The organism is Micromonospora sp. U21, from assembly GCF_018070045.1.
GTDB lineage: Bacteria > Actinomycetota > Actinomycetes > Mycobacteriales > Micromonosporaceae > Micromonospora.
The window spans coordinates 1-193,970 of record NZ_JAGPYK010000012.1 but is presented as its reverse complement, the minus strand read 5'-3'; the positions used below and the strand labels follow the sequence as shown (position 1 = coordinate 193,970).

At 72.5% G+C, this 193,970-nt stretch carries 175 protein-coding genes, 2 tRNA genes, 4 pseudogenes and 1 riboswitch; of the genes and pseudogenes, 61 read left to right on the top strand and 120 right to left on the bottom strand.

Annotated elements, in window-relative coordinates:
* Positions 1 to 525 precede the first annotated feature (525 nt).
* The 3 genes from KBX63_RS18280 (at position 526) to KBX63_RS18270 (ending at position 2,316) form a co-directional block, all read left to right on the top strand.
* Entirely contained in the window at positions 526 to 1,212 is a 687-nt protein-coding gene (locus KBX63_RS18280) for a BON domain-containing protein (protein WP_210912421.1), read from the top strand.
* Between the two features lie 64 nt (positions 1,213 to 1,276).
* On the top strand, positions 1,277 to 1,771 hold the full coding sequence (locus KBX63_RS18275; protein WP_210912420.1) for a redoxin domain-containing protein: 495 nt from the start codon (positions 1,277 to 1,279) through the stop codon (positions 1,769 to 1,771).
* Entirely contained in the window at positions 1,768 to 2,316 is a 549-nt protein-coding gene (locus tag KBX63_RS18270; RefSeq protein ID WP_210912419.1) for a DsbA family protein, read from the top strand. Before KBX63_RS18275 ends, KBX63_RS18270 begins: the two co-directional genes overlap by 4 nt.
* Before the next feature lie 20 nt (positions 2,317 to 2,336).
* Here KBX63_RS18270 and KBX63_RS18265 read toward each other — a convergent pair whose 3' ends face one another.
* The gene (locus KBX63_RS18265) at positions 2,337 to 5,243 is read right to left on the bottom strand and encodes a LuxR C-terminal-related transcriptional regulator (RefSeq protein WP_374102242.1); all 2,907 of its coding nucleotides are present in this window, start codon (positions 5,241 to 5,243) and stop codon (positions 2,337 to 2,339) included.
* Positions 5,244 to 5,319: 76 nt separating this feature from the next.
* On the opposite strand from KBX63_RS18265, the gene KBX63_RS18260 reads away from it, so the two are divergent.
* The 4 genes from KBX63_RS18260 (at position 5,320) to serS (ending at position 9,626) form a co-directional block, all read left to right on the top strand.
* Positions 5,320 to 5,760, top strand: a complete 441-nt coding sequence (locus tag KBX63_RS18260) for a hypothetical protein (protein WP_210912417.1) — start codon at positions 5,320 to 5,322, stop codon at positions 5,758 to 5,760.
* Positions 5,761 to 5,828: 68 nt separating this feature from the next.
* Positions 5,829 to 7,073: a trans-acting enoyl reductase family protein gene (locus KBX63_RS18255; RefSeq protein WP_210912416.1), complete on the top strand. Its 1,245-nt coding sequence runs from the start codon at positions 5,829 to 5,831 to the stop codon at positions 7,071 to 7,073.
* A gap of 25 nt (positions 7,074 to 7,098) precedes the next feature.
* Positions 7,099 to 8,226, top strand: coding sequence for a MerR family transcriptional regulator (locus KBX63_RS18250; protein WP_210912415.1), 1,128 nt, complete (start codon positions 7,099 to 7,101; stop codon positions 8,224 to 8,226).
* 113 nt (positions 8,227 to 8,339) lie between these two features.
* Positions 8,340 to 9,626, top strand: a complete 1,287-nt coding sequence (serS, locus tag KBX63_RS18245; protein WP_210912414.1) for a serine--tRNA ligase — start codon at positions 8,340 to 8,342, stop codon at positions 9,624 to 9,626.
* On the opposite strand, the gene KBX63_RS18240 is transcribed toward serS, so the two are convergent.
* The 4 genes from KBX63_RS18240 to KBX63_RS18225 all read right to left on the bottom strand — a co-directional run bounded on the left by KBX63_RS18240 (position 9,623) and on the right by KBX63_RS18225 (position 14,301).
* Complete coding sequence (locus tag KBX63_RS18240; RefSeq protein WP_307871752.1) at positions 9,623 to 10,576, bottom strand: cytochrome c biogenesis CcdA family protein; 954 nt, start codon at positions 10,574 to 10,576, stop codon at positions 9,623 to 9,625. The genes serS and KBX63_RS18240 overlap by 4 nt on opposite strands.
* Positions 10,573 to 11,178 carry a redoxin family protein gene (locus KBX63_RS18235; protein ID WP_210912413.1) on the bottom strand — a complete coding sequence of 202 codons (606 nt, stop codon included), beginning with the start codon at positions 11,176 to 11,178 and terminating at the stop codon, positions 10,573 to 10,575. Before KBX63_RS18235 ends, KBX63_RS18240 begins: the two co-directional genes overlap by 4 nt.
* A gap of 70 nt (positions 11,179 to 11,248) precedes the next feature.
* A complete protein-coding gene (locus tag KBX63_RS18230) occupies positions 11,249 to 12,715 on the bottom strand; it encodes an NADH-ubiquinone oxidoreductase-F iron-sulfur binding region domain-containing protein (RefSeq protein ID WP_374102238.1) in 1,467 nt (488 codons plus the stop codon).
* On the bottom strand, positions 12,712 to 14,301 hold the full coding sequence (locus KBX63_RS18225) for a hypothetical protein (RefSeq protein WP_307871751.1): 1,590 nt from the start codon (positions 14,299 to 14,301) through the stop codon (positions 12,712 to 12,714). The genes KBX63_RS18230 and KBX63_RS18225 overlap by 4 nt, the downstream gene beginning before the upstream one ends.
* 299 nt (positions 14,302 to 14,600) lie before the next feature.
* Here KBX63_RS18225 and KBX63_RS18220 point away from each other — a divergent pair, with 299 nt between their 5' ends.
* Both KBX63_RS18220 and KBX63_RS18215 read left to right on the top strand, forming a co-directional pair.
* A complete protein-coding gene (locus tag KBX63_RS18220; protein WP_210912411.1) occupies positions 14,601 to 16,046 on the top strand; it encodes an alpha-amylase family protein in 1,446 nt (481 codons plus the stop codon).
* A 79-nt stretch (positions 16,047 to 16,125) separates the two neighbouring features.
* Complete coding sequence (locus tag KBX63_RS18215) at positions 16,126 to 17,037, top strand: L,D-transpeptidase family protein (protein WP_210912410.1); 912 nt, start codon at positions 16,126 to 16,128, stop codon at positions 17,035 to 17,037.
* 10 nt (positions 17,038 to 17,047) lie between these two features.
* Here KBX63_RS18215 and KBX63_RS18210 read toward each other — a convergent pair.
* Positions 17,048 to 17,170, bottom strand: a pseudogene (locus tag KBX63_RS18210) (response regulator transcription factor); the annotation flags it as partial.
* Between the two features lie 90 nt (positions 17,171 to 17,260).
* The gene (locus KBX63_RS18205) at positions 17,261 to 17,971 is read right to left on the bottom strand and encodes an ABC transporter permease (RefSeq protein WP_247662582.1); all 711 of its coding nucleotides are present in this window, start codon (positions 17,969 to 17,971) and stop codon (positions 17,261 to 17,263) included.
* 336 nt (positions 17,972 to 18,307) lie between these two features.
* Between KBX63_RS18205 and KBX63_RS18195 the strand changes: the two genes are divergently transcribed.
* Together KBX63_RS18195 and KBX63_RS18190 are read left to right on the top strand one after the other, a co-directional pair.
* Positions 18,308 to 19,162, top strand: a complete 855-nt coding sequence (locus tag KBX63_RS18195) for an alpha/beta hydrolase (RefSeq protein ID WP_210912409.1) — start codon at positions 18,308 to 18,310, stop codon at positions 19,160 to 19,162.
* A 63-nt stretch (positions 19,163 to 19,225) separates the two neighbouring features.
* The gene (locus KBX63_RS18190; RefSeq protein WP_210912408.1) at positions 19,226 to 20,374 is read left to right on the top strand and encodes a site-2 protease family protein; all 1,149 of its coding nucleotides are present in this window, start codon (positions 19,226 to 19,228) and stop codon (positions 20,372 to 20,374) included.
* On the opposite strand, the gene KBX63_RS18185 is transcribed toward KBX63_RS18190, so the two are convergent.
* Positions 20,375 to 21,613, bottom strand: a complete 1,239-nt coding sequence (locus KBX63_RS18185; RefSeq protein WP_210912443.1) for an FAD-binding protein — start codon at positions 21,611 to 21,613, stop codon at positions 20,375 to 20,377.
* A 41-nt stretch (positions 21,614 to 21,654) separates the two neighbouring features.
* Positions 21,655 to 22,410 carry a hypothetical protein gene (locus KBX63_RS18180; RefSeq protein WP_210912407.1) on the bottom strand — a complete coding sequence of 252 codons (756 nt, stop codon included), beginning with the start codon at positions 22,408 to 22,410 and terminating at the stop codon, positions 21,655 to 21,657.
* Between the two features lie 119 nt (positions 22,411 to 22,529).
* Between KBX63_RS18180 and KBX63_RS18175 the strand changes: the two genes are divergently transcribed.
* Positions 22,530 to 22,967 carry a hypothetical protein gene (locus tag KBX63_RS18175; protein WP_210912406.1) on the top strand — a complete coding sequence of 146 codons (438 nt, stop codon included), beginning with the start codon at positions 22,530 to 22,532 and terminating at the stop codon, positions 22,965 to 22,967.
* Positions 22,968 to 22,980: 13 nt separating this feature from the next.
* On the opposite strand, the gene KBX63_RS18170 is transcribed toward KBX63_RS18175, so the two are convergent.
* The gene (locus tag KBX63_RS18170) at positions 22,981 to 23,910 is read right to left on the bottom strand and encodes an LLM class F420-dependent oxidoreductase (RefSeq protein WP_210912405.1); all 930 of its coding nucleotides are present in this window, start codon (positions 23,908 to 23,910) and stop codon (positions 22,981 to 22,983) included.
* Positions 23,911 to 24,089: 179 nt separating this feature from the next.
* On the opposite strand from KBX63_RS18170, the gene KBX63_RS18165 reads away from it, so the two are divergent.
* Positions 24,090 to 24,248, top strand: coding sequence for a hypothetical protein (locus tag KBX63_RS18165; RefSeq protein ID WP_247662581.1), 159 nt, complete (start codon positions 24,090 to 24,092; stop codon positions 24,246 to 24,248).
* Between the two features lie 52 nt (positions 24,249 to 24,300).
* Here KBX63_RS18165 and KBX63_RS18160 read toward each other — a convergent pair whose 3' ends face one another.
* Together KBX63_RS18160 and KBX63_RS18155 are read right to left on the bottom strand one after the other, a co-directional pair.
* Entirely contained in the window at positions 24,301 to 25,338 is a 1,038-nt protein-coding gene (locus KBX63_RS18160; protein WP_210912404.1) for a hypothetical protein, read from the bottom strand.
* The gene (locus KBX63_RS18155; protein ID WP_210912403.1) at positions 25,338 to 25,607 is read right to left on the bottom strand and encodes a hypothetical protein; all 270 of its coding nucleotides are present in this window, start codon (positions 25,605 to 25,607) and stop codon (positions 25,338 to 25,340) included. Before KBX63_RS18155 ends, KBX63_RS18160 begins: the two co-directional genes overlap by 1 nt.
* Positions 25,608 to 26,017: 410 nt before the next feature.
* Between KBX63_RS18155 and KBX63_RS18150 the strand changes: the two genes are divergently transcribed.
* A complete protein-coding gene (locus tag KBX63_RS18150; protein WP_210912402.1) occupies positions 26,018 to 27,157 on the top strand; it encodes a hypothetical protein in 1,140 nt (379 codons plus the stop codon).
* Positions 27,158 to 27,684: 527 nt separating this feature from the next.
* Here KBX63_RS18150 and KBX63_RS18145 read toward each other — a convergent pair.
* From KBX63_RS18145 to KBX63_RS18105, 9 genes are all read right to left on the bottom strand, one after another.
* Positions 27,685 to 28,665: a hypothetical protein gene (locus KBX63_RS18145; protein ID WP_210912401.1), complete on the bottom strand. Its 981-nt coding sequence runs from the start codon at positions 28,663 to 28,665 to the stop codon at positions 27,685 to 27,687.
* A gap of 32 nt (positions 28,666 to 28,697) precedes the next feature.
* Complete coding sequence (locus tag KBX63_RS18140) at positions 28,698 to 30,224, bottom strand: OmpL47-type beta-barrel domain-containing protein (RefSeq protein ID WP_210912400.1); 1,527 nt, start codon at positions 30,222 to 30,224, stop codon at positions 28,698 to 28,700.
* Positions 30,225 to 30,232: 8 nt separating this feature from the next.
* Positions 30,233 to 34,114, bottom strand: coding sequence for a ThuA domain-containing protein (locus KBX63_RS18135; protein WP_247662580.1), 3,882 nt, complete (start codon positions 34,112 to 34,114; stop codon positions 30,233 to 30,235).
* A gap of 77 nt (positions 34,115 to 34,191) precedes the next feature.
* Positions 34,192 to 35,196 (bottom strand): multicopper oxidase domain-containing protein, encoded by a 1,005-nt coding sequence (locus KBX63_RS18130; protein ID WP_210912398.1) that lies wholly within the window; start codon positions 35,194 to 35,196, stop codon positions 34,192 to 34,194.
* 391 nt (positions 35,197 to 35,587) lie between these two features.
* Positions 35,588 to 36,265 (bottom strand): hypothetical protein, encoded by a 678-nt coding sequence (locus KBX63_RS18125; protein ID WP_247662579.1) that lies wholly within the window; start codon positions 36,263 to 36,265, stop codon positions 35,588 to 35,590.
* The gene (locus tag KBX63_RS18120) at positions 36,259 to 37,845 is read right to left on the bottom strand and encodes a hypothetical protein (RefSeq protein WP_210912397.1); all 1,587 of its coding nucleotides are present in this window, start codon (positions 37,843 to 37,845) and stop codon (positions 36,259 to 36,261) included. Before KBX63_RS18120 ends, KBX63_RS18125 begins: the two co-directional genes overlap by 7 nt.
* Complete coding sequence (locus tag KBX63_RS18115; protein WP_210912396.1) at positions 37,842 to 38,729, bottom strand: ABC transporter ATP-binding protein; 888 nt, start codon at positions 38,727 to 38,729, stop codon at positions 37,842 to 37,844. Before KBX63_RS18115 ends, KBX63_RS18120 begins: the two co-directional genes overlap by 4 nt.
* Before the next feature lie 18 nt (positions 38,730 to 38,747).
* Positions 38,748 to 39,632: a zf-HC2 domain-containing protein gene (locus KBX63_RS18110; RefSeq protein WP_307871750.1), complete on the bottom strand. Its 885-nt coding sequence runs from the start codon at positions 39,630 to 39,632 to the stop codon at positions 38,748 to 38,750.
* Entirely contained in the window at positions 39,629 to 40,198 is a 570-nt protein-coding gene (locus tag KBX63_RS18105; RefSeq protein ID WP_247662578.1) for an RNA polymerase sigma factor, read from the bottom strand. Before KBX63_RS18105 ends, KBX63_RS18110 begins: the two co-directional genes overlap by 4 nt.
* A 267-nt stretch (positions 40,199 to 40,465) precedes the next feature.
* Here KBX63_RS18105 and KBX63_RS18100 point away from each other — a divergent pair, with 267 nt between their 5' ends.
* The 3 genes from KBX63_RS18100 (at position 40,466) to KBX63_RS18090 (ending at position 42,420) form a co-directional block, all read left to right on the top strand.
* Complete coding sequence (locus KBX63_RS18100; protein ID WP_210912395.1) at positions 40,466 to 40,771, top strand: hypothetical protein; 306 nt, start codon at positions 40,466 to 40,468, stop codon at positions 40,769 to 40,771.
* Positions 40,772 to 41,062: 291 nt separating this feature from the next.
* On the top strand, positions 41,063 to 41,428 hold the full coding sequence (locus KBX63_RS18095; protein WP_210912394.1) for a PadR family transcriptional regulator: 366 nt from the start codon (positions 41,063 to 41,065) through the stop codon (positions 41,426 to 41,428).
* Entirely contained in the window at positions 41,425 to 42,420 is a 996-nt protein-coding gene (locus KBX63_RS18090) for a hypothetical protein (protein ID WP_210912393.1), read from the top strand. The genes KBX63_RS18095 and KBX63_RS18090 overlap by 4 nt, the downstream gene beginning before the upstream one ends.
* A 157-nt stretch (positions 42,421 to 42,577) precedes the next feature.
* Here KBX63_RS18090 and KBX63_RS18085 read toward each other — a convergent pair whose 3' ends face one another.
* Positions 42,578 to 44,065, bottom strand: coding sequence for a S1 family peptidase (locus KBX63_RS18085; RefSeq protein ID WP_374102237.1), 1,488 nt, complete (start codon positions 44,063 to 44,065; stop codon positions 42,578 to 42,580).
* A 1,139-nt stretch (positions 44,066 to 45,204) separates the two neighbouring features.
* Between KBX63_RS18085 and KBX63_RS18080 the strand changes: the two genes are divergently transcribed.
* Positions 45,205 to 45,357, top strand: coding sequence for a hypothetical protein (locus KBX63_RS18080; protein WP_210912392.1), 153 nt, complete (start codon positions 45,205 to 45,207; stop codon positions 45,355 to 45,357).
* Between the two features lie 194 nt (positions 45,358 to 45,551).
* On the opposite strand, the gene KBX63_RS18075 is transcribed toward KBX63_RS18080, so the two are convergent.
* The 5 genes from KBX63_RS18075 to KBX63_RS18055 form a co-directional block, all read right to left on the bottom strand.
* A complete protein-coding gene (locus KBX63_RS18075) occupies positions 45,552 to 45,926 on the bottom strand; it encodes a YciI family protein (RefSeq protein WP_210912391.1) in 375 nt (124 codons plus the stop codon).
* Between the two features lie 272 nt (positions 45,927 to 46,198).
* Positions 46,199 to 46,275 (bottom strand) — tRNA-Ile (locus tag KBX63_RS18070).
* Positions 46,276 to 46,415: 140 nt separating this feature from the next.
* Complete coding sequence (locus KBX63_RS18065; RefSeq protein ID WP_210912390.1) at positions 46,416 to 47,654, bottom strand: FAD-dependent oxidoreductase; 1,239 nt, start codon at positions 47,652 to 47,654, stop codon at positions 46,416 to 46,418.
* Positions 47,644 to 49,767 carry an MMPL family transporter gene (locus tag KBX63_RS18060; protein ID WP_210912389.1) on the bottom strand — a complete coding sequence of 708 codons (2,124 nt, stop codon included), beginning with the start codon at positions 49,765 to 49,767 and terminating at the stop codon, positions 47,644 to 47,646. The genes KBX63_RS18065 and KBX63_RS18060 overlap by 11 nt, the downstream gene beginning before the upstream one ends.
* 256 nt (positions 49,768 to 50,023) lie before the next feature.
* Positions 50,024 to 50,096: transfer RNA gene (locus KBX63_RS18055), tRNA-Asn, on the bottom strand.
* Positions 50,097 to 50,389: 293 nt separating this feature from the next.
* Between KBX63_RS18055 and KBX63_RS18050 the strand changes: the two genes are divergently transcribed.
* Entirely contained in the window at positions 50,390 to 50,812 is a 423-nt protein-coding gene (locus tag KBX63_RS18050; protein WP_210912388.1) for a hypothetical protein, read from the top strand.
* 82 nt (positions 50,813 to 50,894) lie between these two features.
* On the opposite strand, the gene KBX63_RS18045 is transcribed toward KBX63_RS18050, so the two are convergent.
* The 22 genes from KBX63_RS18045 to KBX63_RS17940 form a co-directional block, all read right to left on the bottom strand.
* Positions 50,895 to 51,902 (bottom strand): sugar phosphate isomerase/epimerase, encoded by a 1,008-nt coding sequence (locus tag KBX63_RS18045; RefSeq protein ID WP_074313495.1) that lies wholly within the window; start codon positions 51,900 to 51,902, stop codon positions 50,895 to 50,897.
* A gap of 218 nt (positions 51,903 to 52,120) precedes the next feature.
* Positions 52,121 to 52,615, bottom strand: coding sequence for a sensor histidine kinase (locus KBX63_RS18040; RefSeq protein ID WP_210912387.1), 495 nt, complete (start codon positions 52,613 to 52,615; stop codon positions 52,121 to 52,123).
* Between the two features lie 287 nt (positions 52,616 to 52,902).
* Complete coding sequence (locus tag KBX63_RS18035; protein ID WP_210912386.1) at positions 52,903 to 55,017, bottom strand: ThuA domain-containing protein; 2,115 nt, start codon at positions 55,015 to 55,017, stop codon at positions 52,903 to 52,905.
* A gap of 74 nt (positions 55,018 to 55,091) precedes the next feature.
* Positions 55,092 to 57,962, bottom strand: coding sequence for a PQQ-dependent sugar dehydrogenase (locus KBX63_RS18030; RefSeq protein ID WP_210912385.1), 2,871 nt, complete (start codon positions 57,960 to 57,962; stop codon positions 55,092 to 55,094).
* Positions 57,963 to 58,326: 364 nt separating this feature from the next.
* Complete coding sequence (locus KBX63_RS18025) at positions 58,327 to 59,394, bottom strand: polyprenyl synthetase family protein (protein ID WP_210912384.1); 1,068 nt, start codon at positions 59,392 to 59,394, stop codon at positions 58,327 to 58,329.
* Positions 59,391 to 60,815, bottom strand: a complete 1,425-nt coding sequence (locus KBX63_RS18020; protein ID WP_210912383.1) for an alkaline phosphatase family protein — start codon at positions 60,813 to 60,815, stop codon at positions 59,391 to 59,393. The genes KBX63_RS18025 and KBX63_RS18020 overlap by 4 nt, the downstream gene beginning before the upstream one ends.
* Positions 60,812 to 62,008 (bottom strand): metabolite traffic protein EboE, encoded by a 1,197-nt coding sequence (gene eboE / locus KBX63_RS18015; RefSeq protein ID WP_210912382.1) that lies wholly within the window; start codon positions 62,006 to 62,008, stop codon positions 60,812 to 60,814. Before eboE ends, KBX63_RS18020 begins: the two co-directional genes overlap by 4 nt.
* Positions 62,008 to 62,862, bottom strand: a complete 855-nt coding sequence (locus KBX63_RS18010) for a TatD family hydrolase (RefSeq protein WP_210912381.1) — start codon at positions 62,860 to 62,862, stop codon at positions 62,008 to 62,010. The genes eboE and KBX63_RS18010 overlap by 1 nt, the downstream gene beginning before the upstream one ends.
* Entirely contained in the window at positions 62,862 to 63,500 is a 639-nt protein-coding gene (locus KBX63_RS18005) for an EboA domain-containing protein (RefSeq protein ID WP_210912380.1), read from the bottom strand. The genes KBX63_RS18010 and KBX63_RS18005 overlap by 1 nt, the downstream gene beginning before the upstream one ends.
* Positions 63,501 to 63,558: 58 nt before the next feature.
* A complete protein-coding gene (locus tag KBX63_RS18000) occupies positions 63,559 to 64,578 on the bottom strand; it encodes a sugar phosphate isomerase/epimerase family protein (RefSeq protein WP_307871749.1) in 1,020 nt (339 codons plus the stop codon).
* Positions 64,575 to 65,507, bottom strand: coding sequence for an SCO3242 family prenyltransferase (locus tag KBX63_RS17995; RefSeq protein ID WP_210912379.1), 933 nt, complete (start codon positions 65,505 to 65,507; stop codon positions 64,575 to 64,577). The genes KBX63_RS18000 and KBX63_RS17995 overlap by 4 nt, the downstream gene beginning before the upstream one ends.
* Positions 65,491 to 66,657, bottom strand: a complete 1,167-nt coding sequence (locus KBX63_RS17990; RefSeq protein ID WP_210912378.1) for an inositol-3-phosphate synthase — start codon at positions 66,655 to 66,657, stop codon at positions 65,491 to 65,493. The genes KBX63_RS17995 and KBX63_RS17990 overlap by 17 nt, the downstream gene beginning before the upstream one ends.
* A 459-nt stretch (positions 66,658 to 67,116) precedes the next feature.
* Positions 67,117 to 68,310, bottom strand: coding sequence for a Gfo/Idh/MocA family protein (locus KBX63_RS17985; protein ID WP_374102241.1), 1,194 nt, complete (start codon positions 68,308 to 68,310; stop codon positions 67,117 to 67,119).
* A gap of 53 nt (positions 68,311 to 68,363) precedes the next feature.
* Positions 68,364 to 69,416, bottom strand: a complete 1,053-nt coding sequence (locus KBX63_RS17980) for a substrate-binding domain-containing protein (protein WP_210912376.1) — start codon at positions 69,414 to 69,416, stop codon at positions 68,364 to 68,366.
* 95 nt (positions 69,417 to 69,511) lie between these two features.
* Positions 69,512 to 70,639, bottom strand: a complete 1,128-nt coding sequence (locus KBX63_RS17975; protein WP_210912375.1) for an ABC transporter permease — start codon at positions 70,637 to 70,639, stop codon at positions 69,512 to 69,514.
* Positions 70,636 to 72,177 (bottom strand): sugar ABC transporter ATP-binding protein, encoded by a 1,542-nt coding sequence (locus KBX63_RS17970; protein WP_210912438.1) that lies wholly within the window; start codon positions 72,175 to 72,177, stop codon positions 70,636 to 70,638. The genes KBX63_RS17975 and KBX63_RS17970 overlap by 4 nt, the downstream gene beginning before the upstream one ends.
* Positions 72,178 to 72,286: 109 nt before the next feature.
* Positions 72,287 to 73,465, bottom strand: coding sequence for an ROK family transcriptional regulator (locus tag KBX63_RS17965; RefSeq protein WP_210912374.1), 1,179 nt, complete (start codon positions 73,463 to 73,465; stop codon positions 72,287 to 72,289).
* 260 nt (positions 73,466 to 73,725) lie between these two features.
* The gene (locus KBX63_RS17960) at positions 73,726 to 74,745 is read right to left on the bottom strand and encodes a YihY/virulence factor BrkB family protein (protein WP_210912373.1); all 1,020 of its coding nucleotides are present in this window, start codon (positions 74,743 to 74,745) and stop codon (positions 73,726 to 73,728) included.
* A 61-nt stretch (positions 74,746 to 74,806) separates the two neighbouring features.
* Positions 74,807 to 75,616: an ABC transporter permease gene (locus KBX63_RS17955; protein ID WP_210912372.1), complete on the bottom strand. Its 810-nt coding sequence runs from the start codon at positions 75,614 to 75,616 to the stop codon at positions 74,807 to 74,809.
* A gap of 9 nt (positions 75,617 to 75,625) precedes the next feature.
* The gene (locus tag KBX63_RS17950) at positions 75,626 to 76,426 is read right to left on the bottom strand and encodes an ABC transporter permease (protein WP_210912437.1); all 801 of its coding nucleotides are present in this window, start codon (positions 76,424 to 76,426) and stop codon (positions 75,626 to 75,628) included.
* A 224-nt stretch (positions 76,427 to 76,650) separates the two neighbouring features.
* Positions 76,651 to 77,205: a hypothetical protein gene (locus KBX63_RS17945; protein WP_210912371.1), complete on the bottom strand. Its 555-nt coding sequence runs from the start codon at positions 77,203 to 77,205 to the stop codon at positions 76,651 to 76,653.
* A 200-nt stretch (positions 77,206 to 77,405) separates the two neighbouring features.
* The gene (locus KBX63_RS17940) at positions 77,406 to 78,338 is read right to left on the bottom strand and encodes an ABC transporter ATP-binding protein (RefSeq protein ID WP_210912370.1); all 933 of its coding nucleotides are present in this window, start codon (positions 78,336 to 78,338) and stop codon (positions 77,406 to 77,408) included.
* Between the two features lie 141 nt (positions 78,339 to 78,479).
* On the opposite strand from KBX63_RS17940, the gene KBX63_RS17935 reads away from it, so the two are divergent.
* Together KBX63_RS17935 and KBX63_RS17930 are read left to right on the top strand one after the other, a co-directional pair.
* Complete coding sequence (locus KBX63_RS17935) at positions 78,480 to 80,768, top strand: TRAP transporter fused permease subunit (RefSeq protein WP_210912369.1); 2,289 nt, start codon at positions 78,480 to 78,482, stop codon at positions 80,766 to 80,768.
* Positions 80,765 to 81,784, top strand: a complete 1,020-nt coding sequence (locus tag KBX63_RS17930; RefSeq protein ID WP_210912368.1) for a TAXI family TRAP transporter solute-binding subunit — start codon at positions 80,765 to 80,767, stop codon at positions 81,782 to 81,784. The genes KBX63_RS17935 and KBX63_RS17930 overlap by 4 nt, the downstream gene beginning before the upstream one ends.
* 76 nt (positions 81,785 to 81,860) lie before the next feature.
* Here KBX63_RS17930 and KBX63_RS17925 read toward each other — a convergent pair whose 3' ends face one another.
* The 5 genes from KBX63_RS17925 to KBX63_RS17905 all read right to left on the bottom strand — a co-directional run bounded on the left by KBX63_RS17925 (position 81,861) and on the right by KBX63_RS17905 (position 87,080).
* Complete coding sequence (locus tag KBX63_RS17925; protein ID WP_210912367.1) at positions 81,861 to 82,403, bottom strand: hypothetical protein; 543 nt, start codon at positions 82,401 to 82,403, stop codon at positions 81,861 to 81,863.
* A complete protein-coding gene (dnaG, locus tag KBX63_RS17920; RefSeq protein WP_210912366.1) occupies positions 82,404 to 84,299 on the bottom strand; it encodes a DNA primase in 1,896 nt (631 codons plus the stop codon).
* A 191-nt stretch (positions 84,300 to 84,490) separates the two neighbouring features.
* Positions 84,491 to 85,321 carry a siderophore-interacting protein gene (locus KBX63_RS17915; RefSeq protein WP_210912365.1) on the bottom strand — a complete coding sequence of 277 codons (831 nt, stop codon included), beginning with the start codon at positions 85,319 to 85,321 and terminating at the stop codon, positions 84,491 to 84,493.
* Between the two features lie 15 nt (positions 85,322 to 85,336).
* Positions 85,337 to 86,602 carry a deoxyguanosinetriphosphate triphosphohydrolase gene (locus KBX63_RS17910; RefSeq protein WP_210912364.1) on the bottom strand — a complete coding sequence of 422 codons (1,266 nt, stop codon included), beginning with the start codon at positions 86,600 to 86,602 and terminating at the stop codon, positions 85,337 to 85,339.
* A 124-nt stretch (positions 86,603 to 86,726) separates the two neighbouring features.
* Positions 86,727 to 87,080 (bottom strand): VOC family protein, encoded by a 354-nt coding sequence (locus KBX63_RS17905; RefSeq protein WP_210912363.1) that lies wholly within the window; start codon positions 87,078 to 87,080, stop codon positions 86,727 to 86,729.
* A 264-nt stretch (positions 87,081 to 87,344) separates the two neighbouring features.
* Here KBX63_RS17905 and KBX63_RS17900 point away from each other — a divergent pair, with 264 nt between their 5' ends.
* The gene (locus KBX63_RS17900; protein WP_247662616.1) at positions 87,345 to 87,833 is read left to right on the top strand and encodes a roadblock/LC7 domain-containing protein; all 489 of its coding nucleotides are present in this window, start codon (positions 87,345 to 87,347) and stop codon (positions 87,831 to 87,833) included.
* Positions 87,834 to 87,845: 12 nt separating this feature from the next.
* Here KBX63_RS17900 and ppdK read toward each other — a convergent pair.
* Positions 87,846 to 90,551, bottom strand: a pseudogene (ppdK, locus tag KBX63_RS17895) (pyruvate, phosphate dikinase); the annotation flags it as partial.
* Positions 90,552 to 90,811: 260 nt separating this feature from the next.
* Between ppdK and KBX63_RS17890 the strand changes: the two are divergent.
* Both KBX63_RS17890 and KBX63_RS17885 read left to right on the top strand, forming a co-directional pair.
* Positions 90,812 to 92,552 (top strand): annotated as a pseudogene (locus KBX63_RS17890) (family 20 glycosylhydrolase); the annotation flags it as partial.
* Positions 92,553 to 93,045: 493 nt separating this feature from the next.
* On the top strand, positions 93,046 to 93,702 hold the full coding sequence (locus KBX63_RS17885) for a C39 family peptidase (RefSeq protein WP_210912361.1): 657 nt from the start codon (positions 93,046 to 93,048) through the stop codon (positions 93,700 to 93,702).
* Positions 93,703 to 93,764: 62 nt separating this feature from the next.
* On the opposite strand, the gene dusB is transcribed toward KBX63_RS17885, so the two are convergent.
* The gene (gene dusB / locus KBX63_RS17880; RefSeq protein ID WP_210912360.1) at positions 93,765 to 94,937 is read right to left on the bottom strand and encodes a tRNA dihydrouridine synthase DusB; all 1,173 of its coding nucleotides are present in this window, start codon (positions 94,935 to 94,937) and stop codon (positions 93,765 to 93,767) included.
* A gap of 179 nt (positions 94,938 to 95,116) precedes the next feature.
* Here dusB and KBX63_RS17875 point away from each other — a divergent pair, with 179 nt between their 5' ends.
* Positions 95,117 to 96,097: a type IV toxin-antitoxin system AbiEi family antitoxin domain-containing protein gene (locus KBX63_RS17875; protein WP_210912359.1), complete on the top strand. Its 981-nt coding sequence runs from the start codon at positions 95,117 to 95,119 to the stop codon at positions 96,095 to 96,097.
* Between the two features lie 88 nt (positions 96,098 to 96,185).
* Here the strand turns inward: KBX63_RS17875 and KBX63_RS17870 are convergent, their stop codons facing one another.
* From KBX63_RS17870 to KBX63_RS17860, 3 genes are all read right to left on the bottom strand, one after another.
* Positions 96,186 to 97,565: a glycine--tRNA ligase gene (locus KBX63_RS17870; protein WP_210912358.1), complete on the bottom strand. Its 1,380-nt coding sequence runs from the start codon at positions 97,563 to 97,565 to the stop codon at positions 96,186 to 96,188.
* 116 nt (positions 97,566 to 97,681) lie between these two features.
* Positions 97,682 to 98,161, bottom strand: a complete 480-nt coding sequence (locus KBX63_RS17865) for a hypothetical protein (protein ID WP_210912357.1) — start codon at positions 98,159 to 98,161, stop codon at positions 97,682 to 97,684.
* 24 nt (positions 98,162 to 98,185) lie between these two features.
* Positions 98,186 to 98,527, bottom strand: a complete 342-nt coding sequence (locus KBX63_RS17860; RefSeq protein ID WP_074313566.1) for an antibiotic biosynthesis monooxygenase — start codon at positions 98,525 to 98,527, stop codon at positions 98,186 to 98,188.
* A 27-nt stretch (positions 98,528 to 98,554) separates the two neighbouring features.
* Between KBX63_RS17860 and KBX63_RS17855 the strand changes: the two genes are divergently transcribed.
* From KBX63_RS17855 to KBX63_RS17820, 8 genes are all read left to right on the top strand, one after another.
* Positions 98,555 to 98,812, top strand: coding sequence for a hypothetical protein (locus KBX63_RS17855; RefSeq protein ID WP_089019468.1), 258 nt, complete (start codon positions 98,555 to 98,557; stop codon positions 98,810 to 98,812).
* 54 nt (positions 98,813 to 98,866) lie between these two features.
* Complete coding sequence (locus tag KBX63_RS17850) at positions 98,867 to 99,820, top strand: metal ABC transporter substrate-binding protein (protein ID WP_210912356.1); 954 nt, start codon at positions 98,867 to 98,869, stop codon at positions 99,818 to 99,820.
* Positions 99,817 to 100,578, top strand: coding sequence for a metal ABC transporter ATP-binding protein (locus KBX63_RS17845; protein ID WP_210912355.1), 762 nt, complete (start codon positions 99,817 to 99,819; stop codon positions 100,576 to 100,578). The genes KBX63_RS17850 and KBX63_RS17845 overlap by 4 nt, the downstream gene beginning before the upstream one ends.
* Positions 100,579 to 100,580: 2 nt before the next feature.
* The gene (locus tag KBX63_RS17840) at positions 100,581 to 101,447 is read left to right on the top strand and encodes a metal ABC transporter permease (protein ID WP_210912354.1); all 867 of its coding nucleotides are present in this window, start codon (positions 100,581 to 100,583) and stop codon (positions 101,445 to 101,447) included.
* Positions 101,448 to 101,490: 43 nt separating this feature from the next.
* Entirely contained in the window at positions 101,491 to 101,787 is a 297-nt protein-coding gene (locus KBX63_RS17835; RefSeq protein WP_074313577.1) for a metalloregulator ArsR/SmtB family transcription factor, read from the top strand.
* Positions 101,787 to 102,185: a Fur family transcriptional regulator gene (locus tag KBX63_RS17830; protein ID WP_210912353.1), complete on the top strand. Its 399-nt coding sequence runs from the start codon at positions 101,787 to 101,789 to the stop codon at positions 102,183 to 102,185. Before KBX63_RS17835 ends, KBX63_RS17830 begins: the two co-directional genes overlap by 1 nt.
* A 267-nt stretch (positions 102,186 to 102,452) precedes the next feature.
* Positions 102,453 to 103,061: a hypothetical protein gene (locus KBX63_RS17825; RefSeq protein ID WP_210912352.1), complete on the top strand. Its 609-nt coding sequence runs from the start codon at positions 102,453 to 102,455 to the stop codon at positions 103,059 to 103,061.
* 22 nt (positions 103,062 to 103,083) lie between these two features.
* Positions 103,084 to 103,251, top strand: coding sequence for a hypothetical protein (locus tag KBX63_RS17820; RefSeq protein WP_167517539.1), 168 nt, complete (start codon positions 103,084 to 103,086; stop codon positions 103,249 to 103,251).
* A 34-nt stretch (positions 103,252 to 103,285) separates the two neighbouring features.
* On the opposite strand, the gene KBX63_RS17815 is transcribed toward KBX63_RS17820, so the two are convergent.
* The 5 genes from KBX63_RS17815 to KBX63_RS17795 all read right to left on the bottom strand — a co-directional run bounded on the left by KBX63_RS17815 (position 103,286) and on the right by KBX63_RS17795 (position 108,460).
* Positions 103,286 to 105,292 (bottom strand): acyl-CoA dehydrogenase family protein, encoded by a 2,007-nt coding sequence (locus KBX63_RS17815; protein ID WP_210912351.1) that lies wholly within the window; start codon positions 105,290 to 105,292, stop codon positions 103,286 to 103,288.
* A 124-nt stretch (positions 105,293 to 105,416) separates the two neighbouring features.
* Complete coding sequence (locus KBX63_RS17810) at positions 105,417 to 105,917, bottom strand: DUF6328 family protein (RefSeq protein ID WP_210912350.1); 501 nt, start codon at positions 105,915 to 105,917, stop codon at positions 105,417 to 105,419.
* A gap of 136 nt (positions 105,918 to 106,053) precedes the next feature.
* Positions 106,054 to 106,803, bottom strand: a complete 750-nt coding sequence (locus tag KBX63_RS17805) for a sugar isomerase domain-containing protein (protein WP_210912349.1) — start codon at positions 106,801 to 106,803, stop codon at positions 106,054 to 106,056.
* A complete protein-coding gene (locus tag KBX63_RS17800) occupies positions 106,800 to 107,606 on the bottom strand; it encodes an AAC(3) family N-acetyltransferase (protein WP_307871748.1) in 807 nt (268 codons plus the stop codon). Before KBX63_RS17800 ends, KBX63_RS17805 begins: the two co-directional genes overlap by 4 nt.
* 23 nt (positions 107,607 to 107,629) lie before the next feature.
* Complete coding sequence (locus tag KBX63_RS17795) at positions 107,630 to 108,460, bottom strand: alpha/beta fold hydrolase (protein WP_210912348.1); 831 nt, start codon at positions 108,458 to 108,460, stop codon at positions 107,630 to 107,632.
* 106 nt (positions 108,461 to 108,566) lie between these two features.
* A riboswitch (TPP riboswitch) is annotated at positions 108,567 to 108,671 on the top strand.
* A 76-nt stretch (positions 108,672 to 108,747) separates the two neighbouring features.
* Between KBX63_RS17795 and KBX63_RS17790 the strand changes: the two genes are divergently transcribed.
* The 3 genes from KBX63_RS17790 to KBX63_RS17780 all read left to right on the top strand — a co-directional run bounded on the left by KBX63_RS17790 (position 108,748) and on the right by KBX63_RS17780 (position 111,683).
* Positions 108,748 to 109,338, top strand: a complete 591-nt coding sequence (locus KBX63_RS17790; protein ID WP_210912347.1) for an ECF transporter S component — start codon at positions 108,748 to 108,750, stop codon at positions 109,336 to 109,338.
* 109 nt (positions 109,339 to 109,447) lie between these two features.
* A complete protein-coding gene (locus KBX63_RS17785; protein ID WP_210912346.1) occupies positions 109,448 to 110,863 on the top strand; it encodes an ABC transporter ATP-binding protein in 1,416 nt (471 codons plus the stop codon).
* 19 nt (positions 110,864 to 110,882) lie between these two features.
* The gene (locus KBX63_RS17780) at positions 110,883 to 111,683 is read left to right on the top strand and encodes an energy-coupling factor transporter transmembrane protein EcfT (RefSeq protein ID WP_210912345.1); all 801 of its coding nucleotides are present in this window, start codon (positions 110,883 to 110,885) and stop codon (positions 111,681 to 111,683) included.
* A 187-nt stretch (positions 111,684 to 111,870) separates the two neighbouring features.
* Here KBX63_RS17780 and KBX63_RS17775 read toward each other — a convergent pair whose 3' ends face one another.
* Positions 111,871 to 112,296, bottom strand: a complete 426-nt coding sequence (locus tag KBX63_RS17775; RefSeq protein WP_210912344.1) for a hypothetical protein — start codon at positions 112,294 to 112,296, stop codon at positions 111,871 to 111,873.
* Between the two features lie 507 nt (positions 112,297 to 112,803).
* Here KBX63_RS17775 and gndA point away from each other — a divergent pair.
* The gene (gene gndA, locus KBX63_RS17770) at positions 112,804 to 114,246 is read left to right on the top strand and encodes an NADP-dependent phosphogluconate dehydrogenase (RefSeq protein ID WP_210912343.1); all 1,443 of its coding nucleotides are present in this window, start codon (positions 112,804 to 112,806) and stop codon (positions 114,244 to 114,246) included.
* Positions 114,247 to 114,288: 42 nt separating this feature from the next.
* Here gndA and KBX63_RS17765 read toward each other — a convergent pair whose 3' ends face one another.
* From KBX63_RS17765 to recO, 5 genes are all read right to left on the bottom strand, one after another.
* Complete coding sequence (locus KBX63_RS17765; RefSeq protein WP_247662577.1) at positions 114,289 to 115,053, bottom strand: pirin-like bicupin family protein; 765 nt, start codon at positions 115,051 to 115,053, stop codon at positions 114,289 to 114,291.
* On the bottom strand, positions 115,047 to 115,274 hold the full coding sequence (locus KBX63_RS17760) for a thioredoxin reductase (protein WP_247662576.1): 228 nt from the start codon (positions 115,272 to 115,274) through the stop codon (positions 115,047 to 115,049). The genes KBX63_RS17765 and KBX63_RS17760 overlap by 7 nt, the downstream gene beginning before the upstream one ends.
* A 165-nt stretch (positions 115,275 to 115,439) precedes the next feature.
* Positions 115,440 to 115,625 carry a hypothetical protein gene (locus KBX63_RS17755; RefSeq protein ID WP_210912342.1) on the bottom strand — a complete coding sequence of 62 codons (186 nt, stop codon included), beginning with the start codon at positions 115,623 to 115,625 and terminating at the stop codon, positions 115,440 to 115,442.
* A gap of 69 nt (positions 115,626 to 115,694) precedes the next feature.
* Positions 115,695 to 116,495 carry an isoprenyl transferase gene (locus KBX63_RS17750; RefSeq protein WP_210912432.1) on the bottom strand — a complete coding sequence of 267 codons (801 nt, stop codon included), beginning with the start codon at positions 116,493 to 116,495 and terminating at the stop codon, positions 115,695 to 115,697.
* 8 nt (positions 116,496 to 116,503) lie between these two features.
* Positions 116,504 to 117,379 (bottom strand): DNA repair protein RecO, encoded by an 876-nt coding sequence (gene recO, locus KBX63_RS17745; RefSeq protein ID WP_210912341.1) that lies wholly within the window; start codon positions 117,377 to 117,379, stop codon positions 116,504 to 116,506.
* A 102-nt stretch (positions 117,380 to 117,481) separates the two neighbouring features.
* On the opposite strand from recO, the gene KBX63_RS35270 reads away from it, so the two are divergent.
* Positions 117,482 to 118,291: a DUF4097 family beta strand repeat-containing protein gene (locus tag KBX63_RS35270; RefSeq protein ID WP_247662575.1), complete on the top strand. Its 810-nt coding sequence runs from the start codon at positions 117,482 to 117,484 to the stop codon at positions 118,289 to 118,291.
* Here KBX63_RS35270 and KBX63_RS17740 read toward each other — a convergent pair.
* The 8 genes from KBX63_RS17740 to KBX63_RS17705 all read right to left on the bottom strand — a co-directional run bounded on the left by KBX63_RS17740 (position 118,278) and on the right by KBX63_RS17705 (position 125,711).
* Positions 118,278 to 119,423, bottom strand: a complete 1,146-nt coding sequence (locus KBX63_RS17740) for an acyltransferase (RefSeq protein ID WP_247662574.1) — start codon at positions 119,421 to 119,423, stop codon at positions 118,278 to 118,280. The two genes, KBX63_RS35270 and KBX63_RS17740, sit on opposite strands and share 14 nt — an antisense overlap.
* A 177-nt stretch (positions 119,424 to 119,600) precedes the next feature.
* Positions 119,601 to 120,506 (bottom strand): GTPase Era, encoded by a 906-nt coding sequence (gene era / locus KBX63_RS17735; protein ID WP_210912340.1) that lies wholly within the window; start codon positions 120,504 to 120,506, stop codon positions 119,601 to 119,603.
* Positions 120,503 to 120,889 (bottom strand): cytidine deaminase, encoded by a 387-nt coding sequence (locus KBX63_RS17730; RefSeq protein ID WP_210912339.1) that lies wholly within the window; start codon positions 120,887 to 120,889, stop codon positions 120,503 to 120,505. The genes era and KBX63_RS17730 overlap by 4 nt, the downstream gene beginning before the upstream one ends.
* The gene (locus KBX63_RS17725; RefSeq protein ID WP_374102240.1) at positions 120,882 to 122,303 is read right to left on the bottom strand and encodes a hemolysin family protein; all 1,422 of its coding nucleotides are present in this window, start codon (positions 122,301 to 122,303) and stop codon (positions 120,882 to 120,884) included. The genes KBX63_RS17730 and KBX63_RS17725 overlap by 8 nt, the downstream gene beginning before the upstream one ends.
* Entirely contained in the window at positions 122,279 to 122,752 is a 474-nt protein-coding gene (gene ybeY / locus KBX63_RS17720; protein WP_210912337.1) for an rRNA maturation RNase YbeY, read from the bottom strand. Before ybeY ends, KBX63_RS17725 begins: the two co-directional genes overlap by 25 nt.
* 15 nt (positions 122,753 to 122,767) lie before the next feature.
* Positions 122,768 to 123,826 (bottom strand): PhoH family protein, encoded by a 1,059-nt coding sequence (locus tag KBX63_RS17715; RefSeq protein ID WP_121652520.1) that lies wholly within the window; start codon positions 123,824 to 123,826, stop codon positions 122,768 to 122,770.
* Positions 123,827 to 123,957: 131 nt separating this feature from the next.
* The gene (locus KBX63_RS17710; protein ID WP_307871747.1) at positions 123,958 to 125,355 is read right to left on the bottom strand and encodes a serine hydrolase domain-containing protein; all 1,398 of its coding nucleotides are present in this window, start codon (positions 125,353 to 125,355) and stop codon (positions 123,958 to 123,960) included.
* Positions 125,352 to 125,711: a histidine triad nucleotide-binding protein gene (locus KBX63_RS17705; protein ID WP_210912336.1), complete on the bottom strand. Its 360-nt coding sequence runs from the start codon at positions 125,709 to 125,711 to the stop codon at positions 125,352 to 125,354. The genes KBX63_RS17710 and KBX63_RS17705 overlap by 4 nt, the downstream gene beginning before the upstream one ends.
* A 92-nt stretch (positions 125,712 to 125,803) precedes the next feature.
* On the opposite strand from KBX63_RS17705, the gene KBX63_RS17700 reads away from it, so the two are divergent.
* On the top strand, positions 125,804 to 126,565 hold the full coding sequence (locus tag KBX63_RS17700; protein ID WP_374102236.1) for an SDR family NAD(P)-dependent oxidoreductase: 762 nt from the start codon (positions 125,804 to 125,806) through the stop codon (positions 126,563 to 126,565).
* Between the two features lie 219 nt (positions 126,566 to 126,784).
* On the opposite strand, the gene KBX63_RS17695 is transcribed toward KBX63_RS17700, so the two are convergent.
* The 3 genes from KBX63_RS17695 to hrcA all read right to left on the bottom strand — a co-directional run bounded on the left by KBX63_RS17695 (position 126,785) and on the right by hrcA (position 129,815).
* Positions 126,785 to 127,519 carry a 16S rRNA (uracil(1498)-N(3))-methyltransferase gene (locus KBX63_RS17695; RefSeq protein WP_210912334.1) on the bottom strand — a complete coding sequence of 245 codons (735 nt, stop codon included), beginning with the start codon at positions 127,517 to 127,519 and terminating at the stop codon, positions 126,785 to 126,787.
* A gap of 54 nt (positions 127,520 to 127,573) precedes the next feature.
* Entirely contained in the window at positions 127,574 to 128,719 is a 1,146-nt protein-coding gene (gene dnaJ / locus KBX63_RS17690) for a molecular chaperone DnaJ (RefSeq protein ID WP_172899204.1), read from the bottom strand.
* 73 nt (positions 128,720 to 128,792) lie between these two features.
* Positions 128,793 to 129,815 carry a heat-inducible transcriptional repressor HrcA gene (hrcA, locus tag KBX63_RS17685; protein WP_091409786.1) on the bottom strand — a complete coding sequence of 341 codons (1,023 nt, stop codon included), beginning with the start codon at positions 129,813 to 129,815 and terminating at the stop codon, positions 128,793 to 128,795.
* Between the two features lie 199 nt (positions 129,816 to 130,014).
* Here hrcA and KBX63_RS17680 point away from each other — a divergent pair, with 199 nt between their 5' ends.
* Positions 130,015 to 130,683: a DUF4870 domain-containing protein gene (locus KBX63_RS17680; protein ID WP_210912333.1), complete on the top strand. Its 669-nt coding sequence runs from the start codon at positions 130,015 to 130,017 to the stop codon at positions 130,681 to 130,683.
* Between the two features lie 40 nt (positions 130,684 to 130,723).
* Here KBX63_RS17680 and hemW read toward each other — a convergent pair whose 3' ends face one another.
* On the bottom strand, positions 130,724 to 131,947 hold the full coding sequence (gene hemW / locus KBX63_RS17675) for a radical SAM family heme chaperone HemW (RefSeq protein ID WP_210912430.1): 1,224 nt from the start codon (positions 131,945 to 131,947) through the stop codon (positions 130,724 to 130,726).
* A gap of 19 nt (positions 131,948 to 131,966) precedes the next feature.
* Here hemW and KBX63_RS17670 point away from each other — a divergent pair, with 19 nt between their 5' ends.
* The 3 genes from KBX63_RS17670 (at position 131,967) to KBX63_RS17660 (ending at position 135,084) form a co-directional block, all read left to right on the top strand.
* A complete protein-coding gene (locus KBX63_RS17670; RefSeq protein WP_210912332.1) occupies positions 131,967 to 132,755 on the top strand; it encodes an enoyl-CoA hydratase-related protein in 789 nt (262 codons plus the stop codon).
* Positions 132,756 to 133,103: 348 nt separating this feature from the next.
* The gene (locus KBX63_RS17665; protein ID WP_374102235.1) at positions 133,104 to 133,958 is read left to right on the top strand and encodes a hypothetical protein; all 855 of its coding nucleotides are present in this window, start codon (positions 133,104 to 133,106) and stop codon (positions 133,956 to 133,958) included.
* Positions 133,959 to 134,181: 223 nt separating this feature from the next.
* Positions 134,182 to 135,084, top strand: coding sequence for a phytanoyl-CoA dioxygenase family protein (locus KBX63_RS17660; RefSeq protein WP_307871746.1), 903 nt, complete (start codon positions 134,182 to 134,184; stop codon positions 135,082 to 135,084).
* Positions 135,085 to 135,147: 63 nt separating this feature from the next.
* On the opposite strand, the gene KBX63_RS17655 is transcribed toward KBX63_RS17660, so the two are convergent.
* From KBX63_RS17655 to KBX63_RS17620, 8 genes are all read right to left on the bottom strand, one after another.
* Entirely contained in the window at positions 135,148 to 135,789 is a 642-nt protein-coding gene (locus tag KBX63_RS17655; protein ID WP_247662572.1) for an MOSC domain-containing protein, read from the bottom strand.
* A 54-nt stretch (positions 135,790 to 135,843) separates the two neighbouring features.
* Positions 135,844 to 136,674 (bottom strand): carbohydrate ABC transporter permease, encoded by an 831-nt coding sequence (locus KBX63_RS17650; RefSeq protein WP_210912329.1) that lies wholly within the window; start codon positions 136,672 to 136,674, stop codon positions 135,844 to 135,846.
* Positions 136,671 to 137,657 carry a carbohydrate ABC transporter permease gene (locus tag KBX63_RS17645; RefSeq protein ID WP_210912328.1) on the bottom strand — a complete coding sequence of 329 codons (987 nt, stop codon included), beginning with the start codon at positions 137,655 to 137,657 and terminating at the stop codon, positions 136,671 to 136,673. The genes KBX63_RS17650 and KBX63_RS17645 overlap by 4 nt, the downstream gene beginning before the upstream one ends.
* On the bottom strand, positions 137,654 to 138,940 hold the full coding sequence (locus tag KBX63_RS17640; RefSeq protein ID WP_210912327.1) for a sugar ABC transporter substrate-binding protein: 1,287 nt from the start codon (positions 138,938 to 138,940) through the stop codon (positions 137,654 to 137,656). The genes KBX63_RS17645 and KBX63_RS17640 overlap by 4 nt, the downstream gene beginning before the upstream one ends.
* Before the next feature lie 223 nt (positions 138,941 to 139,163).
* On the bottom strand, positions 139,164 to 139,448 hold the full coding sequence (locus KBX63_RS17635; RefSeq protein ID WP_210912326.1) for a GlsB/YeaQ/YmgE family stress response membrane protein: 285 nt from the start codon (positions 139,446 to 139,448) through the stop codon (positions 139,164 to 139,166).
* Positions 139,449 to 139,723: 275 nt separating this feature from the next.
* Positions 139,724 to 140,008 (bottom strand): GlsB/YeaQ/YmgE family stress response membrane protein, encoded by a 285-nt coding sequence (locus KBX63_RS17630; RefSeq protein ID WP_210912325.1) that lies wholly within the window; start codon positions 140,006 to 140,008, stop codon positions 139,724 to 139,726.
* Between the two features lie 550 nt (positions 140,009 to 140,558).
* Positions 140,559 to 142,436 (bottom strand): translation elongation factor 4, encoded by a 1,878-nt coding sequence (gene lepA / locus KBX63_RS17625; RefSeq protein WP_210912324.1) that lies wholly within the window; start codon positions 142,434 to 142,436, stop codon positions 140,559 to 140,561.
* A 122-nt stretch (positions 142,437 to 142,558) separates the two neighbouring features.
* Complete coding sequence (locus KBX63_RS17620) at positions 142,559 to 143,095, bottom strand: DUF4240 domain-containing protein (RefSeq protein WP_210912323.1); 537 nt, start codon at positions 143,093 to 143,095, stop codon at positions 142,559 to 142,561.
* On the opposite strand from KBX63_RS17620, the gene KBX63_RS17615 reads away from it, so the two are divergent.
* Both KBX63_RS17615 and rpsT read left to right on the top strand, forming a co-directional pair.
* Positions 143,094 to 144,143 carry a phosphotransferase gene (locus tag KBX63_RS17615; RefSeq protein ID WP_210912322.1) on the top strand — a complete coding sequence of 350 codons (1,050 nt, stop codon included), beginning with the start codon at positions 143,094 to 143,096 and terminating at the stop codon, positions 144,141 to 144,143. The two genes, KBX63_RS17620 and KBX63_RS17615, sit on opposite strands and share 2 nt — an antisense overlap.
* A gap of 183 nt (positions 144,144 to 144,326) precedes the next feature.
* Complete coding sequence (gene rpsT / locus KBX63_RS17610; RefSeq protein WP_210912321.1) at positions 144,327 to 144,593, top strand: 30S ribosomal protein S20; 267 nt, start codon at positions 144,327 to 144,329, stop codon at positions 144,591 to 144,593.
* Between the two features lie 87 nt (positions 144,594 to 144,680).
* Here the strand turns inward: rpsT and KBX63_RS17605 are convergent, their stop codons facing one another.
* The 11 genes and pseudogenes from KBX63_RS17605 to nadD all read right to left on the bottom strand — a co-directional run bounded on the left by KBX63_RS17605 (position 144,681) and on the right by nadD (position 153,812).
* Positions 144,681 to 145,103: a hypothetical protein gene (locus KBX63_RS17605; protein ID WP_210912320.1), complete on the bottom strand. Its 423-nt coding sequence runs from the start codon at positions 145,101 to 145,103 to the stop codon at positions 144,681 to 144,683.
* Entirely contained in the window at positions 145,100 to 146,080 is a 981-nt protein-coding gene (gene holA / locus KBX63_RS17600) for a DNA polymerase III subunit delta (protein WP_210912428.1), read from the bottom strand. The genes KBX63_RS17605 and holA overlap by 4 nt, the downstream gene beginning before the upstream one ends.
* Before the next feature lie 181 nt (positions 146,081 to 146,261).
* Positions 146,262 to 148,637: a ComEC/Rec2 family competence protein gene (locus tag KBX63_RS17595; protein WP_210912427.1), complete on the bottom strand. Its 2,376-nt coding sequence runs from the start codon at positions 148,635 to 148,637 to the stop codon at positions 146,262 to 146,264.
* Positions 148,638 to 148,678: 41 nt separating this feature from the next.
* Complete coding sequence (locus KBX63_RS17590) at positions 148,679 to 149,524, bottom strand: ComEA family DNA-binding protein (protein ID WP_210912319.1); 846 nt, start codon at positions 149,522 to 149,524, stop codon at positions 148,679 to 148,681.
* Between the two features lie 207 nt (positions 149,525 to 149,731).
* Positions 149,732 to 149,865: pseudogene (locus tag KBX63_RS17585) on the bottom strand (DUF397 domain-containing protein).
* On the bottom strand, positions 149,849 to 150,232 hold the full coding sequence (locus KBX63_RS17580) for a nuclear transport factor 2 family protein (RefSeq protein WP_210912318.1): 384 nt from the start codon (positions 150,230 to 150,232) through the stop codon (positions 149,849 to 149,851). Before KBX63_RS17580 ends, KBX63_RS17585 begins: the two are co-directional and overlap by 17 nt.
* Positions 150,233 to 150,352: 120 nt before the next feature.
* Positions 150,353 to 151,126 carry an SDR family NAD(P)-dependent oxidoreductase gene (locus KBX63_RS17575; RefSeq protein ID WP_210912317.1) on the bottom strand — a complete coding sequence of 258 codons (774 nt, stop codon included), beginning with the start codon at positions 151,124 to 151,126 and terminating at the stop codon, positions 150,353 to 150,355.
* 4 nt (positions 151,127 to 151,130) lie between these two features.
* A complete protein-coding gene (locus tag KBX63_RS17570; RefSeq protein WP_210912316.1) occupies positions 151,131 to 151,985 on the bottom strand; it encodes a DegV family protein in 855 nt (284 codons plus the stop codon).
* A gap of 86 nt (positions 151,986 to 152,071) precedes the next feature.
* Positions 152,072 to 152,701, bottom strand: coding sequence for a histidine phosphatase family protein (locus tag KBX63_RS17565; RefSeq protein WP_210912315.1), 630 nt, complete (start codon positions 152,699 to 152,701; stop codon positions 152,072 to 152,074).
* Complete coding sequence (gene rsfS, locus KBX63_RS17560; protein WP_089019415.1) at positions 152,698 to 153,105, bottom strand: ribosome silencing factor; 408 nt, start codon at positions 153,103 to 153,105, stop codon at positions 152,698 to 152,700. The genes KBX63_RS17565 and rsfS overlap by 4 nt, the downstream gene beginning before the upstream one ends.
* Positions 153,106 to 153,215: 110 nt before the next feature.
* The gene (gene nadD, locus KBX63_RS17555; protein WP_210912314.1) at positions 153,216 to 153,812 is read right to left on the bottom strand and encodes a nicotinate-nucleotide adenylyltransferase; all 597 of its coding nucleotides are present in this window, start codon (positions 153,810 to 153,812) and stop codon (positions 153,216 to 153,218) included.
* A 287-nt stretch (positions 153,813 to 154,099) separates the two neighbouring features.
* Here nadD and KBX63_RS17550 point away from each other — a divergent pair, with 287 nt between their 5' ends.
* Both KBX63_RS17550 and KBX63_RS17545 read left to right on the top strand, forming a co-directional pair.
* A complete protein-coding gene (locus KBX63_RS17550) occupies positions 154,100 to 154,762 on the top strand; it encodes a PadR family transcriptional regulator (RefSeq protein ID WP_210912313.1) in 663 nt (220 codons plus the stop codon).
* Between the two features lie 160 nt (positions 154,763 to 154,922).
* Entirely contained in the window at positions 154,923 to 156,137 is a 1,215-nt protein-coding gene (locus KBX63_RS17545) for an FAD-dependent monooxygenase (RefSeq protein ID WP_210912312.1), read from the top strand.
* Between the two features lie 45 nt (positions 156,138 to 156,182).
* Here the strand turns inward: KBX63_RS17545 and pepN are convergent, their stop codons facing one another.
* Positions 156,183 to 158,699 carry an aminopeptidase N gene (pepN, locus tag KBX63_RS17540; RefSeq protein WP_210912311.1) on the bottom strand — a complete coding sequence of 839 codons (2,517 nt, stop codon included), beginning with the start codon at positions 158,697 to 158,699 and terminating at the stop codon, positions 156,183 to 156,185.
* 69 nt (positions 158,700 to 158,768) lie between these two features.
* On the opposite strand from pepN, the gene KBX63_RS17535 reads away from it, so the two are divergent.
* Positions 158,769 to 158,987, top strand: coding sequence for a DUF397 domain-containing protein (locus KBX63_RS17535; RefSeq protein WP_210912310.1), 219 nt, complete (start codon positions 158,769 to 158,771; stop codon positions 158,985 to 158,987).
* A 109-nt stretch (positions 158,988 to 159,096) separates the two neighbouring features.
* Here KBX63_RS17535 and KBX63_RS17530 read toward each other — a convergent pair whose 3' ends face one another.
* Entirely contained in the window at positions 159,097 to 159,504 is a 408-nt protein-coding gene (locus KBX63_RS17530) for a hypothetical protein (RefSeq protein ID WP_210912309.1), read from the bottom strand.
* A gap of 262 nt (positions 159,505 to 159,766) precedes the next feature.
* Here KBX63_RS17530 and KBX63_RS17525 point away from each other — a divergent pair, with 262 nt between their 5' ends.
* Together KBX63_RS17525 and KBX63_RS17520 are read left to right on the top strand one after the other, a co-directional pair.
* Positions 159,767 to 161,014, top strand: a complete 1,248-nt coding sequence (locus KBX63_RS17525) for a cytochrome P450 (protein WP_210912308.1) — start codon at positions 159,767 to 159,769, stop codon at positions 161,012 to 161,014.
* 342 nt (positions 161,015 to 161,356) lie between these two features.
* On the top strand, positions 161,357 to 162,433 hold the full coding sequence (locus tag KBX63_RS17520; protein WP_307871744.1) for a glycosyltransferase: 1,077 nt from the start codon (positions 161,357 to 161,359) through the stop codon (positions 162,431 to 162,433).
* A gap of 62 nt (positions 162,434 to 162,495) precedes the next feature.
* Here KBX63_RS17520 and KBX63_RS17515 read toward each other — a convergent pair whose 3' ends face one another.
* The 3 genes from KBX63_RS17515 to KBX63_RS17505 are packed head-to-tail and all read right to left on the bottom strand — an operon-like array spanning position 162,496 to position 164,439.
* Positions 162,496 to 163,146 carry a DUF3618 domain-containing protein gene (locus KBX63_RS17515; RefSeq protein WP_210912307.1) on the bottom strand — a complete coding sequence of 217 codons (651 nt, stop codon included), beginning with the start codon at positions 163,144 to 163,146 and terminating at the stop codon, positions 162,496 to 162,498.
* Positions 163,143 to 163,610 carry a phage holin family protein gene (locus KBX63_RS17510; protein WP_210912306.1) on the bottom strand — a complete coding sequence of 156 codons (468 nt, stop codon included), beginning with the start codon at positions 163,608 to 163,610 and terminating at the stop codon, positions 163,143 to 163,145. The genes KBX63_RS17515 and KBX63_RS17510 overlap by 4 nt, the downstream gene beginning before the upstream one ends.
* Positions 163,611 to 163,641: 31 nt before the next feature.
* The gene (locus KBX63_RS17505) at positions 163,642 to 164,439 is read right to left on the bottom strand and encodes a hypothetical protein (protein WP_210912305.1); all 798 of its coding nucleotides are present in this window, start codon (positions 164,437 to 164,439) and stop codon (positions 163,642 to 163,644) included.
* 229 nt (positions 164,440 to 164,668) lie between these two features.
* On the opposite strand from KBX63_RS17505, the gene KBX63_RS17500 reads away from it, so the two are divergent.
* Both KBX63_RS17500 and KBX63_RS17495 read left to right on the top strand, forming a co-directional pair.
* The gene (locus tag KBX63_RS17500) at positions 164,669 to 165,160 is read left to right on the top strand and encodes a DUF4383 domain-containing protein (protein ID WP_210912304.1); all 492 of its coding nucleotides are present in this window, start codon (positions 164,669 to 164,671) and stop codon (positions 165,158 to 165,160) included.
* A 72-nt stretch (positions 165,161 to 165,232) separates the two neighbouring features.
* Complete coding sequence (locus tag KBX63_RS17495) at positions 165,233 to 165,892, top strand: DUF6766 family protein (RefSeq protein WP_210912303.1); 660 nt, start codon at positions 165,233 to 165,235, stop codon at positions 165,890 to 165,892.
* A gap of 28 nt (positions 165,893 to 165,920) precedes the next feature.
* Here the strand turns inward: KBX63_RS17495 and KBX63_RS17490 are convergent, their stop codons facing one another.
* The 8 genes from KBX63_RS17490 to KBX63_RS17455 form a co-directional block, all read right to left on the bottom strand.
* Positions 165,921 to 166,370 (bottom strand): GNAT family N-acetyltransferase, encoded by a 450-nt coding sequence (locus KBX63_RS17490; RefSeq protein WP_210912302.1) that lies wholly within the window; start codon positions 166,368 to 166,370, stop codon positions 165,921 to 165,923.
* A 70-nt stretch (positions 166,371 to 166,440) separates the two neighbouring features.
* A complete protein-coding gene (gene obgE / locus KBX63_RS17485) occupies positions 166,441 to 167,913 on the bottom strand; it encodes a GTPase ObgE (RefSeq protein WP_210912301.1) in 1,473 nt (490 codons plus the stop codon).
* Between the two features lie 93 nt (positions 167,914 to 168,006).
* Positions 168,007 to 168,261: a 50S ribosomal protein L27 gene (gene rpmA, locus KBX63_RS17480; protein WP_074313740.1), complete on the bottom strand. Its 255-nt coding sequence runs from the start codon at positions 168,259 to 168,261 to the stop codon at positions 168,007 to 168,009.
* An 11-nt stretch (positions 168,262 to 168,272) separates the two neighbouring features.
* Positions 168,273 to 168,587 carry a 50S ribosomal protein L21 gene (gene rplU / locus KBX63_RS17475; RefSeq protein ID WP_074313742.1) on the bottom strand — a complete coding sequence of 105 codons (315 nt, stop codon included), beginning with the start codon at positions 168,585 to 168,587 and terminating at the stop codon, positions 168,273 to 168,275.
* 166 nt (positions 168,588 to 168,753) lie between these two features.
* Positions 168,754 to 169,296 (bottom strand): hypothetical protein, encoded by a 543-nt coding sequence (locus KBX63_RS17470; protein WP_210912300.1) that lies wholly within the window; start codon positions 169,294 to 169,296, stop codon positions 168,754 to 168,756.
* A gap of 117 nt (positions 169,297 to 169,413) precedes the next feature.
* A complete protein-coding gene (locus tag KBX63_RS17465) occupies positions 169,414 to 172,473 on the bottom strand; it encodes an Rne/Rng family ribonuclease (RefSeq protein WP_210912299.1) in 3,060 nt (1,019 codons plus the stop codon).
* Between the two features lie 131 nt (positions 172,474 to 172,604).
* Positions 172,605 to 173,324 carry a TIGR03936 family radical SAM-associated protein gene (locus KBX63_RS17460; protein ID WP_210912425.1) on the bottom strand — a complete coding sequence of 240 codons (720 nt, stop codon included), beginning with the start codon at positions 173,322 to 173,324 and terminating at the stop codon, positions 172,605 to 172,607.
* Between the two features lie 192 nt (positions 173,325 to 173,516).
* The gene (locus KBX63_RS17455; RefSeq protein WP_210912298.1) at positions 173,517 to 175,493 is read right to left on the bottom strand and encodes a TIGR03960 family B12-binding radical SAM protein; all 1,977 of its coding nucleotides are present in this window, start codon (positions 175,491 to 175,493) and stop codon (positions 173,517 to 173,519) included.
* Between the two features lie 476 nt (positions 175,494 to 175,969).
* Here KBX63_RS17455 and KBX63_RS35265 point away from each other — a divergent pair, with 476 nt between their 5' ends.
* Complete coding sequence (locus tag KBX63_RS35265; protein ID WP_374102239.1) at positions 175,970 to 177,043, top strand: hypothetical protein; 1,074 nt, start codon at positions 175,970 to 175,972, stop codon at positions 177,041 to 177,043.
* A gap of 12 nt (positions 177,044 to 177,055) precedes the next feature.
* Here KBX63_RS35265 and KBX63_RS17445 read toward each other — a convergent pair whose 3' ends face one another.
* Positions 177,056 to 177,745, bottom strand: coding sequence for a 1-acyl-sn-glycerol-3-phosphate acyltransferase (locus tag KBX63_RS17445; RefSeq protein WP_210912297.1), 690 nt, complete (start codon positions 177,743 to 177,745; stop codon positions 177,056 to 177,058).
* Between the two features lie 169 nt (positions 177,746 to 177,914).
* The gene (ileS, locus tag KBX63_RS17440) at positions 177,915 to 181,085 is read right to left on the bottom strand and encodes an isoleucine--tRNA ligase (RefSeq protein WP_210912296.1); all 3,171 of its coding nucleotides are present in this window, start codon (positions 181,083 to 181,085) and stop codon (positions 177,915 to 177,917) included.
* A 378-nt stretch (positions 181,086 to 181,463) separates the two neighbouring features.
* Here ileS and KBX63_RS36425 point away from each other — a divergent pair, with 378 nt between their 5' ends.
* The 6 genes from KBX63_RS36425 to sigJ all read left to right on the top strand — a co-directional run bounded on the left by KBX63_RS36425 (position 181,464) and on the right by sigJ (position 186,561).
* Positions 181,464 to 182,486: an ArsR family transcriptional regulator gene (locus KBX63_RS36425; RefSeq protein WP_210912295.1), complete on the top strand. Its 1,023-nt coding sequence runs from the start codon at positions 181,464 to 181,466 to the stop codon at positions 182,484 to 182,486.
* A 59-nt stretch (positions 182,487 to 182,545) separates the two neighbouring features.
* Positions 182,546 to 183,556 carry an ABC transporter ATP-binding protein gene (locus KBX63_RS17430; RefSeq protein ID WP_210912294.1) on the top strand — a complete coding sequence of 337 codons (1,011 nt, stop codon included), beginning with the start codon at positions 182,546 to 182,548 and terminating at the stop codon, positions 183,554 to 183,556.
* Positions 183,557 to 183,567: 11 nt separating this feature from the next.
* Positions 183,568 to 184,326: an ABC transporter permease gene (locus KBX63_RS17425; protein ID WP_210912293.1), complete on the top strand. Its 759-nt coding sequence runs from the start codon at positions 183,568 to 183,570 to the stop codon at positions 184,324 to 184,326.
* A gap of 10 nt (positions 184,327 to 184,336) precedes the next feature.
* A complete protein-coding gene (locus KBX63_RS17420) occupies positions 184,337 to 185,125 on the top strand; it encodes an ABC transporter permease (RefSeq protein WP_210912292.1) in 789 nt (262 codons plus the stop codon).
* Between the two features lie 132 nt (positions 185,126 to 185,257).
* Positions 185,258 to 185,689 carry a carboxymuconolactone decarboxylase family protein gene (locus KBX63_RS17415; protein WP_210912423.1) on the top strand — a complete coding sequence of 144 codons (432 nt, stop codon included), beginning with the start codon at positions 185,258 to 185,260 and terminating at the stop codon, positions 185,687 to 185,689.
* A complete protein-coding gene (gene sigJ, locus KBX63_RS17410) occupies positions 185,686 to 186,561 on the top strand; it encodes an RNA polymerase sigma factor SigJ (protein WP_210912291.1) in 876 nt (291 codons plus the stop codon). Before KBX63_RS17415 ends, sigJ begins: the two co-directional genes overlap by 4 nt.
* Before the next feature lie 37 nt (positions 186,562 to 186,598).
* On the opposite strand, the gene ndk is transcribed toward sigJ, so the two are convergent.
* Positions 186,599 to 187,024: a nucleoside-diphosphate kinase gene (ndk, locus tag KBX63_RS17405; RefSeq protein ID WP_074313773.1), complete on the bottom strand. Its 426-nt coding sequence runs from the start codon at positions 187,022 to 187,024 to the stop codon at positions 186,599 to 186,601.
* 141 nt (positions 187,025 to 187,165) lie between these two features.
* Here ndk and KBX63_RS17400 point away from each other — a divergent pair, with 141 nt between their 5' ends.
* Positions 187,166 to 188,569 carry a VOC family protein gene (locus tag KBX63_RS17400; protein ID WP_210912290.1) on the top strand — a complete coding sequence of 468 codons (1,404 nt, stop codon included), beginning with the start codon at positions 187,166 to 187,168 and terminating at the stop codon, positions 188,567 to 188,569.
* 27 nt (positions 188,570 to 188,596) lie between these two features.
* Here the strand turns inward: KBX63_RS17400 and KBX63_RS35255 are convergent, their stop codons facing one another.
* The 3 genes from KBX63_RS35255 to KBX63_RS17385 are packed head-to-tail and all read right to left on the bottom strand — an operon-like array spanning position 188,597 to position 193,061.
* Positions 188,597 to 189,115, bottom strand: coding sequence for a DUF4233 domain-containing protein (locus KBX63_RS35255; protein WP_247662569.1), 519 nt, complete (start codon positions 189,113 to 189,115; stop codon positions 188,597 to 188,599).
* Entirely contained in the window at positions 189,112 to 190,446 is a 1,335-nt protein-coding gene (locus KBX63_RS17390; protein WP_210912289.1) for a folylpolyglutamate synthase/dihydrofolate synthase family protein, read from the bottom strand. The genes KBX63_RS35255 and KBX63_RS17390 overlap by 4 nt, the downstream gene beginning before the upstream one ends.
* The gene (locus tag KBX63_RS17385) at positions 190,443 to 193,061 is read right to left on the bottom strand and encodes a valine--tRNA ligase (RefSeq protein WP_210912288.1); all 2,619 of its coding nucleotides are present in this window, start codon (positions 193,059 to 193,061) and stop codon (positions 190,443 to 190,445) included. The genes KBX63_RS17390 and KBX63_RS17385 overlap by 4 nt, the downstream gene beginning before the upstream one ends.
* A 70-nt stretch (positions 193,062 to 193,131) precedes the next feature.
* Between KBX63_RS17385 and KBX63_RS17380 the strand changes: the two genes are divergently transcribed.
* Complete coding sequence (locus tag KBX63_RS17380; protein ID WP_210912287.1) at positions 193,132 to 193,818, top strand: hypothetical protein; 687 nt, start codon at positions 193,132 to 193,134, stop codon at positions 193,816 to 193,818.
* The last annotated feature ends 152 nt before the right edge of the window (positions 193,819 to 193,970 follow it).

Sequence of the window (193,970 nt, the reverse complement as noted above, 5' to 3'; positions counted from 1 at the left end):
ACGCACGCCACGTCGATCTAGGGCACATCGTCGTGGAGGTAGATCGACTAACAGCGATATGCCCTAGATCGACGGTGAGATGGGGCGGGGCGGGGCGGGGTGGGGTGGGGGCCGGTCCGCCGGGGCGGCGGACCCCTCAGGCAGCCACGGCGGACCGGTGACGTGGGGTGGTCCGGGGACGCCGACTGCGCCCGGACCACGTGATCAAATCGGGAGGGACACCCGGGGGACGGGTGTCGCCGGTGGGGACGTCGCGGCCCGAGGGACGGGCACGGGGTGCGAGGTGAGCCGGAGGCGCCCTGGCTCCAGCCACCCGACGCGAACGGCTCCCGCGATCGAGGAACGTGCTCACCCTAGCCGATCCGCAACCGAGTTGGAAGCGCTCCCACGATCGCGCCGCGGTAGCGCGCTCTCACCCGCCTGGGGCGAGGACGACTCACCCCGCCCGGCGGCAGGATCGGACCCCGGCGGACTCCGGCCGCGGCCGTCACCCGGTCCGCCGTCCACGCACCGGAGGAGGGACAGATGGCCATCGCGACGATCACCCGTACCGACCAGGACATCCAGTCCGCCGTACTCGACGAGCTGACCTGGGAACCGCGGGTGCAGCCGCACGAGATCGGCGTGACCGTCGCCGAGGGCGTCGTCACGCTGACCGGGCGGGTGGACAGCTACGCGAAGAAATGGGCCGCCGAGCGGGCCGCGCACCGGGTCGCCCGGGTCCGGGCGCTCGCCAACGACCTGACGGTCCGGCTCTCCGGCGAGGCCGAACGCGCCGACCCTGACCTGGCCGCCGCGGCCGGTCACACGCTGGAGTGGGATGCGTTCGTACCCGTCGAGAAGCTCCAGGTCACGGTCTCGGCCGGCTGGGTGACGTTGCACGGCGAGGTCGAGTGGGAGTACCAGCGCCGGGCCGCCGAGCGGGCAGTCAGCAGGCTGACCGGCGTACGCGGGGTGAGCAACGGGATAACCGTCCGTCCGTCCGCCGTGCCGGACGGCCGGGACCTTGCCGAGCGGATCGTCGACGCGCTGGCCCGGGCCGGGGCCACCGAGGCCGAGCGGATCAGCGTCCGGGTGCACGGCGACACGGCGGTACTCGCGGGGCTGGTGCACTCGATGCCCGAGCGGGCCGAGGTGGAGCAGGTGGCCTGGTCCGCGCCGGGGATCCGCGAGGTGCAGAACCACATCGCGGTCGCCCCGGTGCTGCGCTGACTGAGCGCGGAACCACCCGGGGCGGGTGAGCCCGCCTCACCCGCCCCGGCAGCAGGCTGGGGGCATGAGTGATCCGAACGGGCTGATCCAACCGGGGCGACCCGCGCCCGGCTTCACCCTGACGAGCACCTTGGACGGGCGCCAGACCGGGCCCGAGCAGTTCCGCGGCCGGCCGGTCGTGCTCGCCTTCTACCCCGCCGACTGGAGCCCGGTCTGCGGTGACCAGATGTCGCTCTACCAGGCGGCGCCGGTGTTCGACCAGTACGACGCGGTGCTGCTCGGCATCTCGGTGGACAGCATCTGGTCGCACCGGGCGTACGCGCGGAGCCAGGGCATCGAGTTCCCGCTGCTGGCCGACTTCGAGCCCAAGGGCGAGGTGGCCCGCCGGTACGGTGAGTACACCGCGCCGGGCGAGGCGGCCCGGGTGCTGGTGGTGCTCGACCAGGCCGGGACGGTGGCCTGGAGCTACGTCTCCACACCGAACGTCAACCCAGGGGCGGACGGCATCTTCGACGCGCTGGACCGGCTCGCCGCCGACCGGGGGGTGATGGCCCGATGAGCACCCCGCTCCAGGTCACCGCCCGCCTCAGGGACCCGGTGACCAGCGACGACCATGTCCGGGGGCCGGCCGACGCGCCGGTCACGATCGTCGAGTACGGCGACTTCCAGTGCCAGTTCTGCGGCGCCGCGTACCCCAACCTGCACGAGCTGCTGCGGCAGCGGGCCGACACGGTACGGATGGTCTACCGCTACTTCCCGATCGCCAACGTCCACCCGTACGCCGAACGAGCCGCAGAGACGGCCGAGGCCGCCGGGACCCGCGGCCGGTTCTGGGAGATGCACGACTGGCTCTACGACCACCAGGACCAGCTGGACCCGGTGCATCTCTCGCTCGGCGTCGAGCAGCTCGGGCTGCCGCCGGACGAGCTGAACGCGGAGGTGGAGGGCCGGGTGTACGCCGACCGTGTGCGCCGGGACTTCGTCGGCGGGATCCGCAGCGGGGTGAACGGCACCCCGACCCTCTTCGTCAACGACGTCCGGCACGAGGGCGGGTACGACCTGCCCGACCTGCTGACCGCCGTGGACGCCGCGGCCAACGCCTGACCCTCGCGGCCAGCGACCGCTCAGATCAGCCGCAGCTCGCGCGCCCGCCGGACGGCCTCACGCCGGCGGGTCGCGTCGAGCTTGCGGTAGATGTTGCGGACGTGGGTCTTCACCGTGTTGACCGAGAGCGACAACTCGCTGGCGATCTCCACGTTGGACAGAATGCTCTGCAGGTACCGCAGGATGGTCAACTCCCGCTCGGTGAGCGGTTCGTCGAGCGTGCCCCCCGGCTCGGCCGGTGGCCGCGCCGTGGTCTGCTCGGCGCCCCGGACCAGGTCACTGACCAGCGAGAAGTGTGCGGTACCCGCATCCAGGTGCGCCGCCAGCAGGTCCCGCACCGGCGGTTCGGCGCGAGTGAAGACCCGGCGGCAGCCCTGTGGGCCGGCGAGGTCGAGCACCTGCTCCAGGATCCGGCCGGCCCGGCGCCCGTCCCCGCCCCGCTCGGCCAGCACGGCGTCCAGCAGGCCGGCGTCGAGGCGTACCGGCAGGGGCCAGGTCGCGGCCGGCGACTCCTGCCAGTCCGGCAGCGCCCGCCCGGCCGCGCCGATGTCGCCGGACCGCAGCTCCACCCGGGCCAGCGTCACCGCGAGCGCGGGGTCGGCCCGATCGTCGGTGACATCGGCCAGCAGGTCGCGGGCGCCGTCCAGGTCGCCCCGCTCGGCCCGCAGCTCGGCCTCGGCCGCCCGCAGCAGGTTCGCCAGCTCGGCGGCGGCCGGCCGGCCGGTCAGCGACTCCCGGGCCCGGACGAGCAGCCGCTGGCCGGCGGCCGGGTCACCGGCGTCGCGGTACAGGTGCGCCCGGCAGAGGGCGGCCACCGCCGCCGCCACCGGCTCGGCGGGCGGCCCCGCCGGCCACTCGTCCCCGGATTCCGTCCGGGAGGAGCCGACCGGGCCGGTCGCCGGGGCGGCGAGGGCGAGGTTGGCCGCGGCCTCCTCGGGCTGGTCGCGGTGCAGCGCCACCACCGCCAACGCGAGGTGGGCGTAGGCGCAGTCGAGCCGGCAGGACCAGCCCCGGCACGGCGGCACGCCCAGGGCGTCCCGGGCCGCCTGCTCGGCCGCACGCAGGTCGCCACGCACCGCGAGCAGCAGCGCGGAGCGGCTGGCGCCGACCAACTCGGTACGCGGCCGGCCGGCCTCGCGGGCCGCAGCGCGGGCCCGGACGAACCGGGCGTCGGGCAGCGCGCCGGCGGCCAGCTCGACGAGCCCGAGAGCGGTGCCGGTGAACGCCCGCAGGTCCGCGTCCTCGGCGGCGCTGCCCGTACCCGCGGCCAGCGCGTGGTTCGGCGTCGGCGCCGGGCTCGGCGCGCCACTCGGCGCGGCACCCGGCACTACCGTCGGCGCGGCGCCGGCCGGACGGGTCCGCAGCAGCCGGGCGGCGGCGGCGCGGACCTCGGTCGCGTCGCCGGCGAGCCGCGCCAGGGTCAGCTCCAGCGCGGTGGCCAGCCGCAGGAACCGGTCCCGGCGCGGCACCGGTAGGCCGTCGGCGTACCCGGCCGCGGCGCGCAGGTGGCCGGTTGCGGCCGGCAGATCGCCGGCGTACGCCCGCTCGGCGGCGCAGGCCAGCGCCACCTCCGGGTCGGCGCGGACCACCTCGGGCGGCGGGGACGCGGGGGTCGGGCCGGTCACCGGCTCGGGGTCGTACCGGGTCAGCTCCGGCCACTGCGCGACGAACAGGTCGCCGGCCCGGTCCCACCGGCCGGCGGCCAGCGCGTGCCGCAGCCCGTCGACCGGGCGTCCGTCACCGGCGTACCAGTCGGCCGCCCGCGCGTGCAGCTCACGCAGCTCGTCGGTGGGCAGCCGGGCCAGCTCGGCCCGGAGCAGGTCGGCCAGCAGTGGGTCGCAGCGGTACCACGGCGGGCGGCTCTCCTGCCGGTGCAGCAGACCGCCGGCCCCGGCCAGGTCGGCCAGCGCCCGCCCGGCATCGTCCCGACCGGTCAGCGCCTCGGCCAGGTCCGCGCAGACGGTCTCGGCGAGGGCGGTGCGGCGCAGCAGGTCCCGGTCGGCGGGGTCGATCGCGGCGAGCACCTCCTCCTGCAGGTAACCGGCGATCTCCGGCTGATCCCCGCCGAACTGCGCCACCCAGCGTTCCGGATCGGGTTGCCCGCGCAACGCCAGCGCGGCGATCCGCAGCGCGGCCGGCCACCCCCCGGTGCGCTCGCCCAACCGGTGCAGGGCGGCGGCCGGCAGCGGCGCCCCGTGCGCGGTGAGCAGGTCGGCCACCTCGTCGTCGGTGAAGGCCAGCTCGTCCGGGCCGATCTCGGTCAGCTCGCCGGCGAGACGGAGCCGGTGCAGGGCCAGCGGCAGCCCGGCCCGGGCCCCGACGACCACGTGCAGCCGCTGCTCGGCATGCCGGAGCAGGAACTCCAGCCCGGTCAGCGCCGCCGGGTCGGCGACCCGGTGCAGGTCGTCCAGGACCAGCAGCACCGGTCGGTCCAGGGCGGCGAGGGCGGCGGCGAGCAACTCCAGCTGGTCGGGGCGCGGCGGTCGGTCGGGCACCGGCGCCGCCAGGCCACCGTCCGTCGGCCCGGTCGCCGCACGCAGCGCCGCCGCCAGGTACGCCCAGAGCCGGTCGCCGTCGTCGCCGGCCTCCACCGACACCCACGCCGGCCCCGGGCCGGCCCCGGTGCCGTCGGCCAGCCGTACCCAGGAGGCGAGCAGGGTGGTCTTGCCCCAGCCGGCGGGGGCGGCGACCAGGGTGACCGGGCCCGCGCTGCCCTCGTCCAGCCGGCGCAGCAGGCGGGGCCGGGCCACCACCGGTTCGGGCGGCACCGCCGGGGTCAGCCGGGACGCCAGCAGCGGCGGGTCCGCCGGATGCCCCGGTGCCGTGCTGACCAGTGCGCGATCCTGCTCTTCCGGCACCCGGCTCCACCCCCACCAGTGCGTTCCACCCCCGGTCGGCGAGCGGTTACCCGGCGCGGACGCGTTCACCCCTTCGGGGCGAGCCCGCTTCACCCGGTCCCGACCGAGGATCGGGGGACGTGGACCGGGAGGACGGGTGGGACCGATGCGACGGCTGGCGCGGGTGGGATCCACCCTCGGCGGCGCGGCGCTGACCGGGGTGGCGCGGCTGCTCCGCGTACCCCGGCGGCGCGGCCGGCACCGCGCGGACGGCGACCCCGCCGCGCCGGCCCGGTGGGAGGTGGTGACGGTGGGCCGGCCGCCCGAGCGGGTGCTACCCGGCGGCCGGTGGCCCGAGCCGTTGCGCCGCCTGGACGGCGCGGTCGAGGTGCGGGTCCGGCCCGCCCCGGGCGGCCGGGGCACCGAGTTGGCCGCCCGCCCGCTGGCCGGTGCCACCCCGAGGGTCGGACTGGCCGCGCACCTGGTGGGCGACGATCCGGGTCTGCAGGTCCGCCGGGCGCTGCGCCAGGCGAAGCAGCACATCGAGGCCGGCGAGGTGCTGCGCGCGGACCGGTCCGCGCTGGACCGTCCCGTTCATGGTGGGTGAGGCCCTGTTCGACAGATCCACCCCGCTCACGATCTGCCGCGGCGGGTGGCGGATGGCAGACTCTGGGGATGGCTGGGGAGCGGACGTACGACGTGGTGCTGTTCGGAGCCACCGGGTTCACCGGGGGGCTGACCGCCGAATACCTGGCCCGGCACCCGCCGTCCGGGCTGCGCTGGGCGCTGGCCGGCCGCAACCCGGGTCGGCTCGCCGCCGTACGGGACCGACTCGCCGCGATCGACCCGATGCTGGCCGGGCTGCCGCTGCTCCCCGCCGACGTGACCGACGCCGACTCGCTGCGCACGGTGGCGGAGAACGCCCGGGTGGTGGCCACCACCGTCGGCCCGTACATCCACCACGGGGAGCCGCTGGTCGCGGCCTGCGCCCGGGCCGGCACCGACTACCTGGACATCACCGGCGAGCCGGAGTTCGTCGATCTGATGTACGTCCGTCATCAGGCTGAGGCGACCCGCACCGGCGCGCGGCTGGTGCACGCCTGCGGATTCGACTCCATCCCGCACGACCTGGGCGTCTGGTTCACCGTCAAGCAGCTGCCCGCCGACGCGCCGATCACCGTGGACGGGTACGTCCGGGCCGAGGGCAAGTTGTCCGCCGGCACGTACCACTCCGCGCTCACCGCGTTCTCCCGCACCGGGCAGGCCAGCCGGGCCGCCCGGGAGCGCCGGGCGGTCGAGCCGCGCCCCACCGACCGCCGGGTCCGGGCGGTGCCGGGCCGGCTGGGCCGCTCGGCGGAGCTGGGCGTCTGGGCCGTGCCGCTGCCCACCATCGACCCGCAGGTGGTACGCCGCTCGGCGGCGGCCCGGCCGGAGTACGGTCCGGACTTCCGCTACCGGCACTTCGCCGCGGTGAAGCGGCTGCCGACCGTGCTGGCCGGGGCCGCCGGGCTCGGCGCGCTGGTCGGGCTGGTGAAGCTGCCGCCCACCCGGCGCTGGCTGCTCGGCCGGCTCGCGTCCGGGCACGGGCCCACCCCGCAGCAGCGGGCGGCGTCCTGGTTCCGGGTCCGGTTCGTCGGCACCGGCGGCGGGCGCCGGGTGGTCACCGAGGTGGCCGGCGGCGACCCGGGCTACGACGAGACGGCGAAGATGCTCGCCGAATCGGCGCTCTGCCTGGCGCTCGACGAGCTGGCGTCGACCAGCGGGCAGCTCACCCCCGTCGCCGCGATGGGCGACGCGCTGCTCGACCGGCTCATCCGGGCCGGGCTCACCTTCCGGGTGCTGAAGGAGGAGGCCGCGACGCGGGTGCCCGAGGCCGCCGACCGGACGGCCGCCGCGTCGGACGCGGGGCCGGCGGCTTGACCCTCGACCGGGTCGAGGGGGCAGGATGCCCGTCGTGGAGAGCGACCTGCACAGCATCGGTGAGCTGGCCCGGGCCAGCGGCCTGACCGTCAGCGCGCTGCGCTTCTACGACTCGGCCGGCGTGCTCGAACCGGCCCTGGTCGACCCGGTGACCGGTTACCGCTGGTACACGGAGGCGCAGATCGCCCCGGCCCGGCTGGTGGCCGGGCTGCGCCGGGTCGGCATGCCCGTGCCGGAGATCGCCACGGCGGTGCGTGCCGAACCGGCCGCGGTGCACCGGCTGCTCGACACGCACCTGCGCCGGCTGGCGGACGGGCTCGCGGACGCCCGTCGGGAGGTCGCCCGCCTCCGGGCCCTGGTCGACCCGGCGCCGCCGGCGACCACCACGCTGCTGCTCTCCCCCACCGAACTGGCCGCCGCCGTCGACGCGGTGCGCTTCGCCGTCGGCGCCGACCCGGAGCTGCCGGTGCTCTCCGGCGTGCTGGTCGACGTGGAGCCGGACGGCGTCCGGCTCGTCGCCACCGACCGGCACCGGCTCGCCCTGGCCCGGGCCGGGGCGACCGTCGACGGACCGCTGGTGCGGGTGCTCGTCCCGGTGGACCTCATAGACCGGTGCCGGGCGCTGCTCGACGCCGCCGACACCCGGCCGGTGCGGCTGACCGTGGCCGGTGCCGACCTGCGGGTCGCGGTGGCCGACCGGACGCTGACCGGCACCGCGCTGCCCTACGACTTCCCGGACTACCGGCGGCTGCTGCGTGAGGCCGTCGGTGAGCGACCGGCCGCGTACCGGATCCCGGTGGACGTGCCGGCGCTGCGGGCCGCGCTGACCGACCCGGCCGCGCCGACGGTGGGCCGCGAATACGGCGGCACCCAGCTGGCGGTCACCGTGCTCGGCCTCGACGACCGGGGCAGCCTGCGGCTGCTGCCCACCGCCGACCTTCCCGCCGCCGACCTGCCCCCGGACCCACTGGCCGGGTCCGACCCGATCGGCGGGCTGCGGATCGGGGTGAACGGCGCGTACCTGCTGGACGCGCTGGACGCCGCCGGCGGGTCGCAGCTGGTCCTGGAACTGGACGGGCCGATCGCCCCGCTGGCCGTACGCCGCCCGGACGACACGGACACGTTCTCCGTGCTGATGCCGATCCGGCTCTGAACCCGCCGTCCGCTCCCGCCGGGTGGGCTCGCGCTCCCCGTCCCGAAGCGAACGGCGCGCGACGGTAGCATCTGTGGGTCCACCTGACCCCGGACGGAGGCGTACGGAGCAGCATGCTCGACATGGAGTTGATCCGGAAGGATCGCGAGGCGGTGGCGACCGCGCTGGCGAAGCGACTGGATCCCGCCGAGGTCACCCGGGCCCTGGACGAGATCCAGCGGCTCGACCAGGAACGGCGCGCCCTCATCACGGAGATCGACGCGGAGCGGCAGCGCCGCAAGGCGGAGGCCCGGGCGTACGCGCAGGCGAAGCGTGCCGGCACCGAGCCGCAGGTCACCGCGCCGGAGGCGGAGCGCAAGCAGCTCGCCGAGCTGGAGTCCCAGTTGGACGAGGTGCAGGCCCGGCTGCGCGACGCGATGAGCGAGCTGCCCAACCTGCCCAGCGAGGACGTCCTCCCCGGCGGCAAGGAGGCCAACCGGGTCGTCAAGACCTTCGGCGAGCCGCCGGCCATCGAGAAGGTCCGCGACCACGTGGAGCTGTCCCGGGCGCTGGGCCTGGTCGACTACGAGCGCGGCGTCAAGCTCGGCGGTTCCGGCTTCTGGATGTACACCGGGGTCGGCGCGCGGCTGGAGTGGGCGCTGCTGAACTACTTCATCGACCAGCACATCAGGGCCGGGTACGAGTTCCTGCTCCCGCCGCACCTGCTGCTCGACTCGGCCGGCTTCGCCGCCGGGCAGTTCCCGAAGTTCTACGACGACGTCTACCACCTGGACCGGGACAGCGCCCCGCGCGGGCAGTTCCTGCTGCCCACCTCGGAGACGGCGATCCTCGGCGCGTACCAGGACGAAATCCTGGACACCACGAAGCTGCCGCTGAAGGCGTTCGCGTACACCCCGTGCTACCGGCGCGAGTCGGCCGGCTCGCACTCGGACGAGCGCGGCACGGTGCGCGGGCACCAGTTCAACAAGGTGGAGATCTTCCAGTTCACCCTGCCGGAGCAGGCCGACGCGGCGCTGGAGGAGATGCTCGCCCACGCGGAGAGCCTGGTGGAGGGGCTGGGCCTGCACTACCAGCGCACCCTGCTCTCCGCCGGTGACGCCAGCGCGTCGATGAGGAAGACCCTCGACATCGAGGTGTGGATGCCGAGCACGGGCAAGTACAAGGAGGTGTCGTCGGTCTCCTGGGCCGGCGACTACCAGGCCCGCCGGGCGGCCATCCGCTATCGCGAGCCGGGTGGCAAGCAGACCCGCTTCGTGCACACCCTCAACGGCTCGGCACTGGCCACCAGCCGGCTCTTCCCGGCCATCCTGGAGCAGTACCAGCAGGCCGACGGCTCAGTGCTGATCCCCGAGGTCCTCCGCGACCGCCTGGGCACCGACCGCCTGACCCCGCTGCGCTAGCCGATCCGTTCGACGGGGGCCGGGTCCATCCCGGCTCCCGTCGACGTATCCGCCGGCGCCGTCCTGCGCTCGGGCCCGACGTTAGGAAGGGCCCCTTCCTCTACCGCAGGCGTTAGGAAGGTGCCCTTCCTCACGCTCAAGCCCACACCCAGCGCGGTGAGCAGGACGAGGGCGGCGAGCAACGCCGCCGGGCCGAGCGTGTCGAGGGTGTCGGCGAGGGCGTGCTGCACCCGGGACGCCGCCCGGATCACCGGGTCGTGCGGAGCGTCGCGACGGCCGGCGGCCAGCCGCAGCTCGTACCAGCCGTACCAGGCGACGTAACCGCCGGCGAGCAGCAGCACCAGGCCGCTGAGCCGGGGCACCAGCGCGCCGGCGCCGCGCAGCCGGGCCACCAGACCGTCGCGCAGCAGCGCCACGCCGAGCGCGGCGACCGCGACCACCAGCCCCATCCCGAGGGCGTACGCGCCGAACAGCGCCAGCCCGCGGCCGGTCGAGCCGGCCTGGAGGCTGGTCACCACGATGGCCAGGAACGGCGCGATGGCGCACCCGAGCGAGGCCAACGCGTACGCGGCGCCGAACAACGCCATCGACGGCCAGGAACGCGTCAGCCGAGGTGCCCGGGCGGACCAGCCCGGGGCGGGCAACCGCCGGCCGGCGAGCAGCCAGCACCCGGCCGCCACCAGCAGCAACCCGAGCGCCACGGTCAGCCACGGCAACCGGGGCCGCAGCCAGCCGGCCAACGGCGCGAGCGCCAGGCCGAAGGCGCCGAAGACCAGCACGTACCCCAGCGTGAGCCCGGCCGCCGCGGTGAGCGCGCGGCCGACCGCGCCGCGGGCGTCCGGCGCCCCGGCGACCAGCAGCGAGAGGTACGCGGGCAGCAACGCGAAGCCGCACGGGTTGACGGCGCCGAGCATGCCGGCGGTCAGCGCGAGCAGCAGCGGGGCGGTCACGCCCCGGCCAGCGCGGTGACCCGGGCGGTGAGCGCCTCGCCGTCCAGGAAGCCCTGATGGACGACCTTGCCGTCCCGATCGATGATCAGGAAGGTGCTCTGCTCGGTCACCTTGAACCGGCGCCAGAGCGCGCCGGCGCGGTCGTCGATCTGCGGCGTCCCGGCAAGTTCGAACTCGGTGACGAAGTCCTTCATCGCCCGCTGTTCGCCGAGCCCGGCGACACCGATGATCGGCACCGTGTCCCGGTACCGGGGCGCGATCTCGGCCACCGTCCAGGCCTGGCTGGCGCAGGTGGCGCACCACGGCGCCCAGAACCAGAGCACCACCGGTCGGCCGGCGAACTGCGCCGCGTCGAACGCGGTGCCGGTGAGGGTGGTCCCGGTGAAGCGCAGGGTGTCCGGGACCCGGGCCGGGGGCTGCGCCGGGGCGGCGGTCGGCGAGCCGCTCGCGGCGGCGGTGGCGGTGACGGCCGGTGGGGTGTCGGCGGACGCCGGTGGCGGGGTGGCCGTCCCGGTGCAGGAGACCGCGCCGAGCAGCGCCGCGACCAGCGCGACGGCGGTGCCGAGCCGGGGTGGTCGCCTCCGTACGTGCCAGCTGCGCATCCGCGTCTCCCTCCACAATCGTTAGGAAGGGCCCCTTCCTATACACCAGGCGTTACGAAGGTGCCCTCCCTTACTCGGCCTTCGCGAGTCGGAGGGCGAGCTCCGGGCAGACCTTGACGGCCTTCAGCGCGCCCTCCCGCAGCCAGGTCGGCACCGGGGTGGGCGGGAAGGCGGGGTAACCGTTGCCGTCGAGCCGGATGAAGTCGGGCACCACGTGCGCGCAGAGCCCGTGCCCGTCGCAGCGCGACCAGTCCAGGGTGAGCTTCTGCGGGTTTCCGTCGGGCGCGCCCGGCAGCCCCATCACGCCCTTGACCCGCCGGCCGCAGCCGTCGCCGGTGCTGTGCAGCCGCAGGTCGTCGGCGAAGACCTCGATCGCGGAGAGGGCGAACCGGGCGGTGCCGTCGGGGTGGCTGCACGCGCCGCGCCCCTTCACCTCGCCGGCGGCGGCCCGCACCACGTCCGCCGGTTGGCTGCCGGCGACCGCCAGGTCCACCGCGCGGGCCAGGTCCGGCAGACCCATCTTGCACGGTCCGCACTGGCCGGCGGACTCACCGGCCAGGTAGCGCACCACCTGGGCGGCCTCACCGAGCGGGCAGGTGTCGACGCCGAGCGGGACGATGATGCCCGCGCCGAGGGTGCCACCCACCGCGGCGAGGCCCTTGCGGGACACCTCCGCCTTCTCCGCCGCCTCCGGGGTGATCCACTTGCCGTGGTAGCCACCCATGAGGATGCCCTGGACGTCCGGTACCTCGCACAGGTCGAGGACGTCGCGCAGGGGCATGCCGGCGGTGCACTCCACCACGGCCGGCCGGCCGGCCGCGCCGGTCACGGTGAGCAGCAGGGTGCCCGGCTCGTCGTCGGTGCCGAGCGCCGCGTACTCGTACGGGCCGAGCCGGGCGGCGACGGCGAGCTGGGCGTACGTCTCGGCGTTGGACAGCAGGGTGGGCAGGCCGCCGACGCCGGAGTCGCTGGAGCGCTTCTTGGTGCCGGGCGGGATGTGCGGCAACCCGTTGATGCCGTTGACCAGCGCACCGCCCTCGCCGGAGATGAACCGGTGCGGCACGGTGACGATGGTGGTGGGCACCGGCATCCGGCGTTCCGCCAGTGCCTCCATGAGCGAGTCCTGGCCCACCCCGTCGTCGGCCACGCCGATCACGATCTCCTCGGCGTCCAACGCGTACGCGGCCAGCGCCGCGCCGTCGAGGATCAGGTGCGGGGCGCGGGTCAGCAGCACCTTGTCCTTCCAGCTGGCGGGCTCCCCTTCGGTCGCGTTGACCACCACCACCGCGGCGAGGTCCTGCCGCTCGCAGGACTCCAGCACCGCGCGCAGCTTGCGGGCGAACGGGAAACCCGCTCCGCCCTTGCCCTTGAGCTGCATGCCCTCGGTGAGCCGGAGCAGCTGGGCCGGCTCCATCGGGCCGATGGGCCCGTGCACCTCGTCGTGCGCGGCCAGGTCCAGCCGGCCGAACTCGGCGAACCCGGCGGTGAGCCGGGGCTCACCGACACAGGCCACCGGAGGCACGGTCGTGCGCATCACTTCGCCTCACCTCGCAGCCCGGCCCAGTACGCCCCGTCCACGGCGTCGGCGCTGGCCCGGCGACGCTTGGCGGACCGGCTCTCGCCGGCGGCCCGCCGCGCCCGGCGAGACGCCAGGTCGACCAGAGTGGGCGTGTCGTCGACGGGCGGCGCGACCTCCTCCGGCAGGTACCGGGCCGGCGGGCGCCAGTAGTCCGGCTCCTCCGGCAGGTCGTCGTCGACGCTGTGCCGGCCGCTGCCGCTGCGCGGCGCCGCGGAGATCGGCCCAGCGGAGATCGGCTCGGCGGAGACCGGGCCGGCAGAGATCGGCTCGGCGGCCTGCCACCGGCGTGGGCTGTCCCACGGCTCCTCGGGCTCCTCGACCGTCCGTCGGGGTGGGACCGAGTACCGGCTGCCGTCGTCCTCGGAACGGGACCGGCGGCTGGACCGCTCGGCGACCGGCTCCTCGACCGGCGCGCTGCCCCGCCGCCGCCCGGTCGGGGCCGCCTCGTCCCGGTCGCGGGTGCGCTCGCCGCGCCGACGGGTCGCCGGCTCCAGCTCGTCGCGCCGACCGCGCGCGGCCCGTTCGGTGTCCCGGCGGGCGGCTGGCTCCTCGTCCCGCCGGCGTCGGGTGGGCCGGACGGCCTCGGTGAGCGAGCCCGGCTCGGGCACCACCGGCACGGTGAACCGGTCGGGGTCGCGGGGGCGGGCGGTGGCCGGCGCGGCCCACGTGGCGGTGGTGGTCTCCGCCCAGGCGGGACGCTTCTCCGCGCCGGTGTCGCGGCGACGGCTCAGCCCGGCCAGCAGCGATCGGCCGCGGCCCTCCTCGCCGGCCCGGCCGGCCATCGCCGCGTTCCGCACCGCGGCCTGGTGCTGCTCGCGGCTGCGCCGGCCGATGGTGACCGAGAGCCGGACCAGCAGCGCCAGCACGACCAGCAGGATGCAGCCGAGATAGCTGAACACCACCCAGGACTTCGCGACCCGGCCGGCGTTGAGGCCGTGGAACAGGGCGAACGGCCAGGCGACGTACGCCATGGAGTGCAGCGTGCGCCACAGCCACTTCGGACCGACGCCGGCGAAGCGGGCGCGGATGATGCCGGTCCAGATCACGCTCACCATCAGCAGGGCGGCCACCGTGCCGAGCCCGACGTAGAGCCCTCCGCCGCCGACGAACGGCACCAGCGCGTCGGTCGCCGCCGCCCGACCGGTCGCGATCTTGGTGAGTACGTGGAAGAGCAGCCCGGCGACGCCGAGTACGCCGGTGGCCCGGTGCGCCGACTGCAACAGCACCCGGTGCGAGATGCGCAGCACGAGGCGGTCGGTGGCGAGCAGGCCGAGCATCACGGTGAGGCTCAGTGACACCAGGGCGATCACGCCGGCGAAGAACTCGGTGAAGAAGAAGCCGTACGCGTACGCCTTCTGACCCGCGCCGGTCAGCATGGTCGCCGCCCAGAGTGCGGCGAGCACCGACGCGATCAGCATCGTGGCCGCCGACCGAGACCGGGTTCGCACCCCCCGACTGCTGGCGCTGGTCCGGACGGTGGGCGCCTTCTGGTTCTGCTTTGCCCGGGCCATCTGCTCCTCGATCGTCTCGCGGCGGCGTACCACCGGCCGACCCCTGCTCCCCCATCCAGTACGGACCGAAGGGGCTCTCGGATCACCCCGGGATGGAAATTTCTGCGCGGGATCGAACCGATCGCCGCCGGGACGCGTGTAGCGGCACCCGCAGGAGCGTGGGTTCGCCGCACCGCCGGGCCGGAGAGGACAGTGATGGATGTCCATGCATTGACAGTCGCTGCAACACGCTTGTAACCTTTCGGAAAATTTCAGTCCTGGTTGCAAGATTCCGGCAACCGGCCTGTCCCCCGCCGCACCACACCCCACCCCCGCCCCCGTCAGGAGTCCCGATGCACCGACGTCGACGCGGCTCAGCGATCCTCGCCCTCGGCCTGGTTGCCAGCCTGCTCGTCCCCACCACCGTGACGGCTCCCCCGGCCGTCGCCGCCCCGTCCGGCGGCAAGAAGGTCATCGTCCAGCTCTTCGAGTGGAACTGGCCATCGGTGGCCAGCGAGTGCCAGAGCACGCTCGGGCCGAAGGGCTACGGCTACGTGCAGGTCTCGCCCCCGCAGGAACACGTGCGAGGCAACCAGTGGTGGCTGGCGTACCAGCCGGTCAGCTACCGGATCGAGTCCCGCAAGGGCACCCGGGCCCAGTTCCGGTCCATGGTGAACACCTGCCACGCGGCCGGGGTCAGGGTGATCGTCGACGCGGTCATCAACCACATGTCCGGGCAGGACGCCGGCGGCACCGGCTGGGCCGGCTCGTCGTACGCGCACTACGACTACCCGGGCATCTACCAGACCCAGGACTTCCACCACTGCGGCCGCAACGGCGGCGACGACATCGCCAACTACAACGACCGGTACGAGGTGCAGAACTGCGAGCTGGTCAACCTCTCGGACCTGAAGACCGAGTCGGACTACGTCCGCACGAAGATCGCCGCGTACCTCAACGACCTGCTCTCCCTCGGCGTGGACGGGTTCCGGCTGGACGCCAGCAAGCACATGCCGGCGGCCGACATCGCCGCCATCAAGGGCAAGCTCTCCCGCTCCGCGTACATCGTGCAGGAGGTCATCCACGGCGCCGGTGAGCCGATCCAGCCGACCGAGTACACCGGCAACGGTGACGTGCACGAGTTCCGCTACGGCAAGGACCTGGCCCGGGTGTTCCGCTCGGAGCGGTTGGCGTACCTGCGCAACTTCGGCGAGGGCTGGGGACACCTGCCCACCGGGCCGTCCTCGGTGTTCGTGGACAACCACGACACCCAGCGCGACGCCGGCGGGGTGCTCACGTACCGGGACCGTGGGATCTACGCCCTCGCGAACGCCTTCATGCTGGCCTGGCCGTACGGCTCGCCGACCGTCATGTCCAGCTACACCTTCAACAACCGGGACGCCGGCCCGCCCTCGGACGGCGCCAACAAGACGTTGAACACCACCTGCTACTCGGGTTGGGAGTGCGAGCACCGCTGGCCGGTGATCGCCAACATGGTCGGCTTCCGCAACGCCACCGAGGGTGCCGGCGTGGCCAACTGGTACGACAACGGCAACAACCACATCGCGTTCAGCCGCAACGGCAAGGGTTTCATCACGGTCAACGACGAGGACTCCGCGGTGAACGGGCGCTCGTACTACACGGGGCTGCCCGCCGGCCGATACTGCGACGTCATCCACGGCACGTACGCGGGCGGCACGTGCAGCGGCCCGGTGATCACGGTGGACGGTAACGGTTGGTTCGCCGCCAACGTGCCCGCGCACGACGCCGTGGCCATCCACGTCGGCGCGCGCGTCTGACCACCGTCAGGAAGGGGCCCTTGTTATCGCTTTTTGCATAGGAAGGGCCCCCTCCTAACAGGTCCGATACAGTGGTTTCGTGCCGTTTGACCGAATGACCCCGTCCCGCCGCCGGGGCGCCTGGGTGGCCGCCGCCGTCGCCGTGGCCGCGCTGCTGATCGCCGCGCTGCTGGTCGGCCAGGCCCTCACCCCGCGCTCGGCGACCACCGACCGCTCGCATGCGGCGGCGCCCGACCCGACGCCGAGCAGTGCCGAGCAGACACCCGAGGAATCGGTGCCGCCGGCCGCGCCCGCCCCGGACGGACTACCCGTGGTCGACTACGACCCCGCACCCAAGGGGTTCCCCGCCGATCCGGCCACCATGGACACCACGCCCCTGACCGAGGGTGTGCACCCGACCCGGCGGATCGCCGCATACGACGCGCCCGGCGGACGTCCGCTGGCCTTCCTCGAACCGACGCTCGCGGGTGTCGAGCTGACCGTGCCGATCGCCGAACAACGGGTCGGCTGGACGGCCGTCCTGCTCCCGTCGGCCAACCGGCGGCTCGCCTGGCTGCCGCGCGGCGGATTCGAAACCGTGGCGCTGCGCGACCAGATCGTGGTGGAGCGCAAGGTGCACCGGCTCACCTGGTACCGGGCCGGCAAGGCGGTGCGCTCCTGGCAGACCAGCCTCGGCCAGCCAGGGCAGGAGACCCCGCTCGGGCGGACCTTCATCCTGGGCCGCACCCCGCCGCCGCAGGACGTCTACGGCGGGGTGGACATCTACGCCCTCGGCTCGGTGCCCGACGACCCGGAGTCGGTGCCGACCGGGCTGCGCGGCGCGCACATCGGGCTGCACAGCTGGTACCACGACGGCGAGCTGGGCGAGAACACCACCAACGGCTGCATCCGGGTGACCCGCAGCGGCCAGCGGGAACTGCTCGCCGAGGTCCGCCCCGGCAGCAGCCTGGTGGTCGTCGACCAGCTTCCCACCCCGCCGCCGACGGCCTGAGCGACGCCGCTCACTCGCCGAGCAGCCAGCCGTTCTGCTCGGCGATGCGGACCGCCTCGGCCCGGTTGCGGGCGCCGGTCTTGCCGATCGCCGCCGAGAAGTGGTTGCGTACCGTCCCCTCGGACAGGTGCAGCTCTCCGCCAGGTGAACCGCCAGTGGCGGCTCGCCGGCCGGGGCTGCCCCGTCGAGAGATCCATCGGGTCCACGCTAACGGTCGGAACGATCAGACCCGAGCGGTGTCCCGGCGGAACAGCCGGGCCGCGCCGACACCGAAGACCAGGGCCCAGCAGGCAATGTTGGCCACCGCGGCCATGCTCACCCCTTCGCCGGTGAGCGGGGCGCGGGACAGCTCGCCCATGCCGTACACCGGGGTGAACCGGGCGACGTGCTGGAGCACCTCCGGCAGCACCTCGAGCGGGACGAAGAGCCCGCCGAACATGGCCAGCACGGCCAGGATCGGGCCGATGAACTGCATGACGTTCTCGGCCGGCACCAGATAGCCCATGAAGAGGCCGAACGCGGCGAAGACCAGCGAGCCGAGCCAGGCGGCGAGCCCGGCGAGCAGCCAGACGTACGCCGGGATGCGGACGCCGGCGGCCGCGCCCACCAGGAACTCGACGACGACCGCGAGCAGGCCGAGGGTCATCGCGGTGATCAGCTTGGTGGCCACGTACGCGGGCGGGCGTAGCGGGGTGAGCCGCAGCTGCCGGCTCCAGCCCAGCGCCCGCTCGGTGGCCACCGCGCCGCCGGCGCTGGTGGTCGCCACCATGGCCGCGTAGACGGCCAGGCTGATCATGACGTACGCCGTCACCGGGCGGCCGTACGCCACCACCTCGCCCGGCCGCACCCGCAGGCTCAGCCCGTCGACCGCGGTGACGGCTCCGAAGGTCTTGGTGAGGCCGTTGAGTTCGACGGCCGGGTGCGTACTGGTCATGTCAGTCATGCTCCGGCGGCGCGGGGGCCGTTGCCCGGAGCGGTCGTCACGTTCCGGCCGTGACATTTGTCAGGGCCGTCCCGGCGATACGGAGCGTGACGTCCGCACGAGCGGGGCACCGCGACGAGCGTTATGACTCAGAGGCATAACTATGCCTCTGAGTCATAACGCTCACCGGAACATCCACTACCGGGCCGCGACCCGCCGGCTCCCAGCTGGGGCACGCCACCGCTCCGCTACGCGAGACCGCTGAGCAGCCCCCGTCCTTACCGGGGAGGAATTCCGCGCACGGCAGCGGGTAACCGCCGGGCCGGACGCCGCGACAGGGGGAACGCGATGGGTGCCACGCCGCAGGGTCAGGTCGACACGGTCGTGCTGGTCCACGGGCTCTGGATGACCTCGCGCAGCTGGGAGGGATGGGCGCGGCGGTACACCGCCCGGGGTCTGCGGGTGCTCACGCCCGCCTGGCCCGGGATGGACCGGGAGGTCGAGCGTCTGCGGGACGACCCCGCCCCGATCGCCGGGCAGCGCATCGCCGGCATCGTCAAGCACTACGACGGCCTGATCCGGGCGCTGCCCAGTCCGCCGATCATCATGGGGCACTCGTTCGGCGGCCTGATCGCCCAACTGCTGCTCGATCGGGGCCTCGGCGCGGCGGTGGTGGGCGTGCACCCCGCGCCGGTGAAGGGGGTGCTCAAGCTACCGCTGACCACGTTGCGCTCCGCCTTCTCGATCCTGCGCAGCCCCGCCAACCGGCACCGGGCTGTCCCGTTCACCCCGGACGACTTCCACTACGCCTTCGGCAACACGATGAGCCGGGAAGACTCCGACCGAGCCTGGCAGCGCTACGCCGTTCCAGGCGCCGGTCGGGTGCTCTTCGAGGGCTCGTTCGCCAACCTCGACCCGCGCTCACCCGCCCGCGTCGACACCGGACGCGACAATCGCGCGCCGCTGCTGCTGATAGCTGGCGGAGTCGACCACGTGGTGCCGCCGACGCTTGTCAAATCGAACGCCGCGCTCTACCAGAAATCCCGGGCGCTCACCGCGTACCAGGAGTTTCCCGGCCGGTCGCACTTCACCGTCGGGCAGGAGGGCTGGGAGGAGATCGCCGACTACGCGCTGGACTGGGCGCTGCGCGCGGCGGCACTGCCCCGGGAGGCGACCATCGCCAGCGAGAGCCCGCGCCGCTGAGCTTCCACAGCACCGGCGAGCTGTCGGGCGCATGGGTGGGCCGAGCGGGGGTAACGGGCAGGGATGAGGGCGAGCTTCCGGCTTGGCCGGATCGCGGGCGTACCGGTCGGCGTCAATTGGAGTGTTCTGGTCATCTTCGCGCTGATCGCCTGGGGGCTGGCGGCCAACCAGTTCCCCCGGTCGTACCCCGACCGCTCACCTGTGGCGTACACCCTGGCCGGGCTGGCCGCGGCGGTGGTCTTCTTCGTCGGCCTGCTGGCACACGAGGTGTCCCACGCGATCGTCGCCAAACGCAACGGGCTGGAGGTCGGGGGCATCACGCTCTGGCTGTTCGGCGGGGTGGCCGAGCTGAGAGGCGAGCCCCGCGACCCGGGCGCGGAGCTGCGGATCTCCGGGATCGGCCCGCTGGTCAGCCTGCTGCTCGGGGCCTTCTTCGGCGTCATCGCCGCGCTGCTCGCGCTGGCCGGGCAGGGTGGCCTGCTGCTCGGGGTGATGGCCTGGCTGGCCGGCATCAACGTGCTGCTGGCCATCTTCAACGTCCTGCCGGCCGCACCCCTGGACGGCGGGCGGCTGCTGCGCGCGGCCGTGTGGAAGGCCACCGGCGACCGTACCCGGGCTTCGGTGGTCGCCGCCCGGGCCGGCTGGGTGCTCGGCGCGCTGCTGATCGGTCTCGGGCTGTGGCAGTTCCTGTCCGGGGTGGGATTCGGCGGGCTCTGGCTGGCGCTGATCGGCTGGTTCCTGATCGGGGCCGCCGGGATGGAGGAGCGGCAGGCCCGCACCGGCAGCGCGCTGCGCGGGATCCGGGTCGGCGAGGTGATGACCCCGCAGCCGCAGACCGCCTCGGCGGAGATGACGGTCGCCGACTTCGTCGACCACTACCTGTTCGCGTACCGGCATTCGGCGCTGCCGCTCACCGAGGACGGCCGGCCGACCGGCCTGGTCACCCTGGACCGGGTACGGGGCGTACCGGCCGACCGGCGGGCGTCGACCACGCTGGCCGAGGTGGCCTGCCGGGCCGACCAACTGGTCCTCGCCCAACCCGGCGAGGAACTCAACGACCTGCTCCCCCGGCTCAGTGAGTGCGCCGACGGCCGGGCCCTGGTGGTGACCGAAGGCCGGCTGGTCGGCATCGTCTCCCCCAGCGACATCAGCCGAGCCGTCCAACGCGGCAGCCTCCGCACCAACCAACCCACCACCGCCGCACCCCGCTGATCAGCGGGGGAAGTGGGTGTCCAGCTCGTTGGTGCGGAACTTGCCGGTTGGGTCGAGGCGGCCCAACAGCGCGGCGAAGTCCGCGTACCGGGGATAGCGGGCGGCGAGCGCGACCGGATCGGTGGTGAAGACCTTGCCCCAGTGCGGACGCGGCGCGAACGGCGTCAGCCGTTCCTCCACCGCCGCCAGAACGGGGGCCACCGCCACCGGGTCGCCGATCCAGGTGAAGTGCACGGCGAGGCTGTCCCGGTGATGGTTCGGGCTGAGCCACAGCTCGTCGGCCGCCACCGTACGCAGCTCGCAGACCTGGAGCACCGGGGCGATCAGGTGCGCCACGTCGTCCAGGGCGGCGAGGGCCTCGGCCGCCACCGCGCGTGGCAGGTGGTATTCGGACTGGAGCTCGTCGCCGCTGCTCGGGGTGAAGCCGAGCTTGAAGTGCGGCAGCCGCTCGTGCCACGGGCCCGGCACACCGAGCTGCTCGGTGCAGTTCTCCGCCGGCATCCCGAGCACCGGGTGGCGCGGCCCGTCGGCGGCCGTGGTGCCGAGCCAGTCCGCCGGGGGTGGCGGCTGGTCCGCCCGCTGCTTGCGCCACACCTCACGCAGTCGCGGCGCGCGCCAGTCGGTGAACAGACTCACGCTGTACGCCGAGCCGAGCGCCTCGTCCAGCGCCTCCCGGGGCAGGTCGAGCCGCACGTACTGGCGCAGCTCGAAGGTCGGCACCACGTCCAGGGTGACCCGGGTGACCAGGCCGAGCGCGCCGAGCCCCACCACCATGCCGGCGAACGTGTCCCCGTCGGTGTCGCGGTCGACGTGCAGCAGGTCCCCGTCGGCGGTGACCAGCTCCAGGGCGGCGACGGAGGTGGCCAGGTTGCCGTGGGTCTGACCGGAGCCGTGGGTGGCGGTCGCCACCGCCCCGGCCACCGAGATGTGCGGCAGCGAGGCGAGGTTGGCCAGCGCGTACCCCTGGGCGTGCAGCCGCCGGGCGACGTCGCCGTAGCGCAGCGCGCCGGTGACGGTGACCCGCGCGCGGTCGGCGTCCACGTCGATCGCCGGAGGCAGCCCGGCCAGGGTGACCAGGTCGCCGGCGGTGTCGCCGAACCGGTTGAAGGAGTGCCCGGTGCCCACCGCCCGGATCCGGGCGCTGCCGGCGACCAGCCGGCGCAGCTCGTCGGTCGTGGTGGGCCGGTGGAACGCCTGCGCGGCGTAGCGCACGTTGCCGGCCCAGTTGCGGCGCGGCACGTCGGCCGTGGCGGTCGACGGGCCGCCGTATCCCAGTGCGATCACGGTGCGGTCTCCCGATCGGTGGATGAGTGGTCGGCCAACGCGGCGAGGAGAGCGTCCAGCACCGTGTCGGCCTGGAGCCGGCTGTAACCGCGCTGGGCGATCGGCAGGCCGACGGTGCGGGATCGTTCGATCTCCGCCCGGGCCGCCTGCCGGGTCTGCGCGTCCCCGGACACCAGGGCGTCCTGGCCGCGCCGGATCAACTGGTCGACCTGGTCCATCCGGTAGCCGCGCAGGCTCGCGGGGAGGTCCGGCTCGGTGAAGGCGGCGCGGCGCAGCGCGGGCAGGTCAACGAACCGCTCGCCGGCGTAGCGGGTGAGCGCGGCGGACACCTGCTCCGGCTGCTCCCGGACCTGGTCGAGGACGAGCAGTTCGATGGCGGGCCGGCCGTCGACGGGATGGCGGGCGGTCACCCGCGGCCCGAGCGGCACACCCGGCACAGGCACCAGCAGCAGCCGCGGTGGCACCGGACGGCCGTCCCGCCGGGGTGGCTCGTCGAGGACCAGCGTGTCGACCTCGGCCCAGCGGATCGACCGGCGCAGGCCCGGTCGTCGAATGGTCAGTCCGTCCGCGCCGATCGCGAACCGGAAGGGCCGCAACGCGCTGACCAGCGTCACGACGCCCAGCGCGACGGCTCCCACCGCGATGATCGTCCGTAGCAGGGCGTCGTCGCGGGGCAGGGCCAGCAACACCACCCCACCGAGTACGCAGACCAGGGCGAGCACCAGGGCCCCCCGACTCCGGCGCAGTTCCACGCTCGGACCCCCGTTCATGACCGTGGCGTCGGTCCCAGCATCGTCCGACACACCGGGAGCCACGGACACCGGACGATCGGGCACGGTTGTTCTCGCCATCGTCGGGGAACCCTACGCCCATGAGCAGCTACCGTGATCCGGCCCCGCGGGGCGATGTGTTCCCCTCTGAGGAGGAGCTGGACCCGACCGGCAGTAGGGTCGAGCAGGCCAGCGCCCCGCCGGGCGCCCGGTTGCCGAGCCATCCGGCGCCCACGCCCGGGCCCCGCCCGACACCCGCGCCCGCGCCGGCACCGACGCCGGTGCCGGCTCCCGGGCCGCCGCCGCGCGCACCCGGCGCCGAGCCGCAGTCGATCGTGACCCGGCATCTGGACGGTTCGGTGGAGGTGGCCACCGATCTCGACGGCGACGGCGTCGCCGACATCGTCCAGATCGACCTGGACGGCGACGGGGTAGCGGACGTCACCTATGTGGACAGCGACCGGGACGGCCGGCTGGACACTGTGCTGCGCGACCCGGGCATGGTCGGAACGGGCGGCGGGGCGCGCCGAGGCGCGTGACCGGCCGGCGGGCTCAGAGCTTCGCCATCACCTCGCTGGCGACCAGCTCGAGGTGCTCCAGGTCGCTGAGGTCCAGCACCTGGAGGTAGATCCGCTGACTGCCGACATCCGCGTACCGGCCGATGGTGTCGAGGACCTCGGCGGGCGTGCCGGCCACGCCGTTGGCCCGCAGCTCGTCCGGGTCGCGGCCGATGCCGGCGGCCCTGCGGGCCACCTCGGCGTCGTCCCGGCCGCAGCAGAGCACCAGGGCGTTGGACCAGGTCAGCTCGGCCGGGTCGCGACCGATCTCGGTGCACGCCGCACGGACCCGGTCGAACTGCGCCGCCGTGTCGGCCGTCGAGGCGAACGGCAGGTTGAACTCGTCGGCGTAGCGGGCGGCCAGCCGAGGGGTGCGCTTCGGACCCATTCCGCCGAGCAGGATCGGCGGGCGGGGCTGCTGCACCGGCTTGGGCATGGCGGGCGAGTCACTGATCGGGTAGTAACGGCCGGCGTGATCGAACCGCTCCCCGGGCGGCGTGGCCCAGAGCCCGGTGATGACCTCGAGCTGCTCCTCCAGCCGGTCGAACCGCTCGCTCAGGGCCGGGAACGGGATGCCGTACGCGGTGTGCTCATCGGCGTACCAGCCGGTGCCGATGCCCAGCTCCACCCGGCCGCCGCTCATCTGGTCGACCTGCGCCACGGTGATCGCCAGCGGGCCGGGCAGCCGGAAGGTGGCAGCCGTCATCAGGGTACCGAGCCGGATCCGGCTGGTGTCCCGGGCCAGGCCGGCAAGGGTGGTCCACGCGTCGGTGGGGCCGGGCTCACCGGTCACCGCGCCCATCATGAGGTAGTGGTCGGACCGGAAGAAGGCACCGTAGCCGGCGTCCTCGGCGCAGCGGGCCACGGCGAGCAACTGGTCGTAGCTGGCGCCCTGCTGGGGTTCGGTGAAGATCCGCAATTCCATGCTCCGAGCATAGGAAGCCGGCCCCGGTGCCGCTCTGGTACGGCCGGTGCGCCTCATATGCTCTCGAAGCACCTGCGGGTGCTCCGTGAGGCCGGCTTCGTCTCCTGCCGCATCGCCGCCCGGCAGCGGATCTACCGCCTCGACCCGGGCCCCTGCGGCACACCGTCGCCGACCCGGGCATGCTGGCGATGGTCGCCGCCGGCTGGCACCTCTGCCTCGACGTGGCCGACCGGCTGCTCGACGGCGACCCGATCGGCCCGATCCGGGGCGCCGAGGCCCTCGACTTCGGCTGGCCCGAGCTGCGCGACACGTACGCCGCCCGGCTCGGCGAGGGCTGACCCGCGGCGGCGGTGCGGCCCGCCACCGAGCCGGTACCGAACTCCGGCCCGGTCAGACGTACGGGCGGGTGGCGTACGCGGCCCGGAGCGCGGCCAACCCGGCCGCCTTCGGCGACAGGGTGCCCCACCCGGAGTTGAAGTAGTTGGTCCGGACGATCCGTGGCCCGCGCTCGGCGTTGAGCTTGGCCACGGCCGCCGGGACGGTGGCGATCCAGGCCGGTTGGTTCGGGATCTCGGCCGACCGCACTCCCCACTCCGCGATGATCACGGGCCGGGACAGTGCGACCGGGCCGAGGTCCGCCACCCCCCAGTCCTTCGTGCGGCGGAACCGGGCCAGCGCGGTGTCGTTGGCGTTGGTGGCGTAGGTGTTCCACTGGAGGAAGTCCAGCCGGGACATCAGCGCCTCCGGGTGGGTGCGCTGGAAGCAGGCGCGGTCGAAGCCACCGAGCCCGATCGAGAAGGTGGTGCCGGCGGGCAGCGTCCGCGCCTTGAACCAGGTGAGGATGTAGTTCATCGCCTGCACGGCCCGCGCGTCCGACTCGGCCCAGGTGTACGCCCTGCTGCCCTCGGTCGTGCCGAACTCGTGGTCCGTGTCCAACTCCGAGGCGAGCTGGATGTTCACCCCGAAACCGAGCGTGCGGTACTGCGCCAGGGCGCGGTGGAACAACCCGTCGCACTGGCCGTTGAGCACCTGGCCGTACCCGTACGCTTTCGGCCAGGTGGTGCCGGGGCGCTGCTGGATGGTCATCGACGGCCCCGGCACGGTGTAGCTGGTGCCGTCCACGGTGAAGCTCTGCGGCCCGGCGTTCGGGGCGCCGTAGTGCTTCAGTTCCAGGACCATGTTCATCTGCACCCCGGCCCTGCCCAGGTTGATCAGCCAGGGCCGGTTGTAGCCGGGAAAGGTGTAGCCGTCGGCGAAGCTGCGGTACTGGGTGAGCGAGCGGAAGTTACCGCCGGCCATGTCCGCGGTCGGGTCGGCGCCGCCGGAAAGGTAGTAGCCGCCGAGCACCGGCTGGCTCAGGGCGTAGTTGGCGGTGGCGGTGGCGGTGTGTCCGGCGGCGTCGCGGACCTGGACGGTGACCCGGGGCATCACGCCACCGCCCGGTACACGGCGACCGAGCCGTTGTCGGAGACCCTGGTCCAGGTACGTCCGGAGTCGTCGTTGACGGTCAGGGTGAGCGGGTCGATGACCGCGGTGACCTTGACGGGAGCGCTGCTGTTGCCCTGCGCGTCGGTGACCACGATGGTGACGGTCAGCGGTTTCGTGTCGGTGTCGGAGTAGGTGACGGTCAGCAGCATCTGGTCGCCCGGTGAGTAGTCGGGTGCGCTCAGGGCTGCGATCGCGGTGGGAGCGGCCATGTTGGGGCCCTCTCTCTGCTTCGGTCGCCAGGCCGGCACGCGGATGAGCGGTGCCGGACCGGGCGTGGTCCACGGTGCGAAAGGTCGGCGGGGCACGGGTACGGCGGCGCGTTTGGCGCGCGGCGCCGCCAGGCTGCCGGACGTGTGGACGACCTTGTCCCGGATGGGCGGTGGCACCGCTGCGGCGCCCGGAGCGGTGTGGGCGGCAGCCACGGGCCGGGCCGTACGCGTGGTCGGGCCGGCGGCTGTGCCGTGTCCGCCGCGGCGGCGAGGCCGGGCTGGGTGAGGGCGGCGCCGGTGCGGACGATGCTGTCCCACCGGGCCGGAGGAATGGGATGTGGCCCGCCATCCGTCAGCCTCTCCACCTGCCCCAACAGTGCTCTACCAGGGGCTTTACCGTCTTGTCCGGTATGCGACAGCGCCCGGGACCCACCTACCGATGGAGCATCTGGCGTCGGGGCCTGTGGCGGTACCGCCTGACCACCGCTGGCGTCGGCTTGGCGACCCTGAGCGTGGCGACCGTCGTGCACAACCCACCGCTGGCGCTCAGCGTCGCGGCGGCCACCGCCGGCGCGCTGGTCTCCGCGTTGGAGATCCGCGGCAACCGCCGACGGGCCCGGCAGTTCCGCTTCCACCCGCGCGAGGGCGACGACTACCGGGACATCACCGAGCAGGCCACCGGCCCCAAGCGGGTGCTGGAGAACGCCCACAGCACGGGCATCGTCCGCATCGCCGAGAGTGCGCGGCTGCGCGATCTACGGATCCGGTGCGAGGTGACACCGACGAGCTACCTACTCGGTCGGGACCTCCGACGCTGGTCGTTCGACTTCCTGGCCCGGCACGCCCGCACCGCGGCCATGCACAACGCCGCGGTGCTAGGCCTCGCCACCGACCTGCCCACCGGCACCGATGACCGGGTGGTCACACTACGGCCCGCACAGTACTTCGACTTCTTCTGCAGCAACCTGCTCGCCTCCTACGACGTCTATGAGGCCGGCCGGGACACCCTGGCGCTGCGAGGGCGTGACCTCATCCTCGACCATCGCGGCCGGTTGCGGGGGTTCGCCGACAGCGGGCTCGCCAACGTCGTGGGGGTCTCCACCCTGGCATTCACCATCGACGGGCGGCTGCTGCTCGTCGCGCAGACCCGGGACAACATGGGCATCGGCGGCGCATTGCGGGAGCTGCGCGAGGAGTGTCACCTCGAACCACACGAGATCGCCGAGAGCGCCGTCCTCGGTTACGGCCGGTGGATGAGCCGCGGCGGCACACCTGAGTTCTGCACGGTGACACTGCTCAAGATCACCGCCGAGCAGGTGCTGCGCCGGACCGTCCGATGGGCCGAACGACCGTACGTCGGTGAGGTGCTGGCGGTCCACGTGCCACCCACCATCGAGTGGAACCCGGAGGCACCACTGACGCTGATGCCGGCCGAGAACCGGCACAGCGCCTCCTGGCCGCCAGCCTTCAGCCTCTCCTGCCTCACCGACTGCATGACCGACGAGACGTGGCCGCAGCGCGCCGCCATCGCAGCGGTCGTCGACCAGTGACGAGCCACGCCGAGGCCGGGCCGCCCGGTGACCCGCCGGCGCCTCGGCGGGTGTCCTGTCGGTCATGCCGCCGCGCGACTCGGAACATCCCGCTGGTGCTCGCCGGTCCGTTCGGTCCCGGCGGACCCCGCCACGGCCGCCCGTTCCGGGCGGTCGCTGTTGTGAGCGTTATACCTCTGAGGCATAACTATGCCCCTGAGGTATAACGCTCGCTGACGGCCCATGCCGAGCGTCGCCTCAGTGCCTCTTGTGGATCTTGTGGATCTTGACCAGCTTCACGCGAACTCGGCGTCGGTGTGCGCACCCCGCTGGTGTTGCCGGGTCAGCGCACGGATGTCCTGCCGCTTATCGACGGCTGGCCTGCCGGGGGCGTGTGGGTCCGGCGGACTCCGGCGGATGGGGTCGTCGGCCGGGCACCGGTGGCAGGAGGCTGCGCTGTCGGCTGGTGACCGGCGCCTGCCCTCGATGCTGCGGCAGCCGTGCGGGGCCACGGGCCGGATCGCCCGTGACCCCGCGCGGGGAACTACCTAGAGACGCGCCGCGCCGGCAGCGACAGCCTCCTGCGTGGCGGAGGTACGGCGGGCCTCCGCCCGCTGCTCTCCGGCACCCTCCCGGTCCGCAACGGCCGCGGACCGGGCCGACCGGGCGGTGGTGGCACTCGCCTGGTCACCGGTCACGCCGCCGCGGATCCGGTTGTTCGCGGCCACCTGGGCGGCCGGGTTGTTGGACGTGACGGTCAACCGGCCGTCGATGATGTTGTCGTCGACGGTGGCACCGCCGGTGGTGTTCGTGATGCTGACGTCCCGGCCCCAGTAGCCCCCGGAGGCGCAACTGTCGAGGCTGCCGTTCGGGCCGAGCTGCACGGCACCCAGGTTGCCGGCGAAGGTGGCCAGGCCCCGGACCGCGCTGCCGCACACGACACTGCCGGTGGCGCTGTTCAGCACCGAGAGCGTGCCGTCGACGAACGAGTCGTGCACGTCGGTGTAGTACGTGCCGGTGGTGCTGAGGTTGCGCTCCACCTGGGTGCCGCTGTCGAGCCGGACCTCACCGGCGCCGGCGTTGACTGTCCCGACGATCGTGGACTGCTCGACGAACAGGAAGCTGTCGATGGTCGCGGCACCCTTCGGCCGCACCGTCACGTTGCCGGTCCGGGCGTCCCTCAGGAAGGCGCCGTAACCGCCGGCGGCCAGCACCACCTGACCGGCGATCGTCGTGTCGGTGGCGTCCAGGTAGCCGTCCGCGGCGACGCGTACCTCGCCGCTGACGTTGCCACCGGTGACCACCAGGTTGCCGCCGGCGGCGACGGTCACGTTCCCGGTGATCGTGGTGCCGGTGAGCGCGCAGGACTCACCGGCCGGCACGTACAGGTCGTTGGGCACCGTCACCGCACCGCCGGTGCCGATGCAGTGGGTGACCAGGTCGGCGTGCGCGCTGGGCGCCACCGCCAGCACCGAGGCGGTGATGACGGCGCTCACGGTGGCCAGCTTGGCGACGGTACGTCTGGGCATCGTTGTACTCCCTGTCGATGAGGTTCGGTGACTCATGCGCCGACGTCCGATCGGGCTGCGGCCCGGACGATGGCGCCCTGCTGCCGCAGGGTGAGGGTGCCGCCGGCCACCAGGGTGGCGGTGACCGCTTCGACGTGCCGGACGAAGACGGCGTGCCCGTCGTAGGCGGCGCCTTCGTCGATCAGGTCGTTGATGGTGCAGCCGTCGCCGGTGTCGACGTTGGCGACGCCGGTGTCGACGCCATCGATGATCACTCTGGCCCGGGTGTCCGACTCGGGGCAGGCGTCGGTGCCGTCCGCCACCACCGTGAAGGTCGCCGACCGCTCCGCGGAGGCGTTCCCGGCGGCGTCCGTCGCCCGGTAGCGCAGGGTGTGCGCCCCGATGGCGCGGACGGAGACGGGGGCGGCGTACGAGGTCCAGGCGCCGGTGTCGAGCGCGTACTCGATCGAAGCCACACCCGAGTCGTCGTCGGTGGCCGTGACGGTCACGGTCGCACCGCCCACGTACGCGCCGTCGTCGTTCTGGTCGCCGGTGACCGTGGCGGACACCGTGGGCGGGGCGGTGTCCTCGGCCTGCGGCTCGACGACGGTGAAGTGGGACATCTGCTCGGCCGACGTGTTCCCGGCGACGTCGGTCGCCCGGTAGTGCAGCATGTGCATGCCGACGCCGTCGACCACGATCGGTGCGGAGTACGCGGTGAAGGCGGCCCCGTCCAACGAGTACTCGATCGTGGCGACACCGGATCCCGCGTCGGTGGCGGCCAGCGTGGCGGTGGCCGTACCGATGTAGTTGCCGTCGCCGTCCCGGTCGCCGGCCAGGTCGGCCGTCACCACCGGTGGAGTGGTGTCCTCCTCGCTCGGCTCGACGATCCGGAACGACACCGAGCCGACCTCGCTCGTGTTGCCGACCTGGTCGGTGGCGCGGAACTGCACCGAGTGGTCGCCGATCGCGGTGACCGGCACGGGCTGCGTGTACGGCAGGAAGCTGGTGTCGTCGACCTGGTACTCGACGGTCTCCACACCCGATCCGGCGTCGGCGGCCGTGACGGTCACCGTGGCCGTACCGATGTAGTTGCCGTCCTGGTCGCGGTCGCCGGCCACCGTGGCGGAAACTGCCGGCGGCGTGGTGTCGTCGCCTCCGCCGCCGTCGGTGACCACCAGCTCGCCGACCATCTGGCTGTGGCCGGGAATGGAGCAGAAGTACCGGTACCTGCCCGGTGTCAGGGTCACCGTCGCCTGGTGCCGCCCGTTGTTCACGTCGAACGGGTTGGCCAGGATGTTCAGCGTGACGTCGTGGTTGTAGCCGTCGGTGGTGGTGTCGAAGGTCAGCGTGTGCGGCATCCCGGTGGTGTTGCCGGTGGCCGCGCTGTTCTCCCAGATGATCGTGGTCGCTCCGGCCACCGCCTGGGCGGGCGCGGACTTGTAGCGGGTGATGTCGTCGTCGGCGGTCCAGGTCAGCACCTGTTCCGCGACGCGCGGGGCGGCGGAGGCGGGCGCGCCGGCCAACGGGATCACCGTGAGCAGGAGCGCCGCCAGCGCGGCCGTCAGTCGTCGGATCATGGTTTCTCCTAGAGCTCGCGCACGCGGATGTTGCGGAACTCGATCAGATCGTTGTCGCCGTGGTTCTGGAGCCCGATGAAGCCGCTGAGGAACTGCCGCAGATCGGTCGGCGGGTCACCGGCGCGTGAGGACTGCTTGCCCGGCGTGTTGTCGAACTCGTTGATCACCACACCGTTGCGGATCATCGTGTAGTGCTGCCCGACCACGCGGATCTCGTAGTCGTTCCACTGGTCCTTCGGGGTGACGCCGGCCTGGGCGAGCGGCACCGGATCGAAGTTGTAGACCGAGCCGGTCTTCTGCGGTTCGCCGGTCTCACCGTCGTAGATCTGGATCTCGTGGCCGCAGTAGATCGCCACCCACGCGGGCGACGTCCGGGCGGACCCGACCGTGCCGCAGCTACCCGGTGGGCGTTGCTCCAGCGGGATCCGCGGGTCCGGGAACCGGGTGAAGACGCCGCTGTTGGCCCGGCCGGTGCCCGGCGCGATGTCGCGGAACTGCACCTTCAGGGAGAAGTCGGCGAGCTCCTTGGTGTGCCAGAGCATGCCCAGGCCACCGCTGGACCGCAGCGAGCCGTCCGGCTGGATGCCGAACGATCCGGACGGCGCCTGCTGCCAACCGAGCAGCGACTCGGCGGTGCCGTCGAAGAGCGGCTCGTAGCCGGTGTGTCCGTCCCGGCCGATCTCGGACGCGGCAGCCAGGCGGGTCAGCGTGCCGGCTTCACGTGCGGAGAGCAGGTCGTCGTCCTGAAGCGTGCCGATCACCGCGGTCACGTGCCGGACGAAGCTGTTGTGGTCGGCCCAGGTGCTCTCGTCGTCGATCAGGTCGTTGATGGTGCAACCCTGCCCGACCGTGCGGCTGGGCACCTTCGTGTCCGTGTCACCGAGCCACACGGTGGCCCGGTTGTCCGGCACCGCACAGCCCACCGTGACCGTGGTCTGCACCGTCGCCGTCTCCCCGTCGGCGTACGTGACGGTCAGCTTCGCGGTGTAGGTGCCGACCCGGGCGTAGGTGTGCCGGGGGTTCGCCTCGGTCGACGTAGCGCCGTCGCCGAACTCCCACCGGTAGCTGACGCCACCGGAGCGAGATCCGTTGAAGGCCATGGTCAGCGGCTTGTTCTGAACGGCGACCGAACTCGCGGCCGGCGCCGGGGTCGGCGCGCCACCCGTGTAGGTGATCCGGATCAGCTTCTGGTTGGGGTGCAGGCTGAAGAACCCGCCTCCGTAGTCCAGCAGGTAGAGCGCGCCGTCCGGGCCGAACTTGGCGTCCATCCAGCTCTGCAGCCGGGCGTCGCCGTTGCCGCCGGGGATGATGGCCCGCAGCGACTCGGCGAACACCGGCGGGGCCGCACGCGGTACGCCTGCCGGGTCGACGGTGACCGCGATCCGGTTGTTCGCGTTCGACTGGTCACCGATGAGCCACTTGCCGTCCCAGTGCGCCGGCCACGCCACGCCGCTGTTCGTGTCGACCAGATCGCGGTGGTAGGTCGGCCCGGACATGATGGCCTGGCCGCCGCCGCGGAGGTACGGCTGCGTGTAGGTGGCGTCGGCGGCGACGTAGGTCGGAAGCCCGCTGCCGTCCGCCCGCTCCGGGAACACCGGGCCGCCGCCGTCCGGCGAGTACCAGATCATGTTGTCCCGGGCCGGCGGAATGTCCACCAGGCCGGTGTTACGCGGCGACTCGTTCTTCAGGTTGTCGCAGTCGTACCAGCCGGTCAGCACCGTCGCGTCGGTGCTGCTGCGGTCCCGGTACGGCTGCCGGTTGCCCATGCAGTACGGCCAGCCGTGGTTGCCGGCCGAGGTGATGATGGTGGCCGTCTCGTACTTGGCCGGGCCCAGCGTCGGGCTGGGCGACGAGGCGTCAGGCCCCACCCAGCCGGCGGTCAGCCACTGGTGCTTCGGGTCGACCTGCAGGCGGGCGATGTTCCGCACGCCCATCACGTAGATCTCCGGTCGGGTCTTCTCGGTGCCCGGCGGGAAGAGGTTGCCCTCCGGGATGGTGTACGTGCCGTCGGCCTCCGGGTGAATCCGGATGATCTTGCCAGCGAGGTCGTTGGTGTTGCCCGACGTGCGGCGGGCGTCCTGGAACGAGATCCCCTGGTACTCCTGGGTCCAGTTGTTGCCGGAGTAGCCCTGCGATCCCTCGGAGGAGTTGTTGTCGCCGGACCCCACGTACAGGTTGCCCTTGGCGTCGAACGCCATCCCGCCGCCGGAGTGGCAGCAGCTGTGGATCTGCACCGGGAACTGCAGCAGGTCCTTGCGGGTGGCCTGGTCGATGGTCTGCGTCTCGCGGTCGTAGGTGAACCGGGAGACGGTCCGCTGCCCGACCCGCTGCACCCGGTCGATCGACTCGTGCGGCATCCAGTAGACGTAGAGCCAGCCGTTCTCGGCGAACTTCGGGTCCGGCACGATGCCGAGCAGGCCCTCCTCGTTCTTCACCAGCTCGGAGCCGCTACCCCGGTTGCCCATCACCTCCAGGGTGGTGAGCAGCTTGGCCTGCTTGGTGCGCGGGTCCCAGGAGTGGATGGTGCCGCAGCCCAGGCCGACGTTCGGGTTGTTCCAGTCCGCGACCGGGCCGCTCGGGCAGGCCGCCTTGCCGACGTAGAACACCGTGTTGTCCGGGGCGATGGTGAGCCCGTGCGGCTCGCCGATCTGGTCCAGCTGCCCGGTCTGATTGGCCGCGGTGAGCCGCTCCACCTTGTAGTTCGCGGCGATCGTCGCCTGGCAGTCACCGCGCTCCAGGCCGGTCGTCCACTTGAGCGCCCCGGTCAGGTGCGTGCGGAACGCCGCCTCGCCGTAGCTGCCCTCGGTGTGGCCCATGCCCGTGTAGAACGATCGGCCGCCGTCGTAGTCCCGGCACCAGGACACCGGGTGGAACGGGCCGTTGGCGCCCGGTCCCGGGTTGTAGTGCCGCTCCTCGACCTGGGCGACGGTGTGCACCGTGCCGATCGGGTTCGGGTCCCAGTTCTCCCAGCGGTCCGACCGGGTGAGCGTCATCGGCAGCGACGCCGTGGCCGGGTGGTTCCGGTCCAGGATGTTGACGACCGCCCGGTTCACCGCCGGCGGCTCCGGGGTGGTGGTGCTGCCGGTGAACAGGCGCAGGTCGGCGAGCTGGGTCAGCGGTTCGCCGCTGTTCGCGGTGATGTTCAGCCGGAAATGCTTGAACTCCTGCGGCGTGGCGATGTCGAACCGGCGGGTCTGGAACCGCTCCGGGAAGGTCTGGCCGGTGCGCTTGTCCAGATCGGACCAGCTCTGGCCGTCCGTGGAGCCCTGGAGGGTCCAGTCCTTCGGGTCCCGCCCGGAGGAGTCGTTGGCCGACGTCAGCGCATACCCGGTGATCCGCTTGGCCGCGCTCAGCTCGTACGCCACCCAGGCCGTCGGGGTGCGGACGAGCCACTTGGTGCCGGAGTCCCCGTCGGTCAGCTTCTCCTTGGTCTCGTTCGGCGCGTTCTCGCCGCTGGCGGTCACCCGGGCCACCGGCTCGGCCACCGGGATGGCGCCCGCCGGGCGGGTGCCGATCAGGCCGGTGAACCAGGTGGAGTCGACCTGCGCGCGGGCGGCGTCGGCGATGCCGACGAAACCGCCGCCGGCCTTCATGTAGCTCTGCAGCGCCGCTTCCTGGTCACGGTTGAGCGCGGCGCCCGTCGCGGAGAGAAAGACCACGCTGCGGTACGCGGACAGCCTGGCCGTGGTGAACACCGCCGGGTTCGTGGTGGCCGTGACCTCGATGTCGTGGTCCGCGCCGAGTTCCTTGATCGCCTCCGCGGCGCGGGCGACCGGATCCTGCTGCTCCGCCACCGGCCCGTGAAAGACGAGGACCGCTGTCTTGTTCTCCTGCGCCGCCTGTGGTGCGGGTGCCGCCTGCGGTGCGGCTGCTGCCGCGGTGCCCTGCATCAACGTCGCGATGACCGCTCCCGCGGCGAGGGCTCGTCGTAATTGTCTTGTCATCCCCGTCCCCACTCTCGAGTCACTCAGCTGCCGTGCGTGTGGGTGTGGCCCTGGAACCTGTGGATGGCCTCTTCCGCGCCCGGCGGAATGCTGCCGTCGGCGTTGCGCACCAGGAAGATTCCGGCCATGCCGCCATCGGAGTGGGACTGCACGTGGCAGTGGTACATCCACGCACCGGGCCCGACGCCCTCCCCGGCCAGCACCTGGAACCCGAAGGAGCTGCCCGGGTTCAGGTCCTTGTTGTCGATCACGAGGCTCGGGTCGGCCGGGCCCTCGAGCATGCCGGTGCGGTTGTCCGCCCAGCGGTGCGCGTGCAGGTGGAAGGTGTGGAAGGTGCCGCCGTGCCCGATGGCGAGCCACTCCACCCGCTGGCCCAGGTTCGCCTCGAACATCGGCGTGTCCGGCGCCATCCGGTTGTTGATCAACATGTCGTTGAACACGACCGTGAACTGCTTCTCCGGCAGGATGTCGCCGCGACGCCGCACGATCAGCGCGCCGTACAGCCCCTTGGCCACCCCGGCGGTGCCGTGGTCGGTGCCCATCGCGTGGTCGTGGTAGTGCCAGTAGCCGGCGCTGCCCGGCATGAACCGCCGGCCGGACGCGAGGAACATCTCCCGCGAGCGCCACACGTACGTCCGGGTCTCGCCCGGATTGTTGAACGAGGCGTTGAGCGGGCTGCCATCCGAGTCAGTGCTGTAGTCCACCCCGTGCGGGTGGATGGACAGCCGCTGGGTGGTGGTGTTGACCAGGGTGATCTCGAGGGTGTCACCCTCGTAGATCTCCAGCACCGGCCCCGGCACGGTGGCCTGCCCGGGTGCCAGGCCGTACCCGAACAGACCTCCGGGCAGCTGCTCGGCGTAGATGGTGACCTTCTTGGTGATGCCGGCCACGGCCTGGGCCGGGCTGCCGCTGAAGGGGGCGCCGACCGTGGACGCGGTCACGCCGACCGCGCTGGCGGCCAGCACTCCGGTTGTCATGAGCGATCTGCGGGACAGGTGACGGGGGGTGCCGACGGGATGGTCGTCCATGGGACTCCGTTCTCGACCGGACACAGCCGCGACAGGGCAGGGTGCGGCGACCGTCGAGCACAGGAGGGACGGCCCCGCGAGTTCTGAGCCCCGTCGCGGACTTTGCTCGGAAGACTCAGAACTTTCGACTGATGACATCAATCTATGTAGCGGTTCGACGAAAGTAAAGATCCTTCGACGGAAAGGTGCCCGCCGGCAACAGTTTCCGCCCGCTGACCAGCACTTCTGGAGACGCTCCCTGGGCGGCGACCGAGGACGACGACGCCCCCGTCCGGAATGGACGGGGGCAGGTCAGACACGCGGTCCGGCCGGTGGGGTGATTCGAGGATGAGCTGGTCAGGCCGCGGAACGCCCCGACCGCGCCTCGTGCTCGACGGTCGCCGGCCGCTGCTCAACCGCCGGTCCGGCCACCGTCGACGGCCGGCACCCGCTGGCGGTGCCGCGGCTCGCGCAGGAGGCCGCCCAGGACGACCACCGCCCCGACGAGGAGAACCAGCCAGAACCACCGGGAGGTGTCCCACCGCGTCGACCCCGGGCCGGCGAACGGCTGCACGTCGTCCGGCAGGAGTGTCACGGCCGTCGTCGCGAGCAGCAGGCCGGGCATGGCCGCCAGCCCGCCGTGGGTGGGGGCGGAGACCCGGACCGCGACCGCCGCGAAGGCCAGGGTCGCCGCCAGAAGGGCCGCCGCCTCCAGGGCGAGACCGCCGTCCGGCAGAAAGGGACGGGCGTCCACCGGCACCGCCGCCCGGCAGAGCAGAAGCGCCGCGAGCCAGACCACCACCAGGGGAAGGGCGGACAGCGCGATCCGCGTCAGGCGGACCAGGAGGCGGGACGTGGGGGTCACCTGCGTCGTAACGCTGGCCGCGTCGTCCAGCGCGAAGGCCACGCCGAGCGCCACGGTCACCGACACCACCCTGATCAGGGTGACCGCGTACGGGATCTCCATCCGGTAGGAGACCGCCAGCGGCAGCGCGGCGAGCCCGAGGGCCAGCACGCCGCAGAGCACCGGTGGGGCCTTCCGGCTCGACCGGACCACGTGGGGCAGCAACGCCCGCAGCGTCGTCAGCATCGGGCCCCCTGGGCCGCCGGGCCCTGCACCCGCGTGCCCAGCAGGCTCGCCGCCCGCTCGGTGCCGGTCTCCGGTCGGGTCAGTTCGGCCCAGTTGGCCATCACCTGCTGACCCACCTGGTCTGCCGGCCGGTCCAGCAACGACCGGACCACCGAGACCTCCTGCCGGCCGATCGACAGCGCGAGCGACGAGTCCACCAGCGGAAGGACCACGCTGCCGCCGGTCCGGGGCAGCAGGCTGCGCAGCGCCGCGGTCGTCTCCTCGGTGGCCGTGGCCGCGAGCCACAGCACCAGCACCGCGCGGGACCGGCAGACGGAGAGGGCCGAGGCCTCGGTCGGCGGCTCGCCGGTGACCACCCGCGCGGCGAAGTGCCCGGCGAAGCTGAGCATCGCGTCCCCGCCGATCTGGTCCGTGCCCCACTTCGTGCCCACGGGCACCGCGCCCGGTGTACCGGCCCGCGCGTCGTCCGCCGTCCACGCGGCGAGCGGCGGCGAGATGCTGACCGAATCGGTGGTGGTGCCGAACAGGAGGCGCTGCCGGACCACGTACCGGCCGCCGGCCACGTCGGACGGGGTGTGCCGGAGCACACCACCGACCAGCGTCGACCACTGGTCGATACGGCCCTCGAAGTCGCGAAAGGCGCAGTAGGTGACCGCGTCCACCGTCCGACACACCTGCTGTGCGGAGGGCTCCCGCTCGGCGACCAGACGGCGGGCGGCGACGTCCCCGGGCACCGTGACCGACTGCCCGGCCCCGGCGACCACGGCCAGCACGGTGGTGACGCCCACCGCCGTCACGCCGATCCGCCGGTCGATCCGACTGCCGGCGAGGGCCACCGCGCAGCAGAGCACGGCGCAGGCGGCCAGGTAGATCAGGTGGGTCGCCACGGGCCGGTACATGAGGTCCGCCGGCAGGGGCGGCTCGAACTCGTCCTCGATCGCGACGAGACCCCACCACTTGAGCATCGGCCGGCTCAGCGTGACCGCGCCCACCAGCGTGAAGATCGCCATGCCGAGGATCACCAGGGGGCCGACGGCGACCATCGACGTCAGCCGTCCCACGGCGACGCCGGCGACCCCGGCGAGCAGGACGACCAGCGGCCCGGTGGCCAGCTCCAGTGGGGACGGTTGCCCGACCGCCCCGGGCGCGGCGGCGAGATGGGCGATCCGCGCGCCGACGAGGAGCCCGCTGAGCAGCGCCAACGGCAGCGGCACGAGAAGCTGCGCGAGGGCGCGCCGCCACGGCGCCAGCGGGAGCAGGTCGGTGACGGCGGCGACGCCGGACCGCTGCGCCCGGGTGAGGGCGAGGTTGCTCCCGATGAACGCCCCGGCGGCGATCAGCAGCAGCGGCACCTGGGAGTACCGGTCCTCGTCCTGCAGGACAGGGTAGCGGTGCTGAAGGGCCCCGCTACCCCACTCGTAGGCCCACAGGGCGAGGTAGAGCAGGACGCCGGTCAGCACCGCCGGATGACGGAGCAGCCGGACGGCCTCGATCCGGAAGAGGGCGCCGACCGCGCCACGGGGGCGTGGCGACACCGGCAGCGGCGAGGTCGGCGCCGGCGCCAGGCTGGTCCCGGTCACGCCACGACCTGCGTAGCGGCGGACGGGTCGAGCAGCAGGAGGTAACCGTCCTCGAGGGTGGCGGGGAGGAGGTCGGCAGCCGCCGGAGGGACGCCGATGTTGCGGACGGTGCCCACCCCGGTACGCCAGGCCGCCACCGCCTGCGGACTGCGTTCCGCGCTGTGCCAGACCCGGTTCTCGGCCAGCGCCGTCAACCGCGCGGGCGGGCCGTCGAAGCGGACGACGCCCCGGTCCAGCACGATCACCCGGTGGCACAGGGCCGAAACGTCCTCGGTCTGGTGGGTGGAGAGCAGGACGACCCGCCCCTCGCCGAGATCCGCGATCAGCTCGCGGAACCGGAGGCGCTGTTCCGGGTCGAGCCCGACGGTCGGCTCGTCGAGGATGAGCACGCGCGGGTCGCCCACGATGGCGGCGGCGAGGGCCACCCGCTGCCGCATCCCGCCGGACAGCGCCTTGATCCGCTTGCCCCGGTCGTCGCTGAGGCCGACCGCGGCCAGCACCCGGAGGATCTCGTCCCGGCGCTGCCGGCGATCGGTGATCTCCTTGAGAATCGCGACGTAGTCGATGAACTCGTACGCGGTGAAGTTCGGGAAGAAGCCCGGCTGCTGCGGCAGGTAACCCATCCGCCTGCGGGTCGCCAGCCGGCCGGCGGCCGTGAGCGGATCGACGTCGAGGATCCGCACGGTGCCCGAGTCCGGAGGCATCGCGGTGGCGAGAATCCGCAGCAGTGACGTCTTGCCCGCGCCGTTCGGCCCGAGCAGCCCGGTCACTCCCTCACCGGCGGTGAACGACACCCCGGCGAGGGCTGTGTGCCGTCGGTACCGCAGGGTCAGCCCGTCGACGGCGACGAGCTGTCCCGGTGTGGCGTCCGCGGGATGCGACATTCGGGTCCTCCGAGCTGGTCAGGGGGTCAGGACGACGGTGGGCTGTTGGTCGAATCGGCGGCGGCCCAGCGCCAGACCGACGGCTGCGGCCACGGCCACCACGCTCAACGCGGCCTGGCCGGCGGCGGTGACCAGGAGCGACCGGCCGTCGGCGAAGTGGGTTGTGGCGACCAGCAGGGCCAGCCAGCCGGCGCCGGTCACCGCGGCGGCGACGACCGGGTCGACCCGCGCGGTCATCGCCAGGGTGACCAGCGTCAGCGCGAGCATCGGAAGCAGCCAGGCGAGGGTGGCGGAACCGCTTCGGGGCAGTGCCAGACTGGCAGCCGCGGCCAGGCCCGCCGCGACCCCCAGGACCGCGGCGGTGCGCAGCAACGCGAGCCGGAGCCCGTGCACGGGCGCGACCAGGGTGATCTCGTACGTCGGGTCGAACCGGCGTCCGAAGGAGACGGCGACGCCGAGCACCGGGAGCATGGGCGAGATCGCAAGCAGGAGCAGCGACGGCGAATCCAGTGGCGACAGCCGGGCCACGAGAGCCGCGGTGAAGAGCACGAGCCCCGCGGCGATGGTCCAGGAGCGGCGCAGCGCGGGGGTGGCGGCGACCAGCCGGGCGGTCTCCGGGGACACCCCGCACCAGATGAGGGCCCGCTCCGCGGGGCCGCGGCGCGGCTCGTCGAGGGTCTGGTCGATGGTCGACCACAGCCGCTCGTAGCGGGCCGGCGGCGACAGCCGGGTCAGCTCCTCGCGGCACTCCGGGCATCCGTCGACGTGCCCCTCGACGCCCGCCAGGGCGGCGGCGGGCAGGTGGCCCTCGACGTACTCCCGCAGCACCTCGACGGCGACGTGCCCGCCCCCCGGGGCCGCCGCGTCCCGCAGGTCACCCCGTTGGTCGCCTGGTCTGGTCACGCCAGCTCCTCACGTAGCCGTCGACGGGCTCGCCGCACGCGGGTCTTGACCGTTCCGATCGGCACCCCGAGGAGCCGCGCTGCCTCCTCCATGGTGAGGCCGTCCACCGCGGTGACCCGTAGTGCGGTCCGCTGGTCGACGGGGAGCCGGGACAACGCCTGCGCTGGCTCTCCGCAGCCGAGTGTGTCGAGGGTGGAGTCCTCCGCCGACGGCTCGTGCGGGAGGCGCTGGCCGAAGAGCCGGCGTTGCAGCCGGGCGCGCAGCCCGGCGCCGCGCTGGAGGTCGACCATGCGCCGGTACCCGATCCGCCAGAGCCAACCGGCGACGTCATCGACGTCGTCGCGTGGCGGCCGGCTCCAGATCGAAACGAAGACATCCTGGATCACGTCGTCGATGACCGTGCCGTCCGGGCAGCGGTGACCGAGGCGAGCGGCGAGCCACGGGGCGTACCTGCGGTAGAGCTCGGCGCACGCGTGCCGGTCGCGCTCGGCGATGCCGCGCACGAGGTGCGCGTCGCTGGGCGACTCTCGCCGGTCTGCCATCACATACCCCTCGTCGTTCGCCATGGCCGAGATGGTTCGGTCCGTCAGTGTGACACCGATCACAGAGACGCGTCGTCGATCGCCCCTCGTTTCATTTCGCTCACCTTGCCCCCCTTTCCCTGGTCAGTTGTCGATCAGCTTTCGGTCAGATGCGTGATCCACCAACCAGAAGATCATGGAAAGTGAATCAGAATATCGTCGCGGCCGAAAGCCTCATTGCTGCATATCGATTGAGAACGTATTTTCCGAAGGTCTGTCACACGGGGTGGCAGGCGAACGGGAGGAGTGCTCGTGAGGATCCGATCCAGAGGCAGGAAGGCGGCGGCCGTCGGCGCTGTCGCGGCAGGCCTGATCGCGACCGTCGGCGCGGCGCCGGCCTACGCCGGCAACGCTCCAGGCTGCGTCGCGGTCTGGGTTTCGCAGGGAACGGTCACGCAGACCGGCTACGCGCGCAACGACTGCAGCTCCAACGTCCGCATCAAGATCTCCTGGAACTTCGGTGCCGACGGAGCCTGCTGGACCGTCGAACCGGGCTACCAGATCTCGTCGAAGGTGGCCCGGGTTCCCCGGGTCTTCAACGGCGCGGACAACTGCTGATCCGGCACTTCCCAGGGGCCTTCGGTGGGCGGCTCAACCGCCCACCGGAGGCTCCACCCGTTGCGTCGGCACCGGGCCGCGGACCGCTTTCGCGCGCCGTTTCCTGGCGGCGTCAATTCAGTCGCGGAAATGGCCGGATACATTGGCGAACCGGACGCCCGCCCATCATGATCGCGAACAAACCTCGATCAACTCCAGGGCGGGCCGTGGGGCTCGAACCCGCCACCGAGGGGGCAGGTCCTTCTCGGCGATCTGTCCCTGCCATACCTTCGCGACCGATACGTTGCGATGGTGGATACGCCGCTGCGGGAGCCGACCTTCTGGATCCTCACCGCCCTTGCCGGCCCGCCGCTGCACGGGTACGGGATCATCGGAGAGGTGGCGGCCCTTTCCGAGGGTCGGTTATCCATGCGGCCCGGCACCCTGTACGGCGCGCTCGACCGGTTGGTGGACGCGGGCCTCATCAAGGTCGACCGGGAGGAGGTCGTTGACGGCCGCCTGCGCCGCTACTACCGCCTTTCTGGCACCGGCAACGCCACCCTTGCGGCTGAGACCGAGCGCCTGCGACGCAACGTGGAGGCAGCGACCAACCGCCTGGGCGAACTGACGCCCACCGCCCGGCCCATCGCCCCGCGCGCCGTGGGAGGACTGGCGTGAGGGACCTGGAACGCCGCTACCGGCACCTGCTCCGTGCCTACCCCGCCAGTTATCGACAGGCTCGCGGCGCGGAAGTCGTCGGCACCTATCTCGACCTGGCCGCACCCGACCGCCACTGGCCGTCGATCCTCGATGTGGCGGACGTGCTGGCTGCTGGTGGCCGTGAGCGCCTACGCGCTGCCGGCGCTGCCGACCTCATACCGGGCGTACGCCTCGCCGGCTTCCTCAGCTACGTCACCGCGACCGCGCTCGCTGGCTTCTGGGCCGCCGCCGAGGTGGTCACCACTGCGGGCAGGTGGGACTCTCCGTCGTTCGGGCCGTTCGCCACCACCGGCATCGTCGTCTGGGCCGGTTGGTTGCTGGCCGCTGTCGTGCACGCCCTTGGCCCAGCCCGGTGGGTCCGCGGTGCCATCGGGCTGGCGCTCCTGTGCACCGCCGCCGTGGTGCCCGTCGCCGCCGTGTTCGAACTGCCCCGCCCGTACCTGTTCGTTCTGCTTCCTCAGGCGACGTTGGGCCTGTTGGCGCTGGCAGTTTCTCGCCACACGGCGCGACGGCATCGCCTCCTGCCCCTGGCGGTCGCACTGACGGCAGCCCTCATCTCAGTCGGGGTCCTGTCCGGGGAGAGCGCCTGGTTCTACCGGTTCAGTTACGGGGGCGCGTTCCTCCCGGAAGCCGGCGCGGCTCTCCTGCTGACCGCCGTGCTGGCCGCGACCGTGCTGTCTCTACGCGGTGCTTCCCGAGGGCTGTGGGCTCTCCTGGTCCTACTCACCCCGGTCGGACTACTAGCTCTCGACCCCGTCACCGAAAACATCGCCCCCGTCGTCGGGGCTGACTATGCCGACTTCCGCGTCATCACCGGGACGACCGCCGCCACATTCGTCCTGGGTGGAATCACCCTGGCCGCGGCGCTCGCAATCCGGGCACGTTCCAGCGCGACGGTCGACACTCCGGTGATGACCGTGCACGAGCGTTGCCCAACCTGCGGCAGATAGCAATCCACCGGTGCGCAGTTGGGGGCGACGTCGAGCGCCAGCGAGGTTCACGGCAACTCGGCCAACACGTCCTGGTGCTGCCAGACCTCCGTCAGCACCTTCGCCATTGATGTGCGCCCGCATCGCGTGGTGCGATGCGGGCGCCCCATCGAAGCGGTCAGGGGTTGCTGTAGCCGAGGGCGTAGCTGCCCGAACCGCTGTAGGCGTGCGCCCGCCAACGGTAGTAGCCGGCCGTGCCGTTGTAGGTGACGGTCTCGTCCGCCGCAGCTGTGGTGCCCTGCGCCACCACGGTCCAAGCGCTGCCGCTCCACTTCTGCAGGTAGAGGTCGAAGTCGGTGCCGGTCGGGCCGTCGAGGCAGCCACGGTGGGTGCCGGAGGTCGACGAGTAGTAGTAGCTGCCGTTCGGCTGGTAGGCGCTGCCGCCGCTGGACAGCGACCCGGTCACCGAGAACTCGTAGCCGCTGCAACCGGTCGGGGGCGGATTGCCGCCACCGCTGGTCACCAGCGTCCGGCCGTAGGCGGAGAGGATCTCGTTGACCGGCTGGAAGTAGGTGGTGCCGCCGGAGCTGCAGTTGCCGGAACCGCCGGAGGTGACGCCCTGCGCCTGCTGACCGCTGAGCCAGGATCCGCCGGAGTCACCCGGTTCGGCGCACGCGTTGGTGCGGGTCAGGCCGGAGACGGAGCCCTCCGCGTAATTGACCGTCTGGTTGTAGGCCTGCACGGTGCCGCAGCGCCAGCCGGTGGTCGAACCGGAGCGGCAGATGGCCGAGCCGATCGCGGCCACGGTGGAGCCGGCCACGGTCACGTTGCCGCCGGCGTAGTTGTTGACCCACGGCTGCGGGGTCCAGTTGGAGTTGACCGCCACCCAGGCATAGTCGTTGCCGGGGAACGAGGAGCCCTGGAAGCTGCCCTGGGCGACACGGTTGTGGCCGGTCGTGGACCTGCCGGTGTTGCCGCAGTGCCCGGCGGTGACGAAGCCGCCGTTGACGGAGAAGCCGACCGAGCAGCGGCCACCGCCGATGTAGTAGGCGTCGCCGCCGCGTACGTCGTAGAGCAGCCGGGGCTGTTCGGTGGTGCTGACCACCCGTACCGCGGAGGCGTCGACGCCGCTCGCCTTGATGAAGGCACTCGCAGCGGCGACACCGCCGCGTGCCTGCACCACCACGGTGTTGGACCTGACGTCGACGTACCAGCCGGGCACCGAGGCCGGGGACGGCTTGGCGGCCACGGCGTCGAGGCCGTCCTTGACCGCGTCGAGCTTCTTGCCGCTGCGGCTCACCAGCTTGGGTGTGGCGCCGGCGGCGGTCACTTCGGCGGCTCTGACACTGTCGGTGACAGCCACGACCAGCGACTTCGCGTCCGGTGCCAGCCAGGCGCCGGCAAAGGTGGAGCCGAGCCGCTTACGCAGGGCCAGTTCGGTACGGCTGGCCGCGTCGTCGGAGGCGATCCGGGCGCGAGCCGCGGCGGCGGTCAGACCCAGGTCGCGTTGCATGGCGGCGAGCATCTCGGTCGAGGCGGCCTCCCCGGCCGGTGCGACCGGCGTCGCGCCGGTGGGCTTCGCGCCCGCGGGCCCGGCGATGACGATGGCAGCCAGCCCGGCTGGCAGCAGAATCGCTGTTGCCGTACCGGCAAGGAATCGGTTCATCCGAAAACTCCTTCGGGGTTGGCGGAGCTGCGGGTGCGGCCGGAACGATCCGGCACCGGCAGGTGGCCGTAACGTAGAACACATCCATCGAGGTTGGCAGATAGCCTTTGGCTCATACCGCAGCGCCCGGCGGTGTCCGCACCCCCTCGACACCGCCCTGTCGCCGATGCGCGAACCGCCACACGAAGGCTGGACGATCCGCCGCCGATCGCAACGCCGTCATCAGCAGGCGGCAGGCCGGGGCTCATCGGTTGCGTCCGGCACCGGCCGCAACTGCCGACGGACCTCACAACGGCCTCGAATCATCTACGACGACATCTAATTCCAGCGGTGACGATCAGCGGGATGGGCTGGTCGCGGCTGGTGACGATCGCGAGGCAGTCGGGTGAGCGGGCGGTCTTCCCGACGCCCGCGGTCCCGGATACCACCACGGCGCCGCCCCGGTCGACGAGTGCGTCGAGGGCGGTGAGCTCCGCGTCGCGCCCGGTAAACGTCGGTAGGGGGAGGCAGCCCTGTACCTCGCCTATCTGTCGATCCTCGCCATCTTGACAGCGGCTGGGTTCATTCTCAGCGACTGGCCTTGGTCCCGTCCGGCCTCCCCGGACGGGCGGCTGATCGCCCTTGTGGTGCCCGGCAAGGTGATCCGCGGCGGCATCTCTGAGGAGGCCGGGGTTCGGGGCGGAGCCCCGAGGCCTTCAGGGTCTTCCGTCTCGAAGCATGGCCGGCCGGCCCGGCCGATGCGGTTCGTCCGGGTCGTCGGCGGCACGGGTGACCAGGGCTTTTGCTTGGTGGAGCCCACGGGACTCGAACCGATAACCCCTGCCTCGCAAATAGGAGACTGCTGTCGGCTGGCGTCGACTACTGCGGCTGACCTGCTCGTGTCGTCGGCTCGTGTCCGCTCATGACCGCCCGGTCGGCCGGCTTGCCTGTACCAATGGCTGCACAGCCACCTCCTGGCCCCTAGCCTCGGCGAGCCCATCCGGGATGGTTCGGCCTCCACCGTCCGGGACCGTACTCCCGCATATGGGGCTGTTGCTGTCACTGGCTGGCGTGCACGGCGCTGCGGTGCTCCGATACATCACGGGCCGCGTGGAGCCGGGCAGAGCTTCGATGTGGAGTCTGGCCGACATGTGGTTCGGGTGCGCGCGAGTTGGCAGAGCAGCTTGCCGGTCGAGGTGACCTTGGACGGCACCGAGACGGTCACCTTGGAAGCGGCATACAGCGAGCGCTCGTGGGGGTTCACGGAGACGTTCCTACGGCCCGAGGGCGCCCTCGACCTGCGGACGGTGTGAGCTCGCATGACGAGATCAAGTTGTCCACCACGATCCCACCAGGCCCGGGGACCGGGCTTCGCCCCAGCCCGATCCCCGGAGGTACCGCCTCGCCCCCGAGTTCAGGCCGATGCGTAGACCTGCGTCGTCGACCGCCGTCACGCAAGTCCTGCTTGAACGCGGCGAGTCTCCCTCAGTCAGACGTCGTCGGGATGTCAACCCCGACTGTCAGCCTGGCGGAGCATCGCATCTGTTTCGGGGTCGGGCATGAGCTCCCGGACCTCTTGCAGGCAGCGGCAAGCGGCAGCGATCTTGGCAGCCCAGGCGAGCGCCTCCTCGCGTGTGGCCACGTCGACGACCGAGAACCCGCCGATCACCTCCTTGGTCTCCGGGTAAGGGCCGTCGGTGACCGTCCCGTCCGTGGCCACGATGCTCGCCCTCTGCCTTTCGAGTCCGGCGCCGAACACCCACACGCCGGCGTTCACGGCCTCCTGGACCACCTCGTGCGAAGCCTTGCCCACGTCGGGCATCTCCTCCGCGGGGATGTGGTCCATCGCGCCGTCATTGAACGAGATCAAGTACTGCGTCATCCCGTGACTCCCTCGTCCCGGCGGCCTCCTCCGGCCGCCTCTCGCCTGTTCTACGAACGACTCGTCTCGAATTCGACGCTATGCCAGAAGAATCTTGCACGGAATCTCCGGCGCTCGGCGCTCGCGAGCGTCATGTCGCCCCTGTTGGAAACCCATCTCGCGTGAGCGGGGACGGCAAGTCCCTGTTGTCAGGTCTGGTTGCCCCGGCCTCGGGCTGCAAGCGGTTCGGGTACCGCTACATCCGGTTTCATGTTTGCCCAGCTCAGCGCTGTTGGTGGGGCGGGCGGGACTCGAACCCGCGACCGAGGGATTATGAGTCCCCTGCTCTAACCGGCTGAGCTACCGCCCCGACACCGCGCCGGATCTTATCCCGCCCGGCGGTCGGCGGCCAGCATCGAGCCGGCCGGCGCCCATGCCCGCAGCAGCACGATGGGCAACAGGAATATAACAGCGTGCTGCCGACCGCCCGGGACGCCGGGCGGCAGCCGGTCACCCCGCGCGCAGCTCGGCCAGCACCGCCCCGGCGGCACGCCAGCCGCTGGTCAGCGCGCCCTGGATCGATGGGCTGTCGCGGTGGTCCCCGGCCACGAAAAGCCCCTCCCCCAGCGTCACCGGCTTGCGCAGACGCCCCTGCGGCGGCGGCGCGGCGGGTAGCGCGTCCGGGACGGCCACGGTGGTGAGGTGGGTCCAGTCGGCGGTGGACCGGCCGTACAGCCGGGTCAACTCGGCCCGTACGGCCGGCTCGGACGGGGCCGTCGGGCCGACCACCGAGGTGGCCACCAGGTGCCGTCCGGTCGGCGCGTACGTCGGGGCGGCGTTGCTGAGCACCACGGTGTTGGCGACGGTCTCGCGCCGGTCGCCGTCGACGAGCAGGATCGGCTCGGTCAGCGGCGGCTCGGGCGCGCTGTGGTAGTAGGTGGTGTAACTGTGCATCCGTACCGTCGCCAGGGCCGGCAGCAGCGCGGCCGCGGCGGGCGGGTCGACGGCGACCACGACGGCCCGGCAGCGGATGTCGCCGGCCTGGGTGCGGACCCGGCAGGGGGCGACCTCGGCGACCGGGGCGTCCAGGGCGATCAGGTCGGCCGGCAGCGGGTCGGCGACGGCCCGGGGCAGCGCGGCCATTCCCTCGGCGGGCAGCCCGATCCGGCCGCGCGCGAAGGAACGCAGCACCATCGCCAGCACGTGGCTGGAGGTCGCCAGCTCCCGGTCGATGAGCACGCCGGACAGGAACGGCCGCAGCAGCTCCTCGATGAACGCGTCGGACAGGCCGGCCCGGCCCAGCGCCATCTCGGCGCTGGTCTCCGGCGCGCTGAGCAGCCGGGACGCGGGCAGCGTGGCGCAGCCGGTGGCGAGCGCGGCGAAGCGCAGCCGGTCCAGCAGCGAGCCGACCCCGGCCAGCGCGGTGCGTGGCCCGCCGGTCGGCTCGCGCAGTGGGTTGACCAGCCGCAGCAGGTCGTCGCCCTTGCGCACCAGCACGCCGGAGGTGAAGTACCCCAGGTCGAGCCGGTCGGTGTCCAGCAGCGTGCCGAGCCGCGGATAGGCGGTGTTGAGCACCTGGAAGCCGCGGTCGATCAGGTAACCGTCGACGGCGTCGGTGGCGACCCGGCCACCGAGCCGGCTGCCGGCTTCCAGCAACCGCCAGGGCACGCCGGCGCGGTGCAGCCGGCGGGCGGCGGCGAGGCCGGCCAGGCCACCGCCGACGATGACGACGTCGGTCTCAGCGAGCATGGCGGGCCTCCCGCTCACCGTTGGCCCGGGACAACCGGCCCGGCCACCAGATCTTCGGCCCGATGTCGTACGCGAGCGCGGGCACGAGCAGCGACCGGACGATGATGGTGTCGATGAGCACCCCGACCGCGACCGCGGTGCCCAACTCGACCAGCACCACCAGCGGCAGGACGGCCAGCGCGGAGAAGGTCGCGGCGAGCACGATGCCGGCGGAGGTGATCACCCCGCCGGTGACGACGAGACCGGCCAGCACCCCGACCCGGGTGCCACGCCTGACGGACTCCTCCCGGACCCGGCTCATCAGGAAGATGTTGTAGTCGATGCCGAGTGCGACCAGGAACACGAACGCGAACAGCGGGAACGACGCGTCCACCCCGGGGAAGTCGAAGGCGTGGCGGAACAGCAGCGCGCAGAGGCCGAGGGTGGCCGCGAAGCTGAGCAGCACGGTGGCGATCAGCAGCACCGGTGCCAGGAGTGCGCGCAGCAGCAGGGCCAGGATGACCGCGATGACCACGAGCACCACCGGGATGATGACGTTCTGGTCGCGCCGGGCGGCGTCGGAGGTGTCCACGTTGATCGCGGTGAAACCGCCGACCACCGCGTCCGCGCCGGGCACCTGGTGTACGGCGACCCGCAGCTCGCGGATGGTCCGCTCGGCGCCGTCGCTGTCCGGTGGGTCGGCGAGGGTCGCCTCCAGTTGGATCCGTCCGTCGACGACCTTCGGCGCGGCGTTCTCCTCGGGTGGGCGGGCCGACTGGTTGGCGCTGACCGGGCGGACCGCGGCGACGCCGGGCACGCCCTGCGCCACCTGGGCCACCTGCCGGGCGGTCCGCTCGGTGGCGAAGATGGTGGCCGGGCTGCCGGTGCCGGCCGGGTAGTGCCGGGCGATGACCTCCTGGCCGTCGACCGAGTCGGTGCGCTGGGTGAACAGGTCGGACTGGCCGAGGGTGGTGACGCCGAGCTGGGTGAGGCCGAGCGTCAGGATGGCCAGCACGACCGCGGTGCTCAGCCAGACCGGTCGGGCGTGCCGGGCCACGAAGCCGGCGATCCGGCTCCAGATGCCGTGCTCGGCCCGCGGGTCGGCCTGGTCGACCCGGGGCCGCCGCGGCCAGAACGCCCACCGACCGCCGAGCAGCAGCAGCGCGGGCAGGAAGGTGAGCATCACCAGCAGGGTGGCGGCGATGCCGATGGCGGCGACCGGCCCGAGCGCCCGGTTGGAGTTGAGGCTGGACAGCAGCAGGCAGAGCAGGCTGACGATGACCGTCCCACCGGAGGCGATGATGGCCGGGGCGGCGCCCTTCCACGCCGTACGCATGGCGTCCCAGGGGCGGTCGTGCCGGTGCAGTTCCTCGCGGTAGCGGGCGATGAGCAGCAGCGCGTAGTCGGTGCCGGCGCCGAAGACCAGCACGGTGAGGATGCCCTGGGCCTGCCCGTTGAGTTTGAGTACGTCGGCGTCGGCGAGCAGGTAGACGAAGACCGAGGCCAGCGCGTACGACATCCCGGCGGCCAGCAGCGGGAAGACCCAGAGCACCGGGCTGCGGTAGACGATCAGCAGGATCACCAGGACCACGACCAGGGTGACCAGCAGCAGTGGGCCGTCGATGGCGGAGAAGACCTCGATCAGGTCGGCGAGCAGACCGGCCGGCCCGGCTACGTCGACGGTGAGCCCGTCCCGGTCACCGCCGGCGATGCCGCGCAGGTGCTCGACGACCGAGCCGATCTCCTCCCCTTCCGCGTCGTCCACCGGCACGACGACCTGGAGTGCCTGGCCGTCCTCGCTGGGGATCGGCGGGGGCAGCGGGTTGACCACGCCGGGCACCTGGCCGAACCGGGCGACGTCGGCGCTCACGCGCTGCCGGTCCGCGTCCGTGATGCCCGAGATCCGCTCGTAGACGACCAGCGCCGGGATGGTCGGCCGATCGACGAACTCGCCGGCGAGGTCCTGCGCGCGGGTCGCCTCGGCGTCGGTGGGCAGGAAGGCGGCGTTGTCGTTGGTGGCGACCTCGCCGAGGCGCCCGGAGTACGGCCCGGCCACGGCCCCGATCACCAGCCAGGCCAGCACGACCGCCACCGCGATCAGGGTGGCCCGTCCGTGGCCCCCTCGTCCGGACATCCGCATTCACCTCAGGAATCGACGCACCAATCGACGCAGCGGGAGTCTAAGTCGACAGCGACCATCCTGCCGGGCGAGCGCGGCGCGGAGACCCCAAACCGGTCACTCCGGGTGGATCATGGAGTTGTGGTGTCGGGCAAAGGGTACGGATATGGCTCATGCGGGCACCAAGACTCCATGATCGACGCAAGCCTGGGTGCGCCACGAACACGAAGACGCCCGTCGGCGTGCTGCCGACGGGCGCTGAGTGGAGAAGCTCCCCCGATTGGACTCGAACCAATAACCTGCCGGTTAACAGCCGGCTGCTCTGCCAATTGAGCTACAGGGGACCGTGCACCGCACCACCCGGGATCTCCCCGACGCCGTGCGACGGGACAAGAGTACAGGACATCCGGGGGTGGTGGTCCAGTGGGTTCGGCCTCCGGCCCTCCATGATCCAGATGCCCAGGTCCGCAGCCCGGCCCATCGATAATCGGGGCAAATCGTCATCCGGGCACAAGCAGGTATGAGCGGAGAGCAGGATGGGTAGTTAGCTGCGGACAGAGGACGCAGGCGCGAATTGGTCGCTCCCGACGGGGCAGCCCGCCGGGGCGACGGCGCGTCAGGTACGGAAGGAGCCGCCATGCGCGGAAAGATCATGTTTCTTGGCGGGCTGGCTGCGGGATTCGTCCTGGGCGCCCGTGCCGGCCGGGAGAAGTACGAAGAGCTGGTCGTCCGAGGCCGCAAGGTGCTCGACCACCCGACCGTCCAGGAGGCGGCCGGGGTCGCGCAGGCCCAGGCCAACCGGCTCTACAGCGAGGGCAAGGACAAGCTCGGCCAGACCAAGCTGGGCGAGAAGCTGGGCACGGGCAACGGCAGCACCGGCAAGCAGGAGCTGACCGCCGCCGACGACGCGTTCGCCGGCACGCCCGCCACCGTTGGCGCCAAGGCGGGCTCCAGCTCGTCGGGCACCAGCAGCACGGTCGGCACGACCTCCGGGTCGCCGTCGGCCACCACCCCCCGCACGAAGCCGTCCGGCTCGGGCACCAACGCCAGCACGCTCTGACCAACCGCACGTCGACGGGCCGGTCGCCGAAGGGCGACCGGCCCGTGGTCTGTCCGGGTACGGTGACCGCCGCCGGGAGCGGTCAGTCCTTGCTGCTGAACGCGGCGTCGAAGGCGGCGCTCGGGGCGTCGAAGGCCAGGCGGCGGACGAACTGCAACGCCTCCGGGGCGCCGACCAGCCGGTCCATCCCGGCGTCCTCCCACTCGATCGAGATTGGGCCGGTGTAGCCGATCGCGTTCAACGCCCGGAAGCAGTCCTCCCAGGGCACGTCCCCGTGCCCGGTGGAGACGAAGTCCCAGCCGCGGCGCAGGTCCGCCCAGGGCAGGTGGGAGGCGAGCCGGCCACGCCGGCCGTCCCCGGTACGCACCTTGGCGTCCTTGCAGTCCACGTGGTAGATCCGGTCGGCGAAGTCGAAGATGAAGTTCACCGGGTCCAGTTCCTGCCAGACGAAGTGCGACGGATCCCAGTTCAACCCGAACGCGGGCCGGTTGCCGATCGCCTCCAGCGTCCGCTTCGTCGTCCAGTAGTCGTACGCGATCTCGCTGGGGTGCACCTCGTGCGCGAACCGCACCCCCACCTCGTCGAACACGTCGAGGATCGGGTTCCACCGGTCGGCGAAGTCCTGGTAGCCGCGCTCGATCATCGCCGGCGGCACCGGTGGGAACATCGCCAGCGTGTGCCAGATCGACGAGCCGGTGAAGCCCACGACCGTCTTCACCCCGAGCTTCGCCGCGGCCCGCGCCGTGTCCTTGATCTCCTCGGCGGCCCGCTGGCGGACGCCCTCGGGCTCCCCGTCGCCCCAGATCCGGCCCGGCAGGATGTCCTGGTGCCGCTCGTCGATCGGGTGGTCGCAGACCGCCTGACCAACGAGGTGGTTGGAGATCGTGAAGACCTCGAGGTTGTGCTTCGCGAGCGTCTCCCGCTTGCGATCGACGTACGAGTCGTCGGCGAGAGCCTTGTCGACCTCGAAGTGGTCGCCCCAGCAGGCGATCTCCAGACCGTCGTAGCCCCACTCGGAGGCGAGCCGGCAGACCTCCTCGAACGGCAGGTCGGCCCACTGGCCGGTGAAGAGCGTGATGGGTCGCGCCATTGTCCTTCTCCCCTGTTGTGATGGGGATTCCGTGTGCGGACCGGGGCGAGGGTGACCGGTCAGAGCGGTACGCGGCACCGGGACGGGACACCGGTGGGTGCGGAACGCACCTGGGCCCGGCGGGTTGCGCCTCTCACCGGGTCACCGGCCACCGTCACGGTCGCCGCTCCCACCCTATTTCCGCCGGGCCCCATCGCGAAAGCCCCGCCGCCGGATCGTCATTCGGCCACCTCCTCGGGCGCGGGCAGGACAGCCCGGACGAGGAAGCCGCCGCCGGGGCGCGGGCCGGCGGAGAACGTGCCGCCGATCCGCTCGGCACGCCTGCGCACCGCGGTCAGACCCCGCCCGGCGTCCCCGCCCGGCGGCGCGGCGCCGGCGCCGTCGTCGCGTACCTCGATGGTGATGCCCGTGGCGTCGTAGCGCAGCCGGACCGCGACCGGCGCGCCCGGCGCGTGCCGGTGCGCGTTGGTCAGCGACTCCTCGATGATCCGGTACGCCGTCGCGTCGACCGCGCCGGGCAACGGCCGGGGCTGCCCGGCCAGGGTCCAGTGCACCGGCTGACCTGCGGCGAAGCCCTCCACCAGCGCGCCGAGGCGGTTCAGGCTGGGCGCCGGCCCGGCCGACGTGTCCGGTTCCTCGGCTCCGCGCAGCGCCCAGCGCAGCCGGTGCCCCTGCGCCCGCACCATCCGGCGCCACCGCGCGAAACGCCCCATGCCGGTCAAGGTACGGCAGCCGGCTGTGAACCCCGCCTGCGGCGTCCCGACAGTCCGTGGGCACACGGGTGCCATGCCGACCGGCGACGCGGGTTGTCGGCGCGTGGGCGTCCATCGACCGGAGTGCCGTAAGCGCTATACCTCTGAGTCATAGCTATGACTCAGAGGTATAGCGCTTACGGGGACGACGGCATCCCGCCGACCGGGGCACACCCGGCGAAGCGCCGAGGTCGAGTGGCCTGGAGGGGCCGTCCGCTGTGACGGAAAACCCCTCCAGACTCAGCCGGTCAGGGCAGCGTCCACTTCTGGTTGGCCGCGCCGTTGCAGGTCCAGAGGTGCACGATCGTGCTGTCCGCGGAGTTGTTGCCGGAGACGTCGAGGCACTTGCTCGACGACGCGTTGCGCAGGCTGCCGTCGGCCTGGGCCGCCCAGTTCTGCGCGCCGGTGCCGTTGCAGGTCCAGAGCTGGATCTTGGTGCCGTCGGCGGTGCCGCTGCCGGACACGTCCAGGCATTTGCCGAGCGCCTTGATCGTCGAGTTCGGCGTCACGGTCCAGGTCTGCGCCGTACTGCCGTTGCAGGTGTAGATCTGGATCTGGGTGCCGTCGGCGGTGCCGCTGGAGCGGACGTCCAGGCACTTGCCGCCCAGACCCTTGACCGGGCCGACCCCTGGGGTGCCGCCACCGCCACCCTTGACCAGGGTGAAGTCGTCCACGTCGAAGAGCCCGGTGCCGCTACCGGTGAACATGAGGTAGAGGTTCTGGGTGCCGGACGGGACGTTCGACAGGGCGGTGGTGACGTTGGCGAAGGTCGTCCAGCTGCCGGTGTTCGGCACCGCGACCGAGCCGAGCACCGGGCCGGTGGCCGAACCGGTACGCACCTGGATGGTGCCGCCCGCGCCGCCGGAGACGACCCGGGACGTGAACGAGGTGACCCCGGTCAGGTTCACACCGCTGTACGAGGCCCAGTCACCCGGGTCGATGTAGCCGATGGTCTGGCCGCCGTTGGCGCCCGCCTTGGTGAACGGGGTGACGCCGTTGGCCGAGCTGAACGCCTCGGCCTGGACGGTGGTGTTCCCGGGCGGCGGCGTGGTGCCCAGCTCCTTGATCCGGATGTTGCGGAACGAGGCGTCGTCGCCGGTGCCGTGGTTCTGGATGCCGATGTGGCCGGCCAGCGAACGGACCGGGTTCGTGTTGGTGAAGTCATTGATCTTCACTCCGTTGAGGAAGATCTGGAGCCGCTCACCCTCGACCAGCAGCTCGTAGGTGTTCCACTCCCCCGCCGCGTTGAGAGCCGCGTCCCGGGCCGCGATGTCCGCCGATTTGAACGTGTAGACCGCCCCGGTGGTGCGGTCGGCCGCGTCGGTGGCGTCGATCTGGATCTCGTAGCCGTTGTTCACCGCCGACCACGGGTCGCTGGAGGGTGGGAAACCGATGAAGATGCCGGAGTTGTCGTCGCCGGCCAGCTTCCAGTCCAGCTTCAGCGAGTAGTTGGTGAACTGCTTCGCGTTGTACCAGAACAGCCCCATGCCGCCCACCGAGGTGAGGGTGGCGTCGGAGTTGGCGAAGTTGCCCGGGCCGGCCTGCGACCAGCCGGTGGTCGAGCCGTTGTAGATCGGGGTGTAGCCGGTCTCGGGCCGGCAGTCGGCCTTGCTGCGACCGGCCGCGTACCGGATGCCGCCGAGCAGGTGGGCCCGGAAGGCCGGCTCCGCGTACGACGCCTGGGTGTGCCCGCCGCCGGTGTAGAACGACCGGCCGCCGCTGTAGCTCTTGCACCACGAGTGCGGGTGGTCGGCGCCCATCCCGCCACCGGAGTACGACGACTCGTCCAGAGTGGCCAGCACGTGCGCGGTGGACCGGGCGTTGGTCCGGTAGTTGTACCACTCGTCGGTGCGGGTCCAGGTCTGCGGCAGGTGGGCGGTCGCCGCGTGCCCCCGGTCCTCCACCTTGACGTTCGCCTGCTGGATGGCCGGGTGCGAGGCGAACCACGCGCCGACCAGGTTGCCGTAGAACGGCCAGTCGTACTCGGTGTCGGCGGCGGCGTGCACGCCCACGTACCCACGGCCGGAGCCGATGTACGACTCGAAGGCCGTCTGCTGGCTGGCGTTGAGCACGTCGCCCGTGGTGTTGAGGAAGACCACCGCCTCGTACTGGTTGAGGTTGCCGGTGGTGAAGGCGGCGGCGTCCTCGGTGGCGGTGACGGTGAAGTTGTTCCCGGCGCCCAGGTCACGGATGGTCTGGATGCCGACCGGGATCGCGTCGTGCCGGAAGCCGGCCGTCTTGGAGAAGACCAGCACGTCGTAGGGGGCGTCGGCGGCGCTCGCCGGGGTGGCCGGGGTCGTACAGGCGAGGACGGCGAGGACGGCGGTGGCCGCGCCGAGGACGGGTCGCAGGAGTCTGCGCATATCGCTCTCCTAAGAACGGTTAGGAGGGGCCCCTTGTACAACACAGGCGTTAACAAGGGGCCCTCCCTTTCAGATCAGGGCAGGATCCACTTCTGGTTCGCGGCGGCGGTGCAGGTCCAGAGGTGCACGGCGGTGCTGTCCGCCGAGTTGTTTCCGGAGACGTCGAGGCACTTGCCGGACTGCGCGTTACGCACCGTGCCGTCGGCCTGCGCGGCCCAGTTCTGCGCCCCGGTCCCGTTGCAGGTCCAGAGCTGGATCTTGGTGCCGTCGGCCGAACCGCCACCCGAGACGTCGAGGCACTTGCCCAACGCCCTGATCGTCGAGTTCGGCGTGACCGTCCAGGCCTGCGCCGCACTGCCGTTGCAGGTGTAGATCTGGATCTGGGTGCCGTCGGCGGTGGCGCCGGAGCGCACGTCGAGACACTTGCCACCGAGGCCCTTGATCGCGCCACCGCCACCGGTGGACGTGCCGGTGTTGAAGGTGAAAGCGTCCAGGTCGTAGAGCGCGCCGGTGCCCGACCCGGCGAAGGTCAGGTAGAGCGTCGTGGTGCCGGTCGGTGGGTTGGCGATCGACCCCGTCACCGTCGTGAAGGTTTCCCAGCCTCCGGTGACCGGGACCGTGGCCGAACCGAGCACCGTGCCGGTGGCGGAGCCGGCCCGGACCTGGAGAGTGCCGCCGGCACCCGCCGAGGACACCCGGGCGCTGAACGAGGTCACGTTGCCCAGCCGGTACGGCTGGAACGCGATCCAGTCACCGTTGTTGATGTCGCCGACGGTCTTGCCACCCTCGGCCGGGGTCTTGCTGAACACGTTGATCCCGGACGAGGTGCCGAAGAACTCGGCCTGCCGGTGCCGCGGCGGCAGCGTGTGCTGCGTGTGCGTGGTCAGCCCACCGGCGTCGGTGTACTCGGCGTCGAAGATGGCGAAGATGTTCGCCGCGTCGTCGTGCTCACCGTCGACCGGGATGGTGATCGATCCGGAGCAGCCGGTCTTCGAGGTGATCTGGTGCCCGTGCTGGTCGTGCCCGAGGACGTAGGTCATCTTGACCTTCGTGCAGTCGATCGTGCCGTCCTCCGGGTCGGTCACGGTGATGCTGAACGGCACCGTGTCGCCGAAGCTGAACAGCTGCCCGTTGCCGGGGCTGTTGATGGTCACGGTGGGCGCGGTGTTGCCCACGTTGATCACCACGCTGGCGGTGCCGGTGGCGCCCTGCGGGTCCCGCACGGTCAGCGTCGCGGTGTAGGTGCCGTTGGCGGTGTAGGTCTTGGACGGGTTGGCCGCCGTGGAGCTGGTGCCGTCACCGAAGTTCCACGAGTACGTCAGCGCCCCGCCCTCCGGGTCGGACGAGCCGGCCGAGGAGAACGTCACCGCCAGCGGAGCGGCGCCGGAGGTCCGGTTCGCGCTGGCCGTGGCGTTGGGCGCCCGGTTTCCGCCGCCGACGTGGTCGAAGCGGTAGAGCGCGGAGTTGGCGTCGCCGTTGAAGTAGCCGGTGCCGTAGTCGAGCACGTAGTACGCGCCGTCCGGGCCGAACGCCGAGTCCATCACCTGCTTGCCCACCCACGGGAAGGTGTCGATGACGCCCCGGGAGCCGTCGGCGTTGACGTGGATCGGCTTGATCCAGCCACGGCCGAACTCGGTGGCGAAGAACTGCCCGTCGAACGACTGCGGGAACTTCGTCGTCGAGGTGGACGAGGCGTTGTACCGGTAGATCGGGCCGCCCATCGGTGACTCGGAGCCGCCGCCGAACTCGGGCGGGGTGCCGGCGTCGCCGGCGTACCGGATCCAGGCCGGCTTGGCCGCCGGCAGGGTGCCCAGGCCGGTGTTGCGGAACGAGTTGTTGGTGGGCCCGCCGGTGCAGTTGTACTTCGCTCCGCCGGTGTTGCTGGCGAAGTCCCACTCGTTGTACGTCTCGGTGCTGGTGTTGGTGCCGGTGCAGTACGGCCAGCCGTAGTTGCCCGCCGAGGGGACCCGGTTGAACTCCACCTGGCCGGACGGCCCGCGGGTGGCGCTGGTGGAGCCGGCGTCCGGCCCGTAGTCACCGACGTAGACGACACCGGTGGCTTTGTCCACGCTGATCCGGAACGGGTTGCGGAAGCCCATCGCGTAAATCTCCGGCCGGGTCCTGGCCGTGCCGGGCGCGAACAGGTTGCCCGTCGGGATGGAGTACGTGCCGTTCGCGTTCACCTTGATCCGCAGGATCTTGCCGCGCAGGTCGTTGGTGTTGCCGGCGCTGCGCTGCGCGTCGTACCCCGGGTTGCGGTTGGTCCGCTCGTCCAGCGGCGCGTAGCCGGCGGAGTCGAACGGGTTGGTGTCGTCGCCGGTGGACAGGTAGAGGTTGCCGGCGGCGTCGAAGTCGATGTCTCCGCCGACGTGGCAGCACAGCCCGCGATCGGCCGGCACGTCGAGCACGTCGACCTTGCTGGCCTGGTTGATGGTGAAGTTGGCGTTGAGGGTGAACCGGGAGAGCCGGTTGACGCCCTGCCAGGCCGAGAAGTCGGTGCCGGTGGCGGGCGCGTCGCCGCCGGGGGTGGAGAGCGGCGGGGCGTAGTAGAGGAAGATCTGCCGGTTGCTGGCGAAGTTTGGGTCGACCCCCACGCCCTGCAGGCCCTCCTCGTCATGGGTGTAGACCGGCAGGGTGCCGATCACCGAGGTGGTCCCGTTGGCGTCGGTGCGGCGCAGGGTGCCGTTGCGGGCGGTGTGCAGGACCGAGCGGTCCGGCAGCACGGCCAACGACATCGGTTCACCCATGTCGGCCACGCCGCGGGCCAGCTCGACCTGCTGAAAGTCCGTGGCGTTGATGGGGTGGGCCTGGACGGGGGTCGGCCCACCGAGCGCGGCCGGGCCGACGCCGAGCGCGACCGTGCCGACCGCGGCCACCAGGAGCAGTGCCGATCCGGCGGAGAACCATCGTCGGGACCGGTGATTGGGAGCGTCCTTTATGGACATTGGTGTGCTGTCCCTTCCTGACGAATGACTGCCAGGCCGGGCGCGCGCCGTCGCGCCGGATGCCGTAGCGGTGGTGGGATGCGGTCGGCCCGCCGGGTGCGATCCCGGCCGGCCGCGACCACCCGAGGTGGTGGGGGCCACGTGCTCGGAGGTCACCAGTCGATGGGTTACCGCGCCGCCGGTTCACCTCGACGAAACATTGTCGTGTTGGCCACGACACTAAATTGTGGGATGTCGATGTGTCTATACCTTCCGGCGAATCGCCGTGAACTTTCGTCGATTCGATCGAAAGTCGGCAGGCAGCACCGTTCCCCAGACGCCGCAGCGGATGTCCGGGGAACCGTGTCCGGCGAGTGCCGGCGGGTCAGGCGCGGCGGTCGATCGCCTGCGCGGCCAGCGCGACCAGCGCGGAGCGGGCCTCGTCGGCAACCGCCGCGCTCTCCAGCGCGGCCAGCGCGGCCTCGGTCCGGACCCGGATCATCTGCTCGATCCGCTCCCGGGCACCCGTCGCCTCGATGATCCCGCGCAGCTCCGCCGCGCCGTCGGCGTCCAGCGCCGGATTGCCGAACAGCTCCCGCAGCCGGGCGGTCTGCGGCCGGTCGGCGGCGCTACGGACCAGCGCCATCATCACCGTCGGCTTGCCCTCCCGCAGGTCGTCCAGGACCGACTTGCCGGTGACCGCCGGGTCGCCGAAGACGCCCAGCACGTCGTCGCGGAGCTGGAACGCGTCGCCCAGCGGGTCCCCGAACTCGCCCAGCGCGGCGATCAGCTCCGGCCCCGCGCCGGCCAGAGCCGCGCCGATCTGCAGCGGCCGGGTCACCGTGTACCGGGCGGCCTTCATCCGTATCACGGTGAGCGCGCTGGCCACCGAGCCGTCGCCCACCCCGGACACCAGGTCCAGGTACTCCCCCGCGATCACCTCGGTGCGCATCAACGCGAACACCCCGTACCCCCGGTGCACCTGCTCGGTGCTCAGGCCGCACTCGTGGAACATCTGGTCCGACCAGGCCGCGCAGAGATCCCCGCAGAGCAGCGCCGTGTTGCGTCCGTACGCCTCGGGGTCGCCGCGCCAGGACGAGCGGGCGTGCAGATCGGCGAAGAGCCGGTGCACCGACGGTTCGCCCCGGCGGCGGTCGCTGCCGTCCAGGATGTCGTCGTGAATCAACGCGAACGCGTGGAACAGCTCCAGTGCCGCCGCGGCCACCACGATCGGGGTGCCGTCGGCCGCCCCGGCACCGCGCCAGCCCCAGTAGCAGAAGAGCGGGCGCAGCCGCTTCCCGCCGGCGAGCACGAACCGGTACAGCGCGGTGAACACGCCGCGTGGCGCGCCGTCCGGCCAGTCCGGGCCCTGCCGGTCCAGGAACCCGGCCAGCTCCGCGTCGAAGCGCGCCCGCAGCCCGCTCGCGTCGGTGGGCGCGACGGTGACGGTCATGACCCCTCCCCCGGCCGGTCCGCCTCGGCGCCTCCGCCGGGAGTCAGCCCGGCCAGCTCCAGCAGCAGCGCCTTCACCTCGGTGGCCGCGATCCGCTCCCGGGCGACGGCCGGGTCGGAGCAGAGCAGCACCGGGGCGTCCGCCGGGTCGGTCGGCAGCCGACCGTGCGACCCGCGTACCGCCCGCGCCCCGGCGTCCAGGCCGACCGCGCTCATCAGGTAGCGCATGCCCAGCTTCTTACGGGCCAGCGCGATGCCCGCCCGACGCTTCGCCGCACCCGGCGCGGCCGGGTCGAAGAACAGCTCCGCCGGGTCGTAACCCGGCTTCCGATGAATCTCCACCAGCCGGGCGAAGTCCGGCGCGCGGGCGTCGTCCAGCCAGTAGTAGTAGGTGAACCAGGCGTCCGGCTCGGCCACCAGCACCAGCTCACCGGCGCGCGGATGATCCAACCCGTGTGCGGCCTTGCCCTCGGCGTCGAGCACCTCGGCCACTCCGGGCAGCCCGGCGCAGAGCTTCGCCACCGTCGGCACGTCGGCCGGGTCCCGCACGTAGACGTGCGCGACCTGGTGGTCGGCGACCGCGAACGCCCGGGACGTCCACGGGTCGAGGTACTCCATGCCGGCCTGGGTGTGCACCCGCAGCAACCCCTCGGCGCGCAGCAGCCGGTTGACGTCCACCGGTCGGGACACGTCGGTGATGCCGTACTCGGAGAGCACCACGACGGTCGCGTCGCGGGCCCGGGCGGCGTCCAGGAGCGGCCCGAGCACCGTGTCCAGCTCGGCCGCCGCGGCCGCGGCCTGGGGGGAGGACGGGCCGTACCGTTGCAGGTCGTAGTCCAGGTGCGGGACGTAGACCAGGGTCAGGTCGGGCGACGCGTCGGCCAGGATCTGCTCGGCCGCCTGGCAGATCCACCGCGACGAGGGCAGCCCGGCTGTCGGCCCCCAGTAGGTGAACAGCGGGAAGGTGCCCAGCCGCCCGGTGAGCGCGTCGTGCAGCTCCGGCGGGTCGGTGTAGCAGTCCGGCTCCTTGCGCCCGTCGGCGTAGTACACGGGGCGCGGGGTGACCGTCCAGTCGACGTCCGCGCCCATCGCGTACCACCAGCAGACGTTGGCGACGGTGTAGCCGGGCTCGGCCCGACGGGCCGCCTGCCAGAGCTTCTCCCCGCCGACCAGCGCGTTGTGCTGCCGCCACAGCAGCACCTCACCCAGCTCCCGGAAATACCAGCCGTTGCCGACGATCCCGTGTCCGCTCGGCGGTTCACCGGTGAGGAAGGTGGACTGCACCGAGCAGGTCACCGCGGGCAGCACGGTGCCCAGCTCGGCCCGGAAGCCGCCGTCGGCGACCCCCCGCAGCCGGGGCATGTGCGCCAGCAGCCGCGGGGTCAACCCGACCACGTCGAGGACCACGAGTCGCCGGCTCATCGCGCCACCCCCGCCGTGGTCAGCTCCGGGGTCAGGCCCAGGCCGACCAGCTCGTCGCGGGCGAAGGCCAGCTCGGCGGCGATGCCGGTGGCCAGCTCCGCGTCGGTGCCCGGCCGCCGCGCGGCCGGCAGCACCCCCCAGGTGTACGTCTCCACGTCGAGGTGGTCGCAGCCGGCGGCAGGGCCGGCGTAGAGCGCGGCCAGCGCGGCGCGCAGCACCGGCAGGGTGGAACCGAGCGGTTCCTCGGGTGGGGCGTGCAGCGGCACGTGGTAGTGCACCCGCCACGGCCCGGGCAGCGCCGCGTCGAGCGCCTCGTCCAGGTCGTCGGCCGCGTACGCCGGGTCGGCCGGGTCGACCCCGCCGGCGCAGCCGGCCCCCCGGGTCTGGTGCAGGAAGCGCGGCTCCACCCACCGGCGCAGCGCGTCGGCGCCACCGGTCGGGTCGGCCGCCTCGACGGCGGCGGAGACCTGCACCTTGACCACCGGCAGCCCGGCGCTCTCCAGCCGGGCCAGCGCCGCGGCCGGCTCCTCCCAGGCACAGGCGAGGTGGGCCAGGTCGAGGCAGACGCCCAGCCGCTCGGTGTCCATCCCGGACAGCAGCGCGGCGGCCTGACCGGTGCTCTCCACCACGCAGCCCGGCTCCGGTTCGAAGCCGACCCGCACCTGGCGGCCGGTGTCCCGCTGCACCGCGGCCAGGCCGGCCGCGAGCTGGTCCAGCCGGCGCCGGGCGGCGTCGGCCCGCTCGTCGTCCCAGGGCTGCCGCCAGGCCAGCGGCAGGGTGGAGATCGAGCCCCGGGCGGCGTCGTCGGGCAGCAGGTCGGCGAGCACCCGGGCCAGGTCCAGGGTGTACGCCAACCGCTGCTCGGTGGTCCAGTCCGGCCGGTAGACGTCGTGCTTGACCACCGGCGCCTGGAAGGCCGCGTACGGGAAGCCGTTGAGGGTGACCACCTCCAGCCCGCGCGCGTCCAGCTCGGCGCGCAGCCGGCGGCGCAGCGCCGGGTCGGCGGCCAGCTCGGCGGCGACCGGTGCGGCCAGCCACAGGCCGAGGCCGAGCAGGTCGGCGCCGAGTGCCGCGCGGACCGGCACGGCGTAGGTGTCCAGTTGGGCGAGGATGCCGGCGAGTTCCTCGGCGGGGTGCACGTTGGTGCAGTAGCCGAGGTGGACGGTGTCGCCGCCGGCGTGCCGTAGCCGCATCAGCTGCCGCCCCGCAGGATCGAGTTGCCGGTCTCCGGGTCCACGGCCGCGGGCTCCAGGTCGGTCAGGTCGAGCCGACCGGACTGCCCGTAGAACTCGACCGGGTTGCGCCACAGCACCTTGTCGACGTCGTCGTCGGTGAACCCGGCCAGCAGCATCGCCTCGCCGGTGGCCCGGGTCAGCAGCGGGTCCGAGCGCCCCCAGTCGGCGGCCGAGTTGACCAGCATCCGTTCCGTCCCGTACTCCCGCAGCAGGTCGACCATCCGTGGCGGGGACATCTTGGTGTCCGGGTAGATGGAGAAGCCCAGCCAGCAGCCGGTGTCCCGGACCAGCTTGACGGTCACCTCGTTGAGGTGGTCGACCACCACCCGGCCCGGGTCGATGCCGGACTCGGTGACCACGGCGAGGGTGCGCTCGACGCCCCGGGCCTTGTCCCGGTGCGGGGTGTGCACCAGTGCCGGCAGGTCGTACGCCACCGCCAGCGCCAGCTGCGCGGCGAACGCCTCGTCCTCCTCCGGGGTCATCGAGTCGTACCCGATCTCGCCGACCGCGACCACCGCGTCCTTGTCCAGGTAGCGCGGCAGCAGGTCGAGCACCGGCCGGCAGCGCGGGTCGTTCGCCTCCTTGGGGTTCAGCGCCACGGTGGCGTGGTGCCGCACCCCGAACTGCCCGGCCCGGAACGGCTCCCAGCCGATCAGGGAGTCGAAGTAGTCGGTGAACGAGGCGGCGCTGGTGCGGGGCTGGCCCAGCCAGAACGCCGGCTCCACCACCGCGCGGACGCCGGCGGCGGCCATCCGTTCGTAGTCGTCAGTGGTGCGTGAGGTCATGTGGATGTGCGGGTCGAAGATGCGCATCACGCCTCCGTGGGGGTGGGACGGTCGACGGTGCCGGTCCCTCCGCTGTGCGCGGTGAGCCGGTCGAGCAGGTCGGTGGCGTCGGCGGGCAGCTCCCGGCCGGCGGCGTGCCGCTCGGCGGCCAGCGCGGCCAGCATCGCGGCCAGCTCACCGTCGGCGCGGGAGTCGAGGTCGGCCACAACGGCCAGCGGCACGCCGGAGAACACGCACTTGAGCACCGCCTGCCGCCAGGCCGCCGTGTCGAGGTGCCGGGCGTACGGGCCGAGCGCTGCGGCGACCAGCCGGGTGTCGTTGGTCCGGATCGCGTCGTGCAGCAGCGGCACCCCGGCGGCCCCGATCGGCAGCAGCGGCAGGGCACGCAGCACGGCCCGCCGCTCGGCCGCGTCGCCGTGCTGGTAGAGCGTGTCGGCGTGCTCGGCGTGGTCAGCGGGCAGGGCGGTGAGCAGCAGCACCCGGGCCGCGTCGTCAGCCGTCCAGCCGGGTGCGTCGGGCAGTGCGGCCCGGCCGCAGCGCCGGCCGGCGGCCGGAAAGAGCCGGGTGATCGCGCCCGGCTCGGCCGCGACCCGGCGCAGCGCCGTGTCCAGCCAGCCGGGGTCGGGTACGCCCCGCAGCGCGGCCCGTAGTGAATCCGGTGTCATCCCGTCTCCTCCCCTTGTGCTGCTCCGCAGGCACCCCAGGCGCGCCCTTTGCTCTGCTTCACTCCACGCGACGGCCTCTGTCCGGATAGCGGACGGCCACTGTTGCGTCCGTTGAAGCAGAGCAAAGGGCGCCTGCGGGCGCCTCGTCCTTGGTGGGGCGGCCAGTGGCCGCCGTGCTCGCGGTCGCGCTCCGGGCCGCCGCCGTCGCGGCGGCGGCACGCAGGAACTCGATCGACCGGGCGGCCACGGCGGGCGCGGCGTGCGAGTCCCGGGGCAGCTCGACGGCGACCAGCCCGCGGTAGTCGGCCTGCGCCAGGGCGGCCAGCACCGGCGGGAAGTCGATCTCGCCGGAGCCGAACTCCAGGTGCTCGTGCACGCCCCGGCGCATGTCGTCGATCTGCACGTTGACCAGGTGCTCGGCCACCTCGGCGACGCACTGCGGCACCGGCCACGGCTCCAGGCAGCGGCAGTGCCCGATGTCGAGGGTGATGCCGAAGCGGCCCGGGTCGCCGAGCGCCGCGCGCAACCGACGCCAGCCGGCGATGTCCTCGACCAGCATCCCGGGCTCCGGTTCGAAGCCGAGGGTGACACCGGCGGCGTCGGCGGCGTCGACCACGGTGGCGCAGCCGGCCACCAGCCGGTCCCAGGCACTCTGCGCCGGCACCGCGTCGGGGCGGACGCCGGCCCAGAAGGAGACCGCCTCGGCACCCAGGTCGGCGCCGATCCGGACGGCCCGGCGCAGGAACTCGATCCGCCGGGTCGGGTCGTCGTGCAGCAGCGTCGGCGCGTGCTTGTGCCACGGGTCGAGCAGGTAGCGGGTGCCGGTCTCGATCACCACCGCGAGGCCCAGCGCGCTCAGCCGCCGGCCCACCGCCGCGATCCGGCGGGTGAGACCGGGCGCGAACGGGTCGAGGTGGTCGTGGTCGAGCGTGAGCGCCACCCCGACGTAGCCGAGGTCGGCGAGGACGGCGAGCGCGTCGTCGAGCCGGTGGTTGGCGAAGCCGTTGGTGCCGTACCCGAGGCGCAGCGTCCGAGCGTCGGCGGCCGGCGGCGCTTGGCGGGGCTGGGGGGCGGTCACGTCGGGGAGACCTTCCGGGCCAGCCGCCGGCCCAGCGGCGCCGCCGCCGCGACGGCAAGCCCGAGCAGGCCGGCTCCGCCGCGTGCGGTGAGCGCCCCCTGCAGGGCGGGGAGGCCGGTGATCCCGGCGCCGACCGCGGCGCGTACCCGCCCGGCCGACGGGTCCCGGACCACCTGGGCCTGGGCCGCGCCGTAGCGGGCGGCGTACCAGCCGGACAGTATCGCGGGCAGCGCGGCGGCGAGCCCGAGCGAGCGGGCCCGGCCGTCGCCCGCATCCGCCCGGCCGTCGGCCGGACCCGGATCGGCGCGCCGGGCGGCGGCACCGGGGGCTGCGACAGCGGCGCTGGCGGCGACCAGCGCGGTGCCGGCCAGCGTGCGCAGGGGCAGGGCGGCGTCGGCGCCGGTGACCTCGCGGCGGGACAGCGCGGTGACCGTCCAGGTGTGCGCGGCGACGGTCGCCGCCGCCGGCAGCGCCCGGGTCAGCCGACCGCCGGACGCGCCGAGCAGCACGTCCAGCCCCCGGCAGGCGGCCATCACGGCCGGCCCGGCGGCGGTGTTCTTGGCCAGCAGGTCGTACCCCCAGATGGTCGCCGCCAGCGGCACCGCGAGCGCGGCCGCGCGGCGACCGCCCACGGCGGCGGCCAGGCCCACGCCGGCGGCGGTGAGGCCCGCCGCGAGACCGACCGCGGCGGCCGGGGCGACCCGGCCGCTGGGGATGGGCCGCTCGGGCCGCTCGACGGCGTCCAGCCGCCGGTCGGCCCAGTCGTTGGCGGCCATGCCGGCCCAGTAGAGCAGCACCGAGGCGCCGGCCAGGGCGGGGGTACGCCGGCTCAGCGCGCCGGCCGCCGCGGCGCCGGCGACCACGTCGCCGGGGACCGAGAGCGCGGCCGGTGCCCGGACCAGCTCGGCGAGGTCAGCCAACGTTGTCATGGAAGCCGTCCCGGCGGTGGTGCAGCCCACGGGTGAAGTCGACCAGCCGGGCCCACTGCTCGGCCAACGAGTGGGTGGGCGTGCCGAGCGGGTCCTTGAAGAAGAAGCCCAGCTCGGCCAGCGGCCCGACGTGCCCGGCGGCGTGCGCGGCGGCGGTGAGCCGGGCCAGGTCGAGCACCAGCGGTGCGGCCAGCGCGGAGTCGCAGCCGTGCCAGGTGAACTCCATCCGCATCCCGGTGCCGAGGAAGCCGGCGAAGGTGATCAGATCCCAGGCGGTCTTGAAGTCGCCCAGCTCCTCGACGTACTCGATCCGGGTGCCGCCCTGGGGCAGGTAGCCCAGCGTCTCGCCGAGCACCCGCTGCTTGCTCTGCACCTTGGCCGCGTTGGCGGCCGGGTCGGCGAGGGTGGCGCCGTCGCCGCCACCGAGCAGGTTGACCCCGGACCAGGAGCGCACGGCCAGGTTCCGCATCGCGAACATCGGCGCGAGCACCGACTTGACCAGGGTCTCCCCGGTCTTGCCGTCGTGCCCGGCGTACGGCAGCCGGACCTGCTCGGCCAGCGCGGTCAGCGCCGGCAGCCGCAGCCCGGTGGACGGGGTGAAGTCGACGTACGGGCAGCCGGCCAGCAGCGCCGCGTACGCGTACAGGGAGCTGGACGGCAGCACCTCGTCGGGGCCGGTGAGGGCGGCGCGCAGCGCGTCCGGATCGGCGTGCCCGGGATGCGGTGCGGGGGCCGGTTCGGTGGCGGAGACGTTGAGGACCACCACCCGGTCCAGCGCGTGCCGCTCACGGAAGGCGGTGAGGTCGCGGACCACGGCGGCGGCCCGGTCGGCCTGGGTGGCGCCGACCGGCGCGGGACGCAACTCCTGCTCGACGGCGGCCAGCTCGTCGGGGAGCGCGGCGACCAGCCGACCGGGGATGACGCCGCTTTCGGCCAGTGCCTCGGCCCGCTTGCACAGCGGGGTGGTGGCCAGGTCGTGCCCGCCGAAGACCAGATCGGCGAAGGACGGCAGGGCGGGGCCGCGTAGCTCCGGCAGCTCGGTGACGCAGCCGGTCGGCCCGGCCAGGCCGGCCCGCAGCGCGAGCCCTCCGACGATGCTGGTGGTCGCGACGGAACCGCGCGCACCCACCAACCAGACACCTGTTCGCATGGTGCTCCTTCCCATCCAGGAGGAACCGTCGGTCTAACTAAATATAGGAATATCAGAATATTACTCGGAAAGATATGCCTTTGGTGGATGGGCCCCGTCCGCCCGCGCCGCATCGGGATGGCACCGGATTCCGACGTCGGCGTCGGCGGCGACGACGCCGGACCGGCTCCCGGCACGGGTGCGGGCAGACGGGGCTGGTAGGCAGGGTCGGTCGGCGTCTCGACCCTGCCTCCCCCGCATCCGGCGGTCGTCCGGTGCGGCCGGGGAATCCCGGTCCGGTCGCACCGGACGACCGTCCTGCTCGTGCGCCACCGGGCCGTACGGCCCGGCTGCACGCCCTCCGGTGCCGACCTCGTCCCGGCCGCGGGGCGCAAACCGCGGTCGGTCCCTCGCCGGTCGGCTCCGGAAAGCCGGTCGGGCGATGGCGGCGCGAACACCACCATCGCGGATGGTCAGAGGTCAGACGGCCACCGCGGCCAGCGCCGGTTGCACCTCGGTCCAGGAGGAGCCGATCTCCGCCGAACGGGTCACCGCGTCCAGCACGAGCTGGACCTGCAACGCGTCGGCGAAGGATGGAGCGGGGTCGACGCCGGTGGCGACCGCCTCGATGAAGTCGCGCATCTGGTGGGTGAAGGAGTGCTCGTAGCCGATGATGTGGCCGGGCGGCCACCACGCCGACATGTACGGGTGCTCGCCCTCGGTCACCAGGATGCGGCTGAAACCCTGTTCCACGCTGGGCCGGGTGGCGTCGTAGAACTCCAGCTCGTTGAGGCGTTCCAGGTCGAAGACCACACTGCCCAGCGAGCCGTTGATCTCGACACGCAGGGCGTTCTTGCGGCCGGTGGCGAACCGGCTCGCCTCGTACGTGGCCAGGGCACCGCCGTCGAGCCGGGCCACGAAGACCGCGGCGTCGTCGACGGTGACCGGACCGGTGGCCGAGGCGTTGCCGTCGACCGACCCGCTGCCGTCCACCGAGGCCGCCAACCCGCTGGACCCGGCCGGCAACGGCCGTTCCTTGACGAAGGTCTCGGTGACCGCGCTGACGCCGGTGATCCGCTGGCCGGTGACGAACTGGGTCAGATCGATGATGTGCGCGCCGATGTCACCGAGCGCACCGGAGCCCGCCCTGTCCTTCTGCAACCGCCACACCAGCGGGAACTGCGGGTCCACGATCCAGTCCTGCAGGTACGTCGCCCGGACGTGTCGAATCACCCCGAGTCGTCCGTCGGCGACCAGCTGGCGCATCATCGTGACCGCGGGGACCCGGCGGTAGTTGAACCCGCACATCGACCGCACCCCGGCTGCCCGGGCGGTCTCCGCCGCGGCGGTCATCGCCCGCGCCTCGGCCACCGTGTTGGCCAACGGCTTCTCGCACAGCACGTGCTTGCCGGCGGCCAACGCGGCGAGGGCGATCTCGGCGTGACTGTCACCCGGGGTGCAGATGTCGACCACGTCGATGTCGTCCCGGCTGATCAGGTCACGCCAGTCGGTGGTGTACGCGTCCCAACCGAGCCGGTCGGCGGCGTCCGCCACCTTTCCGGTGTCCCGGCCGCAGATCAGCGCCATCCGGGCCCGCGCCGGCAGGTCGTACACGCGGTTCACGGTGCGCCACGCCTGCGAGTGCGCGGCGCCCATGAACGCGTAGCCGACCATGCCGACCCGCAGTTCTTTGTCTGTCGTGGACAAGGTGGGTCTCCCCCCGTGTGTCAGAACCCGAGCTTCTCGTAGCTGCTCGCGTTCTCCTTGGTGATCGTCTCCGAGGCGAGGGTCAGTTCCTTGGGCACCTGCAGCTCCGTGAGGTCGCCCAGGCCCCGGCCCTGGGCGATGAGCCGGGCCAGCGAGATCGCCGACGAGGCCATCGACGGGTTGTAGGTGACCGTTGCCTTGAGCACGCTGTTGTCAGCCTTGATGGCGTCGATCGCGAGCTTCGAACCCGCGCCGCCGACCATGAAGAACTCGGAGCGGTTGGCCTGCTTGATGGCCGCGAGGACGCCGATGCCCTGGTCGTCGTCGTGGTTCCAGATCGCGTCGATCTTCGGCAGCGCCTGGAGCAGCTGGGCCGCCTCGCGCTGGCCGCTGTCCGAGGTGAACTCGGCCGAACGGCGGTTGTTCACCTTGAACCCGTAGGTGGCCAGGGCCGCCGCGAAGCCGGCGCTGCGCTCGACGGTCAGCGGGATCTCCAGACCGGCGATCTCACCGATGACCGGGTTGGCGACACCCTTGTCCTTGAGCTGCTTGCCGATGAAGTGCCCGGCGGACACGCCCATGCCGTAGTTGTCGCCCTTGATGACCAGCCGGGAGGCCAGCGCGTCGGGGAAGACCCGGTCGAGGTTGACGATCGGGATGCCCGCCTGCATCGCCTGGAGGGCGACCGCGTTGACCTCCTTGCCGTCGTGCGGCAGCACGACGATGATGTCCGGCTTCTGGGCGATCAGCGTGCCGAGGGTCGAGCGCTGGGCCTCGGAGGTCGTCCCACCGTCGACCTCTTTGAGCTCCACGTCCGAGTACGCGGCGGCCTGCGCCTTGGCGTTGGCGTGGATCGCGCCCATCCAACCGTGGTCGGCGGCGGGGGCGGAGAAGCCGATGACGACCTTCTTGCCCGGGGCGTTGTTGCCGGCGGCGTCTCCGGCGGCCTTGGTCTGGGTGCTGGCCGCGGGAGTCTCGTTACTGGTGCAGGCGGTGAGCAGGGTGGCGGCGCCGACGGCGGCCCCACCGAAAAGCAACCGACGACGCGACAGGTCGCGACTGTGCTGGGTCATGACGACCTCCTGGGAACGGGATGGAGTTGTTGAGGGTGTGCGGGGTCCGGCCACTGTCGAATGTCTCGACGTCGCCAGGAACAACGTGCGGTGCGTCAGGTTGTGGTGGTGAGCCTGTTCCGCGCGAGGAGCCGAGTGAAGGACTTGAACTGGAACTGCTGGACCAGGACGGCGGCGACGATGATGCCGCCCTTGACCATGTTCTGTGCCTCGATGGAGAGGCCGTTGATGGCGAAGAGGTTGGTGATCGTGGCAAAGATGATCACGCCGAGCAGCGAGCCGACGATCGTGCCCCGACCACCGCTGAGCAGCGTCCCGCCGATGATCGCTGCGGCGATCGCGTCCAGCTCGTAGAGGTTGGCCATCGCCGCCTGGGCAGAGGTGGCCTGGGAGGTGAGCATGATGGCGGCGATGCCGCAGCAGAGGCCGGAGAGCGCGTAGAGCAGCATGGTGTGCCGGCGGACGTTGATGCCGGCCAGCCGTGCGGCCTCCGGGTTACCGCCGACCGCGATGGTCCGCCGGCCGAAGGTCGTCCGGTTGAGCAGGATCCAACCGGCCACCACCACCGCGCCGAGGATGTAGACCAGGATCGGAATCCCGAGCACCTTGCGCGCCGCGATGTCGTTGATGAAGGTGCTGCTCGAGACCTGGGTCTGCTTGTTGGAGATCGACGCCGCGAGCCCGCGAGCGGCCACCAGCATCGCGAGCGTCGCGATGAACGGCACCAGCCGCCCGTATGAGATGAGCACGCCGTTGACCAGACCCACGCAGATGCCGACCACGATGGCGGTGAAGATCATGCCGGCGGCGCCGTAGCTCTGGGTGGCCACCGTGGTGCACCAGACGCCGGCCAGCGCGACGATCGCTCCGACCGACAGGTCGATGCCGCCGCCGATGATCACAAAGGTCATGCCCACCGTGACCACGCCGACGACGGAGGCGAGCTGGAGGATGGCCAGGATGTTGTTCCAGACCCAGGTGGGATCGTCGTAGAGGTCTGGCTTGGTGACTGCGCCGACCAGGATGAGCGCGGCCAGCACCCCGATCAGTCCGAGGTTGCGCTTGGCACCGTCGCCGTTTTCACCCCGCCACCAGGAGAGCCGGCCCCTGGATGCCGCCTTGTCACCGGCCACCGCCGTCTCGGCCGGGTCCACCGGCGGCGACTGCGCCGGAAGCTGCGTGCGCTCCGGTGCCGCGGTGGGTGTGGGAGTCGCGTCGCTCATGCCGGTGCGCCTTCCATCAGGGACCCCGCCATCACGAGGTCGAGCACGGTGTTCTCGTCGAGTTCGCCGGCCGGGGCCTCGCGGACGACCCGGCCCTCCCGCATGACCAGCACCCGGTCGGCCAGGCCGAGCACCTCGGGCACCTCGCTGGAGACCAGCAGCACCCCGACGCCCTGTGCGGCCAACGCCCGGATGACCTGGTAGAGCTCAGCCCGGGCACCCACGTCCACGCCCCGGGTGGGCTCGTCGAGCAGCAGCAGTTTGGTGCCGCCGAGGAGCCACCGCCCGACCACCACCTTCTGCTGGTTGCCACCGGAGAGGGTGCGCACCGGCCGACCGACATCCCGGGGCCGCAGCTCCAGGCTCTCGGCGATCCGGTCCGCCTCGGCCCGTTCCTTGGCGGCGTCGGTGAAGCCGAGCCGCGCGTACCGGCCGAAGGTGGCCAGCGTGACGTTGCGGTAGATCGGTTCGCCGAGCAGCAGCGCCTGGCTCTTGCGTTCCTCCGGGGCCATCCCCATGCCGGCCCGCACCGCCGCGCCGACGCCGGGACGCAGCACCCGCCCGTCCATCCGGACCGAACCGGCCTCCGCGATCCGGGCGCCGTAGATGGTCTCCAGCAGCTCGGAGCGGCCGGAGCCGACCAGGCCGGCGATGCCGACGATCTCCCCGGCGCGGACGTCGAGCGAGACGTCGGCGAACTCGCCGGGACGGGTCAGCCCCTCCACCTGGAGCAGCTCGGCGCCGACCGTGTCGTCGGTCGGCCGGTCCGGGAAGACGTACTCGATGGTGCGGCCGGTCATCCGGCTGACCAGGTCGCGGGTCGGGGTGTCGCGTGCCGGCAGGTTCGCGGCCGTGGTCCGGCCGTCCTTGAGTACGGTGACCCGGTCGCCGATCTCGCGGATCTCCTCCAGGCGGTGGGAGATGTAGATGACCGCGATGCCCTGCGCGGTCAGCTCGCGGATGATCCGGAACAGGTTGCCGACCTCGTCGTGGGCCAGCACGGCGCTCGGCTCGTCCATGATGATCAGCCGTGCCTCGTGCGACAGCGCCCGCGCCATGCTGACGATCTGCTTGCCGGCGGCCGGCAGTGCGCGGACCATCCGCCCGGGCGGGATCTCGCCGTGGCCGAGCCGACCGAGGATCTGCCGGGTGTGCCGGGCCATCCTGCCGCGCCGGACGAACCCGAAGCTGCGGTGCTCGTGGCCGAGGAAGGCGTTCTCCGCCACCGAGAGATCCTCGACCAGGTCGAGTTCCTGGTAGATGGTCGCGATGCCGGCGCGCATGGCGGCCTGCGGATTGGCGAAGGTGACCGGCTCACCGCGCCACTCGACCTCGCCGGAGTCCGGCTGGTGCACGCCGGCCAGCACCTTGATCAGGGTGGACTTGCCGGCGCCGTTCTGCCCGAGCAGGCAGTGCACCTCACCAGCGCGTACCTCAAGCTGCACGCCGTCCAGGGCGCGTACCCCGGGGAAGGTCTTGACCACGTCGGTGAGGCGCAGGACGACCTCACCGGCGACGGTGTCGGCGGGGGCTTCGATCAGCGGCGCGTCGGCGCCGGCGGCCGTCGGCTCGGTGGCGGCGTTCTCCTCGGACTGGGCCACAGTCTCCTCCTCGCTCACGACGGTTTTCCGGCTCGCGACTGCGGGCTCATGAGGCCTCCGCGAAGGCGACGTCGCTGGCGAGCACCGCCGCGCCGGCAACGCCGGCCCGACCGCCGAGCTCGGAGAGCACGACCGGCAGGTTGCCGGTGGCCAGCGGCAGCGAGCGGCGGTAGACCACGCTGCGGATCTCGGCGAGCAGGATGTGCCCGAGCTGGGCCAGCCCGCCGCCGATCACGATCATCGACGGGTTGGTGAAGCTGACCAGGCCGGCGAGCACGCCGCCGACCCGCCGTCCGCCGTCACGGATCAGTTGGATGCAGGTCACGTCCCCCTCGACGGCGCCTTCGGCGACGTCGAGAGCGGTCACCACGCCGCGCATGGCCATCCGGTCGGCCAGCGCCGGCGACACCCCGCTGCGGGCGGCGGCGGTGGCGTCCTTGGCCAGCGCGGCGCCGCTGAACAACGCCTCCAGGCAGCCGACGTTGCCGCAGGAGCACATCGGACCGTGCGCGTCGACCTGAATGTGGCCGATGTCCCCGGCGCAGCCGTCGGTGCCCCGGTAGACCTCGCCGGTGAGGTAGATCCCGCACCCTATTCCGGTGCCGATCTTCACGAAGAGGAAGTCGTCCACCGAGTGGGCCACCCCGCCGTGTCGCTCGCCGATCGCCATGATGTTGACGTCGTTGTCGACCACCGCCGGGCAGCCGTGCTCCCGGCTGAGCAGCTCGCGCACCGGGAAACGGTCCCAACCGGGCATGATCGGCGGCGAGACCGGGACGCCGTCGCGGAAGCTGACCGGACCGGGCACGCCGATGCCCACCGCGTCCAGTCGCTCGTACGCGCCGTCGACCTTGGCCTTGTGCAGCAACTCGTTGACCCGTTGCAGGGTCACCTTCGGCCCGTTGCGGATGTCGGCGGCTTCGGCGTAGTGGGCCACCGGTTCGAGCCGGCCGTTGACCACTTCGACGTCCATCGAGCTGGCGCCCAGGTCGACGGCCGCGAACCGCAGCTTCGGGTTCAGCTCGACCAGCGTGGAGCGCCGCCCGCCCCGGGAGGCGGCGAGCCCGGCTTCGGCGACGTAGCCCAACGCGACCAGTCGATCCAGCTCAGCCAACAGCCGCGGGCGGGGCATCTGGAGCCGGTCGGCCAGCTCAGCCCGGGACACGGCCCCCTCGTCGCGGAGTAACCGCAACAGCCGGACGTGCAGGGGGTCGACGGTCCGCACCCGGACTCACCTCTTCATTGGACTCGTTCACATCGGCTCAATGCCGATGTGTTGTGTCCGACACAGTAGGAGCGTTCCGTGCTGCCTGTCCAGAGCTTCAGCCATTCTGATGCCAACTTTTGTCCGAAAGAACAAAAGCTACTAGTCGATCAAGAAAAGGATCACCGGACGCCCCGGTCCACTCGCCTCGCGTGCCGCCGCCGGACACGCAACCGCCCCACCACCCGATACGCGGGTGGCGGGGCGGTTGACGCGGGCGGTCAGCGGCGGCCGGGGGAATTCCGCTTCTTCCTCAGCTTGCGGTCGTCACGCAGCTCGACGTACGGCTCCTCGTCGGCCGAGTGGCCGGCCGAGATGGCCCGGCTGCGCTCCAGCTCCGCGTCGAACTCGGCACCCAGCAGGATCGCGATGTTGCTCAGCCAGAGCCAGATCAAGAAGATGATCACCCCGGCCAGCGCGCCGTAGGTCTTGTTGTACGAACCGAAGTTGCTCACGTAGAAGGCGAACAGGCCGGAGACCACCAGCCAGATCACCACGGCCAGCACACCGCCCGGGCTGACCCAGCGGAAACCGCCGTGCCGCGCGTTCGGTGAGGCCCAGTACAGGATCGCGAACATCAGGCTGACCAGGATCAGCAACACCGGCCACTTGGCGATGTTCCACACCGTGACCGCCGCGTCGCCCACCCCGATCGCGTTCCCGACCAGCTCGGCCAGGCGACCGGTGAAGACCACGATGACCGCGCAGGCCAGCAGCAGCACGCCGATCACCGCGGTCACGCCGACCCGGATCGGCAGCGTCTTCCAGATCGGCCGCCCCTCCGGCACGTCGTAGATGGTGTTCGAGGTGCGCATGAAGGCGGCGATGTACCCGGACGCGGACCAGAACGCGGCCAGCAGACCGATGATCGCCGCGATGCTGGCCAGCCCGCCGTTGTCACCCGCCTGGTTGATCGCGTCCGTGATGATCGTCTGGATGTTGCCCTCCGGCACCGCCTGCTTGACGGTGTCCTCGACACCCTTGGTGGCGCTCTCGCCGAGCAGGCCGAGGATGGAGATCAGCACCAGCAGCCCGGGGAAGATGGACAGCACCCCGTAGTAGGTCAACGCCGCCGCCCAGTCGGTGAGGCTGTCGTCCTGGAACTCGGTGACCGTGCGGCGCAACGCCGCCTTCCAGCCGCTGCCGGGCAGATCGGTGGGGCTGTCCGGCCCCTCGTCCGGGCCGACGGGCCCACGAGCCGAGTCACGGTCACGCCCGGTGGAAGACTGGTCGGAGGCCATCGCCCCTCCTCATCGTCGTGGTGTCGCCTCCGACATGCCCGAGGAGGGCGATGGATAACCCCTACCGGTAGAGCAACCTACCCATCCGGCGTGAAGCGACCAGCAGGCCGAACGCCATCATCGCCAGCAGGTAGAGCACGTCGAGCAGCCAGGACCAACCGCTGCCGCCCAGCGCGAGACCGCGGATCAGGTGCACCGACCGGTAGAGCGGGGTGACCTCGATCAGCCAGTGCAGCAGGGTCGGATAGGCCTGCGCCGGCACGAAGGTGCCGGAGAAGAGGAAGAGGGTGAACTGGGCGGACCCCATCAGGTCGAAATCCTGCCAGCTGCGCATGAAGGTGGAGAGCGCCATGCCGAGCGCGCCGAACGCGAACCCGACCAGCACCGCAGCCGGAAGGGCGGTCACCGCCCGGGTGACGGTGGTCAGGCCCAGCGCGACCATCACCCCGAGGAACGCGGCCGAGTAGGCGCTGCCCCGCAGCATCGCCCAGCCCAACTCGCCGAGGGCGATCTCGAACGGCCGTACCGGGGTGGCGATCACCCCGTCGTACAGCTTCATGTACTTCATCTTGCCGAAGAAGTTGAAAGTGGTCTCCGCGAGCGCCCCGGTCATCGCCGAGGAGGCGAGCATCGCCGGGGCCACGAACTCGGCGTACGAGACCAGTCGCCCGTCGGGCAGCGGCAGGTCGCCGACCAGCGTGCCGACGCCCACCCCGATCGAGAGCAGGTAGAGCAGCGGCTCCACGAAGCCGGAGAGCAGCAGCAGCCAGTAGACCGACTTCAGCGCCGCGACGTTGCGCTCGACCACCGACGCCGACCGCCGGGACGCGGCGGAGACGTCGACCAGCCGAGGCAGGATCAACGTGACCACGACCACTCCCTAGACGATGAGCTTGCGACGGAACGCGCGCAGCGCCAGCAGCCAGCCGGCGAGCGACCAGGCCACCAGGTAGAGCAGGTGCCCGGCGATCGACCACTGTGGGGCGACGCCGAGCGTGGCCGCACGGCAGACGTCGACGGCGTGCCACAGCGGCGTCACGTACGCCAGCCAGCGCAGCGCCTCGGGCAGCGACTCGACCGGGAAGAACACCCCGGCGAACAGCGTCATCGGGATGACCGCGAACCGGAACAGCATCGCCAGCCAACTGTCGCTGGACACCGACGCGGCGTACGCGAAGGTCGGCGCGGCCACGGCCAGCCCGAGCAGCGCCACCACCGGCAGGGTGACCACCGCCCACGGTGAGCGCAACGCCCCGAACAGCCCGGTGACCAGCAGGAACGCCGCGATCGTGGTGAGCACCCGGAACATCACGAAGCCCAGGTGCCCGGCCAGGATGTCGGCCACCCGCAGCGGTGCCGCGCTCTGGGCGAAGTACGTCTTGATCCACTGGAAGTTGCTGAACACCGGCCACGTCGATTCGCCGACGGTCACCTGGAGGGCGGTCGAGGCGATCAGCCCGGGGACCAGCCAGTCGAGGTAACGCACCCCGCCGACGCCCTGGTCGATGTAGGCGCCGACGCCGAGCCCGAAACCGAGCACGGTCAGCACCGGCAGCAGGAACGAGGAGAACACCCCGGCCCGCCAGGTGCGCCGGTATCCCACCAGGAAGTAGTCGAACACGGCGAGCGCCGGCACCCGTGGCAACGCGGGCCGAGCCCGCTCCCGCGCCGAACCCGCCACGCTCACCACGATCACCTCCGCCACACCACGCCCGTCACCCCGACCTTCCTACCCCCGGGGTACGACAGCCGCCGGTCACCCTACGACGACCCCGCCGGCATGTCGCCCGGGTTTCGCCCTGCTGATCGACTCGACATCCTGGATGTCGGCGTGTGCGCCTCGCCGTGTGGCCCCGACTTTGCCCAAGTCGAGTCGTCCCGACCTGGCTGGCTCGTACGCGCCGGTCAGGCCGGGCGGTACGCGCGGACCAGCGCCTGCACGGCGTAGGCGAGCAGCAGCAGCCCCGCGCCGGTGCCGACCACCAGACCGGCGGACACCGCCGAGGCGAGTGCGGTGACGAGGCCCGCCGCCGCCACCACGCACAGCGCGACACCGAGCGGCCGGAGCAGTGGGTCCCGCAGCAGCGGGGCGAGCGGGAAGAAGTGCAGCCCGACCACCGCGCAGACCAGCACCGGGATGTACTCCGACCAGTCGGCGGCGGCCAGCACGGCGGCGGCCAGCACGGCGGCGCCCAGCCCGGCGGCGGCGAATTCGGCGACGACGATGAGCAGGTACCGCCGGTCGGTCGCCCGGTCCCGTGGGCCGCCCGCGCCCCGGGTGCGGGCCGACAGCACGCCGCCCACCACGGCGGTGAGCAGTGCGGCGATGCTGCCCACCACCAGCAGGGCGCGCAACGGCTGCTCCGCGGACGGCACGCTGAACCAGACCATCGCGAAGACGCCCAGGTACAGGGCGGTCAGCCCGGCCTGGTGCCGGCTGTTGGTCTGCACGTCGGACATGAAACCCCCGTGGTCGACTCTCGGTCGGGCGGGCGCGTTGACCGGGCCCGCCGATGCTACGCATGATCAGCTACGGCCGCACTCCCCGCTCACGGCGCAGCCTCCCCGCCCCAGCCCACCGACCTGCGATCGTTGGCGGCTCAGCAGCTCGACACGCCGGGAAGGTTGCTGCTGAACCGCCAGCGATCGGCCGGCGACCGTCAGTCGACCAGGGTGCGGCCGGTCAGGTGCAGGAAGACGTCCTCCAGACCGCTGCGCCGCACCAGCACGTTGGCCGGACTGAGCCCCAGCGCGGAGACCTCGGCGACCGCCGCGTCGCCATCGGGCACGTACAGCAGGACCCGGTCGGGTAGCACCTCCACCCGCTCCCCCAGCCCGTCAAGCTTGCCGGCGAACGGCTCCTGCGACTCGGCGGCGAAGCGAAGCTCGACCACCTCACGGGTGGAGTGCTGCTCGATCAGTGCCCGGGGCGAGCCCTCGGCGACGATCCGCCCGCCGTCCATCACCACGAGCCGGTCGCAGAGCTGCTCGGCCTCGTCCATGTAGTGCGTGGTGAGCACCAGCGTGACGCCCTGCTGCTTGAGCCGGAACAGCCGCTCCCAGACCAGGTGCCGGGCCTGCGGGTCGAGCCCCGTCGTCGGCTCGTCGAGCAGCACGATCTCCGGATCGTTGACCAGCGCGCGGGCGATGGTCAACCGGCGCTTCATCCCGCCCGAGAGCGGCTCGACCCTGCTGTCGGCCCGCTCGGTGAGCTGGACGAAGTCGAGCAGCTCGGCGGCCCGTTCCCGGGCCGCCCGCCGCGAGATGCCGAAATAGCGGGCGTAGACGGTCAGGTTTTCCCGGACGGTCAGCTCCGGGTCGAGATTGTCCAGCTGCGGGCAGACGCCGAGCCGGGCCCGGATCGCCGGCCCGTCGCGGACCGGGTCCATGTCGAGGATGCGCAGCTCACCCCCGCTCGGTGGGGAGATGCAGCCGACCATCCGCATGGTGGAGGACTTGCCGGCGCCGTTGGGCCCGAGGAAGCCGAACGCCTCGCCCGAGCGCACCTCGACGTCGATGCCGTCCACAGCGGTGAAGTCGCCGAACCGCTTCACCAGCCTCCGAGCCTGAATCAGTGGTCGCCCCGAAGTCACCGCCCGACCCTAGCCGCCGGGTCCGACAGCTCTCCAGGCAAATTCCACCAGGGGGCGGGACGGTGCGGACCCCGATCGCACCGCGACGAAACGCCCTGTCGATGCCCCACCGTCCAGTGGATCGACGTGTATCGTCCCCTCGTGTCGCCCACCCGTTCGCCCGACGGTTCGCCGCCACCCGCACAGCCGGCCAACTCCCCCGCCGACGAGCCCGCACCGGGCGACGGCGGCGCACCACCCCGACCAAGAGCGGCCGAGGCCGGCGCGCCCGGCCCGGCCGGCAGCGCCGAGCAGGCGGGGCAGGCCGACGACGACGCCCGCGTCGACGCCGAACGGGCGACGCGGGACCTGGCCGCCCAGTTCGAGGACGAGAAGCCGGGGCGGGTGTTGTCCGGGCCGGCCGGTCTGCTGCTCACCGCGGCGACGCTGGCGGTCGGCGGGCTCGCCCTATGGCAGGTGTTCCGCCCGCTGGCGCAGGGCAGCAAGTACTACCTGATCTTCTTCCTGGCGGGCGTACTGCCGCTGGTCTTTCTGGTCTACCCGGCCGACCTGCGGCTGGCAGCCCGGCTGCGGGCCCGGCTGCGCCGCACCGGCGGCACCGACCGACCGGTCGGGCCGGGCCTGCCACGTCCGGCACCGGTGCGACCCACCGCAACGGACTGGGCCCTGGTCGCCCTCGCGGTGGCCGGCTGTCTCTATCCCGTGCTGCCGATCTCGATCGGTACGGGCGGCGGCGGCTACAACGCGTTCCTCGACCGGCAGGGCCTGCTCGCGCCGATGGACCTGGTGATGGGCACCGTCCTGTTGCTCCTGCTGCTGGAGGCGTGCCGCCGGACCACCGGGTGGATCCTGCCCGCGGTCTGCCTGCTGTTCCTCGGCTACGGCTACTACGGCGGGCTGCTGCCGCAGGCCTGGCCGGTCGCCCACGCGGGGCTCGACTTCAGCCAACTGATCGACGCGTTCTACAACTCGGACAGCGGCTTCTACGGCACACCGCTGGATGTGGCCGCCTCGTACATCGTGCTGTTCACCATCTACGGCGCGGTGCTGGAGCTCTCCGGAGCCGGGCGGTTCTTCGTCGACCTGTCCGCGGCGGCGTTCCGCCGCTCGCGCACCGCCGCCGGGCGGACGGCGGTGGCCTCCGGCTTCCTACTTGGCACCGTCTCCGGGTCCGGCGCCGCGACGACGGTGAGCATCGGCGCGGTCACCTGGCCGTTGCTGCGCCGCGCCGGCTATCCCCCGGAGCGGGCCGGCGGCATGCTCGCCGCGGCGGGTGTGGGCGCGATCCTCTCCCCGCCGACCCTGGGAGCGGCGGCGTTCATCATCGCCGAGTACCTCGGCGTCTCGTATCTCCAGGTGCTGGGCTGGGCCACCGTGCCGACCGTGCTCTACTACCTCGGCATCCTGCTCGCCGTGGAGATCGACGCCCGGCGCTCCGGCGTACGCCCCGTGGTGATCGACGTCAGCTCGCCGTGGCGCCTGCTGGCCCGGTTCGGCTACCACTTCGCCTCGCTGATCGCCATCGTCGTGCTTCTCGCCGTCGGCGTGTCCGCGACGAGGGCGGTCGTCTTCGCGACCGTCCTGGCGGTCGCGCTCTCCTTCCTGGACCGGGCGCACCGGCTCACCCCGGCCCGGCTGGGGGCCGCGCTCGTCACCGGCGTACGCGGGGTGCTGGCGGTGACCGCCGTCTGCGCCGCCGCCGGCATCATCACGGCCACCACCACGAAGACCGGCCTCGGGCCGCAGGCGGCGGCGCTGCTGATCGGCGGGGCTGAGGCGGTCACCTCGGACCCGACCCTCGTGCTGGTGCTCACCGCGCTGCTCGCGGCCGTCGCACTGAGCCTGCTGGGCCTGGCCGTGCCGGTCACCGCCTCGTTCGTGATCGGCTGGGTGATCGTCGGTCCGGCGCTGCTCGACCTGGGCGTGACGGCGCCGGCGGCGGCGATGTTCGTCTTCTACTTCGCGGTCCTGTCCGAGGTGTCCCCACCGACCGCGCTCGCCGCGGTGGCCGCCGCGGCGGTCACCGGCGGCCGGCTGGTGCCGACCATGTGGCAGACCCTGCGGTACGCCCTGCCGGCCTACCTGACCCCGATCGCCTTCGTGATCACGCCGACCGGGCTCGGGCTGCTCGGCATCGGCGGCGCGCAGCGGATCGCCTTCGCCTGTGTGGTCACCGCGCTCAGCGTGGCCGTGCTCGCCGTCGCCGCCGGTGGTTGGCTGCCCGGCGTCGGCCCCGCCGGCGCCCCGGAACGCGTGCTCGGCGCATTCGCCGGCGTCACCCTGCTCTGGCTCGAACCCGTGCCGGTCACGGTCGGCGCCACGCTGGCCGCCGTCGCGGTGGCGGGCGTGCTCGTACGACGCGGTGCCGCCGGTCGGACCGGCGGGCCGCGAGCCGGATCACCAGCCAACCTCCGGGAGGAGAAACTGTGAGACGAATCGACGTACGGCTCGTTGCGGGCCTGAGTGTGGTGGCTCTCGTCGCGGTCGGCGCGGCGGGTTGCGGGGGCCAGCAGGGCGGCGCGGCCAAGGACGACGCGGCCAGTGAGGTCACCTGTGCGGTGAGCCAGGAGACCCGGGTGGGCATCGCCACCGGAAACGCGACCGGCGTCTACTACGTGGTCGGCAACGCCCTGGCCGGGCAGCTGTCCGGGGCGACCGGTGGCAAGCTCACCGGCACCGCCGCGGAGACCGGCGCCTCGGTGCAGAACGTCGAGCAGCTGGTCAGCGGCCAGTACGATGTGGCGTTCTCCCTCTTCGACACGGCGGTCAACGCGGTGCAGGGCAAGGGCAGCTTCACCGTGCCGCAGCCGGTCGAGGCGCTCGCGCGCATCTACGACAACTACACCCAGGTCGTGGTCCGCAACGACGCTCAGATCGGCTCGGTGGCCGACATGCGGGGCAAGCGGATCTCCACCGGCTCGCCGAAGTCCGGCACGGAGGTGATCGCCAACCGGCTGCTGGAGGCCGCTGGCCTCGATCCGGCCAAGGACATCCGGGCGCAGCGCCTCGACCTGACCAAGACGGTCGAGGGCATCAAGGACGGCAGCATCGACGGCTTCTTCTGGTCCGGTGGCCTGCCCACCGGCGGCCTGACCGACCTGTTCACCACCGCCGGCGACACGGTGAAGTTCATCGACATCGCGCCCCTGCTGCCGAAGATGAACGAGTTGAGCCCCGCCTACCAGGCCGGGACGATCGGCCGGGACGCGTACCGGACGGCGGCGGACACCCCGACGATCGTCGTGCCGAACGTGCTGCTGGTCCGCAAGGACCTGGACGCCAACGTCGCCTGCGCGATCACCCGGACGGTGTTCGACAAGCGGGACGCCCTGGCCCAGGCGAACCCGGCGGCCAAGGGCATCTCCCTGGAGAACGCCCGCAAGACCGAGCCGGTCCCGCTGCACCGCGGTGCCGCCAAGGCGCTGGAGGACCTAAACGCACCCTAACCCCGCCCCGCCCCGCCCCGCCCCGTTGATCTAGGGCATATCGTCGCCAATGGAGATCCACTCACGACGATATGCCCTAGATCAACGTGCTCGACGGTGCGGTGGCGGCGCGGGCGGTGGTGACCAGGCGGTCGGTCTCGGCGATCAGGTCCTCGTTGTCCGGCGCGGTGCCGGGGTCGAGGCGGACGGTCCAGGTCAGACCGTCCACCCCGGCCACCCGCCGGGCCGCGACCCGGGCCGCGCCGCCGGGCACCGGATGGTGCTCCGTGTACGCGACCGAGCGGGTCACCCGGGCCCGCACCTGGTGCGGCAGCTCACCCGGGTCGAGCAGCAGGTAGGTCTCGGCCGGGCCGTCGACGACCACCGTGTAGCCGTCGCGTTCGGCGAGGGTCTCGGCGGGCGTCACGGTCAGCTCCCGGCCGGACCAGACCGCCTTGAGGATGGCGTGCCAGCCGAGCCGGTGCCCCCGGCCGGGCAGCCACAACCCGAGGTTGCTGGCCACCACCACCCCGTCGCCCTCGCCGTTGCCCGCCGCCGCCCAGGCCAGCACCCGCTCGTCGGCGGTCAGCGGCGGCCGATCGGCCGGCGGCAGCTTCGGCTTGCGGCTGAACAGTCCCATCTAGAGGCCTCCCGCAGCCTGCTCGCGCAGCGCCCGGGCGTGCTGCTCCAGGGACAGCAGCTCACCGAACGCGGCGAAGTACTCGTCCTTGTTGTTGACCGGGTTGATCCGCTGGATGCGTGACTTGAGGTCCCGGACCCGGGCGGTCACCGACCCGAACTGCACCCGGGCCATGGTGATCGACACGTAGCGCGGGTCCGGTTCGCCGTCGATCCGCAGTGGTTCGACGGCCAACTCACCGACCAGCGCCGCGGCCGCCAGGTCCTCGCAGGCGTCGCGGACCGACTCGATCCAGACCGCGCCGCCGGTCGCCGACGCGGCACCACCGGCCGCCGCGATGGCCGTTCGCACCGCGACGTGCACCGGGTGGCGGTATTCGGTGGCCTCGACCGCGTCGAACATCGGCCCGGCCAGCACCGGCTGCTGGAGGGCGAGCTTCAACGCCTCCCGCTCGACCATCGACTGCGGGCTGTCCACCGCCGGCTCGGAGCGGGCCGGGACGGGGCGGGCCGGGACGGGGCGGGCCGGGGATGCGGCGTCCCGGGCGGCGGGCGGCGGGGCGGACGCGGCGGCGAGCACCGCCCGCTGCACCGGCTCGATCTCCATGCCGAGGTCCATGGCGAGTTTGCGGACGTACTCCGGGCGCTTCTCCCGGTCCTTGAGCTGCGCGACCAGTGGCGCGGCCCTTCGCATCGCCTCGACCCGGCCGTCGACGGTGTCCAGGTCGTACCGGCTGATCACGTGCCGCAGCGCGAAGTCGACCAGCGGCTCGCGCCGGGCAACCAGGTCGCGGACCGCCAGGTCGCCCTTGGCCAGCCGCAGGTCGCACGGGTCCATGTTGTCCGGGCTGACCGCGATGAACGTCCGGCCCACGAACCGTTGGTCGTCGGAGAAGGCGCGCAGCGCCGCCTTCTGCCCGGCGGCATCGCCGTCGAAGGTGAAGATGATCTCCCCGGCCACCGAGTCGGTGTCCAGCAGGAGCCGGCGCAGCACCCCGATGTGGTCCGCGCCGAACGCGGTGCCGCAGGTCGCCACCGCCGTGGTCACGCCGGCCAGGTGGCAGGCCATCACGTCGGTGTAACCCTCGACGATCACCGCCCGACCCTGCTTGGCGATCTCCCGCTTGGCCTGGTCGATGCCGTAGAGCACGTGCGACTTCTTGTAGATCGGCGTCTCGGGGGTGTTCAGGTACTTCGGGCCGTCGTCGTCATCGAAGAGCTTGCGCGCGCCGAAGCCGATCACGTCACCGGCGAGGTCGCGGATCGGCCAGAGCAGCCGGCGGCGGAACCGGTCGATCAGGGTGCCGGAGCGGGACTCCCTGGACAATCCGGCGGTGACCAGCTCCTGGTGGCTGAAACCCTGTTGGCGAAGGTGTTTGGTGAGCAGGTCCCAGCCCTCCGGCGCGAAGCCGCAGCCGTAGCGCTCGGCGGCGGCCCGGTCGAAACCGCGCTGGGCCAGGAACTCCCGCGCCGGCCGGGCGCCGGCGGTGCTGAGCTGCGCCCGGTAGAACTCGACCGCGGCGGCGTGCGCGGCCACCAGGCGCTGGCGCTGGCCCTGCTGCGGGCGGGGGCGCGGGGTGCCCTTGTCGTCCTCCACGTAGCGCAGCTGGATGCCGGCGCGGCCAGCCAGCCGCTCGACGGACTCGACGAAGCTGAGGTGCTCGGCGTCCATCAGGAACTTGATCGCGTCGCCGCCGGCCCCGCAGCCGAAGCAGTACCAGACGTTGCGGGCCGGGGAGACGTTGAACGACGCGCTCTTCTCGTCGTGGAACGGGCACAGGCCCTTGAGATTGCCGCCGCCGGCGGACTTCAGGGTGACCGTCTCGGAGATCACATCCCCGATCGAGGTGCGTTCCCGGACCAGTGCGATGTCCTCGTCCCGGATCCGCCCAGCCATGCGTCACCCCCTCGCCGTACATCCTGCCCTGCCGCACCGACGACGCGCCGGCCGGGGGACGCCGGTGTGGCGGCGGCCGCTGCCGGCTGTTCCTGATCGCCGCGGCGATCGTCGGGTACGCCGTGCTGCTCAACCGGCGACTCACCGCGGTCCGCGAGGAGTGCGACCGCCGGTCCGGTGGCTGACCGTGCTCAGGCGGCCGGGGCCTCCTCGGCAGCCACCTGCCGGTTCCAGTCGGCCTTGGTCGAGCGCCAGCCCTCATCGTCCATGCCGCGCCGCCAGTAGCCGGAGATGGAGAGCCGGTCGGCGGGCACCCCACGCTCGGCGCGCAGCAGCCGGCGCAGCTCCCGGACGAAGGTCGCCTCGCCGTGGACGAAGGCGTGCACCTGTCCCGGCGGGAACTCCAGCTCCCGTACCGCATCCACCAGCGCGGCGCCCACCGGGCGCTCGCCGCGGTGCAGCCAGGTGAGCTGGACCGCGCCCGGGCTGAGCAGTTTCTGCTCCTCCGCCGGGTCGGCGATCTCCACGAAGACGTGGGCCGGTGCGCCCAGCGGCAGCCGTTCCAGGGCGGCGCCGATCGCCGGCAGCGCGCTCTCGTCGCCGACCAGCAGGTGCCAGTCCGCGTCCGGGCTCGGGGCGTACGCCCCACCCGGGCCGACGAAGTGCACCGGATCGCCCGGACGCAGCGCGGCGGCCCACGGCCCGGCCAGCCCCTCGTCACCGTGGTGCACCACGTCGACGGTCAACTCCTCGGCGAGCGGGTCCCAGCGCCGCACGGTGTACGCCCGCAGCCGGGGCCACTGCTCCCGGGGCAGGTCCCGGCGGATCGCGGCGAGGTCCAGCGGCTCCGGGTACGCGACGCCGGGCGGCGGGAACACCACCTTGATGTAATGGTCGGTGAACTCGCCCACCGGCAGGGCGGCCAGCCCGTCCCCGCCGAGGACGAGCCGGATGAGGTGCGGTGTGGGCCGCTCGGTGCGCAGCACCCGGACCGAGGTGACGTTCCTGGGGCGTTCCGTCATGCCACTTAGGCTAGCCTAATCTTTGCCGTCCCCCGTCGGCGGTGCGTTGCCGCCGACCAGACGGGTGTGCCAGGTCACCGCCGCCGGGTCGGTGAGCGAGGCGACCTGGTCGATCACGACCCGCAGCCGGGCGGCGTCGTCCGGCGCGGTCCGCCACAGCGGGGCGAAGACCGGATCGAGCCCGTCCGGCGCCCGCCGGACCAGCGCGGCCACCAGCTCGGCCAGCATCGTCCGCTGCCGCTCGTAGCGGCCCCGGAAGCCGGGGCGACGCATCACGTAGCGCAGCGCGATGCCCTTGAGCAGGGCGCAGTGGGCCCGGACCAGGCGCGGCACCACCAGGTCGGCCGCGTAGCGGCGGTGCGGGCCGGGGCCGAACCGCTCCTCGGTGGCGGCCACCGCCGCGGAGACGAACCGACCGGTCAGTCCGCTGGTGGTGGACTTCAACGCGGCCTGCGCACGGTGGCTGCCGTCGTACCCGGCGAGCGGGGCCAGCAGCGGGTCCGCCAGCAGCTCGACCAGCACCTCGGCCAGGTCGGCCGGGGACTCCCCGGAGTAGGTGGCCGCCACGTCGGCGCAGAGGGCGGCCCGCTCGTCGGCGTCGGCGAGCAGCGGGCGCAGCGACACGTACCCGCCGTGGATGCCGTCCTCCACGTCGTGCACCGAGTACGCGACGTCGTCGGCCCAGTCCATCACCTGCGCCTCCAGGCAACGCCGGTCGCCGGGCGCGCCGGCCCGGATCCAGTCGAAGACCGGCACGTCGTCGGCGTACACCCCGAACTTCCGCTGGCCGGGCCGGCGCGGCCAGGGGTACTTGCCGATGGCGTCGAGCGACGCGCGGGTCAGGTTCAGCCCGGCGGACGAGCCGTCCGGGGCGAGCACCTTCGCCTCCAGCCGGGTCAGCACCCGCAGCGTCTGCGCGTTGCCCTCGAAGCCGCCGCAGGGCGTGGCGAGCAGGTCCAGCGCCGCCTCGCCGTTGTGCCCGAACGGCGGGTGCCCGAGGTCGTGGGCGAGCCCGGCGACGTCCACCACGTCAGGGTCGCAGCCCAGCCGGGCGCCCATTTCCCGGGCGATCTGGGCGACCTCCAGCGAGTGGGTCAGCCGGGTGCGCAGGAAGTCGTCGGTGCCGGCGGTGTGCACCTGCGTCTTGGTGGCCAGCCGCCGGAACGCCGCGGAGTGCAGCACCCGGGCGCGGTCGCGCTCGTACGGTGACCGGCGGTGGCCGGTGTCCTTGGGGGCCTCCTCGACCAGCCGGGCATCCGCCGCGGCGGACGGTGCGGTCAACCGGTCACTCCTCGCGCTCGCAGAGCTGCCCCTTGCTCGCGACTGCGGGGCTCGCAAACCCGGCTCACTCCTCGCGCTCGCAGAGCTGCCCCTTGCTCGCGACTGCGGGGCTCGCAAACCCGGCTCACTCCTCGCGCTCGCGAAGCACGCAGAACTCGTTGCCCTCCGGGTCGGCCAGCACCGTCCACTCCACGTCGCCCTGGTCGATGTCGACGTGCCGGGCACCCATGTCGACCAGCCGCTCGACCTCGGCCTCCTGGTCGGCGGGCCGTAGGTCGAGGTGCAGCCGGTTCTTCCGCTCCTTGCCCTCGGCCACCGGCACGAAGACCAGGCCGGGGAGCCGATCGGCGGACTGGCGGATCTCCACCTCGTCCGGCTTCTCGGTGATGAGCTGGTAGCCGAGCGCCTCAGCCCACCAGCGGGCCAGTCGGGCCGGATCGCGGGCGTCGACGGTCAGGCTCTCCCAGACGCTGCTCATGCAGTCACCCTTTCCCTCGACGGCGTGCGCAATCGGCGGTGTACGAGCCAGCCAAGATTACGCCCGCCGGAGCCGCCCGGCCTGCCCGCGACGCCTCGCCGGAAGGTCCACAACCGCCGACTGGCCGGGAGTTGTCAGCCGATCGCCGAGGGTTACGGGCTCGCGGGCGGAGGTGGCCACCGGTAGCGTTCCCAGCGCGGAACGTGACCAACCGATCGCACTCAGGGGCCCGACCGGTAGGGAGAGACGCTCGTGGACGCAGACATGGTGGTCGGCACGGAGCTACGCGGGTTGCGTAGGCGCCGCCCCGACATCGCGGGGATCGTGCTGGCCGGCACCGACGGGCTGCTCATCTCCAGCGACCTGCCCAGCACCGATGCCACCCACCTCGCCGCACTCGCCGCGGCGAGCTTCGGTCTGGGTCATCGGGTGGCCGACACGGTCCGGCGGGGCGACTTCCGGGAGTCGGTGGTGCGCACCACCGCCGGCTGCGTGGTCACCTACCCGGCCGGGCGCACGGGCCTGCTGACCCTGGTCACCGTCGCGACGGCGGACGCGCTGGAGGGGCTGCACGAGGAGGCCCGGGCGGTGGCCCGCCGGGCCGGCTCGGTCCTGGACAACCGGGGCGGCAGGGCACCTGCCTCGGCCGTGCCGGACGCGCACGCCCCGCTTGCCGTGCGTACGCCGATGGCCACCCTGCCGGCGCAGCTGCGCCGCGCGGCGCGGCCCACCTGGCGTCGCCCGCCGATCTGACCGCCTGCGCCGGCGGCTGTCCGAGCCGCCGGTCTCCACCACCGCCCGGCCGGCCTCCAGCCGGGCCACGGGCACCCGGAACGGCGAGCAGGAGACGTAGTCCAGGCCGACCTCGTGGAAGAAGTGCACCGAGTCGGGGTCGCCGCCGTGCTCACCGCAGACACCGAGCTTCAGCCCGGGCCGGGCGGCCCGGCCCTCCTCGGCGGCGATCCGCACCAGCCGGCCGACGCCGTCGCGGTCGATCGACTCGAACGGCGAGATGCCGAAGATGCCCAGCTCCAGGTAGCGCCAGAAGAACGCGCCCTCCACGTCGTCGCGGGAGAACCCCCAACCCATCTGGGTGAGGTCGTTGGTGCCGAAGGAGAAGAACTCGGCCGCCTCGGCGATCTGACCGGCGGTCAGCGCCGCCCGGGGCACCTCGATCATGGTGCCGATCAGCACCTCGACCCCGCTGTCCCCGACCACCTCGGCGATGATCTTTTCGGCCTCGGCACGGACCGTCTCCAGCTCCTGCACAGCACCGACCAGCGGCACCATGATCTCCGGCTTGGCGACCCGCCCACTGCGCGCGCAGGTGACGGCCGCCTCGGCGATGGCCCGGACCTGCATCGCGAACAGGCCGGGGATGACCAGGCCGAGGCGGACGCCCCGCAGCCCGAGCATCGGGTTCTCCTCGTGCATCCGCCGGACGGCGGCGAGCAGCGCCTCCTCCTTGGCCACGTCCTCGCCGCGCTCCTGGGCGACTGCCACGTTCACCGCGAGCTGCTCCAGCGGAGGCAGGAACTCGTGCAGCGGTGGGTCGATCAGCCGGACGGTGACCGGCAGGCCGTCCATCTCGCGGAAGATCTCCTCGAAGTCGGCCCGCTGCAACGGCAGCAGCGCCGCCAGCGCCGCCTCCCGCTCGCCCTCGGCTCGGGCCAGGATCAGCCGCTCGACCAGCTCGCGCCGTTCGCCGAGGAACATGTGCTCGGTGCGGCACAGCCCGATGCCCTCGGCGCCGAAGCGCCGGGCACGGGCGGCGTCCGCGCCGGTGTCGGCGTTCGTGCGGACCGCGAGCCGCCGCTTGCCGTCGGCGTGCGTCATGATCCGGTGTACGGCCCGGACCAGCGCGTTGTCGATGTGCTCCGGGTCGAGACTGCCCTCGAAGTACTGCACCACCTCCGACGGCATGACCGGCACCTCGCCCAGGTAGACCTTGCCGGTGGTGCCGTCGATGGAGATCACGTCGTTCTCGGCGACCGTCTCACCGCCTACGGTGAACCGTCTGGCCGGCACGTTCACGTCGATCTCGTCGGCGCCGGACACGCAGGTCTTGCCCATCCCCCGGGCCACCACGGCGGCGTGGCTGGTCTTGCCTCCGCGCGAGGTGAGAATGCCCTTGGCGGCGATCATGCCGTTCAGGTCGTCCGGGTTGGTCTCCCGGCGGACCAGGATCACCGACTCGCCCTCGGCCGCCAGCTCGACGGCCCGGGCGGAGGTGAAGACCACCTTGCCCGACGCCGCGCCCGGCGAGGCGCCGATGCCCTTGGCGACCGGCTGGAACTCGTGGTCGAGCTGGAAGCGGGGAAACATCAGCTGGGCCAACTGCGCGCCGTTGACCCGGTGCAGCGCCTCGTCCAGGTCGATCAGGCCCTCGTCGACGAGCTGCCCGGCGATGACGAACGCGGCGGCGGCGGTGCGCTTGCCGACCCGGGTCTGCAACATCCACAGCTTGCCGCGCTCGATGGTGAACTCGATGTCGCAGAGGTCCCGGTAGTGCTCCTCCAGCCGGGCCATGAAGGAGAGAAGCTGGTCGTAGGACGTCTTGTCCAACTGCTCCAGCTGCTGCAACGGCACCGTGTTGCGGATGCCGGCGACCACGTCCTCGCCCTGGGCGTTGGCCAGGTAGTCGCCGTAGATGCCCTGGGCGCCGCTGGCCGGGTCGCGGGTGAACGCGACACCGGTACCGGAATCGGGGCCGAGGTTGCCGAAGACCATGGTCACCACGTTGACCGCGGTGCCGAGGTCGGCCGGGATCCGCTCCTGGCGGCGGTAGAGCACCGCGCGCTCGGCGTTCCACGACTCGAAGACCGCGCGGATGGCCAGGTCGAGCTGTTCGCGCGGCTGCTGCGGGAACTCCCGACCCGTGTGCTTGAGGAAGATCTTCTTGTACGCGTCGACCAGCCCGCGCAGGTCGTCGGCGTCCAGGTCCAGGTCGTTGTGGGTGCCCTTGGCACGCTTGACGTCGTCGAGGGCGTGCTCGAACTCCTCGCCCGGCACCTCGCAGACGGTCTTGCCGAACATCTGGATGAGACGCCGGTAGGAGTCCCAGGCGAAGCGGTCGTTCCGCCCGGCCTGCGCGGAGAGCCCGACCACGCTCTGGTCGTTGAGGCCGACGTTGAGGACGGTCTCCATCATGCCGGGCATGGAGAACTTGGCACCGGAGCGGACGGAGACCAGCAGCGGGTCCTGCGGGTCACCGAGGCGCTTGCCCATCGCGCGCTCCAGCGACTCCAGGTGCGCCTCGATCTGGCCGGCGAGCCCGTCCGGCTCCCGGCCGGTCGCCAGGTACGCCTGGCAGGCCTCGGTGGTGATGGTGAAGCCGGGCGGAACGGGCAGACCGAGGTTGGTCATCTCGGCGAGGTTGGCGCCCTTGCCGCCGAGCAGGTCCTTGAGGTCCTTGTTGCCCTCGGTGAAGTCGTAGACGTATTTGTGATCGACGGTCTCTTGCGCTGCCACCAGAGCCTCCCACGCGCGCCGGATTGACACTTAACGAAGGTTCAGTTTCCTCATACCCCGGGACGGACCACCGGTAATCCCGGGGTCGACGCCGATCGGTGGGCGAAGGTTAAGCGAACATCGAGTGACCTGGGACCGTTCGGTGACAATAGGCACAGCTACCACGACTATCCGTGTTCGTACCGGTTTTTGGGAACGCTTCCATGCGCACGATCACGCATCCCGGCCTGTCGCCGTACCCTTGACGGCAACACCAGCCGGTGAACCTCACTTTTGCCATAACCGACGCGAATACACCCCCCGGAGCCGCCGCCGTGTCGACCATCCCCTCCCCCGGACCCACCGCCACCCCCGGCGGGTCCGGTGCCACCGGCTCGCTGCCGCTGTCGGCACCCGAGCCGGACGCGGCCACCCTGGCCCGGTCGGCCGAACAGGCCGCCGCCGAGCTGCTCGCCCCGCCGGCCCCGGTCCGGCTGGCCGACGTCGTGCCCGCCCCGCAGCAGGTCGAGCCGGACCCGGCCGAGGACTGGCTGCTGCCGCCCGACGCCGTCATCGTGGCCAGTGCCGACCCCGCCGCGCTGACGGTCGCCGCGCAACTCGCCGAGCTGCTGCGACCGGCCACCGGTTACCCGCTGCCGGTCACCGACACCACCCGACCGGCATCGGCCGGTGGCATCGCGCTCGTGCTGGACGACGACGACAGCCTGGGCACGGAGGGATACCGGCTCGCCGTGACCCGCGACGGCGTCACCATCACCGCGGTCACCAGCAGCGGCCTCTTCCACGGCGCGCAGACCCTGCGCCAGCTGCTACCACCGGCCATCGAGAGCCCGGTCCCGGTCACCGAAAGGTGGGCGCTGCCCGGCGGGACCATCACCGACGCGCCCCGGTTCCCGTACCGGGGCGCGATGCTCGATGTGGCACGGCACTTCTTCGCCGTCGAGGACGTGCTGCGCGTCGTCGACCACCTGGCCCGCTACAAGCTCAACCACCTGCACCTGCACCTGACCGACGACCAGGGCTGGCGGATCGCCGTCGACTCCTGGCCGAGGTTGACCACCGTCGGCGGGGCGACCGAGGTCGGCGGTGGCCCCAGCGGGCACTACACGAAGGCCGACTACCAGCGGATCGTCTCCTACGCCGCCGCCCGCCACGTCACCGTCGTCCCGGAGATCGACCTCCCCGGGCACACCAACTCGGCGCTGGTCGCGTACCCCGAGCTGGCGCCGGACAAGGTCGCGCCACCGCCGTACACCGGCACCGAGGTCGGCTTCAGCTACGTCGACCCCACCGACGAGCGGACGTACGACTTCATCGCCGACGTCTTGGGTGAGGTGGCCGCGCTCACCCCCGGGCCGTGGCTGCACATCGGCGGCGATGAGGCGTTCAAGGTCAAGGGCGAGGTCTACACCGGTTTCATCGAGCGGACGCAGCGGATCGTCGCCGACACCGGCAAGACCGTGGTCGGCTGGCACCAGCTCGCGCCGGCCGCGCACCTCGACGGGCGAGTCCTCCAGTGGTGGGGCACGAACGGCGAAGACCCGGCCACCCTCGACGCCGTACGCCGGGGCGCCCGGCTGATCCTCTCCCCCGGCAACCACGCCTATCTGGACATGAAGTACGACCCGGACACCCCGGTCGGGCAGGACTGGGCCGGCCTCATCGACGTGCGCCGGGCGTACGACTGGGATCCCGGGTCACACGTGACGGGCGTGCCCGACACGGCGGTGCTCGGTGTGGAGGCGCCGCTCTGGACCGAATCGGTCACCTCGCTGGCCGAGATCGAGTTCATGCTGATGCCCCGGCTGCCCGCCATCGCCGAGCTGGGTTGGTCGGCCCGGGCGACGCACGACTGGGTCGGGTTCCGCGACCGGCTGGCCGGGCACGGCGCGCGCTGGGCCGCCGCCGGAATCACCTTCCACCGCGCGCCCGAGGTCCCCTGGGCCGCCGAGCGCACCGGGGCCACCCAGCCGAACCGCCCGCACCTCCCGACCCAGACCGGCCCGGAGACCGACCCCGTCCCACTCACCGGCACGCCCTGACCGCCCCGCCGTCCGCTCTCCCGTCCGCTGCCCTGCACGGGAGACCGGGGTGCGGCACGGGGGACCGGGGTGCGGCCTCGAGCCTCGTCGAGGCGACGTCGTTGAAGGTGCGCCCCGCGACACCGCCGGGTGGTCGCGGGGTGGGTGCGCGGAACGGGTTCGTCGGCCTGCGACACGTGGGCGTCCCGTCCCGTTTGCCACCGCGCGTCCCGTGGCCGGGGCCACCCGCACCGTGGAATCGGGGCCCGGCCCGCGTCGTTACACATGGCAGACCACCGCGGCCCCGGGCCGGTGCGGCAGCCGGCGGGAACACCCACCAGGCCGCCACGGTTACACCCCCCGGACACCCGAGCAGGCCCCCGAGCCGCAGGGCAGATCCCCTTCGAACTTCCCCGTGCGGCGCACGCCCCCTTGTGTGCCGCACGCACCCCCGACCAGAGGAGCACGCCATCATGCGTACCGATCTGATCCGCAAGACCGCTCTGACCGCCGCCGGGCTCGCGTTCGCCGGCGGTGCCATCGCCGGCCCCATCACCCTCGCCTACGCCGCGTCGGACGCCAAGCCGGTCACCCAGACCCAGACCGACCGCAAGGGCCACGGCGACCGCGAGCTGAACGTCCGCTACGAGGCCCAGCCCAACTTCTACTACTGCGGCCCGGCCGCCACGCGTAACGCCCTGTCCGTGCAGGGCAAGAACATCGACGTGGACGCCATGGCCAAGGAGATGGGCACCACCGAGGCCGGCACCGACTCGATCAACGACATCACCCCGGTGCTGAACAAGGAGACCGGCAAGAACGCGTACCGCAGCGTCGAGATCAGCAGCTCCAGCGCTGATGACAAGCAGACCGACAAGCTGCGCGCCGACATCGTGCACACCGTGGACGAGGGCCGCGCTGTGGTCGCGAACATCGCCGGCACCACCACCGACGTGGATGGCGCCGTCCACTCCTTCGAGGGTGGCCACTACATCAGCGTCGTGGGCTACCGCGACGGCGGCGAGACGGTGAAGATCGCCGACTCCGCCGACCCGAACATGGCCTCGTACTGGATCAGCGTGGACAACCTGGCCGACTGGATCGCCACCCGCGGTTACTCGGCCTCCTGACCCGGCGACACAACGCGAAGGGCCGGCCCCACCAGGGGGCGGCCCTTTCGTCGTCGTCCGGATCAGCCACCCGAGTCGTCCAGCTCCGCGTCCTCGGGGACGACGTCGTCGTCCCGGCTCGCGAGCCAACCGTCGGGCAGGAAGACCTTGCCCGGGGAGTTCGTCCGGCCGCGCGGCTGGCCGAGGGCGGCCACCGGGAACGGCTCCGTCGGGTCGAGCTTGCCGAGCAGGTCGTCGAGCTGGGCCAGACTCTCGATCATCGCCAGCGAACGGCGCAGCTCGCCGCCGACCGGAAAGCCCTTGAGATACCAGGCGACGTGCTTGCGGAAGTCGGTGCACCCGTCCCGCTCACCCCGGGCCGGGTTGCGCGCCCCCGCGACGAACTGGTCGACCAGCAGCTCAGCGTGCCGGCGCATGGTCACCGCCACCTCGCCGAGGGTGGGCAGCCGCCGCTCCGGGCGACCGTTGAAGGCGGCCTCCAGGTCGGCGAAGAGCCACGGCCGGCCCAGGCAGCCACGCCCGATGACCACGCCGTCGACCCCGGTGTGTGCGACCATCCGTAGCGCGTCGTCGGCCTCCCAGATGTCGCCGTTGCCGAGCACCGGCACGTCGAGAGCCCGCTTCAAGGTGGCGATCGCGTCCCAGTCGGCGGTGCCCGAGTAGCGCTGCCCGGCCGTCCGCCCGTGCAGGGCCACCGCGGCGACCCCGGCGTCCTGGACGGCGAGCCCGGCCTCGACGTACGTCAGGTGGTCGTCGTCGATGCCCTTGCGCATCTTCACGGTGACCGGCACCCCGGACGGTGCCGCGGCGTCCACCGCGGCCTTCACCAGCCGGGCGAAGAGGCGGCGCCGCCACGGCAACGCCGCGCCGCCACCCCGGCGGGTCACCTTGGGCACCGGGCAACCGAAGTTGAGGTCGATGTGATCGGCCAGGTCGCGCTCGACCACGATCCGTACCGCGGCGGCGGTGATCTCCGGATCGGTGCCGTAGAGCTGGAGGCTCCGCGGCTGCTCGTCCGCGCCGAACGCGATCATGCGCAGCGTCTTCGGGTTCCGCTCGACCAGCGCCCGAGTGGTGATCATCTCGCAGACGTAGATGCCGCCGCCCTGCTCCCGGCAGAGCCGCCGGAACCCGACGTTCGTGATCCCGGCCATCGGCGCGAGCACGACCGGCGGCCACACCTGATACCGCCCGAGGGTCAACGGGCGCAGCACAGGAACGGTCGAGGCAGTCACCGGCCAAGTGTAAGGAAGGGCCCCTGCTTAACGCCTCGTGCATAGGAAGGGCCCCCTGTTAACACGACGCATATCACATGAGCTGGGCGTCGAAACGGTTCTCCACAACGGGCGGGATATCCACAGCGGGGACGGGCCGGGCGGGACAAAGCCCCACTCCGCTGGCCATGCTGCGGCCCATGCGCGAACATCCACCCGAGCTGGCTGCGGTGGTCGAACGCCAGCAGCACATCGCCACCCGCGCCCAACTGCTGGAGGCCGGCTACGACGACATGTACCTGTACCGCCAGGCCCGGCGCGGCCTGTGGCAACGCGTCCTGCCAGCGACGTACGCCCTGGTCACCGGGGTGCTGACCGACGAGCAACGACGGATCTCCGCAGCGCTCTACGCCGGACCGCAGGCCCAGCTCACCGGCCTGGCGGCGCTGACCTGGTACGGCTTCCGGCAGATTCCGCGCAGCACCGACGTACACCTGGTGGTGCCGCACCACGCGCGGCGCCGTTCGGCCGGGTTTGCCCTGGTCCGGCGTGCCCTGAGCCTGGACGCCCGGGCCCGATCGGCCGCGATCTACCCGGTGTGCTCGCCGGCCCGGGCGGTGGTGGACGCGGCCCGCGACCTGCGGCAACCGCGTCCGGTGCGGGCCATCGTCGCCGAGTCCGTGCAGCGCGGGTTCACCGACCTCGCCGCGCTGGACGAGGAGATCCGCCGGGCGCGGCGCAGTCGCACGGCACTGATCAGGATGGCGTACGCGGAGGTGGTTGCCGGGACCCGATCGGCGCCGGAGGCGGAGCTGCGGGAGTGCCTGGCGGGCAGCCCGGTGCTGCCGGAGATCCGGTGGAATCCGCGCCTACGCAGCGCGGACGGGGTGGCGCTGCCGACGCCGGACGGGTATCTCACCGACTCGGCGGTGGCGCTGGAGGTCGACTCGCAGGAGTACCACTTCAGTCCGAGCGACTGGGCACGAACGTTGGATCGGCACAACGAGTTGAGCCGGCACGGCGTCATGGTCCTGCACGTCACACCGGCGCAGCTCCGGCATCACCCGGACCGGATCCGGCGGACCGTCGAGGACGCGTACGAGTCGCGGCGGGGGCTCGGCGCCACCCTCCTGGTACGGGTCGACCCGTCCGACTCGCCCCCGCCGGCTCCGCACCCGTGATCGCGTACGTGCTCGCCGCTCGGGTGTGTGGTGTTAAGAAGGGGCCCCTCCTCTACCGGAGGCGTTAAGAAGGGCCCTTCCTTACACGTCAGCAGCCGGGGAGGCGCTCGATCAGGTAGCGCTCGACCTGGTCCAGGGAGACCCGCTCCTGGGCCATGGTGTCCCGGTTACGAACCGTCACGGCGTTGTCGTCCAGCGTGTCGAAGTCCACCGTGACGCAGAACGGGGTGCCGATCTCGTCCTGCCGGCGGTAGCGGCGGCCAATCGCCTGCGAGTCGTCGAACTCCACCACCCAGCGCTTGCGCAGCAGCGCGGCGAGGTCCTTCGCCTTCGGTGACAGCGCCTCGTTGCGGGACAGCGGCAGCACCGCCACCTTGACCGGGGCCAGTCGCGGGTCGAACCGCATCACGGTGCGCTTGTCCACGCCGCCCTTGGTGTTCGGCGCCTCGTCCTCGTCGTACGCCTCCAGGAGGAAGGCGAGCACCGCGCGGGTCAGACCCGCGGCCGGCTCGATGACGTACGGCATCCAGCGCTCACCCTTGCTCTGGTCGAAGTACGACAGGTCGACGCCGGAGTGCTTGCTGTGCGTGGAGAGGTCGAAGTCGGTGCGGTTGGCGACACCCTCCAGCTCGGCGAACTCGCTGCCGCCGAACTGGAAGCGGTACTCGATGTCCACCGTCCGCTTCGAGTAGTGCGACAGCTTCTCCTTGGGGTGCTCGTAGAGCCGCAGGTTGTCCGCCGACAGGCCGAGGTCGAGGTACCAGTTCCAGCGCTCCTGGAGCCAGTAGTCGTGCCACTGCTCGTCGGTGCCCGGCTCGACGAAGAACTCCATCTCCATCTGCTCGAACTCCCGCGTACGGAAGATGAAGTTGCCCGGGGTGATCTCGTTGCGGAACGACTTGCCGGTCTGCGCGATGCCGAACGGCGGCTTCTTGCGGGCGACCGTCTCGACGTTCTTGTAGTTGACGAAGATGCCCTGCGCGGTCTCCGGGCGCAGGTAGTGCAGCCCTTCGTCGCTCTCCACCGGGCCCAGGTAGGTCTTCATCAGGCCGTTGAACATCTTCGGCTCGGTGAAGGTGCCCTTGTTGCCGCAGTTGGGGCAGTTGAGCTCGGCGAGCGAGGTCAACGGCTTACCGTGCTTCTCGGCGTACGCCTCTTCGAGGTGGTCCGCCCGGAACCGCTTGTGGCAGAACTGGCACTCGGTGAGCGGGTCGACGAACTCGGCGATGTGACCGGACGCCTCCCACACCTTGCGGGCCAGGATCACCGCGGAGTCGAGGCCGACCACGTCGTCGCGCTGCTGGACCATGGTCTTCCACCACTGCCGGCGGACGTTCTCCTTGAGCTCCACACCGAGCGGGCCGTAGTCCCACGCCGATCGGGTGCCTCCGTAGATCTCGCTGGAGGGGAAGACGAAGCCTCGGCGCTTGGCGAGGCTGACGACGGCGTCGATACGGTCGGCTGGCATGTTTCCTCCTACGCCGGCTGGCGGTCGGCGGGGGCGAGATGTGGATGGATCGGTCAGTTCGGGACAACGGTACGACCACTGTCGCCCCGGGCCCAGCAGAATACCGGGGGCGCGGCTCAGCTCACCCCGCAGACCTCCATGCCGCCGGTCTGGCCGTCCTGGCCCAGGCTGACCTGCTGCTGCTCCCGGTCGCCGCCGTCGAGCGTCACGTCGACCGGCACGGTCAGGCTGGTGGTGTCCACGTCACCGACCCGGAACGCGGCGACCTGCGGCTCGGCGGCCGCCCGCCGCTCGAACTCGGGGCGCGACTCGCGCCGCTGCGCGTCGTCGCAGAGCTGGTCGTAGGCCCGTCCGTAGTTCCGCTCGACCAGCGCCTGGTAGTAGTCGCTGGTCACCGTGCGGCCCTGTTCCCGGATCGCCTGCACGCCGGTGACGGCCAGGCCGACCACGGCCGCGCCGCCTCCACCACAGCAGAGCAGCACGGCGAGCGCGCCGACGCCGAGGCCGATCCAGAGCCGGGTCCGGCGGCCCTCGGTGGGCGGCGCGGCGAACGGCGGCGCCACCCCGGGACCGGGCGGCGGGGCGGGTGCGGTCATAGGAGCAGCGTAGTGTCCGGCGGCTCAGCGGTAAGGACCCGCAGCCCGATCACTCTCGGCGACCACGACGGCCCCGCCGGGCGCGGCGGTGGCGAGCGCCTCGTACGCGGACGGCTCGTCCACCGACTCGGCGAGCAACGGCACGGCGCTCACCTTGACCTCGAAGGCGCCCAGCGCCCGCCGGTACGTGCCGACCGACTCCCACTCGGTGACCAGGGACCAGTGGCGGGGGTCGTCCAGCGCCCGGACCAGTTGACCGCGCAGGTAGCCGGGGCGGGCGGCCAGCGCGGTGAGGGCGGCGTGCGCCCGTTCGGTGAAGTCGTCGGCGACATCGACATCGACCACGAACCGGTTGGTCACCAGCACCGGGTTCCTCCTCGTAGAGTCTGTGGGATGCAGCGTACGCAGCGCCCTCTGCTGGCTCGGTTGGCCGGGGCGAACCCGACGTCGGTGTTCCTGCTCACCCTGGTGGTGGTGCTGGTCGCGTTCTTCACGCCCGGGGTGATCGGCGGGCTGCTGACACTGGCGCTCGCCGCGGGCCTGATCGCCCTGTTGGCCACCACCTGGCCGGTTCAGGCCCCGCAGACCCGGCTGATCCGGCTGCTGATGCTGACCCTGCTGGTGACGGTGGGCCTGGCGAAGCTGCTCTGACATGCAATCATGCGTTTTTGACAATCATTGTCGTTCCCACGGACAGTTGAGGGCATGACCAACCGCACCACGTCCCGTGTCCTGGCCGCCGCGACCGCCCTGCTCGCCCTGGGCGCCGGCGCCGGCTGCTCCACCGGCGGCGCCGCCGGCGCCGATCCCCAACGGGTCGACGTGGTCGCCGCGTTCTACCCACTCCAGTTCCTCGCCGAGCGGATCGGTGGCGACGCGGTCCGGGTGACCAACCTCGCCAAGCCCGGCGCCGAGCCGCACGACCTGGAGCTCACCCCGAGCCAGGTCGGCCAGGTCAGCGAGGCCGAGCTGATCGTCTACCTGAAGGGCTTCCAGCCGGCGGTGGACGACGCCGTCGCGCAGAACGGTGCTGACCGGGCGTTCGACGTCACCAGCGTGCAGCCGCTGCTGGACGCGAGCGCCGGTGGGCACAACCACGCGGGCGAGGACGCGGATGAGCACGCCGAGGAGGAGCACGGCGGCAAGGATCCGCACGTCTGGCTCGACCCGACCCGGCTGTCCGCCATCGGCGATCAGCTCGCCGAGCGGCTCGGCAAGGCCGACCCGGACCACGCCGCCGACTACACCGCCCGCTCCGCGGCGCTGCGCGCCGACCTGACGGCCCTGGACGGCGAGTTCAACCAGGGTCTGCAGACCTGCCAGCGGCGGGAGGTCGTGACCAGCCACGCCGCGTTCGGTTACCTGGCCGACCGGTACCGGCTCGAGCAGGTCGGCATCACCGGGCTGAGCCCGGACGTCGAGCCCTCGCCGCAGCGGCTCGCGCAGGTGATCGAGGAGGCGAAGGAGCACCAGGCGAGCACGATCTTCTTCGAGACGCTGGTCAGCCCGAAGGTCGCCGAGACCATCGCGGGTCAGGTCGGCGCACGGACCGCGGTGCTGGACCCGATCGAAGGGCTCGCCGCCGGCAGCGACGCGGACTACCTTTCGGTCATGCGTACCAACCTGCAGACCCTGCGGACGGCGTTGAGCTGCTCGTGAGCGCACCCGTCATCACCGTCGAGCACGGGGTGGTCGGCTACGACGGCCGCCCCGTGCTCCGGGACGTCTCGCTCACCGTGACCGCCGGGGAGGTGGCCGCGGTGCTCGGCGCCAACGGCTCCGGCAAGTCCACGCTGATCCGGGCCGTGCTCGGGCTGGTGCCGCTCAGCGCCGGCTCGATCACCCTCTTCGACCGGCCGTTGCGCCAGTTCCGCCAGTGGCAGCGCATCGGGTACGTCCCGCAGCGCCTGGGCGCCGGCGGCGGCGTGCCGGCCACCGTCCGCGAGGTGGTGGCCTCCGGCCGGCTGGCCCGCCGGGGGGTGCTCCGCCCACCGGGCAGAGCCGACCGGGCCGCCGTCGACGCCGCACTGCGCGCGGTCGGGCTCGCCGACCGGGCCGCGGACCCGGTGTCCACCCTCTCCGGTGGCCAGCAGCAGCGCACGCTGATCGCTCGCGCGCTGGCCGGCCAACCGGAGCTGCTGATCCTCGACGAGCCCACCGCGGGGGTGGACGCGGCCAGCCAGGAAGCGTTCGCCGGCGCGCTGCGTCACTTCGTCGCCGACGGCGGGACGGTGCTGCTGGTGGCCCACGAGCTGGGCCCGCTGCGACCGGTGATCAGCCGGGCGGTCGTCGTTCACCAGGGCGGCATCTGCCACGACGGTGCGGTGCCGGACCCTGCCGGCCATCACGCGGAGCCCGACCACGACCATGTGCACCCGCACGGTCCCGACGAGCCCGCCGGGCTGTGGAGCAACTGAGCATGGAACTCTTCCAGTACCCCTACATGCAGCGCGCCCTGATCGGCGCGCTGGTCATCGGCCTGGCCGCGCCAGCGCTCGGCATCTACCTGGTGCAGCGCCGGCTGGCGTTGATCGGCGACGGCGTCGGGCACGTGGCGTTGACCGGCGTCGGCGCCGGCCTGCTGCTCAACCGCTCGCCGGTGCTGGTGGCGGTGATCGTGGCCACCATCGGGGCGATCGCCATCGAGCTGGTCCGCGCCCGCGGGCGTACCTCCGGCGACCTGGCCCTGGCGCTGCTCTTCTACGGCGGCATCGCCGGTGGCGTCCTGCTGGTCGGGCTCTCCGACGCGACCAGCAGCAACCTCAACGCCTACCTGTTCGGGTCGCTGACCACCATCCAGGTCGGCGACCTGATCACCATCGCGGTGCTCGGTGCGGCGATCCTCGTCACCATGATCGCGCTGCGTCCGGCGCTCTTCGCGGTCTGCCACGACGAGGAGTACGCCCGGGTCTCCGGCCTGCCCGTACGCACGCTCAACCTGCTCATCGCGGTCACCACCGCGATCACCGTGACCATCGCGATGCGGGCCGTCGGGGTGCTGCTGATCAGCGCGCTGATGGTGGTCCCGGTGGCCACCGCCCAGCAGGTCACCCGGGGCTTCCGCAGCACGATGACCGCCGCGATGGCGCTCGGGTTCTTCGCCGCCGGCTCCGGTGTGTGGGTGGCGGCCACGGCGGACACACCTCCGGGCGCCTCGGTGGTGCTACTGGCGATCGCCTCGTTCCTGGTGGTGGCGGTGGCGGGCGGGGTCTGGCGGGCGTTGCGCCGCCGGGCCACGCCGGCCGCCGCACCGGCGCCGGAACCGCACGAGGTCGTTCTGGGTTGAACCTGATCAGCGGGATGTCGGCGGTATTGGTTACCGTTGCAGGGTGACCAGCGCAACGGGCTACGAGGGGTTCGATGGGGCCAGCGAGTTGCTCCGCGCCCTGTCGGCGCCCATCCGGCTGGCCATCGTCAGTGAGCTCGCCGGCGGCGAGCGGTGCGTGCACGAGCTGGTGGAGAAGCTCGGGGCTGCGCAACCGCTGGTCTCCCAGCACCTGCGGGTGCTGCGCGGCGCGGGCGTGGTTCGGGGTTCCCGCCGGGGTCGGGAGATCGCCTACAGCCTGGTCGACGAGCACGTCGCGCACATCGTGGCGGACGCGGTCAGCCACGCCGGGGAGGGATGATGAGCGAGAATGGCGCCGCGGTGCGCAACACCCGTCAGCGCTCGGCCGTGAGCGCGCTGCTCGCCGAGGTGGAGGGCTTCCACAGCGCTCAGGACCTGCACGCGATGCTGCGGCAGCGCGGTGAGCGGGTCGGCCTGACCACGGTCTACCGCACGCTGCAGGGGCTGGCCGACGCGGGCGAGATCGACGTGATGCGCCCGCCGGGCGGCGAGCACCTCTACCGCCGGTGCAGCGAGGGGCACCACCACCACCTGGTGTGCCGGGCCTGCGGGAGCACGGTCGAGGTGGCCGGCCCGGCGGTGGAGAGCTGGGCCGACCGGGTCGCCGCCCAGCACGGCTACGCCGACGTCAGCCACACCCTGGAGATCTTCGGCACCTGCCCGGCCTGCGCCCGCTGACGTACGCAGCGACCACGACGCGTCAGGTGAACGCCGCAACCGAGCACCCGGGTAGTTGACTCGCCCCGCCGACCATCGCGTCCGGTCCGGTTCCGGCCGCGTAGCCTGATCCGCCCCCGGGCACCCTCCCGACTCTTTCCCCCCGGCCACGGGCATCCTCGGCGCCGGGTAATGCTGCCCGCGCCGGCGGCGGAGCCGCTCGTGTTGGCGTCCCGCCGGCTGATCCGACAGGTGCCGGGCCCGGCCGTTCGTGGCACGCTGTCCGGCGTGAAGATCTACGCCGATCGCTTTCCGACCGCCGCCCGCCAGTTGCTCACCGACCTGCTCGTCGTCGCCTGGGTGTACGCCGCGATCCGCGGCGCGCTCTGGCTGCACGACCTGGTGCAGAAGCTCGCCGTACCCGGGCAGAAGCTGGAGGGCGCCGGCAGCGGGCTCGCCGACAGCCTGGGCGACGCCGGCAGCAAGGTCGGCCGGGTGCCGCTGGTCGGCGACGAGCTGACCGCGCCCTTCCAGCGGGCCGCCGACGCCGCCCGGTCGCTCGCCGACGCCGGCCGCGACCAGCAGCACCTGGTCGACCAGCTCGCCCTCGCCCTCGCCATCGCAGTGCTGATCTTCCCGCTCGGTCTGGTGCTGTTCGGATGGCTGCCCCTGCGGGTCCGTTGGATGCGCCGGGCCGGATCAGCCGCGAAGCTCGCCGCCGGGCCGGCCGGCCGGGACCTGCTCGCGCTGCGCGCGCTGGCCACCCAGCCACTGGGCCGGCTGACCCGGATCGCGCCGGACGTGGCCGAGGCGTGGCGGCGCGGCGACGACGACACCGTCGACGCCCTGGCCGCGCTGGAGCTGCGGCAGCTCGGCCTGCGCGGGCGGAGCCGCTGAGCGGCCCGCTAAGGTCGTCGGCGTGTTCTACTTCCTGGTCGTCATCGCCGTCCTGCTGCTCGGCTACGCCGCGGTCCTGGTCTCCTTCGTCCGACGGGGCAGGAAGATCCCGCCCGCGGCGTACCTGGGCCTGGCGGTGCTCAACGGCCTGATCCTGGCGGCGGTGCTGGCCTGGGCGGTCGCCCGCTGACCGCCCGGCACGGCGACGCGCCGGGCGGCACCGGTCACGGCTTCGGCGGGATCCGGCGGCGGACGTCGTCGGCGGTGGACGGACCGGGCGACCAGCGGGCCACCCAGGGCAGCTCGTCGGACGGGGTGATGACGCCCTCCTCCAGGGCCGCGTAGCGGCCGGCGAGGATCCGCTTCGCGGCGGCGGTGTCGACCGAGTCGGTGTTGTCCCACAGGGCGGCGAACAGCGCGTCCACCCGGACCCGGGCCTGCCGGCAGAACAGGTCGGCCAGCTCGACGTTCTCCGGCCGGCTGTCCCGTTCGGCGGACGCCCGGACACAGACCGCGGACATCGCGAACAGCTCCGCGCCGATGTCCACCACCCGGCCGAGGAACGCCTGCTTGCGCTCCATCTTTCCCTGCCACCGGGACATCGCGTAGAACGTCGACCGGGCCAGCTTGCGCGACGAGCGCTCCACCTGACGCAGGTGCGTGGCCAGCGGCCCGAACTCGGCGTACGCCGACGGGCTCTGCCCCCGGCCGACGGCCAGGGTGGGCAGCCACTTCGCGTAGAAGGCCCCGGCTCGGGCGCCGGCCCGGGCCTTGCGACCCAACCCCGCCTCCGGGTCGATGATGTCGCCGGCCACCGACAGGTGGGCGTCGACCGCCTCCCGGGCGATCAGCAGGTGCATGATCTCGGTGGAGCCCTCGAAGATCCGGTTGATCCGCAGGTCGCGCAGCATCTGCTCGACCGCGGCCGGGCGTTCGCCGCGGGCGGCCAGCGAGTCGGCCGTCTCGTAGCCCCGGCCGCCCCGGATCTGGATCAGCTCGTCGGCGATCTTCCAGGCCATCTCGCTGGCGTACAGCTTGACGAGCGCGGCCTCGATCCGGATGTCGTTGCGGTCGTCGTCGGCGAGCAGACAGCAGAGGTCGAGCATGGTCTCCATGCCGTACGTGGTGGCGGCGATGAAGGCGAGCTTCTGCGCGACCGCCTCGTGCTCGCCGACCGGCCGACCCCACTGGACCCGGTCGGCGGCCCACTCCCGGGCCACGTTCAGCGCCCACTTGCCAGCGCCCACGCACATCGCCGGCAGTGAGAGCCGGCCGGTGTTCAGCGTGGTCAGGGCGATCTTGAGCCCCTTGCCCTCGCCGCCGATGACGTTCTCGGCGGGCACGAACACGTCGTGGAACCGGGTGAGGCTGTTTTCCAGGCCGCGCAGGCCGACGAACTCGTTGCGCCGCTCCACCGTGATGCCCGCGCTGTCGCCGTCCACCACGAACGCGGTGATCCCGCCGCGCCGCCCCTCGGCGGCCGGCACCCGGGCCATCACCACCAGCAGCGTGGCGACGATGCCGTTGGTGGCCCAGAGCTTCACGCCGTTGAGCCGGTAGCCGGTGCCGTCCTCGGTCGGCTCGGCGGTGGTGGCCAGCCGGGCCGGGTCGGAGCCGACGTCCGGTTCGGTGAGCAGGAACGCGGACACCTCGCCGGCGGCGAGCCGGGGCAGGAAGCGCTGCTTCTGCTCGGCGGTGCCGAACATCTTCAGCGGCTGCGGCACCCCGATCGACTGGTGCGCCGAGAGCAGCGCGCCGATCGCCGGGCTGACCGAGCCGGCCAGCATCAGCGCCCGGCAGTAGTGCAGATTGCTCAGCCCGAGACCGCCGTACCCGCGGTCGATCTTCATGCCGAACGCGCCGAGGTCAGCCAGCCCGTGGAACACCGCGTCCGGAATGGACGCGTCGCGCTCGATGGCCGCACCGTCCACCTCGGAGGCCAGGAAGGTGCGGAGCCCGCCGAGGAAATCGTCGGCGCGGGCGATGTCGGCCGGGTCGGACCGGGGCCACGGGTCGATCAGGTCGAGCCGGAACCGGCCGAGGAACAGCTCCTTGCCGAAGCTGGGCCGGTCCCAGGCGGACTCGCGAGCCGCCTCGGCGACCTGCCGGGCCTCCTTCTCGGAGACCTGCCCCGCCTCCGCCGGCAACGGTGCGGCGGCGCCGGCGGTGCTCGGAGCGGTGCCGGGATCGGGGCCGTCCGCTGCCGGTCGGCCGTTCTGCGTCGTGGTCACGGCTGCCCCCTCGAATCTCTCGGTGCGGCTGCGTCGACGTGCGCGACTACCGTCACGCTACCCCCGGGTGTTACTCAGGGGTAGCGGTCCGTGAAGATCGAGTTCGATCTCCCAGGCAGCGGCGTCAGGTGGACAGGGTCCGCGGGTCGTCATCCTCGTCGTCGACGTCGTCCTCGCCCCAACTGCGCCGGGCGAACGGCAGGGCCACCCAGAACGTGAGGAACCAGAGCCCGGTCAGCGCGCTGAGCACGAACGCGATCGGCCGGTCCAGCACGAAGTCGGTGATCAGCAGCACCGCGCTGACCATCGAGATAAGCATGAAGGCGAGCCCGCCGCTGGCCATCCGGTGCGCGAACCGGACCAGCTCCGGCTTGCGCCCCTGCCGGAACAGCGCCCGGTGGAACGCCACCGGCGAGATGATCAGCGCGGTGGCGGCGGCCGCGGCGAGCAGGGCGACGATGTAGACGTCCTTCTGAAACGGCGTGGTGCGGGTGAACCCGTTGCTGAACGGCAGGGTGAGCAGGAAGGCGAAGAGGATCTGCACGCCGGTCTGCGCGACCCGCAACTCCTGCAACAGATCGGCGAAGTTGCGCTGCCAACGCTGCTTCTCGGTCTCCTTCGACACGCGCTACCTCCGTGAGACGGTACTGCCGGCGGTCCCGGCCGCCGGCAGCAACGCCAATGCCCCACCCGGCCGAGCGCGAAACAGGTTCACGACACCAGTCGGTCACCCGCCCGACATTCAGCTTGTCCGACCGGCCTCAGGAGCCGCGCCGGATGCGACCCGCGTACCGGGCCTCCAGCGCCGCGTTGTGCGCGTCGCCGTCCGGGATGTTCGCCGACAGGTAGACCGGGGGCCGCTCCCCCGCCGCCAGCAGCCTGGCCACCACCTCCACGGTGACCTGCTGGGCCAGCAGCGCCGCCGTGATCGAGGAGACCGCGCCCACCGCGCCACCGCCGGGCAGCGGCAGCGTCGCGTCGCCGTACGGCGCGCCGTTGTCGAGCACCACGTCGGCGAGGTCCGCCAGCTTGCGCCCCGACGGGTGGCGGGAGGTCATCCGGCCGGAGTGCTGGGCGGAGGTGATCGCCACCAGCCCGTGACCGCGCTGCTTCACCAGCGTGGCGAACTCCACCATCGCGCCGTTGACCCCGGAGTTCGAGGCGAGCACGAAGACGTCGGTGGGCCGCACCGGGGCCAGCTCGTACAGCCGGTGCGCCACCGCCGGGTCCCGCTCCAGGAACGGGCCGAGCTGGTCGGCCGGTTCGCCGCCGAGCAGCACCAGGTCGCGCAGCGCGATCCGGTTGGTCGGCACCAGACCGCCCGCCCGGCCGGCGATCTCCATGGCGAGGGCCTCCGAGTGCCCGGTGCCGAAGGCGTGCACCACCCCGTCCGCGCGCACCGCGTCGGCGATCAGGTCGGCGGCCCGCCCCACCGCCGCCCGCTGGCTCTCGGCCACCTGGCCGATCGTCTCGGTCACCACGGCCAGGTAGTCCTCGGCACTCACCGTCATGCGTCCTCCGTCGTCCGGTTGCGGGCCAGCCATTGCTGTGCGAAGTCGACCGCCGCCCGCTGGCGCATCAACCTCCCGATCCCGGTGCCGACCCGTCCGGTACGGACCGCTCCGGTCGCCTCCAGGTCCCGGCCCAGCGCGCCGAAGTCGGTCTCGTCGAGCCCTACGTCCTGCCACCACACCCATTCGCGGCCACCGTCGGCGGTGCGCACCGCCGCGCCCAACCGCTCACGGGGCGGCGCCGGACGGCGGTACTCGGCGAGGTGCAGCGAGGTGTTCACATCGTGGTCCACACCGAGCAGCAGCACGCTGGCGTCGAGGTCGTAGAGCCGGGCCAGTGGGGAGCCCTCGCCGAGCATGTCGGCCCGGCTGTGGCCGGCCACCACCCGTTCGGCGGCCGGGCCGAGGGCGGCGAACGAGACGTGGGGATGCGAGCTGCGCAGCGCTCCGGGCCAGCAGCGGACCGTCTCGGCGAACACGCCCATGAACCGGCTCGGGGTGACCGCCGGATCGAATCCGGGCATCTCGGCGCGGATCAGCGGCCACCAGTCCGCCGGCACCGGTGGGTTGCGCCACTGCGCGGGGTCGCTGTTGTCGGGGGTGTGGGTGGGCACCACGATCGTGCCGTCCGGGCCGAGCGCGTCGCGCAGGGCGAGCACGAGCGCGTGCGGCCCACCGCAGACGAAGCCCAGCGGGCGCAGCGCGGCGTGCACCAGCAGCGTCCCGCCGGGGCGTACGCCCAGCATGCGCAACTGCGCGGCGATCGAGCGCCGGGTGCTCGGCTCTCCGGCGTCCGTCGTCACGGTGCTCCTCCGACCGACACGGCTCAGGCCGTTCCGTTGGCTCTGGCCAGGATCGCCTCGGCCAGCGGGCCCGGCGCGGCGTCCGGAATCCAGTGACTCACCCCGGGCAGCTGGACGAAGCGGTAGTCCCCGGTGACGTTGGCGGCGCACGCCTCGGCGGCGGTCCGGCCGATGGCGATGTCCCGGTCGCTCCACACGTACGTGGTGGGCACCGCGACCGGGCCGACGCCGGCCAGGTCGGCGCGGGACATCGCCCGATACCAGTTCAGCGCGGCGGTGAGCGCCCCCGGCTCGCGCATCGGGTCGGCGTAGTGGTCCACCCGGGACGCGTCGCCCACCCCGCTGAGCAGCTTGCGCAGTGCGGTGGCGTTCCACGCCAGCAGCACCTTCTCCGCCTTGTCCGGCTTGCGGAACAGCGCGATGTACGACGAGCGGGCCTTCTGCTGGCCGTCGGTGGCGAGCGCGTGCGCCATGGCCGCCGGGTGCGGCACGGACACCGCGGTCAACGTACGGACCCGCTCGGGGTGCCCGGCGGCCACCGCCCAGGCCACGATCGCACCCCAGTCGTGGCCGACCAGGTGGACGGCGTCCAGCCCGAGCGCGTCGAGCACCGCCACCGCGTCGGCGACCAGTTCGGGGATCCGGTAGTCCGCGACCGCCGCCGGCCGGGCGCCGGGTGAGTAGCCCCGCTGGTCCAGCGCGTAGGTGCGCAGCCCGGCGGTGTGCAGCGCCGAGGCGACCTCGTCCCACTCGCCGGAGTGCTGGGGGAAGCCGTGCAGCAGCAGGACGGGCGCGCCGTCCGGCGGACCACCGGCGCGTACGTCGAACGTGAGACCCCGTGCGTCAACCCGCATGATCGTCAGCCTACCCAGCCGACGTCGCCTGAACCGGACGCTGAGGCGGCCGGACGCCCTGCTGGGCCGCCACCCCTGGTCGGTGCTAGCGTCACCGAGACAACTTCACATCCGACAGGGGAGCGCACAGCGCTGAGAGTGCGGGCACGCCCGCAGACCCTCGAACCTGATCTGGGTAATGCCAGCGCAGGGAGTTCGGTCGACCTCCAGCCGCGCCGCCGTCCGGTGCCACCGGGCGCGCGGCGTGCGTCTTCTCCTGGTTCGCAGTCAGGACTGGGAGCATCGACATGAAATACAGCGACACCAACCGCTGGCGCACCATCGACATCGTGGTCGCCTCGGTGATCGCGGTCGCCTTCGGCGTCATCTTCTGGGCCTGGGGCCTGGTCTGGAGCGCCACCGAGGGGGCGTTCGCCTTCTTCCCGCCGGCACAGACCCTGATCTACGGCGTCTGGCTGATGCCGGCCGTGGTCGGCGGCCTCGTGATCCGCAAGCCCGGTGCCGCGCTCTACTGCGAGACGGTGGCCGCGGTCCTCTCCGCGTTGCTGGGCAGCCAGTGGGCGGGCACGGTGATCCCGCAGGGGATCGTGCAGGGTCTCGGCGCCGAGCTGGCCTTCGCCGCCTTCCGGTACCGGTCGTTCCGGCTGCCGACCGCGGTGCTGGCCGGCGCGCTGACCGGGCTCAGCGCCGCGCTGTTCGACTTCTTCGTCTGGAACGCCGACTACGAGCTGGCCGATTACCGCATCCCGTACGCGTTGCTCACCATCGTCAGCGCCACGGTGGTCGCCGGCGCGGGCGGCTGGGTCCTCACCCGCGCCCTGGCCAACACCGGCGTCCTCGACCGCTTCCCGGTCGCCCGCGACCGCGCCGCCATCTGACCCCACCCGTGTCGGTCATGAGGCTGGTGGTCGGGTGGATCTCCGGAAGCGCCGCCAACCTCATGATCGACGGGGCAGGGTGGAGCCGGCGACGGGGCTGGGGGGTGCGATGAGCGGGGTGCAGCTGCGGGGGTTCGGGTGGCGGCACGCCGGGCGTCGGGCGTGGGCCGTGCGCGGGGTGGACCTGCGGGTCGAGGCTGGGGAGCGGGTGTTGTTGCTCGGGCCGTCGGGGGCCGGCAAGAGCACGCTGCTCAGCGCGCTGGCCGGGCTGCTGCCCGAGGACTCCGGCGAGCAGGAGGGCACCGTCGAGATCGACGGGCTCGACCCGCGCAAGGGTCGGGAACGGGTCGGCATCGTCTTCCAGGACCCGGAGACCCAGCTGGTGATGGCCCGCAGCGGCGACGACGTCGCGTTCGGGCTGGAGAACCGGGGGGTGCCGGCGAGCGAGATCTGGCCCCGGGTGGACGAGGCGCTGCGCCGGGTCGGCTTCCCGTACGACCGGGACCGGCCCACCGCCGCGCTATCCGGCGGCGAGCAGCAACGCCTCGCCCTCGCCGGCGCGCTGGCCCTGCGCCCCGGCCTGCTGCTGCTCGACGAACCGACCGCCAACCTCGACCCGGCCGGGGCCGACCTCGTCCGGCGGGCGGTGGCCGGCGCGTTGGACGCCGACACCACGCTGATCCTGGTCGAGCACCGGGTCGCCGAGGCGCTCCCGCTGGTCGACCGGGTGGTCGTCCTGGAGCCCGGCGGCGGGGTCCGCGCGGACGGCCCGCCCGAGACGGTCTTCGGCGCGCACGGTGCCGCCCTCGCCGCCGAGGGCGTCTGGGTGCCGGGTCACCCCATCGCCACCCGGCTGGCGACCGCCGCCCCCGGCGAGCTGCTGCTCACCGCCGACCGGCTCGGCCTGCCGCCCCGGCTGGGCCCCGTCGACCTGGCGGTACGCTCAGGCGAAGCGCTCGCCGTGCGTGGGCCCAACGGAGCCGGCAAGTCCACCCTGGCGCTGCTGCTCGGCGGGCTGCTGCGGCCGGGCGCCGGACGGGTCTCCGCGTCCGGCGAGCTGGCCGGGCCGGACCAGCACACTCCCCCGCACCGGTGGCGGGCACCCGCGCTGGCCCGGCGGATCGGGTCGGTCTTCCAGGACCCGGAGCACCAGTTCGTGACCAGCACCGTCTTCGACGAGCTGGCGCTCGGCCCGCGCCGGACCGGCCAGCCCGAGGCGGCCGTCAAGGCGACCGTTGCGGGGTTGCTGGACCGGCTGCGGCTGGCGCGGCTCGCCGCCGCCAACCCGTACACCCTCTCCGGTGGGGAGGCCCGACGGCTGAGCGTGGCGACCGCCCTGGCCACCGCGCCCCGCCTGCTGATCTGCGACGAACCCACCTTCGGCCAGGACCGGCGGACCTGGCGGGAGCTGGTCGACCTCTTCGCCGACCTACGCGACGCCGGGCACGGCGTCGTCACCGTGACCCACGACCCGGACTTCGTCGCCGCGCTCGCCGACCGCACCGTCACGCTGGAGCGATCGTGACCGGCCGGGGCGGCAGCCGATGATCAGCATCGAGCCCGTCGCCGCGCCCGGTGCGCCGCTGGCCCGCCGCAACCCGGTGGCGAAGGTGGTCGCCGCGCTGGTCTTCTCGTTCACCCTGCTGGCCACCCTGGACCCGGTGGCCCCGGCGATCGCCATCGCGGTCGAACTCGCCGTGCTGCCGCTGTTCGGCATCCGCTACCGGGTGCTGGCGCGGCGGGCCTGGCCGCTGCTGGTCAGCGCCGTCGGCATCCTGGTCACCCTGGTGCTCTTCGCCGCCGACCGGTCCGGCCGGGTCCTGCTGGACGCGGGACCGGTGCTGGTGACCAGCGGAGTGCTGCTCACCGCGCTCGGCCTGATCCTGCGGGTGCTCGCGGTCGCCCTGCCCGGCGTGATCGTCTTCGCCACCACCGACCCCACCGACCTGGCCGACGCGCTGATCCAGAACGCGAAGGCGCCGGCCCGGTTCGCGATCGGGGCACTGGCCGCGTTCCGGCTGGTGCCGCTGCTCGGTCAGGAGTGGCAGATGATCAGCATGGCCCGGCGGGCGCGGGGCGTCGACGCCGGACGTGACCCGGCGGCCAAGCTGCGGCTGTTCGCCTCGACCGCGTTCGCGCTGCTGGTCGGGGCGATTCGCCGGGGCACGCGGCTGGCCGTGGCGATGGATGCCCGTGGCTTCGACGCCGGTACCCCCCGCACCGTGGCCCGCCGTCAACCCTTCACCCGCGCCGACGCCGTGCTCATCGCCGTCGCCGCCGCGCTGGCGGGCAGCGCCCTCACCATCAGCATCCTGCTCGGCACCTTCCGCCCCCTGCTCGGCTGAGTCGCTTCTCTTCGCAGCGTGCCGACCGGCGTCGCTCCGCGCCCCGCCCCGCCGCTGCGCCGGCCTGATCTGCGCAACATCAGGGATGGTGCTGCTTCGCGGGGCGGTGAGACAGCACCATCCCTGATGTTGCTGCTGCCTCACCGCCCGCGACGCCGGGACAGCGCGCCGGGTGGGTGCGTGTCGATCAGCTGCGGCGGAAGGCGTAGCGGCGGCTCTGGCCGGCTGGTTGACCACGCCCGCCGGCCGAGCGCGTCCCGCCACCCTGCGGCGGTCCGGCCGTCGGTGCCTTCGGTCGCCCGGCCACCTTCGGCAGGTCTGCCACCACCGGCGCGTCCACCGCTGCCGGCACGTCGACCGGTGGCAACAGCTCACCCGGCACCACCGCCGGCAGAGCCGGCTGATTCAGCACCGCCGGCAGAGCCTGCTCGACCAGCACTTCCGGCTCACCCAGTGCCGCCGGAAGCGCCGGCTCGACCAGGAGCGCCGGTTCGACCGCGAGGTCCACGTCGGGGCGGGTTGGTAGGAGCGCGTCACGGCCGGCCGTCGGGTCTGTGCCGGCGGACGTGGGTGCCTTGGTACGGGACTTCTTCCGATTGCGTCTGGCGGGCATCCGTGCCTCCTTCGGTGCCGACCGTCACGGCCGTTCCCGCGTTCCGGCGGTCGGTCGGCTCGGCTGGTGACCGTCGCAGCGCGACAGTCGAGGGGGAAAGGACTGCTCACCGGGGTCGGGCAGGGCCAGCACCGCCGAACGGCGGGTGGGGATGCGGGACGCCCGGGAGCGCACGGACCGCGGCGCGGGGCGGCGGGCCGGCTCGGAAGTGGGGCGTCAGTTACGCATGCCCGCACGCTATCCGGTGGGCGGGCACCGGCGCATCCGGTTTTCCTGGCAGCATCGGCGGCACGCTCATCGCGTTCTCGATTACCCCGCTCGGTGTCGGTGAGTCCGTCGGTGACCTGGTCGCCGCGCTCACCGCGAAGGTGACGCGTGTGGAGGATCGGCTGGCCCAGGGCTGAGCGCCACCGGTCGGTGACCGGCTGTCGACGAGGCGGCCCACTCCGCCGCGCACCGCGATACGGTCGCAGCACGGCACTACGACGGTGAGAGGTGGCGGCACGGATGGCTGAGCAGGCGACGGCGCAGATCGGCGTGACCGGGCTGGCGGTGATGGGCCGCAACCTGGCCCGCAACCTGGCTCGCAACGGCTTCACCGTGGCGGTGCACAACCGTTCGCCCGAGCGCACCCGCAGCCTGATCGCCGAGCACGGCGACGAGGGCACGTTCGTGCCCGGCGAGACGATGGCCGACTTCGTGGCGTCGCTGGAACGGCCCCGTGCGGTGATCGTGATGGTCAAGGCGGGTGCGCCCACCGACGCGGTGATCGACGAGCTGGTGCGGCTGCTGGAGGAGGGGGACATCATCGTCGACTGCGGCAACGCCCACTTCGCCGACACCCGCCGCCGCGAGGAGGCGTTGCGGGGGGCCGGGCTGCACTTCGTGGGCACCGGCGTCTCGGGCGGCGAGGAGGGCGCGCTGCTCGGGCCGAGCATCATGCCGGGCGGTTCGACCGAGTCGTACGCCAAGCTCGGGCCGATGTTCGAGAAGATCTCCGCCCACGTGGACGGGGTGCCGTGCTGCCGACACATCGGGCCGGACGGCGCCGGGCACTTCGTCAAGATGGTGCACAACGGCATCGAGTACGCCGACATGCAGCTCATCGCCGAGGCGTACGACCTGCTCCGCGCCGGCCTGGACGCGGATCCGGCGGAGATCGCGGAGATCTTCCGGGGGTGGAACGGCGGCGAGCTGGAGTCCTTCCTCATCGAGATCACCGCCGACGTGCTGGCCCACCACGACGCGGCCACCGGCCGGCCCTTCGTCGACGTGGTGCTGGACCGGGCCGAGCAGAAGGGCACCGGGCGGTGGACGGTGCAGAGCGCGCTCGATCTGGGCGTACCGATCACCGGGATCGCCGAGGCGACCTTCGCCCGCTCGCTCTCCGGGCACGTCGACCAGCGGGAGGCGACCCGCCGGGCGTTCCCGGACGCCGGTGAGAAGTGGCAGGTCGCCGATCGGGAGGCGTTCGTCGAGGACGTCCGCCGGGCGCTGCTCGCCTCGAAGATCGTCGCGTACGCGCAGGGCTTCGACCACGTCCGCGCCGGCAGCCAGGAGTACGACTGGGACATCGACCTCGGTGGCACGGCGACCATCTGGCGGGGTGGCTGCATCATCCGGGCCCGCTTCCTGGACCGGATCCGCGAGGCGTACGACGAGCAGCCCGAGCTGTCCACGCTGCTGGTGGCGCCGTACTTCGCCGAGGCGGTCGGCGCCGGCGTGCCGAGCTGGCGGCGGGTGGTGGCCGACGCGGCCCGGGCCGGGGTGCCGACGCCGGCGTTCTCGTCGTCGCTGGCGTACTTCGACGCGCTGCGCGCCGAGCGGCTGCCGGCCGCGCTGATCCAGGGCCTGCGGGACAACTTCGGCGCGCACACCTATCAGCGTGTCGATCGCGAGGGCTCGTTCCACACCACGTGGGCGGCAGACCGCACCGAGTCCCCGGCCTGACGGCACGTCGCCTGGCCCTCTCCGCGTCGCCCGGTGCGGGGGTCAGGCGATGGTGGCGTGCATCTCCCAGACGAGGATCTCGGCCGGCTCGTCGGCGGTGACCCGTCGGCCGCCGGTCCTGGTGAGCCGGGCCGCGTCACCGGTGCCGAGCGGGCCGCTGCCCTCCAGGTCCACCGTGCCGTTGGGCACGTACAGGTGCACGAAGGGCGCGTCCGGGATGGTGACCTCGTCGCCGGGGGCGAGGCGGGCGGCGTGCAGGGTCGCGTACCGGTTGCGGATCCGGATCGCGGAGGCGCCGTCGTAGCGGTCCATACCGGAGGCGATCGGCACGAGGCCGCCGCGCAGCAGCTCGTCCTCGATCTCCAGCTGCTCGTAGCCGGGGTCGACGCCCTGCTCGTCGGGGAGCACCCACATCTGCACGAAGTGCACGGGGTCGCTGTGCGGCTCCTGGTTGTTGAGCCGCCAGGCGTCGTTCTTCTCCGAGTGCAGGATGCCGGTGCCGGCGCTCATCCGCTGAGCCAGCCCCGGGTAGATCACCCCGGAGTGCCCGGTGGAGTCCTGGTGCACGAGGGACCCGCGCAGCACCCAGGTGACGATTTCCATGTCCTGGTGCGGGTGGGTCTCGAAACCGGCACCCGGGCGGACCACGTCGTCGTTGTTGACGAGCAGCAGGCCGTGGTGGGTGTTGGCCGGGTCGTAGTGCCGGGAGAACGAGAAGGAGTGCTTGGAGTCCAGCCAGGAGATCCGGGTGGCGAAGCGGTCCTCGGCCCGGCGCACGTCGACCGATGGGGCGGGCGCGGTCACCATGCGCGCTGCCCGGTGTCGGCGGGCGACGGCGCCCAGGTCAGGGCCGGGTCCCCGGTGGCCAGCTCGGCGATCTCGCCGGAGCGCAGCTGCGGCGTGTGGCCGAACTCGGCGCAGTGCTGCTCGGCGATCTCCGCGCAGATCTCGGCCACCTGCTCGCAGATCGGGTTACCCAGATCGGCCGCGTTCAACGCCATGATCATCTTGTACCGGAGATCCCGCATGTCCACCTCCGACCGACACGGTCCCACCCCTTTCGGACCCTACCCGCCCCCATCCCCCACAGCCTGGGAAATCACCGCACCCGCAGCCACTGACCCGCGCCCCCGTCGTGGGCATGGAGAGGCGCCGCCCCCCGGGAGATGAGGGACGGCGCCTGGCGTCGCGGGTTACCAGAACCGGCGGCGCTTGGCCTTCTGGGGACGCATGAAGTCCGCGCCCTTGGTCAGCAGTCGGCTCATCCCGGAGGGACCACGCCGGGCCTCCAGGGTGTGGCTGAGCCGGCGGGCGCCGGCCGCGGCCAGTGGTACCGCGATCGCCATCACCGCCCACTGTGCGATGCGCTTCTGGATCATGTGGGTTCACCTCCGTCAGTGGCTCCTGACAGGGGTGATACCCAGCGTGACGTGCCGGTAAGCCTCGGCTCAGCCCACCGGGGCGACCGGGTTGGGCAGCGCGCCGCCGAACCGCCGGTCGCGCTGGGCGTACAGCTCGCACGCGTACCAGAGGTGACGGCGGTCGAAATCCGGCCAGAGCGTGTCCAGGAAGACCAGCTCGGCGTACGCGGTCTGCCAGAGCAGGAAGTTGGAGATGCGCTCCTCGCCGGAGGGGCGCAGGAACAGGTCCACCTCCGGGATCTCCGGGTGGTAGAGATATTTCGCCACGGTCTTCTCGGTGACCTTCGCCGGATCCAGCCGGCCGGCCGCCACGTCGCGGGCGATCGCGGCGGCGGCGTCGCCGATCTCCGCCTGCCCGCCGTAGTTGACGCAGAACTGCAGGGTCAGCGTCGAGTTGCCGCGGGACATCTCCTCGGCGGTCTGCAACTCGGAGATGACGCTCTTCCACAACCGCCCGGGCCGGCCCGACCAGACCACCCGGACGCCGAGATCGACCAGCTGGTCGCGGCGGCGGCGGATGACGTCCCGGTTGAACCCCATCAGGAACCGGACCTCGTCGGGCGAGCGCCGCCAGTTCTCGGTGGAGAACGCGTACGCCGACAGGTAGGGGACGCCCATCTCGATGGCGCCCTCGATGGTGTCGAAGAGGCTGTGCTCCCCCGCCTCGTGACCCTTGGTGCGGGGCAGCCCGCGATCCTTGGCCCACCGGCCGTTGCCGTCCATCACCACGGCGACGTGCTTCGGCACCGCCTCGGCGGGCAGCGCCGGCGGCCGGGCGCCCGACGGGTGCGGTGTCGGCGGCACCGGCTCACGCCGGCTGGCCCTCATCGATCGGATCACTCGGCTCTCTCCCTGCTCGCACCGTCCGCCCCGGCCTCCACGTCGCCGTGCGGCCGGAGCATCGCGGCCCCGGCGCCGCCCGGCGGCGGGACCGTGCCGGCCGCCGAGGAGCCCCGGTCGACCAGCGGCAGCGAGCGTAGCGCGCGTTCCAGGTGCCACTGCAGGTGAGCCGCCACCAGGCCACTGCACTCCCGGCGTACGCCGGTCTCGGTGGCGTCGGCGATCACCCAGTCGCCGGTGGTCAGCGCGGACATCAGATCGATGGTGGCCGGCGCGGGATGGGCGGCGCCGGGCGGCCGGCAATCGGGACAGACCGCGCCGCCGGCCGGCACGGAGAACGCCCGGTGCCGCCCCGGTGTGCCGCAGACCGCGCACGCGATCAGCGCCGGCGCCCAGCCCGCGAGGGCCATCCCGCGCAGCAGGTACGCGTCGAGCACCAGGGTGGTGGCGTGCTCGCCCCGGGACAGCGCCTTCAGCGCCCCCACGGTGAGCTGGAAAAGCCGCAGCGACGGCTCCCGCTCCACCGGGGTCAGCCGCTCGGCGGTCTCGGCGATCGCGCTGGCCGCCGTGTAGCGGGGATAGTCCCCGAGGAACCGCTTGCCGTACAGGTCGATGCCCTCGACCTGGCTGACGGTGTGCAGCGAGCTGCCCAGGTTGCCCTTCGGGTCGCCGGCGAGCTGGAGATCGACGTGGCCGAACGGCTCCAGCCGGGCACCGAACTTGCTGGTGGTGCGACGGATCCCCCGGGCCACCGCGCGCAGCCGGCCGTGCCGGCGCGTCAGCAGGGTGATGATCCGGTCGGACTCGCCGAGCTTCTGCACGCGCAGCACCACCGCGTCGTCGCGGTAGAGCTGTCGGCGGTACCCGGCCATCGGACCATTCTCCCTCGGGGTCTGAAATCAGGGTCGGTTCGGGGTGGATGCGCGGACGAACCCCGATGCGCCGGGCCCGTGACCGGCCGTAGCGTGCTCGCCATGGCACCGCACGAAATCCGCACCGGCTTCCGTCGCCGCGCGAGCGCCCCCGTCGCGCTCGGCATGGCCACCACGCTCATCCTCCTCGCCGGGTGCGACAACCTGTCCTTCCGCCGACTCGACTACGACGACACCGAGGCCGTGAAGGTCACCACGATCCGGGTGCAGGGCGGCTCCGGCGATGTGGTGGTACGCGGCACCGGCCCGGCGTCCGAGGTGCGAATCAAGCGGGTGGTGCGCTACCAGGGCGGCGAACCGGACAACGCCCGGTACGAGATCGAGGGCAGCGAGCTGGTGCTGGACACCGACTGCGGCTCGCGGTGCAGCGTCTCCTACGAGGTGACCGTGCCCGACGGTGTGGGCGTGCAGGGCGAGGTCGGCTCCGGCAACATCGAGCTGAGCCGGGTCGGCACGGTGGAGCTGCGACTGGGCTCGGGCGACGTGCGGATCGCCAGCGCCTCCGGCGCGCTGGGGGTGGAGACCCGCTCGGGCAACATCGAGGTGAGCGAGGCGAGCGCGGCGGTACGGCTGCGTGCCTCGTCCGGGGACATCACGGCGCGCCGGCTGAGCGGCACGGTCGACGCCGAGGCCAGCTCGGGCAACGTCACCATCGAGCTGGACAAGGCCGCCTCCGCCCGGGCACACGCCTCCAGCGGTGACGTCACGCTGCTGGTGCCGGCGGGAAGCTACCGGATCCAATCCAACGCCGGCTCCGGTGACGAGCGGATCACCGTCGCCGACGACCCGGCCGCGTCCCTGGTGCTCGACGGCTCGGCCGGCAGCGGCAACGTGACGATCAGCCAGCGCTGACCTCGACGGTGGCCGCCTCTCCGGCCACCCGCTGTGCCGGCACCACCGCTCGTCCGGCGGTCTTCCCCGCCGGACGAGCCGCGGACCGGGCCGCCGGGCCGGTGCCGGACCGAGCCGGCGGTCCGGCAGGGCGCGGTCGACCACCGGGCACCAGCTCCGGGGGTCGGCGAGCGGCGACGTCCTCGACCCAGCCGACGGCAAGGGTGACCAGCCCCACCAGCGCGAAGACCAGCAACACCCGGACGGCCAGTACCAGCGGATCCTGGTGGGACCAGCCGACCATGTCCACCAGCGGGGTGAGCGCCACCACGAACGGCATGTGCCAGAGGTAGACGGTGAGCGCCCGCCGGTTGACCACGGTCACCACCCGGTCGGCCAGCCGGCTACGTCCCAACCAGGCGATCCCCGCCGGCGCCCGACCCAGCACGATCAGGATGAACGCGGCGGACCAGAGGGCGTTGCCGAGGTGGTTGTCGTTGAGGTCGTACCCGCGTGGGCCCGGATGCGTGATGATCCAGGCTCCGCCGGCGACCGCGAGCGTCAGCGCCACCGGGTAGAGCACCCGGCCGGCGAGGCGGCGCAGCATCCCGGCGTGGTGGGCGAAGCCGAGCAGCCACGCGCCGAAGTAGAGCCCGAACTCGCGCAGCACCGGCGGCGCCGGGTAGATCCCCGACTCGATCGCCACCAGCAGGAGGTACGGGGCGAGCAGGGTGGGCAGCGGGGCGCGCCGGAACAGCCAGAACGCGACCGGCGAGGCGAGCACGAACCACAGGTAGTCGCGCAGGTACCAGATGACGCTCAGCGCCAGGGCGCCCCAGTGGTTGGCTGGTGGATCGGCGATCGGGAACAGCCACAGCAGCAGCCGGGAAGACGCCGGCAGTCCGGAGAGCAGCATGGCCGGCACGAAGATCACCGCCAACACCCACAGTGACGGCAGCAACCGGCGGAGCCGGCGGCCGACCGCCGCCGGTCCGGATCGGGTCAGCGAGGCGGCCATCAGCGAGCCGGCCAGCGCGAACATCACCGACATGGCCGGGAAGACGAGAGTGAGGGTCGCCCAGCCGGTGACGTGGTAGACGACCACCCGGACGATGGCCAGGAAACGGAGCAGATCGAGGTACCTGTTGCGCATCAGCCTGCATCTGGGTCGGGGGACGCCGGGCGTACCTCCCCTACCCTGCACGCCGACCGCGCCAAACGGCGGCCGGCCCAGTCAAACGTGAAACGTGCCATCCGCCCGACCGAAGGCGATCACGCCCCGGCCCCCTGACCGGCCCGACCGGAAAGCCGGCCGGACCGGTGGAGTCGGTCAGAAGCCCAGCTTGCGCAGCTGCTTCGGGTCGCGCTGCCACTCCTTCGCCACCCGGACGTGCAGGTCCAGGTAGACCCGGGTGCCGAGCAGCTCCTCGATCTCCTTGCGGGCGTTGGTGCCGACCTCCTTGAGTCGGCTCGCCCGGTGGCCGAGCACGATCGCCTTCTGGCTGGGCCGCTCCACGTACAGGTCGGCGTAGATCTTCATGACCTGGCCCTCGGGGACCATCTCCTCCACCACCACGGCGATGGAGTGCGGCAGCTCGTCGCGGACCCCTTCCAGGGCCGCCTCCCGGATCAGCTCCGCGACCATCACCTGCTCCGGGTCGTCGGTCAGCATGTCGTCCGGGTAGAGCTGCGGCGACGGAGGCAGGTAGCCGGTCATCACGTCGACCAGGGTGTCCACCTGGTGCCCGGAGACGGCGCTCACCGGTACCACCGCGGCGAACTCGCCCATCTCGCTGACCGCGAGGAGCTGCTCGGCCAGCCGGCGCTTGTCCACCAGGTCGGTCTTGGTGACCACGGCCAGCACGGTCGCCTTCAACCCGGCCAGCTCGCCGGTGATGAACCGGTCGCCCCGTCCGACCGGCTCGTTGGCCGGAATGCACAGGCCGATCACGTCGACCTCGGTCCAGGTCGATCGAACGAGGTCGTTGAGGCGCTCGCCGAGCAGCGTACGGGGGCGGTGCAGGCCCGGCGTGTCGACCAGGACCAGCTGCGAATTCGGCCGGTGCAGCACGGCCCGGATGACGTGCCGGGTGGTCTGCGGCTTGTTCGAGGTGATCGCGATCTTGGTGCCGATGATGGCGTTGGTCAGCGTGGACTTGCCGGCGTTGGGCCGGCCGACGAAGCAGCCGAACCCGGCCCGGTACGGGCGACCGTCCGGATCCTGGACGGGGGTCACTGGATCACCGTGCCGAGCACGGTGCCGTCCGGCGCCGCCACGTGGATCGGCGCGTCCACGGCGAGGTCGCGCACCGCGGCATGCCCGGCGCCGTCCAGCGTCGATGCCTCGGTCACCACCACCGCCGCCTCCAGCCGACTCGCCCCGGCCGCCACCGCCGAGGCCACCGCCAGCTGCAACGCCGTGAGGGTCAGCGAGGGCAGCGCGACGCTGGCGGCCGCGTACGTCCGGCCGTCCTGGTCCCGGACCGCGGCGCCCTCGACGGCACCGACCCGCCCACGGGCTCCCCGGGCCAGGACGACCAGCTTGGCGTCCTCGGCGCCCAGCGGGGCGGGCGCGGTGGGGGTGGGCCGGGCGGCGGGCGCGGCGGGTGTGTCAGGCATCGGCGGGTTGCCTCTCCTCGTCTCGATAGTGGTCCTGGTCGTCCCCGGGACCGGCCTGCTCGCCACGCCCCGTGGTGTCCTGCTCGTCGCCCGGCTCCGCCCGGCTGACCAGGACGGTGTCGATGCGGTTACGCCGGCCGGTGGTCCCCTCGGCGACCAGCCGGAGGCCGGCCACCTCGACCTGCGCTCCGGGGATCGGCACCCGCCCCAGCGACTGGGCGAGCAGGCCACCGACCGTCTCCACCTCATCGGTGGGCAGATCGGTGTCGAACAGCTCGCCCAGATTCTCCACCGGCAGGCGGGCGGTCACCCGCACCGAGGAGTCCGCCAGGCGTTCGACCGGCGGGCGTTCGACATCGTACTCGTCGGTGATCTCACCGACGATCTCCTCCAGGATGTCCTCGATCGTGACCAGGCCGCCGGTGCCGCCGTACTCGTCGACCACGATGACCAGGTGGTTGCGGGCCGCCTGCATCTCCGACAACAGGTCATCGACCGGCTTGGACTCCGGCACGAAGGTGGCCGGACGCATCAGCTCGGCCACCGGCAACTGCTCGGCGTCCGGGTCACCGCCCCGGGACCGGCGGATCAGGTCCTTGAGGTAGAGCACACCCAGCACGTCGTCGACGCTCTCGCCGATCACCGGGATGCGGGAGAATCCGGACCGCAGGAAGAGCGCCAGCGCCTGTGCGAGGGTCTTGCCCTCCTCGATCCACACCATCTCGGTACGCGGCACCATCACCTCACGGGCGATGGTGTCGCCGAGCGCGAAGACCGAGTGGATCATCTGTCGCTCGCCGTGCTCGACCACGCCGCGCTGCTCGGCAAGGTCGACCAGCTCACGCAGCTCCACCTGGGTGGCGAACGGCCCCTCCCGGAAGCCGCGCCCCGGGGTGACCGCGTTGCCGATGAGGATGAGCAGGGACGCGAGCGGGTTGAGCGCCCGGCCCAGCCAGCGGACCAGCGGCGCCACCGCCCGCCCCACGGCGTACGCGTGCTGCCGGCCGATGGTGCGCGGGGCGACCCCGACCACCACGAAGCTGACCACGGTCATCGCGCCGGCGGTGACCAGCGCGGCCCGCCAGCCGGCGCCGAAGGTGTCCACCGCGACCAGTGCCACCAGTGTGGTGGCGGTCAGCTCGGCGAGCAGCCGCAACAGCAGGAGCAGGTTGAGGTGCCGGACCACGTCGGCGGCGACGGTCTGGAGGGTGCGGGCGCCGCGCACGCCGTCGCGGGCCAGCTCGGCCGCCCGCGCCGGAGAGACCGCGGCGAGCGCCGCCTCGGTCATCGCGATCAGGCCGGCCAGCACCACCAGGCCGGCCGCGAAGACGATCAGTTGCAGGTCGGGCAGGCCGGCCGTGGGGCCGGCCGCCAGTAGCGGAGTGGGCATCACTGGGTGCGGGTCGACCGCCAGCTCGCCAGCAGTCGGGCCTGGAGCGCGAACATCTCCCGCTCCTCCTCCGGCTCGGCGTGGTCGTAGCCGAGCAGGTGCAGCACCCCGTGCACGGTGAGCAGGTGCAGCTCGTCGGCCGGAGCGTGCCCGGCGGTCGCCGCCTGCTTGGCCGCCACCTCCGGGCAGAGCACGATGTCGCCGAGCAGGGCCGGCTCGCCGCCGGACGGGGCGCTCTCGCCCGGGCCGTGGTCGACGCTGCCCTCGTCCATGGGGAACGCGAGCACGTCGGTCGGGCCTTCGCCACCCATCCAGCGGTGGTTCAGCTCGGTCATGTAGTCGATGTCGACCAGCAGCACGGACAGCTCGGCGAGGGGGTTGACCCCCATCTCGTCGAGGGCGTGCCGGGCGACGGCGAGCACGGCGTCGGTGTCGACCTCGACACCGGACTCGTTGGCGATCTCGATGGACAACTGCTTTCCTCTGCTTTAGCGGCGGCGGCCGGCCCGGCCGCCCTGGGCGGGTCGCCCGGGCACCGCGTGGACGCCCTGCGCCTGCTGGGTCTCCCGCTCGGCGTCCCAGCGGGCGTACGCGTCGACGATCTGCCCGACCAGCTGGTGGCGGACCACGTCGGAGCTGGACAACTGGGCGAAGTGCACGTCCTCGACGTTTTCCAGGATCTCCCGGACCACCCGCAGACCGCTGGTCGTGCCGCCGGGAAGGTCCACCTGGGTGACGTCACCGGTGACGACGATCTTGGAATTGAAACCGAGCCGGGTGAGGAACATCTTCATCTGCTCGGGCGTGGTGTTCTGCGCCTCGTCCAGGATGATGAACGCGTCGTTGAGCGTCCGGCCGCGCATGTACGCCAGCGGCGCGACCTCGATCGTGCCCGCGGCCATCAGCTTCGGGATCGACTCGGGGTCGAGCATGTCGTGCAGCGCGTCGTAGAGCGGACGCAGGTACGGGTCGATCTTCTCGTTCAGCGTGCCGGGCAGGAAGCCCAGTCGCTCACCCGCCTCGACCGCCGGCCGGGTCAGGATGATCCGGTTGACCTGCTTGGCCTGCAACGCCTGGACGGCCTTCGCCATGGCCAGGTAGGTCTTGCCGGTGCCGGCCGGGCCGATGCCGAAGACGATGGTGTGCGAGTCGATCGCGTCGACGTACCGCTTCTGCCCGAGGGTCTTGGGGCGGATGGTGCGCCCGCGCCGGGAGAGGATGTTGAGCGTCAGGACCTCGGCGGGCCGCTCGGCGCTGCCCTGCTCGAGCATGCCGACGGTGCGCCGAACCGCGTCAGTGGTCAGGGTCTCGCCTTTCTCGATGAGTTCGAGCAGCTCAGTGAAGACCCGCTCGGCGAGGGCGTTGTCCGCGGGCGCACCGGTGATGGTGATCTCGTTGCCACGGACGTGCACGTCGCTGGTGACCGAGCGTTCGACGAGTCGCAGGATCTCGTCACCTGCGCCGAGCAGATTGACCATGATCTTCGAGTCGGGCACGGTGATCCTGGTCTGCACCCGGGGCGGGCCGGGAGGTGGGGTGCCAGTCATAGGTCGGGCCGAAGGGCCCTGCGCACCTGCTCTCGATCTCGGCGCCGGCCCTGCTGGCACGGCGTGCGGACGTTACCCCCATCGTATCCGTTCAACGCGGCCCGTATCGCGTCCATTTCCGCTGGCCGCGATCAACTACCGGCCCGGAAGTCGTACCGCTCGAAGGTCTCCTGGTGGCGGGTGAACCGGTACGTCGCCCAGTGCATCCGGACCACGGCACCCGACTCGTCCCGGGTCAGCCGCAGCAACTCGCCCGCCTCCCGGCCGGAGACCGTGCGGAACACGTCCGGCCGGTCCGGCAGCGGGGTGAAGATCGCCGGTGGACGTCCCGCCGGGTCGCCGGCCCCACGCGCCCGCAGCGTGCCGTCGTGCCAGGAGAAGACGTACTCGAAACCCTCGCCCCACCAGCGGCCGAGCAGACCCCGCAGGGCGGCCGGAGCGGGTGCGCCGGGCCGCCACGGCTCGATCTCGGCCGGGTCGTGCTCGACCGCCGCGGCGAGCAACCGGTGCGGCAGGTCGAACAGCTCCGCCGCCGTGCCGGAGGAGCCGAGCACCGCGGCGCCCATCGCGCCCGCCGTGCCGTCGCCGCCCCGCCGGCCGTACACCGCGGCCAGGAAACCGGGCATCGCCCCGTCGTGCCCCACGTGCACCACCCGATCGCCCTGCGGCACCAGGATCAGCCCGAGCCCGAAGCCGGCCCCCCAGAGCGTCTCGTCGGTGGTGGTCACCGGCCAGCGCATCTCGTCCAGGGTGGCGGGAGCGAGCACCGCGCCGGCCGGGTCCAGCGCCGCCGGGTCGGCGAGGAACGCCGCCCAGCGGGCCATGTCGGTCGCGGTGCTCCAGAGCTGGGCGGCCGGGCCGACCGCGCCGAAGTCGGTCGGCGGCTCCGGGTGCGCCTCGTCGGAGTACGCGTCGACGAGGAACCCGGTGGCCGCCGCCGGCCCGGGAGCCGCGGCGGTGTCGGTCAGCCCCAGCGGCGTCAGCACCCGCTCGGTGAGCACCTCCGCCCAGCTGGCGCCGCGCAGCCGGGCGACCATCTGGCCGAGCACGGCCAGGCCGAGGTTCGAGTAGTGGAAGCGGCGGCCCGGCGGCAGCACGCGCTCGGCCCGGTCCAGCTCGGCCACCAGCCGGTCGACGTCCGGCGCGCGCAGGCTGTCCCAGACGTCGCCGAACGGCTCGCGTTGCAGGCCTCCGGTGTGCGACAGCAGCCGGCGGACGGTCAGCTCACCGTGCGCGGGCAGGTCCAGGTGCCGGCCCACCGGGTCGTCCAGGTCCAGCAGCCCGTCGTCGCGGCACTGGAGGGTGAGCACCGCGGTGAAGGTCTTGGTGACCGAGCCGATCCGGAACCGGGTGCCCGGCCCCAGCGGGCTGTCGGTGCCGGTGCCGCCGACGGTGCAGCTCCAGAGCGGACGGTCGGCCCGGTGCAGCGCCGCCGACACCGCCGGCACCCGGGCATCGGCCTGCACCCGGCGGACCAGCCGGCCCAGCCGCTCGTCCACGACCCGGGTGGACACCGGCTCAGTGCTCACGCCAGGTCCCGGGCGAGCATCGGGCCGAGCGGCGCACCACCGAGCAGGTGCGCGTGCGCGTGGAACACCTCCTGCCCTCCGTACGCCCCGGTGTTGAACATCAGCCGGAAGCCGTCGCCGAGCAGGCCCTCGTCGTCGGCGACCACGGCGGCCGTGGCCAGCACCTCAGCGGCCAGCCCCGGGTCGCCCTGGGCGAGGGTGGCGATGTCGGCGTAGTGCTCCTTCGGAATGACCAGGATGTGCACCGGCGCCTTCGGGCCGATGTCGCGGAAGGCGAGCGTGGTGGCGGTCTCCCGGACCACGGTGGCCGGGATCTCCCCGGCGACGATGCGGCAGAACAGGCAGTCGGATCCCATCGGGGCAGTGTAAGGAAGGGCCCCCTGTTAACGCCTCCGGTAGAGGAAGGGTCCCTTCCTAACGTTCGCGTGGCTACGGCAGGATGTCCGGCGTGACGGATCGGGCGGTACTGGTGACCGGGGCCTCGCGCGGGATCGGCCGGGCGGTGGCGACGGCGTTCGCCGTCGGCGGCGATCGGGTGGCCATCCACCATCGCGACTCCGCGGACGCGGCTGAGGAGCTACGCGCCGAACTGCCCGGCACGGGGCACGTGGTGGTCCGCGCCGACCTCACCGATCCGGACGCGGTCCGGGCCATGGTCGACCGGGCCGCCGACCTGCTCGGCGGGCTGGACGTGCTGGTCAACAACGCCGGGACGTACGGCGACCGGGACGACCCGCATCCAGTCTTCGGCGCCTCCTACGAGGAGTGGCAGAAGCGCTGGCGGCTGGTGTTGGAGACCAACCTGACCGGGGCCGGCAACGTCACCTGGTGCGCCGCCCAGCACATGCGGGAGCGTGGCGGCCGGATCGTCAACGTCTCGTCCCGCGGCGCGTTCCGCGGCGAGCCGGACCAGCCGGCGTACGGCGCCAGCAAGGCAGGGCTGAACGCGTTGGGCCAGTCCCTCGCCGTGGCGCTCGCGCCGTACGGCATCACGGTCGCCACCGTCGCGCCGGGTTTCGTGGCGACCGACATGACGACCGAGCACCTGCGCGGCGAGCAGGGCGCGGCCATCCGGGCGCAGAGCCCCTTCGACCGGGTGGCCCAGCCGGAGGAGATCGCCGCCGCGGTGCACTGGCTGGCCTCCCCCCAGGCCGAGTGGGCCTCCGGCACCATCGTCGACCTCAACGGCGCCTCCTACCTGCGCAGCTGATCGCCCGGGGCCGACCGAGCCGGGCTTTGTCGTCCCGCACGACCACGCCGCCGAGAGCCGTCAGGCCGACCACGGTCAGCCCGGCGACAGCGGGCCGGCGTCGAGTCGCCAACCTGCTCCTCGCGGGCAAGGTGCTCGGGGCCGGGCATAGCCGCCGGACGAGGGCCGGGGCGGGAGCCAGGAATGACCATCGGGCGTGGGAGACGCTTGGAGGCCGGACTACCAGCGGCCGAGCCGGGTGGCGAGCACGCTGAGCGCCGCCACCCCGGCAGTGGAGGTGCGCAGCACCGCGGGCCCGAGCCGGACCGGCCGGCCGCCGGCCTCGCGGAAGGAGGTCAGCTCGGCGGGGGCGATACCGCCCTCCGGGCCGACCACCAGGACGATCTCCCCGGCGGACGGCAGGTCGGCGGTGGTCAGCCGCTCGTCGGCCTCTTCGTGCAGCACGAACGTGGCCGCGGCACCGGCGATCCGGCGGGCCACCGTGGCTGTCGACTCGTCCGGCGCCCCGGCCACCACCGGCAGCCAGGGGCGGCGGGCCTGCTTGGCCGCCTCCCGGGCGGTGGCCACCCACTTGTCCCGGGCCCGTACGCCCCGGTCGCCGCGCCACTGGGTCACCGAGCGGACCGCCGCCCAGGGCACGATCTCGTCCACCCCGACCTCGGTCATCGCCTGCACGGCCAGCTCGCCCCGGTCGCCCTTGGCGATGCCCTGCACGACCACCAGCCGGGGTACGGGCGCGTCCGCGTACCCCCGGGAGGTGACGGTGAGCTCCAGGCTGCCCCGGCCGACGGCGGTGACAACTGCGGCGGCCGTGCCGCCCTGGCCATCGGCGAGCAGCAGCTCCTCGCCGACCCGCAGCCGCTGCACGGTGGCGGCGTGGTGCCCCTCGGGACCATCGAGGGTCATCGTGTCGGCGGTGGGCAGCGACTCGACCAGGAACAGCGGGGCGGACACGATGATCAGGCTAGCCGCAGCGTCGGCGGCACGGACGGCGAGCCCGGGAGCCGGTCAGGCGTGGCCGTTGAACGCGTCGCGCATCCGGGAGAAGAAGCCGCCCTGCTTGGTCAGCTCGGCGACCTCCTCGCCCCGGGTCTTGGCGAAGTCGCGCAGCATCTTCTCCTGGTCCGGGTCGAGCTTGGTCGGCGTCCGCACGTCCAGGTGCACGTAGAGGTCGCCCCGGCCGGTGCCGCGCAGGTGCGGCACGCCCCGGGCGCGCAGTCGAAGGGTGCTGGCGGGCTGGGTGCCGGCCTTGACGTCGACGGTCTCCTCGCTGTCCAGCGTCTTGATGGTCAGCCGGGTGCCCAGCGCCGCCGCCGTCATCGGCACGGTGACCCGGCAGTGCAGGTCGTCGCCCTTGCGGGAGTACACGTCGTGCGGCCGCTCGTGGATCTCCACGTAGAGGTCACCGGCGGTGCCGCCACCGGGGCCCACCTCGCCCTGCTGGGCCAGCCGGATCCGCATGCCGTCCTCGACGCCGGCCGGGATCTTGACGGTCAGCGAGCGGCGGGTACGCACCCGGCCGTCGCCGGCGCAGGTGGGGCAGGGGTGCGGGATCGTGGTGCCGTAGCCCTGGCACACGGTGCACGGCCGGGCGGAGACCACCTGGCCGAGGAAGGTGCGCTGCACCGACTGCACCTCGCCCCGGCCGCCGCACGCCTCGCAGGTGGCCAGGTGGGTGCCGGCGGCCGTGCCGGCGCCGGAGCAGGTGGTGCAGAGCACCGCGGTGTCGACCGTGATCGGGGCCTCGACGCCGAACGCCGTCTCGTGCAGGTCCAGCTCCAGCCGCAGGATCGCGTCGGCGCCCGGCCGGGTACGCGGGCGCGGGCCGCGGGCGCCACCCGCCGCGCCGCCGAAGAACGCGTCCATGATGTCCTGGAACCCGACGAACGGACCGGCCCCGCCGGGACCGCCCGGCCCACCGGCGCCGCCGCCACCCGGGGCGAGCGGGTCGCCGCCCAGGTCGACGATCTGCCGCTTCCGGTCGTCCGAGAGCACCTCGTACGCGGCGTTGATGTCCTTGAACTTCTCCTGAGCCTCCGGGTCCGGATTGACGTCCGGGTGGAACTGGCGCGCCAGCTTGCGGTAGGCGCGCTTGATCTCGTCATCGGAGGCTTCCCGGCTCACACCGAGAATGCCGTAGTAGTCCCTGGCCACTGCGTTCCGTGTCCTCATGTTCGTCTCGCGTTGCGCCGGTCGGCGGCCGCAGCCGGCCGTCGGCCCTGACCAATCAGTTCTGGGCCAGCAACTCGCCCACGTAGCGTGCCACGGCGCGCACCGTGGCGATGTTGCCGGGGTAGTCCATCCGGGTGGGCCCCAGCACCCCCAGGCCGCCCACGATGGTGGTGCCCGGGCCGTAGCCGGTGCTGACCACCGAGGCGGCGCGCAGGTTGTCGAACTCGTTCTCGTCGCCGATCAGCACCCGGGTCGTGCTCGGCTCGGTCTCACCGATGAGCTTGAGCAGCACGACCTCCTCCTCCAGAGCCTCGAGGATCGGCCGCAGGGAGCCCTGGAAGTCGAGCAGGCCGCCCCGGGTGAGGTTCGCGGTGCCGGCGAGCGCGATCCGCTCCTCGTGCCGCTCGACCAGCGTCTCCAGCAGAACGGTGGCGAGCGTGGTCATGGTCGGACGCAGCCCGGTCGGCGCTTCCTCGACCAGCGCCTGCACCAGCGGTGGCGTCTCGGACAGCCGCGCGTTGGCGAGCTTCTCGTTGATCAGTCGGCGCAGATCGGTGACGTCGTCGGCGGGCACCGGACCGGGCAGCTCCACGAGTCGCTGCTCCACCCGCCCGGTGTCCGCGATCATGACGAGCATCAGCCGGGTGGTGGAGATCGGCACCAGCTCCAGGTGGCGTACCGAGGAGCGGGCCAGGCTCGGGTACTGCACCACGGCGACCTGCCGGGTCAGTTGGGCGAGCAGCCGTACCGTGCGGTGCACCACGTCGTCGAGGTCGACCGCGCCGACCAGGAAGCGCTCGATGGCCCGGCGCTCGGCCGGGCTGAGCGGCTTGACCCGGGACAACCGGTCGACGAAGAGGCGGTAGCCGCGGTCGGTGGGCACCCGGCCGGCACTGGTGTGCGGCTGCCGGATGTAGCCCTCCTCCTCCAGCACGGCCATGTCGTTGCGGACGGTGGCCGGGGAGACACCGAGCTGGTGCCGCTCGACCAGCGCCTTGCTGCCGACCGGCTCCTGCGTGGAGACGTAGTCCTCGACGATGGCGCGGAGCACGGCGAGCTTGCGGTCGTCGAGACCCATCCTCCGCACCTCCTGTCGCACGTCGGCCGCCGGCACGGTGGGGCCGGCGGGCCGTCCTGGCACTCGACTGTAACGAGTGCCAGTCTACGTCGGCGCGCCCGCCAGCGCGATGATCAAGGGCGTCGCTGTCCGTTCAGCCGGGCCGTCCCGGCGGTGTCGCTCTGGTGCGGCGTTGCCACCGGCCCCTACCGTGACATCCATGACTGAACCACCTCGCCCTCCCGGTGCGGGAGACCCCGGCGATCAGCAGCCGGAGCCGACCTACCCGCCGGCCGCTCCCGGCCCGGCCTCCCCGGCCGAGCCACCCACCGCACCACTGTCCGGGGCACCCGGCCCGGGCGGCTATCCCCCGGCCGGTGGCTATCCGCCGCCCACCGGTGACCAACCGCCGTCGGGCGGCTACCCTCCGCCCGGGGGCTACCCTCCGCCCGGGGGCTACCCGCCCCCCGGGGGCTATCCCCCTGGCGGCTATCCCCCTGGCGGCTATCCGACCGGCGGCGCCTACGGCGGCCCCGGCGGCGGCTACGCCAGCAACGAGGACAAGACGTGGGCGCTGGTCGCGCACTTCGGCGGCGCCGTCGGCGCGCTGATCAGCTTCGGTCCGCTGGGCTTCGTCGCCCCGCTCATCGCCTATCTGGCCCGCGGTCAGCAGTCGCCGGCCGTCCGGGCGCACGCCCTGGCCGCGCTGAACTTCCAGATCCTCTGGTCGATCATCGCGTTCGTGCTGCTCTTCGTCAGCTGGTGCCTGCTCTTCCTGCCCAGCATCGCGGTGGTGGTGATCCAGATCCTGTTCGGGATCATCGCCGGCATGAAGGCCAACGAGGGTCAGCCCTACCGCTACCCGATGTCGGCAAGTTTCATCAAGTGACCCGGGTCGGCCGCTCCCCCGGCCGGCCCGGTGCACCGGCTCAGGGCAGCAGGTCGCGCACCACGGCGTCGGCGAGCAGCCGCCCGCGCAGGGTGAGCACCGCCCGGCCGGCCGCGTACTCCGGTGCGGCCAGCAGGCCGCCGGCCAGCGCCCGCTCGGCGCCGGCCCGGCCGGTGGCGTCGAGCACCGCCAGCGGCAGGCCGGTGGCGAGCCGCAGCCGGAGCATCACGTCCTCCATGTGCGTCTCGTCGGCGGTGAGCACCTCCCGGGCCAGGCCGGGTGACGCGCCGGCGGCCAGCCGCTGCGCGTACGCAGACGGGTGCTTGACGTTCCACCAGCGCACCCCGCCGACGTGGCTGTGCGCCCCGGGGCCCAGCCCCCACCAGTCGGCGCCGGTCCAGTAGAGCAGGTTGTGCCGGCACCGGGCCTCGTCGGTGCTGGCCCAGTTGGAGACCTCGTACCAGGACAGGCCGGCCGCGTCGAGGGCAGCCTCCGCGGCCAGGTAGCGGTCCGCGGCGACGTCGTCGCTGGGGTACGGCAGCTCGCCGCGGCGCATCCGGGCGGCCAGCCGGGTGCCGTCCTCCACGATCAGGGCGTACGCGCTGACGTGGTCCACCCCGGCGGCGACCACCTGGTCGAGCGAGGCGGCGAAGTCCCCGGCCCGCTCCCCCGGGGTGCCGTAGATCAGGTCCAGGTTGACGTGCTCGAACCCGGCGTCGCGCGCCTCCAGGGCGGCGGCGGTGGCCCGGCCGGCGCTGTGCTTGCGGTCCAGGATCGCCAGCACCCCCGGGGAGGCGGACTGCATGCCGAGCGAGATCCGGGTGTACCCGGCGGCCCGCAGCAGCTTCAGCGACTCCGGGGTGACCGATTCCGGGTTGGCCTCGGTGGTGACCTCGGCGTCGGCGGCCAGCCCCCAGGTGCGGTCGATGCCGTCGAGGATGCGGGCCAGGTCGTCGGCGGGGAGCAGGGTGGGCGTGCCACCTCCGACGAAGACCGTGTCGACCCGCGGCGGTGGGCTGTCGCCGAGCACCCGGGCGGCGAGCGCCAGCTCGGCCAGCACGGTGTCGGCGTACCCCTCGCGGCTGGCGCCGCCGCCCAACTCAGCCGATGTGTAGGTGTTGAAGTCGCAGTAGCCGCAGCGGCTGGCGCAGAACGGCACGTGGACGTACACGCCGAAGCCGCGCGCGCCGACCGTGGTGGTGGCGGTGGCGGGCAGCGATCCGTCGGCGGGGACGGTCTCACCATCTGGAAGGACGCCGGGCATGGCCACTAGTGTGCCCGGCATGACCTCTCCCGACGTGCTCGTGCGGGTCTCCACGGCCCGCGGGGTGACCACCCTCACCCTGGACAGCCCGCACAACCGCAACGCGCTCTCCACCGGCCTGATGACCCAGCTGCTGGCCGGGCTGGCCGACGCGGTGGCCGACGACGCGGTCCGGGTGGTCGTGCTCGACCACACCGGCCCGGTCTTCTGCTCGGGCGCGGACCTGAAGGAGACCGCCGCGGCGTACGCCAGCGGGACGGTGCCGGCCGGGATGCTGGGCGACGTGCTCGCCGCGCTCTGGGAGTGCCCGAAGCCGGTGCTGGCCCGGGTCGCCGGTCCGGCGCGGGCCGGCGGGTTGGGCCTGATCGCCGCCGCCGACCTGGCCGTCTGCGCCGACGAGGCGACGTTCGCCTTCACCGAGGTGCGGATCGGGGTGATCCCGGCGGTGATCTCGGCGACCGTGCTGCCCCGGCTGCACCCGCGCGCCGCCGCCGAGCTGTACCTGACCGGGGACACCTTCGACGGCCGTCGGGCCGCCGAGATCGGCCTGGTCACCGCCGCTGTCCCGGCGGACGGGCTGGACGCGGCGGTACGCCGGTACTGCGACTCGCTGGTGCGCGGCGCGCCCGGCGCGCTGGCCGGCGCCAAGGAACTGCTGCGCCGGCCGGGCACCGCCGAGCTGCGCGCGGAGCTCGCCCGGCTGTCCGCTCTCTCGACCGGCTACTTCCTCTCCGACGAGGGACGCGAGGGGGTCACCGCGTTCCGGGAGAAACGACCGGCGCGCTGGGTGCCCGCTCTCGACGTCTGAGCGCTCCGGATGGCGTTGCTGGACTGATCGCCACCGCGCGGATCCCGTGCGGCGCGCCCTCGAGTGCGAGTTGTCGGGTCATGCCGATGATGCCGGCGTTCGCGGCGGCGTGCCCGACCATCGGGGGTACGTGGCCACCGATCATTCGGGCCATGGAAGCCGCGCTGATGAATGCCCGATTATTATCGAATTGGGTCGGACGGAAGGGCGGTACGGGCAGGTGAGACCGCAGTCGGAGCGGGAACGCCGGTTGGTGCGGCCGGGCCGGCCACGGTCGAAACCGGTCGGACGACCCGGATTGGCCGCCGCGGGACGTACGCTTGTCGGACTGTCGATCTGGGGGTGTGGGTGCGAACTCGGGCAACCGTGGCGGGTGGATTGGTTCTCGTCCTCATCGCCGTGATCGCAGTCTGGCTCGTCCTGCGGCAGGTCGGTGACCGGTTGCGACTGCCGCTGTCCTCGCGGACCTGCACGGTCCAGGCCGACGGCCGGGTCGCCCTGGACGCCGACCAGATGGCCAACGCGGCGACCATCGCGGCGATCGGCGCGCAACGCGGGATGCCCGAGCGGGCCGTGGTGGTCGCGCTGGCCACGGCGTACCAGGAATCCGGGCTGCGCAACCTCGCCGACGGTGACCGTGACTCGGTCGGCCTGTTCCAGCAGCGCCCGAGCCAGGGCTGGGGCACACCGAAACAGATCCGCGATCCGCGCTACGCGGCGAACCGGTTCTACGCGGCGCTGAAGAAGGTGCGCGGCTGGGAGTCGATGCGGGTCACCGACGCCGCCCAGCGGGTGCAGCGCTCGGCGTTCCCCGAGGCGTACCAGAAGTGGGCCGACGACTCCGAGGTGCTCAGCCGGGCACTGCTGGGCGACGCCACCGGCGCGGTCGCCTGCTCGGTGGGGCGCACCCCGCTGATGCGCGGCGCGACGGCGGCCGCCCAGTTGACCCGCAACCTGGTGCTGGACTGGGGGGTGTCGAGCACCGATCCGGCGGACCAGACCGGGCTGGCGGTGACCGCGGGCGACCAGCGCGACGGCTGGCGGTACGCGCACTGGCTGGTCTCCCACGCACAGGACCACGGGGTGAAGCTGGTCCGCTTCGGCGGCCTGGAGTGGACGGCCCGGGACGGCACCTGGGGGCGGGTGAGCGGTGAGCAGGGCCCCGCCGGTCAGGTGGTGGCCGAGGTGTTCGCCGAGGGGTGACCGCCGCCCTGATCTCTTAACCGGCAGTCACCGCACAATCGGACAACCACCCACAGACACCGCCATTGATCACGCGAATCTGACCATCCGTGGTGGTTCCGCTGCACGCGGTCCGGCCGGCGTCCGCTGGCGCCGCACGCCCTCCCCAATGCCGATGGATGCGCGTTACGATCGGCGGCCTGTGCCAGAAATGGTTTCACCTCATGGGGAGGGGTACGACGCGGTGTTCGATTACGGCGACCGGACCGGCTACGAACCGATCAGCGACACTGACCGCAAGGAGTTCCACGAGCAGGGCTTCCTCCTGCTGCGCAACGTCCTGACCGAGGATCACCGGGCGGCGCTGGAGGCGGCGGTCGACCGCGTCTACGCGGAGGAACAGGCCAAGGGCAACACCAAGAAGGACGGCACCCTGCACCTGCTGGGCTTCCTGGAGCGCGACGAGCTCTTCGGTGAGCTGCTCACCCACCCGATCGCCTTCCCGTACATGTGGGGACTGGCCGGCTGGAACATCTACACCCACCACAACCACCTGGACGTCACCCCGCCGGCGCTCGAGCCGGAGAAGCCGTACTGGGGCTGGCACCAGGACGGGTACCGCCAGAACTCCGACCCGGAGACGATGGACCCGAACCTGCCCCGGCCGATGTTCTCGCTCAAGGTCGCGTACGTGCTCTCCGACCTCTCCGAGACCGGTCGCGGCGCCACCAAGGTCATCCCGGGCAGCCACCTCTGGAACTCGCTGCCCCGGCCGAAGGACCTCAGCGTGCACAACCCGGACCCGGAGGGCACGGTGGAGATCACCGCGAACCCGGGTGACGCCTTCATCTTCGATCGCCGTCAGTGGCACTCCCGGTCGACGAACCTGTCGACCATCACCCGCAAGATGCTCTTCGTGGGCTACACGTACCGGTGGATCCGCCCACTGGACGAGCTGCACCCGGACCTGGCCGGCGAGTGGTACCGCAACCGCACGCCGGTGCAGCGTCAGCTGATCGGTGAGGGCACCCACACCGCGAACTACTGGGGCATCAACTGGGACGGGTACGTCGACGACGAGATCCCGCTGCGCAAGGAACTCAAGGAGCGCGGCCTGCTGGACCGCAACATCCCCTGGCTCCGCTGACGTAAGGAAGGGCCCCTTGTTGTCGCTGAATGCATAACAAGGGGCCCTTCCTAACAACTGTGGTCAGGCGCGGCTGGCGAGGCGGCGGCGGGCCTTCTCCCGGATCGGCTCCGGCAGATCCTCGGCGTCGAGCAGCCGGGGCAGCAACTCCGGCTCCAGGCTGGTCGCCCGGAACACCTCCCCGATGGTCACCCCGTGCGCGGGCCGCTCCACCACCTCGACCGGGTCGCCGGCGCCCACCTCACCCTCGCGCAGCACCCGCAGGTACGCCCCCGGGGTGGCGCGCACCGTGAAGCGCCGGATCAGGTCCGGCATCCCCCAGAAGCCGGCGAACGTGGTGCAGGGGGTGCGTGGCATGGTCACCTGGAGCAGCGCCGCGCCGACCGCCCACTGCTCGCCGATCACCGCCCCGGTCACGTCGACCGCGTAGGTGGTCAGGTTCTCGCCGAAGCCGCCGGGGCGGATGGCGCGGCCGATCTCCGTGGACCACCACGCGGCGTCCTCCTCGGCGTACGCGTAGACGGCCTTGTCCGGCCCACCATGGTGGGCCCGCTCGCCGATGAAGTCGCCCGCCAGGCCCTCGGTGAGCAGCGGGACCGGCCCGTCCACCGGTCGCTTGTCGATGCCGCTGCGACCGCTCGCGTCGCCGGCCCACTCCGCCTCGGTCACCACACCGAGGTTCACCGATGCCACCCTGCCCGTCATGACCGTCAGCCTAGTGGCGGGGCAGAGCCGGGCCAGCCCTCGGCCGGGCGCGGGTCAGCCCTTGACGGCGCCGGCGACCAGGCCGGAGACCATCCGCCGCTGCACCAGCAGGAAGAAGATGATGGCCGGCAGGGTGAACAGGGTGGAGGCGGCCATCACCGGGCCCCAGTTGGTGTCGTCCCGGCCGAAGAAGAAGGTCATCGCCACCGGCAGGGTGTAGCGATTCTGGTCGTTGATGAACGTCAACGCGAAGATCAGCTCGTTCCACGCGGTGATGAAGGAGAAGATGCTGGTGGCCACCAGGCCGGGCGCGACCAGTGGGAACAGGATCCGGCGGAAGATCTGGGCCCGGCTGGCTCCGTCGATGGCCGCCGCCTCCTCCAGTTCCTTGGGCACCGCGGCGACGAAACCGCGCAGCATCCAGACCGCGAACGGCAGCGAGAAGCCGAGGTACGTGAGGATCAGGCTGGGCAGGGTGTTGTAGAGCCCGAGCCGTTGGATCATCAGGAACAGCGGGATGACCAGGGCCTCCAGCGGAATCATCTGCACGATCAGCAGCATGATCAGGAAGCTGGTCCGCAGCCGGAACCGGAACCGGGCCACCGCGGTCGCGGCGAGCAGCGCGACCAGGCCGCTGAGCACCACCGTCGCGACCGCGACCAGCGCGCTGTTGAGGAAGAAGTCGGCGAAGCTCACGCCGGGGATCAGGTTGCCGGTCAGGATCTCCCGGTAGTGCGCCAGCGTCGGGTGGGTCGGCACCGGCTGCGGGGTGGACGAGAAGATCTCCTTGCTCGGCTTCAGCGAGGTGGAGATCATCCAGTAGACGGGGAACGCCGCGAAGAGCGCGACCAGCAGCCCAGCGCCGTTGAGGGCGATCTTCTTCACGACTCGTCCTCCTGCCTGAGCACCATCCGTACGTAGAAGCCGGTGACCACGAGCAGGATCAGCGTGAGGATCACCGCGATGGCCGCACCGAGGCCGTACTTCGGCGGCGGCGAGAACGCCTCCGCGTAGGAGTAGATGGAGAGCATGAACGTCGGCCGGTCCTGGGTGCCGCCGGCCAGCACGAACTGCTGGGTGAAGACCTTGAAGTCCCAGATGGTGGAGAGCACGATCAGGATGCCGAAGACCGGGCGCAGCAGCGGGAAGGTAATCTTCCAGAACGCCCGCCAGGGGCCGGCGCCGTCCACCCGGGCCGCCTCGTGCAGTTCGCTCGGCACGCTCTTCAGCCCGGCCAGCACGCTGACCGCGATGAACGGGAACGAGTGCCAGACCACCACCAGCGTCAGGATCGAGAAGAACAGCAGCGGCGAGTTGAACCAGCCGTAGCCGGTCCAGTCACTGTGTCCGAAGAGGCTGGTGGACAGCCGGTCCGGCAGCGCGTTGAACAGCCAGGTGACCAGCCCGCTGGTGTCGTCGAAGATCCACTTCCAGACGATGGTGCCGGTCAGCGCCGGGGTGGCCCAGGCGAGCATCACGCAGCTCGCCACGAAGGTCGCCATCTTGCGGCCGAGCCGGTTGAGCAGCAGGCCCACCAGGGTGCCGAGGATCATCGTCAACAGCACGTTGGCCACGGCGAAGAGAACCGTGTTGCGCAGCACGGTCAGGAAGAACGGATCCGAGAGGATCTGGGTGTAGTTGCCGAGCCCCACCCACGGCCACTCCCGGTCGCCGCGTAGCTGCCGGACGCTGTTCAGCCGGTAGAAGGACATCGTCACGACCTGGCCGAGTGGCCAGAGCAGCAGCACTCCGATGATCACCAGAGCGGGCAGCAGCAGCAGGTAGGGCAGGCGATCCACTCGGCGACGCCGCCGCGCGGGGTTCTCCCGCGCGGCGGACGCCTCCGGCGCTTCGGTCAGTAAGCTCACTTGCTGTTCAGAATGCCTTCCATCTCCGCGGCCGCGTCGGCGGTAGCCTTCTCGACCGTCTTCTGACCCTTCATGACCGAGCTGTTCATCGCCTGGGTCACCGTCTTGTTCCGGCTGACCTCGACCCACTTCGGGGTGAGCGGCGTGAGCTTGGTGTTCTGCATGGTGGTGGCGAACGACGCCATGACCTTGTCATTGGCGTACGTGCCACCGGCCACCAGGTCCTGGTAGACCGGGAAGAACCCGAGGCTGCTGGCGAAGGTCTGCGAGTTCTTCTTGTTCAGCAGCACGGTCAGGTAGTCCCACGCCAGGTCCTGGCGCTCGCTGTCCTTCCAGACCGCCACGTCCGAGCCGCCGGCGAAACCAGGGGCCGCCTTGCCGTCTGGGCCGGGGATCGGGAACGTACCCCAGACCTTCTCGATCTCGGGGTTGTCCTTCTTGATGGCGCCCTGCTGCCAGCTGCCGGCGAACGCCATCGCGGCCTTGCCGGTGGCGAACTGGGTGCGCGCGTCGATCTCGTTCCAGCCCGCCGCGGCCGGCGGGGCCACCTTGTGCACGGTCACCAGGTCGGTCCAGAACTTGACCGCCTTCTGTGCCTCGGGCGTGGTGTAGCCGGACTTCCAGGTGCCGCCCTCGTTGGTGGCGATCTCGCCGCCGGCGCCCCAGAGGAAGGAGTAGAAGGGCAGCTCGGAGTTGCCCGGCAGCGCGATGCCGTACGTGCCCGGCTTCTTGGCCTGCACGGTCTTGGCCACGCTGACCAGCTCTTCCCAGGTCGTCGGCGGCTTGACGCCCGCCTCGGCGAACCAGTCGGTGCGGTAGTAGATGGCGCGCACGCCCGCGTACCAGGGCACGCCGTACTGCTTGCCGTCGAGCTGCGCGTTCTTCACCAGGTCGGGCAGGATGTCCTTGCTGTCGGCCCAGCCACCCATCCGGCCGCTCACGTCAGCGAGCGCCTCCTGCGCGGCCCAGCCCTGGGTCTCGGTGTTGCCCAGCTCGGTGATGTCCGGTCCCTCACCGCCGGCGAGCGCGGCCTGGAACTTCTTGGGCGCCTCGAGCCACGGGATGTACTGCACCACCACGTCCGTGTCGGGGTGCTTCTGCTTGAACTCGGTCTCGACGCCGTCGAGGAACTTGTTCTGGGCGTCGCCGCCCTCACCCATCATCCAGACCGTGAGCTTGCTGTCGTCGGCCGCCTTCTCGTCGGACCCGCCGCAGCCGGTCAGCACCATCGCGGCCGAGGCCACTACGGCGGTGACCGGGGCCAGCCGCTTCCACCTGTTCACGCCACTTCTCCCCTCGCGCCGCCTGGAACTAACCTTCTCCGCCGCACCCTAGTACGAAGAATTCCTTTACGACAGTGGGCGTGCCGGCTGAAGCGTGGCGACCGTACCGCAGGGGGCCGCCGAAAGGCGCTGTGGCATCGGGCCGAAGTCGGGCACTCCCGCACGAAAGAGCGCCCGACCGAGGGCCGGGCGCTCTTTCCAGTGGTGCGACGATGCCGGGTTGTTATCGGGTGACGCTGCGGCGGCGACCCACGCCGGCCACCAGCGCGACCGCGATGGCCGCCAGGACGACCTGCACCAGCAGCTCACCCCAGTCGATGCCGCTGGTCTCGGTCGCGATGCCGATCGCCCGCGCCAGCACGGTGCCCAGCAGGGCCGCGCCGACACCGATCAGCAGGTGCAGCCAGATCGGCATGTTCTGTCGGCCCGGGACGACCAGGCGGCCCAGTGCCCCGACGATGAGACCGACAACGATCGCAGTGATGATGCCCCACACGGTGAGTTCCACGGTCGCCCTCCTTCGAAAGAATGCCTGACACACGGTGTGTGTTTCCTGTCGTGACCGCTAAGTTCCCGACCCACCCGAAATCCAAACCGACTTTGCCCATCAGACGATCACCAGCAGGCACGTTCCACGCGACGCGCTTCTCCGCGTGCCCTCGCAACATCGCCGATCTTGCGTTGTCGAGGGGCGCGACGCTCTTCCGGGTGGACGCGAAGGGCGCCCGACCTTGTCGGTCGGGCGCCCTTCGGACGTGTCGCGGTGTGCTGTGATGCTGGGTGTTATCGGGTGACGCTGCGGCGGCGACCCACGCCCGCCACCAGCGCGACCGCGATCGCGGCCACGACGACCTGCACCAGCAGCTCGCCCCAGTCGATCCCGTTGGTCTCGGTCGCGATGCCGATCGCCCGCGCCAGCACGGTGCCCAGCAGCGCCGCGCCGACACCGATCAGCATGTGCAGCCACATCGGCATGTTCTGCCGGCCCGGGACGACCAGGCGGCCCAGTGCGCCGACGATGAGACCAACAACAAGCGCAGTGATGATGCCCCACAGGGTGAGCTCCACGGTCGCCCTCCTTCAAAGAATGTCTGACACACGATGTGTGCTTCCTGTCGTGGCCGCTGAGTTCCCGACCCACCGAAAATCCAAACCGACTCACGTACAAGGCCAACGGTGGACGTCAATGCACAACGGCTGCGTCGATTGGTGCTGGGCGCGTCCACACAGGTCGCAGGCCCTGTCGTCCGGTTACCCGCCACCGGTGCGACCTGAAAAATTTCTTCGCCCGCCGCTGCACACCAGCGCTCCGGGCGGGTCGGCACATCGCCCGGCCGGCCGCGGGTGCACGGCGAGCGCCGGTCGCACGGCCGGGAACACGACGCCAGCCGGGACCGTCCGCAGCCCCCGGGGCCACGGCGAGCATCGCCGCCACCAGGGACGGCCGGCACCGGCGTCCGACCGGGCCACGGCGACGGACGGGTCGCGGTCCGCGACACGGGGACTGCCGCCGGGGTACGGCGACGGCCGGCGCCCCGTCGGGCGATCGGTCTTCGCGACCGGCCCGGCCGGGGCACCGGCCGTGTTCGTCAGTCAGCGCCGGCGCACCGCCGCGGTGTCACTTCTTGCCAGCGGCCTTGCCGTCGCCGGAGTCGGAGGAGAGGGCGGCGATGAAGGCCTCCTGCGGCACCTCGACCCGACCGACCATCTTCATCCGCTTCTTGCCTTCCTTCTGCTTCTCCAGCAGCTTGCGCTTACGGCTGATGTCACCGCCGTAGCACTTGGCGAGCACGTCCTTGCGGATCGCCCGGATGGTCTCCCGGGCGATGACCCGGCTGCCGATGGCCGCCTGGATCGGCACCTCGAACTGCTGGCGCGGGATCAGGGTGCGCAGCTTGGCGGCGATGGTGACGCCATAGTTGTACGCCTTGTCCTTGTGCACGATGGCGCTGAACGCGTCCACCGGCTCGCCGTGCAGCAGGATGTCCACCTTCACCAGGTCGGACGCCTGCTCGTCGGTGGGCTCGTAGTCCAGCGAGGCGTAGCCCTTGGTCCGGCTCTTCAACTGGTCGAAGAAGTCGTAGATGATCTCTGCGAGGGGCAGCGTGTAGCGCAGCTCCACCCGGTCGGCGGAGAGGTAGTCCATGCCGAGCAGGCTGCCCCGCCGACCCTGGCAGAGCTCCATCACCGCGCCCACGTAGTCGTTGGGCGTCAGCACGGTGGCCCGGACCACCGGCTCGTACACTTCGGCGATCTTGCCGGTCGGGTACTCGCTGGGGTTGGTGACGACGATCTCCTCGCCGTCGTCCGTGATCGCCCGGTAGACCACGTTCGGCGCGGTGGAGATCAGGTCGAGGTTGTACTCGCGCTCCAGCCGCTCCCGAATGATCTCCAGGTGGAGCAGGCCGAGGAAGCCGCAGCGGAAACCGAAGCCGAGCGCGCCGGAGGTCTCCGGCTCGTAGTCCAGCGCGGCGTCGTTGAGCTTGAGCTTGTCCAGTGCCTCGCGGAGGTTGGGGTAGTCGGACCCGTCGATCGGGTAGAGGCCGGAGTAGACCATCGGCTTCGGGTCCTTGTAGCCACCCAACGCCTCGGCCGCCGGCCGGCTGTTGATGGTGACCGTGTCACCGACCCGGGACTGCCGGACGTCCTTCACGCCGGTGATGAGGTAGCCCACCTCGCCGACGCCGAGCGCCTCGGCCTTCACCATCTCCGGTGAGATGACACCGATCTCCAGCAGCTCGTGCACCGCCCCGGTGGACATCATCTTGATCCGGTCGCGGGCGCTGATCCGGCCGTCGATGACCCGGACGTACGTGACCACGCCGCGGTAGACGTCGTACACCGAGTCGAAGATCATCGCCCGGGCGGGCGCCTCGGCCTCGCCGGTCGGCGGGATGAACTGCCGGACGATCTCGTCGAGCAGGTACGGGACGCCCTCGCCGGTCTTGCCGGAGACCCGGATGCAGTCGGCGGGGTCGCCGCCGATCAGGTGGGCCAGCTCCTCGGCGTACTTCTCCGGCTGGGCGGCCGGCAGGTCGATCTTGTTGAGCACCGGGATGATGCGCAGGTCGTTCTCGAGCGCCAGGTAGAGGTTCGCCAGCGTCTGCGCCTCGATGCCCTGCGCGGCGTCGACCAGCAGCACGGCCCCCTCGCACGCGGCCAGCGACCGGGACACCTCGTAGGTGAAGTCGACGTGCCCCGGGGTGTCGATCATGTTGAGCACCGCGTGCTCACCGGCCCGCTCACCCTCGCGGATGGTCCACGGCATCCGGACGGCCTGGCTCTTGATGGTGATGCCGCGCTCGCGCTCGATGTCCATCCGGTCCAGGTACTGGGCGCGCATCTGCCGGGGGTCGACCACACCGGTGAGCTGCAGCATCCGGTCGGCCAGGGTCGACTTCCCGTGGTCGATGTGGGCGATGATGCCGAAGTTCCGGATGACTGCCGGGTCGGTGGCACCGGGAGCGTTCCGGGCGGAATCGGGCGTCGGTGGCACAGCGGTCCGTTCTGATCGGCTGACGTGAGCGGGCCGGCGCGACGCCGACCCCTTCTATGATCCCACGCCGCCGGGGTGCCCCCGCTGCGCGGGCGATGGATCGGCCGGCGCGCCCGCGCCCGTCACTCCATCGGCGGCTCCACGAAGAGCGCGGCCAGGCGCGGCAGCCGTCGGCGGGCCTCCTCCTCGTCGTCGAAGTCCCAGAAGTCGTTGAGGTCCGGCGCGCGCACCGGCTCCCGGTCCGCCGGCAGTTCCGACGCGGTGGCCCTGCGGTACGCGTCCCAGGGCACCGCCAGCATCTGCTCGGCGGAGAACTCCTCCCCGCTGAGCGAGGCGGCCCGCACCTGGGGCAGCTCGGCCAGCGAGTCCGGATCGGCGACCGCGCGGGCGAAGACCGCACGACCCTGGGTCATCAGCCAGCCCCGGAAATGCTCGAAGCCGTCCGCCGACGCGCCGCCGTTGATCAGGTACGCCGCTCCCCACAGATCCGCCTTGTGCGAGGCGGCCAGCACCCGCGTCTGGTGCCGGGCGTACCCGACGATGTCCTCTGGGTCGCGCTCGGCGAGCAGCGCCACGGCGCGCGCGGCCACCGGGCCCGGCTCTCCCCCGCCGCCCGCCCGGGCCTCGTCGATCAGCTGCCAGAAGTCCTCGGTCCTCATGGTTTGGCAGTCTGGCAGTGTCGCCGCGCACTGTGCACGTACCCCGGGGCAGCATGGTGGGGTGTCCCCGACGCCGCTGCCTCCGGTGCCGTACCACGCGAGCGCGCTGCGCCCGTCGTGGCCGGCGCTGCCGGCGGCGCTGCGGGCCGCGATCGCCGACCGGCTCGGCGCGCCGGTGGTCACCGCCCGGGTGGCCGGCGCGGGCTTCACCCGGGGCTTCGCCGCCGTGCTCGGCACCGCCGACGGCGGCCGGGCCTTCGTCAAGGCCGCGTCCGCCGTCGAGCAACCGCGCCTGGTCGACTCGTACGCCCGGGAGGCCGCGATCCTCGACCGGCTGCCGGTCGGCCTGCCGGCGCCCCGCCCCCGGTGGACCCTGTACGAGGCCGGCTGGTTCGTGCTCTGCAGCGACGCCGTCGACGGCCACACCCCGCGGCTGCCCTGGGCGCCGGCCGAGTTGGACGCCACGCTCGCCGGGTACGCCCAGGTCGCCGCCGCGCTGGCCGACCCGCCGGCCGGGCTGAGCGCGCTCGGCCTGCCGCACCTGGCCGACCTGGCCCGGTCGGACATCCTCTGGTGGGAGGAGGTCGCGGCCGGCCGGGAGCCACCGCCGGCGCTGCCCGAGCCCGTGCGGGACCGGCTGCCCGAGCTGGTGGCGCTGGAGTCCCGCCTCCCCCGGTACGCCGCCGGGGCGACCGGCCTGACCCACGGTGACCTGCGGGTGGACAACGTGCTCATCGACGCGGACGGCCGGGCCTGGTTCTGCGACTGGACCTGGGTCTGTCACGGGCCGGCCTGGTTCGACCTGGCCGGCCTGCTGCTCACCGCGTACGCCAGCGGCCTGGACGCGGACCGGATCTTCGCGGCGCACCCGGTGGCCGCGGGCGCGCCCCCGGACGCGCTGGACGCCACCCTGGCCGCGCTGGCCGGCTACTTCCTCACCGGCGCCGCCGCGGCCCCGGTGACGGCCTCGCCACATCTGCCCGCACACCAGCGGTGGAGTGGCGAGCAGGCGCTCGACTGGCTCGCCCACCGCCAGTGCTGGCGATGACCGGCGGGGGCGTAATCTGGTCCTGACGGGCCGGATCAGCGGCGCGTTCGGCCGCGCGAGCACGAGCCGTTTTGGCTCGTCCCGGGCGACCTGGTAACCTGGCTCTTCGCGCAGCGATGACGCATGTTCGTCATCCCGCGCACCTAAGCTGACCAACCCGAGCTATCAAGACGAGGCTGTCGCGTGGCGAACATCAAGTCCCAGATCAAGCGCAACCGGCAGAACGAGAAGGCCCGGCTGCGCAACAAGTCGGTCAAGTCGTCGCTGAAGACCGCCGTCCGGAAGTTCAACGAGGCTGCTGAGGCCGGTGACGTCGAGAAGGCCGCCGCGCTGATGCAGGAGGCCTCGCGCAAGCTGGACAAGGCTGTCAGCAAGGGCGTGATCCACTCCAACCAGGCCGCGAACCGCAAGTCCGCGATCGCCAAGCGCGTGGTGTCGCTCTCCGCCTGACGACTCGCCGTCAGACTGATTCGGAAAGCCCCGGACCCAGGTCCGGGGCTTCCGTGTGTCCCCCCGCAGGCACCTCCCCGCCCCCGGTCAGTCTGACGGGTCGGTGCGGCGGTTGGGTGGCACCGGATCGGCGTTGACCACCACGCCGGGAACGGTGTGCGACAGCCACTCCACCCGGGCCCGGCCGACCACCGGCTCCATCTGCCGGCGGAAGCGGTCCCGTTCCTGCTCAGGCACGAGCGCGGCGGAACGCACCACGATCGCGGCCACCATGTCGTTGAGCTTCACCATCGCCGCCACCACGGCGGGCAGCACCAGCACGGCCCACCAGGTGACCAGTTCGGCGAGGGCGAGCAGCACGGCCAGCGCGACCGTGCCCTCGAAGAAGAGGAAGCAGAGCACCCCGCCGGGGTTGACGAACCGCAGGCCGAGGAGCCGGGCGTAGAGCGGCCGATAACGCTCCTCATCGGCGGGGATGGTGGCCCACGCCGTACGGTTCGGCCCCGTCACCGGGTGCTGCCCTGCCGGGCCGCCGCGACCGAGAAGACAGCGCGTTCCAGGGCGTACGCCCGGTCGTCCGAACCACCCTTGACGGCCGCGTTGCATTCGGCGGCGACCTGCATGGCCCGGACCAGCCCCTCAGGCGTCCAGCCGCGCCCCTGCCGCTGCGCCCGCTCGATCTTCCAGGCCGGCATGCCGAGGCTGCTCGCGAGCTGGTACGGGTTGCCCCGCCCGGCCGACGCCACCCGGGCCACCGTGCGCACCCCGTCGGCCAGGGCGTCGGCGATGGGCACCGGGTCGACCCCGACGTGCAGGGCCCAGCGCAGCGCCTCCAGCGCGGCCGGCACGTCCCCGACCATGGTGGCGTCCGCCACCGTGAAGCCGCTCACCTCGACCCGGCCCCGGTAGTAGCGGGCCACCGTGTCGGCGCCGATCCGGCCGTCGGTGTCGGCGATCAGTTGCGAGCAGGCGGCGGCCAGCTCGCGCAGGTCGTTGCCGACCGCCGCGATCAGTGCCTCGGCGGCGTCGTCGGTGCACCTGCCGCCGGCCCGGCGGATCTCGTCGCGGACGAAGGTCACCCGATCGCGGTGCCCCTTGAGCTTGGCCGCCGGGATCACCGTCGCGCCCGCCGCCCGCAGCCCGTCGGCGAAGGCCTTGCCCTTGGCGCCGCCCAGGTGCAGCACGAGCAGCTGGACCTCCGGGTCGGGGTTCTTCGCGTACGCCAGCAGCGCGGTGACCAGGTCCTTGCGGGCGTCCTGGCCGGCGCGCAGGATGAGCAGCCGTCGCCCGCCGAACAGCGACGGGCTGAGCATCTCGGCGATCTCGCCGACGGTGAGCGCGCTGGCCTGGTACTCGCGGACGTCCACCTCGGGGTCGACGCTGCGGACCTTAGCGACAGCTTCGGTCACCGCTCGCGTGGCGAGCAACTCCTCATCACCGAGGACGAGCAGAATGGGGGCGAGGCTGGCGGGGGTCACGCCGCCCATATTCGCACGGCCCACGGCGGGATCGTGCCTGGTCATTCTCCGCTCAGTCGGCACAGCCCGCAGTCAGTGCAAATCCCGACATTCACCTCAATCCACGCCATAATCCGCAATACGCCTCTGTTTCCTCGGCTGATGCCGCAATTTCCACCCTGAGTCGCGCCGGCCTCCTCCCCCGCTCGGCTCAGGATCGTTGTCCCGGCGGCACCCCTCGGCGGGCCACCGCGAGGCCCGTCCCGGCCCGGATCGCGGCCAGGTCGCCGTCGGTGTCGGTCCGCAGGACCCGGGCACCGCCCCTGCTCAGCCGGGCGAGCAGCCCCGGATTCGGGTGCCCGTAGGTGTTGCCGGTGCCTACCGGCACCAGCGCGACGGCCGGCCGAACCGCGTCGAGGAAACCCGGGTCCTGGTACGCCGAGCCGTGGTGGGCGACCTTCAACACGTCCGCGCGCAGCTGCCCCGGCGCGGCCCGCGTCAGCACCGCGTGCTGCTCCTCGGTCTCCGCGTCGCCGGGCAGCAGGATCCGCACCCCGGCCACCGTGGCGAGCAGCACCAGTGAGTTGTTGTTCGGGTCGGACCTGGTCCCGGCCAGCGGGTACGGCGGGCCGAGCACGAGCAGGTCGACCCGGCCGACCGGATGGCGCGCACCGGCGACGGTGGTCAGCAGCACGGCCCGCCCGGCGGTCGCCGCCGCCCGGACCAGCTCCCGGCCGCCCTCCGGATCCGTCGATGGAGGGGTCAGCACGGCGCCCACCCGGCGCCCCCGGAACACCCCGGCCACCCCGCCCACGTGGTCGGCGTGGAAGTGGCTGACCACCAGCAGCGGCACCTCCCGGACGCCGAGCCGGCGCAGGCAGCCGTCCACCGCCGCCGGCTCCGGCCCAGCGTCGACCACCACCGCCCGGCCCGGGGCGACCGGCAGCACCACGGCGTCGCCCTGACCCACCGCGCAGGCCACCACCACCCAGCCGGACGGCGGCCAGCCGGTGGCCACCAGTCGGACCGGAAGGGAGCCCAGCAGCGCCGCGACGGCGACCACCGCCACCAGCCGGCGCACCAGCGGCCGGCGTACGGCGACCAGCAGCGCCACGGTCAGCCCGGCCAGCAGCAGGGCACCCCACACCCCGCCCGGCCACGGCAGGGTGCCGGCCGGCAGTCGGGCGCCCTGGCGGGCGATGACCACCAGCCACCAGGCCGGCCAGCTCGCCAGCCACGCCACGAACTCCGAACCGGCCGGCCAGAGCGGCGACATCGTGGCCGCCACCACGCCCAGCACGGTCGCTGGCGCGATGGCCGGCACCGCCAGCAGGTTGGCCGGCACCGCCACCAGGCTGACCGTGCCGGAGATGCCGGCGACGACCGGCCCACAGGCCAGTTGCGCGGCCGCCGGCACGGCCAGTGCCTCGGCCAGCCCGGCCGGGACGCCCCGCCGGCGCAGCCCGTCCCGCCAGCGGGGCGCGAGCAGCAGCAGACCACCGGTGGCCAGCACGGAGAGCGCGAACCCCGCATCGCCGGCCAGCTCCGGGTCGGCCAGCACCAGAACGGTGACGGCGGCGGCCAGCGCGGGCAGCGCCGCGCGGGGGCGGCCGGCGGCGAGCGCGGCGAGCCCGATCGCACCCATGGTGGCGGCGCGCACCACGCTCGGCGAGGGGCGGACCAGGATGACGAAGCCCACCAACGCCACCCCGCAGAGGCCGGCGGCGAGCCACGGGCCGGCGCGCGCCCACCGGGCCAACAGCAGCACCGCGCCCACCACGATCGCCACGTTGGAACCGGAGACGGCGTTGAGGTGGGTCATGCCGGTGGCCTGGAAGTCCTCCTCGACGGCGGGCGGCAGCCGGCTGGTGTCACCCACCACCAGCCCGGGCAGCAGGCCACCCGGCTCGTCAGGGAGCGGTGCGCAGGCCCGTTGCAGGCCGGCTCGTAGCGTCCCGGCGGCGCGCTGCGCCCAGGACGAGACGCCGTGCCGCTCGGGCGGGCCGGTGGTGCTGAGCACCGCCGCGGTGAGATCGCCGCCGCGCGGGACGCCGAGCCGACCCTCGGCGGTGATTCGCTGCCCGGGCAGCAGCCCGCGCCAGGCCGGGTCGGTGGCGAGGATCAGCAGTCGCACGGACGCCCGGACCCGCCGGTCGTCCGGGCCGGTGAGCCGGACCAGCTCGGTCGGCACCAGCAGCATGCCGGGACGCCCGGCGGACCGGATCGGGCGCGGGTCGTCCCGGACGATCAGGTCGGCGGTGACCGGAGCACGCCGCTCAGCCAGAGCACGGATCGGCGGCGCGTCCCGGACGACGAGCTGCGCGGCGGTGGCCGCACCACCGCAGACGACGCCGAGACCCACCGCGACGGCGATCCAGCCGTAGCGGTGGACGGCGGCCCGCGGACGACCGAGGCGCCCGGCCAGGTGCAGGGCGCCGCACGCCGTCAGGATTGCCGCCGCGCCAGCAAGCAGCAGGAGCGGTCGGGCACCGACGTGCAGACCGGCGAGCGCGGTGAGCCAGGCGGCCACAGCCAACCCGGCCAGCCGCAGGTCCGGCGGCCGGGTCTGCGCCTGGCCGGCGTTCAGGCCGCCCGGCGGCGACCGGTCACCGGCGACGGGGTGGCCGCTCACACCGTCACCAGGTCCTTGAGCTGCTCGTAGCGGGCGTCACCGATCCCGTCGACCTGGCGCAGGTCACCGACGGACTTGAACCCGCCGTGCTGGTCGCGGTGAGCGAGGATCCGCTGGGCGAGCACCGGACCGACCCCCGGCAGCGTGTCGAGCTGGGCCAGCGTGGCCGTGTTGAGGTTCAGTGGCCCGGTGGCGGGCGGCACTCCACCTGCCGGCGGTCCGGCGGCACCGGCCGGCGGCGGTGGCGTCACGCCGACCACGATCAACTCCCCGTCGGTGACCTTGCGGGCGGGGTTGAGCAACGCCACGTCGACACCGGGCAGGGCGCCGCCGGCCGCCTGCACCGCGTCGGCGAGCCGGGACCCGGCCGGCAACCGCACCAACCCGGGCTTGCGGACCTTGCCGGCGACCGCCACCACCACCTCAGCCGCGCCGGACGCGCTGGGGCCACCCGCGGCAGTGACCGGCGCGGCCTCACTGGCCAGCGGAGCGACCGGCTCCGACTGCGGCCGGGACCGCCAGGCCCAACCGGCAGCGGCCAGCACCACCACGACGGCGACGACCGCCAGGGCCCGCACGCCACGCCGCCCGGGGTCGAAGGCCCCGGCCCCAGCCAGCCGCGACCCCGGCACGGCCGCAAGGCCGTCGGATGTGAGGTCGTCCGATGCTGGGGGCACGCCCGCATCCGGCTCGGCGAGCGACAGCCCGGCCCGTGACTGCAGCGCGCCAACCAGAGGTACGTGCTCGATCGGCGCTTCAGCCCGGAACGGTGGCACGCCAACCGGCGGATCCGTCAGCCGGCGCAGGCGCTCGCGTACCTCTGTCTCCTCGTCGTGCGACACGGCACGACGCTATGCCGGCGGATGGCCAGCGAGGCGCGGTGGCGAGGCCCTGTGGACGAGCAACGCCACTGTGGACAACACCCTGATCATGCCCCGATCTGCTAAAGGGTCAGCGGGCGTCCGAAACAAGGCCTGGCACAGCCCCTGGCCCCGTTGATGAGGCTTGTGCGGTCGACAGCAGTGCGTGTTGCGGGCCGAGAAGCTCTGTCAGGCCGCCGGCCCGAACGTCGGCGTTCCACCGTCGCGGTCTTTGGTGTCGCGGACGAGGACGACGCCGGGAGGTTATCGGCGACCTCGGCGCACGAGCCACCGTTGTTGCCGCTCTCAGTCGAGCGACCGATTGTATTCGTGGAAACCGACGGCCTTCCCGTCCCGCACCATGATGTGAATGCAATGCCGGGCCGCGTAGGGCTCGTTGAAAACGACACCCCGAGCCCAGTCCTCGATGACGACGCGATCCTCGGCGACGGTCTTGTGAATGACCTCGACCTTGTCGAATCGGCTGGCGCCGGGGGTGAAGGCACTGAAGAACGCGACCAGCTTCTCCCGCCCTTCGGGCCCGGTGAAGTGGCCGGTCTGCGGGGCCGGAAGAATCAGGTCCACCTCCGCGCCGAACAGGCCGAAGAAGTTCTCCCACGACCCGGTCTGGAACCCCTGGATCAGGGCGTCATATGCCTGGTCGCCGATCTCCCGTACGTCGTCGCTCATCATCTGTTCCTTCCGAGTCAGCTGTTCACTTGGACATAATCTGCTCGACGAGCGGCCACGGCGTACGCCGTTCATGTTCCCCGGGCTCATCGACCTCGCCTGACGCTGGACAGACGGCAGTCAGCGGGCCTCCGGGTCGAGGCCGAGCACGGCCCGCCCCCCGTCCACCGGCAGGGTGACCCCGTTGATGAAGCTGGCCGCCGGCGACAGCAGGTACGCGACCGCCTCCGCCACCTCGTCGACCGTCCCGATCCGGCCCACCGGGTGCAGCCGGGTCAGCTCGGCGTCGATCCACTCGGCCTGGGTGGGCTCCTGGGCGGCCAGGAAGTCGCCGTGCCGCTCGGTGGCGATCGAGCCGAGCGCGACGGCGTTGGCCCGGATGCCGTGCCGCCCGTACTCGACGGCCAGCGCCCGGGTCAGCCCCTCCACGGCCGCCTTCGCCGTCGAGTACGGCAGGGCGCCCGACACCGGCCGGCGGGCCTGGTGCGACGAGACGTTCACGATGGCCCCACCTGAGCCGGCGGCCAGGAACCGGCGGACGGCCACGGCGGCGCCCACCACGGCCGGGCGCAGGTTCAGCCCGATCAGGTCCAGCACCGTGTCGGCCGACGCCGAGTGCAGCGCGGCGTCCCGGAACACCGCGGCGTTGTTCACCCAGCCGGTCAGTGGCCCGGAGCGCTCCGCCAGCTCGGCGGCGCGCTCAGCCACCTCCTCGTCGCCGGCGTCGCCGACGACCGCGACCAGCCGGTCGGCGGCCGGGTGCCCGGCCAGCCAGTCCACCGCGTCGGCGTCACGCTCCACCACGACGACGGTGGCAGCGGTCGCCACGAGTCGTTGCACCACGGCCCGGCCGACGCCACGGCCGCCCCCGGTCACCACGCACGACGTGGACACCGGCTCAGCCGCCCGGTCTCCGGTGGACGACGACGCAGGCCAGCCCCGGGCCGGCGTGCGCGGCGACCACGGCGCCCGCCTCGGAGACGTACGTGTCGTGCAGCCGGTCGCCGAGTCGCTCGGTGAGCGCGGCGAGCAGTGCCTCGGCCCGTTGCGGCGCGGCCAGGTGGTGCACCCCGAGGTCCACCTCGTCGTCCCCGGCCGCCTCGACGGCCAGGTCGACCAGGCGGGCCACTCCCCGGCTGGCGGTGCGCACCTTCTCCCGCAGCACGATCGCCCCGTCCGGCATGTGCATGATCGGCTTGACCGACAGGGCGGTGCCCAGGAGCGCCTCGGCGGCGTTGATCCGGCCGCCCCGGCGGAGGAACTCCAGCGTGTCGACGTAGAACCAGACGGTGGTCCGGGCGACGGCGGCGAGCGCCGCGTCGCGTACACCGGACAGGTCGGCGCCGGCCTCGGCGGCGGTGGCGGCCGCGATGGCCGGGAAACCGAGCCCCATGCCGGCTGAGCGGCTGTCCACGACCTCGACCCGGCCGCCCAGGTCGGCGGCGGCGAGCCGCGCCGCCTCGACCGTGCCGGACAGGCCGGCGGAGAGGTGCACCGAGATGACCCCGTCGGCGCCCGCGTCGAGCAGCCGGCGGTACGTCTGGGCGAACTGCTCGGGCGCCGGCCGGGAGGTGCTGGCCGTGACCCGCCGGCCGCTCAGCGCCAGGGTGGCGTCGGCGGGCTGGGTCTCCACCCCCTCCAGTCCCTCCGCACCGTTGAGCACGACGGTCAACGGCACGACGGTCAGCCGGTGCGCCTGCACCAGGTCGGGTGGAAGGTAGGCGGTGGAGTCGGTGACGACCGCGACGGGCATGCCCGGCACGCTAGTCGATCGGGGCGATGAACGCCGAGGCGCCGGCGCGCGCCAGGCAGCGGGGGCCGGTCGGGACGGGACGGCGTTCAGACGGCGTCGACGACGGCCGGGACGGTGATCAGGCCGACGTTGTGCGCCCGCAGCTGCCAGCCCCGGACGTCGTCGTGCCGCAGTTCGGTCCAGTGGCAGTTGGCCAGCGAGCCGATGCTGCGCAGCACGCCGGCATCCCAGCCGAGCAGGTGACCGACGCCCTGCCGGGAGCCGCCACCGTGGGTGGCGGTCACCACGGTGCCGCCGGGTGCCGCGTCGGCCGCCTCCTGCAACGCGGCGGCGACCCGCTGGCCCAGGTCGGGCAGGGGCTCAAGGTCCGCGCCGGGAGCCGGGTCGCCGGACCGCCAGCGGGCGTACTCCTCGGGGAAACGCTCGGCGACCTCGGTGAGGTGCAGGCCCTGCCACTGCCCGAAGTGGCGCTCGCGCAGCCGGGCGTCGGTGCGGACCGGCAGGCCGGTCAGCGCGGCCAGCGCGGCGGCGGTCTCCGCGGCGCGGCTCAGGTCGCTGGACACGATGGCGTCGGGACGCAGCGACGCGAGCAGCGGGGCGGCGTCGCGGGCCTGGTCGCGGCCCAGCTCGTTGAGGGGTACGTCGGTCTGCCCCTGGACGCGGTTGGCGGCGTTCCAGTCGGTGTTGCCGTGCCGCCAGATGATCAGCCGGGTCATTCGGCCGTAGCGGACCCGCTGGCGTCGGCCTCGACCAGGTCACGGTCGACGAACGGGATCGTGGGGCAGTCCTTCCAGAGCCGGTCGAGCGCGTAGAACTCGCGCTCCTCGGTGTGCTGGACGTGCACCACGATGTCGACGTAGTCGAGCAGCACCCAGCGGCCGCCACGCTCACCCTCGCGCCGCACCGGCTTGGCCTTCTCCGGCAGCTCCAGCAGGCGCTCCTCGATGGCGTCGACGATGGCCAGCACCTGACGCTCGTTGGGGGCGGCGGCGAGCAGGAACGCGTCGGTGATGGCGAGCTGGTCGCCGACGTCGATGATGGTGATGTCCTGCGCCTTCTTGTCGGCGGCGGCCTGGGCGGCGGCGATCGCCAGCTCGTGAGCGCGTTCGGAAACTGTCACCGTTCTCCTTCGATCAACCGTGCGATCCTCCAAGCGTCTCATACCCGGCGGCACCCCGACTTGTCAGTTCTGGTCGATTAGCCGCATGAATGGGGGTGAACCGGGCGTTGTCAGCGCTGATACAGGTTCCGTTTGGCGATGTACTGCACCACACCATCGGGCACCAGATACCAGACCGGCTCGCCCCGGGCCACCCGCGCACGGCAGTCGGTCGAGGAGATGGACATCGCCGGCACCTGGATCAGGCTGACGGTGTCCGCCGGCAGGTGCTTGTCGGTGAGCTGGAAGCCGGGCCGGGTCACCCCGATGAAGTGGGCCAGCTCGAAGATCTCGTCCAGGTCCTTCCACGACAGGATGCGTTGCAGCGCGTCCGCGCCGGTGATGAAGAACAGCTGCACCTTCGGGCCGTACTCGGCCTGGAGGTCGCGCAGCGTGTCGACGGTGTAGGTCGGCCCGTTCCGGTCGATGTCGACCCGGCTGACCTGGAACCGGGGGTTGGAGGCGGTGGCGATGACCGTCATCAGGTACCGGTCCTCGGCGGGGCTGACCGGCTCGTCGGCCTTCTGCCACGGCTGCCCGGTCGGGACGAAGACCACCTCGTCCAGGCCGAAGCGGTCGGCCACCTCGCTGGCCGCGACGAGGTGCCCGTGGTGGATCGGGTCGAAGGTGCCACCCATGATCCCGATCCGCCGGATGTCTTCCTCCACCCCGTGATCGTAGGCCGGGCGTCGTGGCGGACCGTCCCGGCCCGGCGGCGGACAACGGCGGTGACCAGTCGACCCGACTCTGAACGGGCGGAAAACAGAGGCGTCGGCCCGCCGGGCATCACGCTTTGCACGGTTATACCTGGGAGTCATAGATATGACTCCCAGGTATGACCGCCGAAAGACAGACATGCCGGCAGGCCGGCACACCCGTCAAGCGGGGTCGCGGCACGACGCCGGCACGCCTATACTCGTGGACGAGTAATCGGGGACGAGGGAGGGAGGGTGTCGTGCCGAAGCGGCGCAAGGTCGGCAACCTGCTGGCGCTGGCCGTGCTGTCCGCCCTGGTCCAGCGGCCGATGCACCCGTACGAGATCGCCACCGCACTGCGTGCCTGGGGCAAGGACCAGGACATGGAGTTCAAGTGGGGGTCCTTCTACACGGTGATCCGCAACATGGACAGACACGACATGATCGAGGCCGTGGAGAGCGTCCGCGACGGGCGACGGCCGGAACGCACCGTCTACCGGATCACCGACGCGGGGCGGGCGGAGCTGGTCGACTGGGCCCGCGAGCTGGTCTCCACCCCGATGCCGGAGCATCCCCGCTTCCGGGCCGGCCTGTCCGTGCTCGCCGCGCTGCATCCCGACGAGGCCACCGACCTGCTGCGGCAGCGGCTCGACCTGCTGGACGACGCGATCCGCCAGGGCCGCTCGACGCTCGACGCGCACCTGCGGGAGATCCCGCGGCTGTTCCTGGTCGAGTCCGAGTACGACCTGGCCATGCGCGCCGCCGAGGCGGCCTGGCTGCGGGCCCTGCTCGCCGAGCTGACCTCGGGCGACTACCCGGGGCTGGACACCTGGCGGGCCTTCCACGAGACCGGCGAGATGCCGGCGGAGCTGACCGCGCTGGCGGAGAGGACCAGCACCCCCGACCCTGACACCCCCGACTGACGGACGGCTCCGGCGGGGTGCGCCAACACCCCGCCGGAGCCCCTACCTCGAACCGACACCTGGGAAGGCGCCCGGCCCGAAGCGGCAACCACGAGGATAACCGCGCTCCCTCCCAGGTCGGTTCGCACACGCACCGACCGACGACACCCAGGGAGAGAGCATGACCACGGTACGAACCGCGATCGTCATCGGCGGCGGCATCGCCGGTCCGGTGACGGCGCTCGCGCTGCGCCGCGCCGGCATCACCGCCACCGTCCACGAGGCGTACCCCGCCACCGCCAGCGGGGCCGGCGGCATCGGCGGCACCCTCGCGCTCGCGCCCAACGGGGTGGCGGCCCTGCGCACGGTGGGCGCGGACGGTGCGGTGACGGCGATCGCCAACCCGATCGAGCGCACCGCGATGGCCGTCGGCCGCCGCCGCATCGACCTGCCCACACTGGCCGGGGTGCCGCCGCTGCGGGTGGTGCACCGGGCCGAGCTGCACCGGGTGCTGCACGACCGGGCGGTCGCCGAGGGCGTCCCGTTCGCGTACGGCAGGCGGTTGGTCGCCGCCGAGCAGACGGAGAACGGCGTGACCGCCCGCTTCGAGGACGGCAGCAGCGCCACCGCCGACGTCCTGGTCGGTGCCGACGGCATCCGCTCGACGGTCCGCAATCTCATCGACCCGGCCGCGCCCGGCCCGCGGTTCACTGGGCTGCTCGGTTTCGAGGCGGTGGCCCGACACGAGGTGGACGCCGAGCCGGGCACGATGACCTTCGCGTTCGGGCGACGCGGCTACTACCTCTACTGGCCGGAGCCCGGCGGCGGCACCCGCTGGGGGGCCAACCTGCCCCACCAGCGGCCGTTGAGCCTGGTCGAGGCCCGCGCGGTGCCGGCGGCGCAGTGGCTGGACACGCTGCGTACCAGCTACGGCGACGACGATCCGGGCCGGGAGTTGATGGCGACCAGCAGCGCCGACGAGCTCCAGGTCGTCGGCTCGTTGCAGATCATGCCGCCCGTGCCGCACTGGCACCGGGGGCGGATGGTGCTGGTCGGCGATGCGGCGCACGCGCCGTCGAACAGCTCCGGTCAGGGCGCGTCGCTGGCGATCGAGAGCGCGGTGCAACTCGCCCGCTGCCTGCGTGACCTGCCGGACGTGGCGTCGGCGTTCACGGCGTTCGAGCGACTGCGGCGCGCGCGGGTGGAGAAGGTCGCCGCCCGAGCGGCGCGGATCAACCAGGCCAAGGCGCCGGGGCCGGTCGCCCGGGCGCTGATGCCGCTGCTGATGCCGCTGCTGACGCGCACCGCGATGGACCCGGAGAAGACGGTCGCCGCCGAGCAGCGCTACGTCATCGACTGGGACGCCCCGGTCACGACGGAGCCGGCGCTGCGCTGAGCCGGGGCGCGGGGTGGCCCGCCAGCCACCCCGCGCCCGCCGGTCTCAGGCCGCCGCGGCGGCCACCGCCGTCCGGGCGACCAGCGCGCGGCGCAGGTCGTCGTCGGCGTCGGTGATCACCCGACGCAGGCCGGGAGTCAGGTCGTCGCGGGCCAGCAGTGCCGCGGCCGCCTCCCGGGTCGGCTGTGCCACGGCGTAGCGGGGGAACGCCAGGGCGGCCACCCGGTCGGCAGTCCAGGCGGTACGCCGCCGCGCGGTGGCCGGCATGTCCGCGAAGTACCGGTCGACGTACGCCGCGGTCAGCTCGCCCTGTTCGGGTTGCCAGAAACCCTCGGCGGTCGCCTCCAGCAGCCGGCTGGACAGCCCGGTGTCCCGCACGATGATCTCCCACGCCGCCTGCTTCGCGGCCGGGTCGGGCAGGGCGGCACGGCAGCGGGCCGCCCGCTCGGCACCGGTGGCGCTGGGGTCGGCCGCCGCCTCGGCGGCGATCTCCGCCTCGCCGGCCGCGCTCAGCACCACCAGCCGACGCAGCACCGCCCAGCGCAGCTCGGCGTCGACCTTCAGGCCGGCCGGCACGTCGCGCCCGGCGAGCCAGCCGGTGAGCAGGTCGGCGTCGGTGGTCGCGGCGGTCCAGCCCCGAGTGGCGGCGAGCTGCAACGACTCCCCCGCTGGCGCGCCGTCGAGCAACTGCCGGCACGCCCCGGCGACCCGGGCCAACGCGGCGGACCGGGTCAGCGGGTCGAGGTAGCGGTCGACCAGTGACCGGCTGAGGGTGAGCACGTCCTCCGCGATGATCACCTCGGTCTCGGCCGGCAGCGCGGCGACCATGAGGTCGACCAGGCCCGCCACCGGCCGCTCGCCGTCGGTCGCTGCGTCCAGTGCCTCGCTCCAGAGCACCGCCCGCGCCAGTGGGTCGGCCAGCCCGGGCAGCACCAGCGGTACGGCGTCCGCCGACGCCGGGTCGAGACGGACCTTGGCGAAGGTGAGATCGCCGTCGTTGGGCAGCAGCAGCCGGGACGCCGGGACGCCGGTCAGCTCGCCGAGCACGGTCCGCCCGCCGTCGGTGGCCGGGTCGAGGTCCACCTCGTCGCGCTCCACCGTGCCGTTCGCCAAGTAGCGGCCCACACCGATCCGGTGCGGGCGCAGCACGGGGTGCGACTCAGGCGCGGTCTGCACCACGGCCACCTCGGTGTAGCGGCCGTCGGCGTCGACGGCGGCCTCGACGCGCAGCGTGTTGACCTGCGCCTGGCGCAACCACAGCTCAGCCCAGCCGGACAGGTCGCGGCCGCTGGCGGCGGAGAGGCTGGCCAGCAGGTCGGCGAGGGTGGCGTTGCCGAAGCGGTGCGCGGCGAAGTGCGCGTTCAGGCCGGCGAGGAACGCCTCGTCACCGAGCCACGCGACCAACTGCCGCAGCACGCTGGCGCCCTTGGCGTACGAAATGCCGTCGAAGTTGAGCAGGCCCTCGTCGGCGTCGGCCACCTCCGTTGGGGCGACCGGGTGGGTGGAGGGGCGCTGGTCGGCGGCGTAACCCCAGGCCTTGCGGCGCATGGCGAAGGTGGTCCACGCCTGATCGAAGCGGGTCGCCTCGGCGGTGACCCGGGTGCCCAGGTACTCCGCGAAGGACTCGTTCAGCCACAGGTCGTCCCACCAGCGCATGGTGACCAGGTCGCCGAACCACATGTGCGCCATCTCGTGGGCGATGGTGGTGGCCCGCAGCTCCCGCTGGGTGTCGGTGACCGCCGAGCGGAACACGTAGTCGTCGCGGAAGGTGACGATGCCCGGGTTTTCCATCGCGCCGCCGTTGAACTCGGGGACGAACGCCTGGTCGTACTTGCCGAACGGGTAGCGCTCGGTGAAGAGCTGGTGGAACCGGTCCAGGCACTGCCGGGTGACGGTGAGGATCTCCTCGGCGTCGGCATCCAGGTGCTCGGCGAGCGACCGGCGGCAGTAGATGCCCAGCGGCACGCCGTCGTGCTCGGCCCGCCGGACGTGGTACGGCCCGGCGATCAGCGAGAAGAAGTAGGTGGCCAGCGGCGCGGTCGGGGCGAACTCCCAGCGCCCGGGAGCCGGGTTGGCAGTTACCTCGGCGTTGCTGGCGACCGTCCACTGCGGCGGAGCGGTGACCGCGAGGGTGAACGGGGCCTTGAGGTCGGGCTGGTCGAACGCCGCGAAGATGCGCTGCACGTTGTCGAGGAAGGTCACCGCGTAGAGGTAGGTCTCGCCGTCGGCCGGGTCGACGAAGCGGTGCATGCCCTCCCCGGTGTTGGAGTACGCCATCTCCGCCTCGACGACCAGGGTGTTCTCCGCCTGAAGGTCGGTCAGCGGGAGCCGGTTGTCGGTCAACACGGCGGGGTCGACGTCGCGGTCGTTGAGGCGTACCGCCAGCAGTGTGGCGGGCTTGACCTCGGCGAATGTCGCGGTGCCGGGGGTCGCCCGGAACCGGATCTCGACGCGGGAGCGGAACAGCTCGCCGCCACCGGTCAGGTCGAGGTCCACCTGATAGGACTCGACAGTAATCGCCGCGCCACGCGCGGTCGCCTCTACACGGGTCAGGCTCGGCATCCGCTTATCCTGCCCGATGGGGATCCGCACGCGGTCACCACACGACCCTCGGCACTGGAGGAAAGAACAATGGCGCAGCACCCCAAGGGCGACTTCGACCTCTCTCGGGCGGTCTGGCAGCGGGCCGACGGGGACACCTCCGACAGCGCCGTCGAGGTCGCGTTCGTCGACGACCTGATCGGGATGCGCAACTCCTCCGAGCCGGAGGGGCCGGTGCTGGTCTTCACCCAGGCCGAGTGGGACGCGTTCGTCGCCGGCGCGCAGGACGGCGAGTTCGACCTGGACTGACCGCCGCCCACGCCAGCCCCGTGCCGGTGCCAGAGCGGCGATGGTGGGGGTGTGCCGATGCACGCGACACCCCCACATCGCCGACTCGGGGACGGCCGCGGGCGGGCCGTCAGCCATCGGCGGGGCCGTCGCCGTCGCCCCAGCCCAGGCCGCCGGGGCCCGGGGCGTGGTGGAAGCCGGGATGCTCGGCCACGTCGACGCAGCGCTCGCCGTCCGGGCCGACCGCTCCGCAGAACAGCCGCTCGGCCCGGTGCCAGGCATCGGCCGGCGACAGGGCCGCCGCGCCGAGCGCCAGCTCCGGGCGGAGCAGGCTCAGCGCCTCCGCGTACGCCACCGCCAGCTCGCGGGCGTCGGCCAGGCCGGCCGCCGTGAAGCCCAGGTGCACCGTGAAGAACCGGTGCGGCCGGGTGGGCCGCCGGGGCGGCCCGATCAGCGCCCCCGCGTCCCGACTCCGGCCCGCGCCGAGACCTCCGGCCGCCCGCCGTTGCCGCCAGTGCGGCGATCTGTTGTCCCGCATCCCGCCCTCCCCCGTGATCCCTTGTCGCGGCCCGGCCGCAACACCGGCCCCAGCCGCCGCGGCCCTCGTCACCGCCGGCCACTCACCGGAAACTCAACCAGGTTCCCGCGCCGGTGGGAGGGGCCAGCGGACGCCGATCCGGTGGCCGCGGCGCACCGCCGGCCGGCGCGCGACCGATGCCGGCGGTGGATTCAGGAGCCCCCACCTGGGTAGACGCACCCGGCCGGGCAGACCGGCCGGCACCCGCACGTGAGGAGACCCGATGGCGACCATGCCGGCCGACCGCAGCCCGGACAGCACGCTCGCGTTCCTCCGTGCCGGCTACCGGTTCATCGGCGAGCGCTGCGACCGGTACGGCAGCGACATCTTCCAGGCCCGGATCCTGCTGGCCCCGACCATCTGCCTGCGCGGTCGGCCGGCGGCGACGCTGTTCTACGACACCGAGCGCTTCCAGCGGCGGGAGGCGATGCCGCTGCGGGTACAGCGGACACTGACCGGCCGGGGCGGCGTGCAGGGGCTGGACGGGCCGGAGCACCGGGACCGCAAGGCGATGCTCATGTCGATCATGACGCCGGCCGCCATCCGGCAGCTCGGCCAGCTCTTCGACGACGAGTGGCAGGCCCGGATTCCGGCCTGGGAAGGCGCCGCGCCGGTGACGCTCTACGACGAGCTGGGCCGGCTGCTGACCCGGGTGGTCTGTGCCTGGGCCGGGGTGCCGCTGGCCGCGTCACAGGTCGACCGCCGTACCGTCGATCTGCACGCCATGATCGAAGGCCCGGCGATGGTCGGCCCCCGGCACTGGCGCGGCCTGCTCGCCCGCCGCCGGGCCGAACGCTGGATCGCCGACCTCATCGAGCGGACACGGATCGGCGTTTCCCTGGCTCCCGCCGGCAGCGCGCTGAAGGCGATCGCCGAGCACCGGGACGCGCGGGGCATGCTGCTCCCCCGGCGGATCGCCGCGGTCGAACTGCTCAACGTGCTGCGGCCGACGGTCGCCGTGGACCGCTTCATCGTCTTCGCCGCGCTCGCCCTGCACGACCACCCCGCCTGGCGGCAACGGGTCCGCGACGACGACGAGGCCACCGAGCAGTTCGTCCAGGAGGTACGCCGGTACTACCCGTTCTTCCCGGCCGCCGCGGCCCAGGTCCGGCGCTCCTTCGACTGGCACGGCCACCACTTCCCGCGAGGGCGGCGGGTGCTCCTCGACCTGTACGGCACCAACCATCACCCCGCGCTCTGGCCCGAGCCGGAGCTGTTCCGCCCGGAGCGGTTCGCCGGCCGTCCCGTGGACGCGTTCCAGCTGATCCCACAGGGCGGCGGCGACCACTGGACCGGGCACCGCTGCGTCGGCGAGTGGATCACCATCGACCTGATGAAACGGGCGGTCACCAACCTGACCAGCGCCATGCGCTACGAGGTCCCGCCACAGGACCTGGCCCTGGACCTGCGCCGGATGCCCGCACTACCTCCCACCGGCTTCACCCTCACCAACATCCGCCGCACCGCCTGACGCACCGCCCCGCCGACCGTGCTGATGACCAGCGGGGCGGGGGCGGTCAGGGGTGCGGGACGCTGCGGAGACAGCCGTCCTGCTTCTTCTCGAACAGCTCACCGTGCAGCCCTTGCGGCAGGCCATGATCGCCTGGCGGACCGGCGGCGCTACCCGAACTCGGGCGGTCGAAACGACGTACCGGTTTGATCGGCCGGATCGCGGGCACGTGCTGCGCGGCCGCCCACCCGGCGGCCGTCCACCGCCTGTCCGGGAGGCACCGTTGCCCTTCGACACGAGCCAGTACGGCCGGCCCGTGCACCGAGGCGGCCATCTGCCGCCACAGCGCCGGCCGGTGGCGGCGTGAGCGCGCCGACCCGCCGGGCGGGCGGACCACCCGACGACCCGCGCCTCGGCGAGGCCCCGCGCAATCCGCGCGCCGGAGGTGACCCCGACGGTGGCCGGGACGGTACGGCGCCACCCCCACTGCCGATGGCGTACGTGCTGCCGCTGCGCTGGACCGTCGACACCGGCCTGGCCGAGCTGACCGACTACCTGCGCTGGCTGGGCGGCCGCGTCGAGGTGATCCTGGTCGACGGCTCCCCACCGGACGTCTACGCCCGCCACGCCGCGGCGTGGCGCGGGCTGGTCCGCCGGCACCTCCCACCCGACCCCACCCTGCGCGGGCTGAACGGCAAGGTGACCGGGGTGCTCACCGGCGTCCGCGCAGCCGGCCACGAACACGTGGTGATCGCCGACGACGACGTCCGGTACGACGAGGCCAGGCTGCGCGCGGTGCACCGGCTGCTCGGCCGGGTGGATCTGGTCCGGCCGCAGAACTACTTCGCCCCGCTGCCCTGGCACGCCTGGTGGGACACCGGTCGGACGCTGCTCAACAGGGCGGTCGGAGCGGACTACCCGGGCACCCTGGCGGTGCGCCGCAGCACCTTCCTCGGCATGGGCGGGTACGACCCGGACGTGCTCTTCGAGAACCTGGAGCTGATCCGCACCGTGCGGGCGTACGGCGGCACGGAGGCCGCGCCGGCCTGGCTGTACGTCCGCCGACTGCCGCCGGACGCCGCGCACTTCCGCGGCCAACGGGTCCGCCAGGCGTACGACGATCTGGCCCAGCCGGCGCGCCTGCTGACCTCACTCGCGGTCCTGCCGGCGCTGGCCGCGGCGGTCGCGGCCCGCCGGCCCGGGCTGCTGCTCGGCGCGGCGGCCGCCACCGTCGCCCTGGCCGAGCTGGGGCGCCGCCGCGCCGGGGGTGGCACGGTCTTCCCGCCGAGCACCGCGCTGGCGGCCCCGCTCTGGCTGCTGGAACGCGGCGTGTGCGGCTGGCTCGCGGTCGGTCAGCGGTTTCTGCTCGGAGGGGTCCGCTACGGCGACACCCGCCTGCGCCGGGCCGCCCACTCGACCCGCGCGCTGCGGTCCCACTGACAACGCGACAGCTCGCGGACACCGAGGTGGCCGCGAGCTGTCGGGGTGGTACGGGATGGGGGTCAGGGGCTGACCTGCTGGCGGGACTGCTGGGTCTGGTCTTTGACGTCCTGCGCGGCCGACTTCGTGTCGTCCTTGACGTTGTCCACGGCGCCCTGGGCGGTGGACTTCACCGACTCGGCGGCGTGCTGGGCCGGCTCGCGCAGCTCCTCCTTGAGCTCGCTGGCCACCTCGCCCAGCTTCTCCTTCACCGCCCCGCTGTGCTCGCTGGCCTTCTCCTTGATCTGGGTCGCGGCCTGCTGTTCCCGGCGGCTGGCCGGGATCAGCGACGAGGCGAGCCAGCCGACGCCGAACGCGATCAGGCCGGCGGCCAGCGGGTTGCCCTCGGACTTCTGCCGGATCACCCGCGGCGCGCTGTGGGCGGCGTCGCTGACGCCGGAGGCCGCCGAGTGCGCGGCGTCGCTGACGCTGGAGGCCGCCGACGAGGCGCGGTCGCCCACCGAGTGGGCGGCGTGGCCGGTGCCGTGGCCGAGGTCAGACGCGGTTCCCATGACCTTGTCCCTCACATTCTGCAGCGCGGAACGGGCCCGCTGCTTACGGTCGTCGACGATGCGGCTGGGGCTGACCTTGTACGCCAGGGCGTCCACGTCGGAGCTCAGGTTGTTACGGGTTGCTTCGATCTCCCGGCGGATCTGGTCGGGATCGGTGCTCATCGGGTGACTCCCTCCGGGTGGGGCTTGAGCGCGTCGGGGATCCGCTGCACGCTGTCGTTGGTCTGCTTGAGGCCGCGTACGTGCTGGGCGTTCTTCTTGGCCATGGAGTAGAGGACCCCGGCGATCGCGGCCCAGATGACGGCGACGATCAACGCGGCCCAGCCGGCGTCCATCACGTTGGACAGTCCGGCCCAGAGGGCCAGCGACAGGAAGAGCGCCACCATGTAGCCGCCGAAGCCGGCGCCGCCGAAGAGCCCGGCGGCCTTGCCGGCCTTCCTGCCCTCCTGGCGGATCTCGGCCTTGGCCAGCTCGACCTCCTGGCGCATCAGCGTCGACAGGTCACTGGTGACCTGGCGCATCAGCTCACCTAGTGAGCTGCCCTTCACCTCCGCCGCGGTGTGCGGGGCACCCGCGTCGGGGTGGTAACCGGAGTCCGGTCCGGACCCCTGCGTCGGCATGGTCATGCCGTCACCTCCCTTCGGATGACTCGGTGGCTCACGGGCGGGTGTTGCCGCTGGAGGGCACGCCCGGCAGCGGGTCGGTCTGGCTCACCGGCGGCAGCGGCTGACCGGTGCGGGTCGGCTCGGCGTACCCGCCGGAGGTCGGCTGGGCGTACGTGCCGGGGGTCGGGTCGGCGTACATGCCGGGGGTCGGGTCGAGGTAGCCACCCGGCGGCACGGCGTCCGGCACCGCGCGGGGCGCCGGCGGCGGCGTCGGAATCACGGCGGTCTGCTCCGGGTCGTACGCCCCGGCGCCCCGGTAGCTCGCCGAGCCGTTGCCGGAGTCGTCGCCGGCGGCGGAGATGCCGCGGGTCACGCGGCCGGCCAGCACGCCGAGCACCGCCGCGCCGACCAGGAAGGTGCCCGGGTTGCGCCGCGCGTAGTCGCGTACCTCGGTGATCAGGTCGCCGGGCTCGCGCTCCTCGAGCCAGCCGGCCACGCCGTGCACCCGGTCGGCGGCCTGACGGGTCAGCTCGCTCACCGGGCCGGCCTGGCCACCCTGCTCGGCCATCGAGCGCATCTCGTCGGCGAGCGAACGCAGCCCGCCGGCCGCGCGGCGCTGCTGCTCGCCGGTCTGGCTGGCGAGCTGGTTGCGCGCCTCGCCGTAGAGGTTGCGGGCCTGCCGGGCCGCCTCACGGCCGACCTCGGTGCCCTGCTCCCTGGCGGTCTGCGCGACCGCGCCGCCGGCGTGCGCGGCCTCCGATCCGACCTGGCGGGCCTCTTCGCGGACGCCTCCGCCGTTGGTCGACTCCTGCCCGTACGTGGAAGACGTGGGTGACAGATCGTAAGTCATGATTTCCCTTCCGCTCGGAAAGTCGTCGCGGTTGTGCTGGGGGGATGCGGCCGCGCTGCCGCGGCCGCTGACGATTCACCTACCCTGCGTTCCGGCTTCCATACCTCTTCGTGCATTTCTCTGCGCGGCCGACCGATCGACTTCAAAATGGAGGATCGTCGGGCTGCGTCACGTCGCCGCCGCGGACAGCGAGGTTCGCGGGGCCGGCAGATCCACGGAGGGGGCAGCGATGGCACGAGGCGCGCGAGGTGGCCGACCAACCGGCCCTCGGCCCCGGGTGCAGGTGGCCGCGCTGATCGTGGCCGGGGTCTTCCTGCTGATCGGCATCCTCGGCTACATCCCCGGCATCACCACCGACTACGGGGAGATCCGGTTCGCCGGACCCCACTCGGATGCCCGGCTGCTCGGGCTGTTCCAGATCTCGATCCTGCACAACGCCGTACACCTGCTGTCCGGGCTGGTCGGCCTGGTGCTGGCCCGCAGCATCGCGGGCGCCCGGCTCTTCCTGGCCGGAGGCGGTGCGATCTACCTCGCCCTCTGGCTGTACGGCCTGGCGATCGAGGCCATCAACGAGGACGGCGGGGCGAACATCCTGCCCGTCAACGGCGCCGACAACTGGCTGCACCTCGCGCTCGGCTTCGGCATGCTCGCGCTCGGGCTGCTGCTCTCCAACCAGGTCGGCACCGGCGGACGCCTCGACACGCCGAGCGACCGACCCTGAACTGGCGCTGCACCGGTTTGGCGGTCATCCCGCGGTGGGTATGCCGGGGGCGATTCGCGAAAGAGGTGTGACATGCCCCGTTGGCTACGCGACAACGCGCTGACCGTCGCCATGCTCGGCGCGTTTCTGGTCTTCCTGGTGTTGCAGAGCGTCTTCGGCTGGCAGACCCACAACGAGGAGCTGACCGAGTTCGGCGCGGCGCCGCTGAGCTGGCCGGCCTACCTGACCAGTGGGCACTTCGCGGAGGCCGTCTTCGAGAACTGGGAGTCGGAGTTCCTCCAGATGGGCGGGTACGTGCTGCTCACCGCGCACCTGGTGCAGCGGGGTTCGGCCGAGTCGAAGCCGGTGGACCAGACCGACCGGCCGGAGGACGACGAGCGCCGGGCCACCCCGCAGTCGCCCTGGCCGGCGCGCGTCGGCGGCCTGCCCCTGGTCGTCTACCGCAACAGCCTCTCCATCGCGCTGCTGCTGATCTTCCTCGGCTCGTTCGTCGGCCACCTGCTCGGCGGCACCGCCGCGTACAACCAGGAGCAGGCGTTGCAGAGCGGAGCGCCGCCGATCGGGGTGTGGGACTTCCTCGGCACCAGCGACTTCTGGTTCCAGTCCATGCAGAACTGGCAGAGCGAGTTCCTCGCGGTCGGCGCCCTGATCGTGCTGAGCATCTTCCTGCGCCAGCACGCCTCGCCGGAGTCGAAGCCGGTCACCGTCGAGCACGCCAGCACCGGCGCTTGAGCGCCGGTACCGCCGGCGGCGAGGGTCGTCAGGCCGCGACCGGCAGCCGCTTGGCGAAACAGACGCTGTACGGGTTGTGCACGTACTCGCCGTAGACTGGGATCCGGTCGTAGCCGCACGAGGAGTAGAGCCCGATCGCGGCCGGCAGGTAGGTGCCGGTCTCCAGGCAGACCACCGAGTGCCCCTGCCGGAACGCCAGCTCCTCCAGCGCGGCCAGCAGTTGGCGGGCGATGGCCCGACCCCGGTACGCCGGCCGGACGTACATCCGCTTGACCTCGCCGGTCGCGGCGTCGATCGACTGGAGCCCACCGCAGGCGACCGCCCGGCCGTTCACCACCACCGCGAGGTAGCGGATGTCGTCATGGGTGACGGTGACCTGCCCGTCCAACCCGCCATTTGCCTCGCGCAGCTCACGCTGCTGCGCGATGACCAGGGCGGCGATCTCCGGATCGGTGGCGGGCCGAGACTCGATCAGCATCACCCCACGTTAGGCGGGGTGGATTTCGCGGAGGTTTCCGGCAATCAACCCGATCGCGGAGCGCATCGGGCTATTCGGCGTCGTCCTCGTCGTCGATGTCGACGATGTCGTCGGACGCGTCGGCACCCACCTCGTCCCCCGAGCGCACCCGGCGAGCCTTGCGGGCGGCGAGCCGTTCCGCCGCACGCGCACGGTTCGACCGCGCCTCCAGCCGGACATCGGTGCCCCGGTTGCCGGGCGTGAACTCCACGCCGGCGTAGAGCGTCGGCTGCCAGTCGAACTCGCGCTCACCGATCCGGACCAGGTCGCCGGGCTGCGCGCCAGCCTTGGCCAGCTTGTCCTCCACCCCGAGCCGGGCCAGCCGGTCGGCCAGGTAGCCGACCGCCTCGTCGTTGTCGAAGTTGGTCTGCTTGACCCACCGCTCCGGCCGGACACCCCGGACGGTGAACGAGCCGTCGGTCTCGGCCGTGATCGTGAAGCCCTCGTCGTCCACGGCCGTCGGCCGGATCACGATCCGGGTCGGCTCGGCCGGCGGCGCGGCCTTGCGCTGCGCGTCCACCAGCTCGGCCATCGCGTAGGTGAGCTCCTTGAGCCCCTCCCGAGTGGCCGCGGAGACCTCGAACACCCGGTAGCCGCGCTCCTCCAGGTCGGGGCGCACGATCTCGGCGAGGTCGCGGCCGTCGGGCACGTCGACCTTGTTCACGGCCACCAGGCGCGGCCGGTCGGCCAGCCCGCCGTACTCGTTCAGCTCGGCCTCGATGGTCTCGATGTCGGCGACCGGGTCGCGGCCCGGCTCCAGCGTCGCCGAGTCGATGACGTGCACCAGCACGGCGCAGCGCTCGATGTGCCGCAGGAACTCCAGACCCAACCCCTTGCCGGTGGCCGCGCCCGGGATCAGGCCCGGCACGTCGGCGACGGTGAAGGTGTGGTTGTCCAACCGGACCACGCCGAGGTTGGGCACCAGCGTGGTGAACGGGTAGTCGGCGATCTTGGGCTTGGCGGCGGAGATCACCGAGATCAGCGACGACTTGCCGGCCGACGGGAAGCCCACCAGGCCCACGTCGGCGACACTCTTGAGCTCCAGCACCACGTCCAGATGGTCGCCGGGCTCACCCAGCTCGGCGAAACCGGGAGCCTTGCGCTTGGCGTTGGCCAGCGAGGCGTTACCCCGCCCGCCCCGCCCGCCGCGGGCCACCTCGAAGGTGGTGCCGGCGCCGACCATGTCGGCCAGCACGGTGCCGTCGAGGGTCTGCACCACGGTGCCGTTGGGCACCTTGAGCACCAGGTCATGGCCGTTGGCCCCGTCCCGGTTCGACCCCGCGCCACCCTTGCCGCTGTCGGCCTTGACGTGCGGGCGGAAGTGGAAGTCGAGCAGCGTGGTCACCTGCGGGTCGACCACCAGGGACACGCTGCCGCCGTGCCCGCCGTTGCCGCCGTCCGGCCCACCGAAGGGCTTGAACTTCTCGCGGTGGATCGAGGCACAACCGTGCCCGCCATCGCCGGCCTGCAGATGCAGAACGACCCGGTCAACGAACGTCGCCACGACGTCAATCCTTCCAGCGAGGTCCGACCCCGCACTGCGAAAAAAGCGAAGCGGGCCGGGACCAGGAGGTCCGCGGCCCGCAAAGCCTGAAAGCTACTGCTGCGGAACGATGCTGACGGTCTTGCGACCGCGCTTGGTGCCGAACAGGACCGCACCGGCGGACAGCGCGAACAGCGTGTCGTCGCCGCCACGGCCGACCAGGTCACCGGGGTGGAACTTGGTGCCACGCTGCCGGATGAGGATCTCACCGGCGCTGACAACCTGACCACCGAAGCGCTTCACGCCGAGTCGCTGGGCCGCGGAGTCACGACCGTTACGCGAGCTGGACGCACCCTTTTTGTGAGCCATTGGAGGACGACCTACTTCCCGCTGGAGATGCCGGTCACCTTGACCTGGGTCAGCGGCTGGCGGTGACCCTGGCGCTTGTGGTAGCCGGTCTTGTTCTTGAACTTGTGGATCTTGATCTTCGGGCCCTTGGTGTGCGCGGCAATCTCGCCGGACACCGCGACCTCGGCAAGCTTCGCCGCGTCGGTCACCAGGTCGTCACCGTCGACGAGGAGCACCGCGGTGAGCTTCACCGCGTCACCGGGGGCACCGGTGAGCTTCTCGACCTCGATCACGTCGCCCTCGGCGACCTTGTACTGCTTGCCGCCGGTCTTGACGATCGCGTACATCGGAGGCGGACTCCCTGTCGTTGAGGCTGCTGGCGGTCGTCCCCGCGGCGGCTCGCCGGGTAGCAGTGCACGGCGGCGCGGGCACACGGGAACTCGGCACACCAAAAGTGCGCCGCAGGCAAGAGTACGCCATCGCGGGCCCGGACCCCAAACCGGCCCGCCCTGGTCAGCGCGCGCAGAGCTGTTCGAGGCGCTGCTGGAGCCGGTCCAGCTCGGTCTCGTCGATCGACCCGACATCGGCGCCGAGCGCGGCGACCTCGGCGCCGATGTCGGTGAGCAGCGTCTTGAGCTGCGGGTCGTTGGCCCGGACCGACTGCTCCCGCAGCGCGGTCCGCCAGCCGGTCAACGCGGCCTCCGCCTGCTTGCGGGCCGCCTCGGCGGTGGCGCTGTCCCCAGCCCCCACAGCCGCGATCATCCGGCCCAGCTCCGCCACGTATGTCTGGAGCGCGGTGGCGCCGGCCTGCTGCGCGGCGGCGCAGACCTGCGCGGTGTCGCCGCCCGCCGCACCACCATTCACCGGCGTGCCGGTCGGCGCCGCCGGCGTACCGGCCGACCCGCCCGGAGCGCCCCCGGGCCCGGCGGCCGGGCCGGAACCCCCGGTGGTCGCGCCGGCCGGACCCGGCCCCTCGCCGCCGGGCCGGTCAGTGGAGCAACCCGCCCCGGCGGCGAGCGCGGCGACCAGCACGGTGACGGCGAGCAGACGACGCATCTTCTTCTCCTGACCGGGGGTGGCCGATCGCGGACCGGGGTGGCCGGACCGGCGAGGTCCCTCCCCCGTCACTTTGCCGGGGAAGGGACCTCGTCAAACACCGTGCCGGTCAGGTGATCAGGGGCGGGTCCGTCGGCGGGCGCCACCCCGGCGGGAACGACGCCGGCCAGCGCCGCCCTCGGTGCTCTCCTCGTCGGCGTCGCCGTCGGCGAGAGCATCCGGGTCGTCCGCGGCGGCCAGCCGGGCCGACTCGCCCTGCTGGCTGTCGGAGACCGCCGGCGCGGCGGCGGTGTCCGCCTCGTAGCGGGACAGGTCGTAGCCCATCGTGTCCACGTAGTCGGCGTCCCGTTCGGTGCCGGTGTCGCTCTCGACGACCTCGACCACCGCCTTCTCGGCCGAGGCGCTCTTGCGCGCCCGACGGCGGGACGACGCGCTGCCCTGCTCGGCGGGCGGGGCGGCGGCGACCGACGAGGCGACCGCCTTGACCTTCTCCCCCGCCCCGTTGGAGCGTGGCTTCTCCGGCACCGGCTCGGTGTGGATGATGACGCCCCGACCCTTGCAGCACTCGCAGGTCTCGCTGAACGCCTCGATCAGGCCCGCGCCGATCCGCTTACGGGTCATCTGCACCAGGCCGAGCGAGGTGATCTCGGTGACCTGGTGCTTGGTGCGGTCCCGGCCCAGGCACTCGGTGAGCCGGCGCAGCACCAGCTCACGGTTGGACTCCAGCACCATGTCGATGAAGTCGATCACCACGATGCCGCCGATGTCGCGCAGCCGGAGCTGGCGGACGATCTCCTCCGCCGCTTCCAGGTTGTTACGGGTGACCGTCTCCTCGAGGTTGCCCCCGGAGCCGGTGTACTTGCCGGTGTTGACGTCGACGACCGTCATGGCCTCGGTACGGTCGATCACCAGCGAACCGCCGGAGGGCAGGAAGACCTTGCGGTCCAGGCCCTTGATGATCTGCTCGTCGATCCGGTACTCGGAGAACACGTCACTCGTGCCGACGTGCCGGCGTACCCGGTCGACCAGGTCCGGGGAGACGTGCGACAGGTACGACTCGACCATGTCGTACGACTGCTCGCCCTCGATCACCAGCTCGCGGAAGTCCTCGTTGAAGAGGTCCCGGACCACCCGGATGACCAGGTCGGGCTCCTCGTAGAGCAGCACCGGCGCGCCGCCCTCGGCGGCCTTGGCCTGGATGTCCTCCCACTGGGCCTGGAGGCGCTTGACGTCGCGGGCCAGCTCGTCCTCGCTGGCGCCCTCGGCGGCCGTCCGGACGATCACGCCCGCGCCGTCCGGGACGAGCTTCTTGAGCACGTCGCGGAGCCGCTTGCGCTCGGTGTCCGGCAGCTTCCGGCTGATCCCGGAGGCGTTGCCGTTGGGCACGTAGACCAGGTGCCGGCCGGAGAGCGCGATGTGGCTGGTCAGCCGGGCGCCCTTGTGCCCGATCGGGTCCTTGGTGACCTGGACCAGCACCGAGTCGCCGGAGCGCAGCGCCTGCTCGATCGAGCGGGCGCGCCCCTCCAGGCCGGAGGTGTCCCAGTTGACCTCGCCGGCGTACAGCACCGCGTTGCGGCCCCGGCCGACGTCCACGAACGCCGCCTCCATGCTGGGCAGCACGTTCTGCACCTTGCCCAGGTACACGTTGCCGGCCATCGTGCCGGAGGAGTTGCGGGTGACGTAGTGCTCGACCAGCACGCCGTCCTCCAGGACGGCGATCTGGGTGCGGTCACCGCGCTGACGCACGGCCATCACCCGGTCGACCGCCTCCCGGCGGGCCAGGAACTCCGACTCGCTGAGGATCGGCGGCCGGGTACGCCGCTGCTCCCGGCCGTCCCGGCGGCGCTGGCGCTTGGCCTCCAGCCGGGTCGAGCCGGACACGCCCTGCACCTCGTCGACGGTCCGGCGCGGTTCGCGGATCTTGACCACGGTCGGCACGCCGTCGTCGGCGGCGCCCTCCGTGTCGCCGGCACCCCGACGGCGGCGACGCCGGCGGCGGCGGGTCAGCCCGTCCCCGCCCTCGGACTCCTCGTCCTCGTCGCCCTCGGCCTCAGCCTCGGCGGTCTCTTCCTCCTCGGCCTGCGCCGCCTCGTCGGACTCCTCGTCCTCGGCGTCGTCGGCACCGCCCTTGCCCCGGCCACGGCCGCGGCGACCACGCCGGCGGCGGCGGCGCGCGGCGGCGCTGTCCTCGTCGTCCTCATCCGCCTCGGCGGCCTCTTCGGCCTCCTCGGTCGGCTCCTCCTCGGCCTCGATCGCCTCGACCGGCTCCACCGGCTCGGCGTCGCGGCGACCGCGCCGCCGGCGGCGGGACGGCTCGGCGGCCTCCTCCGCAGCCGGCTCCTCGGCGAACGGGGTGGGCTCCACCGGCCGGGTCACCGGCACGGCGTCGGGCTGCGGAGCCATGAACAGCACGGTGGGCGCGGAGAGTGCCGCCCGCCGGCGGCGGGTCCGCGGCTGCTCCGGCTCGATGGTCTCGGCCGGCTCGTTGGCCAGACCGGCCACGGCCACGCCCGGCGGCACCTCGCCGGAGCGCTCCTGCGCGCCGCTGGTCCGGGCCGGTTCGGCGGCGGTCCCGCCCGCGGCGGCCTCCGCCTCGTTCAGTTCGGCCTCCGCCTCGCGCAGGTCGGACTCCACCGGCGTCTCGGCGACCGACTCCTCGACAGCGGCGGGCTCTTCGGCCGCGGGCGGCTCCTCGACAGCGGCCGGCATGGCCTTCTTCCGACGGGTGCGGGTCACCTTGACCGGGGGGACCACCTCGGGAGAGGCCTCCTCGGCGGAGGCCGCGACGAGCGGCTCCTCGGCGGTCTTCTCCACGGGGGTGGCCTTGCGGCGGCGCCGGGGGGCCTTCGGGGGGGTCTCCAGATCGCCGGAGACCGGGGCGAAGACCTCCGCCTGCGGCGGCTCGTCGCCGCCGGTCCCGCCGGTGGGCGCCTCGACCGGGGCGTCGGCCTGCTCCGGTTGGTTGAGCGGGGCGGCCCGACGGCGGGTCGCCCGGGTACGCCGCGCGGGCGCGGCGGGCTGGGCGCTCTCCGCGCCGGCCGGTTCCAGCGCGGCCGATCCGGCAGCGGCGGTGGAGTTCGCGACGGCGGCGCCGTCGGCGGTGGTGCTCTGGTCAGCGGTTTCGCCGGCCGGCTGTGAACCGGTCCGTTCGCCGCCCTCGGGCTCGTTCTCGAGCATGGACGTTCTCCAGTTCTGGCTGCCCCGGGCGCGGGTGAGCGCTGCCACGCAGGGTCGCCGCAAAAGTGTTTCCGCCGGGCGCGCGTGGTGCGCGACCGCCGAAGTCTGCCTGCCAGAGCACTGACCGTCGGTCAGTGCCCAACGATGGCTGCCCCGTCGCGGTCCGCATCCAACGGATCCACGATCGCACCCTGCGCGGTCAGCGTGCCCTGAGCCAGCCGGGTCACCCTCGGCGAGACCGGCGGCTCCAGGTCGGCCACCACGCGGAGGCCGGAAAGGACGTCATCGGGCCGTACGGACGGGGTGACCTGCCGCACGACCAGTTCGAGTATCGCACACGGTACGGCCGCCGCCCCGGAAGGCGTCGGCGTCGACGCGAGGACATCGATCGACATCACGGCCGCGCGGGCGTCGAAGGTGCGTCGTCCCTGCTTGGTCATCCGCTCGACCAGCACCTCCTCGGCGGCGGTGAAGGCGTCCACGGCGGCGCGCAGCACGGCGGGGTCGATCTCGGGCAGCTCGATGTGCCAGTGCGACGCCTGGATCCGGTCCGGCAGGCTGCCCCCGTCGGCGATCACGGCGTCGAGGACGTCCAGCCCGGGTGAGAGCGCGGCGTCCAGCGCGGCCCGCAGCGCCTCCGGGTCGACCGGAGCCTGGAGGCCGATCTCCAGGTACTCCGCCTCGCTGGCCACCCCGGTGGGTGCGGCGCTGGCGTAGGAGATCTTCGGGTGCGGCGTGAAGCCCTGGGAGAAGGCGATCGGCACGCCGGCCCGGCGCAGCGCCCGCTCGAAGGCCCGGGCGAAGTCCCGGTGCGAGGTGAACCGCAGCGGCCCGCGCTTGGCGTACCGGATGCGGACGCGCTGGACGACCGGCGCCTGCCCACCCTCCGGCTGTGGTTTCTTACTGATCGTCTCGCTCCTCGGAACTCAGCACCCGTCGATCATGAAGTTATTGTCGGCGACACGCCGTGCGGCTGGCAACAACTTCATGATCAACACGGGCGACCGGGTGGGGCCGGGTGGGCCGGGGTGGGGCCGGGTGGGTCAGGCGGTGGGGGTTTTGAGGCCCTTGATGGGGGTGAGGGGCAGGAGCTTCTTTCCGGTGGGCCCGATCTGGATCTCGGTGTCCATCGAGGGGCAGACGCCGCAGTCGAAGCACGGGGTCCACCGGCAGTCGTCCTGCTCGAACTCGCTGAGCGAATCCTGCCAGTCCTGCCAGAGCCAGTCCTTGTCCAGGCCCGAGTCCAGGTGGTCCCAGGGCAGGACCTCCAGCTCGTCGCGCTGCCGGGTGGTGTACCAGTCGAGATCCACCCCGAACGCGGGCAGCGTCTCGGCCGCCGCGTCCACCCAGCGCTGGTACGAGAAGTGCTCGCTCCAACCGTCGAACCGGCCGCCGTTCTCCCACACCCTGCGGATCACCGAGCCGACCCGGCGGTCACCCCGGGAGAGCAGCCCCTCGATCAGCGACGGCTCGCCGTCGTGGTAGCGGTAGCCGATCGCCCGGCCCAGCGAGCGGTCCGAGTTGATCGCCTGCTTGAGGATCTTGAGCCGGTGGTCGATGACCTCCGGGCGCTCCATCGGAGCCCACTGGAACGGGGTGTGCGGCTTGGGCACGAACCCGCCGATGGAGACCGTGCAGCGGATGTCCTTGGAGCCGGTGGCGGCCCGACCGGCCTTGATCACCTCGTGCGCCATGTCCGCGATCTCCAGGACGTCGGCGTCGGTCTCGGTGGGCAGGCCGCACATGAAGTAGAGCTTCACCTGCCGCCAGCCGTTGGTGTACGCGGTCACGACGGTGCGGATCAGATCTTCCTTCGACACCATCTTGTTGATGACCTTGCGGATCCGCTCCGACCCGCCCTCGGGGGCGAACGTCAGGCCGGTACGCCGCCCGTTGCGGGACAGCTCCTGCGCGAGGTCGATGTTGAACGCGTCCACCCGGGTCGACGGCAGCGACAGCGAGACGTTGGTGCCCTCGTACTGCTCGGCCAGGCCGGAGCACATGTCACCGATCTCGGAGTGGTCGGCCGAGGAGAGCGACAGCAGGCCCACCTCGGAGAAGCCGGAGAATTCCAGCCCCTCGCGCACCATCTGGCCGACCGTGGTGATCGACCGCTCGCGTACCGGCCGGGTGATCATGCCCGCCTGGCAGAACCGGCAGCCCCGCGTGCAGCCCCGGAAGATCTCCACCGCGTACCGCTCGTGCACCGTCTCGGCCAGCGGGACGAGCGGCTTCTTCGGGTACGGCCAGGCGTCCAGATCCATCGTCGTGCGCTTGTGCACCCGGAACGGCACGTCCGCCCGGTTCGGCACGACCCGCTGGATCCGCCCGTCGGGGAGATAGTCCACGTCGTAGAAGCGCGGGACGTAGACGCTCTCGGTGCGGGCCAGCCGCAGCAGCAGCTCGTCGCGGCCACCCGGAGAACCCTCCGCCTTCCACTCCCGGACGATCGCGGTGATCTCCAGGACCGCCTCCTCGCCGTCGCCGAGCACGGCGGCGTCGATGAAGTCGGCGATCGGCTCCGGGTTGAACGCGGCGTGCCCGCCGGCCACGATCACCGGGTCGGCGTCCGTGCGGTCGGCGGCCAGCAGCGGAATGCCGGCCAGGTCGATCGCGGTGAGCAGGTTGGTGTAGCCCAGCTCGGTGGAGAAGGAGATGCCGAACACGTCGAAGTCGCGCACCGGCCGGTGCGCGTCGACGGTGAACTGCGGCACGCCGTGCGTGCGCATCAGGTTCTCCAGGTCCGGCCAGACCGCGTACGTCCGCTCGGCGAGGGTGTCGGGCAACTCGTTGAGCACCTCGTAGAGGATCTGCACGCCCTGGTTGGGCAGGCCCACCTCGTACGCGTCGGGATACATCAGTGCCCAGCGCACGGTCGCCGCGTCCCAGTCCTTGACCACCGCACCCAGCTCACCACCCACGTACTGGATGGGCTTCGAGACCTGAGGAAGCAGTGGCTCCAGCCGAGGCCAGACGGAATTGGTCGCGGCCGCGCGCGGCGTCGTGGACGGGGCACTCATGATGCCCAAGGGTACGCGCCCACCCGGCGGTGACCACGCGCACGCCGAGGATGGCTGTGAGCGCCGCCCCCGCCACGACGCCCGGTCGGCGGCGGTGGCGGCGCGGTACTAACCTCGGACCGGCGCGAGAGGAGATTGCCGCGATGCCGGAGCCCCAGCCGGGAGCAGGCCGTCCGGCCGACGGGAGCACCCCGGGCACGGAGCCGGACCGGGATCCGCGAGTCGCCGACGAGCCGACCTCCCGACCCGTACCGCCGGACCAGCCGGACCTCTCGGACCAGCCGGAAGCACCGCGCCGGCCGCAACCACCGGACCAGCCGGAGCCGCCGACCGACCAGGCCGGCGGCGCCGACGTGGCCGGTCCCGGTCCGGCGGACGAACCGCGCCCGAACGACGGACCCGCACCCGCCGGCCTGGCCGAATCCCCTACCGCCACGGCGGTCGACTCCCCTGCCACGGCGGCCGACTCCCCCGCCGTGGCGGCCGAATCCGCCGCCACCGCCGCGGTCCCCCCGCCCCGGTGGAGTGGATCCGCGCCGGTGCCGCCCCCGCTGCCGCGCAGGCGGGCCTGGGGCGAGTCGGCCGAGCCGACCCCACCGCCGGCCCTGCCCGACGAGCCGCCGGAGCACCGGACCCCGGTCGACCCGTGGGCCGGCGTGGACACCAGCGGCTGGGACCTGCCGCACGCCGAGCTGCCCCCGCTGCCCCCGACAATGCCCTACCCGGCGCCACCGGCGACCCGGCAGTGGTCCGGTCCGTCCGCTCCCCCGGTCGGTTCCCACCCGGTGTCGCCACCCGCCGCACCGGCACCGCCGCCGCTGCCCCCGCCGCCGGCGGCCCGGCCCACCCTGCCGGCCCGGCCCACCACGCCGGCCCGGCCGGTGTCACCGCCCGCGCCGCCGAAGCAGCGCCGGGGCCGACGATCCGCCGCGCCACCACCGGTGACGCCGCCGCCGGGCTGGCAGGCGCCCAAGGGGTACGTGCCGGTCCCGGTCCGCCGGCGACGCCGCTGGCCGTGGCTGTTGCTGCTCACGCTGGCCTGCTGCTGCGGCTGCCCGGCCTACTACGGGTTCCCGATTTCGGCGCAGTACCCGGCCCGGGCAGCGCTGCCCGAGCAGGTGGCCGACCTGAGCCTGCGCCAGGACGACGGCAGCGCCGAGACGGCTCGGCAGTTGGAGAACGAGGTACGCCAGGAGCACTGGCTGGCCGAGGACACCTTCGCCGGCGTCTACGCCACCGCGGACGGCAAGCGGGTGACCGTCTTCGGCGGCACCGGCATCCGGCTGACCCCCGAGGCGGACGCGGAGGCGGAGATCAGCCGGCTCAGCGAGCGCTACGCGCTGGACGCCCCGGAGACGGTGAAGACCGGCGTGCGGGGCCGGCACGAACGCTGCGCGGTCGGCCGGTCCGCCGACACCGACGTGGTGGTCTGCACCTCGGTCGATCACGGCAGCATCGCCACCGGGGTGTTCACCCGGCTCTCCGTCTCCGACAGCGCGGCCCTGCTGGACACCCTGCGCGGCCAGATCGTCCAGCCCAAGCAGAGCTGAGGACGAGGTCCGTCAGAGGTCGCGGGTCGGGTCCGGGTGGGCGCGCGGCGGAGCGTAGCGGGGTACGTACTCCTGACCGGTGAGCTTCTGGATCTCGCTCATCATCTCGTCGGTCATCTGCCGCAGCGAGGTGCGGTCATCCGGCCGGCCGGTGAAGTCCAGCGGCTTGCCGAACCGGACGGTGATCTTGGCGGCGCCGGGGCGGGGCACCCGGGCGCCGATCGGCTGGGCCTTGTCCGTGCCGATCATGCCGACCGGGATGATCGGCACACCGGCGGAGATCGCCAGCCGGGCCGCGCCGGTCCGCCCTCGGTAGAGCCTGCCGTCCGGTGAGCGGGTGCCCTCCGGGTAGACCACCACCAGATCGCCGCCCTTGAGCGCCGGGATGGCCGCGTCGAACGCGGACAGTGCCGCCCGCCCGCCGGCCCGCTCGACCGGGATCGCGCCCAGGCCGGTGAGGACGAACTTGGAGATCGCGCCCTTCACCCCGGTGCCCTTGAAGTACTCCGACTTCGCCCAGAACGCCAGGTGCCGGGGCACCACGGTGCCGAGGAACAGCTCATCGGCCACCGAGAGATGGTTGCCGGCGAAGACCGCGCCGCCGGTGTCCGGCACGTGTTCCAGCCCCTCCACGGTCGGGCGGAACGCCAACCGCAGCGTGGGCGCCACGGTGAGCTTGCCGATGGTGTAGAGCAGGGGCACTGGTCCTCCGGCAGATGAGGTGCGAACAGGCGGTGTCACGGTAGCGGACGCCGCCACACTTCCCGGACGGAGGTGGCGGGGTGCCCGCGCCCCGGCGATCCTCCGGTTAGGAAGGGGCCCTTCCTCTACATCAGGAGTTAAGAAGGGCCCCTTCCTCACACACGTGGGGTCATACCCGGCGCACGACGACCGTCACCCGGTCACCCTCGCCGACCTCGCCGGCGAAGCCCTCGAGGCCCTCGGCGAAGTCGACCGAGTCGGCCAGCACCTCCCCGGCGACGAAGTCGATGTACGCGGCCACCGCCGCGCGCACCTCCTCGGCGGCCGACACCGACACCACGATCCGGTCCGAGACGTCGAGGTCGGCGTCCCGGCGCGCCTGCTGCACCACCCGGACCACGTCGCGGGCCAGCCCTTCGGCGGCCAGCTCCGGGGTGACCTCGGTGTCCAGCACCACCACGCCCTCACCGCCGGGCAGCGGCGCTGAGTGCTCGGCGTCGGCGGCGACCAGGCGCAGCTCGTACTCGCCCTCGGCCAGGGTGACACCGGCGGCCATTGGGGGGCCGTCGACCAGTTCCCAGTCGCCCGCCTTGACCGCCTTGATCACCTGCTGGACCTGCTTGCCGACCCGCGGCCCGAGCGCCCGGGGCACCACGGTCAGCACCTGCTGGCAGTACGCGGACAGCTCCGCGCTGAACTCCACCGCCTTGACGTTGACCTCGTCGGCGACCAGGTCGGCGAACGGGCGCAGCTGCTCCGCCGCCGGTGAGGCCACGGTCAGCTTCGACAGCGGCAGCCGAACCCGCAGCCCCTTCGCCTTGCGCAGCGACAGCGCCGCCGAGGCGACCGCCCGGGTGGCGTCCATCGCGGCGACCAGCTCGTGGTCGGCCGGGAACCCGGTCGCCTCCGGCCAGTCGGTCAGGTGCACCGAGCGCTCCCCGGTCAGCCCGCGCCAGATCTCCTCCGCGGTCAGCGGCGCGAGCGGCGCCACCACCCGGCAGAGCGTCTCCAGCACCGTCCACAGGGTGTCGAAGGCGTTCGCGTCACCGGACCAGAACCGGTCCCGGGACCGACGCACGTACCAGTTGGTCAGCGCGTCCAGGTAGGACCGGACGGTGGCGCAGGCGCCGGAGATGTCGTACGCCTCCATCTGCGCCTGGACCGTCGACACCAACTCGTTCGTCTTCGCCAGCACGTACCGGTCGAGCAGGTGCGTCGAGTCGGTGCGGCGTCGCGCCTGGTGCCCGTCCGCGTTGGCGTAGAGCGAGAAGAAGTACCAGACGTTCCACAGCGGCAGCAGCACCTGCCGGACGGCGTCCCGGATGGCCGCCTCGGTGACCGCCATGTCGCCGCCGCGCAGCACCGGCGAGGACATCAGCATCCAGCGCATCGCGTCCGAGCCGTACGCGTCGAAGACGTGGTAGACGTCCGGGTAGTTGCGCAGGCTCTTGGACATCTTGCGCCCGTCCGAGCCGAGCAGGATGCCGTGGCTCAGGCAGTTGCGGAACGCCGGCCGGTCGAACAGCGCGGTGGCCAGCACGTGCATGGTGTAGAACCAGCCGCGGGTCTGCCCGATGTACTCGACGATGAAGTCACCCGGGTAGTGGTGCTCGAACCAGTCGGCGTTCTCGAACGGGTAGTGCACCTGGGCGAACGGCATCGAGCCGGACTCGAACCAGCAGTCCAGCACCTCCGGCACCCGGCGCATCATCGACCTGCCGGTCGGGTCGTCCGGGTTGGGGCGGACCAGCTCGTCCACCGCCGGCCGGTGCAGGTCGCTCAGGCGTACGCCGAAGTCCCGCTCGATGTCGTCCAGCGAGCCGTAGACGTCCAGTCGCGGGTAGTTCGGGTCGTCGGACTTCCAGGCCGGGATCGGCGAGCCCCAGAACCGGTTCCGGCTGATCGACCAGTCCCGGGCGTTGGCCAGCCACTTGCCGAACGAGCCGTCCTTGATGTGCCCCGGCGTCCAGTTGATCTGCTGGTTCAGCTCGACCATCCGGTCCCGGAAACGGGTCACCGCCACGAACCACGACGACACCGCCTTGTAGACCAGCGGGGTCTCGCAGCGCCAGCAGTGCGGGTACGAGTGGGTGTAGGTGTCCTGCTTGAGCACCACCCCCCGCTCCTTGAGCTCCCGGATCACCGGCTTGTTGACGTCGAAGACCTGCTCGCCCTGGTACGGCGGGACCAACGCGGTGAACCGGGTGTGGTCGTCCACCGTGACGATGGTGGGGATGCCGGCGGCGTTGCAGACGTTCTGGTCGTCCTCACCGAAGGCCGGTGCCAGGTGCACGATCCCGGTGCCGTCCTCGGTGGTGACGAACTCCGCGCCGAGCACCTGGTAGGCGTTGTCCCCGGCCTGCTCGACGAGGAAGTCGTACAGCGGGGTGTAGCGGCGCCCGACCAGGTCACGGCCGTACACCGTGCCGATCTGCTCGTACCCCTCCAGCTCCTTGGCGTACGCGGCCAGCCGCGCGGCGCCCACGACGAACCGGTCCCCACTGCGCCCGCTGTCGGGGGAACCCCGGTGCTCCAGCACCGCGTACTCGATGTCCGGGCCGACGGCGAGCGCCAGGTTGGACGGCAGGGTCCACGGCGTGGTGGTCCAGACGCCCAGCCTGACCGGCCCGCGCACCAGCTCCGGCGCGGACTCGTCGGGGGTCAGCCCGAACCACACGGACAGGGTCGGGTCGTGCCGGTTCCGGTAGACGTCGTCCATCCGGGTCTCGGTGTTCGACAGTGGCGTCTCGCAACGCCAGCAGTACGCCAGCACCCGGAAGCCCTCGTAGATCAGACCCTTGTCGTGCAGGGTCTTGAAGGCCCACATGACGCTTTCCATGTAGTCCAGGTCGAGGGTCTTGTAGTCGTTGGTGAAGTCGACCCAGCGGGCCTGCCGGTTGATGTACCGCTCCCAGTCCTGGGTGAACTCCAGCACCGAGGTGTGGCAGACCTCGTTGAACCGGGCCACACCCAGGTCGATGATCTCCGCCTTGCTGGTGATGCCGAGCTGCTTCTCGGCCACCACCTCGGCGGGCAGGCCGTGGCAGTCCCAACCGAAGCGCCGCTCGACGTGCCGACCGCGCATGGTCTGGTAGCGCGGCACCACGTCCTTGACGTAGCCGGTGAAGAGGTGGCCGTAGTGCGGCAGGCCGTTGGCGAACGGCGGGCCGTCGTAGAAGACGTACTCGTTCTTGCCGTCGTCACCGGCCGGGCGGGCCTGCACCGACGCCTCGAAGGTCTTGTCGGCCGTCCAGTGCTCCAGCACCCGGCGCTCGACCGCGGGCAGGTCCGGGCTCGCCGGGACACCGGCGGCGGTCGGGTCGTGCAACGGATAGGCCATCGGGGGGTCGCTCTCCTCGCAGCTCACTCATCGGTGGGTCTGCGAGGACGAACCGACCGGGGTACGCCTCGACGACGCTCCCCGGGTGGCCCGCGGTACCACCCCGCTTGGCGGTCAGGATCGACCGCCCGCTCATTGGCCGGCTGTGACGGGCCGGACCCGTCCGGTTCTACTGGGCCGGTTGCCCGGCTGTTCTTCCGGAGGCTCACCGGTGATGGCCGGGTCATCGCCTTACGGTGCTCAACGATACTCGACCCGCCCACCGCCCCGCCGCCGAGTAATGACGCGCAAGGAAGGGCCCCTTATCAACGCCTCGTGTTGTACAAGGGTCCCTTCCTGACATTCGGGGGCGTCCCGCCACCGGACTAGGCTCACCGCGTGATCCGGATCGAGCTGGACGAGCCGACGCTGGCCCGCACCCGGATCGCGACCAGCCCGCTCTGGGAGGCCAAGTGCAGCCTCTATCTGCTCGACCGGTACCCGGACGAGGCGCCCTGGCCATACACGGGCTGGGCTCGGCACGCCCACCGGGTGCTCGCCGAACTGCCCGGGGCCGCCCCGGCCAGGCTCTACTCGGCGACCGGCTCCTGGTACCCGGATTTCCTGGGTCCGGTGCCGCCCAACGCGAGCCCGACCATCGCCGAGGAGTTGGCCGTGCTCCGGGCGACGCCGGCCTCGGTGATCGCCGAGCAGATCCCCCGCTACCACCGTCCCGACGACCTGCCGGGTTGGTTGCGTCCGTTCCTCACCGACCGGCAGGCGGCCCTGGACCGGCTCGCCGACGGCCTCCAGGCGTACTGGGACGCGGCGATCGCGCCGTGGTGGCCGGCGATGCGGGCGGCGCTGGACGAGGAGGTGCTGCACCGGGCACGGGCGCTCGCCGCGCACGGCCCGGACGCGCTGCTGGCCGACCTGCATGAGCGGGTGCGCTGGGAACGGCCGACGCTGACCCTGGTCAAGCCGTCCGAGGGGCAGTTCACCGCGGTCGACCAGAGGCTGCTGCTGATCCCGTTGATCTTCTCCCGAGGAGCGCTCACCTTCTCCACCGATCACCCGGAGATCCTCGCGGTCTCGTACCAGGCGCGGGGCTCGGTCCTGCTGGCCGACCGACCGACCGCCGACAGGCCCGCGGCGGATTCGGCGACCGACCGGCTGGCGGTGCTGGTCGGTCGGGGGCGCGCCCAGGTGCTGCGGGCGCTGACCCGACCGGCGACCACCGCCGGCCTCGCCGCGACCCTCGGGCTGGCGCCGAGCACCGTCTCGGAGCAGCTCTCCGCGCTGCTCACCGCGGGCGTGGTGCACCGCCGCCGGGTCGGCCGGCGGGTGCTGTACGGCCTGGAGCCGGCCGGCGTGGCCCTGGTGCAGTTGGTCGGCGACGAGCCGGTCACCGTTCCGGCCTGAACATTCGGGCCGTTCCGAATCCGTTTCCGAACCGCCCCGGCCACTCCTAGCCTCCGGGCATGAGCGAACACGCGATCGAGGCGGTCGGGCTGCGCCGCACGTACCGCAGCCGGACCGGATGGTTACGACCACAGCGCCGGGAGGTGGAGGCGGTCCGCGGCGTCGACCTGACGGTCGACAACGGGGAGCTGTTCGGCCTGCTCGGGCCGAACGGCGCTGGCAAGACCACCACGATCAAGCTGCTGAACACGCTGCTCATCCCGACCGCCGGCGAGGCCCGGATCTGCGGCTTCGACGTGGTCCGGCAGACCCGGGAGGTACGCCGGCGGATCGGGTACGTCTTCGGCGGTGACCGGGGGCTCTACGACCGGCTCTCCGCGCGGGACAACCTGCGCTACTTCGCCGAGCTGTACGGCGTGCCCGGGCGGGAGCAGAAGCGGCGGATCGCCGAGCTGCTCGACCTGGTACGGCTGACCGGTCGGGAGAGCGACCGGGTGGAGGGTTACTCCCGGGGCATGCGGCAGCGGCTGCACATCGCCCGGGGCCTGCTGCACCGACCGCGGGTGCTCTTCCTCGACGAGCCGTCGATCGGGGTGGACCCGGTGGCGGCCCGGGAGCTGCGCCAGACCGTGGCCGACCTCGCCGCCACCGGCACCACCGTGCTGCTCACCACGCACTACATGGCCGAGGCGGACGAGCTGTGCGGCCGGATCGCGGTGATCGCGAACGGCACGATCCAGGCCCTCGGCACTCCCGCCGAGCTGCGGCACCACGCCGACGGCCGGCAGGTGCTTGAGGTGGAGGCGTACGGGGTGGGTGACGCCAAGCTCGCCGTGATCCACGCTCTGCCGGGGGTGCGCGAGGCGAGCGTGGTCGTCACCGGTGCGGCGCAGGTGCTGACCGTGCAGTCCGACGCGGGGGTGGACGTGCAGGCGGACGTGTTGCGCGCGCTGGACGGGGTCCGGCTGGGCCGGGTCACCGCCCGGCAGCCCACCCTGGAGGACGCGTACGTGGCGATCGTGAACCGGGTCGACGCGCAGGCTCGCCCGGTGGAGGCGGTGGCGGCGTGAGGACGTTGCGGATGATCGCGGTCGGGGCGCTGCTGCACGCCAAGCAGCTCAGCCGGTCGCCGTTCGAGATCGCCACCGCCCTGATCGTGCCGGTGGTGCAGGCGACGCTGGCCGTCTACCTGTTTCGGGCCGGCGGCGAGCCGGGCCGGCTGCTGGAGGCCGCGGTCGGGGCGGGGCTGATGGGCGTCTGGTCGTCGGTGCTGTTCGGTTCGGGTGGCGCCATCCAGAACCAGCGTTGGCAGGGCACCCTGGAGATGATCATGTTGGCACCCCGGCCGCCGGCGCTGGTGGTGCTGCCGATCACGCTGGCCACCGCCCTCACCGGCACGTACGCCATGCTCGCCACGCTGGCCTGGGGCCGGCTGCTGTACGGCATCCCGCTGACCTTCGCCGACCCGCTGGCGTTCGCGGTCGCGGTACCCGGCTGCATCATCGGGCTCGGCATGTTCGGGCTGTTGCTCGCCTCCACGTTCGTGCTGCTGCGCAACGCCAACGCGCTGACCAACACGCTGGAGTACCCGATCTGGCTGGTCTCCGGGATGCTCGTGCCGATCACCGCGTTGCCTGGCTGGACCGGCCCGATCGCGGCCGTGCTGCCCACCACCTGGGGAGCGCGGGCGGTCCGCGAGGCGACCACCGGCAGCGGGCCCACCTGGCCGTCGCTCGGCATCTGCCTGGCGATCAGCCTGGCGTGCCTGGCGCTCGGCGCGATCATGATGACCCACGTCGAGCGGCGGGCCCGCGCGGCGGCCACCCTCGCCCTGGCCTGAGGAGGCGACGATGCCCGCACTGCCCCGCCTGATCGGCACCGGTGGCGTGATCGCCTACCGTGCCCTGTTCAACTGGACCACCCCGGCGATGTTCGTCGGCACGCTGCTCGTCGGCCCGCTGTTCCAGCTGCTGTTCTTCGCCTACCTGGGCCGGCAGCTCGGGGTCGCCGACGACGGCTTCTACATCACCGGCAACGCGGTGCTGGCGGCCTCGCTGGCCTGCGTGTTCGGCGGCACCATGGCGGTGTCCAACGAACGGCGCTTCGGCACGCTCGGGCACGTGCTGCTCTCGCCGCGCAGCCGCACCGCGGTCTTCCTCGGCCGGGTCCTGCCGTACGCCGCGAACGGCCTGCTGATCGCGGTGACCACACTGACCGCGGCGTCGCTGCTGCTCGGCCTACGGGTGCCGGTCGACGCGCTGCCGGGACTGCTGCTGGTCCTGGCGGTCGCGGCGCTCGCCTGTGGTTTCTTCGGCCTGACCCTGGGCGCGATCGGGCTGCGGTTCCGCGACGTCTGGTTGGTCTCCAACGTCTCGGTGGCGCTGCTGCTCCTGCTCACCGGGGTCAACGTGCCCGCCGCCAGGCTGCCGGCCTGGATGCGCGTCACCGGCGAGCTGCTGCCGGTCACCCACGCCGCCGAGGCCGCCCGCCGGCTGGTCGCCGGCGAGGGCTTCCAAGCCGCCGCACCCCAACTCGCCGCCGAACTCGCCATCGCCGTCGGCTACGCGGTCCTCGCCGCCACCCTGCTCAAGCTCTTCGAAGCCGAGTCCCGCCGTCGCGCCTCCCTCGACACCCTCTGACCCGCAGGTTGATCCCCCTTCTACCCACGACCGTCGGCATGACCGGAGTCACAGCCACGGCTGTCACGGCATGCCCCGGCCCATCCGTCGTACGGGTGTCGAAACCGATCAGGGGAGGTAGTCGTGCAGCGGATGAATCCCGGCGAGGTGGCGCCGAAGGCGTACCAGGCCGTCATGGGACTGGAGAAGTACGTCCAGTCGAACGTCGACCACACCGTGCTGGAGCTGGTCAAGCTGCGGGCGTCGATGATCAACGGGTGCGCGTACTGCGTGGACATGCACAGCCGGGACGCGCTCGCCAACGGCGAGTCGAGCCGGCGACTGTTCGCGGTCGCCACCTGGCGGGAGTCGACGTTCTTTGACGAGCGGGAGCGGGCCGCACTGGATCTCACCGACGCGGTCACCCGGCTCGGCGAGCACGGGGTGCCGGATGAGGTGTGGGACACCGCCGCGAAGGTCTGGTCGGAGAAGGAACTGGCCGACCTCGTTCTCGCGATTGCCACAATCAACGTGTGGAATCGGATCGCGGTGACCATGCGGTTAGAGCCTCCGGCCCAGGTGTGACGACCGAGGCGGCAGAGGCGGCCGGTGCGCTCCAGACGCACCGGCCGATGCTGCTCGGGCTCGCCTACCGCCTGCTCGGCAGCCGGCACGACGCGGAGGACGTGCTCCAGGAGGCGTACCTGCGCTGGCTGGCGGTGGACCGCGCACGGGTCGACGAGCCGCGCCGGTACCTGTCCCGGGTGGTCACCCGGTTGGCCCTGGACCGGCTGCGCGCCCGGCAGGCGGCCCGCGAGACGTACGTCGGGACGTGGCTGCCCGAGCCGGTGCCGACCGCGCCCTCGCCGTTCGGACCGTTGGACCGGGTGGAGCTACGCGACTCGCTCTCCACCGCGTTGCTGCACGTTCTGGAGCGGCTCACCCCCCCGGAGCGGGCGGTGTACGTCCTGCACACGGCCTTCGACCTGCCGTACGCGGAGATCGCCGAGATCCTGGACCGGTCCGCCGCCGACTGTCGGCAGCTGTATCACCGGGCGACCGCGCGGGTACGCCAGGAGCAGCGCCGGTTCACCGCCAGCCGCCCGGAGCGGGAGCGGCTGCTGGACGCGTTCCTCGCCGCCGCCCGCGACGGTGACCTGGCGAGGCTCACCGACCTGGTGGCCGCCGACGCCACCGCGTGGAACGACGGCGGTGGCCGGGTGCCGGCGGCCCTCAACCCGGTCACCGGCGCGGACCGGATCGCCCGGTTCTACGCCGGGGTCTACGGCCCGCGTCGCCCGATGACCGCGGATCCGATCGAGCTCAACGGGGAACCCGCGATGCTGATCACCCGCGCGGACGGCAGTCGGTACACGCTGACCATCGCCGCGGCCGACGGACGGATCACCGGGATCTACGTGGTCGGCAACCCGGCGAAGGTGCCGGCGGTCGGCTGAACCCGGGCGTCGTCGGTCGACCCCGGGCCGGTGGGCGTCAGCCCAACTCGGGGAACCAGAGCGCGATCTCGCGCTTGGCGCTGTCCGGCGAGTCGGAGGCGTGCACCAGGTTCTCCCGGTTGGACAGCGACAGGTCACCCCGGATGGTGCCGGCGGCGGCCTTGCGCCCGTCGGTCGCGCCGACCAGCCCGCGAACCACGTCGATGACCTGGTCGCCGGAGAGCACCAGGGCGACCAGCGGACCGCCGGTCATGAAGTCCTTCAGCGGCGGGTAGAACGCCTTGTCGACGTGCTCGGCGTAGTGCTCGTCGGCGAGCGCGGCGTCCATCGTCCGGTGCACCATCGCGTCGATCCGCAGCCCCTTGCGCTCGAAGCGGGAGAGGACCTCGCCGACCAGGCCGCGGCGGACCGCGTCGGGCTTGATCAGAACGAGGCTGCGCTCATCCGGGCTGTTGCTGGACACGCTGGGTTCCTCCTGTACGCGCTGAACGCTCGGGATCGGTACGGTCAGCCTAGCGACCCGGTCCCGGCGCCGGCGCGGCGGCCGGTCTTTCCTCCGGTGGCCGATCCGGCCTAGCCTGGCCCTGACCCCGGGAGGTCCACTGTGGCGAATGGCGGGAACCGACCCATCGCGCCGGTACGCAAGTTGATCGGCACGGTGCTGGGCACCGTGGCCACGTTCGTCGTCCTCTTCGGGCTGGGCATGACCAGCTGGGCCATCGTGGCGCTCGGGGTCGCCCTGCTGGTGCTGGCGATCGCGCTGGCGACCGTGCGCGGCGGTGGGCGCACCTGGGTCGTCGGCGTCGGGCACGTGCACAGCGCCTCCGAGCCACCCACCCAGTACGCGTTCGGCCGTTGTGAGCTGCAACTGGTGATCGACGCCCCCGGCCTGCCGCCCCGGTCCAAGAAGATCATCGAGCCGCGGGTGCCGGTCGCCAAGTGGCCGTCGCTGGGCCAGACCCTGCCGATCCGGGTCGCGCTGGACGATCAGCGGCACGTCAAGGTCCTCTGGGACGACGTGGCCACCCACGCCGAGACCGCCGCGGCCGTCGCCGACCTGCCACCCGAGTTCGCCGACGCCGAGCCCCTGGACGAGATGCTGATCCAGCAGGACGCCCCGCCGTGGGCCGACCGCGGGCCAGACGACGACTTCCGCGACCCCCTCGGCGACCCGTTCCGCGACGCACCCGGGCCCGAGCCGCTCCGTGACGACCTGGACGTCGCGCCCCCCGAGGAACGCGAGCCGGTGGTGGTGCACCAGAGCCCCGGCGGCCCGGTGGTGTTGGAGGGTGTCGTGGTCGAGCAGCCGGCCGGCGGCCAGTCGGCCGGCGGCGGGCTGCCCCGGCGGGCCACCCCCGCGCCGCGTCCGCCCGCCGAGGAGCGCTTCGACCAGCCGGAGGACGACCAACCCGCCCCACCCGCCGAGGACCGCTTCGACCCGCCCACCGCACAGCGCTTCGACCCACCTCCCGCGCAGCGATCCGCTCCGGGCATGACAGACCCGCTGGACCCGCTCGACCTGCCGCTGGACGATCCCACCCCGCCGGGCGCCGCGCGCGAGACCGTCACCGCCGAGGAGCTGGACGAGGCGATCTTCGGGTACGACACGGAGGCCGCCGCCGATCCGGCCGCCCCGATCAGCGGAGTGGGCCTCACGCTGCTGGTCACCGACCTGGCCCGGTCGCTCGAGTTCTACCGCGATGTGCTCGGCTTCAGCGAGGTCGACCAGGGCGCCGGCAACGCGGTGCTCGCCTCCGGCACGACCCGCCTGGTGCTGCGCGAGGTGACCGGGGCCGCGCCGATCAGCCGGCGGCTGGTGCACGTCAACCTCGAGGTGGACGACATCGAGGCGGCGTACGGGCGGCTGCGCGGGTCGGGTGTCCGCTTCACGTACGCGCCCCGGATCGTCAACCGGGGCACCAGGCTGGAGGTGTGGGCGGCGGCGTTCCGCGACCCGGACGGCCACGGCATCGCCCTCACCCAGTGGCGCGAACGCGCCGACGCCTGACCGCGAACGCGGCCATCCGGGTCGGCGTCAGCCGAGGATGACCCGGCGGACGTGCAGCGCGTACACCCAGACCAGGGCGAAGATGACACCCAGCGCGAACAGGGACCAGTGCAGCAGGCCGGCCAGCATCAGCAGGCCCTGGAGCGCGGTGCCGGCGTGCCAGGCCCACGGGCGGCGCATCACGCCGGCGAGCAGGATGGCGACCACCGCCAGGGCCACCACCACGGCGATCGCGGCCCCGCCCAGGTCGCCGCCGACCACGCGGATCGGCTGGATGGCCAGCACCAGCACCAACGCCTCCAGGCTGAGGGTCCCGGCGCCCAGGCCCCGTACCGCCCGCTCCGGGTTGCGCAGCCCGGACCGCCGGGCCTGCCCGACCGCGGGCTCCTCGCCCGGCGACCCGGCCGTGAGCTGATCGGTCGGCGAAGCGACCGCGGGCTGGTCGGCCGGGGACCCCTCGGCGGGTTGGTCGGTCGGCGACCCGGCGGTGGGCTGGTCCGCCGGTGGGTGCTCGGCGGTGCGGCGGTCCCGCTCGGGGCCGGTCATCGCTTCAGCAGCCGACGGGCGTCGGCCACCGTCACCACCGATCCCGTGACCAGCACCCCGACTCCGCTGAGCTCACCCGGGACGTCCTCCTCGGCCAGTGCCACCGCCGTCTCGATCGCATCCGGCATCTCCTCGGCCACCTCGACCCGCTCCTCACCGAAGATCTCGACGGCCAGCGCGGCGAGTTCCGCCGTCGGCATCGCCCGCGGCGAACTGTTGCGGGTGACCACCACCAGGTCCACGACCGGCTCCAGCAGCTCCAGCAGGCCGGGCGCGTCCTTGTCGGCGAGCACGCCGACCACCGCCACCAGCTTGCTGAACGCGAACTCCTCCTGCAGCGCGGTCACCGTGGCCGCCATGCCGTGCGGGTTGTGCGCGCCGTCCAGCAGGATCGTCGGGGCGTTGCGTACCCGCTCCAGCCGGCCCGGAGAGCTGGCCGTCGCGAAGCCCTCCCGGACCGCCTCGACATCCAACTGCCGCGTGGTCCCGGCACCCAGGAACGCCTCCACCGCGGCGAGCGCCACCGCGGCGTTCTGCGCCTGGTGCGCGCCGTGCAGCGGAATGAACACCTCGTCGTAGACGCCGCCCAGGCCCTGCAGGCTGAGCACCTGCCCACCGACCGCGATCTCCCGGCGCAGTACGCCGAACTCGGCGCCCTCCCGGGCGATGGTGGCCCCGACCTCGGCGCAGCGTTCGAGGAGCGGACCCGCCGCCTCCTCCTCCTGCGCCGCCGCGATCACGGTGGCGCCCGGGTGGATGATGCCGGCCTTGGCGAGCGCGATGTCCTGAAGCGTGTCGCCGAGCCACTCGGTGTGGTCCAACGCGATCGGGGTGATCACGCAGACCCCGGCCTGAATGACGTTGGTGGCGTCCTCGGCGCCGCCGAGGCCCACCTCGACCACCGCGATGTCGACCGGCGCGTCGGCGAACGTGGCGAACGCCAGCGCGGTGGTCATGTCGAAGTACGTGAGCGGCTCGTCCGACCGCGCGTCGACCAGCTCGGCCAGCGGCCGGATCTCCCGGTACACCGCGGCGAACCGCTCCTCGCTGACCGTCTCGCCGTCCAGGCTGATCCGCTCCCGGACGGTTTCCAGGTGCGGGCTGGTGTACCGGCCGGTGTGCAGCCCGAACGCCCGGAGCAGCGAGTCGATCATTCGTGCGGTGGAGGTCTTGCCGTTGGTGCCGGTCAGGTGGATCGCGGGGTACGCCCGCTGAGGGCTGCCGAGCAGGTCGAGCAGAGACTCGATCCGGTCCAGCTCGAAGACCATGCGGGTGAAGCCGCGAGCGGCCAGTTCGGCCTCGACGGCGGCGAAATCGGAACGGTCGGTCACGAGGGAAGCGTCTCCAGAGCAGCGTCGATCCGGACCAGGTCGGCCTCGGCGGTGGCCAGCCGATCGCGGATCTTCGCGACGACGGGCTCAGGGGCCTTGCCGATGAAGGCCGGGTTGTCGAGCTTCGCCCGGGCCTGCGCGACCTCCTTCTCGGCGGCGGCGCGGTCCTTGGTCAGCCGGGCCCGCTCGGCGGCCACGTCGATCGACCCCCGGGTGTCCAACGCGACAGCGACCGCCCCGGGCATGGCCAGCGTGGCGCTGGACTGGAAGTCCTCCCCGGCCGGGTCCAGCCGCACCAGAGAGCGGATCAGCGGCTCGTGGGCCGCGATGCCGGCGCCGGTGAGCCCGTCCAGCCGGGCGGCCACCCGCTGGCTCGGGCGCAGCCCCTGGTCGGAACGGAACCGACGGATCTCGGTGACCACCCGCTGCACGCTGGCCAGCTCCGCCTCGGCGGCGTCGTCGATCAGCGCACGGTCGGCCACCGGCCAGGCGGCGGTCTGCACCGTCTCGCCGCCGGTCAGCGCGAGCCACAGTTCCTCGGTGACGAACGGGATGACCGGGTGCAGCAGCCGCAGCAGCTGGTCCAGCACGTGCCCGAGCACCCGGCGGGTGGTGTCCGCCCGCTCGCCGCCCTCGGCGAGCACCGGCTTGCTCAGCTCGACGTACCAGTCGCAGACGTCGTCCCAGGCGAAGTGGTAGAGCAGGTCGCACACCTTGGCGAACTCGTACGACTCGAACTGCTCGTCCACCTCGGCGGTGACGTGCGACAGCCGGGACAGGATCCACCGGTCGACGGTGGAGAGCTGCTCGGCGGCCGGCAGGTCGCCCGTGGTGTGCGCCCCGTTCATCAGCGCGAACCGGGTGGCGTTCCAGAGCTTGTTGCAGAAGTTGCGCGAGCCCTGGCACCAGTCCTCGCTGACCGGCACGTCCTGACCGGGGTTGCCGCCCCGGGCCACGGTGAACCGGGTGGCGTCGGCTCCGTACCGGTCGATCCAGTCCAGCGGGTCGACCACGTTGCCGAACGACTTCGACATCTTCTTGCCGAACTGGTCGCGAACCATGCCGTGCAGGGCGACCACGTCGAAGGGCGGCCGGCCGTCCATCGCGTAGAGGCCGAACATCATCATCCGGGCGACCCAGAAGAACAGGATGTCGTACCCGGTGACCAGCACGCTGGTCGGGTAGAACTTCGCCAGCTCCGGGGTCTGCTCGGGCCAGCCGAGCGTGGAGAAGGGCCACAGGCCGCTGGAGAACCAGGTGTCGAGGACATCCTCGTCCTGGTGCCAGCCCTCGCCGGTCGGCGGCGCCTCGTCGGGGCCGACGCAGACGATCTCGCCCGCCGGGCCGTACCAGACCGGGATGCGGTGCCCCCACCAGAGCTGGCGGGAGATGCACCAGTCATGCATGTTGTCGACCCAGGCGAAGTAGCGCTTGGCCAACTCGGCCGGCTCAATCCGGACCCGGCCGTCGCGCACCGCGTCACCGGCGGCCTGGGCCAGCGGGGCGGTGTTGACGAACCACTGCAACGACAGCCGCGGCTCGACCGTCGTACGGCAGCGCGAGCAGTGCCCGACCGCGTGCACGTACGGCCGTTTCTCGGCGACGATCCGCCCCTGTTCCCGCAGGGCGGCGACGATCGCCGGTCGCGCCTCGAACCGGTCCAGCCCCTCGAACGGTCCGGGCACGGTGATCACACCGCGCTCGTCCATCACGGTCAGCGCGGGCAGGTCGTGCCGCTGGCCGATCTCGAAGTCGTTCGGGTCGTGCGCCGGGGTCACCTTCACCATGCCGGTGCCGAACGACGGGTCGACGTGCGCGTCGGCGACGATCGGAATGCGGCGCCCGGTCAGCGGCAGCTCGACCTCGGTGCCGATGAGGTGCTGGTAGCGCTCGTCGTCCGGGTGCACCGCCACGGCGGTGTCGCCCAGCATCGTCTCGACCCGGGTGGTGGCCACCACGACCTCGTCGCTGTACCGGATGGAGATCAGCTCACCGTCGTCGTCGGTGTGCTCGACCTCGATGTCGGAGAGCGCGGTCAGGCAGCGCGGGCACCAGTTGATGATCCGGTTGGCCCGGTAGATGAGGTTGTCGTCGTACAGCTTCTTGAAGATCGTCTGGACGGCCCGGGACAGGCCCTCGTCCATGGTGAAGCGCTCACGGTCCCAGTCGACGGAGTCGCCGAGGCGGCGCATCTGGCCGAGGATGGCACCACCGGACTCGGCCTTCCACTGCCAGACCCGCTCGACGAACTTCTCCCGGCCCAGGTCGTGCCGGGACAGCCCCTGGGCGGCGAGCTGCCGCTCGACGACGTTCTGGGTGGCGATGCCGGCGTGGTCCATCCCGGGCAGCCACAGCGCCTCGAAGCCCTGCATCCGCTTCCGCCGCACCAGGGCGTCCTGCACTGTGTGGTCCAGGGCGTGGCCCATGTGCAGAGAGCCGGTGACGTTCGGCGGCGGGATGACGATGGTGAACGGAGGCTTGTCGCTGTCGGCGGAGGCCCGGAAGTGCCCGGCGGCTACCCACTGCTCGTACCGTCGCTGCTCTACCTCGGCGGGCTGGTACTGGCCGGCCAGGGTCGGGACGTCGGGGCGTCGGGCATCGAGTCTGTCGGTCACCCGTGAAAGTCTACGGAGGGCTTCCGCGGACCCGACGTGCGCCACCTACCATTCGCGTACGGTGTCGGCTATGTCCGACGCACATCTCACTGAGCGCCCGCTCGACGACGGTCGCGAGCCGGTGGAGCTGACCGAGGAGCCGATCCAGCTGAGCACCCGGGACCCGGGGGGTGACCCCGACGAGCCACGTGGTGGGTGGTCCCGGCGGCGCCGGATCGGCTGGGCGGTCGCGCTGGTCGTCGGCCTGGCCGGTGCGGGCGTGCTGGGCGCCGGCGGGTGGCGGGTCGTGCAGCAGAAGGACACCCGGCTGACCTCGCCGGACCAGGTGGCCGGCCTGACCCGGGACGACAGCGAACGCGCGAAGAGCACGGCGGACTACCTGCGCAGCGGCCTGGCCGCCGACATCGAGCTGGACCGCAGTTTCGGCACGGTCTACCGCGATCCGGCCGACGACAAGCGGTCGGTGCTGATCTTCGGGGGCACCACCCTGCTCTGGCAGCCGGAGCGGGACCTGGACAGCCTCTTCGGCTTGATGTCCGACGAGACCGGCAAGGTGACCGGCCTGCGCGAGGTGTCCGCGGGCGAACTGGGCGGCGTGATGAAGTGCGGCAACACCAGCGGCGAGGGCGGCGATTTCGCCGTGTGCGGCTGGGCGGACCACGGCAGCGTGGTGATGGCGATGTTCCCGGGGCGGTCGGTCACCGACGCCGGGGGCCTGTTCCGCACCCTGCGCGGCGGCATGCAGACCCGGGACTGAAGCCGGAGCGGCGTCCACCCGGGCGCCGGTTCTGGGTGCCGAAATGCGTCAGGGCCACCCCATTTCTGGGGTGGCCCTGACGAATGTTTGTCCGGCGGCGTCCTACTCTCCCACACCCTCACGAGTGCAGTACCATCGGCGCTGGAGGGCTT

Bases quoted from the DNA above. Each gene is read 5' to 3' on its own strand.
- KBX63_RS18280 (WP_210912421.1), top strand. From the start codon at position 526: ATGGCCATCGCGACGATCACCCGTACCGACCAGGACATCCAGTCCGCC.
- KBX63_RS18275 (WP_210912420.1), top strand. From the start codon at position 1,277: ATGAGTGATCCGAACGGGCTGATCCAACCGGGGCGACCCGCGCCCGGC.
- KBX63_RS18270 (WP_210912419.1), top strand. From the start codon at position 1,768: ATGAGCACCCCGCTCCAGGTCACCGCCCGCCTCAGGGACCCGGTGACC.
- KBX63_RS18260 (WP_210912417.1), top strand. From the start codon at position 5,320: ATGCGACGGCTGGCGCGGGTGGGATCCACCCTCGGCGGCGCGGCGCTG.
- KBX63_RS18255 (WP_210912416.1), top strand. From the start codon at position 5,829: ATGGCTGGGGAGCGGACGTACGACGTGGTGCTGTTCGGAGCCACCGGG.
- KBX63_RS18250 (WP_210912415.1), top strand. From the start codon at position 7,099: ATGCCCGTCGTGGAGAGCGACCTGCACAGCATCGGTGAGCTGGCCCGG.
- serS (WP_210912414.1), top strand. From the start codon at position 8,340: ATGCTCGACATGGAGTTGATCCGGAAGGATCGCGAGGCGGTGGCGACC.
- KBX63_RS18235 (WP_210912413.1), bottom strand. From the start codon at position 11,178: ATGCGCAGCTGGCACGTACGGAGGCGACCACCCCGGCTCGGCACCGCC.
- KBX63_RS18220 (WP_210912411.1), top strand. From the start codon at position 14,601: ATGCACCGACGTCGACGCGGCTCAGCGATCCTCGCCCTCGGCCTGGTT.
- KBX63_RS18205 (WP_247662582.1), bottom strand. From the start codon at position 17,971: ATGACCAGTACGCACCCGGCCGTCGAACTCAACGGCCTCACCAAGACC.
- KBX63_RS18195 (WP_210912409.1), top strand. From the start codon at position 18,308: ATGGGTGCCACGCCGCAGGGTCAGGTCGACACGGTCGTGCTGGTCCAC.
- KBX63_RS18190 (WP_210912408.1), top strand. From the start codon at position 19,226: ATGAGGGCGAGCTTCCGGCTTGGCCGGATCGCGGGCGTACCGGTCGGC.
- KBX63_RS18175 (WP_210912406.1), top strand. From the start codon at position 22,530: ATGAGCAGCTACCGTGATCCGGCCCCGCGGGGCGATGTGTTCCCCTCT.
- KBX63_RS18170 (WP_210912405.1), bottom strand. From the start codon at position 23,910: ATGGAATTGCGGATCTTCACCGAACCCCAGCAGGGCGCCAGCTACGAC.
- KBX63_RS18165 (WP_247662581.1), top strand. From the start codon at position 24,090: ATGCTGGCGATGGTCGCCGCCGGCTGGCACCTCTGCCTCGACGTGGCC.
- KBX63_RS18160 (WP_210912404.1), bottom strand. From the start codon at position 25,338: ATGCCCCGGGTCACCGTCCAGGTCCGCGACGCCGCCGGACACACCGCC.
- KBX63_RS18155 (WP_210912403.1), bottom strand. From the start codon at position 25,607: ATGGCCGCTCCCACCGCGATCGCAGCCCTGAGCGCACCCGACTACTCA.
- KBX63_RS18150 (WP_210912402.1), top strand. From the start codon at position 26,018: ATGCGACAGCGCCCGGGACCCACCTACCGATGGAGCATCTGGCGTCGG.
- KBX63_RS18145 (WP_210912401.1), bottom strand. From the start codon at position 28,665: ATGCCCAGACGTACCGTCGCCAAGCTGGCCACCGTGAGCGCCGTCATC.
- KBX63_RS18140 (WP_210912400.1), bottom strand. From the start codon at position 30,224: ATGATCCGACGACTGACGGCCGCGCTGGCGGCGCTCCTGCTCACGGTG.
- KBX63_RS18135 (WP_247662580.1), bottom strand. From the start codon at position 34,114: ATGCAGGGCACCGCGGCAGCAGCCGCACCGCAGGCGGCACCCGCACCA.
- KBX63_RS18130 (WP_210912398.1), bottom strand. From the start codon at position 35,196: ATGGACGACCATCCCGTCGGCACCCCCCGTCACCTGTCCCGCAGATCG.
- KBX63_RS18125 (WP_247662579.1), bottom strand. From the start codon at position 36,265: ATGCTGACGACGCTGCGGGCGTTGCTGCCCCACGTGGTCCGGTCGAGC.
- KBX63_RS18115 (WP_210912396.1), bottom strand. From the start codon at position 38,729: ATGTCGCATCCCGCGGACGCCACACCGGGACAGCTCGTCGCCGTCGAC.
- KBX63_RS18105 (WP_247662578.1), bottom strand. From the start codon at position 40,198: ATGGCGAACGACGAGGGGTATGTGATGGCAGACCGGCGAGAGTCGCCC.
- KBX63_RS18085 (WP_374102237.1), bottom strand. From the start codon at position 44,065: ATGAACCGATTCCTTGCCGGTACGGCAACAGCGATTCTGCTGCCAGCC.
- KBX63_RS18075 (WP_210912391.1), bottom strand. From the start codon at position 45,926: ATGACGCAGTACTTGATCTCGTTCAATGACGGCGCGATGGACCACATC.
- KBX63_RS18065 (WP_210912390.1), bottom strand. From the start codon at position 47,654: ATGCTCGCTGAGACCGACGTCGTCATCGTCGGCGGTGGCCTGGCCGGC.
- KBX63_RS18060 (WP_210912389.1), bottom strand. From the start codon at position 49,767: ATGTCCGGACGAGGGGGCCACGGACGGGCCACCCTGATCGCGGTGGCG.
- KBX63_RS18050 (WP_210912388.1), top strand. From the start codon at position 50,390: ATGCGCGGAAAGATCATGTTTCTTGGCGGGCTGGCTGCGGGATTCGTC.
- KBX63_RS18045 (WP_074313495.1), bottom strand. From the start codon at position 51,902: ATGGCGCGACCCATCACGCTCTTCACCGGCCAGTGGGCCGACCTGCCG.
- KBX63_RS18040 (WP_210912387.1), bottom strand. From the start codon at position 52,615: ATGGGGCGTTTCGCGCGGTGGCGCCGGATGGTGCGGGCGCAGGGGCAC.
- KBX63_RS18035 (WP_210912386.1), bottom strand. From the start codon at position 55,017: ATGCGCAGACTCCTGCGACCCGTCCTCGGCGCGGCCACCGCCGTCCTC.
- KBX63_RS18030 (WP_210912385.1), bottom strand. From the start codon at position 57,962: ATGTCCATAAAGGACGCTCCCAATCACCGGTCCCGACGATGGTTCTCC.
- KBX63_RS18025 (WP_210912384.1), bottom strand. From the start codon at position 59,394: ATGACCGTCACCGTCGCGCCCACCGACGCGAGCGGGCTGCGGGCGCGC.
- KBX63_RS18020 (WP_210912383.1), bottom strand. From the start codon at position 60,815: ATGAGCCGGCGACTCGTGGTCCTCGACGTGGTCGGGTTGACCCCGCGG.
- eboE (WP_210912382.1), bottom strand. From the start codon at position 62,008: ATGCGGCTACGGCACGCCGGCGGCGACACCGTCCACCTCGGCTACTGC.
- KBX63_RS18010 (WP_210912381.1), bottom strand. From the start codon at position 62,862: ATGCGCATCTTCGACCCGCACATCCACATGACCTCACGCACCACTGAC.
- KBX63_RS18005 (WP_210912380.1), bottom strand. From the start codon at position 63,500: ATGACACCGGATTCACTACGGGCCGCGCTGCGGGGCGTACCCGACCCC.
- KBX63_RS17995 (WP_210912379.1), bottom strand. From the start codon at position 65,507: ATGACAACGTTGGCTGACCTCGCCGAGCTGGTCCGGGCACCGGCCGCG.
- KBX63_RS17990 (WP_210912378.1), bottom strand. From the start codon at position 66,657: ATGCGAACAGGTGTCTGGTTGGTGGGTGCGCGCGGTTCCGTCGCGACC.
- KBX63_RS17985 (WP_374102241.1), bottom strand. From the start codon at position 68,310: ATGGTCGGCTACGCGTTCATGGGCGCCGCGCACTCGCAGGCGTGGCGC.
- KBX63_RS17980 (WP_210912376.1), bottom strand. From the start codon at position 69,416: ATGACCCAGCACAGTCGCGACCTGTCGCGTCGTCGGTTGCTTTTCGGT.
- KBX63_RS17975 (WP_210912375.1), bottom strand. From the start codon at position 70,639: ATGAGCGACGCGACTCCCACACCCACCGCGGCACCGGAGCGCACGCAG.
- KBX63_RS17960 (WP_210912373.1), bottom strand. From the start codon at position 74,745: ATGGCCTCCGACCAGTCTTCCACCGGGCGTGACCGTGACTCGGCTCGT.
- KBX63_RS17945 (WP_210912371.1), bottom strand. From the start codon at position 77,205: ATGTCCGACGTGCAGACCAACAGCCGGCACCAGGCCGGGCTGACCGCC.
- KBX63_RS17925 (WP_210912367.1), bottom strand. From the start codon at position 82,403: ATGGGACTGTTCAGCCGCAAGCCGAAGCTGCCGCCGGCCGATCGGCCG.
- dnaG (WP_210912366.1), bottom strand. From the start codon at position 84,299: ATGGCTGGGCGGATCCGGGACGAGGACATCGCACTGGTCCGGGAACGC.
- KBX63_RS17915 (WP_210912365.1), bottom strand. From the start codon at position 85,321: ATGACGGAACGCCCCAGGAACGTCACCTCGGTCCGGGTGCTGCGCACC.
- KBX63_RS17905 (WP_210912363.1), bottom strand. From the start codon at position 87,080: ATGAGCAGCGTCTGGGAGAGCCTGACCGTCGACGCCCGCGATCCGGCC.
- KBX63_RS17900 (WP_247662616.1), top strand. From the start codon at position 87,345: ATGGTGGTCGGCACGGAGCTACGCGGGTTGCGTAGGCGCCGCCCCGAC.
- KBX63_RS17885 (WP_210912361.1), top strand. From the start codon at position 93,046: ATGCGTACCGATCTGATCCGCAAGACCGCTCTGACCGCCGCCGGGCTC.
- KBX63_RS17875 (WP_210912359.1), top strand. From the start codon at position 95,117: ATGCGCGAACATCCACCCGAGCTGGCTGCGGTGGTCGAACGCCAGCAG.
- KBX63_RS17870 (WP_210912358.1), bottom strand. From the start codon at position 97,565: ATGCCAGCCGACCGTATCGACGCCGTCGTCAGCCTCGCCAAGCGCCGA.
- KBX63_RS17865 (WP_210912357.1), bottom strand. From the start codon at position 98,161: ATGACCGCACCCGCCCCGCCGCCCGGTCCCGGGGTGGCGCCGCCGTTC.
- KBX63_RS17855 (WP_089019468.1), top strand. From the start codon at position 98,555: ATGCAGCGTACGCAGCGCCCTCTGCTGGCTCGGTTGGCCGGGGCGAAC.
- KBX63_RS17850 (WP_210912356.1), top strand. From the start codon at position 98,867: ATGACCAACCGCACCACGTCCCGTGTCCTGGCCGCCGCGACCGCCCTG.
- KBX63_RS17840 (WP_210912354.1), top strand. From the start codon at position 100,581: ATGGAACTCTTCCAGTACCCCTACATGCAGCGCGCCCTGATCGGCGCG.
- KBX63_RS17830 (WP_210912353.1), top strand. From the start codon at position 101,787: ATGAGCGAGAATGGCGCCGCGGTGCGCAACACCCGTCAGCGCTCGGCC.
- KBX63_RS17805 (WP_210912349.1), bottom strand. From the start codon at position 106,803: ATGACGGTGAGTGCCGAGGACTACCTGGCCGTGGTGACCGAGACGATC.
- KBX63_RS17795 (WP_210912348.1), bottom strand. From the start codon at position 108,460: ATGCGGGTTGACGCACGGGGTCTCACGTTCGACGTACGCGCCGGTGGT.
- KBX63_RS17790 (WP_210912347.1), top strand. From the start codon at position 108,748: ATGAAATACAGCGACACCAACCGCTGGCGCACCATCGACATCGTGGTC.
- KBX63_RS17785 (WP_210912346.1), top strand. From the start codon at position 109,448: ATGAGCGGGGTGCAGCTGCGGGGGTTCGGGTGGCGGCACGCCGGGCGT.
- KBX63_RS17780 (WP_210912345.1), top strand. From the start codon at position 110,883: ATGATCAGCATCGAGCCCGTCGCCGCGCCCGGTGCGCCGCTGGCCCGC.
- KBX63_RS17775 (WP_210912344.1), bottom strand. From the start codon at position 112,296: ATGCCCGCCAGACGCAATCGGAAGAAGTCCCGTACCAAGGCACCCACG.
- gndA (WP_210912343.1), top strand. From the start codon at position 112,804: ATGGCTGAGCAGGCGACGGCGCAGATCGGCGTGACCGGGCTGGCGGTG.
- KBX63_RS17765 (WP_247662577.1), bottom strand. From the start codon at position 115,053: ATGGTGACCGCGCCCGCCCCATCGGTCGACGTGCGCCGGGCCGAGGAC.
- KBX63_RS17760 (WP_247662576.1), bottom strand. From the start codon at position 115,274: ATGCGGGATCTCCGGTACAAGATGATCATGGCGTTGAACGCGGCCGAT.
- KBX63_RS17755 (WP_210912342.1), bottom strand. From the start codon at position 115,625: ATGATCCAGAAGCGCATCGCACAGTGGGCGGTGATGGCGATCGCGGTA.
- KBX63_RS17750 (WP_210912432.1), bottom strand. From the start codon at position 116,495: ATGAGGGCCAGCCGGCGTGAGCCGGTGCCGCCGACACCGCACCCGTCG.
- recO (WP_210912341.1), bottom strand. From the start codon at position 117,379: ATGGCCGGGTACCGCCGACAGCTCTACCGCGACGACGCGGTGGTGCTG.
- KBX63_RS35270 (WP_247662575.1), top strand. From the start codon at position 117,482: ATGGCACCGCACGAAATCCGCACCGGCTTCCGTCGCCGCGCGAGCGCC.
- KBX63_RS17740 (WP_247662574.1), bottom strand. From the start codon at position 119,423: ATGCGCAACAGGTACCTCGATCTGCTCCGTTTCCTGGCCATCGTCCGG.
- KBX63_RS17730 (WP_210912339.1), bottom strand. From the start codon at position 120,889: ATGCCTGACACACCCGCCGCGCCCGCCGCCCGGCCCACCCCCACCGCG.
- KBX63_RS17715 (WP_121652520.1), bottom strand. From the start codon at position 123,826: ATGACTGGCACCCCACCTCCCGGCCCGCCCCGGGTGCAGACCAGGATC.
- KBX63_RS17705 (WP_210912336.1), bottom strand. From the start codon at position 125,711: ATGGGATCCGACTGCCTGTTCTGCCGCATCGTCGCCGGGGAGATCCCG.
- hrcA (WP_091409786.1), bottom strand. From the start codon at position 129,815: ATGGGTCTCGACGACCGCAAGCTCGCCGTGCTCCGCGCCATCGTCGAG.
- KBX63_RS17680 (WP_210912333.1), top strand. From the start codon at position 130,015: ATGACTGAACCACCTCGCCCTCCCGGTGCGGGAGACCCCGGCGATCAG.
- hemW (WP_210912430.1), bottom strand. From the start codon at position 131,947: ATGCCCGGCGTCCTTCCAGATGGTGAGACCGTCCCCGCCGACGGATCG.
- KBX63_RS17670 (WP_210912332.1), top strand. From the start codon at position 131,967: ATGACCTCTCCCGACGTGCTCGTGCGGGTCTCCACGGCCCGCGGGGTG.
- KBX63_RS17655 (WP_247662572.1), bottom strand. From the start codon at position 135,789: ATGACGGGCAGGGTGGCATCGGTGAACCTCGGTGTGGTGACCGAGGCG.
- KBX63_RS17615 (WP_210912322.1), top strand. From the start codon at position 143,094: ATGGTTTGGCAGTCTGGCAGTGTCGCCGCGCACTGTGCACGTACCCCG.
- KBX63_RS17620 (WP_210912323.1), bottom strand. From the start codon at position 143,095: ATGAGGACCGAGGACTTCTGGCAGCTGATCGACGAGGCCCGGGCGGGC.
- holA (WP_210912428.1), bottom strand. From the start codon at position 146,080: ATGGGCGGCGTGACCCCCGCCAGCCTCGCCCCCATTCTGCTCGTCCTC.
- KBX63_RS17580 (WP_210912318.1), bottom strand. From the start codon at position 150,232: ATGAGCGACGACGTACGGGAGATCGGCGACCAGGCATATGACGCCCTG.
- KBX63_RS17570 (WP_210912316.1), bottom strand. From the start codon at position 151,985: ATGCCCGTCGCGGTCGTCACCGACTCCACCGCCTACCTTCCACCCGAC.
- KBX63_RS17565 (WP_210912315.1), bottom strand. From the start codon at position 152,701: ATGACCCGGCTGATCATCTGGCGGCACGGCAACACCGACTGGAACGCC.
- KBX63_RS17545 (WP_210912312.1), top strand. From the start codon at position 154,923: ATGACCACGGTACGAACCGCGATCGTCATCGGCGGCGGCATCGCCGGT.
- pepN (WP_210912311.1), bottom strand. From the start codon at position 158,699: ATGCCGAGCCTGACCCGTGTAGAGGCGACCGCGCGTGGCGCGGCGATT.
- KBX63_RS17535 (WP_210912310.1), top strand. From the start codon at position 158,769: ATGGCGCAGCACCCCAAGGGCGACTTCGACCTCTCTCGGGCGGTCTGG.
- KBX63_RS17530 (WP_210912309.1), bottom strand. From the start codon at position 159,504: ATGCGGGACAACAGATCGCCGCACTGGCGGCAACGGCGGGCGGCCGGA.
- KBX63_RS17525 (WP_210912308.1), top strand. From the start codon at position 159,767: ATGGCGACCATGCCGGCCGACCGCAGCCCGGACAGCACGCTCGCGTTC.
- KBX63_RS17515 (WP_210912307.1), bottom strand. From the start codon at position 163,146: ATGAGCACCGATCCCGACCAGATCCGCCGGGAGATCGAAGCAACCCGT.
- KBX63_RS17510 (WP_210912306.1), bottom strand. From the start codon at position 163,610: ATGACCATGCCGACGCAGGGGTCCGGACCGGACTCCGGTTACCACCCC.
- KBX63_RS17505 (WP_210912305.1), bottom strand. From the start codon at position 164,439: ATGACTTACGATCTGTCACCCACGTCTTCCACGTACGGGCAGGAGTCG.
- KBX63_RS17500 (WP_210912304.1), top strand. From the start codon at position 164,669: ATGGCACGAGGCGCGCGAGGTGGCCGACCAACCGGCCCTCGGCCCCGG.
- KBX63_RS17495 (WP_210912303.1), top strand. From the start codon at position 165,233: ATGCCCCGTTGGCTACGCGACAACGCGCTGACCGTCGCCATGCTCGGC.
- KBX63_RS17490 (WP_210912302.1), bottom strand. From the start codon at position 166,370: ATGCTGATCGAGTCTCGGCCCGCCACCGATCCGGAGATCGCCGCCCTG.
- rpmA (WP_074313740.1), bottom strand. From the start codon at position 168,261: ATGGCTCACAAAAAGGGTGCGTCCAGCTCGCGTAACGGTCGTGACTCC.
- rplU (WP_074313742.1), bottom strand. From the start codon at position 168,587: ATGTACGCGATCGTCAAGACCGGCGGCAAGCAGTACAAGGTCGCCGAG.
- KBX63_RS17470 (WP_210912300.1), bottom strand. From the start codon at position 169,296: ATGCGTCGTCTGCTCGCCGTCACCGTGCTGGTCGCCGCGCTCGCCGCC.
- KBX63_RS17465 (WP_210912299.1), bottom strand. From the start codon at position 172,473: ATGCTCGAGAACGAGCCCGAGGGCGGCGAACGGACCGGTTCACAGCCG.
- KBX63_RS17455 (WP_210912298.1), bottom strand. From the start codon at position 175,493: ATGAGTGCCCCGTCCACGACGCCGCGCGCGGCCGCGACCAATTCCGTC.
- ileS (WP_210912296.1), bottom strand. From the start codon at position 181,085: ATGGCCTATCCGTTGCACGACCCGACCGCCGCCGGTGTCCCGGCGAGC.
- KBX63_RS17430 (WP_210912294.1), top strand. From the start codon at position 182,546: ATGAGCGAACACGCGATCGAGGCGGTCGGGCTGCGCCGCACGTACCGC.
- KBX63_RS17425 (WP_210912293.1), top strand. From the start codon at position 183,568: ATGATCGCGGTCGGGGCGCTGCTGCACGCCAAGCAGCTCAGCCGGTCG.
- KBX63_RS17420 (WP_210912292.1), top strand. From the start codon at position 184,337: ATGCCCGCACTGCCCCGCCTGATCGGCACCGGTGGCGTGATCGCCTAC.
- KBX63_RS17415 (WP_210912423.1), top strand. From the start codon at position 185,258: ATGAATCCCGGCGAGGTGGCGCCGAAGGCGTACCAGGCCGTCATGGGA.
- KBX63_RS35255 (WP_247662569.1), bottom strand. From the start codon at position 189,115: ATGACCGGCCCCGAGCGGGACCGCCGCACCGCCGAGCACCCACCGGCG.
- KBX63_RS17380 (WP_210912287.1), top strand. From the start codon at position 193,132: ATGTCCGACGCACATCTCACTGAGCGCCCGCTCGACGACGGTCGCGAG.